The sequence below is a fragment of the Thermanaeromonas toyohensis ToBE genome (assembly GCF_900176005.1).
GTDB lineage: Bacteria > Bacillota > DSM-521 > Neomoorellales > Neomoorellaceae > Thermanaeromonas > Thermanaeromonas toyohensis.
Genome location: NZ_LT838272.1, coordinates 2,737,829 through 2,968,514 on the forward strand (window position 1 = coordinate 2,737,829; position 230,686 = coordinate 2,968,514).

The following is a 230,686-nucleotide window of genomic DNA, read 5'->3' on the forward strand; positions in this document are numbered from 1 at the left end:
CAGGCCCAGCGGGAAGGCTATCCGGAAATCGCTGAGGTCCTGGAAAAAATAGCCTGGGAAGAAGCCTGGCATGCAGCCCACTTTGCTGAATTGAACGGTAAAATTTCAGCTTCCACCAAGGAAAACCTCGAAAAAATGCTAGACGGCGAAAAGCACGCCAACAGGGGTAAAAGAGAGTCGGCAGTAAAAGCTAAAGAAAACAACATAGATCAAGCCCATGATTTCTTTGATGAATCTTCTCGAGATGAAGCCCGCCATGCTCAAGCACTAGAAGGTCTTCTCAACAGGTATTTCGGCAAGTAGAAAAAGCAGGTCAAAAGTTTAAAGGGTTAAAAGCTTAGAGGCCAGGATAAAAACCTGGCCCTCAAATTTTTTCCTGAGCCTTCAAATTTTGACTGAGCCAGGGCGCACACAAAATTTAAGGACGCAGATTTGCGTCCTTTTAACCTGGTCGGAGTGGGGAGACTCGAACTCCCGGCCTCATGGTCCCGAACCATGCGCTCTAACCAAACTGAGCTACACCCCGACATATATTAATTTTTTAAGCCGACTTGCTTCCTTGTTTTCTTGCTTTTATTATATAACCTCCCTGGAAGTGTAGTCAAGGAACTACAACGTTCTGTTTACTCTTTTGTAAGGCTAAGAATCCTAGTATGGCAGCATTAAATTCGTCCTTCTTTTCATAACAAGAGGCGTGGCCAGCCTCCGGGAGGACAATAAAAAGCGAGTTCTTTATGGCTTCATGGATCTTCTTTACTTCTTCCAAAGGAGTAACTATATCTTTGTCCGCACCTATCACCAGGGTAGGCACTTCAATTTCCCCCAACTGATCTAGTATATTATAATCTCCATGGCTGGAAGATAATCTTAAGTAAGCGTCAAACCAGTCTTTAGTCAGCAACTGGCTAAAAAACTTCTCCCTTTCTTTTAGCCAATCGTAATGGGTTTCATAGAACCTGTCCGAGTATATATAGGGCATAGCTAGCTTAAAGAATTTTTCCCCCTCGCCTGTACGAGCAGCTTCGTCCCAGGCCTGGCCAATAGCTTTTAAATAATTAGTTAATCTGGCCGTGGTATTAGCCAGAATAAGGCTCTTTAGTCTAGCCCCATATTTTAGGGCAAAGAGCAGAGCAACCTGTCCCCCGTAGGAGATGCCCATCATATGCACGCGGGCTAGTCCCAAGTGATCAAAGAGCCCTCTTATATCTTCTACATGCTGGTTAATATTATATTTCTCTAAGCACTTGTCCGATTGGCCTTGGTCCCTGAAGTCTACTCTTAGCATTCTATATCCATTTCGGGTATATACCTCAACAAAATCAGCCCAGCTGGCGGTACTCATCATTATCCCGTTGAGAAATACTATCGTTTCCTCTCCAGTACCATCGAGTTCATAGTAAATACCCACACCGTTTATCTCCAGTTTAGGCATCTTTCATTTCCTCCTTCTGTCTGTTAAATCTTGCCTTGGAGCAGGTTTGTCGCATTTTTTGTCCTACTGTTTTTGTCCCTTAATGTAGTAAAGGTTAGTAAGGTAATTTGATGGCTCGAGGTCAAACTTGGAAGCATATTCCTTTAATGCTGCTTCAAATTCATCAAATGCGCGGGCAGCTTCTCGTTGTTTGGCCCAAAAAGCATCTATCTCTGGTTGGAGTTCTTGTTCTGTTTTGCCCTGTTCTACTATTTTTTTTAGTATCTCGACCCTCATGAGTAAACCTTCATGAGTCAAATCATTTACCTTAAGAAGTTTCTCATGAATCTCCTTTAGCTGTCTTTTTTGCGGGTTCAACTCCCTGAATTTGCCCAAAAATCTTTCCGAATGCCGGGCCAAGTCATACAAAATATTTAATTCCTCCTCTCTTTTTCCTGCTATTCCTTTCTTTATAGCTTCCTCCGACATCGCTTGTAAAGAAGGTAGTTCGGCATATATTTTATTTAATTCTTTAAGGTAGATTTCTAACTCCTTGCCTCCGTCTTGCTGGTTGTAATGATGCCATCCACCAGAAGCCATTAACATTAAAAGAAGTAATATACTAAAGACCCCTGCGAGAAATGCTCTCCTCAGCAAATGTGACAACCTCCGCCGGTAAATTTTCTATCTCGAATACCTGTGTACTCATATAGCAGCTCTGAGGGTGACCCACAGACGGTAGAGCCACAACCTTTGGGCTACTAATAAAGGATGCTGTTCCCCATAAACTCTTGCTAGGTATTCAAGCCACGCCTCTTCCCCCCTTAGCATCGGCTATAGAAATTATCTGGGCACCCAGTGGTAATCGGGACATCTTTTGCCATAATATCCTTGACCATCCCAGCGTTCATGATGATGATAAATTAGACTTAGCTACCCCCTCATCTCTGCTTTGGGAGACCACCACATGGTTTGCACCACGTTGGGGATGCAGTTTTATCTGCTGCCACTCCTCGTCCGAAAGAGAACCTTTTTATGTATAATTGCTTTATCTAGAGTTATTTTCCCAATATCGTGGAGCAGTGCGGCTTTAACAATGTTTTGCCTTATATGATCGTTAACTCCGTTCAAATGGGACAGTTTTAAAGAAAAATTGGCTACTGCCACAGAGTGATTGAATAGGACCGGGCAATAGCTTCTAACATTTTGCAGGTAACTCATTACCTCAACCACCAGTATTTCTTTTCTTCTTGAGATAAGCCAGCGGGCAAGAATAGCAGTATTTTTCACTTCTTGCCCGCCGCACGATCTTTTTTTGTTAAAACATTTGAGAGGGTTACGTCCTATTCAGCAAGCTTCTGCTCGATCCATTGCTTGGCGGCCGTTACGCGAGCAATATCCAAGTGGTTGTAGTCCATCCCAGTCTTAGCCTTCAGCGGCGCCCCCCGCCTCGTCACCCCATCAGTGTACGTAGCGCTGGCTACGAAGAGCAGTCCATCACTGGGAGCCGCCTTCTCCCCTATAGGATACCAGAGCCAGTAATCCAAGGTTTGATTATAGCCATACAATACATAGAGGCTTATACCTGGGTCTAATCCTTTACTATTTAGCTTTGCTACAAAGTTGCTGGTACCCATGTTGCCATAAGGATTATTAATAGCCTGATTAATTCCCTCTGAAGTAACGTAAAGACTCTGGCCGCCATAGTAAAGCTTATACATAGTATCGTTACCGTCACCTAGTGTCCAGCTCTCAGAATTAAAGCCAACGGGGTATTCAGGATCGTCTACCCAGTTGTGCAGTAGTTGAGTTTGTCCTTCGAAATAGTTTCCGCTGTAAGTATGGGTCATATCCCATCGCGTATAATAACGGTACGCATAATAGATGTAGGCCTCCCAGAAAGCTACCGGGCAATTCAGGGTGTTGTCAATAACATTTAGATTGGCGGTATAATACCTGAACATGGTATCCAAGCCCTTGAAGGGAGCTGCTACGGCAATGTATTTCCGTACATCGCCTCGGTAATCGGTCATCCATGAAGTATCCGACCATTCATTGTTCAAAGAACTCATATAGGCAATGGCCGCCATATTCCCCTTACTGTGGGCTACCACATCAACTTTGCTCTTTCCCGTCCTTTGCTTTATCACCTCGATAGCATCGGCCAGGAGTTCGCCCTGGACGAGGTTATTTCCATGGGTGTGGGGAAAAGAAATAGCGAAGACCGCATAACCACGCTCAGCCAAGTACTGCATTAATCCGGGGTTACTGATACTGCTTGGGGTCTGTTCGTCCCAAGGATGCGCCCAGGCGCGGTTCATGTTGTCATTGGCACCATGGACTAGGAGCACCGGATAAGGCTTGGTGGCATTCTGCCAGTTGGGCCCGTACCCCAGCAAAAAGTAACGATTGCTCTTAAGATGGCCGTAGCTGCCAAAATTGTAATCGTTATAAGTAGAACTGTAACCATCGTGTATATAGATGTCCGAAGGAAACCACGATCGCACTCTGTCGTTCTTGGGTAGGCTGATCTTGATCATCTTCTCCTGCCCGTTTACCATCTGGCTGGTGGTGTCGCCCCATAACTCCACCCGCTCCCAGGGATAAGGATCGCTAATAGTGGCGATCAACTGGGGAGACGCCGCCTTGGCTTCGGGTAAGGGAAGAATAATACCCCCTACCAATTGGAGAAGCATGGCAAACGCCAGCACCAGGGCTATCCGACGCTTCTTAGGGCCTGTCATAATTGGATACCTCCCTCTTCAAATGAAATTGAGCCTGTTAGACCTCCAACCCTCAAAGCCGCCCACCTCTAGCTTTCCGGGATTCTATCACCCCTCTCTTCTACGCTTCCGCTGTGGGACTGTATTACCTGCCCGCCTCCTCTGGTGGCCCGGCATTCTTACGTTAAAGTTTTTCCTCTCACTTGATACGGACGGTATTCGTTTTCGAGTCCCAGAACAGCATAAGAGGCGTCACTCCAACCTTAGATGCTGCCACTACATAAATTCTTTCATTAGATAGCCCCAGTTGGGTAAGCAAAGCACGTGCAGCATCCAGTTCTTTTGTGTTCATCCTCAGGGCAAGAACCAGATAAGGACGCATGGCCGGAGGATAACGGGCAACTCGCTCCAATTCCTTTCGGCAATGAGGGCACCATAAGGACCAAATCAGTGCCGGTTTATTTCTTAGATCTAGTGTTACTAGTAAGCCATCCGCTGTAGACACTTTTAATTCAGTACCGGATAAGAATTCAAGTGGTATTGTTAAGTCAGAATCATATAACCGAAAGGGAGGAGCCGGGTTTAGTACCAGTAGGAAAACAGAGCCAAGGAATAGTGCTGCCATAGTACCGGGCAATAGGCGTACACGACCCCGTTTAGGAGAGACAAGCACAATTGCCAGGAAGAGGGTTGTTTCTAAGATTAAAAAAATAGCACACAAGTAACAGAGGTTCTTTGTGTAGGCCCAAAAAGATGTTAATAAGCCGCTGTGAACCAAAACCCCTCCTCCGATAATTACCAGGGTAAGCCTTCTGTGAGATTGGGCCATCCCAGTATAACAGAGGTATGCACTGAGTAAATAGTAGCTTGTTCCCCATAAGGTTAACGGTCGCGTTAAAAACTCATAGTAACCATAACATGTACCAAGTGGACAGGGGGGGTTGAAACCGATTGCCCATAAGCTAATAGAAGCTATGGCAAGGCACGTGTAAGCCAACCCAAGAAACATCAATATGTTCTCCTTTTCTAGCCGCCTCAAATGCAGGGTTTAAGTGCCGGGGCAGTGGCCCCGGCACCTCCTGCTAACAGTAACGTTCCGCAGAAGAGAAGTTACCCTTACTGATAATTGACCACAAGTTTAGGAGCATACGTGCTACTTTCGCCTCCATATATCTCGAGAACGTCCGAAACAAAGTCCGCCGGTGTCGAAGCTCGTAATCTGAACTGAGTACGCCCTGTTTTATTTATAAATTCAAGTGCATTGGCAGGAATTGCAATATCGACGTAGGCATTGTCGGCACCGGGTGGAGCAACTGTAGCCACGGCTAGAGCGCCATTCGCAGCGTTGGCGGAAACCGGAGCATTATAATCGCTCTGTTCGAGGGCACTGCTGCTGCCAAAATAACCGCGTACTATATCTACACTGATACTATTGACGGTACCACTTAGAGATTTGCGATAAATTCGTAGCTTAGCACCTGTGATCGTTACATTATCCGGCAAGCTGCTGGTATCGAACGAGAGTATCACCCGGTAGGTATCGGTGTTATACATGCCTTTATCGCCCACTTTATGAACCGAAGTGCTCATCCCATCTGCCAGCAGCGCGCCTACATATCCATCTTCAGAGGAAATTGAAGAAAACGAAGATCCACTATTGGGGTCGATAATGTAAGTCTCTGATTTTACGGCCTCCTGATTCCCAGCTGTATCCACACTGAAGAACTTCAGAGTAGTCGTATTTGAAATGGTTATGGGTCCAGTATATTTAGGCGAACTTGTAGTTGGCGTAGTACCGTCTGTTGTATAATAGGTGGTAGCTGGTTCATTAGTAGAAAGTGATACAGTTACTGGACCGACATAGGTCCCACCTGGGGGACTTGCGGTCGTTACGGGGGGAGTGGTATCGTTGCCGCTGGGCGGAGTAGAACTTCCTCCGTTTTTCGGATGGTCGCGGAAGAACTCCCACATGATTTGGCTCGCGTTTGGTCCTTTGGGGTCCGTGTAAGAGCCAGATGTACTACCACCTGACCATGCATGGCCCATGCCGTCCACCATATACTTCTCCATAATAACTGCCCCGTAGTTATCCTTGTAAACATATCTTGTATAGGAACGACCGTTAGGTACAGAACCACTAATAGTAGCGTCTGCTACATCATCGATGTTATTATTGTCAATTCCATCCGAAGCCAAGTCGTTCGTCTGGGCCCACTGAGAAAGGACCTGATGACCATTAATGGGATAGACTGTATAATCCGAGGTGCCGTGGAAGACAATGGTTGGAACTACTCGCTTATACGAACCCATCGCATTATAAGCGACGGTTCCCTGCTGGTTAGGGTCCGGTCCACCTTGGAACATAGCATTCCAGGCGTTAATCTCGCTGGTGGCTGCCTTGTACTCGAGACCCGAATGAACCCCGATTGCTGCAAAGACGTCTGGGTATGTTGCACCCATTATTACAGCCATTGCCGCTCCAGCTGATAAACCTGCGATATAAATGCGGTTATCATCTATGGTATACTCGCTTTTGACCTGATTTACTATTCCAGCGATAACGGATGGTTCGCCGCTACCGCGCGATTGGTGGAATGGATCGAACCAGTGCCAACACTTATTTGGATGGGAGGAGGAAGGTTGATCGGGGTAGACAACTATGAAGTTGTTTTGCTCCGCTATCGAGTTCATTTGCGTCCCTGCGGCGAACTGATCGGGATCTTGAGTACAACCGTGTAGCATTACAACTAATGGTACAGGGATCCCACTTTGGTATCCTGTAGGAATGTAGACTTTATATATTCTCCCATCAGTGTAAGTCTTGGTAACAAACGTACCCGCGTATGCCGGTTTTAAATTAGACGGCCCTATGACCTCTAAGCCCATGAAAGTAGTAAACACAATAAGCAACGCAACTACACAACTCAGCACCCGAGGAACCCGAGCCTTCAAACGAAACATCTCGTTTAACCTCCAATTTTCCAGATTTTCTAAGACTGGGTATTACGGGTTTTCAGACATTAATTTACTCGTCTTAACATGGTTTATTTCACTCCTTTTTAAGAAAATTATACATTCGTACAAATTCTCAACGAGCCCCAGATAATGTTTTCTTTTATTCTGCTTTTCCCCCATTACAGCTTGACATTAATTCTGTCTTGTGAAAATATTGTTAGTACCTTAGTACCATAAAAGCATATCATTTCCGTTTGACCCTTCTCCCTCATTACCTCATTTAGTCTTTATCTGCACCCCAGAAGCCGGTAGCCGCTAGTTACTTAATCACCATATTGCGTAGGTTTGATTGCCATTCGCTTCCTGCTATATACCGCTGGTTCCCTTGAGTTCCGAAAGCCTTTAGGAGGTGTATTTAGGTTTACCCTAATTTATACTTTACTCCTTTTTTCTTCTCTCTCAAGTATCTTTTGACATGAAAGGATATCTCTAGTGCATAAAAGACTGAGGATCTTAGGGTCACTTATTACTCAACCACTTCTTCACCAATCTCATCCCCTTCCGGCTGATCCAGGCGGATACGTTATAATTATTAAACCTTACTTCATAGATGTTATTTCCATAGGGAATTATCCGTTCGATCTTGCTCATATTGATTAAATACGCCCGGTGGGTGCGCAAAAAAAAGCCACATCTAGAAAGTTCTTTTTCTACTTCCTTAAGTTTTTTACGGCAAAAATACACTCCTTGAATGGTATGAAAAAGGGTATACCTGCCTTTACACGTCTCTACAAAGATAATGTCCTGTACGTTCAAAAGTCTGATATCCTTACCCTCCAGGACATACACCTGAGAAGCCTTATGTACCTCACCGGTACCAGAACGCGCCTTCACTTCCTCTAATCTTTGAGGCCAAGCAGAGCTTATGAGCCTCTGCAATAGGATGCTTACTTCTCCTAACTCTCTTAATGTCAGCCGGTATACTTTCCCACTGGGCATCTCCTGGACCACTATATCCCAAGGTTCCTCCGTATTTTTGCTGTTGGGCTTTATTTCTAGAATAAGAGAAGTTCTGAGGCGTTCTACCACTTTTTACACCGCCCAACTTATCCGCGAAGTTCTAAGGCCAGTTGGACCAGACCATCACACGTGTTGACCACTTCTTCCAAACAAGCAGCCAAGGATTCGGTACCCGCCGTCTGGTCGCCGGTGCGTTCTAGAATTTGCTTTATATCTTCCTTCAGCTTTTCCAAGGCCAAAACGATGTTGTTGTAAACCTCCGCTGCTATCTTAGCATAATCGGCCACTTGATCTGCCAGCCGGCGTACTTCCCTGGCTACTACATCAAACCCCGCGCCGCGTTGCCCTATATGAGCAGCTTCAATGGTAGCGTTGAGCCCGAGGATTTTGGTCTGATAGGCTATCTTTTCAATGAAGTTGACTACCTCGGTGGCTCGTAAAGCTTCTTTTTCTACCTGCGAAGCCAGGTGGTTGATATTGTCTATAAGTCTATTTATTTCTTCGGCTGCTGCAGCTAGCTCCTCTCCCATAGCCATGGCGTTCTGCATGGTTTCACTGAGGGCCCTAGCCACTCCAAATAGGTGGTCTTCCTTTTCCACCCCTTCCGACACACTGATACCCCCCACCACGCGGCCCTCTTCTATAATGGGTACAGCCCGGGCCACATAGGGAATCCCAAGCACCTCCGGCCCCACACGGGCAACCATACGCTTGCCTTCTGTAATGGCACGCCCAACTGCAGAGGCAGGTAAAAGGGGATCGCCCGGCTTTACATTGTGCTTTATTCTCTTCCCAGGTACATATATCAATACCTTTTCGGTATCGCAAACGGATATGGCGCAGTCCCCGGCAAACAAGCCCGGCAAATAGGGGGCGACCTCTACAAAGGCTTCCAACACCCTCATCCCTCAGACCTCACCTCCCTCTTTTGTACAACAGAGCCCCCACCATACCTGTTCTCGTGGGGGCATTCCTCCAGCTGCTTTAAGTATCAGGCATTATACGCTCAATTCCTTTTTTTCTTTTCCGCACGATACCCCAATAGTACTCTTTATTTCCGGCCTGGAAGCATTCTTTTTTCTCTCTAAAATATGGGTAAAACTCCGCGCCAGGCCACCCGGGAAGAAAAGTACTATCAGTATATAAACAATGCCAAAGAGAAGCAGCCAACGCTCGAAGATAGGATAAACCCTAGCGAGACCACTGAACCACTCGTGCACCCAATTGATCAGGGCCGAGCCCACTATAGCCCCATAAAGGGTGCCGCTGCCGCCGACAATGGTCATCAAAAGCGCATCCAAGGTTTTTTCCACGGACAGAACAGAAGCGCTCACGAAACGCATTTGCAATGCATACAAAGCCCCAGCCAGGCTGGCAGTTACACCCCCCACAGCCGTAGAAAAAAGTTTGTAGCGGAAAACATCATAACCAATAGCTTCTGCCCGTCGCTCGTTTTCGCGTATAGCCTGCAATACTTTACCGGTAGGGGAGGATACAAAGTTGCGTAGCACCCAGGTAGCCAGAATGAGGAAAACCAGGGCGACATAATAGTAAACAACTCTATCTTGGAGTATTTCAGGTACCCGGAAACTGAAACCGTCTTCTCCTCCGGTCACGCTACGCAACCGTAAGGCGGCGATGAAAAATAACTCGCCGAAGGCCAGGGTGATCATGGCAAAGTAGGTATCCCGCACCCGCAGCGAGAGAGTACCTATGAGAAGGGAAATAAGCAAGCCAAAAAGAAAAACTGCCACCAGCCCGGTTAGAAGCGCTGGGATGCTTGGACCAATATTTTTGAGCAACAACCCAATTATATAGGCGCCGCTCCCGAAAAAGAGAGCATGACCGAAGCTTATGATACCTGTGTACCCCAACAAGATATCATAACTCATGGCAAAAACAGCTATGATAAAAATTTGTGTCAGTAGATTAAGGGTAGCTCGTGACTCGGTAAGCAAGGGTACAACTGCCATAAAGCCTATTAATATAGCCACCAGAATCCATTTAAACTTCTCTTTCACTAGATCCGGCCTCCCCCAAATAATCCTCTGGGTCTAACTAGTAAGACCACTGCCATAAGGAGGACGTTGACCGTCAAGGCTGCTTCCGGGGCAAACCACGAAACCAGGGCACCCATTAGCCCCACCAGGAGAGCCCCTGCCAGCGATCCAATAAAACTTCCCAGCCCCCCGATTACTACTACAATAAAAGCCAAAAGCTGGTTGTCCATCCCCATGGTAGGACTAATGGCTCCATTCAGAGGGCCCATCATAGCCCCTCCCAAGGCAGCCAGGCCAGCACCCAGAGCAAATATAAGAGTAAAAATTTTTCGTATATCGATACCCAAAGCCTGGACCATCTCACGGTTTTCTACCCCGGCGCGAACAATGATACCCAACCGTGTCCGCTGCAGCAGAAAATACACTAGAAGGGCTATCAAAATGCCCACCGCAATGGTAAATAACCGGTATTTTACCAGTATAATCCCCCCGAAGTCCCAGCTGCCCTCCAGCCACTTGGGCCCGGGACTGGTAAGAATATTAGGCCCCCAGAGCACCCTAACGAGCTCGGTAAGAACCAGCATTAAGCCCATTGTAAGAAGCATTTGGGATACATGGCTGCCGTACACCCTGCTTATGGTCAGCCTTTCTAAAACTGTACCCAGAATCACCCCGCATAGTACCGCGCCAAGTAAAGCGAGGCCAAAGCTTTGAGTCTGGCTGAAAATCCAGGCTCCCATGTAAGCGCCCCACAGAAAGAAAGCTCCATGGGCGAAATTCAGGATATCCATCAACCCAAAGATAATAGATAGACCCACGGCGAATAAGAAAATAGCCATACCGGTAGCAATGCCGTTGGTAGTCAGATTAATAAAGGTTTCCATTTAAACCCCCCCACCAAGGTTTTGACAACGCCTTTCGCCGGTTCAACATCCTTTTCAATGTTACTTACAAGCTAATTCCCAGGTATTTCTGCTGAAGGTTCACGTTATTAACCAAGTCCTCCATCTCACCCTGGGCCACCGTCCGTCCATCATCGATGATGTAAAAGCGATCCCCTACATACTGGGCCAGGTTGAAGTTCTGCTCCACCAGAACCACAGTAGTCTGTCGCTTTATCTCTTTTATGGCTTCCGCTACTTTCTCCACCACTACCGGCGCCAGTCCCTTACTCGGTTCGTCAATTAGCAACAAGCTATTTTCGCCAACAAGAGCGCGTCCCAATGCCAGCATCTGCCTCTGCCCACCGCTCAGGCTACCCGCTTTCTTCTGCCACGCCACTTTTAAATCAGGAAAAATAGATAATACTTTATCCAGCAGTTCCCCCGAACGATTCCCTTTCATAGCTATTTTGAGGTTTTCTTCTACTGTTAAGCCGCTAAAAATGGCCTGATCCTCTGGAACATATCCTATTCCCTTTCGGGCCACCATGTGGGCGGGCAGGCCGTCAATACGCTCACCCTTGAATTCGATCCTGCCCTTTCTGGGCTTTAGTAACCCCATAATGGACCGCAAGGTAGTCGTCTTCCCCGCCCCATTCCGGCCCAGGACGACCGTGACCTTCCCTTCCGGCACTTCCAGGGATACTCCCTGGAGAATGTGGAATTCTCCTATATAGGTCTCCAAATCCTCGACCCTCAGTATCACGCCATTCCCCCTCCTAGATAGGCTTCCTGTACCCTTTCGTCCTTCACAATATCCTCAGGGCTGCCGCTGGCCAAAACGTTGCCGTTAAAAAGTACCACTATCTCATCAGACAGGGATAGTACCATGTTCATCTTGTGTTCCACCAACAGAACTGTGCGATCCCTTTTCTCCTTTATTTTCTGCAACAGATCGATCATGGCCGGGACTTCCTCCAGGGAGATCCCCGCAGTAGGTTCATCCAACAGCAATACCTCTGGCTCCATAGCAAGAACAATGGCGATCTCCAATTTACGCTTTTCTCCATGGGTTAAAGTAGCGGCAAGGGCCTCTGCTTTCCCGTCCAGGCCTACTAGGTTCAAAACCTCCATTGCCTTGTCCGTCAAGTCCCGGAACCGGGCGGCCGGAGTGAAAGGGCGGAATCCTACACGCTCTTTGGCCTGCACTGCCAGCCTCACGTTTTCCAAGACCGTAAGCCTGGGAAATACATTGGTTATCTGGAAGCACCTGCCCAGGCCCAACCGGGCCCTTTCATGGACGCTAAGACCTGTTATATCTTCTCCTTTGTAAAATATTTTACCGCGTGTGGGTTTTAGCTGACCGCTGATGAGATTAAATAGAGTAGTCTTGCCTGCCCCATTAGGACCTATAATAGAGGTAAAAGTGTAAGGTCTGATAATTATGTTTACACCGTTTACCGCAAAATGCCCTCCGAACGCCCTGGTCAAATCCTCTGTACGTAGAATACCGTCCATAGTTCCAAGTTCACCTCCTTACCATAGTTTAAGACGCTTAGCTGCATCCCGTAATTCTGCCCGGAAATCCGGGTGGGCAATATTTATAAGCTGTTTAACTCTCTCTCTAATGCTTCTTGCTTTAAGGTGAGCGACGCCGTATTCGGTTACCACATAGTCCACATCCGCCCGTAGTAGGGTCACTTTGGCACCTTCTGGCAGGCAAGGGACGATAGTAGATATAGTCCCACCCTTGGCGGTGGATCTCAAAGCTATAATAGACTTGCCGCCGGGAGACATCTGGGCTCCTATAGCGGTATCTGTCTGACCTCCTGTGCCGCTGTACTGGAAATGGCCCAAGCTCTCAGAGACCACCTGCCCTGTAAGGTCAACTTGCAGGGCCGTGTTGACGCTCACCATCTTATAATTTCTGGCGATAATACAGGGATCGTTGGTGACCCTTCCAGGCTGGAATTCTACAGCTAGGTTTTCGTTGATAAAGTCATATAACTTACGCGTGCCCAGGGCAAAATTCCCTACCATTTTGCCGGGCCAGAGGGTTTTACACCGTCCGGTGATAACACCAGCCTCGACAAGGTCTACCATGCCATCGGTAAACATCTCGGTATGAACCCCTAAATCTTTCTTGTTCATTAGGAACTTGGCGATAGCATTGGGTATGCCCCCAATGCCCAGTTGAATAGTAGACCCGTCTTCAATTAGATCCGCTATATAGCTCCCTATGGCCCGCTCTTCTTCGCTCGGTTCGATAGGCTGTATCTCCACCAGAGGGGCTTCGTATTCTACTACGTAATCCACCTGGCTGATGTGTACCTGGGTGTCGCCGTAGGTACGGGGCAGGTTGGGGTTTATCTCTAATATTACTGTTTTAGCTACAGCCATAAGGTCTTTTTCGTATCCTACTCCCAAAGACAGGGAGAAGTAGCCGTGCCGGTCCATAGGGCAGGCGGTCCCCCAGAAGAAATCCGGCGGGTCAAAACGAGCCTTACGCGGCCCCCAGTCTCGGCCGTGGGAAGGGATCAAAGAAACGGTGCCTAGCTCATGTCCTTTGCGCTCGTTAGCCCCATAAAACCAACTTTCCAGGATGAAATGTCCCTTCATGCTGGGGTCCAGGAAGAAATCAAATTCTCTGAGGAGCAAGGCACTGAAAACCCGGACGTTTTCTACTTCATCACGGCGTTTCCCCAGGGCCCCTAAAAGGCCTGGCGGAGCTGAAGCAGCCATAGCTGCGGCAATGCTGCAATTGGAAGTTACCATACCGACAGCTTCATCTATGCTTATGAGTTTGCGGCGGTATTGTTCTTTATAATTCACACCCATGGTCCCTTTCTCCTCCTCGGCACAGTTCCTTTGAGTTTTATTCCTCAGGACCCCACTTGACCACGGTAGCTGCCCAGGCGTACCCGACGCCTGCGCTCACCATGACCACTATGTCCCCATCTTTAACCAGCCCCCTTTCCAGGGCCAGTTCCAGGGATAATATTTGATCCATTTGTCCTATATGTCCATAATCTTCCAGATATATAGACTGTTCAGGTCTTAAATTTAGCTGGGAAAGTATATACTCATGTGCAGAGCGCTTCATGTGTAAAAGGCAGAGATATCCGATATCCGCTGTGCTATAACCGCTTTCCTCCAGGGCTTCCCTTATAACCCTTAAGAAATTGGGCATAGAAACTTCTTCTAAACGATTCTTCATACCTTCAGGATCGAATACATCTAGACTATAAAGCCCCTGCGCTACTGTTTCCGGTGTCAAAGGGACTTTAGTGCCTCCCGCCGTGACTCCCACGGCATCGGCCAGGGAGGGATCGGTTATAATACGGCTTCCTAGCACCGTGTTTCGCCTTAGACCTTTCTGTAGCACAACTGCAGCGCCACCCGCTCCCAGATTGTACATAAAGCGCACGCGGGGATTCTTGTAATTTATCAAATCTCCGTTGCGGTAGCCGCCGGCCAGCAATACGGTGTTTATATTCTCATTGGCCAGCATAAGGTCCTTGGCTATCTTGAGAGCCATGACCATGGTGCCACACCTGAGCTGCACATCGAATCCCCAAGCGCGCGTTGCTCCAACGCCTCCCTGGAGTTTAATGGCACCCGTCTGGAGTAAATGCTCCTTATATTCTTCGCCAATGTAGATAACCAGATCAATTTCTTCTGGCTTTATCTCCCCTTTTTCCAAGGCCAGACGAGCGGCTTTGATACCCATTTCTATGGTATGATCGTCTGGACCAGGGATAGGTTTCCGTTTAAAGCCCAGTTTTTCTTCTACTATCTCCTGGGGTATCCCGCTCTCCCTGGCTATATCGGCACTGGTCATAAAGGTGGAGGGTATATATACCCCCGTACTGCGGATGCCTACTGTCTTTTTCATTTAGCCCTACTCCCTTCACAAAAGGCAATTTTTATATTTTCCTCGTATCCAAGGGGATAACTTTGTTGTGGGCCAAGGCTTTTTCCTTTTCCACGATTTGTTGGAAAAGGGAAGGTATTTTGTCAATACCTGTTAAATGATATACGGTCCCGCTTTGCACATGATGTATAATGATCCTCCACGGTATTTGCTCGTTGCCCGCTTCATACATAATCCGGACTACAAAGGAAGCCATTACTTTTTCCTGCAACCGCTTTGCCCCTTTCCCCAAAAAGAAAACCTGCTATCCTTTGTTACCATGATAGCAGGCTCAAGTTGCTTACTAGTTACATTTAAACGGCTATAAAATTCTGGGTCAATTTTTTATACAGCTTAACTGTTTTGAGGGAGGGCGATACACCTAATTCTTTTCTTAAAACCTCCTGGCATCTTTCATACACCTTCACCACCATAGACCCATGGCCCAGTTTACTATAACAGTACATTTTAAGGCGATAGGCCTCTTCCCAGCATTTATCCTTCTCTAAAATCCTGTCAGCCCATTCAATGCACTCTTTGTATTCTCCCCTGCGCGCCAGTAACCTCGCCAAAAGCTCTGCTCCTCGTATATAAACCACTGCCAGTCGCTCCCGTTCCTCCAGGCACCACTCTTCCAGGTTTATCCCCTGTAAGTAATCACCCTGATACAGTTCTAAGGCCCGCCTCAGCAATACCTCCGCTTCTTCCGGTCGCTCCTCCGCTATCTCTTCCGCCCTAGTAACGGAAGTTTCAAATTCTTCTGCGTCAAGCCAGAAACCGGAAGCTAAGTTAAAATAATAAGCGGAACCCTGCCTCTGGATAAAAAATGACGGACTTCTGGGCTGCCTGCTGGGCTCCAGTACATTGAGCAAGCTATTAAGAGCCACTTTGAAGTCGCGGGAGGCCGCCTCCGGATCGGCATCCGGCCACAGGTAACACATAATCTCCTCTTTATGCAATAGGACACGCCTCTTGGTTAGTAGTAATTGAAAGAGTCTCCTGGCGCTTTCTCGGCGCCATTCCTGAGGGCTAATTTCTTCCGTTCCGCGCCACACGCGAAACTGCCCCAGAGTTTGGATGCGCAAGGTATAGCCTATGACCGGAAGGCTATCCCTGGCGCCCAGTTTATCCAGCTGCCAATTTACATAGGAAAGGCGTATTCCTTGCTCCTTGGCCGCACAAAGTAGCGGCACAGAAGCCCTGCCGTCTCGGGCTCCCAAAAGGCTGCCCCGGTGCAGCAAAAAATCGTATCCCCGGGTTTCGCATAACTCTAAGAGCTCGGACACATTTTCGCGAAACTCCTCTTCCCGCCCTTCCTTTAAGGCAATATAGGAGAGCCACCACGCGGAAACAGTTTTGCCAAAGCTATCCCCGCAAAGGGTAAAAAGTTTTTTGGCTGTTTTTAAGTATTCCTTGGCCTTTTTCAATTCCCCGCAGCATGCACCGGCCATACCCAGGCAATGATAGAGCATGGCGGCAAACCATCTGTCCCGCACCTGCTCTGCTACCCGTATCCCTTCCAACCCGCATCGCTGGGCTGATAACCAGTCCCCTTCCAGGCTGTAGGTAAGGCACTGGCCCATCAACACTTCTGTACGGCCACGGATAACACCAAGTTTATCGTTTAGTTCTAAAGCGCGCCTGTAAGCCTCCCAGCAACTGGCAGGGGAACGCCCTTGAACCAGAAATGCATGTCCCAATCGCACATAACCAATGGCTTCTGTGAAGGGAGAATTTAACCTCCGTCCCGCTTCTATACCTTCCTTAGCGGCAACCTCAGCCTTTTCTCCTTCCCCTATCAGGGAATAACATAAGGAAAGTACCAAAGGGGTTTCCCGGAAGGAAAAGGGGGGGTGGTACTTCCCCTTTTCTAAATGAGCATTATTTTCTAGTAATTGGATTGCCGCCTGCAATCTTCCTGTACGCAGAAGCAACCTGGCCTCAAAATTTCCTCTACTAGCCAGATGCAGCATCTCGTTAGCCAGCTTTTTATAACGGCTAGCATGGCGCGGCTTGCCCTGGTTGACCATATTCTCCGCCATAAGATTCAGAATCTCGGCCTTCTCTTCATTGTGTTCTTCACCCAACATTTTGTAGGCCCGGCGCAAATATTCTTCTGCTAGAGACGGTTGAATGGTATCAATATAGACTTCCGCCACTCCTTTCCAAGCCCTGCTCTGCCCAACCCTGTCACCTGCCGCAGAGTACTTTTCCGCCGCCCGATAGTAAAGCTCCAAAGCCGCCTGATAGTTAGAGGCCAATCTCTCAGCATCACCTAAAGCCACTAAAAAGTCCGCCCTTTCTTGGTATTCAAGAGGTAACTGTTTAATATAATGTCGCAGGTGTTTACCCCGGCCACTAAAAATTAACTCGCGGCTTAAACGAGACAATAACTCAGCGGCATCAGCCCATTGCCTGCCTGCAAACAGGTAATGAAGAGCTTCTTCATATTGTCCTTCATTAAGGTAAAAATAGCCTGCGCGGCAATGTAAAACCTCCCAATCTGGCAATCTTTTGCGAGCTTCGCGCCTTAAAAAGTCTCTAAAAAGGTTGTGATATCGGAAGTGTCCCTCGCCTAAATCGGTGAGGAATAACCCTTTTTCCAGAGCCTCATAAAGAAGCGCCGGTGTAAAATCGTCCCCCATTAAAGCCCTACAGGCCGGGATACTTAGATCGTTTAGTATGGAGGACCGGAGCAGGAACATTTCTAAAGCAGGGGACTGCTGCCTCAAGACATCAAGGGCTAGAAACTCAAATAAATCCTCCAGATTATCGTATAATATAGCTCGCCGGGCCAGGGCTTGCGGGACTTCATTCAGGATCCTGCCGATTAGTCTTACAGCCATAAACCACCCTTCGCTGTAGTCATAAATAGCCTGTACTTCTTCCCGGCTAAAACGACCACGATAAGTTCTGGCTAAATATTCACTCACCTCATTTACTTCTAAAGCCAGGTCTTTCTCTTCAATTACCAACCTCTCTCCTTTAGTTCCCAAGCGACATACCTCTGGTAGATTGACCCGTTCTCTGGAAAGCAAAGCTACCTTAAGCCAGCCGGGCTTACCGGCCAAGAAGCGGTCGAAAAACATGGCGATGTCTTTCTCTTTCCCTACTAGATGCCAGTCGTCCACGACCAGAATAGCCGGTTCCCTTTCCTGCTTATTAAGCGAAGCTAAAAAAGCCTCCAATACCCTCTCCCAGCTTATGCCGTCCAGCTTAGCAAGCTGCGTGCCAATGTTTTCTCCCGTGCCCGTCAAAAGACTATCCAGGGCCCGGGCCAGGTAACTAGCAAAAGTAAAAAGGCTAGCATCTTCCGGACCCGGGCTGTACCATGCGCAAGGCAATTGTTTTTTAGTAACAACCTGGGCCACAGCAGTCGTCTTACCGTACCCAGCACCCGCACAAACAATAGTCACCGCATAATCCATTAATTTATCGAGCTTGGCTTTTAGTGCGGGCCTGAGCCAGGTGTCTGCCTCTGGTTTGGGGAGAGCCAACTTGCTCTCTATCAAGGCCAGCGGCCTGAACAAAGTTTCGACCCCCTTGCTAGGGTCCAATACAACCCATTTTTTAAGAGGAACTTTAATTTTAATTTTAACATAAAAAAGATTGCATATCAGTTACAAAAAGAGGCCCCGCCCATTATCACAGGCCGGGGCCCAAGCTGCTCGAATTTTACCCGCAGCTTAGCGTTTGTTCATGATAGGAGGTGCAGTTTCTTCGGGTTTGATTTCCCTTATTAGTACCGGTACCGGGTAATCGAATCCTTCTTTTTTCTCAAATCTGATGTGATAGAGGGTTTGCAGGGCTTGATGGTCTTCTTTGCGGAAGGTCATGGTGCCTTTGGGTGTCTCGAAGCTCATTCCTTCCATTACTTCTATTAGCTTTTCAGCGTTAGTATCGCCACCCGTTTTTTCTAAGGCTCGTACAATGGCCACCGCAGCCGCAAAACCTCCAGGAGTAAAGAGATCTGGCGGCCTGTTATATCGCTTCTTATGTTCCTCTACTAACCAATCGTTAACAGGATTCTTGGGCAGGCCGTGATAGTATACAGAATAGCCTTCCTGTCCCACCATGCCCCACATAGCTTTCATAGCAGCAATTTCCGGGGTACCTGTAATGATTCTAATACCCTTTTCAGCAACCTTCATGTCCTGTATCTGTTTCCAGGGAGTATTGGCGCTTCCAGCCCAGATTACAAAAAGATAATCCGGTTTCGCGTTGATGATCCGCTGAATATGCGCTGTAAAATCTGTGGCATTCATAGGAGCAAATTCCTGCAATATAACCTTTAGACCCTTAGGCTCTCCAAGTTTTACGAAGGCCGCAGCTCCCTCTCGGCCAAAGGAATAATCCTGTGCCAATATGGCCACTGTAGCACCGGGTTTAGCGGAAGCTATGGCTGACGCTACAGCCAAGGCATCCTGAGAAGAATTCCTGGCCGTCCGGAAAATATATTTGTTCCACTGGGCACCGGTGATGCTATCCGCTACTGCGGGTTCTACCACCATAATGCGCTTGTACTCCTGGGCCAAGGGTAGCACAGCTAGGGCATCGGCCGAGCTACTACACCCTACCAGTATGTCCACTTTATCCTGCTCCAGGAGTTTAAGAGCTTTTTGTTTGGCCACGTCCGGCTTAGTGGTCGTATCCTCCGCTATTACTTCTATGCGTCGGCCGGCCACTTCCTTTGTGCCCTTGGTAGCATACTCCAGTCCCAGTTCAAACCCGGTAACCGTGTCCTTGCCGTAGCTTTCCAAGGCACCGCTCAGAGAGGCTAGAATGCCTATTTTGATGGGCGTTTTTTTCTCCTCGGCCCCAGTCTTACTTTTGTTATCCTTGCTGCTACAAGCAACTATAAACAAAGAGAGTAACAGACAAAGTGCTACAATAACAGCGCTTCTCCGCTTCAAATTAACCATCCCTCCTTAAGATAAACAAAAGTATTCAAAAATTATCTTGTTCTAAGTTAATTTTTTAAACCCCTTTCACCCCCTACGCGCAAGCTGTGGATACATATTGGTAGGCATTCCTCTAATAGCATTTTAAAATTTTGAAGTTGCAAAGCAGTTACCATATCGCCTTTATCCCATAGGGTGTCCTTTCAAGAAGGTAAGAACCCGGTTATTGAAGGGTGCGGCCTGCTCCATAAAAAACAAGTGCCCTCCGCCGGGAAATATTTCCAGCAAGGAGCCTTCTATCCTCTCGTGCAATAACTTTGAATTCTGAGCAGGTATTACCCGATCGTCGTCGCCAGTTAGTATGAGGGTAGGCGCCTTAATATTTCTTACTTTCTCTCCTAAATCTACTTTTAATATAGCTTCCCATTGCCTCATCCACGCGTATCGGGGTAAAGGATCCGATAATCGCTGTTCAACTAGCCTATCCAATTCTCCTGGATTCCGGGATAGGAATTCTTGGCCGAAAGCGTATCTCATAGCTTCTTTAAGCGCTTCCCTGGCTGGCAACTTCCTCTTGTTTAACATCGCTTCTACTGTTTCTTTCGGAACAGGAACCGCATGAGGGCCACCGAAGGTAGTACACACAAGAACCAGAGTGTGAACGAGTTTAGGATAGAGCAGAGCCAGAGCCTGGGCTATAATGCCTCCCATGGAAACCCCCAAGATATGAGCCTTAGTAATGCCCAGCCTGTTCAAAAGTTCACCAGCATCATAGGCCATTAGCTCAATAGTATAAGGTTCATCCGGTTTGTCGCTTTTTCCTACGCCGCGGTTGTCAAAGGCTATGACCTGAAATTCCCGAGAAAAGGCTTCAATTTGCTTTTCCCACATCCACAACGCGTATCCTAATCCTTCGATCAAAAGCAACGGTTCGCCTGCACCATACACTTCATAATATATTCTTATACCATTTACTTCCTGCCACGGCATTGTAGTATCTCCTTCCCCTTTTATATCCCTCCATACATAATTTGAAGGCCGCTACTTGACGCGAACTAGGACGTTCTAAAGGGCGTTACTCGCTCTGCCAACCTCACCACATTACGGCCTAGCTGATGGCATTCTCTAATGGCCACTTCATCTTCCTCTACACTGCGTCTCCACTGCATAGGGCCACTCCTCTCCATGGCCTGAAACAGACTGCCCATCGCTCCACCATTATATACCTGCCCTACCGGGTCCCGGCTAGAGGCGAGTATCATGCCGTGCATGGTAATAAAACGTTCTAGTATGATATGGGCCAGTTCTTGTCCGCCGTTCCGCAGCGCTGCATTAGTGACCGCGGCACCCACCTTGCCGCTCAGCATGTTCTTGGCGAGATAAAGCCATCTCGTACGGTCCATAAAAATCTTCATCAGCCCGCTGACGTTGGCGAAGTACACCGGCGATCCGAACACGATACCGTCAGCTTCCAGCAGTTTTTTACCCAGGAAGCCCATGTCGTCATCTGTTATGGAACATTGGGGCTTTTTGAGGCAACAATTACATCCTTGGCACGGTTTTATATTATAGTCTACCAGCTCTATTAGTTCAGTGCTGGCTCCCATTTCTTTCGCCCCTTCCAACACTGCCGCCAGAAGGGACCAAGTATTCTTGCCCTTGCGGTGGCTACCGTTTATAGCCAATATTTTCACCATGGTAGGTACAGCACCTCCTCAGAGAGGCCAATAATTGATAGGATGCCTCAATAAACCCTATCCAAATCCAGATCTACCTATGAATATTCATAGAACCCGCGGCCCGTCTTGCGGCCCAGATAACCAGCCCGCACCATCTTGCGCAGTAAAGGAGCTGGCCGGTACTTATCTTCGCCCAATTCCTGGTACAAGGTTTCCATAATGGCCAGGCAGACATCCAGACCGATTAAGTCTGCCAGGGCTAGGGGGCCCATGGGATGGTTGGCTCCTGCCACCATGGCCGTATCGATATTACAAGCGCTGGCCACGCCCTCTTGGAGTAAGAAAATAGCTTCATTGATCATGGGGATTAAAAGCCTATTTACCACAAATCCAGGGCTTTCTGATATTACTATGGGCTTTTTACCTAAAGCCAAAGCCAGTTGACATATGGTTTCAACCGCTACTTCGCTCGTTCTCTGGCCACGTACGACTTCCACTAACCCCATAACCGGAACCGGATTGAAGAAGTGCATTCCTATTACTAATTCAGGTCGCCTGGTCACCGCCCCCATTTCAGTGATGCTCAGGGAAGAGGTATTGGAAGCCAGAATAACTCCTGGCGGGCAAATTTCATCTAACTTACGGAAAAGCTCTTGTTTGGCTTCTATTTTTTCAAAAATAGCTTCTATTACTATTTCAGCTTCTGTAGCTAAATTGAGATCTTCCCCGCACCGGATACGGGCTAAAGCCTCTGTAGCTTCATCTTTTTTAAGTTTCCCCTTGTCTACCATTTTCTCCAGGTTATGCTTTATTGTGTTGTATCCCTTTTCGGCTAGTTCTTGACTAGTATCCAATAGGGTTACCCTAAAGCCCGATTGGGCAAGGACCTGGGCAATACCGCTGCCCATGGTCCCTGCACCCACCACAGCGACATGCCGCTTTTCCATTATCGCTGTAACCTCCCCATATTTAAATCATCAACCCACCATCTACACCCAACACTTGCCCGTTAATGTAAGAAGCCTCATCTGAAGCCAAGAAAAGATAAGCCGCAGCTACATCCTGGGGTAAGCCCAAACGGCCCAAAGGCGTCTTTTCTTTCATCATATCTAATATCTTCTGAGGTACTTTAGCCGTCATATCCGTTAGGATAAAGCCAGGGGCCACCGCATTTACCCTTATACCTTTCCTACCCAGTTCCTTGGCCCAAGATTTGGTCATGCCAATTACACCAGCTTTAGTAGCTGCATAGTTAGTCTGGCCAATATTACCGTAGACACCCACTACTGAAGAAGCGTTTAGGATGACGCCAGAACCCTGTTCCAGCATAATAGGCGCCACCGCTTGGGTGCAGTTGAAAACGCCCTTCAAGTTTACAGCTATAACTTTGTCCCATTGTTCTTCCGTCATTTTGGTGAGCAGGGCATCGGATGTTATCCCTGCATTATTGATTAATATGTCAATGCGGCCGAACTCCTTTTTGGTGGCCTCTACCATGGCTTGTACACTGGCCCGGTCAGTCACGTCGACTTTAAAGAAAAGGGCTGCTGCTCCTATAGCTTTAAGCTCCTCTAGCGTATTATGACCCGCTTCTTCGTCAAAATCACAGATAACTACTTTGGCTCCTTCACGAGCAAAGAGCAAAGCTGTCTCTTTTCCGATCCCTTTAGCTCCGCCAGTAATTATAGCTACTTTATCCTTAAGGCGCATAAGTTACCTCTCCCTTCTTAAAGAATTATCCATAAGATCGTCAATAATTATCTTCGAAAAGGAGGCTAAAACCCTGGCAGGGAATCCTTATCCTGCCCGCTCCACTATAGTGGCCACCCCCATACCCCCACCTACGCATAAAGTAGCTAAGCCGTATCGGCTATCCCTCCTTTGCATTTCATAGAGGAGGGTTACTAGAATGCGGGCACCGCTAGCGCCTATGGGATGCCCTAAAGCTATGGCTCCACCGTTCACATTAGTCTTGTTTAAATCCAATTCTAATTCTTTAGCTACGGCCAGGCATTGAGCAGCGAAGGCTTCGTTGGCCTCAATTAAATCTATGTCAGCTAAAGTCAACCCTGCCCGTTTTAAGGCTTTGCGGGTAGCTTCTACTGGACCGATGCCCATAATGCTTGGCTCTACTCCGGCTGTAGCCCAGCTGCGGAGCACAGCTAATGGCTTAAGGCCCAGGCTTTCGGCCTTCCAAGCAGAAGTTAAAACTAAAGCTGCTGCCCCGTCGTTTATCCCTGAGGCATTGCCTGCAGTGACAGTTCCATCCTTCTTGAAGGCTGGCCGAAGCTTGGCCAAAGCCTCTAGGGTGGTGCCGAAGCGGGGATGTTCATCCTGTGCAAATATAATAGGTTCTCCCTTTTTCTGGGGAACTACTACAGGCACGATCTCTTCCCGGAAACGGCCTTCTTTTATGGCCTTTTCCGCCCGTTTCTGGCTTTCCAGGGCAAAAAGATCTTGTTCTTCCCGGCTTATATTATATTTTTCGGCCAAGTTTTCGGCGGTGATCCCCATGTGGTAGTCATTAAAGACGTCCCAGAGACCATCTTTAATCATAATATCTACTACTTGGCCATCACCCATCCTCATGCCCCAGCGGGCACCCGGTAAAGCATAGGGTGCCTGAGACATACTTTCCATCCCACCGGCAACAATTATATCTGCTTCACCACTAACAATAAGGCTAGCAGCTAGGTTTACAGCCCGCAAGCCTGATCCGCAGACCATATTTATAGTCATGGCTGGGATTTCCACCGGAAGCCCGGCTTTTATGGCTGCCTGCCGGGCCGGGTTTTGTCCCTGGCCAGCCTGGAGCACATTACCCAGGATCACTTCGTCTACTTGGTCCGGTCTTATACCAGCTCGCTGTATAGCCTCCTTCACCACTACGGCCCCCAGTTCGGTTGCCGCAATATCCTTTAAAGTACCTCCAAAGCTGCCTATGGCTGTGCGAACAGCGCTGACAATAACTACTTCGGTCATAATCCCATCCTTTCTTTGCTTGTTTTGTGGTAGTGGTATCTTTCTTTTTACTCTTAAGCTAAAATAAATCTTAGAGTTACTTCCCCTCCTTTTAAAGCTTTTATTACATAAATCTAGCCTTCTGGGGTTACAGGTGGGTTACGACATCTTTACAAAGGCGGGATGATTGAAAAAAACTCAGAATAAATTAACCCTTAATACCCATAGGTTTATCTATGAAAATGCGCTCATCCATGGTTTTTAAATCCTGAGCCACCTTAGGAACAAAACCCATCTTATCAAGAATATCCTTTTCCAAATCAATCCCCGGTGCAATTTCGGTTAAACAAACCCCCTCTGGCCTTAACTCGAAAACAGCCCGCTCCGTAATATATAGGACAGCCTGGCCCTGTTCCCGCGCGTATTCCCCACTGAACGTAACTTGCTCCACCTTAGGTACTAGCTTCTGAAACTTTCCTTCGTTCCGTATATGCAGGCGGCCGTCTCCGGTACTAATTTCTAACCCTCCTGCAGTAAAAGTGCCGCAAAAGATAACTTTTTTGGCGTTTTGGCTTATATTTATAAACCCTCCTGCACCCGCAATGCGCGGACCGAATTTAGAAACGTTTACATTCCCTTCTCCATCCATCTGGGCCATACCTAGATAAGCTAAATCGAGGCCTCCGCCGTCATAGAAATCAAACTGAGAAGGCTGGTCGATAATACATTCTGGATTAACCGAAGCCCCGAAACTTAATCCCCCTGCCGGGACGCCTCCTATAGGTCCAGACTCTATGGTCAAAGTCATATAATCGCTAATTCCTTCTTCTGCTGCTACGGCAGCGATGGCCTCGGGAATACCGATGCCTAAGTTTACAATAGCACCTTGATATAGCTCGAATAAGGCCCGCCGGGCAATTATTTTACGTTCGTCCATGGGTATAGGGGGTAACTGGGTCAAGGGTATTTTAATTTCACCACTATAGGCAGGATTATAGGGTTCAGCAAAGGTCTGATGGTGATTTTCTGGCCGCGCTACCACTACTACGTCCACTAAGATGCTGGGAATCTTAACTAACTTGGGATCTAACGTGCCAGCCTGGACTATCCGCTCCACTTGTACAATAACCTTACCGCCGGAGTTCCGGGTAGCTTGGGCAATGGCCAAGGCTTCTAACCAAACAGCCTCTTTTTCCATACTGATATTGCCTTTTTCGTCAGCTGTGGTACCCCGGATAAAAGCAATATTGATAGGAAAAGCCTTGTAAAAAAGCCTTTCTCGTCCACCAATAGTGACAAGTTCTACCAAATCTTCAGATGTAATGTTATTTAATTTACCGCCTTCCAGCCGGGGATCCACGAAGGTTTTCAGACCTACATGTGTAATAACTCCTGGCCTCTTGGCCGCTATTTCCCGAAATAGCTGAGATATTACTCCCTGAGGAAAATTGTATGCTTCAATTTTGTTCTCTACTGCAAGCCGGCCAAGCTTAGGAGCTAGATTCCAGTGGCCGCCGATGACTCTTTTCAGTAATCCCTCGTGGGCTAAGTGATTCATACCCCGCTCCTGTCCATCTCCTTGCCCTGCTGCATAGACTAAGGTTAATTTTTGTGGACGACCCGTGTTCAAATATCGCTTCTCCAGGGCGGAAGTGAGCTCTTCGGGGTGCCCGTTTCCTACAAATCCATTAATAGCCAAAGTATCTCCGTCTTGTACTAACTTTACTGCTTCTTCTGCAGATAAGAACTTAGGCGCCATCTACATAAAACCTCCCTCACATAAACAGGATTCTATTCCGGGGACACCTTTCAGGTGTCCCCGAGTCTCTATGAAACAAGCTCCAGAACTTAGCCAGCTATTTCGCAGCTGTGTCCAACTTATACAAAGCCTATAACCGGGGCCAAAAGGGCTAGAAGGAACCCCGTGGCAAAGGTAATAATGGTAGCTACCATGAAAATGTCTAAATAAGAGTCCCGGTGGGTTAAACCGCAGATAGCCAGTAAAGTGATTACTGCACCATTGTGAGGTAACGTATCAAAACCGCTAGAAGCCATAGCGGCTATTCGGTGTAAAAGCTGTGGATTAAGCCCGACGTTTAAAGCCCAATCCAAATACTGCTTACCCATGGTTTCTAAAGCTATACTCATACCTCCTGAAGCTGAACCGGTTATTCCAGCCAAGACATTAACGGTTATGGCCTCTGAAACAAGGGGTAATCCTCCTACCTTAATAGACATCAGAGCGTTGGCTATGGCTTTAAAACCCATAAGAGCAGCTATGGTATTTCCATAACCTACTTCGGAGGCTGTGTTCATTATGGCCAGCAAAGATCCTAGAGTACCTTGGTTCAAACTGTTAACATATTTATCTTTCATAGTACGCCAATTTAAGGTTATAGCCGTTATAATCCCTATCACTAGGGCGGTCAGCAAGGCCCAAGTAGGGGCCACCTGAGCTATGGAGCTTGCTCCCTGGAAAGGCTTCATAATGTCAGGTTTGAGACCTGTAAAGACCTTGGTTAACACGAAGTTCAGTATTAGCACCAAAACCATAGGAAGAAGGGATGTCCACACAGGGGGGAGGTTATTGTTATCGAGTGTTTCCGGTTCATTCTTGGTGTGCTGCCCATAGCCTTCACCCGCTGCCACAGCTTTACGGCGGCGCCACTCTAGCCAAGCTACGCCAGCGGTAAAAACGATAATAGTATACAAAATACCCGTAACTGGGGCAGCATAAGCTGTCGTTCCAAAGTAACGAGTGGGTATCATGTTCTGTATCTGGGGAGTACCAGGTACGGCTACCATAGTAAAGGTAAAAGAGCCTAGAGCAATGCAACCGGGTATCAGCCGTTTAGGTATTCCTGCTTCTTTAAATAAAGCCGCAGCAAAGGGATATACAGCGAAGGCTACCACAAATAGGCTTACTCCCCCATAGGTTAAGATGGCACACGCCAATACTACAGATATGATGGCCCGTTCTTTACCCAAGGACCGTACTACCCAGTGAGCTATAGAACGTGCTGCTCCCGAATCTTCCATTACCTTGCCAAAAACAGCACCTAACATGAATATGGGGAAGAAGTTTTTGATATAAGTGACCATCTTAGGCATGAACAATTCAGTATAGGTGGGTAGTGCATGCAACCCGCTTGCTATAGCTGCTAGCAAAGCAAAAACGGGAGCCATGAGGATAACCGACCAGCCACGGTAGGCAAAAAACATTAATAGACCAAGACTTATGAGAATGAATAAAATACTAATAAATTCCACTTTTTCCTCCTCCTTTTGGGTATGCTTTTGGCTCTTTTCTTATTTCTCAGCTTCATATGACATATCTTCCAGCATAGTAATCTCCCTTCTTTCTCCACCTCCTTTGTAATCTTTTGCTCTCACTTTAGACAAAAAACTCTTCTTTGCTTTAAGGGGAACAGGAATATATCTGATGTCCGTGCTACTTTATTGTTAATGCAATTTCCGTGCCAAGCACGCCATCCTAACAAGCAAAGATATTAAGGAAGAAATTAGCAGAAAAAATCCTAACATTACTTTACTTTTTCATAAATAGTTGTCTAGAGGGATTAAAGCAGGTAAATCATAGTACAGCCAAATTTTGTATATATGATGAAGATAGTATTCCGGAATCCCGGAATAAACCTTTTACCGAATCCACCAATCTTTATCCCTCAACTATATCTGTTGATTTTCCGGAAATCTGGACTAATTTCCGTATTCCCGGAATGCACTCTCTCGCAAACCGTAGCGAGCTACTTTTTCATAAAAAGTAGATTTGCTTAATCCTAAAAGATGTGCTGCCAATAGACAGTTTCCTTTAGTGTATCTCAATGCCTCCTCCAGTAGCTCTTTTTCCACTCTAGCTAACGTTTCTTTTAAAGGGCGCAAAGGCCTTGAGTTAAAAGTTCTTGTTTCTGTAAGGTAAGGTGGCAAATGGTGGGGCAAGATCTCCGGTCCATCTACTACGTTGAGCGCTCGCTCCAATACGTTTTCTAGTTCTCTAACGTTTCCCGGCCAATTGTGCTGGAGTAAGACTTCTAAGGCTGCAGGGGTAATTTTCTTCCTTCCACAACCTAAAGTTCTTCCTAATTTATCCAAAAAATGCTCCACAAGTAAAGGAATATCTTCTTTACGCTGTCTTAAAGGAGGTATTTCGAAAGTCACTACATTCAGTCGGTAAAAAAGATCACTTCTAAACCTTCCCTCCCTTATCAAGGCTTCCAGATCTCGATTAGTGGCTGCAATAACACGAACATCGATCTTGACCGGCCGATTGCCGCCCACATGCTCTATTTCTTTTTCTTGAAGAACTCTTAGGAGTTTAGCCTGCATGTTTAAGGGCATATCCCCTATCTCATCTAAAAATATAGTACCGCCATTGGCCAGTTCGAACTTACCAGGTTTACCTCCCTTTTTAGCCCCTGTAAAAGCGCCTTCTTCGTAACCGAAAAGTTCAGATTCTAACAGGTTTTCCGGGATGGCTGCACAGTTAACCTTTATAAAAGGGCCACGATAGCGGGGCGAGGCATTATGGATAGCATGGGCAAATAACTCCTTCCCCGTACCACTTTCTCCTTTTAATAACACTGTTGAAGAAGTTGAGGCCACTTTATTTACCATCTCTTTTAACTCTCTTATTACTCGACTTTGGCCTATAATATCTTCAAGTGAATATCTAGCTTGCTGGTAATGCCGCCGGAGTTGTCCTTTATAGTATTCAAGTTCTTTCTTTAACCTCCGGACCTGTTCTGCCAGTTCATCAACTTCAGAGATATCACGGAATAATACTTTACCCACAGCGCCTATAATTTTATCCCCTTCCCATATAGGGATACGATCGCAAATCATATTATGTCCTTTGATGCGTTGTACTTGACGGAATTCCGGCTTCCCTGTCTTGATAACAATATGCATTCTAGTGTTTTCAATGACTTCTTGAACATGTTTACCGATCATCTCTTCAGGTCTAACACCTAAAAAGTCTGCATAGGCTTGGTTAAACATAGTGATATAACCGTTCTCATCAACTACCACTATCCCTTCATAGGCGGTATCTAAAATAGTATACAAAATATTCCTCCACCTTTCAGTAAGTTCAAGCTTCTTGGTCATTCTTCTTAACTCGGTTATTTCTCGTAACAATAACAAAAGTCCCTCGTTCATGCCCCCTTTCTTTAGCGTCACAGCACGACACAAAAAGTCCCGGTCACCGATACTTATCTCTCCTTCTTTTTGACCGCCTCGCTCAAGAAGGCCAACGAGTTCTACCCAGAAAGGAACTTTACCAAAAAGTTCGCTTAATGAGGAGCCAATAACTGAAGCGCCTAAAAAGTTTCTTGCAGCTGGATTGGTATTAATAACTTGCAGTGAACTATCCGTCAGTAATACGGGATCCTCCAAGGTTTCCCATAGAAGCTTGAGAAAAGATTGGGGTATAGGCATCGGTCTCTCAGCTCCTTAAAAAAGCTATATAAATACGTTTCTGTTATTAAAGTACTATTTGCTTTTTATTAACGTCAATCCTTCAAGTACTCTACAATCCTTTGTATCTTCTACATAAGACCCCAGCTTAAGTCATTGTTCGATTAACCGTTTATCCTACATAGTTACCCTAGTCAAATTTCCTCTATCGAGTAAGTCTCTTATACTTCTGTAACCCAAAGGTAACTTGTAAGGTTATATTTTTTAAATAGTTACGCTCTACCTCTGGCACGAATCTTGCTTATAGCCTGGAAATAAAAAGACCCACGCCTATCAACAAGGGGGAAATGCAACTATGGCCTACAGATTCGATGAAATCCAAATCGGTCAAAAAGCTAGCCTTAGCAAAACTATTACCGAGGCCGACATTTACGCTTTTGCTGGTATCACCGGCGATTTTAACCCCGTCCACGTTGACGCAGAATTCGCCAAAAAAACTATCTTCAAGGAGAGGATCGCCCACGGCCTTCTAACTGCTGGACTTATTTCCGCCGTGTTGGGCACCAAGCTCCCCGGCCCCAACAGTGTTTATCTTAAACAAGAGCTTGAGTTTACTGCTCCGGTGCGGATAGGTGATACTATAACGGCAGAAGTCGAAGTAATGGAAAAGAAGCCAGAGAAAAAAATTTTGCGCCTAAGAACCATAGCCTTTAACCAAAAAGGGGACACGGTTCTAAAGGGAGAAGCAGTTATTAAAAAACTAGATTCGTGAATGTGTACTCAATTACTAATCAACAGGTTAAAGAAAGGAGAAGAAAATCTCGATGGACCTGAATCTGACGAAATCCCAAAGAATGATCCGCCAAATAGTGCGGGAATTCGCTGAAAAAGAAGTTGCGCCAGGGGCCGCTGAACGGGACAACACTGGTGAATTCCCTTGGGAAATAGTGAAGAAAATGGCTCGCTATAACATGCTGGGCATCCCCTTCCCCGAAGAGTACGGCGGAGCTGGAGCCGATACTTTGAGTTACATTATCACTGTAGAAGAGCTGGCCCGGGTATGCGCAGCTACTGCGGTTATTGTCTCCGCTCATACTTCCCTTTGCGCTCACCCTATCTATCAGTTCGGTACTGAGGAGCAAAAACAGCGCTTCCTGGTGCCTTTAGCCCAGGGAGAGAAATTAGGAGCTTTCGCGCTAACCGAGCCCAACGCGGGTACGGATGCCGCCTCCCTTCGGACAACCGCTATACGCCAAGGGGACTCCTACGTTTTAAACGGGAACAAGATCTTCATTACCAACGGCGGGGTTGCCGATATTTACATTGTCCTGGCCAAGACGGATCCTTCTAAAGGTAGTCGTGGTATTACCGCTTTTATCGTAGAAAAAGGTATACCGGGCTTTTCCTTTGGTAAAAAAGAAGATAAATTAGGTATTCGCGCTTCCAGCACCACAGAACTTATCTTCCAGAACTGTCACATCCCCGCGGAAAACCGGCTGGGAGAAGAAGGGGAAGGATTTAAGATCGCCATGCAGACGCTGGATGGGGGGCGTATAGGTATCGCGGCCCAGGCCCTAGGCATAGCCCAAGCCTGCCTGGATACCTGTTTACGCTATGCCAAGGAGCGCGAACAGTTTGGCAAACCCATTGGATCTTTTCAGGCCATACAGTGGATGCTGGCCGACATGGCTACCCAGATCGAAGCAGCGCGCCTCTTAACCTACCGTGCCGCCTGGCTCAAAGATAACAAGCAACCCTTCTCTAAAGAGGCGGCCATGGCCAAGCTCTATGCTTCAGAAGTGGCCATGCAGCAAGCTGTGAAAGCCGTTCAAATCCACGGGGGCTATGGCTATATGAAGGATTATCCTGTGGAGCGTTTCTTCCGGGACGCTAAGATCACGGAAATATATGAGGGAACTTCGGAAGTGCAGCGTATGGTAATTGCTTCTCATCTCTTGCGATAGGGAGGAACGGTAAATGAGAATAATAGTTTGCATTAAACAAGTGCCAGACACCACCGAAGTGCGAATAGACCCCCGTACGGGTACTCTGATACGAACTGGGGTACCCAGTATAATTAATCCCGAAGACTGTCATGCCCTGGAAGCGGCTTTGGCCATAAAAGATCAGCACGGAGCAGAAGTAATTGTCCTTTCCATGGGCCCGCCCCAGGCAGAGGAAGCCCTTTTAAAAGCTTTAGCTATGGGAGCGGACCGGGCCATCCTGCTCACCGACCGGGCTTTTGCCGGTGCCGATACCGCAGCGACATCTTATACTCTAGCCCAAGCCATAAAGCAGTTGGGCTCCTATGACTTAGTCCTTACCGGCCGCCAGGCTATCGACGGGGATACCGCTCAGGTGGGACCTCAACTAGCCGAGCTATTAGATATCCCCCAAGTTACCTACGTACAAAAAATAGAACTTCTATCTGACGGCACCTGCCGCCTGCAACGCGCCCTTGAGCGGGGTTATGAGATCGTTGAAACGCGTCTTCCCGCCCTGTTCACAGTTATAAAAGAGTTAAATACACCGCGCTATCCTTCTATTCGGGGGATTGTCCGCGCCTGCCGTCAAGGCATCACCGTTTGGACAGCCAAAGATGTGCCGGTCGACCCGAACCTAATAGGTCTGAAGGGATCTCCTACCCAAGTAAGGCGTACCTTTGTCCCCGAGCACAAAAGAAACTGCTTAATCTTAAAAGGCTCTCTAGAAGAAATCACCGTAACCCTGATCAACCACCTTAAAGAGCGTAGACTTTTGAAAACCTCTGTTGCCTAAAAAGTACAAGGAGGCTCAGTAAGATGCGTATAAACACCGAACTATGTACAGGGTGTAAAGCTTGCCTACGTCACTGTCCCTTCGAAGCAATAGAAATCGTGGATAAAAAAGCTTATATCATGGAAAACTGTACCAACTGTGGCGCATGCATTGATTCCTGTAAATTTGGCGCCATCCAGAAAGAGGAAGATACGAACCAAACGGCCCCCGAACTCAAACCATCCTCTGAGACTTATGAGGGAATCTGGGTATTCGCCGAACAACACCGAGGCCGGCTGGCCGAGGTTGTACGGGAGCTCTTGGGAGCTGCTCAAGATCTGGCCGTCCAGCGCCAAACTTATGTAGCCGCTACCCTTTTGGGCTCCGACGTCGCCGGCCTGGTAGAAGAACTTTTTGCTTACGGAGCTGAACGTGTTTATTTGGTAGAGAACCCGGAACTAACTCTATACCGCACTGAGCCCTATACTTATGTGTTAGCCCAATTAGTCCACGAATTTAAGCCAGAAATTTTTCTCCTCGGAGCTACAACTCTAGGCCGCGACCTGGCCCCGCGCCTCGCCCGGCGCTTGGGAACTGGCCTAACGGCTGACTGCACCGCACTTGCCATCGATCCCGAAGAAAGGCTTCTTTTGCAGACACGCCCTGCTTTTGGCGGCAACTTAATGGCTACCATTGCCTGCCCTCATCACCGGCCTCAGATGGCCACAGTCCGGCCGGGAGTGATGCACAAAAAAGAGCCGGATTACACCCGCCGTGGAGAGGTGGTGAGGCGCTCCTACGAAATCCCTCAAAAATGCCTAAGGACCAAGGTTCTAGAAGTTGTAGACCAAGCCAGGACTACGGTAAACTTGGAAGAGGCCGAGATCATTATTGCCGGAGGACGCGGCCTAGGCGGTCCAGAGGGCTTTAAGATGCTAGAAGAGGTGGCTAAGCTCCTGGGGGCTACTGTAGGAGCCTCTCGTGCGGCGGTAGACGCCGGCTGGATAAGCCGCGACCACCAAGTAGGGCAAACGGGTAAAACAGTAAAGCCTAGGCTCTACATTGCTTGTGGTATCTCTGGCGCCATTCAACATCTAGCAGGTATGCAAAATTCCGAGTGTATTATAGCTATTAACACCGACCCGGAAGCCCCTATTTTTAAAGTAGCCGATTACGGAATTGTGGGTGACGTCCATCAGGTATTACCCGTCCTGCTAGAAGAACTGAAATCTTAATAATAATTGAAGCTTGGTCGTTACTAAGGCCGCCTCAGGTTTTCATCCCCTTCTCTTCCTGAGGCGGTTTTTATTATATGCTATATATAATTCTCCGTTGGGCCCATAAGCTATACCCTGAGGTGATAAGAAGTTCCCGGTGGCAACTCTAGTCCATAAACATTACTTCTGCTTCCCCTTCTAGCACCGTCTTCCCCTCTTCGTTGCGGCATTCTGTTTTGAGCTTTAATCGGCGTTTGTTCTCATCCTTAGCTACAACTTCCACACAAGCTTCTATCAAATCTCCTGGGAAAACGGGAGCCCTAAATTTGAAAGTCTGGCTTAAGTAAACTGTTCCTGGACCAGGTAATTTGTTACCGAGCAAATTAGATATTAGCCCTGCTGTAAGTAAACCATGAGCAATCGGCCGTCCAAAAATCGTTTTACGGGCATATTCTTCATCCAAATGTAGCGGGTTCTGATCGCCAATAAGCTCTGCATATTTTTTTATATCCTCAAAAGTAATCCTGCGCTGTAAACTCGCCCTGTCGCCGATTTTAATCATTGCATATTTATACATATTTATCCATACTTCCTCCCTTATCCTCGCCCCTTAATAATCTTTCACAGGTCCGGCGCTACCTGTAAGGCTTTCATTACCCTGCTCATATTTTTCACAAACTTAGTAATGTGACGTAAGCCCTCTTCATCCTTCGCGGCATCCCGAGCTCCACGGCTACCGGCAACCGCCATGGTCCAGTAGCTGGAACCGGGAACTATGATATCGTTGATGAAGAACCACAATAACAGTTGAGCAAAAGCCGTATTGTGTCCCGCCCTCCGGGCCACAGTAATGGGACCACCGACTTTGCCAGAGAACTGTTCGCCGGTCCACAGGCGTACGAAGCCAGCCCGATCTAATAGGGCCATCAGTTGGGGATGAACCGAACTAAAATAAACCGGTGTGCCAATGATTAATCCATCAGCTTCTGCCATCTTTTGATAAACAAACTCAAAGTCATCATCTTCCTGAACGCACTTCCTAGCTGTCAAACATCCGTAGCACCCCTGGCACGGTTTTATAACCAGCTCCTTCAAAGAGACCAATTCTGTCTTAAACTCGGTATCAGGAAAAAGAGAAAGGGCATAACGTACCAGATATTCTGTATTGCTGTTTTCTCTCAAGCTGCCGGAAATACCCAATACCTTTAGCAATCTTAATCACCCCTGCTGTTTAGAATCTCATGGAAGCCTTCCATTAGCCCCCGTTCCTATTCTCTTTACCCCCACCTGATCACCGTAGCGGTAAAGGCGTAACCTGTCCCGGCACCCAAGAAAACTACATGGTCGCCCGGTTTAACTTTTCCCTGCTCAAGGGCTAGCTGCAAAGAAAGGTATTGGTCGGTATGTCCTGTATGCCCGTAATCCTCCAGGTATACGGATTGTTCCGGCCTTAAACCTAGCTCTTGTAGTATCGCTTCATGGGCGCTGCGCTTAATATGAATAATAGCCAGGTAGTCAATATCCGCCCTCGTTAAGCCGCTCTTCTGCAGGGCAATATCCACCGGTTTAATAAAGGCAGGGAGAGAACGCTCGGCCAGATCTCTTTTCATTCGCTCAGGATCAGGTAGTACGAGTTTCCATCCGTATTTATCGAGATTCTCATGGGTTATAGGATATTTAGTCCCGCCCAGTAGAGGTATCACATCATCGGCAAAAATAGGTTCAGTGTGGATACCTGTACCTAAGATAAGGTTTTTTTCATATCCTCGTTTTATGATAGCTGCATGTCCGGAAGGAGCCATATCAAACATAAAAGTTTGATTCGGATCTTCATAGTTAACCAAGTAAGCATTAGTATTTCCCCCGGCAATCAACACGGTATTAATATCGTCGTTGGTTAAAATCAGATCTTTAGCGAGCTTCAAGGCCAGAGGTGTGGCTGCGCAGCGGTAAGAGATATCAAAAGCCCAACAATTATAAGCACCCAATTCCTTCTGGATTTTAATAGATCCTGTCCAGCAAATGTATTCTTTGTACTCTTCGCCCGGATAGATTATAAGATCTATTTCTTCCGGGCTGATGCCAGTTTTATCAAGTAACTTCTTGGCTGCCTTGATGGCCATAGTTACACAATGGTCATCAGGTCCTCCTACCGGCTTGCGATTCACTCCCAGTTTTTCTCGTATTACATTTTCCGGAATCCCTGTAAGCTTCGCCAGCTCACTGGCGTCCATAAAAGTGTCCGGGAGGTAAATTTCGAAGTCGACTAAACCTACAGGAATCTCTGCCTTGCACATACATATGTCACCTCAATACTTCTATAAGTTTTTATATTTCTCCCTGTTATACGTCGGACTATAACAGGGTTATTCTCACACTCAAGCTTTTTAGCATTTACGACAGTTCGAGCATCTGCGCCTCTTTCCGTAGTTCTTCACGAAAGTCAGGGTGGGCAATACTGATAAGAAGTTTGACCCGATCCCTGATACTTCTCCCCTTTAGATGAGCTATTCCATATTCTGTAACTACATAATCTACTTCCGCGCGAGTGAGGGTTACCCTAGCTCCAGCCGGTAGAGAAGGAACTATGGTAGAAATTGTACCGTTCTTTGCCGTAGAACGGAGCGCAATAATGGATTTACCACCCGGTGACTTCTGGGCGCCCATAGCCGTTTCAAATTGCCCACCTGTACCGCTATACTGGACCGGACCTATAGACTCGGAAACGACTTGGCCCGTAAGGTCTATCTGTAAAGCCGTATTTATGCTTACCATCTTATAATTCTGGGCAATCACACAAGGATCGTTCGTGATCCTGCCCCGTTGGAATTCTACCGCCAGATTTTCCCGGACAAAATCATACAGTTTCCTGGTCCCCAGGGCAAAAGCGCCCACCATTTTTCCTGGCCAGAGTGTCTTCTTACGCCCGGTAATCACTCCCGCTTCCCACAAGTCTACCATGCCGTCCGTAAACATTTCGGTATGCACGCCTAGATCTTTCTTGTTCATCAAGTTGCGAGCTATAGCATTGGGTATACCGCCTATCCCTAACTGAATAGTCGACCCGTCTTCAATCAGCTCGGCAACGTAAGCTCCAATAGCCTCATCGATTGCATCAGGTTCCGCTGGCGGTATTTCAATAAGAGGTCGTTCGTTCTCCACTATATAATCCACCTGACTTATGTGTACGTGAGTATCGCCATAGGTACGGGGTAGATTGGGATTTATCTCCAAAACTACCAGTTTTGCTGCCTCTAGCCAGTCCTTTTCATAAGAGAGGGAAAGGGAGAGAGAGAAATATCCATATCTGTCCATGGGACTTGCTGTGCCCCAAAAGATGTCCAGGGGATTGTTGGCTAAGATAAGCCCACCCCAATCCCGTCCATTAGATGGGATAAAAGATACCGTGCCCAAAGCATGCCCCTTGCGCTCATACCCACCATAAAAGAGACTTTCCAGCAAGAAGTGGCCTTTCATACTAGGATCTAAGAAGTAATCAAATCCAGCCCCCAGTGTTAATGCCGTTATAATCCTCACATTCTCAAGTTCATCTCGCCTTTTCCCTAAGGCGCTAAGGAGGCCAACAGGCGTGGAAGCAGTCATAGCTGCTCCTATCGTTTGCCCAGATTTTACCATCTTAACTGCTTCATCAATGCTAATTAACTTCCGGCGATATTCATCCTGGACGTTCATGTTTTTGTACCTCCCTTAGCCGATTTTTTATTCCATTTAGCCAGGCAGGTACAAGCCCTGCCTGGCCGTAACCTCTAGTTAGCGCTAATAAGGCTTAAACCTCAGGAGTTACAGATGATGCAGGAATATAGCCTTTCTTTTTAGGCAAGACAGCCCGTTCCTGTTGTGGCGTGGCTAAAGAAACCACTATCAAGACGGCAATGGAGACTAAGAAGGAAATAGCCCCACCTCCTATAGATTTTTTACAATTATAAATTAACCCTGGCTGGTGACAAAAAGGTTACTCCCAGGTAACAAAAAAACAAAAAAGCACCCCGCGACCTCCAGAAGGCCGGGATGCTATAATTCATAACCTTGAAGTTATAACAGATTCTAAAGGTTATATTTGACTGATGGTATCTTTAAGTAAGTTCAAAATCTCCCCGGAAGGACGGATACCAAGGTATTTTCGTACAGCTTCCTTGTACTGCTGGTAAACCTGGACAGCCCGGGTTTTCTGCCGCAGCTTCCCATAGCACTGGATCATTAGACGATAGGCGTTCTCCCAGCAGGGGTCAACTTTAAGGTTTTGCCCGCATACGTATAGGCACCGGTAATAATCTTCCTGTTCCAGGTATATTCTTGCCAATCCATCATTGGCCGATAAATATAAGTCTCGCATTCGTTCCCTTTCTAAAGCAGCCCAATCTTCATATAAAGCATCCTCCAAGTAATCTCCAGCATATAACGCTATGGCTTCTTCCAGGAACTCCTGAGCCAGAACTTTTTTCCCTTTGCTCAAATATTCCAAGCCCGTTTTCACTTTTTGGATGAAAATATCTACATCCACTTCTACATCTTCCCCAGTACGGAGGCCATAACGATTGCCTTCCCGGATTATGAAATAAGAAGTTCCCCCTGGTCGCCGGGGTTCCAAGACATTATTCAAGGCCACCAAAGTAACTTTAAAATTGCTGTCAGCTCTCTCTTCTTCTTTTTCCGGCCACAACATTTCCATTAGCTTTTCTTTAGCCAGCAAAGAACCGCGGTAAGTTACCAATATCTCTAATAGCCGTTTGGCTTTATCTCTGCGCCATTCTTTGCTGGACACCTTTTGAGGACCGCGATAGACTTGGAGTTCTCCCAACGCTTTAATACCCAATTTATAGCCAGGATGGTACCCTTGATGAGAGTGTGCTAACTGTTCCCCAAGAAAGCCTTTAACAAAACAGGAAGTAAGAAATAACTTCAGCTCTCCTATCTCCCTTGGTCTCCAAAGGCACGCGCGCTCGAGCAAAAATCTATAACCATGCTGATTGAGCTTATATTCCAATTCTTGCCCTATAAGTGAAAAGCATTCATAGGAACTAGTACGCCAATAAGTTAAAGCTTCCCATAAAAGAGCTACCACTGGCCCAAAGGTATCCCCGCAATCTGCTAGAGTTTTTCTGGTTTTAAGAAATAAATCTAAGGCTTGGTTATAAGAACCACTATTATAATAAGCTATACCCAAGGCTAGTTCAGTTAAGGCAGCAAGCCAGCGGTCATTTACTTCATGGCAAATTTGATAACCCATCTCAGCGTAATAACGCGCTCTGCTCAAATCTCCTTTAAAAGCATAAGCTAAAGTTAACCCCCACAGAGGCTCCCCCTTCCCTCGCGGCGTGCTAACCCGATCCGACAGTTCTATCGCTCTGTGATACCATTGTACCGCCTTTTCCAACTCATTCATAACATTATAAACCTGACCGATACGCGCAGCAGCCACGGATTCGGTAAAGGGGGACCCTACTCTCTGACTAGCCTCTAGCACTTCCCAGGCCAACTCTAAAGCCCGCTCTAAATTCTGACCTGTTAAACTATATAACAAAGAAAGTACCAGTTTTATTTCCCTGTGAGATTTGGGAGACAGATCGCTTTCATCCCTAGTTAATTCCTGTTCTATATAATTTATATCCTCTTCCAGCTGCCCGGTCCGTAAAAGTAGTCGGGCTTTCAAATGCTTAGAAATATTATACCCTGAAGCTACAGCACGGGCGATGTAGCTCTGGGCCTCCACCAGCTTACCTTGGTTTAAAGAATTTTCTCCCAGCAACTCTAGGATAGACCCTGTATTGGAAAAACCGGCTTGTTCACGAATCTTGTAGGCTTCATATAATAAGGGATCGGCCTTGACGGGTTGAACAGTATCGAGAAATACCAGGGCTTTTTTTTCCAGTGCTGCTGCTACACCTAGATTATCTCCTATCTTCTCCCAGAGAAATCGAGCTTTTTCATAGGACGATAGGGCCTCTTCGAAGTAACTGGTAAGCCTTTTGACATCGCCCAATAATAAGTATAAGTGAGGATGTGTGTTATATATTTCTTCTGGTATCTCTTCCAGCCATTTTATAATTTTCCTGTATTGGGCCGTCTTTATCAAAGACCCTGCTATTTCTAAAATTATAGTTATAGCACGGTCATACATCTTTGCCATGAGAAAATGATAAATTGCCTCTTCTGGCAACCCTTCCTGTAAAAAATATTCCCCTACTTGAGCATTTAATAGCTTTAAGTTCACCCCTTCTTTTTCAGCTATATGGAGCAAAAAACGCCTGAAAAGCTTATTAAACCTATAAGTACCTCGACCGTAATCATGAATAAAGAGCCCTTTATCAATTATTTGGTACAAATTCTTTATACCGTCGGAACCAAAAAGAGCCGCACAAATTCTCTCATTGAGATCACGCAATACAGCAGATTTAAGAATAAAAGTACGCAGTTCTGGCGGCTGGTTCTGTAAAACTGAAATAGCTAAGAATTGGAACAAATCCTGTATGTTTTCCTGCTCCTCTGGAATAAAAATTTCCCTCCGGCCCGCCCCCTGGCTACTTGCTAGCATGGCTACTGCTATAGGCCACCCATCGGTAAGTTCTAAAATAGCTTGAACTTCTTGTTCTGTTAATTGTTTTCCGTACTTTATTTTAAAAAGCTGTTCTATCTCCTGAGCATCAAAAGCTAAATCATTTTGCTCAATATACAAAATGCGGCCTTTCAACTTCCATTCTGGCAGGAAGGAAAAGTTAAAAGGGGTTCGGGAGGTAATAATTAGATGAAGGTTTGGGGGTGAATAACGAATTAAATGCTCTATAACTGTATTAACTTCATCCTGGTTAATTTGATGGTAATCTTCAATGATAAAATATAAATCCTTGTTTGGTATGCTTATTAACTCATTGATCCATAAGTTTAAAATATACTTCCAGGATTGTCTGAAATCTTCACTTTCCTTTAAAACCTCTATAGACCTAATTGGAGTTTCCTTGATGTTAGCACTAGCTGTCAGAAAACTTGACAGAAATACAGGTAATTCATTGTCTTCCTTGTCCAGATTTAACCAAAAACAACTATATCCCTGAAGATGAAAATAATAACTCAAAGCCGCACTCTTACCGTAACCTGGACCAGCTAAAATCAAGATTAAAGGATATTTATTTATCTCTTTTATCTTTTTGTAGAACCGTGAAGTAAGGATTATCTCTTTGCCAGTAGAAGGCATCATAAATTTAGTTATCGGAAAAGTATCTGCTTTCACCTCTCCCCCCTCCTTATATGATAGTAATTGTAAAGGTCCGGTCTCTGATATTTGAAAAGGTAATAACGAAAGAAACAATAGCCATAGTCATCCATGTTTCAAAGAATTACTCTCCAATATCCCTGCCTCTTATTCTTAAACTACATTTAACTGGGCTTGCCCGAACCATCTCCGCTTTTACTTCGCTTACTCTCCACTTTCTGAACACATGAATCATAAAGTAAAGTTTAATCTACCCATTTCAAACCGCTGTACGCCAACCCTTGATCAACGCTAAAGCTTCAGAGCGCAAGGCTTCATCATCATGGAGCACGCCCCGCACGGCGGAAGTAACTGTTAAGGATCCTGGCTTTTTTACACCCCGCATAGTCATGCACATATGCTCAGCTTCTATTACCACTATAACTCCTAGCGCCCGAACATACTGCATAATAGCATCGGCGATCTGTTTAGTAAGGCGTTCCTGGAGCTGGGGCCGCTTAGTAAAAACTTCAATTCCCCTCACCAATTTGCTTAACCCCACAACCCGACCTTTACGCGGGATATAACCCAAGTGCACCTTACCAAAAAAGGGTAAAAGATGATGCTCGCACATGGAATAAAAAGGAATATCTTTAACTATGACCAGCTCTTCATGCTCTTCGGTGTAGTGCACGGTGAAAACAGCCGCTGGATCCTGCAGTAGCCCTGCAAAAATTTCCTGATACATTTTAGCCACCCGCCGGGGGGTATCCCGGAGGCCCTCCCGGTCGGGGTTTTCCCCAATAGCCTCTAATATCATGCGGACTGCTCGCTCAATTTTATCCACCTCAAACATCAATGATTCCAACCCACCTATCTCAATTTTTTGCTTAAATCTCCCTCTATCTCTCGCTCTCTTAGATTTTCAAGTTTTTCATCCTCCATCTAAGAAACGAGAGAGAAGGGTTAAAAATTACCATGGGTATTTTTGAGTATTTTTTATCCTAAGGTTTTGGGTGGACCCTCACCTTAAAATTCGCCCCCAGGCTACCCTATCATTTCTCGCAGGGTCTTGCCCTTTCATTCCTTCGTCCTGCCTTAAGGGGGCGGGTGGGGCCTGCCTTTACTTAATTACAGGGTCTATGCCCTTATGGAGGGATTTGGCTTCCCCCACCCAAAACCTCCCTAGCTCTTTAAGCTACTTTCTTTAGTTGTTCTTCCCGGTATTTCCCTAATACTTTGCTGGCATCATATTCCTTCTTCTGGGTAATAAGGGTAAACATCACCCGCACTAGCTTTAAAGCCACAGCTACTAGAGCCTGCTTCCTCGTTAAAGGATTTTCCGGCCTCTTTAAGAAATAATGATATAGCGCTTTAAATTCTTTGTTCTTAGCCACTAGAATAAGGCTCGCCTGGTAAAGTAGATTCCTTAGCCCCGGCCGACCCCTCTTGGATATGGTGGTCTTGGCCTTCTGTTTCTTCCCCGATTTCTGGGCCGTTAGGTTATAACCAGCTAGTTTCCGTATCTGTCTCCAGTGCTGGTATTTCGCTGGGTCACCTATCTCCCCTAAAAAGCCTGCCGCTGTTACTACCCCTACCCCAGGAATGCTTAAAAGATAATTCGCTAAACCTGTCTCCTCTAGGTATCGCCCCATGGCTTCCTCTGTCTTCCTTATTTGACCTTGGTAAAACTCGATTTCTTCCAAGCAGGCTTGAAGTTTGACTTTAGCCCCTTCTAGCCCTTCTTTAACACCTATGCTCTTTTCTGCTGCTTGCCTTAGAGCAAGAGCCCTCTTTATCCCTACTCTACTGTTCGAGGCTTGTTTTAGCCCTTCTTCTAGTTCTTCTAACTTTAGGCTTAATATGTCCTTAGGAAAGGGACAGTTCCTTAAGACCCACTGGGCTGCCTTGCCTAAAAGACTCTTAAATACTTCCATTAGCTCGGGAAAATATTCATCTACTATGGCTTTAAGCTGGCAGAGGGCAGCGTTAAGTTTTTTGTGTTCCTGCTGCCGGGTAATATAAAGGGTCCTCAGTTCTGCATATATCCCTTCCGGTAAAATGCAGTGCAAGAATTTGCCCTCTTTTACCAGTTGGGCTATAAGGCCTGCATCCTTGCGGTCGTTCTTGTCTTGGCTATTGTCTTCCATCTCTTTGCTGTTTTTAACGTGATAAGGATTTACAATTACTACAGTGTAACCTGCCTCTTTTAGGAAATAGGCTAGAGGTTTCCAGTAGTGTCCTGTGGGTTCCATGCCTATAATGATACGTTCCGCCTTCTCTTTCTCCTTGGCTTCGCTTATTTTCCCTAGTAGACGGCAGAAACCTTCTCTGCTATTATGAAAGTAGAACGGTTTTACTACGTCGATACCCATGCTGTTATATATCCGGGCGTAATGGTTTTTCTTAGCTACATCCACTCCCACGATCAGCACGTTGCCATAAACTAAGGCTTTCTTTTCGGCCTTTTGCATCGCTTGCTCGCCTCCTGGTATCTGAGGTTTTGTCGTTCAATTCCTTTCTACCAGGAGGCTTTCTTATTGGCAACGGCTATCCTAAATCATTACAGGAATGCTTACATAAAAATCTTCTCTAAAATTTCAGAGGCCCGTAATATTCTACTTTAGTGGGGTGCTTAAGCTGGGCCAAGAAATCTTTAGCCGTCTTGCCAGCGTAAATCTCTTCTTCCGTCACTTCCGCCAAGGGTACCAAAACAAAGGATCTTTCAAAAGCTCGGGGGTGAGGGATTATAAGCTCAGGCAAGTTTATCCTTTCTTGCCCGTATAAAATAATATCTATATCGATGGTACGTGGCCCCCAGTGGATCTTGCGTTCCCGCTGCAGCATAACCTCTATCCGCTGGGTTTCCTGTAAGAGCTCAAGGGGGCTCAAATCTGTCTCACAAGCCACCACTGCATTAAGGAACCAATCCTGTTCTTTATAGCCCACCGGTTCAGTCAAGTAAAGGGATGAAGTCCTACGAACAGTGATACGAGGATGATTATGGAGTAGTCGCACGGCCTGGCGGATATATTCTTCTTTGGGTTCAATGTTAGACCCTAAGGCTAAAATTACCCGCGTAAGCTGGCGACGTGTTATCTCTACCTGGACGCCGGAGAGTATTCCAGGTATAGGTACCTCCGGTTTAGAAACAGTAACTGTAACTTGTTGTACAACTTTAAACTGCTCTAACACCTTACCCGCGATTCTTTCCGCCAAGGCCTCGATAAGGTTAAATTTTTCTCCTTCAACTATGTGCTTAACTAAGGAGTAAATTTTGGTATAGTCAATGCTTTCTTGGATGGAATCCTTATGCCCTGCAGGGTAAAGGTCCAGGTATAGAACCACATCCACCAAGAAACGCTGCCCTAAAGCCTTTTCTTCAGGAAGCACGCCATGATAACCGTAAAAGGACATCCCTTTTAAAGAAATCTTATCCATGGTAATAGCCCCTCACTATGGCATCAGCCATCTGTACCACCTGTCTCATCTCCCCAACATCATGTACACGCACAATATCAGCCCCTCCAGCGATACTTAAGGCTACTGTGGCCGCTGTACCTAGGAGACGCTCATGTACGGGCAAATTAAGAATCTTACCGATGAAAGATTTCCGGGAGGTTCCCACTAGGAGGGGTTGCCCTAAGGCTTTAAATTCTTTAAGAGATTGCAAAATCTTAAGATTGTGCTCCACCGTCTTCCCAAACCCGATTCCAGGATCAATAATCACTTTTTCCCTAGGTAAACCAGCCTTCACGGCCAACTCTACACCTTCACGCAGGTATTCCTTTACCTCCGCTACCACATCCTCGTAAGTGGGATTCTCCTGCATGTTCTTTGGTGTACCTTTTATATGCATAACCACTACGGGACAGCCGAAACGGGCCACCACCTCAGGCATCTGGGGATCGCCCCGCAATCCAGTGATATCATTAATTAGGGTGGCTCCCCGTTCCAAGGCCTGCCGCGCCACCTCTGCCTTGTAAGTATCTATAGAGATAGGCACTTTGAGTTCACGAGCCAGCCTTTCTACCACAGGGAGAACCCGGCGCAACTCTTCCTCTAAGGGAACAGGATCTGATCCTGGCCGTGTAGACTCTCCTCCCACATCAATGATATCCGCGCCAGCCTCCACCATTATGTGAGCCCGCTCTAAAGCCCGGCCCAGGTCAAAATACAAACCGCCGTCGGAAAAAGAGTCCGGTGTAACATTGAGTATACCCATAATGTAAGTGCGCTCACCAAAGGAAAAATTGTATCCGTTATAACTAAAACCTTGTACATTTAGCCCTTGCTCCAAATTAAGTTTCCCCCTCCCAAACCCTAAACCATTCTACTTAAAACAGCAAATTTACTATTTCGCCCAGAGCTATACCTTTGCCTTATACTTATTGCGAATTTTAATTATCCATAATCCTCTTTTCCCCAGTAATAGCTTGGAGGGGCTTTATATCCATGGTTACCTCTAAAGTACCTATGAAGTTACCCTCCTCATCCCTTACTGCAAAATACTGGATAAGCACATATTTATCACCGAATCTAATCCAGAAACTTTCCTTATCCTTCCGGCCAGAGCGAAAATCATCTATAAGCTTTTCCACTATGTGCACGCTAGCAGGGGGGTGACAATTCTCTACTCTACGGCCGATAATAGCCTTGGTACGGGCAAAAATTCGTTCCTTGGTAGCGGAAAAGAATCTGACCACGTTATCTTTATCTACAAAAGTGATATCCACAGGAAGATGGTTAAAGATGAGCTCTATCTCTTGGGGAGTTAAGAACCCCGTAGGGAACTTGATATACCTTTCATCTTCTGAGGTAACTAGTTTCTTCTCTTGAATATTCACCCGGGAGGGACGCCATTCCTGCTGGGGTTCGATAAGACAGTAACCTATGGTATCGCTTTCCTCCATAATATGGTACCATTCATCCTCCGTTAAGGTCTCTAAGGCCATAGGGAATAGGATCTTCTCTTCTTTGAATATCATATCACTAACTTTAGCCAGGGTTTCCCGTATTTTACCTAAAAGTTCCTCTTTCTGCCCTGGAACGTACTCTAAGGCTAAGGCTTTAGCTTTTTTTATAAGCCCTCTTATCTCGTCATCTACACCCCACATAACCTTAGGAGGACCGGTGATATTATATTTTTCTAGATAAGGGAAAAGTAAATTCTCCTTACGGCGATAATGTTTATCTATATCGCTTAGTAGGTTAAGCTTCTCGGCTATCTTTAAGGCCAATTCTTTCTCTTGCGTTTGGGGGGCTTTCTCCAGTTCCTCTAAGAGGGGCTTTATCTCTTCCTCCATCAACTTAGTGAGGGCCCGGTTTTCCTCCTTAAAAGTATAAACGGGGTGGCCAGGTACCATATCCGGTGTTACCGCTTTCTCCAACCCTTCCCTAAACACTGCCGCGTGGACATCACACAGCCGCTGTACCTCTTCAACCGGCAAACCTTCATTTATAAGTTCCTGCTCAATGAGGGAAACTTCTGTAGGGGCTACATTTTCCAGAAGTTCCCGAAACCTTCCTTTAACCTCTTCTACACTTTTGCCTTGATGTAAGGCAAGGATGATTTCCTTTAAAGCTTTCTTCCGGTATTCTCTACTTTCTAGAAGTTCGCTCATGGGATTCTCCTCCGTAAAAATAAGATTTAATGTCATTAAGGTTCTTTTTTAAGGAATAATATACCTCAATTTTTATGTTTCTCCTGCCTAAAGATACAAATATACTAAGATTAGTATCCCCATTTATCACGTTAAACCTGGAAACCCCATCTGCCTTAGGGCCTCATATAAAACTAGGGCAACGCTACTAGCCAAATTGAGGGAGCGTAAGCCTGGGCGCATAGGAATACGTAAGACGCGCTCTCCGGCTTGGGATAAGATATCTGGGGATAAACCCCGGGTCTCGGGCCCAAAAATAAGAAAATCTTCGTCGCTATACTTCACTTCAGTATATAACCGCCTACCTTTAGTAGAAAAGTAATAGCAGTTGGCAGCAGGATAAGCCTGGCAAAAGGCAACCCAGCTACTATGTTCCTCTATGATTACTTTATCCCAGTAATCTAACCCAGCTCGGCGCAGGTACTTTTCGCTTAAAGAAAAACCTAAAGGATGGATAAGATGGAGGATACTCCCAGTAGCAGCACAGGTTCGGGCAATATTACCTGTATTTTGGGGTATCTCGGGTTCAACTAAAACTACATGAAGGGGCATAGAATTAAACCGTCCTCCGGTTTTATTTTTACAAGACCTCAGTATGATAATCCAATACCTCCAGTTCGTCTTGCGCTTCAATAAAACGCAGGATGGCTGCTAGAATTTCATCCGCATGTTGAGTTGCATTACTAACACAGGCTATTCCTAGGGTAGCCCTGGTATGGGAATTTTGATGATCTACTTCGGCAGCCGCTACTTGATAACGCTGTCTTACCCTATCTAGCAGCCCTTTGATCACCCGGCGCTTATCCTTTAAGGTCTGTGCTTCCAAGAGACGAAGCTCTATAGTACAGACCCCTACCACCATTTATTCTCGTACCCCTTCCTGTTTTATCATAACATTAAAGACCCAATAAAATCCTTAGGCGCTCTTCTATAGCTGCCATAGTTTCAGATCTGACTTTGCCTAAACGCTGTATGAGCCTTTCCTTAGAGATGGACCTAACGTCCTCACACTTGATAAAGCTGGCTGACTTTACCCCGCCCTCAGGCGGGATCAATTTTACGTGAAACGGAATTCCCTTGTCCCTGGTAGTCAACGGAATTACTACCACTATACCCGCTGGTCCGTGGTTAAAAGGGTCAACTGAAACAATTAAAGCCGGGCGTGTGCCGGCCTGTTCGTGAGCGCGAACAGGAGTAAGCTTAACAAGCCAAACTTCCCCGCGGTAGGGCATCGGTTCTGTCCTATCTATCGAGGCCATCATTCAGCGTCACATCCCAAACTTTTCTTTCCTCCTGCTCTAGCTCCCACTCTTCGCTGTCAGCCCTCAACGCAGCAAAAGCAGCATTGGCCTGCTCCAGAAATCGCTGGCGCTTATACGCCTCAAGGGCTTTGAGCAAAATTTCCTGGCGGGATTCACCAGTAAGGCAAGCTATCTCTTTAAGCATATTTAGCGCTTCCTCAGAAATACGAGTTACGGGCATCATTGCCACCCCCAACACAATGTTATCTACAAATTAGCATACCCATCTGTATACATTTTTGTCAACATACCTATTCTCTATTTGGATAGCTAATTCCTGCTTTATCTTCCTTCTGCTCATAGGTATAATTGCAGAGGGAAAAGTAATTTTCGAAGGAGCCTCAAGGAGGAAAAAGCTCATGGGCATGAACTTAGCTGAAAAAATCATAGCCTCCCACTTGGTGGAGGGAAGGATGGTACCCGGGGAAGAGATCGGTATCCGTATAGACCAGACCCTCACCCAGGATGCCACAGGGACCATGGCCTACTTGGAGTTCGAAGCTCTAGGTATAGACCGCGTGCGTACTAAGCTCTCCGTAAGTTACGTAGACCATAATACCCTCCAGACCGGCTTCGAAAATGCTGACGACCACCGCTTCCTCCAAAGCATAGCTGCCAAGTACGGGATCATCTTCTCCCGCCCAGGAAACGGCATCTGTCACCAGGTGCACCTGGAGAGGTTTGCTGCCCCCGGTACCACTTTGCTGGGCTCCGACAGCCACACGCCTACAGCCGGAGGTATAGGCGCCCTAGCCATCGGTGCCGGAGGACTAGAAGTAGCCGTGGCCATGGCTGGCGGCCCCTTTTATTTTACCATGCCGGAAGTTATCCGCATCAACCTCCATGGCCGCCTTTCCCCTTGGGTGAGCGCCAAGGATGTTATCCTGGAAGTGCTTAGGATTCTAACTGTTAAAGGCGGGGTAGGAAAGATTATAGAATATGGCGGGGAAGGGGTAAAAACACTCTCTGTCCCGGAGAGGGCTACCATCGCCAATATGGGGGCAGAACTCGGGGCCACTACTTCTATCTTCCCCAGCGATGAGGTAACCCTAGCTTTCCTCAAAGCCCAGGGGCGGGAGAAGGACTGGGTAGAACTCCTACCCGACCCGGACGCCCGTTATAGCCGCATCATTGATATTGATCTCTCTAGCCTAGAACCCCTGGTGGCTAAGCCCCATATGCCCGACAACGTAGCTAAGGTACGGGAAGTAGGACCTATAAAGGTAGACCAGGTAGCCATAGGTAGCTGTACTAATTCTTCTTATATAGACCTCATGCGGGTGGCCGCTATTTTGAAGGGAAAACGCGTACACCCGGAAGTTAGCCTGGTCATATCCCCCGGATCCCGGCAGGTATTTTATCTTTTAGCCCAAAACGGTGCCTTAGCCGATCTTATCGCTTCTGGCGCCCGTATCTTAGAGTGCGCCTGCGGTCCTTGTATAGGCATGGGACAGGCCCCGCCTTCAGGTGGAGTCTCCTTGCGTACCTTTAACCGTAATTTCCGGGGCCGGAGCGGTACGGCCGACGCTTTAGTATATCTTGCCAGCCCAGAAACAGCGGCGGCCACAGCTTTGACCGGTGTCCTCACCGACCCGCGGGAGCTAGGCGAGCCCATTTCCATCGCTTTTCCCGAGCGCTTCCCCGTGGACGACGGCTTAATTTTATACCCGCCAGCTTCTAGTGAAGGAGTGGAAATCAAGCGGGGGCCTAATATAAAGCCTTTGCCCCAGGCCCAGCCTTTGCCCGAAGTGATCAGCGCTCCTGTACTCTTGAAAGTAGGAGATAATATAACTACAGACGACATCTCCCCCGCGGGCGCTAAATATTTACCTTTACGTTCCAATATACCAGCCCTGGCCGAGCATGCCTTTGAAGGAATAGACCCTACCTTTGCTCGCCGGGCTAAAGAAGCCGGCCAGGGAGTAATTGTAGGCGGCCAAAATTATGGCCAAGGCTCAAGCCGCGAACACGCCGCCCTCTGCCCCATGTACTTGGGTATCAAAGCAGTGATAGCTAAATCTTTCGCCCGCATCCATCGGAGCAATCTTATCAATTTCGGTATCCTACCTCTCACCTTCGTCGAAGAGAAGGATTACGATGACATCCAGCCCGGTGACCAATTAATTATTGACTTAAAGGATAGGCTTGGTGGGGAAGTCTTAACTATAAGGAACGCCACCCGTGGTACTTCCTTTAAGGTACGCCATAACCTTTCTCCTAGGCAGAAGGAAATCATCTTGGCCGGTGGCCTATTAAATTATACAAAGAAAAAACTCTAAAAAAGGCCGGGACTGTCCTCCCGGCCTTAAAAACTAATATTATTTAACCATGGATCAATACTGGCAAACAGCGAGTACATACCCATGTGCTCTGGCCACGATACCGGGTAAAAAGGAGCACCCCGTTATCTTCTCCTCTACCACACCGGAAGCAGGTTATCCCTTGACCTTGAAGTTTCTTTTCCGCTAAATTTCTTTCGGCGGCTTCCGGATCAAAAGGGGGTGCCTCCCGCTCTTCTATGGACAAAGCACCCACCGGGCAGATCGAGAGGCAGACACCGGCGCCGTCACAGAGCTCCTCGCGCAAGACCTTAGCCTTACCGTTCACTATTTCAATGGCCCCTTCCGCGCACGGTGTAACGCAAAGGCCACAGCCAGTACAAAGCTCCTCATCGATACGTACAATCTTACGCTTCATACACACCTCACCCTTTCCTTTCTAGCGGTGCTCATCAAAAAACCCTCTAATCGACTGAGAAGCACCTTTTCACTTAATCTTCCTTTGGGAAGGATCCTACACCTTTTCTCCGGTGGGGTAAGTGATCCAGATCAATTTTCTTTGTGATAATAACTACAGTAAGCCTGTACAGGGCAAACAGGGCAGTCGGGACGAAAAGAACGACAGACACGTCGGCCATGGAAAATAAAAAGATGGTGAGCCTCTCCCCTCGTTCCGGGAGGTAAAATAACCATCAATTGTTCTTCAGCCTCTTCCGGCGTCCTAGCCTGGACTAACCCCAATCTATTGGTTACCCGGAAAACGTGGGTGTCTACGGCAATAACATCTTGCCCAAAGGCTTGGCTTAAGACTACATTGGCTACCTTACGCCCTACACCAGGAAGGTGCAAAAGTTCCTCCCGGGTACGGGGAACCTCTCCTCCATACTTTTCCACCAGCTCCCGGGCAGTAAAAACTAAATGCTGACTCTTATTACGGTAAAGGCCCAAACTCCGTATAAGCTCAGCTACCTCTTCCGGTGAAGCCTTGGCCAGATCCTCCGGAGTAGGGTATTGGGCAAAGAGCCTCTCCGTTACTCTGTTAACCTGGCGGTCCGAAGTCTGGGCCGAAAGAATTGCTGCTATCAATAACTCGTAAGGGTTGCGAAAACGTAGTTGGGGTCCTGCTTGGGGATAAGCCTCGCGCAAAAGCTGCAAAATAGCCTGTACTTTGTATCCTTGCATAAAACCCCCTTCTTTTAACTAAACCTAATAAAAAACTTACATGGCCGCCTAAATTTAAAAGCGTGAAGCCTTTAAGATAAGGAGGAAAACATATGCTTTGTGCAGAGGTGAGCCTTTATCCGCAGAAGACGACCCGGGCCAGCGAGATTATTAATGAGTCTATCCAAGTGTTGAACGCTCAGAGGTTGGAATATAAAGTAGGATCTCTAAGTACTCACCTACATGGCCCGGAAGATCAGGTTTGGGCTGGATTACGGGAAATGTTTGAAAAGGCCAGCCAGTCTGGCGAAGTGAGCATGGTGGTTACCCTCTCCAATGCTGCCCATTAATCTTAAAGCCCCCTCCTTATCTTTTAGAGGGGGCTTCGAACTCCTTAGGCCGCCCTTGGTCCCACAGCAGCTAATTCCGGTGCCACACCTTTAAATTTGTTAAAGTTCTCGGTAAACAACCGGGCAAGCTTTTGGGCCATCTCGTCATACTCCTTAGGATCAGGCCATGTATTGCGCGGCTGTAAGACTTCAGCTGGAACCCCTGGGCAGGACTTGGGTACTAAGATCTGGAAGATGGGATGGGGTTCCATCTCCACTTCCTCCAGCTCTCCAGATAGGGCAGCCTGAACTACAGCCCGGGTAAGTTTAATGCTCATACGCTGACCCACCCCGTAGGGGCCACCCGACCACCCGGTGTTCACCAAGTACACGTTAACCCCATACTTATCGATCTTCTCGCCCAACATGCGAGCATAAACGGCGGGTGACAGGGGCAAAAAGGGCGCCCCAAAGCAGGTGGAAAAGGTAGCTTCGGGGGTAGTCACTCCTCTCTCTGTACCAGCCAGCTTGCTAGTATAGCCAGAAAGGAAATGGTACATGGCCTGCTCCTTAGTAAGCTTAGCGATGGGGGGTAGGACACCGAAGGCGTCGGCAGCCAGGAACAATATGGTACGCGGGTGGCCACCTACCCCAGGGACAATAGCGCCAGGGATAAATTCCACAGGATAGGCCGCCCGGGTGTTTTCAGTCAGAGCAGCAGAATCGTAATCTGTTTCTCGTGTTTCTTCATCCACCACTACATTTTCTAAAACCGCTCCGAAGCGGATGGCATTCCAGATCTGGGGTTCATTCTCGGCAGATAAAGAGATACATTTAGCATAGCATCCACCTTCAAAGTTAAAAATACCCTGGTCAGACCACCCATGTTCATCGTCGCCTATAAGCCTACGCTGGGGATCAGCTGATAACGTCGTCTTCCCCGTGCCAGAAAGGCCAAAGAAAAGGGCAGTATCCCCTTCCGGCCCCATATTAGCCGAGCAGTGCATAGGTAGCACCCCTATCTGGGGCAGCCAGTAGTTCATGACCGTAAAGATAGATTTCTTCATCTCGCCTGCGTAGCTGGTACCGCCGATAAGGATAAGTTTCTCTTCCAAGTTTAGAATTATAAAAGCTTCTGAACGAGTACCATCTATTTGAGGTTCAGCCTTAAACCCGGGAGCACATATCACTGTAAACTGAGGTTGATGGGTAGCCAGCTCCTCCCTGGTAGGGCGTATGAAAAGCTGATGTACAAAAAGATTTTGCCAGGCTAGTTCATTCACTACCCTTACTGCCAGGCGGAAACGGGGGTCAGCACCGACAAAACCGTCGAAAATGAACAATTCCCTGTTTTGAAGGTAAGCCAAAAGCCGCTGGTAAATTTGCTGAAATTTTTCCGGCTCTATCGATTGGTTAACCGGTCCCCAGTGGATCTGGTTATGGATAGAGGGCAAGTCTACTATATACTTATCGTTAGGCGAGCGGCCCGTATATTTGCCTGTTTTTACTACCAAAGCACCATTTTTAGCTAAGATCCCTTCTCCACGACTTAAGGCTATCTCAATCAATTTAGGTACAGGAAGGTTGCGGTAAATGCGGCCTGCGTTATATAAATCCATCCCCATTTCCCTTTCCTTTTTCCCTTCTCTTCAAGCAAACTCTTTACAGACCGAGTGCAATATACCATAATGGGGCAGGGGCGTCAACAGGAGGAAGAGAAGTATACTGTATCCTTAAAACAAAGCCCTATATAAGTAAATTTAACGCTTGTGTTCTAAGGGCCAGAATAAAAATACCTCCTTCAGCAGCATGCCATGGCCAAGGCCGGCCAGCCTTCAGGATCTTCTCCTCCACCTCCTTAAAATACGTTTTCACGCGTTCGCTATCACCCATAAGAGCTGCTGCCCAGGCTACCAAAGGAGTAGTAAAAGAAAGGGCAGAGACACTCCGGTGCCAATCAGGATAGTTACGTAAAAAAGCGGTATAAATTAAGCGCGCTTCCTTGTCTTTAGGTTTTAAAAGCCCACAAATAAGGGGAAAAAGCTGGGCCAGGGCATCAGGATACCACTTTTTCCAATTAGGTCTTAACCGCAGGCCAAAGCGATAAATAGCCGGACAAAAACCTTCACCCACCCACATTTTGCGTAAGATAGCTTCTTTTACTTTTCTAGCTAGCTTTTGATAAAAGTAAGCTTTATGTTTATCTCCCCACACTTCTTCCTGGAGAAAAGCATAATTTTGTAGCCCCTCGTAGACTTCACAGTTGTCCATAAGATATTTGACTTGCCAGTCCGGCCGGGCCAAAGTGAGCCCATCTTTATCGCGGGTAGCCAAGATAGCCCCCGCCACTGTTTCCAGCTCATCTTTATGTTTTTTAAGCCAGCTCGTCTCCCGGGTAGCCAGATAATAACGCCAAACAAGGGTAAGAAAAGTGGCTGCATAAGAGTCAGAAGAATCATAGCTCCCTTCCGGTATTTCCTCTCCATTAGTGGCCACAGTATAATCGTAGACCGTTCCGTAGATACCAAACCGGTCGGGTCGTTCCAAATGGGCCAGGTACCAATTAAGGTATGCCCGTACCCGGTCCTCCTGTCCCCCGGCCTCAATTACACCGTAGAGGGCTAGATGTGCAAAGTAAGGAACTATGCGCTGCCTTTCTGGATAAGAAGTAACAATGGCTCCCGAAGGAAGCTGGTGTGTCTCAATAATCCATTTCGCTTCTTCTTGGATAAGAAAGTTGTACACGCTAAAGAACCCCGCCCTATACTATGGCGGGGTCCGGGAAAATGGTACCATTGAGATAAGGCTAATGGGGGAGTAACCTTAGGGAAAAGAACAGAAGTAAAATCATAATGGCGTTCCAGGTGCTGTGGGCCACCACCGGGGCTATCAAGGAACCGCTCCGCTCGTATAAATAAGCTAACCCCCACCCCCCCACAGCCAAGGGAAGAAAGCGAAATAAATCAAAATGGAGTACGGCAAAAAGGAGGCTACTAGCCACTTGTCCCACCAGGGTTCCGTAACGCGCCTTTAATACAGGATAAAAAAAGCCGCGGAAATAGACCTCCTCTGTGATAGGGGCTAAAAAAGAGCCTAAGAATAGGGGGAGAAGAAGATCCCGGAAGCCCCGGGCCCTCCTTACCAACTCGGCGAAGGGTTGGGGAGCGGGCTCAGGCAAAAAATGCTGAAGCAATCCTCCAAGGAGGATTACTACTAAAAAAAGTATAACTCCTCCACCCAAGCCTAGCCCCAACGAGCGTCCTAAGTTCCGCCACTTTAAGCCTAATTCACCTAAGTTGCGGCCGTATTTAAACCTTACTAAATAATATACCCCGGATAATACAGCTATAGCTTGTATTCCCCCTGCTAACAAAAACTGGTAAGCCAGGGGTGGCCGCCAACCCGCCCATTTTAGAAAGAAGCTCGTACCATACCCTGAAGCGGCAAGTAAGCCTAGAACTACCAAACTATCTTTAATAGTCCAAGGAGGGGTACTCCGGGGATCCTTAACCATAAAATTTCACCTCATTGTTAATACTAGCTTGGTTTAAGGCTACGCCAACGGTCAAGATACATTTCTACGGCGGTTACAAAGGTGGCATGGGACCATGTTAAAGGAGAAACCGAAAGGGGTTCTCCCGTATAGGGGTGGAGTTGTTCCGGAAGCATACCTCCTGGTGTGGTTCTGTCGGCAGCCCATTCTAGAAGGGCCCGGGCCTCCGCTAGTTCCTCTAAATCCTTGGCCGTCTTAGCCTGCCAAGCAGCTAGCCATAAAGTACAAACCAGCCAGGGATTGCCTGGAACAGAGTATATATCTTCACTGCGCCGAAAGTAATAATCGCCCGTATATCTAGCCAGGCCCCCTACCTGGGTACGTACCCAAAGTCCTTCCCGCACAGCCCTTACAGTACGCCATACCCGTAACTCTTCTTTAGGCCAAAAATCGAGGAACCCCAGGTAAAGGAGGCTTGCATCTAAGGTATAATCGGCCTGAAAGCCACCTTCTTTCTGCAAATAAATTCCCCGGACAAAACGGCCTAACTCTGGCGAGTAAAGATATTTTACCATACTTTGCTGTATCTCTCGAGCAGCACGAAAGTATTTCTCGGCCTCGTCCTTCCGGCCAAAGGCAGTCGCCAACTTGCTGGCCATCAAAAGACCAGCTAGAACAGCTGCCGAGGTAAAGGTGAAAATCCCATGGCGCTCCTCCCAAAGATCGTAGCTGGGCAGGGGTAGACGGGTTACAGGATCTCGATAAGAGGCTAGGAACTGCGCAACTGGACGTACCAGGGAAGGGTAAAGGTCATGAAGGAGCCGCCAGTCTCGGTAACGCTGGTAAGCTAACCCTAAAGCCCAGAGGACAAGGCCTGTTTCATCTTCCTGAATAGGGAGGACAGGCCGCCCCTGCTGTAAGGGGAGTAACCAGGTAGAACCTAGGCTGGTATCTGCGTTATATTTTTGATAAAAATATCCCTGGGGAGCCACGATATGCGCGCAGTAATAATAAAAGGGAATAGAAACTTCTGGATAACCCGCTTGATCGAGGGCCAAGGCGGTAAAAGCCCCATCCCGGGGCCAGCAATACCCGTAGTGATCCCTAGCTTCATACAATATATCGCTATCCGTAGCGGCTAAGATAGCCCCTTGACTATCGCTATGGGTACGGATAACCAGGAGGCTCTGGGTATAAAGTTCCACCACTTTTTCAGGTAAATCCCCGAAATGGCGCTCGTGTCTCAATGCCCAAGAGCGCCAATAAGCTTCGTTTTCTACTAAAAGCGTGCTTACCCTTTTGGTTAAAACTAGATTATTAAGTTTCCTAACTTCCTCCCAACTTGTACCAGCCACCAGCCAATAATCTATAATGCCTTCCTCTCCGGAAGCTAGCTCAAGGCTAAAACTCACAGTACTATCTACTGAGCCGTGGTGCACGGGGTTACCCTCGAGGCGCCCGTCTTCCGCATCCCTCCACGTTCCTTCCGCCCCACGGAAGCGCTTGTTACCCACTGCATATTGATAAAAGCCCCGGTTTCCCGCGCGTCCATTAATAAGAAAGTACAACCCCCGCTTATAATGCAAAAGCACACCACTGTCAGGAAGATAAATACCAGTATCCCCTAAAGGGGATTCTTTAAGGGTAAAATCATGATAAAAAAAGACCCGGATTTCACGGGAATTAGGGGCGAGATTGCGTACATATAAGCGCTTAAGATAAACGTTTAGCTGGAAATGAACTGCGTTTTCTATTTCCAGACCGATTTGCAGATCTCTATTTATGGCCTCCACCCGGCCGTTCAGGGTCCCGGGTTTATAGCTTATATCTAGCTCCCAACCTGTTTCTTCTAGCCAGCTAAACTTATGATTCACCCAAAAACCTATCCTTCCCTTTTCTCCCCCCAAATGGGCAATATGATTAGGCCCACCTAGGTAGGGAAAATACAAATCGCGCATATTAAAACGGCCATCAAAGTTAATTAAAAGTTGACCATTGCCTAGTACAAGTTCTCGTGGCAAACTTATAGTCTCCTCCTAACTAGGCTGCCAAAAATCGCCCTCAATAAACTTTCTCCTTCTGGACATAATAAGCATGAGTTATAGCTTTCTAAAAGGATTATTCCACTTAACTCAAGAGATTATATAGCCGGTTGTGGAGGCTTAAGCGAAAGGAAAGGAGTTTTCTTATGGGATTAGTCTTGACGTTAATACTCTTAAGCATAGCAGCCGGCATTCTATACTGGTATTTTGCGCGTAAAAGGAGGCCGGCAGAAAAAAAACCTCTTCTGGCCCAGCCGGCAACTCAAGAACTGCCGGCTAGGTATGGTAAGGATCAAATCGTAGCCCTGGTTAAAGATCCTTACTGGCTGTATGTATATTGGGAGCTAACCCCTGAAAAAAAAGCAGAATTTGAAAGGCGCTATGGACCCGGATCCTGGGAGATTTCTCAGCCGGTTCTACGGGTTTATGACTTAACAGGAACCACCTTCGATTTCCTTCATGCCCCTTATTTCGAGATCGCTATTACTGATGCTGCCGATAACTGGTACATCCATGTAGGCAGGCCACGGAGCACTTTTTGCATCGACCTGGGACGGCACCACCCCCAGCACGGTTTTATCATTTTAGTCCGTTCTAATATCGTTACCACCCCGGCCGACCAACCCAGTGAAGTTATAGATCCTCTCTGGGCTCCCCTGGAAGCCTGTTGGCAAGGGGCAGGGGTGAGTAGGGGGCCAGCACCGGGTATTAGTTCTCCCGTTTTAGTGCAGCCCCGAAAATAAAGGAGGGAGCTTTATGCCCTCAGGATATGTAGCCCTGGTATTGCATGCTCACCTGCCCTATGTCCGCCACCCGGAAGAGGAATATTCCCTGGCGGAAAAATGGTATCACGAAGCCGTAACGGAAACCTATATCCCCCTCATTCAAATGGTACACCGGCTGCTGGAGGATCGGGTCCCTATCCGTTTAACGGTTTCCTTAAGCCCTCCCCTTGCTAGCATGATGGCGGATGACTTCATTCAGAAGCGTTATTTAAGGTACCTGGAACGGCTGCGGGAGCTAGCTGCCAAAGAAGTATGGCGCACCAAGGACGATCCCCGGTTTCACCTGGTGGCGCGCATGTACCAAAAGAAGTTCGAAGAGATCTATCGCCTTTACAATTACTACCGCGGAAACCTTATAAAAGCCTTTCAGGAGTTACAAGGAGAAGGAGCCCTAGAGCTTATCACCTGTGCCGCCACCCACGGGTATCTTCCCCTTATTGGCCTGCATCGGGAGGTTGTACGGGCCCAGGTAGAAGTGGCCGTCCACAACCACTTTCGCCTTTTTGGACAGCCACCAGCAGGATTATGGCTACCCGAGTGTGGATATAATCCCGGTGATGATGCTATCCTGAAAAAATATAATATCAAGTATTTCTTTTTAGACGCCCATGGTATCCTATATGCCACCCCCAGGCCGCGTTATAGCATTTTCGCCCCAGTAGTTACCCCTTCCGGTGTAGCCGCCTTCGGGCGGGACTTGGAATCCTCCGAACAAGTGTGGAGCGCCCAAGAAGGGTACCCTGGTGACTTCGATTATCGGGAATTTTATCGGGACATCGGCTATGACCTGGACTTTGAGTATATTAAACCCTATATTCATCCTTCGGGCTTAAGGGTAGACACAGGGCTAAAATATTACCGCATTACCGGGAAAACTGAGCTAAAAGAGCCCTATGTTCCAGAATGGGCCAGCGAAAAGGCTAAAATTCATGCTGGAAACTTCCTTTTTAACCGTGAGCACCAAATTAAATACTTAGCTACTTATATGGACAGACCTCCCATTATTGTGTGCCCTTACGATGCTGAGCTCTTTGGTCACTGGTGGTTTGAAGGTCCCCAGTGGCTAGAATCCCTTTTCCGGCAAGTGGCCTCCCTGGCTCACCAGCCTTTTATCTTTATTACCCCCAGCGATTATCTAGAGCGTTTCCCTATAAACCAACCGGCCATGCCCTGTATGTCTAGCTGGGGGAATAATGGGTATAACGAGGTATGGTTGGACGGGTCCAACGATTGGATCTACCGCCACTTGCACAACGCTGCCGAAGCTATGATAAATTTGGCTAACCTGTTCGTGGCTCCGCGGGATGAGCTAACCCGGCGGGCCTTAAACCAAGCAGCCCGGGAGCTTCTGCTGGCCCAAAGCAGCGACTGGGCTTTTATTATGAAAACAGGTACCATGGTAGATTATGCTATAGGACGGACTAAGAAACACCTACTTAATTTCTGGAAACTGAAGGAGAAAATAGAGCAGGAGAGTATAGATAAAGAATGGTTACAGGAGCTAGAAGAAACGGATAATATTTTCCCAGATCTGAACTACCGTGTGTTTGCCAGTGAGGGGGTATAAAGACATGGATATGGTATAATAAGGACTCAGGGGGGAAGGACGATGCGTGACGCTAGCATAAGCGAAGGCCTAGGTAGGATAGTGTGCCCTTGTGCATTAATAGGGGCTAAAAAGGGAGAAATCCATGATATTACTACGGTAGCCTGGGTAACTCAAGAATCTTCGAGCCCACCCCAGGTTACAGTAGCCCTTCACTCTAAAAGGTATGTCCTGGAGCTCCTTAGAGAAACAGGGGAGTTTGTCCTCTCCCTTTTAGCCGAAGACCAGGAAAAAATAGCTAGTTTCTGCGGTTCCCATTCCGGACGGGATACGGACAAGATAAAAGCGTTGGGGCTAGAGCTGGAACCCTCTAAAGCTATACATACCCCGCGTTTAAAGGATTGCCTGGCCAATTTAGAATGTAAAGTAACTGGAGAATATGAAAGCGGGGACCATGTCATCGTAGTAGGCCAGGTTCTAGCCGCTAATATTGACCCTTCACGCAAACCTTTACTCTATTACCAGCACCAGATAACTCGCTGGGGTTAACCAGAGAAGACCTATGGAACCCGCGGGCACTAGTCTCTGTTTCGGGTGCAGCCGCGACAACCCCGTCGGGCTGCACCTTAAGTTCTCCGTGCGGGAAGACGGGTGTGTGTACACCCGTTTTACCCCCGACCTTTTCCACCAGGGCTACAACGGTATATTACATGGGGGATTGGTCGCTACTGTCCTGGACGAGCTCATGGCTAACCATCTCATTAAGCTGGGGTATTGGGCCGTAACAGCCCGCCTGGAAGTGCGCTTTCGTAAACCTATACCTATAGGTCAAGAACTTCTCTGTGTAAGCCGGCTCCTCAAAAAAAGGCCACCCTATTTTAAGCTAGAAGCTTGGGTCGAACTACCCACTGGCGAACGAGCGGCTGAAGCCCAAGCCGAGATGATGCTACTTAAATTAAATGGGCAAACCGCGCCTGGAGGGAAAGATACTCCTTTAAAGGCTTAGGACGGTCTATCTTTTTGACTGTGAGCTTCCCCTGCTCATACTCAGCCAGGGTCCAGGCCCCGGTCTGGACGGCCAGGCGCGCAAGATGCACTGTTAAATCGCTGGGGTAACCCCAACCTGGCGGGCAGGGAGATAACACCTGTATGTAAGCAGGACCTTTAGTTTCTTTAGCCTTTTGTATTTTGCGCAAGTAATCCTGGGGGTAACCTATACTGGCTGTAGCGGCATAAGGTATGTCATGGGCAGCCACTATTCTAAGCATATCCTTCTTAGGCCGATCCTCACCCCGAAGCTTTTCCCCCACCGGGGTAGTGGTGGTATTAGCACCCAGAGGTGTAGATCCGCTACGTTGTACACCAGTGTTCATGTAAGCTTCGTTATCATAGCAGAGGAAAATAAAATTATCTCCCCGCTCGATAGCTCCGGAAAGGGCCTGCAGGCCTATATCCACCGTACCGCCATCCCCGGCGATACCCAATACTTGGATATGCTCCTTCCCCCGGCGCTTAAGCCCCGCTACCACCCCCGACACTGCCGCTGCAGTGCTAGGGAAAGTAATGTTGACACAAGGCACTTTAAAGGCTAGCTGGGGGTAAAAAGTAGTTACGCCCAAGAGACAACTAGGGGTGGTAACAATTACTGTCTCCGGTCCCAACACTTTTAAGGCCAAACGTACAGCCAGTATCCCTCCGCAGCCGGCACAGGCAAAGGAGCCCAATACCAATTCATCCTCAGGTAAATCTTGGATCTTCAAAGTATTTCTCCCCTTTCTTTTCGAGGGCCTGCCCTCCCTATTCCCTTAAAGGGCCGCTCCGGCCTCCGCTTTCTCTCCTACCAAAGAACCGACAGAGCTAAGGCAGCGCCTAAAAATACCCTCAATATCTTCCCGCCGGATATCCTGGCCCCCTAATCCGGCGATAAAGCCAACCACAGCCGGCGGCTGTTGCAAGCCGAAAAGGGCGGCCTTCACTTCCGTACACACTACCCCTTCATATCCGAAAGAGCAGTTCCGGTCCAGGACTGCTACTACTCGGGCACCCTTCAGGGCCTGCCGTAAATCCTCAACAGGGAAAGGTCTTAAGGCGCGCAGGCGTAAGACCCCAACCCTGGCCCCTTCCTGCCGTAAAAAGTCCACCACTTCCCGCGCCGTACCTGTAATGGCCCCTAAAGTCACAAGGATCACTTCTGCATCCTGGCAGCGGTAATCTTCCAACAAACCGCCATATCTACGACCGAAAAGGGCATAAAATTCCTCATCCACCCTCTTGATAGCTTCCTTAGCCCGCTCCATGGCCGCCTGCTGGGCTTCTTTAAAGGCAGGGTAGGTGTCTGGACCAGCTCCTACTCCGAAGACCACCGGGCTTTGGGTATCCACTAAAACTTGCGGCTGGTAGGGCGGTAAAAAGCAGTCCACATCTTCCTGGGAGGGTATATCCACTATTTCTTCAGTATGGGAAAGTACATATCCGTCCAGGCAAAGCATTACAGGAGTTAAAACCTGGGGATCTTCTGCTATTTTGTAAGCCTGAAGGCAGGTATCTAAGGCTTCTTGCGCTGTCTCTACATAGAGCTGAATCCACCCAGTATCCCGACAAGAGATACTATCCTGGTGGTCGGCCCAGATGGTCCAAGGCGCTGCCAGTCCCCGGTTAGCTACAGCCATCACCATAGGTGTCCGGGCCCCGCTAACATAATGGAGCATCTCGAACATATAAGCTAAGCCCTGGGAAGAGGTAGCCGTAAAGACCCGGCTTCCGCTCACCGCAGCGCCGAAACAGGCCGCTAAAGCAGCATGTTCTGATTCTACCCGTATGTATTCGGCTTCCATCTCTCCCCTGGCAATCTGGGCCGCTATTTCTTCCACTATAGTGGACTGGGGGGTAATGGGATAGGCGGCCACTACTTCCGCCCGGGCTAGGCGTACAGCTTGGGCCACTGCCTCATTACCGTTAAGATATTCCCGCAAGTCTTTCACCTTCTCCCTTGGCTAACAAAGCCTCGTCTACCATGCGTAGGGCCTGGTGCGGGCATTCCCGAACACAGATGCCGCACCCTTTACAGAAGGCGAGGTCAATACTTACGCACCCTTCTCCCCGCTGGATAGAACCTTCCGGGCAAAATAGCCAGCAAATTAGGCAGTTGTTACATTTACCCGGGTCTAATACTGGACGTTGGACACGCCAAGACCCTGTCCTAGCTATAAGATGCGGTGTGGGAATATTAGGTTGAAGGCTGTTATTGGCCATATATTGATTATACAGGGATTTAGAATTGGGTTCCCCAGGAGTTAAACATAAAGTTTTAGCCTCTCCCTTATCCTTGCCCAGGACGGAATGGGACACTTGCCGGAGGGTAAGGGCCCGGTGAAAAGTTTCTTCAGCTAAGCGCCAATTTTTCTCTACCAAATGGTGAGGCAGAAGATCTTGCATGGCCTTTTTTACTGCTTCCCAGGGTACCCAACCTGTAACAGCAGCCAAGACACCTACCATGGCGGTGTTGACAATAGGTACCCCTAAAATTTCTTGAGCTAAGGGGGTAACCTCTATTTGATAAAAAACCGTGTTCTCCGGCAACCTAGACTTTAAGCCGTCGTGGTGTCCACAAGAACCGTTTAAAATAAATATCCCACCCGGACGCAAGCCCTGAAGAACGTTTACACTTTCAAGCAATGTCTCATCTAAAACCACCACGCAATCCGGTTCATACACCTGGCTGCGGTCTCGGATGGGGTGATCGGCCAGCCGGGTAAAAGCCGTGACCGGGGCTCCCCGTCTTTCAGTCCCAAAGTAGGGAAAGGACTGGGCATACTTGCCGCCATAAATAGCTGCCGCCCGTCCGAAAATACGGGCAGCAGTTACCACCCCCTGACCTCCCCGGCCGTGCCACCGTATTTGTAACATAAAAACACCCCTCTACCTGGATTTCCCTTTTAATTATACCCCAGAAGAGAGGTTCCCAGCCAGGGGGTGGTATTGAGCACATAAAAGGCGTTATTTAAGGTCCCCGTCCTAACTGTGCTAAAACCTGACAAACAGCCTTCTGTACAATAATACTTGGATGATCTTTAAGGCTAAAAAGAAAATCCCGGAGCTCATAACCGCCAATTTCCCCTAAGGCTAAAATTATATCAGCTTGTAAGTAAGGATCCTTTTCATAATTTTGAAAAGCCTTCTCTAGGGCTGGCAAAGCACGATAAGCTTGGGGTCCTAACATTTTCAATATATTTACTACGCGGGCTACTGTCTCTTTGTCCCTGTGATTTAAAGCCCATATTAGTTTATCTAGATAATCTTCTTCTTTCCTGGCTTTAAGGTTTTGGCCACAATATTGGCATATTTCTTCCTCTCCCTTATTTAAGGCATAGCAGGCAGGACAATATTTATACACCATAGAAGCGTTCACCCCTACTTTTTTAAACTCATTTTATTAACCATTTCCAAGAAGGCTTCCTGATATCTAGGAGAAAATAACTGGATAAAGGTAGTATTATTAGACAAACCTATTTCCACAGAAAGAAATGGGATTTCCCCTATATTCATTTGGCTTAACCTTAAGCCATCCACTTTATTAAGGGGAATATATTTGCGTATAATGCCATACTTAGAGGAAGCTCCTAAGCCTGGTCTTTCTTCTAATAAAATTAACTCTTGTCTAGTAAGAAGCAGGAGATGAGAAGGGCAAATTACTTTTTTAAAAAAGTACAACCACCGGATATAAACTTCTGGTTGGTAAAAACAATAAATTACTTCCTCCTCAGGTAGCAAGGATTTCCGGCAATAATTATAAAACTTAAAGTCTTCCCGGAGAAGAAATGCATATTTCTCTTCGTCCCCGTAAGTTTTAGGCACGCTTTTATAAAATACGGGGCCTTTTAAAAAGCTCTGCCGGACTGTTTTTATAAAGGGAAGGAAAATTTCTTCTACTACTGAATTAAATTCCACAAGTAAAAAATCTTGGTTATTATTCTGGGAATAAATTAATTTTACCCAGGAATAAAGCAGGAAAGTTCCGTGTTCTAAGCAAAGTATAGAGCCGAGAGGTACCCTTTTGCTTACCAAGTGGCGACCTTTTAGCTCCAAATAGCAAACTGTATCATCTTTCGTAAGGTAGACTAGCTTGGGGTTAGTCCTTCTAAATCCCCAACTATCTTCGGGAGCTAGGATCATGTAAGGGAACTCCTTAAAACGGGAAAGGTTTTCAAGCTCTGGTGGGGCTATCTCTTTAAAAGATTGGGGTATTTCCTCATAAGAATGCACTAGTCTAGCCCAGGACTCTAAATCGCTAGGCAAGGGCAATACCCCCTTAAGTCCTAAAATAAAAACTCCTGCCCACAATTCTAGGCAGGAGTCATCAGCGCTTTTAGCGCGAAAATAATAACTTTAGGCCGACTCCATGGCCTCGGTTTTAATATATCAGCTCCCTATCCCCTTTGTCAATTACAATTCCGTTACCTCCAGTATCTCCTTTATCCGGCCCTCGAAAAAGCCAGCTAGCTCTTCCGCAGCTTCTTGGGAGAAGGCCTCACTATATATACGGTATAGCGGTTCCTCTTCATCTGGAAAAATAAGGGCCCATCCGTAGGGGTAACTTACCTGCAAGCCATCCAAGAGCTCTAATTGCCCCTCCTCTTCTCTACTTATTAAAGCGCGCATTACTCGCCCTTTATCTTCCCAAGGACAGGGAACCTCTCTCGTACTTCGGTAAACAGCTGGTAACCTAGCTACCGCTTCGTTAAGGGGGAGATCCCTTCTCACCAGCCAGTCGATGAGGTAAACTAAAGAAGCTAGAGCATCAAACTGGAGGTTAAACTGGGAGTAACGCCCCCGGTCCTCTTCCTCTAATATTGCTTTCTGGAGTACCCCAGGGTGGTTTTTTACACGCCTGACCCGTCCCCCTAGTTTTTGGGCCACCAGTTCGGCCGCCCGAGGAGCGGCCATAGGCAAGGTCAGGCTTTTCCGGTCTGTCTCTTCCAGGTATACTTGAGTTAAAAGGGCCACCCTACTGGTCTCCTCTACTACAAAGCCGTTAGCATCTAAGAGCAGCAACCTTTCACCATTTTTATCTATTACTGCACCGATATCAGCCTGGTAGCGCCGGACTTCATCAGCAAAGGAGCCTATTTGCTCCTTAATTTCGCTCCAACTTTGTCGAGGAGCAAAGTCCAAGCGTATCACCTCGCACCCCGCGCGTGCTAGCAACCTGCTGGTAAGCTCTGCACTCCCCTCTTGACATCCCAGAGCTACCCGTAAGCCTTGACGATTTATTGCCTTAGTGTCTATACTCTTTAGCAGATAATTTTCGTAGGCTTCCTCCAGTCCGGGTTGGTAGGTGCTCTCTACCACCTGCTCCTCCCGTATAGCCCTGGTTTCCTCCCGCCAGTAGATATTTTCTATCTTTCTTACCTCCCCTGGTGGCAGATCGGCACCATGACTATTCATGAAATGAAGCCAAGCCTTTTCTAAAGTCAAGGCGTCCTCCTTGATAAGGCATCCTCCTTGAAGTTGTAAAGCTCGGATACCGAAACGGAACACAGGTGTAAGCAATTTCCCCATCTCCACTACTTTTACGCCGGAACTCAAAAGACCCGCAACCATTGCTCTATAGAACATCTCTCCAGTACCTCCCCTATAGGTACTCACCCCCAGGGGAGTACCGAGCTTAAAGGTAGACCCAAAGGCTGCCCCCAGCCGGGTGGCCTGTCCTGGACTTAAATTATCCCTGAGCCTTAAGGGAGCTGCACTCCCAATAAAAAGAGGCCTACCGATACCTTGTCCCCAGATAAGGGACTCTCGCAATACGGTACCTTCTCCTACTGATTTCTGGGGCCAAACTTTGACACCTGGACGGACTTCGGCCCTGGCTTCTACACGGCTGCCATTCCCTATGACAGCACCTTCTAGGACCCGGGAGTTGCTTTCCAAAACAGCGCCATTTAAAAGGATACCACCTTCTACCCAAGCTCTAGGCCCTACCCTTACGCTATCCCACAGGACAGCCCGCTCTACCTTAGCCCCCCGGCCGATGTGACAATAGGGTCCCAAAACTGTAAAGGGTCCCACCTTAGCTCCCTCTTCGATACAGCAAAAACTACCAATAAGCACCGGTCCCAGAATCTCAGCTTCTGGGTGGATCTCCACCCTTTCACCTATTATCATTCCCCGACCCTGGTTTTCGCCCAATACCTTTAACTTGACTTTACCGGACAGGATATCATGATGGGCCTGCCAATATTGGGAAATATTTCCAATATCGCACCAATAACCTTCAAGAGTAATAGCGAACAGGGGTTTCCCTTCCCGTAAGAGTAAAGGGAATAAGTCTTTGCTAAAATCAAAGGCCCTACCCTCCGGCACCCACCTCAAAACTTCGGGTTCCAAAACATAAATACCTGTATTAACCCGATCGCTAAAAACCTCGCCCCAGCTAGGCTTTTCTAAAAAGGCCTGGATGCGGCCGGAAGAATCCGCAATAACAACACCGTACTCCAGCGGATTTTCTACCCGTGTCAGCACCAGGGTAGCCAAAGCCCCCCGCTCCCGGTGAAACTTTACTGCTTGGGATAGATCGAAATCGGTTAAAGCATCGCCGCTTACTACTATAAAGGTTTCATTTAGGAAAGAGGCTGCATTTTTCACGCTCCCTGCAGTCCCCAAGGGTGCTTCCTCTACAAAATAATGAAAGTGCACACCAAAGTCACTACCATCCCCAAAGTACTCCTGCACTAGGTCCGGAAGATACTGCAAAGTAACCCCTATATCTTTAAAGCCATGTTGGCGTAGAAGTTCCACACAATATTCCATCACTGGTCGGTTGGCTACGGGAACCAAGGGTTTAGGACGGCGACAGGTTAAAGGCCTTAGTCTAGTTCCTTCTCCTCCAGCCATGATGATCGCTTTCATACTTATACCTCCATTTACTTTATACCTAAATCAAACCTTCCCGACCGCGCTTTTGGTTGACTAGCGCTGCCCGGTGGCCTACTAAGTCATAACGACCCCCACCGAGGACCTTCTCCGGTGCCTCTCCTGGAAAACCTTCTTCCTCCCCATAACCGGCCAAGGCTAAAGCATAACGCCGGAAGCGGTCTACAATCGATGAGCGTTCCGCCCAAGGTGTGTGACGATATTCCTCATACACCCCGTGATAAAGTTCCAGAGTACGGCGGGCTATCTGCCTCCAATCATAAACTTCCTTTACCAGGCGGCTAGCGGCCTTCCTTAAAGCAGAAGCTAAAGCTTTATCCCGGAGAAGAGCAATGATGTTATCGGCTAGGGAATTAGGATTTCCTGGGGAAGCCCTTAAGCCGTTGACTTGATGGGTAACAATCTCCTTTAACCCCCCCGTCTCGCTGACCACTACCGGTACTCCAGCAGCCATGGCCTCCAAAGCTACTATCCCAAAAGGCTCGTAAAGGCTGGGAAAAACAGCTACATCGGCTACCCGGTAAAGCTGGTTGCGAGTACGGTCATCGATGTACCCGGTGAAGGCAACTTTATGGGCTATGCCTAGCTCCCAGGTCCTTCCTTTTAGTTCCCCTTCCATAGGCCCCTGCCCGGCCACCACCAACTTGGCCTCGGGGCAAGCCTCCAGGACCTTAGGCATGGCCTCCAAAAGTACCTGGACCCCTTTTTCCACTACCAGCCGTCCTACATAAAAAATGATTTTTTCCTGAGGAAGGGCATATCGCTGGCGTAAAGCTGGATCTACCTGAACACCACTAAATTTAGAGACCACCACTCCGTTCGGTATTACGGTTATTTTATCCGAGGGTACTTGGAAAAGTCCTTGTACTTCCTCCCGCATATGCTGACTACAAACTATGACCTTCCAGGCTTCATAGGTGAGCCACCATTCTACGCTATGAATATAACGTTGCAGGTCGTTATGTATCCCCCGGTTACGTCCAGCTTCGGTGGCATGGATAGTGGCCACTAGGGGTATACGATGGGCGTGCTTCAAGGCCCGGCCAGCAAAGGCTACCAACCAATCGTGAGCATGAATAAGATGAAACGGACCAGCCGTACGCCACAGCCGCATGGCTTCTTCCAAGAAGCGAATATTAAGCTGTAACACCCAGGTGAGAAAATCGGGCGTATGAATAGGATAAGCCTCTACCCTGTGGACAAAAACTCCTCCTTGCCGCTTAGAGGGAAGTTGTTCCTCGCCCGCTTGGCCTACTGTAAGGACATGTACCTCTTGGTTCTCTTGTACCAACGCTTGGGTCAAATCCTCCACATGGCGGGCGAGACCCCCTACACTGTGAGGAGGATATTCCCAGGAAAGATGGAGTAGGCGCACACTACATCACCATTTCTATAGTGTGGCCGCACTAGTCCAGGTTGATACATGCCCCATGATATATAAAATAGGTCAAGGGACATGTACCCAATCATATAATGAAAGAGGGCAAAGGCGTCCTTTAGTAGCGTACTAAGGGGCGTCTTCTTCTCTATAAACAAAAGCTAACCAATTGGGGGTAAAATTTTATGTGCGGTATTTGTGGCTGGATCGATTGGGAGGTAGATTTAACCCAGCACAAGCCTACCTTAGAGGCGATGCTAGAAACCCTCCGCTGCCGCGGGCCAGATGCCTGGGGAATGTGGCTATCACCCCGGGCAGCTTTGGGCCACCGCCGCCTAATCGTAATAGATCCTGAGGGCGGAAGCCAACCTATGGTTCGTACAAGGGGTGAAGATAAGTATATCATTACTTATAACGGTGAACTTTATAATATGCTGGAACTTCGCCGGGAACTGGAAGCCCGTGGGTATCTTTTTAAGACCCGCTCGGATACAGAAATAATACTGGTCGCATTTTTAGAATGGGGTATAGAATGTGTTAAACATTTTAACGGGATTTTTGCCTTTGCCATCTGGAGCGAAAAGGATCAAAGCCTATTCCTAGCCCGCGACCACCTGGGTGTAAAACCCCTCTTTTATGCCCACCACGGTAGCGCTTTCCTTTTCGGGTCAGAATTAAAATCTCTTCTGGCCCATCCGGCGGTTTTACCCAAGATAGATGCCGAAGGACTAGCTGAGATTTTTATGATCGGCCCGGCCCGTACACCAGGTCTGGGAGTGTTTAAAGGAATTGTTGAACTTAAACCCGGACACTGCCTTTTATATAATCCTAGAGGAATTTCTATATATCGGTACTGGAAGTTAGAAAGCCATCCCCACCTGGATGATCTAAAAACAACAGTAATGAAAGTGCGGGAACTTTTAAAGGACTCGGTCGAGCGGCAGCTCATATCCGATGTACCCCTTTGTACCTTACTGTCAGGAGGCATCGATTCTAGCGCCATTACTGCCCTCGCCAGCAAAGCATTACAGAGGATAGGTTCCCAGGAACTTAAAACTTATTCCATCGATTATGCCGGAAATGAAATCTATTTTAAACCGAACGATTTTGAACCCCATTCTGACAACATTTGGGTTAAGCGAGTCGCCTCCTTTTTAGGTACCCATCATCATACGGTGGTAGTAGATACTCCTGAGTTGGTAGAAGCTTTAACAGCGGCTGTTCGGGCACGCGATCTGCCCGGCATGGCTGATATTGATTCTTCCCTTTACCTATTCTGCCGTGAAATAAAGAAAGGAGCAAGCGTAGGGTTATCAGGCGAATGTGCGGACGAAGTTTTTGGGGGTTACCCTTGGTTTAGGCGTAAGGAGGCGCTTTCGGCTGAAACCTTCCCCTGGTCCCTCAAGCTAGAGGAAAGGATACGGCTGCTTTCACCTGAGCTAATTAAAAAAATCCGGCCCCAGGAATACGTGGCCGACAGGTATAGAGAGGCTTTAGCCGAAGTACCTAGGCTACCAGGAGAAGATCCTTTTAATGCTCGCCTACGCGAGATTTTCTACCTAACGCTTACCCGCTGGATGCCTACTTTATTAGACCGTAATGATCGTATGAGTATGGCGGTTGGCCTTGAACTACGCGTCCCCTTCTGCGACTATCGTCTGGTAGAGTATGTCTGGAATGTTCCCTGGTCTATGAAGTATATAAATGGGCAAGAAAAAGGCCTCCTGCGCCTGGCTTTAAAAGGTTTATTGCCTGAAGATGTGCTTTTAAGGCGTAAAAGCCCGTATCCTAAAACACACAATCCGGCCTTTGGAGAGGCTATACGATCCTGGGTATCCAATATCCTAAACCAACCCAACTCACCTATTCTTCCTCTAGTAAATACTGCCGCTATCCGTACCCTTATCCAATTTAAACCTGACTTCGATCTACCCTGGTTTGGCCAACTCATGCGTCTGCCGCAACTTTTAGCCTATTTAGTTCAGATAGATTTTTGGTTACGTGAATATCGAGTAACAATCTGCTAGATGGAAAAGGAGGAAATAGCCGGAATGTCGAATTCTACAAAAAACGAAAGAAGGTGGCAGACCTGAAACCCCGTATTTTAATCGTAGATGACGATGAAAAAATTACTTCCTTACTTAGGCGGATTCTCCTGTATGAAGGGTATGAAGTATTAATAGCCGGTGATGGTTATACGGCCTTGGCCCTAGCCACCAATCAACCTGATTTAATAATTTTAGACCTTATGCTACCTGATTTAGACGGGATAGAAGTATGTAAAAGAATACGACAGCAAAGCGATGTACCTATTTTAATGCTTACGGCCCGGGATGAAACAGCCGATCGCGTCTTGGGGCTCGATAGTGGAGCTGACGATTACCTGGTCAAACCTTTTGCTTTGGAAGAATTGTTGGCCCGCATCCGCGCCCTTTTACGCCGTCACCGGGCATCCGAAAAAGAAATATTAAGATATGCCGACCTTACATTAAATACAGCAACCCGGGAAGCCCAGCGGGGGAACAGGGTATTTCAGCTTACGGCTAAGGAATATGAACTCCTAGAACTCTTTCTGCGCCATCCGAGGCAGGTATTAACACGGGAAGAACTAATGACTAAAATTTGGGGTTATGATTATAGTGGAGAATCTAATGTTTTAGATGTCTATATAGGCTATCTGCGTAGCAAGCTAGAAGCAGGCGGGGAACCCCGCCTTATTCATACAGTGCGAGGAGTGGGCTATGTCCTTAAATGAAGGGGGGCAAGGCACGTGACCTTAAGATGCCGCCTTACCCTCTGGTATACTGCAGTTCTGGCTTTTACTTTACTTCTCCTTGGTGGATTAGTTTATGCTTTGCTTTCCCATTATCTAGCGAGGGAAGTAGACTATTCCCTAGCTAATAAAGCCCAAGAAGTAAAACGTTCTATTAAGGTAAGCCGTTTTTTACGCCAGCAGGGAATTATATTGCCAGATGTCAATGTCTTTTCTAGTCCTGATACCTTCTTACAAGTAGTAGACTTGGAAGGGGAAATAGTCGCCCGTTCACGCAATCTAGGAAACCAACATCTACCAGTAGATGGAGATACCTTAGCCAAAATTAGTCAGGGGATAGCTTTTTTCGAAACCAGGGAGGTAGGAAATCAAGTTCTTCGTTTATATAATTTTCCCCTCTATTTAGGCGACCAACCGGTAGGCTTGCTCCAGGTTGGGCGGCTTTTACGTCCTATTTTAAGTATTTTAAGTGGGCTAAAGCAAATTTTGTTGTTTCTTAGCCTGCTGGTATTAATTGCTGCAGCAAGCCTGGGGTATCTTCTAGCCCGAGCAGCTTTACGCCCCATCGACCGGATGACCCAGATCGCTGAGGAAATTAGTGAAGGGCGTGACCTGGCAAGGCGAGTACCTTATGAAGGGCCTATGGATGAAGTGGGAAGGCTGGCAGCAACTTTTAATGGTATGCTTTCCCGTCTTCAAAATGCTTACCTAAAGCTAGAAGAAGCTTATGCTGCTCAGCGGCGTTTTGTGGCTGATGTTTCCCACGAACTACGTACACCTTTAACTACTATACGCGGCAATATAGAACTCTTGCAACATATGGCTTCTACTGGTACTCCATTAGAGCCCGAAGCTTTGGCTGATATAGCTAGTGAAGCCGAACGTATGAGCCGTATGCTTAATAATCTTTTAACTCTAGCCCGTGCTGATGCTGGTTTTACCCTGGAGCGCCGTCCTCTAGATATAGGAAAGTTATTACAAGAAATTGCCCGCCAAGCTCCCTTCCTGGGGCGGGCTTCCTTTTCTTTTTCTGGGTTGGCCGAATTAGAGGGCAAACTGATTCTAGGAAATAAAGATTTCCTAAAGCAATTATTTTTTATCCTCCTAGATAATGCCTTCAAATATACTCCTCTAGAAGGAAAGGTTACCTTAAAAGCTGCTTTGCACGGTCAAGAAGTAGCCATCACTGTTACCGATACAGGTATGGGGATTTCGCCAGAAGATCTACCCCATATATTTGAACGTTTCTACCGGAGTGAAGCCAGTCGGCGTTATGGCGGTACTGGCTTAGGCTTGGCTATAGCCCGCTGGATCGTGGAACAGCATGAAGGAAAAATTACTGTAGAAAGTCAGCCGGGTCAGGGAAGCACCTTTACCGTTTACCTGCCTAAGCTACCTGAATAAGCTTCTCTTCAGCAAAGAGGTTTTTCTTAGCTTTTTCTTAACCTCTTTTCATGTTATTTTAACCTTCTCGCTTTATATTAAAACTAAAGATAAACTTAAGGAGGTGCTTATTCCTTGAACAAAAAGAAAATGTTCCTTTTAAGCGCCGTGTTATTATTGGTTTTGAGCCTGGTAGGAGCTAGCGTTGCCCTGGCGCAAAACAATACCCAAACGCCCCGCGCTACCCTTCACCAGCTCTTCTGGGAGAAGTTGGCCGCCAATTTAGGTATTGATGTATCTAGACTACAAGAAGCCTTTAAAGTAGCTGGTAGTCAAGCTTTAGATGAGGCTATCCAACAAGGGTTACTCCCTGCTGACAAAGCTCAGAGGCTAAAGGAAGCCATAGAGAAAGGCCAATGGGGGCCCATGGAAAAATTTATAAAATGGGGTGGTCCGCATAAATTTGGCAGGGGCTATGTTGGCGACCTGTTTAGGGATATTGCCAGTATCTTGGGGATGACCCCTCAAGAACTTAAAGAGGAACTTAAATCTGGTAAGACGCTAGAGGAAATAGCCAGTACTAAAGGCATGACTTTAGAGCAGCTTAAAGAAAAATGGCTGACTACCAAAAAGGCTGCTCTAGATAACCAGGTCAGCCAGGGTAAACTTTCTGCTGAAAAGGCCCAGCAAATCCTCTCCCGTCTAGAAAAGATAGACTTTAGCAAACTGGGACCGAGGATCAAAGGTCCCTTGACAAATTAAAGGGCTCTGCTATAATAAGCCCTAGAAAGAAGGTATATGGGCGCTGCTGCCTAAGTTAACAGCAAAGGGGCTGCTAGTACATTCCGTACTAGCAGCTTTTTTTATTTGTATATGGGCTAGCCCGGAAGGAATTTGGCTGCAGCCGCCGGCGAAGATGTCGGGTTAAGTTCAAGTTAAAAAATTACCTCAATCCAATATAGGAGGGATATCTTATGCGTTTCTTCGTCGCGGCTGTATTATGGTGGGTGTGGTGGACTAGTTTATCTGGTACGGCTTGGGCAGCGGAAACGCAAAGTATTAATGCGGGCGATACCGCCTTCCTTTTAGTTACTTCTGCCTTAGTTATGCTTATGACTCCTGGCTTGGCGCTTTTTTATGGTGGCATGGTGAGAAGAAAAAATGTTTTAAATACGATTATGCAAAGCTTTATTGTCATGGCTCTTGTGTCGGTACAGTGGATACTTATAGGTTATTCTTTGGCCTTTGGTCCGGATGTGGGTAATATTATCGGGAACCTCAGTTGGGCAGGTTTCCACCAGGTAGGGTTAACTCCTAACCCCGATTATGCACCTAGCATTCCACATCAAGTCTTCGCTGCCTTTCAGCTAATGTTTGCTATAATTACACCGGCTCTGATTTCCGGGTCTATTGCTGAAAGAATGCGGTTTCCTGCTTATTTGTTGTTCGCTTTACTTTGGGCAACTTTTGTTTACGATCCTCTAGCCCATTGGGTATGGGGTGTAAATGGGTGGTTGCGAAATCTAGGAGCCCTGGATTTTGCAGGCGGTACGGTGGTGCATATCAGCGCTGGTGTAGCCGGTTTAGTGGCTGCCCTGGTTTTAGGCCAGCGGCGAGGGTATGGCAAGTTACCCATGCCTCCGCATAATTTACCTATGACGGTTATAGGAACTGCTCTTTTATGGTTTGGATGGTTCGGGTTTAATGCGGGCAGTGCCCTGGCAGCCTCTGAGCTAGCTAGCAATGCTTTTATTACCACCAATACAGCAGCAGGAGCGGCTGTCTTAAGTTGGATGTTCACCGAGTGGATACTCCATGGAAAACCGACTGTACTGGGAGCGGCAAGTGGAGCTATTGCAGGCCTGGTAGCTATTACACCTGCTGCTGGCTATGTAACGCCCTTAGCCTCTGTAATTATCGGCGTAGTAGCTGGGATACTTTGTTGTCTTGCGGTTAGCGTTCTAAAGAAAAGGATGGGTTATGACGATGCCCTCGACGCCTTTGGTTGTCACGGTATAGGAGGTACGTGGGGATCCCTGGCTACTGGCCTATTTGCCTCGCAAGCTGTGAACCCGGCAGGCAACAATGGTTTATTTTATGGCAATCCTTCCCTATTAATGACGCAGTTTATAGCTGTTCTGGCAGCTTGGTCCTTTGTCGCTGCCACCACCTTTATAATCCTTAAAGTAGTAGGATTGCTTACACCTTTAAGGGCCAGTGCTGAAGAGGAAGAAATGGGACTAGACCTGTCCCAACATGGCGAAGATGCCTACCCAGATATGCCTGCAGCATTGTTGCAAGTTAATCATGGTAATGAAAGCCAGGTAGCACCAGAGATATTAGTGGGTAAAAGCATACCTTGAAATTAAAGATAGGAGAAGGGAAAACTTATGCGGAAGATTGAGGCTGTAATCCGCCCGGAAAAGCTGGAAAAAGTTAAAGAGGCCCTGGGAGAGTTTGGAATCCGGGGAATGACGGTAACGCATGTTACAGGTTGCGGGTTGCAGAAGGGTAAAACAGAAGTTTATCGGGGTAGTGTTTATACTATAGATCTTCTCCCTAAGGTTAAAATTGAGATCGTAGTACCGGAGGAGTATCTAGAGGAAGCCCTGAAGATTATAATAGAAAATGCTAAAACAGGGCATATAGGTGATGGAAAAATATTTATCTATCCTGTTGAGGATGCTATTCGCATCCGTACAGGGGAACGCGGAGAAGAGGCAATTTAATTTAATCCTAGTAACTTGGCCATTTAAATAATTCTATATAGGGCAAGGGAGTCCTAGAATTTTGGTGAGGCAAAGAAGCCTCAGCGACTAAAGCTTTAGGTGTCGCTGGGGCTTCTTTTCTTAAAATACCAAACACTACTTGGAGGAGGCTCTAAACTTTATGGAAAGAAAACCGAAAGAACTTTTAACTTGGGCTAAAGATACGGGGATCAAGATGGTAGACCTCAAGTTTATTGATCTGCCCGGATTATGGCAGCATTTCAGCGTACCCCTTTCAGAAGTAGATGAAAAAAGTTTAGTAGAAGGGTTTGGCTTCGACGGCTCTAGCATACGGGGGTTCAAGGAGATCCACGAGAGCGACATGCTTCTCGTACCAGACCTCGATACCGCCTTTATAGATCCCTTCTGTGACACGCCCACTTTAAGTTTTATCTGTAATGTTGTTGATCCGGTTACTAAGAAAAATTTTGAACGCGATCCCCGTTATGTAGCCCAAAAGGCCGAAGAATACCTTAAATCTACTGGAATCGCTGATACTAGCTATTGGGGACCGGAAGCTGAGTTCTTTATCTTCGATGATGTGCGTTTTGATCAGAATTACCATTATGGGTACTACTTTCTAGACTCCAAGGAAGGATTCTGGAATTCTGGAGCAGAAGAACGACCCAACCTGGGATATAAGCCTCGCTATAAAGAAGGTTATTTCCCGGTACCTCCTACAGATAGCTTACAAAATCTGCGTACAGAAATGGTTATGGTAATGGAACAGTGTGGCATCAAAGTGGAATGCCATCACCATGAAGTAGCTACTGCTGGCCAGTGCGAAATCGATATGAAATATGCAACCTTAACCAAAATGGCCGACCAGTTGCTCCTATATAAATACATTATTAAAAATGTAGCTCGAAAGCATAATAAAACTGCCACCTTTATGCCTAAGCCTATTTTCCAGGATAACGGTTCGGGCATGCATGTGCACCAGAGCCTGTGGAAAGATGGTAAACCGCTCTTTTATGATGCCAATGGCTACGCAGGTTTAAGTGAACTAGCCAGGTATTATATAGGGGGTCTTCTAAAGCATGGTCCGGCCTTGGCGGCCTTCTGCAGCCCCACAACTAATTCTTTCAAGCGGCTGGTGCCCGGGTTTGAGGCTCCTGTTTACCTAGTTTACTCCCAGAGGAACCGTAGTGCGGCTGTACGTGTTCCCATGTATTCCTCCAACCCCCAAGCTAAACGGATAGAATATCGCCCGCCAGACCCCTCTTGCAACCCTTATTTCGCTTTTGCGGCCATGCTTCTGGCAGGGCTGGATGGTATTCTAAACAAGATCGACCCGGGTGAACCGTTAGATAAGAACATCTATGAATTGACTCCTGAAGAAGTAAAGGCCATACGTTCCCTCCCTGGCTCACTGGACGAGGCTCTAAAAGCATTAGAAACAGACCATGAGTTCCTCCTCCAAGGAGGAGTATTTACCGAGGAGCTCATTGAAGCATGGATCAACTATAAGAAGAGCAAGGAAATTGATGCAGTAAGGATGAGACCCCATCCCTATGAATTTATTCTTTACTTTGATGTGTAATGCCCTTGGTATAATATCATGGGTGGGTATCCCTCCTTTCTGGATACCCACCCTTTTTATAATGTGTTTATTCTCCCACATATTAGCGTATTAATTCCAAAAAGGCTTCAATGCGGACTTTAAGCTGCTCAAGATCACTAGGAGAATAATCGGTCTCAATTTGCAGGTAAGGAACACCGTACTCTTCCTGTACCATTTTTTTAAGACTATAAGCTTCTATGTTATAGGTGTGGCAGGCCTGCCAGGTAAGATCGATAACACCGTTTATCTTATATTCCTGAATTAAACGGCTAAGTAAGGTAAACCGGCCTCGATTGGGCGTTAAACAAGGGCAAGGTACTTGCAAATATTTAGTGGCAATGGCCCACCAAGGATCACCTTCCTCTTCCACTAGGGGTTCTAGCGGCTTAATACCGCTACAAGACTCCAAACAAACTACTACTCCACCCCCGCTTTCTACCAAAGTTATTACTTTTTCTGACCCTAGACCCACCGGACATCCTGTCAAAAGTATTCGCGGTGTACCAGGAGGTACGGCATATATACCTTTCGCTATTCTTTCTTTTACCACTAAAGTGGCCCGGTGAACAGCAGTAATGTTCGTTTCTAGGTCCAAAGTAAAACCCTTAGCCCATAATACCTTCAAAACGTCCAACCCCCACAAGGGGGCCGGATCATGGCAATTTAACTGGCTAAATTCTAGTAAAGCCCTCCTTTCCTCGTTGACTAAACGGATCGCTTGTCGTAACTTATCAGAGGTTACCTTTACTCCAAATTCTCTTTCTAAGCGATCTTTAAATTTAAGTATTTCTTCGTACCAATAAGTTAAAGCGTTTTGTCCCTCTGCACTGGGGGGCAACTTTAGAATATGCAGGGGTTTATATTTGCTAAGCAATTCATACATCTTCTTTTTACCGTCACAAGTGGTTTCGGCCACTAGCAAATCAGCAAAATAAAAGTAAGGGCAAGTATCAGTGATGGCGAAACCGAAGCTCGACTTTATTAAAGGGCAAAGATTCCGGGGCAATATTCTTTCAGCAGCAGAAATGGGGTCTGGCCTGGTACCGCAGAGGGAAACCGGGATAGCTCCAGCTGCAAGAATAACTTCCTTGGGAGCAAATGCGCAGTAAGTACCCACCACCTTTTTGCCCCGTTCTTTAGCTTTCTTGATTTCCATAATATTCCTTTCCCGTAAACCCTCAAAATAAGCTAAAGGATTTGCCTCCATTTTTAATTCTCCTTAGCCCCCCTTGCCTAATTCCCCTTTTTCCTAAGTAGGCGAGCTACTTCATTTACTGCTCCCAAAGCATCAGAAGCATAAGCGTCCGCTCCAATTTTACGCGCAAATTCCTCGCTGACAGGTGCTCCTCCTACTATAATCTTGACCTTGTCTAGCTTTTCTTTTTTCAAAACTTGTACAGTCTTTTCCATAGATTTCATGGTGGTGGTAGTTAGAGCTGAAAGTCCTATTATGTCAGGTCGGTATTTTTGGGCTGCTTCTAGAAACTGGCTGGGAGACACGTCTTTACCTAGGTCAATAACTTCATAAGCATTAGCGGCCAGCATTAATCCTACTAAATTTTTACCAATATCATGCAAGTCACCCTGCACAGTTCCCAATACTATCCTGCCACGGGTAGCAGAGTTATCCTTAAGGAGGATGGGCTTTATGATTTCGAGACCGGCATACATGGCCTGGGTAATAAGTAAAAGTTCAGGAATAAATATTGCCTGTTGCTGGTAAAGTTCTCCTGCCCTATTTACTCCCGGAATCAGCGCTCCGTGAAGGATAGCCATTGCATCTAAGCCTATATTTAATCCCTGCTTTACTAGGTCAAGCACCTTTTCTTTATCGCCCTTAAGTATAACCTCCTGTAAAGAACCAAGTAATTTAGAGTGGGAGGGAGAAAGACGGGGAAAGGATTTAGCTGTGGTAACAAAAACCCGTATATTTTCTGGAGGGACATTTAAAGGCAAGGTACATCCAGTGGATAAAATAAAGTTATTAATGGATTGCATGCTTAAAAGGAGATTCTTCGTGACATTTTCAACCTGCTCCGGTGTGCCCTCTAACATAACCCCCACGGGATCTATATTGCCAATTAGCACTACATTTTCTGGTACCTCTCGGGCAATCCCAACCAAGTTAACTGCTGTATCCAAGCTTAAGCCTTGGGCCCCAGTAGCCACTAACTCTTTAATCATATAGGTGGTATCACCACAAATATGAAGTATGTTCATGGCTGGAAGGTATAAAAAAATTTCTCGTATATACTGGCCTGAAAACTGCCAAAATTGGGCAGGAGATAATAAAGAACCCAGCGGTTCAGAAATCCATAAAATATCTGCCCCAGCACCTAGCAAAGCTTCCCCATAACGCTTTAATACTTGAGTAGTAAAGGTAAGTAGGGAATGTAAAAAATAAGGATCAGTAACTGCTTTAAGGATGACATTAGTAGGACCGCTTAAAGCGCCGGCTAAAGTAAAAGGCCCCGTTAAAGAGCCTATCACCATTTTTTCTGTTTTCTTTTTTATCAGGCGTATGGCTTCAATATTGACCGGCAAACGGCCATCGCAATAAGGATCGGGTATCTTCAATTTTCCTAAGTCCGTTAGACTAGCGATAGGGTGTTCTTCTAGGATAGGGGCGCTCTCATCAGAATAACGCGTTTTTAAGCCTAGAGCCTCAGCTTCTACTACAAGATCAGTAATAGGTCGGATGAAATCAGGTTGAAATTGTTCTGCTAAGTAACAAGCTGTTTCCGCTAGGAGTAAAGGGGAAAAGTAAACCTCTTTTAAGCTTACTCCCATAAGAGCTGCTCCGGGAAAACTACCTATGTAAAATACGAGACGCCTTTCACTCTTTTCCACCAGATCGATAAGCCGCATCTTTTACCTCCCATCCCTCATTCGACCCATGAAAAACATCGGTGCTCAATTAGATGAAATATCTTATCAAAGGCCGTTCCAATAAGCCCAATAATTATAATTCCGGCTAGAGCTACATCCGTACGCAAGAGTTCATGGGCATACCAGATGAGATATCCCAACCCAGCGGTACTCCCGGGGAGCATTTCAGCTGCCACCACGCACATCCAACCTATACCTAGGCCTATACGGATACCAGTTAAAATAGAAGGAAAAGCTAAGGGTACAATTATCTTTAATAGTAAGGCTATTTCTGTGGCTCCCTCTGTTTGAGCCGCTCCTATAATTAAAGGGGAGACGCTTTGGACCCCGTGAATGGTATTTAAAAGTACAGGGAAGAAAACGCCAATTATAATAATGATTAACATAGAAAGCTGCATATTACCCCAAATCATATTCCCCGCCGGTAAACTTAAAATCTCCGCTATGCTGATAATCCCTGTCCAGGCTAAAATTAAGGGGACCCAGGCCAGCGGAGGTACTGGCCTTAATAATTCCACCAGGGGTTCTACAATGTCCTTTACCCACGAAAAGCGCCCCATAAATACCCCTAAAGGCACAGCTATAACTACGGCCAGGGTAAACCCCATCATTACCCTGGCTAGACTAACGCAAATATTATCAAAGAGGGAAGTATTGGTTAAGACTTTAGCAAAGGGATGTACTAGAATTACCAGCACTTGCCCTACTCGGGGTAAGACACTGGGCTTCTCTAGATAAATAGCTCCCATTTCCCACAACATGACTACCAAGAACGGCAATAGAAGGGAAGAAAATATTTTAGACCACCGGATCCTCATTTCAAAAATCCTTGCTGTCTTAACTTGTGAGCGGCCGCATTATATATATCTAAAGCCAGTATTTTGTGTTCTAACTGGTCAGAGGGCAAATTATGCAATTGACCCGATAATAATCCCATCTCATCCATAATTTGGGCAAAGGTGCTTACACTTTGCCGCCAATCGGGGCTGGGCTCTGTAGTAAAGTTGACAGACTGGATAGCCTCTCTTTCTACTTCTTCACTTACCCCTAACCAGTTAGCTGCTACCTTAGCTGCTCTGTCGCGATTTTGGTTAGTCTCCTGGGTTGCCAAGATCAACAGCTCTTCTAATTTTTGGACCAGATCACGGTGCTGGGCAATTATATCATCGGTGGCTTCTACAGCACAACAAGCATGATTCTTCCAGCGACCTTTTGGAGGTAAAAGTTCCAGCTTGGTAACCTTTTTTGCCACACCCTCGTGGATAGCTAAAGTGGGGAAAGGTTCCGCGCCTATGAGTCCATCAACGATATGATTGGTAATAGCAGCGGCTAGATTGCTATGCCCTTTCATGTCTATGAAAATAATATCCGCCTTACGATCCTGAACATCATCGCTAAAGGATATTCCTTCTTCTTTCAAGGCTGCCCGGAAAATAATACTAGCAATGGTCTGCGCTCCCGGATGTCCAATCTTTAACTGTTTTTTCTTCCCTTTAACTAGCTCCACAAATTCTTGCCAGTTATTGGCTGGGAGCTCCTTCTTTACTATCAGTAGGTTACCTCCTGTTTGCAAAGGAGAAATCAATTTCGCTCCCAACCCTTTATCAACGGAAAGGATCAAAGCTTGGACCCCAGTGATTCCTATGTCGACATTACCTTGGGCCATTAGGCGCTGGATATCTGGACCTTGCTTGGTTGAAATTAACTTGACCCGGGCTACCTTACGACCATCAGCATAAAAATCGTACCATTCCCTTTCTTGAACAGGTTGTAAGTAAAGGTCATATTTATCGCGAAACTTCTGCCACTCCGATAAGGCTATAAAAAGCGGGGTATGGTGATCGGACGTAATGTAGGCAAAGTTTATAGTTGGTATTTTTGAGGAGCTAGAATCCTTAACTTCTTTCTTAGAACAACTTGTACTCCATATAAGGATAGAAAGTAAAAGGGTTAGAAGGACAAAGCCTTTCTTCATAAAACCCATCTTACCTCCAATATTACCTCTATAAATTGATGGCTTAGCTTGACCAGATCTTAATTATTCGACACTAGCTTTGGCAATCCTGTTATACAATTTATAACTTGTTGTTATAGGATTTTTACAAGTGTTGGCAAATTGATGGTCTGCGGCGCCAGGCGCACAATTTTGAAGGGCCGGCGTAAATCCCGGCCCTTCAAAACTTAGTTTCTAAAGTTTTTCCACTTTAACCCTGGTATCGTAAAAAGAAGCGCTCCCTCCAATGGGATCGGTCAAGCAAGTGGTCTTCATGCGCGTATCCAGTAGCATCACCGGGTTGGGGCATAAGCCCTTACCTCGGCGCCCGTCCCCCTTGATAACTTGGCCGTCTATTACTACATCCCTCGCTCCATAGGCCCAGTGGCCATAATGCCAGGAGGCAGCAATAACGCCTGGCCTAATGCCTTCAATTAGTTTCACTTTACCCTTAATTATTTCCACACCAGCCGGGCCCAAGTCCAGCTTGCCTTCGGGGTTGGTGCGGGAGAGAAGCTTTACTTCCTCGCCATCCTTCAGGCCTAGGTGAGCACCGTCAGCCCTGTTCATAAGGATGAAGTTTTCGGGAAGTAAAGCCACCTGAGCCCAGTAGTTTCCAGCCGTGCGTGATTGGCCACCAAAAATTTCCTTAAAGGTAATCAAGTAGAAAGGATAATCCTCATCCCGGACGGGCGTACCATCACTGTTCTTTATAGGTTCTAATCTAGGCACACCAGAAAAGGGCTGGCCAGTGATGCTATCTTTCCCCAAGGCTACAGGTTCAATATATATACTTAGCAAATTGCCGAAGGGGTGTGGTACATAATTTCCTTCTTCGCCTTTAGGAGCACTTTCAAAGCGACCACCCCGGTTCAGTATATAAACAGTCCTGCGCCACCTCTCTTCCCCTACTGCGCGGCGCCACTTCTCCTCGCTATATACAGCTTCGGGAAGGTGCCGACGGGCAGCCTTGAAGATCTCTAATTCTCTGTCATCGGCTTCCGGTACTTCGTCTCCCGGCTTGTCGCCATAAGCCACATTGGCTATAGCCTTAAGGTAATAATCCTCCGGCCGACGGAAGTCCCAGCCGGGACCGAAGCCATCCTTCCCGTAGCCAGGAAGACCTAAAGCTTCCGCAATAGCCAGCATAACCGCTTCTACAGATATGGGCATCTTCTCGCCGAATACCTCCACAATTTCCGGTACCGGCGCTGCTATAGGTTGGCGTACTTTGGTGGTCTTAGTAGTGATAGAAGGGGGAGAGCCTAAGAAAGCCCAGCGCTCCATATAAGAAATATCGGGAAAGATATAGTCGGCGTACATGGAGGTTTCCCCGATGACGATATCATTGGCGATGAAGAGAGGGATGCGGTCTACATCAGTTAAAATCTTAATCTGCTCGCTCCCGGCAGGTGAAGCCAGGACAGGGGTCCCTTTATGCAGCCAAAGGATCTTTATGGGATAGGGGTAACCCGCTCCGGCCGCCGGTATGATCTCATGGTATACGTCAGAAGTAAAGGGAAACCATGGCCGTTCAGCCGGGAAACCTTTAAAGAGGGTGCTCTTATCATAATGGGCCCCTTCCCGGGTAAGCTTTATACCCCACGGATTCACTTTCCCCTTATGCATCTTAGCCAAATCAAAGGGCTGCCCAGGTTTACCACCCAAAGCCGCCCAGCTACCCCCGCCGGCCGTCAACCCTCCACGCCAGTCCATATTGCCAACCAAAAGGTTAAGGATGATGATGGCTTGAGCCGTATAATACCCGTTGGTATGCTGGACGGCTCCCCGGTAAAAATCGATGGCCGCCTGCTTGCCATAACTGGTAAATTCACGGGCCAGGGCAATTATAGTTTCCGCCGGAATCCCTGCCTCCTTAGCTAGTTCACCTAGATCTTGAGCCTTAGCCGCCTCCTTAAGCAAGGTAAAAGCTGATTTTACCTTTAGACCGTTGATCTCGGCTTCCACGAAAAGATCTCCTTCTACAGGGTTATGGGCATCATAAGGATCTACAGCATAAAGCTTGCCGTTACGGAATACTACAAAGAGGTCCTTACCTTTCTCTGGATCAGCCAGGCCGGCTTCACTAGCACGTAAGAAACTCCCAGGTTGCCCATCGGGCCCTATTTTTACCAACCAGGAAGCGTTGGTCCAGGATTTTTCCCCGTCCTGGAGAGCGGCTGCCTTGTTAGCATTCTCCAAGAACTTCTTATCATAGCGTTCATTATCCAATATCCACTGGATCATACCTAAGGCCAAGGCCAGATCGCCGCCAGGTTTAACCGGGATCCACCAGTTAGCTTTGGCTGCTGTCTTGGAAAACCTAGGATCGATGACCGCTATTTTAAGCCCCTTTTCGGCTAAAGCGCGGGTGATCTGTTCGGCCATAGGGGTGGGGCCGAAATTGGCTTCGAAAGCGCCAGTCCCCCAGAAAATCACAAAACGCGACCAACGGAAATCTGGCTTCATATGGGTCGGGCCCGGATTCCATTTACCCTGGCTGTACTGAGCTGAAGCCCACTTGTAAGCTATATGATGGCTTTGCTCGCAGATAGTAGTGTGCTCATACCAATTGATGGAGCCAAAGCTGTTTAAGACAAAACGTTTGGTCCAATCGCTGCGGCCAGGCTCGATGCGACCAGCCATAAAAACGAATTGGTTATTCTTGGGCCCCAGATCAGGATGGTTAGGATCGATTAAAACATCTAGGTGGGCGGCATACTTGGCTTTAAAATCCTCCAAACTCATCTCCTTTTTAGCCACTTTGGCCGCATCCTCGGCTAGGGATTTAAAAAGGGCGGGATCCTTTAAAGCAAATACATCCTTAAAGCCAGGTACCATCCGGTCTTCCCCGATCTCAGCAAAGAGTTTCCCGCCATTTACAATTTCCTTTATAGCCTGCTCGAAGGGAATTATCTTCCATTTGTTGGATCCACGGGGGCCATTGCGCTTTAGAACCTTTACAAGGCGATAAGGATCATAAAGGGTTTGCACTCCCGCCTGGCCCTTAGGACAAAGTTTACCATCTACCAGCGCCGCCTCCTCTGGCGAAGTATTATAGGGTAACTGGGGATAAAGATTTTGGGGACTATAGGGATTACCGTCCAGTTTTACGAGAACCCCGTTAGAAATCTTACCTTTTATGTTGCACTGGGTATTACATTGCAAGCATACTCCGTAAATAATATTTTCTGGCTTATCTAGTTGATACTCCCCTTTTGTATCTTGCGAAGCCTCTGCACGTCCTCCTAATTGCCCAGTAAGGGAGGAAGCTTCAGCCGCGAGCAAAGCCGCCCCTCCTAATAAAGCCGAAGTCTTTAAAAAATCACGGCGCTTTATTTTAAAGCTCATTTCTTACCCCCCTTTTATGAGGAAAATGAACCCGGAGTAGATTCCTTGCGGCTAGAAATTAAGGGCCTAGTTATTGGTAAATACTGCTGACCAAGGAGTAAAATAGCTGAGGCTAAGGCCAAAGTGAACAAGGTCACCAACCATTCGTTTAAAGTAGGGGTATAAGAGTATTGAAGTCTAGCTTCCATATAAGCCGAAGGCAATCCTGGTAAAGGTGGGACTATTAATCCTGGTATAACTATGTTGTAACGCACAGCTAGGAAACCCAAAGATATCAAAAAGGTGGCCCAGGTTATAGAGTTAACTGAGGCTTTGGGTAAAGTAAGCAACACTATAGGAATAAGGGCCCCAAATAAAAGGTGTACTACCCAGAATATCCACCAGTTCTGCCCTGCTAAAATAAACTTATAAGGAAGAAAATGCTCTGGACTAGTAGAATAGGTACCTACCATAACTTCGGCTAGTTCAAAGAGAAGATCTAACGCCAGAAGCCCTACCACCGCCTTGGACAGAAACTTAATGGCTGCCTTAAACTCCTCTGAGGATTTATCGGGCCAAAGAAGACAAGTCACCAGGGTTAAGAAAGCTGATCCTGAAGACAAGGCCGAGACCAAAAAGAGAAGAGGGAATAGAGGGGTATTCCAGTAGGGCTTAGCTTCTACTACTGCAAAGAGGGTCCCCACTCCACCATGAAAAGCTATAGCCAATGGGATACCTATAACACCTAAAATTTTAAGCATGAGGGTGTTCCCCACTCCATCTGTCCGTAAAGCCCCCCAAAGCTCGAGCAAAAGAAGCAAAAAATAGGCTGTATAAAGCCACACCATCCAGGCCATGGCGGAGCGGAAATTGGGGCTTACAAACACCCGCCAGAACCTCTCCATGTGCCCCAAGTCTAACCAAATAGTAATTAGCGCTGCAATGAGAGTAGCCAGGGCGGTAAGCAAAGAGAGGCGCCCCAAGGGTTCAATTTCTTTTATCTGGAACACATATACTAAAGTAGAAAACAAAAAAGCTCCTGCCGAAAGACCGATAAAGAAAATATAAACCGAAACCCAAAGACCCCAAGGGATGGAGCTAGAATAGGCCGCTACTCCGTGGCCTAGACTTAAGCGTTGATAAACCCCTATACCTCCCAATATTAGAGCAACTATAAGGGTAACCCAGGTAACCTTTTTCATAAACTTCCCCCTCACCTCAAGTAATAAACTTGCGGCCCTGTCCCGAGCTCATCTTTCAAACGCCAAAGGTTCCCGCGGGACATAACTTCTACCACCATACTTTCTTTATCATCCAGATCGCCAAAAAAAGTGGCACCACCAAGGCAAGTAGTGACACAGGTGGGTAACATCCCCTTATTTAAACGGTGAAGGCAGAAGGTACACTTACGGGCATTCCCTATAGGTGAACGATGACCTTTCCTTACCCATTGCTTGCCATATTCTGGTGAAGGTTCTAATTCATAAGGCTCAAGCCGGGGAGTATCCTTAGTGTAAAAGAAACCGAAGTCAAAGGTGCGGGCCCCATAAGGGCAGGCTGTAAGGCAATACCGGCAACCTATGCATTTTTCATAATCTATCACTACAATACCATCTGGCCTCTTATAGGTAGCTCCTACCGGACACACTTTAACACAAGGTGGCTTCTCACATTGCATACACGGGCGGGGTAAGAACTTTCGCTCTACATTAGGATAACTACCCATTTCTTCTTCCAGGACTGGACGGTAGACTACCCCTGGGGGTAAGTGATTCTCTGCCTTACAAGCCACCGTGCAAGCACTACATCCTACACACCGGCCAAGATCAATTACCATACCCCATCTACGCTGTTCCAAGGGCTTTTTTAAAGCTCTCCTAAGTTCCTCTTGCATACGCAAGATACTATTTCCCCACTCGCTTTTTAATGGCCATTTCTTAACAAGGGTTCCTGCCTCTGCCGGACGTAGAGAATGCTGGATAACCCCCAGCGACATGGCTCCCACGGCTAGGCCTATACTCGCCTGGCGCATGAACTCCCGCCGGTCCACCGTTCTTATTCCCCCTTTCTCATAAAAATTTCATCTCTGTGTAAAGCGCACTATCTAGCACAAGTATCTAATAGGGAAAAGGTGCAGCCAATCAGGATTCTCCCTTAAAATTAAAAGCGCCTTAAGGGGTTCCCCTTAGGCGCCTCACTAGAATAAATAACATTATAATTGCTAGAACTATATTTCTAGATTATTCCCCGGCTTAAGGCATAGCGCACTAGTTCCGCCCGGGTGTTTAAATTCAATTTCTTAGCAATATTGGCCTTATGGGTCTCCACAGTCTTTACACTTAAAGCAAGGCTTTCCGCGATCTCTTGGTTGGTGTGCCCTAAGGCTACCAACCTCAATACCTCTAACTCTCGGGGAGTTAAGTTACTATCCCCAGTAGTCCCTTTTAGTTTATTCCCTTCTTTTAAAGCCTGGACTAAGACCCCAGCTACTGCCGGGTGGATAAATACCCCTCCTTCTTTTACCGCCCTTAAGGCATGGATAAGATCGTTATCCGCTGCCCTCTTGACCACATATCCCGCAGCACCTGCTGCTAAAGCCTTCTCTAGATACTCCTGTTCCTCATGCATGGTCAAAACTAAAACTTTTACTGAAGGGATCTCAGCGGTTACCCGCTGTATCACTGTAAATCCATTGCAATAAGGCATGCTTATGTCCAAAAGAAGTATATCGGGCTTCAAATCCCGGGCTAGCTTAAGGGCTTGATCCCCGTCCGCAGCCTCTCCAACCACTACCATATCCGGCTCGGCGTTAATCAAGTGTTTAAGGCCAGCTCGCACTACGCCATGATCTTCAGCCACTACTATCCTTATTTTCCGGGAACAGTTCATAATTTCCCTCCTGCTATGCTATACCTTTTTAAGAAGCTAAAGGTATATCAGCATAAATGGTAGTCCCCTGACCCACTTGGGATTCAATAACTAACTTGCCACCTAAGAGGTGAACTCTCTCGCGCATGCTGAAAAGACCTAGTCCCCTTTTGCTCTCTGGCGAATCTTGATCAAACCCCCTACCATTATCTTCCACAATCAGGCGTAAAATATCTCCCCGGGGTTCGAGTATTATGCTTACTCTAGAGGCCCCAGCATGTTTAATTATATTATTTAAGGCCTCCTGGACTATACGGTAAATGGCCAGTTTAGCTTTGCTTGATAAGCTTTCCTCAGGAAGGCCCGTGGTTTCCAAGTAAATTTCTAGATTAAACTTAACGCTATAATCCTGCGCTAATTTCTTTAATACCCCAGCTAAACCCAATTCTTCAAAGGCCACAGGCCTTAGTTCCAGAGCTATTCTTCTAACGCCATTTAAAGCCTCGGCCACCATCTCCCGGAGCTCGCGCAAAGAAAAGGCTGCTTTCCCTTCACCGATCTCCTTCTCTAAAGCCTTAAGACGCAGTAAAATAGCCGTAAGTGCCCCTCCGGTCTCGTCGTGCAGCTCACGGGCAATGCGCTGGCGCTCAGCTTCCTGGGTAGTAACTACCCGGTCGAGCAGTTCGGCACGCAAGTTACTTAGCTCTTCGATCTCTGCTCGCGAACGTTTAAGATTATTTACCATCTGGTTAAAAGAAGAGGCCAAATAGCCAAATTCGTCGCGGCTTGTAATATTTACTCTGGCTTTTAAATCGCCTTTCCCAATGGCCTTGGTAGCATTCACTAGCTCCCTGACAGGACGAGCCAAGATTTCTGTTAATATAAAGCCTGCTATTATAAAAAATACGGAAAATATAGTAACCGTTATAAGGAAGCGCACTGTAGCTGCTATTATAGCCTGCTTTAGCCTAACCTCAGAAAGTCCCACGCGCACAAAACCCAATTGTCCTCCCAAAATAGGGACAATAGCTTCATGGATCAACCCCTCATTAGTTCTCAATGCCCTTAAATCCTCTCCCCTTCCCTGGAGTAAAGGGCTATACTTTAATAGTTCTATGGGGAACCCTGGACCAAAAGTATGGGAAAGGACACGGCCTTTTAAATCCTGGATAAAGATGTATCTTATATCCTCGCTACTCTTTAGCATATCTAAAAGCATCTGATGCAGGCTGTATAAATTTCCCGTCAAAATAAGCTCGCTGCTCTGAGCCGCTACTGCCTTGGCCGTAGCCAAAGCCCTTTGATCAAGCTGCTGCCTCAATGAAATTTCCAAAGTAACCTTAGTCTGCCAGGTAATAGCCATCCCCAATAGTAGGGTGATTCCTAGAACCAACCCCATAATCTTATAGCGAAAACTCAAGGTATCGTTAAGGATTAAAAGCTTACGCCAGAGCGCTCTCACCCAGTTCACAGGTAACCCACCCTTCGCGCTATCTCCCGTACTGAATTATAAGCCTCATCTCCAATATTAATAAAGCGATCCACACCTAGCCGGGATACTATCTGGGCTCCCGCAGGGGTTTTATGCAAGGAAAGAAAGGCAGATCTTATTTCCTTTTTAAGGGAAGGATCTAAAGTAGGGCGCATAACTACTGGCGGAGAGGCGAAGGGCCTTGATTTTTGAATAACTTTAATTTTGTTAGTAATATCTGGATGTTCTCGGGCGAAAGCCTCATAGACCAGGCTATCCACAGCTGCTCCATCTACTATCCCATCCGCCACTGCCCGTATAGACTTATCATGGCTGTAAGTAAAGATATAACTACTAAAAAAACTCTCTGGTATTTCTCCCAGCTCTTGGACTAAATAAAGGGGTACCAGGCGACCGCTTAAGGACATGGGATCCGTAAAGGCAAACCGCTTACCCTTAAGCCCTGCGAAATTGTTAACTGGGCTTGTTCGAGAAACTATTATATAAGAAGCATATTCGGCACGGCCATTAACCTCCGGCGCGGCTACCAATTCCATGCCAAAATCGCGCTGCCCTCTAACATAAGCATAGGTACATACGAAGGCTACATCTATATCGCCAGAATTCATTAGTAAATTTACCTCGGCATAAGTTTGTCGGGTTATAAATTCCACTGGGTGCTGGAGGTAGCTGGACAAGTACTGGACTAGATCAGTATAAGCTTTATAACCTTCTTGGGGGGAAATAACGGGTGCCGCAGCTACGCGCAGAGGCCGGGCCAAGCTGCTTTTAGAATCTATCCCCGTATAAACTGCTCGGGGATAGTCGTTAGAAAGATTATTAAGGTTAATAACAATATCTCGCTGGCCTGAGAAACAGCCTGTCAAGCCTATACCCCCGGCCAGGATAACCGCCGCTGCCATAGCCCATAATCCTCGCCGTATTCTCACTCCTAAGCCCCCCGAAGGTAAAATTTTAAATTCCAACAAAAATTATATCACAATCTTTATTTCTCGGTTCTTGTTGTCAAGCTTCGGTATTGACGTAACGGTTGTTACATGCTATTCTTTATGTAACAACTGTCACACAAAGGTGAGTAGCGTGGCTGAAGGCCAAAATTGGCTTGTCCTGGTTTACAAGATTCCTCCCGAGCCTTCTCGCTACCGGGTAGCTGTTTGGCGTCGCTTAAAAGGGGCGGGGGCTATTTACCTACAGAACTCAGTCTGCATCCTACCTGATGGTCCAGAGAGCCGCAGCCTCTTTTTAGCCCTCTCCCAGGAGATTAGTGAGTCCGGTGGAGAAAGCCTTATCTTTGAAGCCCGGGTTTTAAGCCCCGGGGAACAGGACAAAATAATTGAGAAGTTTAATAGCGAGCGAGACGAAGAATACAGCGAATTTCTAGAACAATGCGCGGCCTTTCTAGAGGAAATAAAGAAGGAAACCGAACGGGAAAATTTCACCTTCGGCGAACTAGAAGAAAATGAGGAAGGCTTAGGGAGGCTTATAGTTTGGCTGTCCAAAATTAGGGAACGCGATTTTTTTAAGGCGCCTAAAGGTTACGAGGCTGAAGCTCGCCTGGAGGAATGCAGGAAAGCTTTAGAAAGTTTCGCTTTACGCGTATATACGGCTAGCGAGACCATCTAGGTAAAGTACCACACCTTTTAAAAAGAAGGGAAGGTAAAACATTATGAGCTTAGCTAGTATTCAAAAGAAAAACGCCCTGCGCTTTATATTTCTTTTGGGTATAGTAAGCTTGTTTGCCGATATGACTTATGAAGGAGGCCGCAGCATCACCGGTCCCTATTTATCCCTATTAGGGGCCGGAGCAGCTACCGTGGGGTTTGTCGGCGGAGCAGGGGAACTGGCAGGCTATGCCCTCCGGTTAGTTTCCGGCTATATTGCCGACCGTACCCGTAAGTACTGGCTTATAACCATCCTGGGTTACGCTATAAACCTCCTAGCAGTACCCCTGCTGGCCCTGGCTGGCCGCTGGGAGGTAGCCGCTATCCTGATCGTGGCTGAGCGTTTCGGCAAGGCCTTGCGTACCCCCTCCCGGGATGCCATGCTATCCTATGCCACCCGCCAGGTAGGCACTGGCTTTGGCTTCGGTTTGCACGAGCTCATGGATCAGATAGGCGCAGTAACCGGGCCCTTAATAGCAGCTTCTGCCCTCTATTTTAAGGGCAACCACTACCAGCTAGCCTTTGCTTTTCTTTTCCTTCCAGCCTCTTTGGGGCTTCTAATGCTATTTTTTGCCCGGCTTCTCTTCCCTAACCCAGAAGAGCTAGAAGAGGAAACCGCGAAACTTTTACCTTCCGCTAGCAAAAAACTACCCCCGGTTTTCTGGCTATACATATCCTTTACTGCTTTAAGTGTAGCTGGCTACGCCCATTTCCAGCTTATCTCTTATCATTTCAAAGCCCAAAATGTCATACCCGATGCCCAAATACCCCTTCTTTTCGCCCTGGCCATGGGGGTTGACGCCCTGGTGGCCTTGCCTATAGGCAAGCTATTTGACCAAAAGGGCCTTCCATCTTTAGTGGTGCTCCCCCTTTTTACTCTGCCCGTGCCTTTCTTGGTTTTCTCCTTCAACTATTGGTTAGCCGCCTTAGGCGTCCTCCTCTGGGGAGCAGCCATGGGAGTGCAGGAGACTATCATGCGAGCAGCCATAGCGGAAATTATACCCCGGGAAAAAAGGGGCTTGGCTTACGGGATATTTAATACCGCTTATGGAGTAGCATGGTTTTTAGGGAGCGTTCTTTTAGGCAGCCTTTACGCCATAAATATATTCTATCCTATCCTCGTGGCCGCCATTCTTGAAGCCCTTTCCTTACCCTTGCTGTTTAAGATATTCAAAACTTAAGTTACATTTAATTCCCCCCTCTCCGGACCATCTCCACATCATCTCCGCTTCTACTCCGCTCTTCAAGTCAACCCTCGGGCAACCCTAAAGCACAAGGTCCGGTGACGCATTTCCCACACACATCACACAGGCCCAAATCAGAGTAAGCTTCTGCTACTTTAAGCAGCCACTGATAGCAGCGCTCCTTATCCAGCCCCTGGCTGTTTAAAGCCTGGATGGGACAACTAGCAAAGCAAACTCTACACCCCCTTTCCTTAAACCACAAACAATACTCTTCAACTGGCCTGGGCGTAGGCGATATAAAAGCATCTATTACCAGGCTTCCTATCCGCCCAGCACACCCCTTAGGGGTTATTAACATGTGATGGGCACCAAACCGCCCTAGACCAGCTATATAAGCTACATGTTTATGGGACCAGCCCGAAGACAAGGTGACCGGATCGAAATTATGGGTGGGAGGCGCAAAAGCAGATCGAATCCCTAAAACCCTAAGCTCTGTTTTTAGCCTTTCGCAAATGCGTTTTATAAGTTGGTTGGTCTCTACATAGGCCAAGGCCCACTCCTTTGCTGGCCATTCTCCCTTTCGGTTTTTGATAACTATTTCTTCCGCAAAAGGCAAGAAAAAAGCTACTACAGACTGGGCTCCAGGCAAAATATCCGATGGTAAAAGATGCTCCCTCGTTGCTATTTCTTTTAACTTGGGAAATAGGGGATCATGGGCAGCAGCAAACCCTATAACTGGTTCTCGATAAGAAGTGACTCCCTGGGCAGAAGAGACCTCTTCTATTATCCACCGGGTTATAAGCTGGGAAAGCATATTTAAATCCCCTTTTAGCCTAAATTTTCTGCTCACCATTTCGTTCGCTAGCAGCACTGTAGCGCTTCCTTCTAGTACATCTACCAGTAGAAGACGCGGGAGGTTTTAATTAGCACCCTCCCGCCCCTCTCTTTTTACGCCTATCCTAATCTTCCTTCCCGGTAGGCCTTAAGATATTCACCACAATACTCATCTCTTCCTAGCAAAACTTTGGCGGCATATAGCAACCCCATAAGCTGCCTGTCTAGGGGATCTAATATTACAGCATCTAGCCCGGCCGTCATGGTACTCACCAGAAAGGCCTGGTTTAAAAGTTTCCGCTGGGGCAAACCATAGGAGACATTGCTTAGCCCACATATAACATGAACACTGGGAAAACGGGACTTTATCCCGTGAATTGTTTCTAAAACCCGGAGGCCAGCTTTATTGTCCGTGCTGACAGGCCTAACCAAAGGATCTACATATATATCATCCTGCTCAATGCCTTCCTTGAGCAGTTCCTCTATTAATCTACTTCCCACCTCGATAGCTTGTTCAGCTGTCTCCGGCATCCCCTTATCATCCATACATAAAGCTACCACTGACGCCCCAAATTCTTTAATAACGGACACCATCTCTTTGAACCTGGCCTTCTCACCAGTAATAGAGTTGACCATGGCTTTACCGCGGTGGTGCTTAAGGGCAGCCTGGAGAGCGACTGGATTAGGGGTATCTATACATAGGGGAACGTCCACTGCCTCCTGTACCACCTTCACCAGCCAGCTCAAGACCTCCGGTTCCTCTTTAAGAAATGTACCCGCATTTACATCCACCATAGCTGCCCCAGCTTCCACTTGTTTTTTAGCTTCCCCTCGAATAAAGGCGACATCCCTAGCTGCCACCGCTGGAGCAATATCTTTCCGGCTAGTGTTAATCCGCTCACCAATAACAAGCAATTTTGATCCCCCCGCTTTAAAAACTTTTAAACACCTAACCTCCTTTCTGCTTTGTTTACTACTTCTTTAACGCGAGCTTCCACATCCGGTGGCAGGGGTTCAGGCTTAAACTCTTCCAGGATCTGTTTTACTTTACGGTTTGCCTTCTCGCCTAGGCTTAAGCCCCCACTATTTTTCCATTCGTCCCAGCGCTGGCGATTTATTAATTTGGGGAACCACGTCTCATTTTTAAAATGCTTTAATGTATGCTCTTCTCCTAAGAAATGGCCACCAGGCCCAACCCGGTCTATAACTTCTACAGCAAGAGTCTCCTCATTTACCTCTATACCTCTTATGATACGCTTGACCATACCTATAATTTCATCACACATCACAATCATCTCATAGGAACCTGTGAGCCCGTATTCCAGGTATCCCACATCGTGGATTAGGTTAGCCCCGCTCTGGGCAGCCATCAGGATGGAAATAGCTGCCTCGGCTGCTGCCTGCTGGTCGAGTATCTTAGAATCGGAACATCCTGCGGTGCTAAACATAGGCAATCTATAATAGTGGGCCAGGTCAGCCAAGGCGCTGTGGAGGAGATGAAATTCTGGAGCGCCGTAAGAATAGATAGTAGTATTCATATCCATTATGGTGTACACTCCGCCAGTGATGAAGGGAGAGCCTTCGCGCTTAAGCTGGTGCATTACTAGCCCGCTTAAGCTTTCGGCTGTACCGGTAACCAGGCCACCAGCCAAAGTAGCAGGAACAGTAGCGCCGCACATGATACAAGGCGTATAAATCACAGGAATCCGGTGCTCGGCTGCATATAACAATTTCTGAACCGCTTCTTTGCTATGCTTAAGCGGTGAAGAAGGTTCGGCATAAAGTATTATAAATGGGTTCTTCTGTAGTTCTTCTTCTCCTCCAGCCACTATAGAAGCCATTTCCACAATATCCGCCATACCTTCCACATCATGGGCTGTAAATACTATAGGTTTTGTAGTATTAAGGAGCATGGCTTCGAATTGATGCCGGTCAGAGACAGGGGTAGGCTTATCTTGCACTAAAACTAAAGACATAACAAAATCTATGTTAGGAAGGGCCTCGCAGATTTTGGCCGCATTAGCCACATCCTGCTTGGTGCACCGGCGACGTTCACCTGTATAAGGGTCTAATATGTTAGGACAGTCTGAACCAGTGCCGAAGTAAATATTGTATCCCTCTAGTATCATAGTCCGTTTCCCGTGACGGTTGGCTACAGCGACCCGCCGCGGGGCAGTACGCAAAGCCCATTCTACCAGGTGGCTGGGTACACGCACCCGGTTGCCATCCACATATGCTCCTGCTTTTTTGAAAAGTTCAAGGGCTTCCGCTTCATAAACTGCTACTCCTGTACGTTCCAATACTTCAAGGGCTGCAGCATGTATCTCTTCTAGCTGGTCTTCCGATAAAACCCTAAATTGGACGCTAGCCTGGACCGTATAATTGCTCCTCATTTTTCCCTTCCCCCTTTCACGCTACACAACTACCGGTAAGTTGAGCTACTAATCGCTTAGCCAAATCTGTAGCCGAGGCAGCATCAGGAGCATATCCATCGGCCCCGATTTCATCGGCGAAATCTTGAGTTACCGGTGCTCCTCCCACCATAACCTTAAATTTTTCGCGCACCCCTTCTCGCTTAAGAAGCTCTATAACATCCTTCATCACCAGCATGGTGGTAGTAAGCAGGGCAGACATCCCGATGATATCAGCTTTATTTTCTAAAGCTGTGGTAACAAACTTACTGGGCTCCACGTCTATACCCAAATCTATCACTTTAAAACCTGCACCTTCTAACATCATGCCTACCAGATTTTTCCCTATATCATGGAGGTCTCCTTTTACTGTTCCTAGAACTACAGTACCAGCAGGTTTAAGTTCGCCCTCTACTATCAATGGCTTTACTAAGCTTAGGCCGGTGTTCATGGCGCGGGCTGACATTAGTACTTCCGGTACAAACATCTCGCCTGCTTTAAATTTGGCCCCTACCTCGCTCATGCCCGCAATCAGCCCTTGATTTATCACTTCTAAGGGTGGGATACCTTCATCCAAGGCTTTGCGTGTAAGCTCTTCTACTTTCTGGATGTTACCAGAAATAACGCATTGAGCTAGCTCTTTGATTACTGTCATTTTCAATACCCCCTGTGTAACAATTTTTGTATTTGATTAAGACTTAATTAACACTTAGCTATTATTTAATTATTTCCCTTTTACTTAACTCTTCTCCTTAAATTTACCACCTCCTTATCCCACCTCTTGTTCAGCCCTTTCTACAATTTCTGCCAACCTTCTCTTTGTAGTTTCCTCCAAGGGTTCTGGCTTGTGCCCTTCTACAATGGCTTTAATTTTATCCCTAACTCGCTGGCCCAGATCTTTTTTCCCAGAAGCTACCCAGGCATCATATCTCTGGCGGTCTATAATTTCACTAGGTATAAAGCTTTCACGCTTAAAATACTTAAAGGTATGCTCTTCCATTAAGAAATGGCCACCGGGTCCTACGGCCTTTATTACATCTAAGGCTAGGGTTTCCGGGTTAACATCTATGCCCTCGATAATGCGGCGCACTAGGCCAATAATCTCATTAACCATTACTACCATCTCTAAAGAACCAGTAGAGCCGTATTCTGTATAACCTACATCATGGACTAAATTAGCCCCGCTTAAGGCGGCCATTAAACAACTGATGGCCGCCTCCAACGCCGCCTGTTGGTCTACCAGTTTAGAATCAGTACACCCTGCTGTACTGAATACAGGAATCTTGTAATAATGGGCTATTTCCGTAAAGGCAGCCTGGGCCAGGCTCAGCTCGGGTGCGCCATAACTTAAAATGGTACTCTTCATATCCATAATAGATACCACGCCGCCCATGATGAAAGGCGCACCCTCACGGACTAGCTGAGCTAACACCAAGCCAGCCAAGCATTCAGCATTGGATAAGGCGAGCATCCCCGCCAGGGTAGCAGGTCCAGTAGCACCCGCAGTAGTACACGGCGTATACACCTGGGGTATAAGATGGCGAGCACAAAAGATGTTCTTTTTTAAGGCATCCTCACTGTGCTTTAATGGCGGGCTAGGTTCACCATATAGGGCTAAGAAGGGATATTTTTGAAATTCCTCTAAGCTCCCCGCAATAGCTATACACATATCTAACATGTACTTGTAATTTACATCGGTATACCCCCAGTGAACTATGGGTTTAGTGGAGTTATTGAACATTGCCTCTAGTATATGGATATCAGCAATTTTAGGATTGACATCTCTGGGGGTACCTAGATCTTCTAAAAAATCGATATTATCCAAGGCATCACAGACCAGGGCTACACGGGCAGAATCGCTCTTTCGGGGATACCTTCTTTCACCCGTAAAAGGATCGCGGTGATAAGTATTGGTCGGCCCAGGACCAAAATAAGTCTTATGCCCTTCTAAGAAGAGCTTCCTGTTGCCGTTCCGATCACAAAGGACAATCCTGGAAGGGGCTGTCCTTATAGCCCACTCTACTAGACTCGGTGGAAACTTAACATTAATCCCGTCTACATAGCATCCTCCCTTTTTTAAAATCTGCCTTGCCTCTTCGTCGTAAATATTTACCCCCACACTAGACAAAATCTCCAGAGTAGCATAATGTATTTCTTCTATTTGGGCATCAGATAAAAGTCTAAATTGAACACTATCATTTACTACATAGTTACTTCTATTCTTCACAGGTCGACCTCCTCTCTAAAATCTATAAGCAAAGCTCGCCCACTTTCACCTTGGTTCCTGCTCAACAAAAGACCTGGAAAGCACCCTCGTTCCTGTCTTTCAGTTGTTTTTACCCAATCAATATATGCAAAAAACGTGCCATTCTTATCAAAATTTGCTTTTGGGCTAGGTTGAATAGTTTATGTTTTAACCCTGCCAAATTGTTTGCATGCAAAAAATTAGGCAGGGTGCAAATAATCATTATCTACTTTTATCTACTTTTTAAGGCAGCCCCAGGCGCTCCAAAGTAGAAGCAAAGGGCCTCCCCCTTGCATCCCATCCCCGGAGCTGATAATATTCGTCTAGCATCTTGTCACAATCCTCCGGAGGCAAAAAATGTCCTGCTGCCGGCCCGTCCGGTAAAGGCTCTTCTTGAAAACGAGCTGGTAAAGAATCCTGCTCCCGCTCAATACCTTCCCTACAATTGAAGAGACGGGTTAAATTCCAGATTCTTTCACCGATAAGCTCTAAGTCAGCAGCGGTTATATCCTTGCCTGTAGCCGCCCGCACCAAGCTCGCATAAGTATCAGCCGTAATGCCATAGGCGGCAAAATCGCATTTTACCAGAGTATCAAGACCAGCTAGATAGTTTTGGAGGTAAACCACCAGCTCTGCTTTTCCCTCTATTTCCAGACGAGAAAATTTACGCCCCCGCCATCTCTCACCGCCAACTTCATACAATATAGGAAAAGCCCGCTGGTGGCAACCGCCTCTATCTCCTGTCATGTAAGCCAAACCCATACCAGGCGCGCCCCGGGGTCCCCAGGCAGGAGTCTCCAATCCTTTTACATGGACAGCCCATTTTCCGGAACCCTGGCCAATAGCTTCTGCAGCACGCTTAACGCCTTCAGCCAGAATATCACCTATTTCACTGGACCTATAAGCTATCTGTTTAATTAGTTCTTCGATCCCTTCCGGCTTACCAAAGCCCCATTGGTTAGAACCAGCCGGCCCTAGCCCCCGCTCTACTGTCTCCAAGAAGTAACCTAAAACACCCCCTGTGGACATAGAATCTAGCCCCAAGGCATCGCACAAGTATACAAGATAGGCGACTTCTTCTAAATTGTCCAAGCCCAGGTTGGCCCCCATCATAGCAGCGCTCTCATATTCTACTACATCTACAATAGTTCCTCTATGCTTCCCTCGCCGGATAACTCCCACCTTGCTACAAGCCACAGGGCAGGAAAAGCAGGCTGTATCCTTTAGCCAAAGCCGTTCCCTTTGGGCTTCGTTGTCTATTTTGCGTGAGCCGGAAAAGGTCCCCTGCCGGTAGTTAAAAACTGGTAGAAGACCTTCAGCATCTGCAAAAGGTATGGAGCCCGGGGTGCCGTCTATCTGGAAGGCCTCAATGTAAGGGCTTGCCCTTAGCTCGTGACGGGCACGGTTGACCGCTTCTATAAAAGCAGCTTTATCCTTTACCTGTATCCCACGCTCCCCTATCACTGCTATAGCCTTTAGGTTTTTGGAACCCATTACGGCCCCGCAACCACACCGCCCCGCATGGCGGTTATATTCGCAGCTAATAAGGGCAAAGCGTACCAGATTCTCGCCGGCCGGACCAATACAGGCAATTTTGGGATCTTTTTCCTCCCCTATCTCTTGTTTTAAAGTCCACGAAGTCTTAAAGGTATCCAGTCCCCATAAATGCTTGGCAGGACGAAGCTCTACACGTTCTCCTTCGACTAATAAGTAAACAGGCTCTGGAGCTTTCCCTTTTATCACAATACCATCGTAGCCTGCGTACTTTATTTCCGGAGCCAGGGATCCCCCGAAATAGGAATCGGCAAAGATGCCGGTCAGGGGAGATTTAGTAACTACACAGCCACGCATGGAGGGGGCTAGAGTACCAGTCAGAGGCCCAGATAAAAACATGAGCAAATTGTTTTCGTCAAAGGGATCGGTACCTGGGGGTAACCGATCCCACAATAGCTTGGCTCCCCAACCTTTGCCTCCCAAAAACTTATCAGTAAGGGTTTCTTTTAGCTCCTCTTTTTCTACAGTTCCGCTGCTTAAATCTACCCATAACAACTGGCCCATATAACCGTAACCCACTTTACCCACCTCTTACTTTATACCGCTTCTAATTCCAGGGCACCCGTAGGGCATACCTTAACGCATTCCGGTTGGCCCTGGCATAACTCACATTTATAAGCCGTTCCCTCTCGTAAAACAATCACTTTCCAGGGACAATACTCCGCGCATAACCCGCACCCAGTACAATTATTAGTATCAATTTTAACTATCTCTTCCCGATTAACAGCCTTGCTAGGGCACACCCTTAAGCAGAAAGCGTTCTCGCACTGTCCACAGGTTACCGGCTGGAAAAAAAGCCCGTCCCGCCTCCTTTCCACCCTCATCAAGGCCAAGTGCGGAGTAAACTCACCGGTGAAGTTAAAGGAACAGGCGAGCAGGCAAAGGTTGCAACCGGTACACTTATCAGGCTTAGCCCTAAGTCTTCCCATAATTTCCAGCTCCCGTATCTTTAACTCCTAATACCTCTATACAGCCAGCAATTTTTCGTACATCATGACATAGCTCTCATAGGTGAGATCACGCGGATTACCAATGGTTTGGGGATCCTCAAAGGCAAGCCTAGCCAGGAATGGAATATCCTCCCGGGTAACACCCGTACTGCTTAAGGGCGGGATCTCCAAATCAGCCACAAGCTCTTTTACCGCTTTTATAGCCAGCTTTGCCGCCTCTTCTACTTTAAGACCCCGTATATCTTCACCCATGGCTAAAGCGATCCTGGCGTATTTCTCGGGGCAGCCCATCCAGTTATATTCCATCACCACAGGCATCATGACAGCAGTTAAGTACCCATGATGTACATCGATGTATCCTCCAAAGGTCTGGGCCATGGCATGGATAGCCCCAGCGCTCTCTGTGCCATAGCTCATCCCGGCTAGGCAGGCAGCCATGGCCATATTATACCGCGCCTCTAGATCATGACCATAAGCTACTGCTTTACGCAAGTTTTGGGCAATAAGTTCTATAGCCATAAGGGCCACCGCATCGGTAATAGGTTGGGCATAGGCACAAGTATAGCATTCTATGGCATGGGAAAGGGCATCCATCCCTGTCCAGGCCGTCAGGTTAGCTGGGAGATCGAGCATTAATTCTGGATCTATCAAGGCTACTGCCGGTGCGATAAGGGGGGTACCACCCACGTTAAACTTTATTTTTCTAGCCGGGTCAGTAATAACGGCCCAGAGGGTTACTTCGCTGCCCGTACCTGCAGTAGTGGGAATGGCAATTAATGGAGGTATCTTGTTGGTAATCTCCTGCTTCCCGTATTCATAATTTAGGATACTATCCCCATGAACAACTTCGACACCTATAGCCTTAGCTGTATCTATAGAGCTCCCGCCACCCAGAGCAATAAGGATATCGGCCTCGCTCTCCTTGTAGGCAGCCGTGCCCCGGCCCACCAGCTCCACCGGCGGGTTGCCCACCACCTCACTAAAAACCCTATATGGTATCTTCTCTTCCTCTAGCACAGCTGTAAGGCGCTGGAGCAAACCCGCTTTAACTACACCTGCATCTGTAACAATTAACGCCTTGCGGCCACCTAAACGTTTTATCTCCTCACCTATAGTCTTAAGGCTACCTGGTCCGTGCTTGATAAGGGTGGGGGTGATCCAGCTCTGTACTTTCATAATCTTTTCCTCCCCTATTCAAAAGAATTATCCAGAAGTGAGAAGATACTTTTTAATGCCTGTATCATCTAGATCTATAAGGCACCCCAGCAAAATCCCCTGCTCATAAGAACTCCCAGGGTTAATGCAAAGGGTTTTACCCAGTCTCTTTATCCCCTTCCCTTCGTGGATATGCCCGAATAAACCTAACGGGGGCTGGTATTTTTCCACAATAACCCTCACTGCTTTACTACCTACTGGTACTAAAGACCTCCCAGCATATTTGGGTCTTAGCATAGCATCTAGCTCGGGTGCCTCATCTAAACCTGACTGGTACGGAGGAGCATGGAAATTAAAGATAGCGTATTCGAGAGAGGTATCAAGTTGCTGCACTATATTTTCTAGCCTAACGTGCAGTTCTTCCTCTGAGCATTCCCTATATGTCTGCCAAGGTGTGGGATTGGTCCAACCTGTGCTCACCATGAGCCACCGGCGGTTTATTTCCACTACTTTGCCTTCCGCCACTTTCACCCTTTTACCTTTTTTAAAAACCTCATCAACTTCAAACATATCGTCGTTACCGGGACAGATGTAACAATCTATTCCCCACTCTTTAAGCCTCGCTTCGGCATATTCCAGCCATCTCTCTGCCGTCTGTAAAACTAGTCCCTCAAATCGTTTTTTCACCAGGGCTGGATCACGGCATAGTTCTTGGTATTCTTCCTCGCTGACCACTAGAGGATAATATCCTCGATTCCTAATCAAGCTCTCCATCTCTTCTAACTGGCCCTCTTTAATAGTCATTTGCTGTTCTAAAAAGGATACCTTATATTTTTTACCTGGAATTGAAACTATAGGAACTAAAGCTTTACCTGTAATATCCCCCCCTAAGATCAGAACCTCGGCCTGATAAAACTTACCGGCATTGATAAATTTCTTCCAGCAGACTTCCGAACCATGAACATCGGTAGCGAAAAATATCCTAGTCATTCTTAAGGACCACCCGCTCCGTGTTATTCTACCGGGATATTACGATATACCATCTCTAAATCTATACCCTGTTTACGCCTCAACCACTTGGAAACGACATAGATAGTTATAGCTATAAGGTAAAGGATTAACATATATATAGCCGATACCGGGTTATTAACCCCATAGGTGCTATCTGTAGCCCACTTATAAATGTTCCAAGCTAAGAAAGCAGCAAAAATAACCCCAGCTATAGATATAACCGGTACTGTACCCACCTTGTAACGTGAAACAGGTGAGGAAGCAAATAGGGCTTTATCCTTGTAAGGTAGAAGAATTCCTGCAATGGTTGTGCCCAAGTAAGTAATAGCTATAACTACTGTGGTATCTAGTGTATAAGTAGAGAAGCCTGGTAAGTATGAATATAAAATGCTGATAATAGTAGCAGGAATGGCCATAAGCAACAGTGCGTTAAAGGGCACCCTCGTACGTGGGGATACATGGGCCACCCATTCTGGTAATACCCTATCGAAGGCAGCCGCAAAGATTACCCGGGTAGAAGATAAGAATACGGTACCGCACCAACCGAAGAACCACATGCTAAGGCTTAAGAGAATTATTAGCTGCCATAAAGGATTACTGCTCAAAAGAGCTATGAAAAGGCCTGGATAAGGGAAAATGGGTAGGAGTGACTCTCCGCCAAAAAATACATTATTGACAGCGAGATAGAATTCCCATCCAAAGGTTTTAGCAAAAAGTACAAGCAACAGGAGGGCCAGTATTACAGCAACCAGTAAGCCTCCCATCATACTCCAAAAATTACGCTTAAATTCAGTCGCTCCCTGTACTTCACCATATAGGGTAGCTCCCCAGTTAGGCCATAGGTTCCAGAACAGGACCAGGGGAATAAGCGGCAAGCTGGCTACCAAGGACATCTGATTCCAAGCTACTGGAGTATACCCTGCGCTTTTAGCCTGTTCTAAAATCTTTTGATATAGGTTAGCGTCCGCCTGAAACATAGATGCGGCAAAGGAGTTAAAATTGTTAATAAAAGCAGCCTTATCCGCACTTAATAACATGATAATAGAAATCAACAAGCCACCCATACCTACATAAAAACAGAATTTCTGGATGCGGGCATAGGTCTTCATGCCTAGACCTACGAACACAAAAGCTAGAACTATAACAATAAGCGAGGAAAAAAACAAACCATTTTTGTCAATAAACCATAAAGCGAGGTCAATAAAAGCCTTATTTTGAGTCCAGCTAGCTAACCATAAAGAAAGGGGTGAAAGTACTTCATAGCTTAAGATATTCCCATAAACAGGTACCCAATGCCATAGTATAAACACCCAACCCGTCATAGAAAGTACGAACCCCAAGCCGCCTCCTAAAACCCGGCTCTGCCACACATAGTCTCCGCCTGCCCGCGGCATTACGGAAATTAACATAGAATAAACTACAATTTCGGCTATTATAAATAGGCTGCTTATAATAATAGCTGGTATTAGGTGGGCTTCAGGGAAAAAAGGGGCAAAAGCAAAAATATATAATCCTAAAGTAATGAGATTAACGGAAAAGAAAGCATAAATAAAGCCATCAAAAAGGGACCAAGCCCTTACTAACCCGCTAGCTTTTCTTACAAATACTGTCGTCTCGGCCATTTCTCCCACCTCCAAGTATTTTTAGGCCTGAGGTAATTCGTCTACTTCCTTATACCACTTAACCCTTTCTCCTATTTTGCTCCTCATTTTCCAGGCTAAAGATTTGGGCTCCTTTTCAATATACCTCCTAATTGCAGCAATCTTTTGTGTTACGTCTTCATAATCTTCTTCCCTAAGCTGAGCCCGATATTGTTCCAATTTTTGACTAACTTTATCTAAATTCATCGTAATAGTCTTCCATAAACCCCAGTCTTGAGCACAGCGCCTGGCAATCAATTTCGCATTAATTATTTCTGTATCCTCTTCTCCAATTCCGTGTTCTCGGATAATCATTATTGTATCTATGATGTCCTTCTCATTGAGCTTCACAATCTGCATCTTCTCCATAAAAAGCTCAGCTAAAGGTATAGTAGGAAAGTCTACATCAAGCCTATCCCGTAATGGAATTACATGACAGAAATCTAAACAATCTAGGAATACATCACAATGAAGGCCATTGGGATGATTAAATACCAGCCTCCCCGTCCCATATAAAACTCTAACCTCCATATCCTCTTGATAGCCTAATGCTTTAAAAACCTCTCTAATCCTTTCCCCTTCTTCAGAACGGGCTGCCAGATCGATATCTGTAAACACTCGCTTCAAAGTATCTTGTAAATAGTTGTACCGTGGACAATGATGATAAAAAGCTAAGGCCCCTAATAAACGTACTGTCACCTTCCTTTCTTGGCAAAAATCAATTATCCGCTTGGCTTCAGTTAGAAAATGTTCCCTTGAAAACGACAGAAAGACCCCCCCTGCTCTAACATATTTTTAAATCTTACCTATTACCTTTTGCCCTGTTTTTCTCCTTGCATTTCGATTCCTCAACTCTTCCTTAAAATGTGATATATGCAAAAGACGTGCCATCCCTAAGAGAATGCCTAAAAATAAAACCACTCGCTATGCTGCCAAATTATTTAGCAGCCAAAAATTGGGCAGGTGCAAAATCATTTGGCAACCCCACATCCGTCTACCTGAACTCTATCCCTTCTCCACCTTCTCTATGAAGGCATTTAAGTCGCGTTCCAGATCTTTACCCAACCCCGGGGGCTCAAAACAGGCGAGGATCTCTTGCCAGCGAGAAAAGGCAATAGCCGCCAAGTCTTTACCTTCTTCGGCCCAGTGGCTGTAATTTTCCCGGTTGAGCAACCTGGGTTCCCAGTTCTCCTGACGGAAATTGTGCAAAGTATGCATTTTATCCAGATAAAAACCCTGTGGTCCAGCTTCTGCAATGGCCTGCAGGGCCAGCCCATTCTCATCTACGGCAAAACCCCGCCGTAAGCGGCGGACCATACCGCAAAGCTCATCATCGATAACTAATTTTTCATAGGACATAGTTAAATAAGTTTCTAGGATACCAGCGGCATGGAGTACAAAATTAACCCCGCTTAAGGCAGTAGCCATAAGGGTATGCATGCTTTCCGCCGCTGCCTGAGCATCTACTATTTTGCTATCTGTTAAAGCCCCGCCACTCCGACATGGTAGGCCATAATACTTCGCCATCTGAGCACCGCTGATAGTTATTAGAGCCGTCTCTGGTGCGCCGATAGCCATGGCTCCATTGCGCATATCTACCGGGTGAGAAGCACACCCATAAATTACCGGCGCCCCCTCTTTTACCAGCTGGGCTAGTGTTATACCAGTTAGAATCTCAGCATTAATTTGGGCCAAGGTACCGCTTATAGTTACAGGAGAGGTAGAACCAGCCTGGGCCATGGAAGCTATTATCACAGCCTGTCCGTGGCGTGCATGTTCTATTAAGGCTTCAGCCATACGTCCATCTAAACTTAAAGGCGGAAGGGTGTTAATAAGGGTTATTAATACAGTATGAGATTCTAAAAATTCGCGACCGAAGACCACTTCCGCCATATGAATGGTGTCCAGCGCCTTTTTCTTACCATAAGGGCTACCCATGAGGCACTTATCTGAGTACTTAAGGGAAGCTTCTAGCATTTTAACATGCCTTATCTCTTCAGGGACATCATTAGGCTCAGTAAGGATCCCGCTAGCTAGATCAAGGTTAGAGCAAGCCTGGGCAATCTTTACTAAGTTTATAAAATCTTCTATAGTACCTTCCCGGCGTCCTCGAGAGAGATCAGAGACAAAAGGCGCGCCATACCCAGGAGCCAGCACAAAATTATCCCCGCCAATACGCACACTCCTTGCAGGATTGCGCGCATGTAGGGTAAACTCCGCGGGCGCCTTTTTTATCTGGGTTTCTACTAATTTAGGAGGTAGGTAAACAGTTTCTCCCTCTACTTTGGCACCTGCTTTGGAGAGAATATCCCTGGCTTCGGTAGAAAAGATGCGGATCCCTACACGTTCTAAAATCCAAAGGGAGGCGGCATGAATGTTCTCTATCTCGTCTGGAGTTAGACAGGTAACTCGAGGACAAGCCATTTTTATTTACCTCCATTTTTATTTATCTCTTTCAACACATATACGCAAAAATGATGCCATTCCATTTGGGGTTTAAAAACGGAGAACGCAATTTTTTAGGCATGCAAAAAAATAGACATGGTGCTAAAAATTTGTCAGCTATATTCTGCTTTTCCGTGATATCACCCTTTTGATATAATTAGTTTCAGGGAGAAATAACCAAAAGCAGGGGGCGGTACAATGCTTTCTCAAGTACTGCCGACGATCCTTGATAGTATTCAGGAGGGTATTATAATTGTCAATAAATCTCACGAAATTATCGCTTTTAATAGATCTGCCACCGAAATTTTGAACATTTCTAACCTTAAAGGAGCAAAATTGTCAGAATTATTTCCTGAACTTGTAGATTTATCCAGGAAAGAAGCTGAAGGAGAATTCTGTCTAAAAGCGAGCCAAGACAGTCCTCCCCGTTGGGTTAAGGTAACTAAAAAATCCCTTACTGAGGTAGGAGAAGAAATAACTCTTTTCATATTCCAAGATATAACTAAATTGTCACGCTTGCGCCAATGCAAACGAGAACTCCTACGTATAAAGAAGCATTATGAATATATTCTAGACTCCCTGGAAGAAGGGGTTATAGTTACCGACCGAGAAGGTTATATTATTTACATTAATGCGGCCCAAGAGAAGCTAGATCGCGTGCATCGGAAGGATTTCCTGGGACGGCACATAACCCAAGCATATAACCTAAACGAAGAAGGTAGTCTTATCATGCAAGCTTTAAAAACCAAAAAGCCTGTACCAGAACAACAGCAATTTTATATAACTATGCTAGGCCAAGCCGTAAATATCGTGGCCAATGCTTTCCCCCTAATGGATGAACATAACGAAATTATTGGAGCTGTATGTATCTGCAGGGAAACTACCAAGGCTAGAGAACTAGCAGAGAAGATATTGCATCTTTTTGATAGCAATCCAATTAACTCTAAAAATATAATAGGGATGTCGCAGTACAATGTTTCCCATACCATGTCTACACGCAAGCCTTCTAATATCCGTTATCAATTCAAAGATATTATTGGAACCAGCCGCAAACTCCAAACAGCCCTTCATTGGGCTAAGATGGCAGCAGGTACAGATTCTAGTGTCTTAATCTATGGGCCCACAGGTACGGGAAAGGAGCTCTTCGCCCAGAGTATCCACAGTGCAAGCAGTCGCCACGAAGGGCCCTTTATCGGGGTGAACTGCGCAGCCCTTCCAGAGACATTATTAGAAAGCATTTTGTTTGGAACCGTAAAAGGGGCTTTCACTGGAGCAGTAGACCGTCCTGGTCTCTTTGAGCAGGCCCATGGAGGAACCCTTTTCCTGGACGAACTTAACTCTATGCCTCTGGGACTTCAGGCCAAACTACTGCGCGTGTTACAAGACGGGCGGATACGCCGGGTCGGAGGAACCCAAGAAATACCTGTATCCGTACGGATTATCAGCAGCTTAAACAGGGATCCTTTCTCTGCAGTCCAAGAAGGCCTTTTACGTGCAGACCTGTTTTACCGCTTGGGAGTAATCTTAATAGAAATACCTCCCCTTTGTGAGCGGAAAGAAGATATACCACAGCTGGTCTCTTATTTTATCAACAAATTTAATACCCTTTTGGGCCGGAAGGTCCAAGGGGTTACTTCAGAAGTCATGGATCTGTTTTTAAGTTATGACTGGCCAGGAAATGTAAGGGAGTTAGAACATGTAATCGAGTGCTCTATGAATGTTATTGGGGATCAAACATATATAATGCTGGAACATCTACCACCACACCTTAAGCTTAAGCTCCCGCAGGGCCGTCCTGGATCTCAATTATCGTGGAATAACTTAGAAACACGTATCCAGCTCGGCCGGGGGTCCTTGAAAAAAGAGCTTGCCCTGGCGGAGAAGGACCTAATAATGCAAATACTTAATCAAACCTCAGGAAACATATCCCAAGCTGCCCGTATCTTAGGTATTAGCCGACAAAGCCTGCAGTATCGATTAAAAAAGTTTGCTTGTCAATCTAAAAACTCAAACTAATATTCTCCTATTACCTCAATAATATGTTTTGCCTCGACCTTAAGGCCTGCTTTCCTTAAAGCATAGGAGATTTGCATAAGGCAGGCTGGACAACTAGTAACTACTACTTCTGCTCCACTAGCTTGAATAGCTTGGACCTTTGATGTTGCCAGTTGTTGCGCGATATCAGGGTGGGTAAGCCAATAGGAACCCGCTGCTCCACAACACCGGTCAGCTCCTGGCATTTCTCTAAACTCTAATTGAGATACGACCTGTAAAAGCAGCCTCGGTTCTTTACTTACTCCCAGGGCCTTCTTAAGGTGACACGGATCGTGGTAAGTTACAATTCTCTTAGTTTGGCCAACTCCGTGGCTAGATAATTTGCTCTTTAATTCTTCCACCAGCTCTGCCTTGGTTACAATAAACTGGGAAATATCCTGTACGCGACTAGCTAGCTCTTTAGCCTCTTTTATCCTTATCCAGCGGGCATACTCTTTCCAAACCGCCCCACAGGAGGCGCAATCAACTATAATGGCTTCATAATTGCCCTGCTTAAAGGAGAAAATGTTCTGGGTAGCTAGCCTGTGAAAAAGATCTAAATATCCATAGGCCAGGGCTGGAGCACCACAACAGACCTGCTCTGGAAGATGAACTTCGTAGCCTAAAGAAGTAAGTAAGTTAATAACCCTTTGCCCCAGGCTAGGGAAAATAAAACCGCTCATACATCCGGTAAAATAAGCCACCACACCCCGGGGCCGGGAGGTCGGAAAAGGTGGGATTATTTGCGAAGGGTAAGAAGTCCTTAAGGGCCTTCCGGGAGGGGTAGATAATAACTGGGTAAAACGATCCAGGGAATCTACAAAGGAGAAAGGAGCAGGCAGAAGGGATCCTATCCGCATAAAACCTAAGAACCTAGAAACCCTAGCCAGGTTAGCTAAATACCCCAGCCTCTTAGGGTAAGGCAAGAGGTTTTTTAAGACTATGGCTGTTATATCTGGCGCCTTTTCCGCAGCTATTTTATTCCTTACTACGCTCACAATAGTCGAAGTATCTACGCCGTTTGGGCAGCGGGCAGTACAGGTCTTACAAAGAAGACAATGGGAAAAAAGTTCCGTGAGCCTCCTTGAAGCTTTCAACTCCCCGGCTAGGTAGGAACGGGCGAGCCTTATAAGTCCGCGCGCTACAAAAGGCTCGTGGTGTTTAACCTCAAAAACAGGACAATGGGCCCGGCAGGTACCACATTTGGAACAACGCTCGATCTCCTCCTTTACTTGCTCCAACATATCTGCCATGTCTGGTACGTTTGCCATCTCTCTAGCGTTCAGCACCGTTCTTCTGCTCCCACTTCTTTATGTTTTTACAAGCTCCTGGCTTCGTTCAATGAAAATCTTCCCTGGATTTAGAATACCTTTAGGATCTAGGCTCTGTTTTATCTTTTTCATGGCTATCCATCCTCCCGAGCCCAGATCAGATAACAAAAAGGGAGCCTTAAGCACTCCGATACCATGTTCCCCAGAAAGGGTTCCTCCCAGCTCTAGGGCCGCGTTCAGAATCTCGGCTATGGCCTGCTCCACCCTCCGCATTTCCCCCTGATCCCGGCGGTCACAGGCGATGTTAGGATGTAGGTTACCGTCACCAGCGTGACCGAAAATCACCAGATCAATATTGTATTTCTGCCGGATCTCCCCTAGCCTCCGAATCATGGTTGGGATTTGGCTGCGCGGTACAGTTACGTCCTCAGAAATTTTGGTAGGCTTTATTTTGGCTATGGCTGGGGATACAGCACGCCGGGCCTTCCATAATTTATCAGCTTCCTCGGGATTTTTAGCTAAAGTTACCTCTGCTCCCTGGCGTGTTAAAAGGGTATGGATCTCCTCTGCTTCCCGTTCGGCCTGCTCCTTTTGACCATCGGTCTCTATAAGTAGCACAGCAGCAGCGTCCAAGGGCAAACCACAAGGGCTAAACTTTTCTACTAAAGCTATCGAGATCTGATCCATGATTTCTAAAGTTCGAGGCACTATCCCAGAAGTTAAAATAGCGGTCACAGCCTCGCCAGCCTGGGCCAGATCTTTAAAAACGGCCAGAAGGGTTCTTACAGTAGATGGTAAAGGTAAAAGACGTACAATAATTTCGGTAATAACCCCTAGGGTCCCTTCCGAACCTGTGAATAAGCGGGTTAAATCATACCCTGTAGCGTTTTTTATAGTACGACCTCCTGTACGGATCACACTTCCATCAGCCAGGACTACTTCCAGCCCTAGGACGTAATCCCGGGTAACACCATATTTCAGGCCCCGAGGCCCGCCAGCGCCTGTAGCCACGTTACCCCCTATAGTGCAAAACTCGGAGCTACTCGGATCTGGGGGATAAAAAAGACCACACGCCTCTGCTGCCCGGTGAAGGTGGGCGGTAACTACTCCAGGAGCAACCACGGCCAGCATATCCTCACGGTGGATTTTGCGGATCTCCCTCATTTCCGTCATTACCAATGCTATACCACCTCCTAATGGGACCGAGCCGCCGCTTAGCCCCGTCCCGGCCCCACGGGGGTGGATGGGGATTCCTTCCCGGTGGGCTAACTCTAAAATACGGGCCACCTCTTCTGTAGAAGCTGGTTTCACCACTACATCCGGCAAGTGCTCTACAAAGGTAGCATCATAGGCATAACATAGACGATCTTCCAGGTTCGTGAATACACGATCCCGGCCTACTATTTTAGCTAGTTCTTTGGCTATTTTAGGTACTTGTGTCATCATCGACCCCCGCAAATTTACTTTATCGAACAAAATACAAATTCTCGAAGGAAGGAGAGTTTCCTACCGCCTAGCAGGCAGGGATTCGCCTTCGTAAGCAGAAATTTTATATATTATGAAGAAGGAACAGCTAGAAGATTTAATGCGCCGCTTTGGTGACAAAGTCCTACACCTGGCCTATTCTTACTTGGGCGACCGGTATCTGGCGGAAGACGTGGCCCAGGAGGTTTTTGTCCGTGTTTTCTTAAGCCTGGATCAATTCCAGGGCAGGAGCTCCCTATTTACTTGGATTTATCAAATAACCGTGAATTTATGCCGTGACTATCTGCGCTCCCAGAAACGTTGCCGCTTGCAACCCTCCTTTGAGATGCCTCGTTTTGCCGTAAACGTGGAGGATGCAGTTTTAGCCGAGATAGAATACCAAGAGCTTTGGCAGGCTATTTTTAATCTACCTGTAGCCTACCGGGAAGTGATCTGGCTCCACTACTATGACCAGCTGGAGCTCAAAGAAATCGCTCATATCCTGGGTATATCCCTGTCAGCAGTAAAAATACGGTTGTACCGTGCACGCCAGCACCTCTACAAAGTTTTACAAGAAGGTGAAAACTGTAATGAAGTCTCGCGGGCGGCTGGACAAATTGCTAGCCAACCTGCCCGCTAACCTGCCACCCCAACTGATGGGCTTAAGATTTTCTCCCGCCTTGCGGGAACGGGTTCAAAAGCGGGTAGCCCAATTGATGGATGACCAGGCCGTAAAAGTAACCTTCCCTCTTAAGAAAGATAGGCGAGGGGTACTGATAGCGGTAGCCATGGCTGTTTTTTTCTTCGCAATACTGAGCTCGCGTTGGATCCTATTTTCAAGAGGTCCCACCCTGGTAGCTGAACCAATAAGCTCCAACCTAAAAGTGGAAGAAGCAGCTTGGCTTAAGGAACCCTTAAGACGGACGAGACTTCCAACCCCAGCATCCCATGTTCCCATAGTTACCGGCGAAGATACCGTCATCATCCCCTTGGAAGTCCTACCCCTACCCCATGGTCAAGGAGCTATAATTTGGATAGTATACCAGCAAGGAACTGAGCAGCATTACTATTATTTACTGCTCCATTTTGAGGAAGGAAAAGCCCAGCCGATAAGTTTTGAGCGAGGTGTAACCTCTAAGGGGGTTAGTACGTCTAATTAAATGGGATATCTTAAAGATAGAAATGTTAAATTAAAGTTAGTTAAGAACGATAAGAACGAGGTGAAAAGGAATGAGTAAAATGCCAATTCGGTCGATAAGCCGTATAACTGTTTTTTTCTATGTATTATCCTTACTCACCTTTATCCTAGTACTACCGGCAGCCGAAGCTGGCGGCCTCCTCCTTTCTACTGCCTTCCCAGGGATCGAGGTGCGGCCAGGGGAAACGGTAACCTTTCCCCTAGAAATACGCAATTATGGGGAACCGCAAAAGGTGGACCTGCAAGTGGTCTCGGGACCCAAAGGATGGTCCACCAGTTTTAAGGGCGGTGGAATGATTGTTAACCAAGTCTTTGCTACTGATAAGGAACCCGCTAAAGTGGACTTCCAGGTGGAGGTGCCACAAGAGGCTAAGCCCGGCAATTATAGCTTCGTTATTCAGGCTAGCGGCCCGGGAGGTAGTTCTTCCTTGTCCCTAAAGCTTTTGATTAAGGAAACTCCCAGCGGTAACGATAAGATGACTACCCAGTATCCGGTGTTGAGCGGCACCAGCACCACCACCTTCCAGTTCCGCGTAGACCTTACCAACAACGGTGCCCAGGAGAAATCCTATAGTTTAAATGCCCAGGCTCCTCCCGGCTGGCAAGTTACCTTCAGCCCTGCCTATGAAAGCAAACAGATTGCAAGCTTAAGCTTAAAGCCCGGGCAAAGCCAAGGCCTGGACGTAACTGTAAAACCTCCGCAAGGTGTCAAAGCCGGCACTTATAACATTCCTATTGAGGCAGTATCCGGTAATAGCAAGGCTGGGGTAGTACTCAAGGTGGTTATTACCGGCACGTACAGCTTGGAAATAACTACTCCTACTGAACGTTTCAATGCTGAGGCCACAGCTGGTGTAGAAAGCCCGGTAACCTTAATAATTAAAAACACTGGTAGCTCCGATATACAAAACGTTACCTTTTCCGCTACTCCTCCTACCAACTGGGCAGTAACCTTTAAGCCGGATACCATTGACGTGCTCCCGGCGGGAGAAAGCCGTCAGGTTACTGCTTTCATTAAGCCTTCCAAGGAAGCTATAGCCGGAGATTACGTAGTTAATATTACGGCCAACTCTCCAGCGGCCAGTACTACAGCTACCTTTAGAATTAGCGTAAAAACTTCCACCCTCTGGGGAGTAGTAGGGGTGCTCCTAGTTTTAGGCGTTATAGGTGGCGTGGCCTGGACTTTCCACAAATATGGGCGGAGGTAAACTATGGGTACCCGTTCGCCTATTATAATTACAGAAAATCTAACTAAACACTATGGCTCAGTGGTAGCCGTTCAGGATCTTAACCTGAAGATTTACGAAGGTGAGATCTTCGGTCTTTTGGGCCCTAATGGTGCAGGAAAGACCACCACTATCTTGATGCTTCTTGGTCTTACTGAACCTACCGCCGGCCGGGCCCTCGTGGCCGGCTTAGACCCTACTCGCAACGCCTTAGCGGTCAAGCGCCTGGTAGGTTATTTGCCTGACAATGTGGGTTTTTACGATGATTTAACGGCCAAAGAAAACCTACTGTATACCGGGCGCTTAAACCAGATCCCTGAAACTGAATTAGAACATCGCGTAAAAGCCGCACTAGAGCAGGTAGGGCTAGCGGACCATGGTGACCGCAAGGTGAGGGAATTCTCTCGAGGAATGCGCCAACGGTTAGGAATCGCCGACTTGATAGTTAAAGATCCTCGCATATTTATCCTGGACGAACCGACCCTGGGGATAGATCCCGAGGGCGTACGCGAGCTTCTAGCCTTAATTGTCCGCTTATCCCGAGAAAAGGGGAAGACCATCCTTATATCCTCCCATCTCTTGCACCAGATCCAGCAGATCTGCGACCGGGTAGGTATCTTTGTGGCGGGCAGGCTCCTGGCAGTAGGCCCCCTGGAAAGCCTGGGCCGGCAAGTCATGGCTGGGAAACCCCTGGAGATCGAACTCCAGGTGGAACCCTTTAACCACGGACTTCTGGAAGTTTTCCGGTCCTTAGAAGGTGTAGAGCAAGTAGAAACCCAGGGACCATATATACGCTTGCGCTGCGTTAAAGGCCAAGACGTACGGCCCCAGTTAACCTGGCTCCTGGCGGAAAGAAAGGTTTCTATCCTCCACTTGCGGGCACGGGGTCATGACCTGGATGACATTTACTTAGAATACTTTCAGGGCGAGGGAAGGGTATGAAGGATTGGCAGGTCAAACTCAAGGAATTTATCAATTGGTGGCGTGAAGCTTTCCGTAGCAGTGGCGGCTTAAAGGTAATATTCTTCAAAGAACTGGCCGATAACTTAAGCAGCACCCGCATGGGCATCCTCTTCTCCCTGGTAGCGGTAGCTTGCCTCTCCGCTCTGTATGTGGCTGCCCAAAGCATCCGCCAGTCGGTAGGCCAGGAAGGCTCCGCTTTTGTTTTCCTACGCCTTTTTACCACCAGCGGAGGATCCTTGCCCCCCTTTATCTCCTTTCTTTCCTTTTTAGGGCCCCTGCTGGGTCTAGCATTGGGGTTCGATGCTATAAACGGAGAATACAATAAGCGCACTTTAAGCAGGCTTTTGGCCCAGCCCATCTACCGGGATGATGTGATAAACGGTAAGTTTCTGGCGGGTATAGCCGTATTGGCTATTATGATCGCTGCCTTGGGGCTGCTAGTAGCCGGGCTGGGTTTGGTATTTATCGGTGTCCCCCCCAGGGGTGAAGAGATAGGACGTATTTTGGCTTACCTCATGGTGAGCATAATTTATGTGGCCTTTTGGTTAAGTATATCCCTGCTCTTTTCTTTGCTTTTCCGCCAGGCGGCTACCTCGGCACTGGCAGGGATAGCTGTGTGGCTGTTCTGTGCTATATTTGCTCCCATGCTAGCCGGTATTATCGCCGATGGCCTTTTCCCTGCAGGTGAGAACGCCCCAGCGGAGCTTATCTTACGTAACGCTGTCTGGAAGCAAAATCTTAGCCGTCTTTCGCCTACCACCCTCTATGATGAAGCCACCTTATATCTGCTTAATCCCGGTGTACGCACCTTGGGACCGGTGCTTATTCAACAGGTGATCGGCGCCATCCCCGGGTTCCTTCCTTTAAGTCAAAGTTTGCTCCTTATATGGCCCCACCTGGTAGGGCTTATAGCAGGAACCCTCATCATTTTCGCCCTTGCTTATTATTACTTCATGCGGCAGGAAATACGGACCAGTTAAGCTTAAGAAAGGCCCGGCCTTCCTGAAAAGGGGTTAGAAACCGTAGCAAGCCTCCGACTCATGAGTTTATTTTACCCAGCCCTTCTCCACCACCAGACTTAACAATGATCCCGCCAGGAAGGCAACCCCCATGTTCCAGGTGGCAAAAGCCGCGGTAACCAAGGTAACGAAAAATTCCTCCCGGCTGGCGGCCCCCGGTTTTGCCGTTACAGCCAGCTCCGCTCCAGCAAAAAACAAAATCACGCCCAAAACGGCTGGGGGAAAAAGCTGAAAAATGAGATGGACTCCCTGGGCCAGGAAGAGAGCCACGACCAGAACCAGGAATCCTAAAATTACCAGGGCACCACCGGTCCGAGCCCCGAAACGCACGTGACCGGCCATTCCCCCGGCACCATGACACATGGGTACCCCGCCAAACAGAGGAGCCCACAGGTTCAATAAACCGGTAGAAAGGGCAATCCGGCGTGCGGAAAGGGGGCGGTGAGGAAAAAGTTCGTTATTTTCGGCCACCACAGCAATAACCGCATTGCCCAAAGTCAAGGGAACCTGGGGCAAAGCCAGAAGCAGTGAACCCTTGACCAGTTCCGGCCAGGTTAGCTTATTCAAGGTAAAGGAGGGCAAAGAGAAACCTATGTTCTTCTTTACTTCCACCAATAGGGCCGGATTACCAGCAAGGCTGGCTGCCATTCCTAAGGCCAACAACAAGAACATTGCCGGAAATTTTCGGTTATCCAGCAAAGCGAACGTCAAAATAAAAGCTACAGCGGCAAGGAAGTAATTGGTGGCCATGGAGCGCAGGCCTTCCAGCATGAAGGTTAAGCCTAAGCCCAAGACAATACCCTGGACAACTGGCCTTTTAGCCAGGGCCGTCACCCGGTCTATGAGGCCAGTAAGGCCCAACAGCAACCATACTAATCCGGTAGTTAGACCGGCTCCCCAAACAGTCGCCGGAGTGAACCCCCCTACTCCCGTCACCGCGCTGATCCCGATGGCCTTCATGGGTTGAACCGGTATAGGGGTTTTATAGAAAAGACCGGTAACGATCTTGGCTACTCCAAAGGCAAAAAGGAGCCCACCGGGGTCCATCTTTAGTATCGTAATATAAGCCAGCACAAAAGGGACGAGGGTCCCCAGGTCGCCAAAGGCACCGGCCCATTCCCTTAAATCATACCGATTACCACCCAAGCTCTCCCCCAGTCTTGAAACCCACCTTAACACTCTATTTGCGACCTCCCCCAGAGTGGATACCTGTAGCGCTATGTTTTAACCAACATAACGATCTAAAATTAAATTCGATCACCAGTAACGAATATCCTGCAAATCCATATCCCTGTCCTATTTACTCTATTCCACTCGTTGGTATTCCTTAAGGGAACACTATCATCCTATATATTGTTGCGCTAACCACAGGTTAACAAATTAAGAATAACTAGGAATAAGAATAGAAAAACCACCTTAGCTTCAAGGTGGTTGAGCCCTAGGCTCTATTGACATACTCCCTCAAGATTGTTAATGTAAAAGTTGGCATTATAAGCCGGCGGTCGCAGCCACCCGCCTTAAAAAAACAAGGAGTGAATTTCTTGCGCTACAAACTTTTTCCCTTCGTAATGGTAGCCTTCGTAGTGGTATTGCTCCTCTCTAATACCGTAGCCGTCAAAGTAGCAAAATTTGGCCCCTTCTATTTTGACGGTGCAGTAGTCTTATTCCCCCTTTCGTATATCTTCGGCGATATTTTAACGGAGGTTTATGGTTACAAGCGCAGCCGGGTTGTCGTGTGGACAGGATTTATAGCCTGCTTGTTTATGTCCTTTGTTTACTGGCTGGTAGGGATACTGCCTGCAGCGCCCCACTGGTCGGGTCAGGAAGCTTACCAGCGCATACTGGGACAAACGCCACGGATAGTGGTCGCTAGCCTCTTAGCCTTTTTCTGCGGCGAATTCACTAATTCCTATATCCTGGCCAAACTAAAAATCTTAACTAGAGGCCGGTGGCTATGGACCCGTACTATCGGTTCTACGGTGGTTGGTCAGCTAGTAGACACATCTTTATTTATCACTATTGCCTTTATGGGTATTTTGCCAGGAGCCGTATTAATACGCATGATAATGAACAACTATATATTTAAGACCACCTACGAAGCCCTGGCCACTCCGTTGACCTATGCTATTACCGCCTGGCTTAAAAAGGTGGAAGAAGAGGATTACTACGACTATGACACCAACTTCAATCCCTTTGTGGTAAGCAGGGAGGATCTGGTATGATGGAGTTCGAAGCCTTAGGGAAACCCGTACGTGAACCCCGTAAAAAATTAGAAGTTTTCCCCAAGCCGCCCCACGTGGAAATTGTTACTCTAGAAACTGACGAGGTAACAAGCCTCTGCCCAGTAACTGGACAACCGGACTTTGAAACAGTAATAGTAGAATATGCCCCCGATAAGTACTGCATTGAATCTAAAAGCTTCAAGCTTTACTTATGGAGCTTCCGGGAGGAAGGCATCTTTTGCGAGTCTCTGGCCGATACCATAGCTAAGGACATCTATGAGGCCTGCCAACCCCACTGGTGCAAGGTAACTGTGATTCAAAAACCCCGGGGCGGGATAAAAATAACTGCTTCTGCCCTGTATGGTGAACGTAAGTAGTAGATGGTAGTACGCGTGGGGCTTTCAGGGCAGAAGCAGCAAAGCTTACACGCTGTTTGAGGAGAACCTACAACTCATGGCCGACCCGCATGGCTTCAAATACAGCCTGGGTTATCCTCCTGGGACTTACAGCATCGCCAATAACATAGTAGTCTATGCCGGAACCTTCCATCTCATGGGCCAGAGTATCGTTAGCCCGGGATCCAACGGCCAGCACCACTGTATCAAACCCGGTTAAGCTTTCTTCCTGGCCGTTACGCTTATAGGTCACCCGGTCACCGTGAATAGCTGTAAGTTCGGCCTCAGTAATTATTTGTACCTCTTGTTTCTCAAGGCGCTTAAGGAGCAGCGGCGCCACCAGAGGGCCGCTGTCGCCAGCCACTTTAGGCAACATTTCCAAGATAGTCACTTTATGCCCCTTCTCGGCCAGATACTCAGCCGTCTCACAACCTACCAGCCCGCCGCCTATCACCACTACCTTTTTCCCTACCTGTGCTTTTCCCCGCAGTACATCCCAGGAGGTTACTACCTTCTCACCTTCACCGCCAGGGATGTCCGGGATAGCCGGCCGGGCACCGGTAGCCAGTACCACTACATCGGGCTTCTCCTGGCGTATGGCTTCCAGGGTAGCCTCTTTATTAAGCTGCACATTGATTTTAAGCCTCTCCATCTGCCCCACTAAATAATCTCTGAAAGTAGCAATTTCGCCTTTCTGGGGTGGGGCATAAGCCAGGGGTAATTGACCCCCTAGCTCACTCTCTTTCTCCCAGAGGGTTACCTGGTGCCCCCGCAGGGCCGCTACCCGAGCTACTTCCATACCAGCCGGCCCGCCACCCACGACCAACACCTTCCGGGAGCGCTTTACCTTATCCAAAGGAAATTCTCGCTCGAAACCTGTGCGTGCGTTTACTGTACAGCCGATGGCGTGGTCCAGGAAAAGCTCGTCGATACACGCTTGGCAACAGGCGATGCAGTGGCGGATCTCATCCAACCTTCCTTCCATTATCTTTTTGGGAGTTTCGGGGTCGGCCAGCAGCTGCCGACCGAAGGAGATTAAATCCGCTTTCCCTGCGGCCAGTATACTTTCCGCCACTTCGGGATCGTTGATTCGCCCCACGGCAATAACCGGAATGCTCACCGCCGACTTGATACCCTGGGCCAGATCTACAAGGCACCCCCGCGGGAAGTACATAGGTTGAATAATCCACGCTGCCGTTTCATATATGCCTGCGGAAACATGAAGAGCATTGACCCCTTCCTGCTCTAACTTTTTAGCAAAGGTCCGAGTTTCCTCCAGGGTAAGGCCCCCCGGAACCTTTTCGTCGGCGCTCAGACGATAGATAATGGGGTACTCCGGCCCCACTGCCTGGCGCACGGCCCGCACCACTTCCAGGGGAAAGCGCATCCTGTTTTCTAGGGGACCGCCGTACTCGTCCGTCCGTTTATTAGCATAAGGAGAGAGAAATTCATTGATCAGGTAGCCGTGGGCGCCGTGGATCTCAACGGCATCAAAGCCCGCTGCTTTGGCTCTTCTTGCGGCCTGGGCAAAGGCCTGAATAAGAGACGCGATTTCTTCTCTGGTCAATTCTTTAGGTATCTCCCCGATGGTGGCGCAAGGAATAGGGGAGGGAGCTAGCAGGGGCTGTCCCGTAACTTTAGACTTGCTCTGGCGACCTCCATGGTAGAGCTGAATGGCGATCTTTGCTCCGTAGGCGTGTACAGCCTCAACCAACCGGCGCAAGCCCGGGATGAGGCGATCGGAGTAAATGCCCACCTGGTTCTTAAATCCCTTGCCTGAAGGGTGGACATAGGAAGCTTCAACAATGATCAGCCCCACCCCGCCCTTGGCCCGTTCCACGTGGTAGGCCACCAGCCGGTCGGTCACTGAGCCGTCGCTGTAGGCATAATTGGTTACCATGGGGGGCATGACCATTCTGTTCTTAAGCTCTAAATTACCTATGTTAATAGGGCTCGTCAATGCGGTTAATTGTCTCATGGGTATCTCCCCTTCTGTAGTATATACTCAATCCTTACACCCTTTCGCAATTCAAACCATAGCTACAATCCGGGTTAGCTTCTTTTAGTATTTGCACCCGGCCACCAGGAGTATGACAATGCAGTTTCGGATAACCAAGTTCCCTATTCAACGTTCAGAAAAAGTTGTGAAGTGCGTCATGTTATCCCCCTTTCTTATTTGTGCTTGTTGCCACAATCTCTAACAACTATATTCGCCATTGCCCTTAATTTTCCTCCTGGCCTACCCGCGGCTGGAGCCGGTCATAAACCTCGTTTTTCCGGGAAACGCTACGTTGATATAAAGGGGTGGGCCAGCCTTGCCTTTTAAGTGTGGCTTTTTAGCCTGTCTTGGACAGAGGGGAAAAGATGAAGATCAGTATGGGGGAAAAACAAGCCTGCGGTAAAATGGGACATAAATCGCGGGCTGTTATTCATCTCTACATAAGTAACGCGTCGAGCTATTTCTTCTACTTCCTGGCCTTTTCTAAGATCAGTAAGGATTAAACTAGCACCCATCAAAGAGCTGTTGCCTAATGATATAATGTTCTCTCGCGGGAGATCAGGATATAAGCCTACGACGACCGCTGATTCAACATCTAGATGTTCACCAAAGGCTCCGGCAGCATAAAAGTATTTTACATCCTTTAAAGTACATCCCACGCTCTCTAACAAGGTAAACATAATGGCGTTAGCGGCTGCTTTGGTACGTAAAAAGCGTTGAATGTCTGTTGTAGTTAGCTCGATGGGCTTCCCTGTGGCGCTTTCCTCAGCCGGTACAACCACTAAAGAAGCAAGAGGGGCACGTAATTCGCCTCGCTGGGTAATAATCCCGGCCAATAATCCTTGAGCAATAGCATCCACAACACCTGAACCACAAATACCACGTGCCGGCTCGTTTTCAATAGTCTGGTAGGTTATCTTCCCGGTCTGGCTATCTATATACACCTTGTATACGGCACCAGGTTCAGCCCGCATACCACAACTTATAACTCCACCTTCCAGGGCCGGCCCAGCTGCTCCAGCTGCAGCCACTAACCATTCTCGATTACCTAGTACCATTTCTCCGTTAGTCCCAATATCCGCTAAAAGACCAATATCTTCTTGCCGATGCATTCCACTGGCTAAAATACCTGCTAGGATGTCTCCACCCACATAACTACCTACACCAGGTAAAAAGTATACCAGCGCCTGGGGATGTATATAGAGACCTATCTGTTCCGCTGGTATGAAACCCGGAGCATTGACCACAGGAACGTAAGGACTCCGGCAAATATTTGTGGGAGGTAGGCCGAGTAATAAATGGACCATGGTAGTATTACCGCTGATTACCCCAGCAGTAATAGCATGGGGCCTTATATTAGCCCGCCTGGCCAGAAGAGCAATTACCCTATTTATACTAGCCACTGCGTCCTCTTGCAATTCTCTTAATCCTTGGGAGGTGGCTGCATGATGAATTCTGGTAAGAATATCTTCTCCTACTTTGACCTGAGCGTTAAAGGTACTATAAGCAGCGACGAGTCTCCCCACGCCAAGATCCCACAAATACCCTGCTACTGTGGTACTACCCAGGTCCACTGCCACCCCAAAAGGGCCGGAGTAATCAAAACCGGGTTCCACTTCCACCAAGCGGGCGGTAAGTCCTTTCAGTCCCCATCCTGGTGGCCAATAATATCCTACAGTGACTGTTACTTTCCACTCCTGCTGCCGTAATCTGGTAGGAATCTCTTTAAGTAAATCTAGTGGAATCCCTACTGGACAACTGCTCCGTCTTTCCAGCGCCTGGCGTAAACGGTCTGTATCCGCTATATTATCTCCACTACCGGGCGGCCTAAGTTCTAACTGAAATTTCTCTGTTAAAGCCCTCCCCTTAAATTCATATCTTTCTACCATAACAGGGCACCCAGCATTAAGGCTTGATGTAGGCGTAACCCTCAACTTGTTTTCTCGCGATCTCAGTAATTCCGGCTGGAACAACTTTAATGAAAGAAGGAAGGTTCCCTTCATCGATTGCTTGACTCCGCAAAGCATTGCGACAAACCATAAACTCTACTCCCCTCTTTGCTAGTTTCTGCATCTCTTCTAGGAGCAAACCATGGTCAGAGTTGTCAGCAAAAATTGTAACTGCTTCTCCGTTGGCAACTACTTCGATGGCGGCATTCCCTGGCCCAACGTCATTAATAAAATTAGTGATGTTAGTGAAGACCATCTGCCACCGCCTAGCTTCGTTTATATGGAATAAAACCTTAAGGTTCATTCCTCCTCACCTCCCTTAAGGCCTAAGACAGGCCAAAGAGCTCCTCGGCGTTATACCTGGCAATACGCTCTACTATTTCGTGGGGGGCACCTTTGTTCTCTAAATACCGCACAGCCCGGGGAACGCTTAAAGGATCGCAAGCTTTTAAATTGCTATAATCGCTATTCAGCATCCCCCGCCAGAAGTGTTCCAAGTGCTCCAGCAGGATTGGGGGTGTAAGCCCGTCCTGGCGTATAGTTAGGCCGGGAATGGCTCCAAACTCCTCAATCAGGTTAATAATATCCAGATTAGCATGATCAATAACCACCTTATGCGGTGGTATCCCGATAGCAGCCGCAATTTCCAAAGCTTTACCTGTGATTAGTTCCCTCTGCCGGGGAGGAGTATGGATAATCACTGGCACCCCATATTCTTTGGCTATTTTCAGTTGCTCCCGCAAAACCTCTTGTTCACGCTTGTCTCCTTCATGCAAGCCGATCTCGCCTAAACCAATAACACCCGCCCTTTTAAGATAAGTAGGAAGGGCTTCCACTACCCGTGGCCAATCTTCCGGTGTGCCCAGGGGGTGAAGACCAACGGCTACGAAAAGCTTAAGTCCGTTTTGGATAGCGCTCTGCTGGCAGAGGGTAAGCATCTGCTCAAAATGGTCGAAGAGCGTCTCAGCATGTCTAGCTCCGAAAAATATAGAGCATCCGATAATTTTCCTTACTCCTGCTAGAGCCATGTTTTCCAAAGCATCAAAGGGCAACACCGAAACATGGGTATGGGAATCCACCAGGCCCTCCATATTGGTGTCCTCCTTTGCCTTACTCCCGGTCCCTTCTCTTGCTGTAATATATAGTAACAAAAAGCCTTACCCGCGTCTAATCAGTTTAATTTATCTATGATATAAGGGCATCAAGTGCCTGGCCAAAGGTATAACAAAGCCGGGACCTTTTCTTAGGCCTAAGTAGCTATTTATTAGCCCAGTAGCCATCCGGAAAGCATCTTCAGGCTTCTTATCCAGGAATCTTTTTCCCCTCCCCAAGGTTCTCCGAGATAGCGATAGTCGTGCTTCCTTATAAATTCTTTAAGTTCTGATTGCAAGGCTGCCATTTTTTCCAGTTGTACCTGGGCTAAAAGGCGAATACCAGCAGGATCCTCGGCTAAAGATAAGGCCCGGCGAAAATGGGGCCAACATAGACCGGAAGATTTAGAATATAAAGCCGTGATCTGGGGATCCCGCTGAGCCAACTGGAAGTTTAATTCATGCAAAACATTCCCTGTGGTTTCGGCTTCTATCCTGCAAGCCGGGCAAGGTTGGGTACTTTCTAAAACAGCGGCCATTCTAGTTCCGGCTGAAGCTGGGTTACGTTTTCTTAGAAGGAAGTTGTGTATCAAGGGAGAACAGGATTCCAAACCTATATTGAGCGTTTGCCTAACTAACTTAATAGCTTTATCCAGCAATGCTTCATTCAAAATGGCAATACCTAGGCTATATTGGGTAAAATTGGCAAGTTCCCGAGCATGGGCTTGACAAACTCCCCAGGAGGCTTCCAACATTTCCCGTGTTCCTGGATCATTAACCATTTCATATAGAAGCCCTTCTAAATAACGTATCCCTGCTTCCCTTGTGATACGGCAGACGGGGCATCCTGGTTTTACTAAGGCCTCTTTCAATTTAATATACAGAGCAGGAAGGGACATAAAGGCCAGCTCCTCCCCTTAATGCAAGCTTCCGTGTTCCGGAGTCCTTGACATTTAAAAATACTGTTGTTAAATTGTAATTGCGGTGATGGAGTCCACCGATAAAATACCCGTCAAGGGTTGATGACTCCTACCCGAAAGAGGAGGTAGGAGTCTTTTTATTTGGGTTTGGAGGTTTTCCCAATGGAAAACGTGCAAGATCTGTTACCCCTTTTGGAACAAAGTTTAATTTATCTATTGGAACTTGGGCCTGAATACGCCCCTAGATACAAGAATATAGGTGCCTTAAAAGAAAGACTTTTACAAGAGCGGTTCCATTTAGCCATCCTGGGACAATTCAAGCGGGGTAAGAGTACTTTCCTAAACGCTCTCCTCGGAGCCGAACTGCTACCTACCGCTGTTGTCCCTCTAACAGCTATTCCCACTTTTTTACTGTGGGGGCCTGAACCACGTGTCTCTGTATTGTATGAAAAGGGCTCCAAAGAAGAAGCGTCTTTCTTACACGTAGAAGACCTAACTTCTTACCTTGTCCAATTTGTTACTGAGGCAGGCAATCCTCATAATCAAAAAGGAGTGTCTGCTGTAGAGGTATACTATCCTTCTCCCCTCCTTAAGCAGGGGGTGGTGTTAATAGATACGCCCGGTATTGGTTCTACTTTCCAGCATAACACGGAAACCACCCTTAAATTTTTACCCCAGTGTGATGCTGCTGTATTCCTCCTTTCTGCCGACCCACCCCTAACCCAGGCAGAGCTTGAATTTCTGCAGGCAGTACGGTCCCAAATTGCCCACCTCTTCTTCATACTTAACAAGGTAGATTATCTGGATACTCAAGAAATGTCTTCCCTCCTACATTTCGTTAAGAAGGTTTTACAAGAACATGCTGGAATAGAAAAACCTCTTATTTTCTGCGCCTCAGCACGCCAGGGATTAGAAGCTAGAAAATCAAACAATGCTTCCCTCTGGAGCCTAAGCGGTATGGAAGAAATCTCTAGGTATCTCCTGGACTTCCTGGCCCGGGATAAGAAAAAAATCCTGCAAGAAGCCTTAGCCAAAAAAGCCTCGGATATACTGGCAGATACATTGATGCAATTAAATATTACTCTTAAGTCCCTTAAGCTTCCCCTTAGCGAGCTGGACGAGCGCCTGAAACTGTTTGAGCAAAAGCTAAAAGAAGCCGAACAGCAGAAAATCTTAGTAGGAGACCTCTTGGCAGGGGACAGGAGACGGCTTATAGCATTTTTGGAAGAACAAGCTGAGAACTTGCGCCAGAAGGCCCGTGTTCACTTGGAGGGAATCCTCCAAAGCTGTATAGCTCAAACTGGTGATGAGCTTGAGGAAGATAAGATCCGCGAAACTTTAGCCGAGGCCATTCCCCGGTTCTTTGACCATGAGCTAAAAGAAATATCCCGCTCTATGGAAGCACGTATCACCGAGGTGCTACGGCCTTATGAACAGCGTGCTGATGAACTGGTGGAGGCGATCCGCAAAGCGGCTGCCGAGCTTTTTAACCTTCCTTATTATCCTCCCCTTACTTCTGATGCCTTTGAGAAGAAAAACCAACCTTATTGGGTAACTCATAAGTGGGATTCCAGCCTTAGCGGGTTATCGGAAGGTTTAGTTTTCAGGTTATTACCACCTAGAATGCGCCGCGCCAAGCTCACTAAGCGTTTAATGGAGCAAATCGAATCCTTAGTCCTGCACAATGTAGAAAACTTACGTTGGGCTACGCTGCAAAATCTGGAGCATTCCTTCCGTCTTTTTGAAGCTAGATTGAACGAGCGTCTCCAAAGTACCATTTCGGCAACTCACGGAGCAATTCAATCAGCTCGGGCCAAGCGGCAGGAACAAGCAGAGAATTTAGCCCAGGAGATGGCTACCCTCCAATCCAGCATCAAAAAACTCCAGGAAATAAGGACTCAATTGCTGGACGCCTTCATAGGTCAATATGAGCAAATAGGCTAGAGGAGGCTCTTCTGCACTTTTATAAGAGAGCCTCCCCGCCGGGTCTAACTTTTACCTTTAACTATCAAAACAGGGCATTTAGCCAGCCTAACTACAGCTTCGGAAACACTACCTAGAAGAAAACGCTTAATGCCGCTTAAACCCCGGGCCCCCAGGATAATCAAATCATAGCCTTCCTCTTCGGCCAGACGAGCTAGCGTATCAGCCGGGTGGCCAGGTACCACTCTGGTAGTCATGGCGATTCCTTCCTGAGTAGCTAGCGTTTTAGCCTCTTCTAAAGCTTTCTCAAAGAATCTGCGGGCATCTTCCAAGACTCCGTTTACTTCATCCCGGCTATCTGCAAAGTCGGGTATATGGGCAATGGACACAGCCGTAACCTCTGCCCCATACTTCTTGGCTAGATCTAAGGCTATCATTAAAGCTTTCCTAGCGTAGGGGGAGCCGTCATAACCTAGAAGTATCTTGTTAAACACCCTCTATCCCTTCCTTTCCTGGGGTATCATGGCTAAGGATTGCTTTTTGCTTACGGCCGCCTGTACTAGCTCAGGCCGGAAAAAGGTTTGGGCAATTAATGTAGGTACTACAGCGCTAAGAATTACCGTGGTAACTAAAATCGTATATTGTTCCTGATTAATAAACCCGTGAGTCAGGCCAAAGAGGGAAGAAATAGTACCAAAGGTAAGCCCTGTAGACATAAGCAAGGTAGTATACATCCCCTCCCGGGAAGAAAACCGGAAAAGGCGCGTTACAGGCCAGACACCAATAAATTTGCTCACCATTTTTACTACCAGAGCTACCATAATAATGCCAGCACTAGCCCATACGGCCGGGAGAGAAACATAAAGCCCGGCTTTCAAGAAGTAAAAAGGGGTCAAAAAGGAAAAGGCAATAGTTCGCATCCGCAAGGTTAAATTCTTTTCCTCCAAGAAAAAGCCGGCCATGGCTAGCCCCAAGAGATAAGCAGGTAAGACTGCTTCGCTCCCGGCCAAGGAAGCCAGCCCTCCTAAAAGAAATAGCAGGAAGAACAAGTATTTTACCTCTAGCTGGCTTACCCGGTTACCATAACGTTGAACAAACCAGGGGGTAAAACGCGGTGTAATAGATAAAACTGCCGCCGTTACCGCCAGGAACAGCAACATCCAGGCATTGAAGTTGGCAAACAAGATGCCGAGGGCTACCACAGTTCCTAAATCGGTTATAAAGCAAGCCGCCAGGATAATCCGGCCTAGCTCACTCTCATTTAAGCCGGTTTCCACCATAACAGCGTATACTACAGCTACAGAGGTGGTAGAGAGGGCAATACCGGCAATCTGCGCTGCCCGGAGATCCCAACCAAGACTATAATAGGCATAGAGAAAGGCACCTATAAAGGGTAATAGAAAAGATAACAAACCTATGGATAGGCTTTCCTTAAACTTGGTTTTTAAAACTACCGGATCTACTTCCGCTCCGGCCAGAAAAGTGAGCAAAATACTCCCTGCTCCTGCTAAATAATTTACCCAAGTCTCAGTGTGCAGGCCTAAAAAGTTTCCCGCTAACACACCTACTATAATCTCTACCAGAGAAATAGAAATCCCCGTCCAACCTGCCAGCAGCGCACCGGCTAAACTTAAGGCCACCCAGATAGAGGCTGTCAACCACAAGTTTTCCATAAAGTTTTACCTCCCTCCTTTGCAATATAAAAAATAGAAGGCTCCTACCGTATCTTTGACTTATGATTACGGTAGGAGCCATTAGCTCAAACCTGAGCATTAGGCGAGCTCCATCGCCACTTTTATATTCTGAGGTTATTCCATAAGAAAATCAAGGCCGATTTTGCTGCAAAATCTTGTTTGAGGGGTTATGATATGAGGTTTTCAGCCATTAACATATGCATATACGCGCTCCAAAATTTCTTCCAGGGTTACCACAATCAACACGTTTCCGGCACGAAGCAGGATTTCGGCTGCTTGACCGGCCCACCATCCGACGGTTATACTGAAGGTAAATGAAAGGGAGTGGCACCTATGACTGAAGAAGCAAAAAAAGAAGAATTTCATAGGGTTAGCCCTTGGGATGTGCTGATCTGGAAGCTAGATTCCTTAGAAAAATATGTCCAACGTGAAATCAGCGACCTGCGCCGGGAAATGGGGGATCTGCGCCGGGAAATGGGGGATCTGCGCCAAGAAATTGTCGAACTCCGGCGCGAAGTACGCGAAGAGATGAAAGGGACGCGTCAGAGCTATGCTGTACTAGAATGGACGGCAATATTGGGTTTTGTGGCCATTATCGTGACTATTTTTGCTACCAAGTTCCTGTAAGTATCCCTGTTTTTACTGGCTTACTGGGACGGGATTTGCGGCTGGGTAAAGGACGGAGGTTGCGGGTTATGCAGGGAGGAACCTACATAGTTGCCGGGGGTGGAGAGGTTAAAAAAGAGCCGGGCGTCCTTGTCCACACCCCAATTTTGGGTGGAGCCAGTGCCTTGGATCTTCTGGAAGCATTCCCTGAACATGGTGTTGTGCGCTTCTTCCCTGTTCAGGAGGAAATCGATCATCTGTCGCACATATCGATCTGCAATTTGCCGGTACAGATATTCATAAACAACCTTGGCACGTTGTTCAGCAGCGATATTGGAAAGCAGGTCTGCAGGCAGGTCACCGGTGGCTTCAATGTAAGACGCAGTCCACACCTGGCCTGAAGCGTTACTGTAAAAGGGATTAAGTCCAGTTGTCACATGAGCCTGAACATTGCCGACGGTGGCGTTCATGGCCTGAGGTTCATGGCCATTCAAAAGGTTGACTGCCGTACATACCATTTCCAGGTGACTGAGCTCCTCTGCAGCGATATCAAGGAAAATATCCTTGATAGCCGGGTCTTGAATGCGAAAACTTTGGGCCAGGTATTGTAACCCAGCTTTCAGCTCCCCGTGAGGGCCTCCAATCTGCTCCTGCAATAGCACCGCGTAGTTTGGGTTCGGCCGTTCCACACGCACCATTTGTAGCAGGTTCTTATCGTGCTTAAACATGCTATTCCTCCTTTATCTATAGCCTATTATTCCATGTTGAGCTTCATGATATGTATCTAGTTGAGCGGTAATAGATAAAATGCTTGTCTAGGTCTTAAGCAGTTGAGCAGGGAGGGCTTTATATCAATTTTATTTTAAAGCCCTGGTAGCATTGAAAATAGCTACCAGCGTTATACCTACGTCGGCAAAAACCGCCTCCCAGATGGTGGCTACGCCCAAGGTGCCTAAAACGAAGAAAAGGGCTTTGACGCCTAGAGCGAGGATTATATTCTGCCTTACTATACGAATTGTCCAGCGGGCAATGGTAATGGCAGTGACTAGTTTGGAGGGAGCATCCTCCATCAATACTACGTCCGCGGCCTGGAGGGTAGCGTCACTCCCTAATCCTCCCATAGCTACTCCTACATCCGCCCTCATTATAACAGGAGCGTCGTTAAGTCCATCGCCCACAAAGGCTATCTTTTGTTTATCTGGGTTAAGTAGGGCAGCCTGGAGCTCTTCCACCTTCTTCACTTTGCCTTCTGGAAGAAGTTCAGCAAAGTAGGCATCCAAACCCAGCTTTTGGGCTACCAGCCGGGCCACGCGCTCCTGGTCACCAGTCAAGAGGATTATTCTTTGTACCCCCAGTTCCTTAAGCTTAAATATAGCCTCCTTAGCATCAGGCCTTATCTCGTCAGAGATGATTATATAACCAGCATAGACCCCATCCAGGACTACATGGATACCGGTCCCCTCTTCTATATTACATATTTCATGGGGTATACCCTCCCGGTGCAGCAGGCGATCGTTTCCAGCCAGGACCCTCCTGCCTTCTACCACAGCGCTGATACCATGGCCAGGGATTTCCTGAAAGTCTTTAACCTCTTCCAGAGGGATTTCTTTTCCGTAAGCCTCACGGATGGATTGTGCAATGGGGTGGGTAGAATAAACTTCTGCCGAAGCTGCGGCCGCCAGAACTTCTTCCTCCCTAAAACCATTGTATGGTACCACCTTTGTTACCCGGAAAACTCCCCGCGTCAGAGTTCCAGTTTTATCAAAAACTACTGTATGCAGGCGAGCTAAGGCCTCTAGAAAGCTTGCCCCCTTCACCAAGATACCCCGGCGAGAGGCTCCGCCTAGGCCACCGAAGTAACTCAAAGGGACGGAGACCACCAAGGCGCAGGGGCAGGAGATTACCAGTAGCACTAGGGCCCGGTAAACCCACTCTTTTAGGCTAGCTTCGGGAAAGATAAGAGGAGGTAAGAAAGCCACTACTAAGGCCCCCAAAACCACCGCTGGGGTATAATAACGGGAGAAGGTGGTGATAAGTTGCTCGGTAGGCGCTTTGCGTTCTGCGGCGTTTTGCACCAGCTCTAGAATGCGCGCTACAGAGGATTGTTCAAAGGGCTTGGTCACTTTTATTATGAGCAGCCCTTGGCCGTTGATCATCCCGGCCAAAATCTGGTCTCCCTTTTCTACCTTACGGGGCACAGATTCTCCAGTTAAGGCTGAAGTATCCACGAAAGAAATCCCTTCCACAACCTCACCGTCCAGGGGTACTTTTTCACCTGGCTTTACTACAATAAGTTGGCCCACTTCTACTTCCTCCGGCCGTACCTTCTTTATTTCCCCATCTAACTTCAGGTTGGCATAATCTGGCCGGAGATCCAAAAGGGCGGCGATGGAGCGGCGTGAACGATTAACGGCCCGCTCCTGGAAATACTCACCCACGGCGTAGAAAGTCATAACCGCCGCTGCTTCAGGTAACTGATGAATGGCGAGAGCCCCCAAGGTAGCAATGGTCATCAGGAAATTTTCATCAAAGATCCGACCACGGAAAAGATTCTTAAACGCGCTCTTTAGTACCTTCCAACCGGAGAGAAAATAAGCGGACAGCAAAACCAGATACTCGACCACGGCATGGGAGGTACGGTGCAAGGGTTCATTAAAGATAACACCTATAGCCAACAGTACTCCAGAAGCTACAATGAAGGGGTTCCTAAATTCCTTCTTATTAACACATGTACGACAATCCAAGCACTAAACCTCCTTAAAACCTACTACTTCCCTTCTTCCTAACAAGAACTTATTCTCCTTTTAGCTTATCTCCCTTCCGCGAAGTGCGCCTGCGCCTCACGAATCAAGTTTAGGATGTGTTCATCATCTAAGGAATAATACACCATTTTACCTTCCCGGCGATACTTCACCAGCCTTAAGGCTTTCATAAGCCTCAAGTGATGGGAAATGGCAGGCAAGCTCAACTCTAAAATGGAGGCTAGATCGCAAACACATAATTCCTGATGAGCTAAGAGATATAAGATTTTAGTCCGGGTTTCATCCCCCAGGACCTTGAATATCTCTGATAAACCAACTACTTCCAGCAACTTCTTTTTTAGCTCTTCAGTTTCACCCGAGGGACAGAAACTATCGCATAAATCACGGTTAGGTTCCACAAGGGTATACCTCCCAATGTTATAAACATTAAGCAATTGTTTAATCAAATTATATACAAATACCCTTTCCTTAGTCAATAAAACTAAAAGGCTAGTGTAAAAAGAAAAAGCAGGCTAAAAAGAAGTTAACCGCCTGCTACAGAGGTTAAAAGGGCCCCAATTTTTAAGCCTTAAGGAAAATCTCTCTATCTTTCCCTGCCAGGCTAACTTCCACTTCCTGCCCGTTAACCCACACTTTCTCGCTACCCTGCCCCCCTTTGAATACCAGTTTAAACACCTTTTGCCCTCCGGCAAAACCCTTGTAAATCGGCGCCCACGTAAATTTAATCATGGCACCGGAGCGCTCATAGGTTAACCGGTACAAGTTATAAATGCCCTTTTGATAATCAAGGGATGCCCCGTCGTCCTCATAGTACACATACTCTCCTCTTACGCCGCCGGGGAACAGTAAAAATTTTACCTCCCAGGGTTTTTCTCCTACATAGTTCTGGGGCTCCGTTAGAGGAAGGATAGCTCCCGCCTTTACATAAAGGGGAATCCTCTCTAAAGGAGCATCAGCTACATAATATTTTCCTCCTTTAAAAAGCTCTCCCGACCACCAATCAATCCATTCACCTACTGGCAGATAGACCATCCGCTTCGCCTGGCCTGGCTCGCAAACAGGTGCTACCAAGAGGCTATCCCCCAGCAGGAATTCATCCGAGATGTTATGGCAGTTCTCGTCCTTCTCGTACTCGAAAACCAGCGGCCTAAAAACAGGAGTTCCCTTTTGCCAAGCGCGGTAGAATAGGTTGTAAATGTAGGGCAGTAAAGTATATCTTAACTTTATAAACTCCCGGCATATATCCTCGGCTTTCTTACCAAAAGCCCAGGGCTCTTGATCAATGGTGTCCAGATTGGTATGGTTGCGGCAAAAAGGATAAAATACCCCTACTTGGGTCCAGCGGATGAGCAACTCTTCTGTGGTATCCTCGGCAAATCCCCCTATATCCGCACCGCAAAAGGGCTCCCCAGAAAGGCCTATATTACACAACATGGGAATAGACATTTTTAAATGCTCCCAGTAGCTCCGGTTATCCCCGGTCCAAATGGCCGCATACCGCTGGATGCCGGAAAAGCCTGAGCGCGTGAGGATAAAGGGTCTCTCCTGGGGTTTAAACTTTAGCAAGGCTTTACGGGTGGCCAGGGCCATATTCAGGGCATAAAGGTTATGGAATTCCTCATGCCTCATAGGCCGGCTATCACCTTTATGGACCAGATTAGGAGGCAGGGTGGAAATAGGAGGCTCAGGTAAGGAAGTATCTACCAGGGTGGGCTCATTCATATCGTTCCAGATACCGGCTATACCTATCTCTAAAAATTCCCGGTGTAACTCCGCCCACCAGGCCCTTACCTCCTCCCGGGAAAAGTCAGGAAAAGCGGTCCGGCCCGGCCACACCTTGCCGGTAAACACCAGACCGTCTTCATCAGTCACAAAATAGTTTTTAGCCAGCCCCTCTTTAAAAACCCAGTAGTCTCCTTCCACCTTTACCCCCGGGTCTACAATGGTGACCACTTTAAATCCCATCTCTTTAAGCTCTTTAATCATTCCCTTGGGATCAGGAAACCTCTCTTGATCAAAAGTAAATACTTTAAAGCTATCCATATAGTGGATGTCAAGGTATATCACATCGCACGGGATGTCTCGCTTTCTAAATTCTCGGGCTACCTCTAAAACTCTTTCTTGGGGATAGTAGCTGTACCGGCTCTGCTGATAGCCTAAAGCCCATAAAGGCGGAAGCTCCATTCTCCCCGTTATTTCAGTGTAGCCTTCCACTACTTCTTTTATGGTGGGACCATAGATCAAAAAGAAGTTTAAAGGCCCTTTTTCCGCCCCGAAAGTCACCATGTCGGGATGGGTCTTGCCCAGGTCAAAAAAGCTCTTAAAAGTATTATCAAAATAGAGGCCATAACTTCCCGTTGGGCTTACTCCTATATAAAAGGGGTAGCTTTGGTACATGAGATCTGCGCCCTCTACATAACTGCGGTAGCAGTCGGCATTCCACATGGTGTATCTTTTACCCCGCTTATCTAGGAACCCAGTTCTCTCGCCTAACCCGTAGAAATGTTCATCCTCTCGTATACGTAAAGAACAGGACTTTATATTCTCCTCTACCACTAGCTCCTTACCTTCGAGCAGAAAGGGTTCTGCGCTTAAAGTAAAAGAAAAGTTTTCTTTATTTACCTTAAGCTTTACCGTACCAGTAGTTACAGAAAGGCATTCCTCGCCTTCCTTAACTTTTAGAGATACGGGCTTAGGCTTTATCACCACCGCCTGACTAAAGGATTTTTCCTCGCCCCGGGAAGCATAAATATTGATTATCTTGTCGCTAAAAGCCTCGATCTCTACGTTAAAATTCTCGCCAGCTAAAATTACTCGGCTACCATCTTTTTCCCAGGAATTAACCCCAGTCGCTGTCATAAGCTGGTCTCCCCCTATCCCTTAATGGCTCCTGCGGTAAGCCCAGAGATAATCCTTTGTTGGAAAACCAATACCATTATAATCAATGGGACAGTGACTATGACGGAAGCCGCCGCCATATCCCCCCAAGGGAGATCAAACTGGCCCGGGAACATGGCGATGGCTACGGTGACAGTGCGCATGCTCACTTTGCTGTTAAAGACTAAAGCAAATAGAAATTCATTCCAGGCTGCGATAAAGGTGAGGATGGCAGTAGTAAATACACCTGGGGCGGCCAAGGGGAAAATGATCCGGGCTAGCGTCACTAAAGGTGTAGCTCCATCTACCCTGGCCGACTCTTCTAGTTCTAAGGGTATGCTCTTAAAGAAGGTGGTCAAGTTCCACAGGGCCAAGGGCAAATTAAAGGCTGTATAGGGGATTATAAGGGCCCAGTAAGTGTTAAGGAGATGCATCTTCATCATAAAGAGGTAGAGAGGCCCTATCACTGCTATACCAGGGAACATAGAGACGGCCAAAAACAGGGAAAGGATGAGTTTTTTCCCCTTCATCTTTAGCCTACTTAAGGCATAAGCCGCAAAGGAAGAAAGTAGGATACATAATATGGTAGCACTTCCAGCCACAATAAAGCTATTCTTTACAGGAACTAAAAAAGAGCGCTTGACCAGTACGGAATAATAGTACTCCATATATAGGTGGCTGGGAATCCACTTAGGCGGTATGCTCCATAATTCAGCTGGCGACTTAAAAGAGGTCAATACCTGCCATATGAAGGGGAACAAGATGACTGTGACTGCTGCTATCACTCCTAAATAAAACAGGCCGTTATATACTCTCTTCTTAAACCCCAATTTGCCTTCCTCTCTCCCTACTTTTCATCGGTACTTAAGAGCCGGATATAAATAAGGCTTATCCCGAATACCATAAAGAAGATCACTACCGAAAGGGCAGAGCCCAGGCCGAAATCCAGATTTCTAAACAAAGTCTTGTAAGCATAGATGGTCAAGGTCTCCGTCGAATTGCCGGGCCCTCCCCCAGTTAGAACATAGATAAGATCAAATACCCGGAAGGCGTCCAAGGTCCGGAAGATCAGGGCCACCAGGATAGCAGGCTTGAGCAAGGGTAAGGTGATGCGGGTAAACTGCTTAAGCCGCGAAGCTCCATCTACCGTAGCCGCTTCATACAGCTCCTCCGGAATAACCTGCAAGCCCGCCAGCAGCAGCAAGGCCATGAAGGGGGTAGTCTTCCACACATCAGCTATTATGGCTGCTGCCAGGGCCGTCTTTTCGCTGCCTAGCCAGGCCTGGTAAGCAGGAATTATTTTTAGCCTCAATAGAATATCGTTTATAGCCCCTAACTGATCGTTGTAGAGGAACTTCCACATCATGGCCGAAATGACAGTGGGTATAGCCCAGGGCACCAGGGCAGCAGCCCTCACTAGCCCCCTTCCCCGGTAACTCTTGTGCATAAGCAAAGCCAAACTTAAGCCCAAAATAAGTTCCAGGGCCACAGAAACCAAGGTAAAGGTAAAAGTATTTGTAGTGGCACTTAAAAAGCGGCTATCCCTTAGCAAGCTCAAGTAATTTTCTAATCCTACCCACTTACTCAGGTGAGGAAATTGGAGTTGAAGCCTGAAAAAACTCATCCAGAGTGTTTGAAGTACAGGGTATAAGGCTATAAGAACTATACAGGTTAGCGCAGGTAAAACTAGGAAAAAGCCTAAGCGCGTTTCACTTCTCATGCAGAGCCTACCTCTTTAAGATGCCTTATTTTTAGAGGGCAAGGCACAACTTGGCGCCTTGCCCTTTACTTAAGCTTTAAGCTATTTTTTCTTCATTATCTCCGTGATAGCTTTCTCCACATTCTTTACAGCTTCTTCGGCCGAGATTTGACCAGTCAGCGCCTTGTGGAAGTTAATCTGCATGGCATCAGAAATTTGTGGGTAGTAGGGCGATACCGGCCGCGGCTTGGCAGTTAAGAAAGCTTCTAGCAAGGTTTTAAAGTGGGGATTTTTGCTTAGCACTTCCGTGTCGCTGTAAACTGCTTTTCTGGTAGGAAGCCATCCAGCCATCAAGGCGCTGGTCTTTTGCGCTTCATCGCTAGTCATAAATTCTATAAATTTCCAGGCCTCATCCGGATGTTGGGAAAATTTGCTTATAGCCAGGTTCCAACCGCCTAACGTAGGGGCGCCCGCCTTACCTTGAGGACCATGGGGCAGGGGCGCTATCCCTACTTTACCCTTAACCGGGGAACCATCCTCGTTTACCTTTCCCCAGGCATAAGGCCAGTTGCGCATGAAGAGGGCCTCTCCTTGCTGGAATACGTTCCTGGCATCCTCTTCCATGTAGGTGGTCACGCCCTCAGGGGCTATTTTTTCTTTTACCATGCTGACCATTTCCTTAAGCCCCTCAATAGCTTGGGGCGAGTTTATAACCACCTTATCTCCTTCTAATACTTCCCCACCATTGCCGTGAATAAACTCTAGGGCGTCGCAAACTAAACCTTCATACTGGTTACCTCGAAAAACAAAGCCATATTTTATACCATTCTTACCCATTTGTTCTTTGGCAATCTTCTTAAGCTCTTCCCACGTCTTAGGAGGCTCCTTCACCAGATCCTTACGGTAGTAAAGCAATCCAGCATCCGTATACCACGGAACAGCATAAATCTCGCCCTTATAAGTTACAGCTTGCATAGGGCCTTCCAAGAATTTGGCCCGCTCGCTTTCCGGTAAATATTTAGATAAGGGCAATACCCATCCCGCGCTAGCAAACTCTGCTGGCCAGATCACATCTAAAGAAAGCACATCTATGCTAGAATCCTGAGCAGAAAGGGCAGTCACATAAGCATTGTGTTGATCATCGGTTGACCAGGGCATTTCCTGAAAATTAACTTTAATGTTGGGGTACTTCTCTTCAAACTTTTTAATCAAGGCCTTGATCTGCCCTGAAGTATCTTTGCCTGTCCGGAAATTGAGGGTGACTACTTTATTTTCTGAGCTCTCTTTCGCGCTCTCCTGGGTTTTCCCCTTACCGCCGCACCCTCCCAAAAAGGCTAAAGCCAGGATAACGGCCGCAAGAACCGCCAGAGCTTTAAAACCTTTCACAATGCTCCTCCTTCCTAAGAGATTCCCTCTCCCCAAGGAAAATCAAGAAAAATATCGATAATTGTCGGATGCGTCCTCGCTCTCCAACCTCCCCTATCTTAAATTTCTTGCTTTCTAATTTAGAGGGTAGCGAAAGGAGGGTTCCTTGAAAATGGGACATATCTACGAAAAGGTGTAATATTTTAAGGCTTTTTTAAGGGTTTTTTAAGGGTTTTTTAAGCTATGTCCCGGTACTCAGCGGGGGTCAAGCCGGTAACCTTTTTAAATATCTTGCTAAAATATTTGGCATCCGTATATCCCACTTTGGAAGCTACATCGTATATTTTAAGCCGTGGGTCTTTAAGCAGTAACTTAGCCTTCTCTATACGGAAGCGAGTAAGATAATCGGTGAAATTTTCGCCCGTAAGGTGTTTAAAAAGAAAGCTTAAATAATTAGGAGTAAAATATAATTCCCGGGCTAAGCTTTGCAGGTTAAAATCCGCCTCACCATATCTCTTTTCTACCGCCTCGTAAATTTTCCCCAGAATCCATTTGTTTTTGTTTCCCTTCTTCCACTCCAGGTAATCTAAGAACAGGCTTAAAAGCTCTTTTACCCATTCTTCCACCTCTTCTAAGGCGCGCTTGCTCTCCAGCTCCTGCCATATATCCCTTTGCCCCCAAAGCGTATCCGGTGGCTCGCCCAGTTCATAGAGGGCCCGGGCCAACAGGGAAATTATGTGAAACACCCACCACTTAACAGCCGGTATAGCAACTTTCGCTCTTTTAATCTCAGCAAATATCTCTTGCAAAAGCTTTAAGGCCCTCTCCCTTTCCCCCCGCTTTATCAAGGGCAAAAGCTCCTCTTCCCGCTCGTAGACATCCGGGTAAAAGTCTTCCTGAGGAGGCTCTACGTCTTTAATAAATATGATAGAATTCCTCCCTAAATAAAAGCGGTAGCCCAGGGCTTCCTCAGCCTGCTTTCTCGAGCGGTAAAGCTTGTTTAACCGTACCAGGCTCCCCACCCCGGCGCTCACCTCATGGCCAGCGGATAAAAGAAATTCATGTAAGTTAAAAGCCACCTCTTCCCACTCTCTTTCCTCGCCTTCCGCCACCTTCACCAGGACCGCTGCGCGGTAATTAGGCTGAGTTAAAATATATGCCCTGATACCCCTAGCCTTAAAAAATTCCCCCAGGGCCTGCGTAAGTTTTAAAAGGGACAGCTGCTTTTCTTCTTCCCCGGCTTCTGGCCTTAAATTTTCGAGCTCCACTAGGAGGCATCCCCAGTACCCTGTGGACGTATCCAGTTCCAAGCCTAAAAAGACCGCCTTCTCCTTAATAGCCTCCTCGCTCAAGCTATTCTCCCTTAGAAGCTCTTCCCAAAACTTTTCCCTCAAAACAGGAAGGGATTGGCTAAGGAGGGCCTTAAGCCTTTCCTCTTCTTTTAATTTTTCCCTTTCCTCTCGGCGCACACCTTTGGCCTTTAAGACCGCTTCTATAAGCTCTTCCCTTTCCACCGGCTTTAAAAGATAATCAAAAGCCCCTAGCTTTACTGCCGCTTGAGCATAAGTAAAATCGTCATAGGCCGAGAGGATGAGGACTTTGATACCCGAATCTAACTCCTTAATTCTTTTAAGCAGCTCAAGCCCGTCCATCCCTGGCATCCTGATATCTACCAGAGCTATATCGGGCTTCTCTTGTCTAATAATTTCCAGGGCCTCCAAGCCATCGGCTGCTGGCCCTACCACCTTAAGCCCGTACTCCGGCCAGTTAATGCCCTGGCAGATGCCCTGGCGCACCAGGGCCTCATCGTCCACCACCAGCAATTTCATGAACTCCATCTTCCTCCGCCTCCCTCCGGGGAAGTCTTAGGCTAACCAGGGTGCCTTGTCCAGGCTGGCTGTGAAAGGATAACCCATAGGAGGGGCCAAACTTTATCTTTATCCTTTCCTCTACCAGCTTTAATCCCAGGTGACCGCCTGTTTTGCCTGCCAGCATCTCTTGGATAATGCCTTCTTCACAACCTACCCCGTTATCCTCTACCATAAGGAAAATATCCTCCCCTTTAAGATACCCCGATATTTTAATTTCTCCTTTGCCCGTCTTGGGCTCCAAGCCATGGACCAGAGCATTTTCTACCAAAGGCTGTAGAGTAAATTTGGGGATAAGGATATTCTCAATCCCCGGCGCTATATCTAGCACATAATCTATTTTCTCGCCATATCGCATCTTCTGGATGGCCAGGTATCGCTTTATATTCTCTATCTCCTCCTTAAGGGTCACCTCTTCCCGGGGGCTCAAAGAGTACCGCATAATGCCGGCCAGGGAAGTAACCATCTTGCTAATATCCATAGCCCCGCGGCTTATAGCCATCCAATTTATGGATTCTAAGACGTTATACAAGAAATGGGGGTTGACCTGGGCTTGCAGGGTTTTAAGCTCAGCCTCCTTCTGCTTGGCTGTAGCCTCTACCACTTGCCCTATCAAGCCTTCGATTCGATGAAGCATCCGGTTAAAGCCGGAAGCTAGTACACTTATCTCATCAGAAGTGGCCGCTTCAGCCCTGACGCTAAGATCCCCCTTTTCCACTTCTCGCATTACCTGTAAGAGCTTACCTAAGGGCTGGGTTATACCAGAGGCTATCCGGTAAGCCCACAGCGCTGCCGCCAGGGCGCTTAAGATTATGGCCAGTAAGGTATAATTTTGGATAACCCTGGCCGTACCACCCGCTTCTTTATAGGGCACCACTCCCACTAGTTTCCATCCTGTAGCTTCTACCGTGGTATAGAAAATCAAAGTCTTTCGATCCCCCAGCGTGGTTAAAAAGTTTCCCGCACCAGCAGAACCTAATACCCGGCTTATATAATCTTCCTGGATAACAGTTCCCAGTTTTTGGGGGTCCCGGTGGTATAATACCCGTCCTTCTTTATCCACTAAAAGGACATAGCCTGTCCGGCCTAAAGTTATACCGCCCAGTATATCGGCCAGGGTAGAAATATTCACCTCCACCGAAGCCACGGCTAAGGTTACCTGGTAGTTTTTTACCGATTTAATAGCCCTCAAGCCGGATATAAAGGTGCCAGCTTTAAAAAGTTCTGCGTGAGGGCCCCGCCAGAAAGTCTTGCCCTGAAGTTCCAATGTCTTCTTAAACCACTCCTCCTCTTTTACCATGCTATCATTAAAGACGTAGCCCCCAGCCCACAAAGGAGGGTAAAGGGGGCGCGAAAGGGCATATACCTTGAAACTTTCATACCGCCGATTTAACCCCCCCGGGAAGGTAAGGGATCTGTTTATCCTGGATACTTCCTGGGAGGCGCTAAACTCGTCCTGAGGTGCGGGAGAGTTTAAAGTTTCTTGCAATTCCCTGTCCATAGAGATGATAAATAAAGTGTTGTTGACTTCGTCGACTACAGAAACCAAATTTTTCTTGGCCTGCTCCAGGGTCTGGGAGATGGTATTAAGGGCTTGCTCATTGATAGCCCTGGCGGCCAAAAAACTGGATATGAACCCCACAGCGCTTAGCCAGGGGACCAAAAGAAGCATAAAAGCCACAAAAATTTTGCTACTCAAATTCATTTTCCTAAAAAACCTTAACTTACCAGAAGATTGCACTACTTAAAACCTCGCTTGCTCTAAAGCCCTAAAGTTAAACAATAGGCATCCAAGCAATATTATATCTCATGTCGCCCCGCCGGGCACTTAAAGCATGCTGAAGGCCTCAAAATAGAAAAAGCCTTGCCCCTAAATTTATAAGGGGCAGGGCCAACACGAATTCATGGGATGGAACCTCAGACCTTAAAAAAATAACTCTAGGATAGGGGTTATAAAGGTTAGATCCTTTACAACAAGGTCAGCATCTTTTAGCGCCTCTTTATCGCCAATGCCAACGGCCAACATACCCGCCCTCTTTAAGGCTTCAATGCCTGCCGCTGAATCTTCAAAGCCTACACACTCCCAAGGCTTAACGCCAATATTCTGGGCCGCCACCAAGAATATCTCAGGGTCAGGTTTTCCCTTCTTAATCCGCCCGGCGTCCACTACATGATCGAACCACTCTATTATCCTCAAGTTTTTTAAAACGGTGGGAGCATTTTTGCTGGCCGAGGCCACCGCCAGCTTAACACCCCAGGCTTTGAGGGTCGCTATCAAATTAGTTACGCCGGGCAATATATCTTTAGGAGTTATATTCTTTATCATCTCCACGTAATACTGATTCTTTCTGTTGGCGTAATATTCCTTTTCCTGGTGGCTAAAATTTTGGCCATTCTCTTCCAAAATAATCTCTAAGGATTCTAGCCTTCCGATCCCCTTTAACCTTTCATTTATTTTTTCGTCAAAATAAAGCCCTAACTCACTGGCTAGCCTTTTCCAGGCCAGGTAATGATATTTAGCTGTATCAGTTATAACCCCATCCAGATCAAATATGGCCCCTTTGCGACGTAGCATACTACACCTTTCCTTAAGCTCCTTTGCTTAAGAGGTTAAATTTAGCCCCGCGCCTGGGAGGTACTTTTTTAGATATGGTAGTTCCTGGCTTAAGTAAGACTTCTTCACCAAAGTGGTGTATCTTTAAAGCTTCGCCTTCCACTAAGGTGTAATGGGCCACCTTCCTTTCTATTGTTACCTTTACTTTCCTACCATGATATTTTATGGCAAAAGCCAGTCTTTTCCATCGATTTGGTATAATAGGAGAAAAATGTAAACCGTTGGAATAAAGCCTCATCCCGCCAAAACCGTAGACAGCCGCGCTCCAGGCCCCTCCCATGCTAGCCGCATGGATGCCGTCCTTGGTGTTGCCGTGGTAATCATCCAAATCCATCCGGGCAGCGTGCAAAAAGTAATTATAAGCCTTTTCTTCGTATCCTATCTCCCAAGCTAGGATGCTAAATATGGGCGGGGAAAGGGACGAATCGTGGGTGGTTATAGGCTCATAGTAATCATAATTTCGCTTTACATCTTCCAGGGTAAATTTCTCCCGGAGCAAAAACAAGAGTAATAGGACATCGGGCTGCTTGCAGATCTGGTAGCGATAAATATTAAGATAGTGCCAGTGAAGTAAAAGGGGAAACTGTTCGCGCGGTATTTGGTCCGCCGGTATCCTCTTTTTGTAAAGAAAGCTATCATCCTGTGGTATTATTTTCATCTTCCGCGAGTAAGGTAAATATACGTGGGCCGCAGCCCGGCGCCATTCCTCAATTTCCCCTTCCTTTAAATTTATCTTTCCTGCTACCCTGGCATAATCCGCCGGCCGCTCCCTCTTCATTTTCTCAGCTACTACTACAGCGTATTCCAAGTTCATTTTGGCCATATAGTTGGTATAGGCGTTGTTATCCACTAAAGCTTTATATTCATCGGGACCGGTTACGCAATTGAAGCAGAATTTATTGCCCTTGCTGGGAATGTAGGACCCGAGGTCCACCCAGAATCTGGCCGTCTCAAAAACCATCTCAGCCCCGTAACTCCACAGGAAATCCACGTCCCCCGTCACTTCCACATAGCGCTTTAAGGCGTAGATGATGTCTGCGTTTATATGGTATTGAGCGGTGCCAGCTGGGAAATAAGCTGAGCATTCAGGGCCGTCGATGGTCCTCCAGGGATAAAGCGCTCCTTTATGCCCTAGCTCCTTAGCCCTGCTTCTAGCAGCATCAAGCAAACTATAGCGGTGTAGCAGTAACGCTTTGGCTATCTCCGGCCTGGTGAAGAGGAAAAAGGGTAAGATGTATATATCGGAATCCCAGAAGTAGTGGCCTCCATACCCTTCTCCTGTCAAACCTTTGGCAGCTATATTGGTCTTGCCGTCCCTGCCAGTAGACTGCAAAAGGGAAAAAAGGCAAAACCTTATACCTTGTTGGGCCGCCGGGTCCCCCTCGATCTTTATATCGGCATCTTCCCAGAAACTAGCGAGAAACTTTTCTTGTTCTTTTTCCAATACCTGAAAACTATCTTCCTTGGCTTTTTCCACCTCCCTTAAGGCCAAGTTTACCAAATCCTTTTCCTCATAATCCCTAGAAGTAAAGTAGGAAATATATTTAAAGAGGGTATAGGGAACTCCCTTAGAAGCTTTAAGTTTGAACTTTATCACAACTGCGTCCTCATCTAAGCAGCCTGAAACTTTAACCCCGCTAGCTGGCGTTAGAGAGTGTTCCAGGGCACACACCAGGGAAAAGCCGCTTCTTAAGGTTTTCTGCTTAATCCAGGCCGCCGTCCCTTCTATTTCTTTATCTACAGTAATCAAGCCGCGGCCCTTAAGGCCAGCCCCCACCCTCATATCTTTGCTTTCTGTTAGATTGGAAACCTGGCCATCAATACGAGAGGTAAAGTTAAGCTCTCCTTCAAAATTCAGCGGCTTTATAGTAACCGCTAGTGCCGCTACATGAGGCCTGGGGAAGGAAACTATCCTTTTAATTTCAGCCTCAACCTTCTTCCCCGCTGGTGACTCCCAAACTATCTTACGCTGAAGTATACCCTTCTTTAGGTCCAGGATGCGCTCGTAGAAATGTACCTTCCCTTTTAGGAGGTCAAATTCTTCCCCGTCGATGGTAAGTTTTATGGTTTTGGCATCGGCCACATTTAACATGGCCTGTCCTTTGCGGGCGAACCCATACCCGTCTTCCGGATACTCAATGTCGTACTCCTCATAAAAGCCATTGAGATAAGTAGCGTTAAAGGTAGTCTCTGGGGGACCGCTATATCCTTCTTCTAAGGTGCCCCTCATACCTATATATCCATTTCCCGTAGCAAAAATAGTCTCGTCCCTGTAGTTGGTTTCCACATCAAATTCTGTCTCTCGAATCTGCCACTCCTCTATAGGATAAATTTTCATCCTTCCCCCTCCGGTTTCTTGTCGTTTTAGAGCAAGGCTTGAGCAAAACTAGTGCCATCAAGGTGGTAAGGTACGTGTAGTAATTCGGCTACGGTAGCTGCCAAATCGGCCATGGTGGGTCGAACCCCGATATCGCCCGGCCGTATAGGTTGGCCATAGGCCAGGATAGGTACATACTCCCGGGAATGATCGGTGCTGGGGGTGGTGGGGTCACAACCATGATCCGCGGTAATAAATAGAACATCTCGGGGACCTAAATTCTCTAGTAGCTCCGGTACCCGTTTGTCAAAGGCTTCTAAGGCTAAAGCATACCCCTTTACATCGTTACGGTGTCCATAAAGCATATCAAAGTCCACCAAATTAGTAAATATTAAGCCGCGCTCGCTTTCCCTTAAATATTTACAAGTTTTGTCTACACCATCCATATTGTCATGGGTATGGATCCACCGGGATATCCCCCGCCCCGCAAAGATATCTTTGATTTTGCCTACAGCCAGGACTTGTAATCCCGCCTGGCTTAAAATATCCAGCAAAGTGGGCCGAGGGGGTTCCAGAGAGAAATCCTGGCGCCGGTCTGTGCGGATGAAATGCCCCGGCTCTCCCACGAAGGGCCGGGCGATAACCCTCCCTACAGCGTGCTCCCCTTGGAGAAGCCGCCGGGCTATCCGGCAGTAACGGTAAAGTTCTTCTACCGGGATAATTTCTTCATGGGCAGCAATTTGAAATACGCTATCGGCTGAAGTATAGACGATAGGGTACCCGGTGCGCATATGTTCCTCGCCCAGTTCATGGATAATTTCTGTACCGGAAGCCGGCTTGTTACCCAATACTTTACGCCCTATAGCTTTCTCAAAGGGTTCGATGATCTCCGGTGGAAAGCCATTAGGATATAAAGGAAAAGGCTTTTCCAAAATGAGTCCGGCCAGCTCCCAGTGCCCAGTAGTGGTATCTTTACCCGGGGCCTGAGATCCCATCTTCCCATAAGCAGCAGTGGGTTCAAAAGCTGGAGGGATACCCCGTAAAGGTATAATATTCCCCAAGCCCATCTGGGCTAGATTGGGTAGCTGCAAATCCACCTCTTCCGCTATATTCCCTAGGGTGTTGCTACCCTCATCACCATATTGAGCTGCATCAGGTAGCTCGCCCACTCCTACACTATCTAAAACTAATACCACTACACGGTCTACCACCATAACCTTTATCCCCCATTCCCTAGCCAATAAAGAACAAGATTAATCATGACGCCAGCTAGAAAGATAATTCTTTTGTTCAGGAGTGAGGGTATCGATCTCTACTCCCACAGATTTAAGCCACAGGGAGGCTACTTGGTTATCGATCTCTAAGGGTACAGGTAAAACTTTAGGAGGTAGGTTTCTCGCTTCCTTAACTAGGTACTCCATACACAGGGCTTGAAGGCCAAAGGAAAGATCCATAATCTCTACCGGATGACCATCAGCCGCAGCGATGTTCACCAGCCGACCTTCGGCTAAAAGGTATAGCCTCCGACCGTCCTTAAGTTCAAATTCCTCTATATTTCGACGTACCACCCTGCGGCTGCGGGAGATAGCTTCTAGATCCTTCTTGTTTATTTCCACGTCGAAGTGACCGGCGTTGGCCAGGAGCGCCCCATCCTTCATCAGTGCATAATGTTCCCCACGGATAACACTAATACACCCGGTGGTAGTCACAAAGATATCGCCCATCTTGGCTGCCTCGGCCATGGGTAGAACCTCAAAGCCGTCCATAAGGGCCTCCATAGCCCGGATGGGATCTACTTCTACTACGATAACCCTAGCTCCCAACCCCCTCCCCCGTAGGGCCACCCCCCGCCCGCACCAACCATAACCTGCCACCACCACTGTTTTCCCGCAGATAGCCAGATTAGTGGTACGCATAATACCGTCCCAGGTCGACTGGCCCGTACCATAACGATTATCAAAGAGGTGTTTAGATCGGGCATTGTTAACCGCCAGCATAGGAAAGGCCAAAACCCCATCCCTCTCCATAGCTTTAAGCCGAAGGATACCTGTAGTAGTTTCCTCCGCACCACCTAAGACGCCCGCTAAAACATCCCGCCGTTCGGTATGCAATAGATGAACCAGGTCACCTCCATCATCTATGATGAGCTGGGGTTTAGTATCGAGAACTTTATGTAAGAAAGAGTTATACTCTTCAAGGGTACACCCATGCCAAGCGAATACGCTGATCCCTAGGCTAGCCAAAGCAGCACAAATGTCATCCTGGGTGGAGAGGGGATTAGAACCGCACAGGGCTATCTCTGCTCCCCCAAATTTTAACACTTCAGCCAAGTAAGCGGTTTTGGCCTCGACATGGAGACACATACCTATCCTGAGGCCCTGAAAAGGCCGGTGCTGCTCAAAATCTTGGCGGATATGAGTTAACACTGGCATGTGGCGGCGAACCCACTCTAATTTCTGCTTCCCCTCATTAGCTAAATTGGGGTTACGAATTAAAGAATTAGCCATACCAATATCCCTTCCTTATGGTTATGTGTGCTATATGTCTTTTATATAAACTTACTAAATGTGCTTTCCTTTTTGGATTTTAAGCATCTTTTTTCTCCCTAACTACTGTATCTAACTTTCCCGGAGTATAAGAGCACCGGCACCCTCGCTCTAAAGGGATGCGTGGGATAGCCTGGAATATAAGATTCCTTAGATTCCTGCTGTTTTGGGCCATAACCTCTAAGACTTCATCATGAGTTAAGGGAGTAGCCGAGATACCAGCTGCCATATTAGTAACCATGGCGATGGTACTATAGCAAAGCCCGGCTTCGTGGGCTAGAATAACCTCGGGAACAGCGGTCATGCCCACTACATCCCCTCCTAACTGCCTTATCATCCGGATCTCAGCCGGGGTCTCAAAGCGAGGGCCCTCGGTACAAGCATAGATACCCCCATCGTGGGCTTTAATCCCCAGTTCCCTCGCGGTCTCTAACAGTATCCTCCGTAGCTCAGGACAATAAGGCTGGGTAAAATCCGTATGTACAACCCCCATTTCGCCGCCTTCAAAAAAGGTATAGAGCCGGGTTTTAGTAAAATCTAGGAAATCGTGGACTATAACAAATTCCCCTGGTTGGAAGTCAGGATTAGTGGAGCCTACTGCCGCCGTAGCTATAACCCGTTCTATCCCTAACACTTTTAAGGCCCAGATATTAGCCCGGTAGTTCACCTTATGGGGTGGCAGGGAATGCTTTTCCCCATGGCGGTTCAAAAACACTATCTCTTCAGCTTGATAAAGCCCGATCTTTAGCTTCACCTCTCCGTAAGGCGTCTCTACCCTTTGTTCCCGCATCTCTAGCATTCCCGGATCATAAACGCCGGAGCCACCAATGATAGCGATGCGCAATTCCTCCTTCTCCTTTCTCTAAGAATCTTTTCGTCACCCAAGATATTAACCTTCTAAACTTAAGTAGTAAAGGGGTTCGCGCATAAACTGATACTTTAAGACGAAACCTAGAAAAAGACTTTATTCTTAAAGCGGAGGTCCTACTCCTTTATGCCCGAGTTCCGTCAAGACCCGATCACGCAAAATTGGGTGATCATCTCTACCGAAAGAGCTAAGCGGCCTTCAGACTTTGTTTCTTCTAAGGATAGAGAACAAAAAGAAAAAGCGACCATAAAGGATACTTGCCCTTTTTGTCCAGGTAATGAAGAGCAAACACCGCCCGAAGTTTTTGCCCTCCGCTCCCCCAACACAAGAGCAGACACCCCCGGTTGGCAAGTCCGGGTGGTACCTAATAAGTTTGCCGCCCTCTTGCCTAAAGAAAAAGGAAGGGAGCAAAAGGTGGGGTTATACCGGAGTTTACCTGGAAAGGGCGTACATGAAGTTATAATCGAAATACCTGAGCACGAAGCAAGCTTCCCTAACTATCCTCCTCGGCAAGCCGTGAGGGTATTGCAAGCCTGGCGACAGCGCTATCTACAACATTCCCAACAGGGAGATCTAAAATACATCCAGATTTTCAAAAACCAAGGCCAAATAGCTGGAGCTTCCCTGGAACACCCCCATAGCCAGCTCCTCGCCACTCCCTTGGTACCCCCAACTGTAGCTCAAGAAATAAGGCGGGCACAAGAATACCTAAAGGAGAAAGAAAGCTGCCTCTTCTGTGATCTTCTGGAAAGGGAGATGCAAAAGGGAGTCCGGGTGGTAGCTTTCAACAAGAAGTTTTTAGCCTTCTGTCCCTATGCTTCCCGCTTTCCCTTTGAAACCTGGATTTTCCCCTGGCAGCACCAATCTCATTTTGGAGAAATAGAAGATGAACAGTTAGAAGACCTAGCCGCTATCATACAAGATGTTCTGGGGCGGCTCCAAATGGCCCTACAAGATCCCCCTTTTAACTTAGTTTTGCGTAGCGCTCCTGTAAATGAGGAAACTGAGGAAACAAGGGGGTATCATTGGCACTTTGAACTCCTTCCTCGCTTGACCACAGTGGCTGGGTTTGAATACGGAACCGGCATTTACATTAACCCCACCCCTCCGGAACTGGCTGCCCAATTTTTGACTCAGGCTAATAAGGAGGACGAAAATGACGGAGAGACTTAAAATACTATTCGTATCTTCTGAGGTGGCACCCTTAGCTAAAACCGGTGGCCTGGCCGACGTAGCTGGTAGCTTGCCTAAAGCCCTGGCTAGGCGGGGGATGGATGTACGCGTGGCCCTCCCTCGTTATCGCCATATTACCAACGTCGATTATTTAACCGATCTGCCCGTAGAAATGGACGGAAGTTTAGAAACAGCTATCATCCGCTATACAACCCTTCCTGGCGAACCACCTGTACCGGTGTATCTTGTAGACAATTACAAGTATTTCTATCGAGAAGGGATGTACGGCTACGCGGACGACGATGCCCGCTTTAATTTCTTCTGTAAGGCCATCCTTGCCCTTTTACCCTGGGTAGATTTTAAGCCCGATATTATCCATTGTAATGACTGGCAGACAGCCCCCATCCCTCTTTTCCTAAAAGTAAAGCACGAGAATAACCCTTTCTACCGTGATACGGCTACCATCTTTACCATCCATAATCTGCAATATCAGGGTCATTTTCCTAAAGAGACGTTGAAGCTTTTGACCTTGGGAGATGGGTTTTTTACTCCTGAGCTTCTGGAGTTTTATGGAAAAGTAAACTTTATGAAAGCCGGCCTTCTCTATGCTGATCTCCTTAATACAGTGAGTCCCAAGTATGCCCTAGAGATCCAGACACCTGAACTGGGTGAAGGACTGGACGGTGTGCTACGTAAAAGGGCAGCGGACTTACGCGGGATACTGAACGGTATCGATTACGAGGAATTCAACCCAGCCACGGATCCTCGCCTGGCCGTAAATTACGATGTCCACAGCCTGGAGGGTAAAAAAGAAAATAAAAAAGCCCTCCAACGGGAATTACAACTTCCCGTGCAGGAGGTACCTGTACTGGCCGTAATCTCTAGGCTGGTAAGCCAAAAAGGGTTGGACCTTCTTAGCGCCATCCTCGATATACTTCTGCAACAAGATGTACAGCTAGTCCTTTTAGGAAAAGGCGACGATTATTTCCAACAGCTTTTCTCCCAATATAAGGTAAAATACCGCCATAAGATGGCCGTCAAAATAGGGTTTGATCCGGAACTGGCCCAGCGCATCTACGCTGGAGCCGATATTTTCCTTATGCCCTCACGCTTTGAACCCTGTGGCCTAGCGCAGATGATAAGCCTGCGTTACGGGACCGTACCGGTAGTGCGGGCCACCGGGGGTCTAGAGGATACCATACTGGATTTCCACCAGTACCCCGAGAAGGCTAACGGTTTCACCTTCCACGAATACTCCCCCCAGGCCTTCCTCCAGGCCATAAACCGGGCCTTGAAGGTTTATTATACCCAACCCCATGAGTGGCGAAAAATTATGGAGCGGGGTATGCAGGCTGATTTCTCTTGGGGTGCCTCGGCCGCCCACTATGAGGAAATGTACCGAGAAGCCCTCCTTAAGCGCAGGAGCAGTAGATAACCCAAAAATATCAAAAGGGATAGGCCAACCTATCCCTTTGCTTGTTTTAAGGCTTTATACTTTTTAAGCCCTTATACTTTCCAGTCCCCTTTATGGATTATAAAGCTCCAGTTAAGGCCGTTATTGTTATCCCAGTTGTTGGCGCTATCCTTAAAGCAGAAGTTCAAGCGGTCATAATCCTCGGAAACCCGGATATTCTTTACCCACCCGTAGCCGGTACGCTCCATACGGTGGTCATAAATCTCTTGCCAGTTATTGGGATCACCATAGCCTGTACGCATCCAAATCTGGTCGGCCCCGCATTGGGCCAATAGCCCGTAATACATTATGGTAACTTCACTTCCCGCAGTAACAGGCATGGGATCCACCACTACACCGCCAGGATATTCTGCAGCTCGCATCTGTTCCAGCCTGGTACGGTCTTCATCCACAAAACGGCTTCGGCTTCTGTCACCCATCTTTAATTAAAGACACCTCCCTAGGGATAATCAAGCACACTTAAGAATAGCCATGAGAGATCAGCTTCCAAAGAATAGATTTCCCCAGGGAGGATGTAACTATGCCTATGAGGAGCTATCTTTCAAGATATAGCACTTTTAGGATACAGCCTTGCGCTTCTGTTCCTCTAGATATTCATCATAAAGGTGTACAAGCTCCTTATCGAAGAGAGGTCTCTTAAGTTCTACAGCTAGGGCCCTCACCCGCTCAAGAAGGGCTACCGCATCCTTATCCTCTAGGTGCACTCCGTACTCAGCGAACTTGGCTTTAAGGGCTGCTGTACCGGAGTGCTTGCCGATAACAATCTGGCGTTGGAGGCCAACCTCTTCCGGTGCAATTACTTCATAAGTTCTAGGATCCTTTAAAGCACCGTCAGCATGAATCCCGGATTCGTGGGCAAACATGTTACTACCCACAATAGCCTTCCAGGCTGGTAGCTCCCTCCTTGCAGCCATGGAAACGTATTCGGCGAGTTCCCGGAACATTTCTGTGCGGAAGTTAAGGTCAATGTTCCAGAGATACTTTAGGGCCATAACCACTTCCTCAAGGGCTGCATTACCTGCTCGTTCACCCAAACCGATCACTGTGACCCCAGCATAGGTAGCGCCAGCCTTAAGACCAGCCAGGGTATTGGCTGTCGCCATACCAAAGTCATTATGCATGTGCATCTCCACATCTATTTTTACTTCCTCGATCAGCCATTTTATCCGCTCGTAGGTGCTGAAGGGATCCATAATGCCTACCGTGTCACAGAAACGCAAGCGGTCAGCCCCTGCTTCCTTGGCTGCCCGGGCAAAGCGGAGGAGAAATTCCGGATCGGTACGGCTGGCATCCTCAGCATTTACGGATACATATAGATTATGTTTCTTGGCAAACTCGCAGGCCTGGCACATGGCCTCTATGACTTTCTCCCGCGTGCTCCGCAATTTGTGCTGGATATGGATATCCGAGGTGGAAATGGAAATGGCTACGGCATCTACACCGCAATCCAGGGAATGTTTGATATCATCGATTACCGCCCGGTTCCAGCCCATAATGCTAGCCCGAAGGCCGGCATCTACAATGTCTTTAATGGCCTTTTTCTCGTCACCGCCCATAACAGGAATACCGGCCTCGATCTGATCTACTCCTATAGCATCTAACATCTTGGCTATACGCAACTTCTCCGAATTAGCAAAGACTACACCGGCCGTCTGCTCGCCGTCGCGTAAGGTAGTGTCAACGATCTTGATTTTCCGCGTCACGTTTTCACCCCTTTGCTTCTTGGTGTAAACTCCAAAATATGTTATATATTCGCCATCTAAGTGGGAAGATCCTCTTTCACCAATAAAAAATTTTTGCTCCTTTTTACCTTCTGGCGTTCCAACTGGCACTGGAGTACTTTCCCCGGAGCTCCTCCACTCGTTCTTCTTCCTCTGGAGTTAATTTTCCAAGGAAGAACCGCAAACCGTAAAGCTCTTCAAAGCTATGGACAATAGCTTCCTTAACCTCTTCTCTTGAGACGGGTCGGCCTAAAACTTCTTCCAGACCGCAGGCCCGGCGGGCAAACTTTTCTTGTAGTTCCTGGCGGTTTTCAGGAACAGGAAATTTCAGCACCGCAAACAAGTCTTCTACATTTTGCCTTAAGACAAGGGAACCATGCTGGAGCACTACTCCTCCCTTCCTGGTCTGGGCGCTACCAATTAGCTTCCTACCCCCAGCTGTAATTTCATACCAGGAAGGAGCATCAAAACATGCTGCTGAAGTATGCTGGCTTAAAACCTTTTCCCGGCCGGAGGCGATCTCCACTCTAACCCCCAACAGTTCTAAACCTTTGGCCAAGGCCCGGGCCACCCTTAAGTAAGAAGGCAAAACACCCCCAGTCATCAGGGGGTGGTCTTCCCTGACTACTATACTATACGTAATCTCCTTATCATGGAGCACTGCGCGGCCACCAGTTAGGCGCCGAACCAGGCCAAAGCCCTTCGCCTTTAGGGCCGCAAGGTCTACCTCTTTTTCCAGGGATTGGGCATAACCTAAGGAAAGGGCCGGAGGGTCCCACGCATAGAAACGTAAGGTAGGAGGGACCCGGCCGGCCCGGTGCTCCCAAAGGATAGCTTCGTCTACAGCCATATTGGTGGCCGCATCTAAAGCCCCAGTATCCAGGAGGCGCCAGATCTCCGCCATAATTTACACCTCTAATAGCTATCTGGAACGTTCTTCTATCCTTTTTTCTCTTTTCCCTTCTCCTTTTCCTTCTTCCACGTGAGTATAGGGTTACGTGCTGCCCCTACTTCATCTAGCCTGCCCACCGGAGTATTATGGGGGGCACTATGGAGCAGCTCTGGCCTGGATACCGCTTCTTCAGCAATAGTTATTAAGGCTTTAGCAAAGGCATCTAACGTTTCTTTGGTTTCCGTCTCTGTAGGTTCGATCATCATAGCTTCCGGTACTATAAGGGGAAAATAAATCGTAGGAGCGTGGAATCCATAGTCTAAGAGCCGTTTGGCTATATCTAAGGTGCGTACCCCTGCCTCTTTTATACGAGGCCCAGGGGCAATTACAAATTCGTGCTTACATATACCATCATAGGGTACGTGATAATAAGGTCGTAAGAGGCTTAAGAGATAGTTAGCATTTAACACCGCCTGTTGGCTTACCTCTTTTAAGCCTTGGGGCCCTAAGGTGCGGATATACGTATAGGCTTTTACCAGAACAGCAAAATTACCGTAGAAGGATTTTATCTGGCCGATACTCTGGGGTCGATCATAATCCAGGTAATACCCGCCCTGGTCAGCATCAAAAGCAACCACTGGAACCGGTAAGAAGGGGGCTAGATGCTCTTTCACCCCTACCGGCCCGCTGCCCGGCCCTCCGCCACCGTGGGGGGTGGAAAAAGTCTTATGCAGGTTTACATGTACTACATCAAAGCCCATATCTCCGGGACGGGCGATACCCATGATAGCGTTTAGATTGGCCCCGTCATAGTAAAGCAAGCCTCCAGCTTCATGTACCAGACGGGCCATGGTAAGAATATCCCTTTCAAAAAGGCCCAAAGTGTTGGGGTTAGTAAGCATCAGGGCGGCTGTATCCGGGCCGAGGGCAGCTTCTAAAGCCTTAAGATCCACCAAGCCTTGCTCATTAGAAGGTATCTGGATTACCTCTAACCCAGCCATGGCCGCACTGGCCGGGTTAGTCCCATGGGCAGAATCGGGAACCAGGACCTTTTTACGGTGGGTTTCACCCCGGCTACGGTGGTAAGCAGCAATAATGAGGAGGCCGGTCAGTTCTCCATGGGCCCCCGCTGCGGGCTGCAAAGTTACTGCATCCATACCCGTAATCTCTGCCAGGTATTGCTGTAACTGGTACATGAGCTCCAGAGCCCCTTGGGCAAATTCCTCAGGTATACAAGGATGCAAGCCAATAAAACCTGGTAGGCTGGCCGTAACTTCGTTAACCTTGGGATTATATTTCATGGTGCAGGAGCCTAAAGGGTAAAAGCCTGTGTCTACGCCATAATTTAAGCTGGAAAGATGAGTAAAATGCCTGACCACCTCTATTTCGCTCAACTCCGGCAAATCAGCATCCTTAGAACGTCTCCATTTTTCAGGGAGATATTCCTCTACCCGCCCCGGTACGTCACAAGCAGGTAGAGCATAGCCTTGCCGGCCAGGGGCCCCTAGCTCACATAAAAGAGGTTCCAGGGGCATTCTATCTACCTCCTTTATCTTTCTATAGTTCCTTTAAGGCTTCTACTAAACCATCTATCTCGGCCTTAGTCCTTACTTCCGTAACGCAGAAAAGCATAGCCCCTTCTAGTTCTTTATAAAAGCGACCTAGATCGAACCCGCCAGCTATACCCCGCTTGGCCAAATGGTTAGACACCTCCCGGGGAGGCCGGGCAGCGCGCAAAGCAAACTCATGGAAGAAGGGTCCGCTAAAGACGGGTTTTATCCCTTTAACTTGTAAAAGCTGTTCATAAGCGTAGTGAGCCTTAAGCAGGCACTGTTTAGCCACTTCTTTTAAGCCTTCCTTGCCCAAGCAGGCCAAGTATATGGTAGCAGCCAGGGCGCAAAGGGCTTCGTTGGAGCAGATATTGGAAGTAGCCTTTTCCCGCCGGATGTGCTGTTCCCGGGCCTGAAGGGTGAGGACAAAGCCCCGATTGCCTCTATTGTCTACAGTTTGGCCAGCAATCCTACCCGGAAGCCTCCTCACTAAGCTTTCCTTGGCGGCCAAGAAACCCAGATAAGGACCGCCAAAATTCAAGGGGTTCCCCAGGCTCTGGCCCTCGCCTACAGCTAAATCCGCCCCGTATTCCCCAGGCGGGGTTAAAAGACCTAAGGATATAGGGTTCACCACAGCTATGAAGAGAGCCCCTACCTTATGGGCTAGCTCACTAGCTTCTGTCATAGACTCTAGCTGGCCTACAAAATTGGGCTGCTGGAGGATAACCCCGGCCACATCTTGGCTTACCAGATGAGATAAGGCTTCTAAAGAAGTCCGCCCATCCTCCCAGGGTATTTCTACGAGTTCAATACCCTGGCCCCAGGTATAAGTCTTAAGTACTGCCCGGTACTGGGGATTAACCGCCCGGGAGACCAAGAGCTTCTGGCGACGGGTGGCAGCACAAGCCACCAAAGCAGCCTCCGCCATAGCTGTAGCTCCATCATAATGGGAAGCTGTAGCCACCTCTAAACCAGTAAGTTCACATATAAGGGACTGAAATTCAAAGATAGCCTGCAAAGTGCCTTGGCTTACTTCAGGCTGGTAAGGAGTATAAGCTGTATAAAATTCTGAGCGGGATACTAGGGCAGTTACGACACTAGGTATATAATGCTCATAAGCTCCGGCACCCAGAAAAGATATCATATCAACCCTATTTTTCCCGGCTAGTTCTTGTAAATGGCGCAGGACTTCAGCTTCAGCTAGGGGCGCGGGCAAGTCCAGCTCCCGTTTTAACTTAACTTCCTCCGGAATATCCGCAAAAAGTTCCTCTAAACTGGACATCCCGCAGCTCCGTAACATCTCCTCTTTTTCAGCTGGGGTAGTAGGAATGTAGGGCATAAGGGTTTATCCCTCCTCCACAAGCTTCTTATACCCTGAAGCATCCAGCAATTCCTTTATTTCCTCTGGATTAGAGGGTTCGATCTCGATCATCCAACCCTGCCCGTAAGGATCCTGGTTTATTATCTGGGGAGAGTTTACCACTTCCTCGTTTACAGCTACCACTTTACCTGAGATAGGCATATAAATATCGGAGGCTGACTTAACGGATTCTACTACACCGAAGGCTTCTCCCGCTTTGAATTCTTTACCTATAGGTGGGAGCTCCACAAAAACGATATCCCCTAAAGAATGTTGGGCGTAATCAGTGATCCCCACCCGGCCACGGTTCCCTTCCATCCGCAGCCACTCATGCTCCTTGGTATAAAAAAGATCCTCAGGAATATGCATAAGAAAATCCCTCCTGTAAATAAGATTTTGTTTTTAAACTTTAAGGTTAAGCCAAGTCAGGTATAGGTCTCGGTTAAACTCTCTACCGGGGTCGCCGATAGAAGGGTAGGGGCACGACCCGCGCCCTATACTTGTGCCCCCTAATGAGGACTTCTACCTCTTCTCCCACCTGACCATAGGGCGTATCTACTAGACCTAAGGCGATGGTACAATTAAGAGAGGGAGCAAAGGAACCGGAAGTGATAAACCCTACTTCCCGACCCTGTTGGAATATGGGAAATCCTTGACGAGGAATAGCCTTATCCATCATCTGTAGGCCAACGAGGCGACGTTTAGGACCAACCTCCCTTTGCTCTTTTAAAACCTCTCTACCATTAAAATCCCCCTTTTCCACACGCACAAAACGGTCTAATCCAGCTTCTATAGGAGTGATTTCTGGAGTCAACTCATGCCCATATAGGGGAAGAGCTGCCTCCAGGCGTAGGGTATCCCGTGCGCCTAACCCGCAAGGTCTAAGGCCTTCATTTTTCCCCCTGGTAAGAAGCTCGCGCCATATTTTTTTACCGTCAGAAGGATCAAGATACAATTCAAAACCGTCCTCGCCGGTATAGCCGGTACGGGAAATAAGGCAAGGTGTACCCAGTACCCGGCCTTGCGCCCAACGATAAAACCCTAGTTCTTGGAGGTTAAAGTCTGTTAAAGGTTGTAAAATAGCTTCCGCTTTAGGCCCCTGCAAGGCCAACTGCAAAGTCAAAGCGGAGACATCCCGTACCTCTACTTCGTAGGCCCTTTCCTGTACATTCCTTTGGATCCACTCTAAATCTTTAGCGGTGTTAGCGGCATTCACCACCAGGAGGAACTTATCCTCCTTCAACCGGTAGACGAGGATATCATCTACTGTACCGCCATTTGGGTAGCACATGGGACTGTATATAACCTTATTTCCTGTAGCCAGGGAAGCATCATGGGTAATAAGCTGCTGAACTAGATGGAAAGCATCCGGGCCCTCCACTTCTATTTCTCCCATATGGGAAACATCAAAAAGACCTGCCTTTTGTCGTACACTAAGATGTTCCTCTACAATGCTAGTGTACTGCACCGGGAGGAGCCAGCCAGCAAAATCTACTATACGCCCACCAGCAGAAATATGTTCCTCATAGAGGGGGGTCTTTTTCCCGGCCTCTGCGCCATTTAGGGCTTCCACAGTTGTCACCCCACAAGAAATAATTATGACCAGAAAATATAAAAGGCCCATACCGCATCCTTGCGGTGTGAGCCTCTGTCCCCTTACCTGAGAGATTAGGCCGCATGGCCTTACCCCTTTGGTGTCCCCCTGCTATTGTCAAGGAGAACTCTCCAGAGTGGCGTCCGGGAGTAGTACTTTTGCCTGAGAGTTTCCCCCGGCTGCCACCACCAGCCGGGCTTGCTCCTTCGGCGCCCCCTTTTACCGGGAGTCTCTTCTACTCCTTTCCTCCGCCTTCGTTATTAAGTTGTTTATAATTATTATATTCGGCAACTCAATTATTTTTCCTTCTCGGGTTATATCTTTTAGTATAAAATTTTAGCCTAACACTTGCTATGATTTTACCCTGGAGGCCCCAGCCTTTAAGCCTCTTAAGCAGCTACAATGGCCGTACCGGATGTCCCTGCTATGGCCTCAGCCGCCCGAGCCAAGGAGCCTATAATGGCTCTTTCTCCGCCCCCTTCAACAAAACTTATAGCTGCCTCTATCTTAGGCCCCATGCTTCCTGGGGGGAATTGGCCTTCCTGTAAATATTTTTTGGCTTCCGCCACAGTAAGTCTACGTACCGGCCTTTGAGTGGGACGCCCATAATCTAAGTAGACTTGGTCCACTTCTGTAAGCAGGAACAATATTTCTGCTCCCACTTCGTTAGCTAATAAGCGAGCAGCCCTATCCTTATCGATTACGGCCTCTACCCCTTCTAAGCTTCCATCAGGTCGAAGGGCAACCGGTATCCCCCCGCCCCCAGCAGCTATTACAATTACGCCCGCCTCCACTAGCGCTTTAATAGCTTCTTTTTCTACTATCTCTAATGGCTGGGGAGAAGGTACTACCCTTCGCCACCCGCGGTTGCTATCTTCGACTACTTTATAACCCTTCTCTTTAGCCAGTCTTTTAGCTTCTTCCTCGCTATAAAAAGGACCTATAGGCTTAGTAGGGTTGTAAAAAGCAGGGTCCCCAGGATCTACCACTACTTGGGTAACTAGGGATACCACCGGAACTTTTAGGCCTTGACGCGCTAGTTCAAAGCTTAAACATTGTTGAATAATATACCCTATAGAAGCCTGGGTATTAGCTACCAACACGTCCAGGGGCATAGCCGGTACTACATCCCGCGCTAGCTCATTTTTAATAAGGAGGTTACCCACCTGGGGGCCATTACCATGGGTAAGTATCAATCGATATCCCTGGCGGACCAGCTCTACCAATTGCCGGCAGGTTTCTTGCACATTAGTCTTTTGCTCTTCGAAGGTGCCCTTCTGGCCAGGACGGGTTATGGCGTTACCACCGAAGGCCACTACTACCGTCTGGGGCATCAGATTCCCTCCCGTTAAGCTAACCTTTGTTTTTAACCTAATATATTCAATGTGACTTACATAAAATCCTGCTTCATTTCTACATATATTTTTAAAGAAAAATAAAAGGCGGGCCTTCCCACCCGCCATTTTCTCTTAAAACTTAAGCCCCCGGTTACTCCGGAAGCCGACTTTTAGCTAGAAGTCTTGCCACTTCTTCCCGGCTGAAACGGTAGGTCCGGTTACAAAAAGCACACTTGGCTTCTACTACACCTTTTTCTTCCAGGAGTTTCTCCAGTTCCTTTTCCCCCAAGGCCATTAAAATCTCCTCTAATTTCTCACGAGAACAGTCACAGGCAAAACGTAAAGGTAAACGCTCGTGAATTTTAAAGGAAAATCCCTTTAGAAGGAGAGCCAGAATTTCCTCTGGTCTGTCTCCTTTGGCCACAAGTTGGCTAACAGGCCCAGCATTTTTAATATTGCCTTCTAATATTTCCACTACTTCTTCCCGGGCATCAGGTAAAAGTTGGAGCAAATACCCCCCCGCAGCCCGCACTCTGCCGTCAGGTTCCACTAAAACTCCTAGCCCTACGGCCGAAGGTTTTTGCTCAGAAACTGTAAAATAATAAGCCAGATCCTCGGCGATCTCCCCCGAAATAAGGGGAACACTTCCGTTATAAGGTTCCTTCAACCCCAGATCCTTAGTTACATATAAGGTTCCCCGGCCTACAGCCTGACCCACGTCCAATTTACCTTCTGGTTTAAGGGGGACCTCCGCTTGGGGTTCAGCCACATAGCCCTTCACCACTCCCGGCCGGGCTAAAGCTATAATACTCCCCAGAGGGCCATCTCCTAAAACCCTTACAGTCAGGCTCTGCCCCTCCTTTAGAGTGGCGGCCATGAGAGCCGCGCCAGTTAAAACCCGTCCCAAAGCCGCCGTGGCCGTGGGTGAGGTTTGGTGCAAATTCCTGGCCTCTTCCACCAAACCCGTACTTCGTGCCACTAAGGCTAGGATCTGGCCTTCCGCAGCTGTAGCGCGTATCAGGTAATCTTCCATAAATTAAACTCCTTATTATATAAAAAATATATCTACCCAAGGCTTAAAGCCCAATCTAAGAAAAATTTTAAACCCCAGAATACCCCCAAATCAATCCTACGGGGGACCATCTCCGCTTTCACTCCGCTTTCTCTCCCTATTCCAACCCTGCTCGCCGCTTTACACGGCGCAGAGCCTGGTTACATTTCTGACGTAGTTCCTCGGTATCTATAGTAAGAAGCTGCCTGTTGGCTACTACCACCTGGCCATCCACTATAGTCCAGGTAACATCGCTCCCCCGGGTTGCGTATACCAGTTTACCATAAATATCTACATTGTCTTCTGGCAATTGATGGAATTCGCGGAGATCTACTACAATTACATCCGCTTTTTTGCCTACTTCCAGGCTACCGATCTCTTGCTCTAAACCTAAAGCCCGGGCCCCTCCTAAAGTAGCCATCTCTACCACTTTTTGGGCGGGGATAGACGTAGGACCATGCAAGGGTTTCTGGATGAGAGCTGCCAAATGCATCTCTTTAAACATATCCAAATTGTTATTACAAGGGGCTCCATCTGCCCCTAAAGTCACATTTACACCCTGCTCTAGGAGTTCAGGAATAGGAGCAATACCTGAGCCAAGCTTTAAATTGCAGGAGGGACAATGGGCTACCTGGGTTCCTGTCTGCGCAAGGACCCTTTTTTCCTCTTCATCTAGCCAAATACAATGGGCGAGCACCACATAGGGCCCAGTAAGGCCCAGCTCATGTAAATAGATCACGTTACGCCGGCCTGTAAGTTCTTCTACCAGACGTACTTCATCCCTATTTTCGGAAGCATGGGTGTGTATAAGTACCCCATACTTCCTGGCCACCTCGCCCACCTCCTGCAATAGCCTAGGGCTACAGGAAAGAACAAAACGCGGAGCAAAGGCATAGCGGATCCGCCCTCCTGCTGCCCCATGCCACTTACCATATAGCTCTAAGCTTTCCGCCAGGGAAGTATCCGTATCCTCCTGTAAAGAACTAGGCACCCCCTCTCCAGCGTCCATCATAGCTTTGCCACTAGTAGCTCGTATACCGATCTTTTCTATGGCTTTAAAAGCCGCCTCTGTATAATGTACAGTTTCCATATCCAAAATGGTGGTAGTACCGCTAAGGAGCATTTCAGCACAACCTAAAAGAGCAGAAGTATAGAGGGACTCCTCATCATGGGCTCCTTCCAGGGGCCAAATACGTTTTTTAAGCCAATCCAAAAGAGCTAAATCATCGGCCTGCCCCCGGAAAAGGGTTTGGCAGAGATGGACATGGGTTTGTACTAGACCAGGAAGAACAGCTTGCCCCGAAGCATCGATCACCAGATCTGCCTCTTGTGGCGTCTGACCAATGGCAGCGATACGGTCTTCAGCAATATATAAATCTCCCGTAAATACCCGGCGTTCCCGATCCAAGGTGACCAGAATACCGTTTTTGATTAAGATCTTCATTATTATCATTGTCCTCCTTAGGTGTTGGAGTAGCCTAACCGTTTGGGAAAACTTAAAAGACTCTTCTTCTGGCCCTAAATTGCTCTAAACTCCTGCTATGCTCTAAGGCTTAAAGCCTACTGGCTTCCACCTTTCTCTTTAGCCTTAAGTGCCCTAAGTACCCGTTCTGGCGTAGCAGGAAATTCTGTCAGGCGTACTCCTATGGCGTTGTATATAGCGTTCAAAATGGCTGGGGCAGTGGGAAGAGTAGCCGGTTCACCTACTCCTTTGGCTCCATAGGGTCCGGTGGGTTCGGGATCTTCTATAATGATCGGTTCTATTTCCGGTATATCCAGGCTGGTAGGAATTAAATACGTACTAAAGGAGGGATTAAGGATATTGCCCTGTTGTAAAATTACCTCCTCCATCAAGGCTAAACCTACCCCCATGGCCACACCTCCACATATCTGCCCTATAACCCCAGCCTTATTTATAGCTCGCCCCACATCATGGGCTGCGATAACCTTTAAAACCTTCACTTCCCCGGTTTCCGTATCCACTTCTACTTCTGCAATCTGGACTCCAAAGGCATAGGGCCAATAAGGTGCTCCTTGCCCGTTTTCATCTAGCTTAGTGGTATGGGCTATAAAGGTACCTTCCCCTACAAGGCGCACACCTTGTAGCCTAGCCCGGGTGGCAGCTTCAGCAATGGACATCCGTTTTTGAGGGTACCCCAGAACAGTAATATACCCATCGCTTGCTTTAAGGCCCATGATGGTGTTTACTCCCAGCTCCCGGGCTACAAACTCCAAGAGCTTATCCGCCGCCTTACGGCTAGCCAGTTTCACCGCGTTGCCAGATACATAGGTTTGCCTAGTAGCGGCTGTCGTCCCCGCATCGGGCGTAGCATCTGTGTCCGCGGAGACTACCGTTACTTTTTCCACCGGAACCCCTATCTCTTGGGCCGCGATCTGGGCCAGTATAGTGTTAGAGCCCTGGCCACAATCAGCAGCCCCGGTACGTACTGTAACTGAACCATCATCATGGATCTCTACTAAAGCCGTAGATACGTCTGGAAACCCGTTACCGTAGCCTATACCATAGAAGGTGCAAGCTATACCTATGCCTCTCTTTTTGGCCATGTTCCCTCCCCCCTTTCATTTCAATCTTTCTACTTCCCAACCGGCAGCACGGGCAGCAGCTAAAAGGCAAGCTTCCAGCCCCACACTGCTCTCCAGCACTTGGCCAGTAGCCGTCACACTCCCCTGGCGTAAAATGTTACGCCAACGGATGGTAAAAGGATGAAGCCCCAGTTCAGCAGCCAATAGATCCATCTGGCCCTCATAAGCTAGAGGAGGCTGGGTAGCTCCAAAACCCCGCATAGCACCGGTAAAGGGATTATTGGTATATACTGCATAGGCATCAATTTTGACATGGGGAACATAATAAGGCCCAGTAGCATGCACAGCCGCCTTGCGCAATACATTAGGTGACCAGGAAGCATAAGCCCCGCTATCTCCGATGATCTCTGCTTCCACGAAGGTCAAACGTCCGTCCCGGTCCGCGCCCGTGGTATATCTCATTATCATAGGATGACGTTTGCTATGGGAGTAGAAGGATTCTTCGCGGGTATTGACCATCTTAACCGGGCGACCGGTATGCAAAGCTAACAAGGCAGCCAATATCTGCAAGGTCATATCCTCCCGAGCACCAAAAGCGCCGCCTACCGCCGTAGTAATCACCCGCACACGCGTCTCAGCTACTCCTAGCGCACGAGCTACTTCCACTCGGTCCCAATGGGGATACTGGGTAGCCACATGGATTTCAATATGCCCTCTCTCATCTACCCTGGCCACTACCGCCTCAGGTTGTAAAAAAGCATGCTCCATCATAGCCGTGCGGTAGGTTCTGGTAACTATTGCGGCCGCCGCTTTCCGGCCTATCTCTATACTTCCGCGCCTTATCTTGATATGATAAAGGATATTCCCGTCTTCATGTACCAGAGGGGCCCCCGGCTTCATGGCCTCCAAAGGATCGAAAACAGCTGGTAAGGGTTCATATTCGATGTCAATGGCTTCTGCCGCCTCTTCTGCTGCCTCCTCGCTTTCAGCTGCTACTACGGCCACTACATCGTTAACCGAGCGGACGCGGTCAGCTACCAGTACAGGCATATGGGGTATAAGGACGCCGTGCCCATTATGCCCTGGGACATCCTCCGCCGTTAAAACAGCCACCACCCCTGGAATTTTGCGGGCTCTCTCCACTTCCACCTTCTTTAACCGTGCGGAAGCTATCGGTATACGGCGGGCTTTCCCGTATAACATCCCAGGGAATGTAATATCGGCAGGATACATAGCGCGTCCCGTAACCTTAGCTGGTCCCTCGATGCGGCCCACAGGTTGCCCGATTAAGCTTTCCAACCGAGCTCACCTCCATAAAAATAGGTGACCGGAACCTTAGGGAAAAGGATTTTCCCCTTCGTAGTCAGGTGATTCCGGTCACCTGGTAGAGACCCCCAGCCCTATTGCTGGGGTTATACGAAGGTTAAGCTATAAATTAAGATTCGCCCTTTAGGCTTTAAATCCTGCTAAGTAACTTATGCACAATTGTCCAAGCGGGTTCTCAAGATAGCTGGAAACAGAGCATAAAACTCCGTAGCTTTTACTACATCATCTAAAGGTACTTGATCTTTAACCGTATGGGCATATATTTCATTTCCAGGTCCAAAGCCGATGGCCGGTATATTAGCCTTGCCCATCCAGTAAATACCATTTGTAGAAAATACCCACTTGCCTATCTCAGGTTTATACCCATACAGTTTTTCGCAGGTTTCCACTCCGGCCTGTACGAGGAAATGTTCCTCCGGTAGAGCCCAGGCTGGGAAGTATTTATCCACTTTAAACACAAATCCATTGTAGCTCGGTTCATCATAAATTAATACTTCCACTTCGCCCCCGTAGGGCTCCGCTACTTTACGTACCTGCTCCACAGCCATTTCCCAGGTTTCACCGAAGGTGAGCCGCCGGTCAATAAAGATAGTGCATTCATCCGGTAGCGCATTTATAGAAGGAGTTTTACAATGGATATCGGTTACAGCTATGCTCCCCTTCCCTAAAAAGGGGTCCTCCAGGAACTCAGCACCCATTTGACTTATGGCTTCAATAATAGGAGCCATTTTATATACCGCATTTTCCCCTCGTTCAGGGGCGCTGGCATGGCAAGTACGGCCTTTAGTCACTACTTTCATTTCAATACGACCCCGATGACCCCGGTAGATGCGCATATTGGTAGGCTCACCGATAACAACAAAATCTGGGCGTATTTTGTCCGTCTCCACTAAAGAGTGGGGTGCTATGCCGTCGCACACTTCCTCCAAGTTTCCAAAATAATACGCAGTATAACCTTCCAAGAGGCCCAGATCACGCGCTATTTTAAGCCCATACACCATCCCTGGAGTAGAACCCTTCTCGTCACAGGCTCCTAGCCCGTAGAAAATGCCATTTTCTATCTTACCTTGGTAGGGGTCCCATTCCCACTGGCTGGGGTCAGCCACATCCACAGTATCTACGTGGGAATCATAAAGGAGAACTTTTTCCCCTCGTCCTATTCTCCCTACTACATTACCCATATGGTCGAAAAATACATCATCGTACCCTAGCTTCTTCATTTCTTCAGCGATGCGCTGCACTACTTGGCCTATTGAGCCATTAGGAGAAGGTATAGCCACAATATCCCTTAAAAACTGAATTATGTCCTCCCGGTAGTTTTTCACCTGTTTCTTTACTTCTGCAATTACTGGATCCATGTCAGCTTTCCCCAGGCTTGAGGCTTTCTAACCTTATCATAAGGTCCTAGACCAGCATGGGGGTAAACAGCATTAAACAGCCTCAAACCGGGGATTCCGCCTCCTTTCCTTTTTATAAACAGTGACTATATTATTCGTCATAACCGGGAGGTTTTCCTCCTAGTTTTATTATATATACTTCATTTTTTTGTTGGGGCTTTAGCTACATTAAATCAAACATCCCCTACCTTGGCCCAACTCCCGAAAGAGGGGTAAAGCCACTTCCGCCATCGCCTGGTAACCCCTCCGATTAGGATGGGCGCCATCGATAAAATACTCCATCTTCCCCCATCCTGTCCTAGGCTCTAGCAGCGCAGTATAAAAGTCCAACAATGGCAAATGATATAAGTGAGCCAATTCCTGGTAAGCCTGGCGGTAAGCTGCTAGCAGTTCCTCCATTTCTTTTAGAAATAATAGGGGAATATCCGTTTCTTTCGGGCATAAGGGTGGAGGAAGGGCAATTACTGGTAATATACCGGCCCTGCTAGCCTGTTCCACCATTTCCCTTACCTGGCCTTCCACTTTAGCTACATCGACCTTCGCCCAGGCGTCGTTGGTACCTCCTAGTATGATAACTGCACGGGGTTTTAGCTCTAGGACATCCTCGGTAAAGCGCTCTAACATCTCTTTTGTGGTTTCCCCATTAACACCTCTGTTAACTACAACCGTTCCCGTAGCATTAGCTGCCAAAGCCAGCCAGGAAGCTTCCGGTCCGTAGGGATACCCATAGGTAAGGCTGTCGCCCAAGCCCACTATATCGATGGTAGGCATAGGAACCCCTCCCCATACTTCTTAACCTCTTTACATGGCTTTTGCTATAAATTCTTGACTAGCCGGATTCGGCTACCGCTACCATCCGGTCCAGGAGGGATCACTTCTAAATAAACGGGTATGCGTTCCTTCAGTTCACGCACATGGGATATTACACCTACCAAACATTGCCCAAGGCGGAGTCTTTCTAAAGCTTGGAGCACTACTTCCAGTTTTTCGCCATCCAGGGTTCCGAAACCTTCATCCAAGAAGAAAAACCCTAAAGGATAACGGCCTTTAAGCTGAAGCTGGGAAGAAAGGGCCAAGGCCAGGGAAAGGGAGGTAAGAAAAGTCTCCCCGCCGGAAAGACTAGAAACAGGTCGTCGTTGTCCACCATGAAAATCATCACGTAAAACAAACTCACATCTTTCATCCAGCTCTAAGGCATAGCGCTGCCCAGTTAAAGCGCCTAAGCGTCGAGAGGCTTCTAATGTCATATCCCTTAACTGTTCTTCAGCAAGGAATTCTACAAACTTACGACCGCTTAAGATACGGCGTAAAGTATCCGCTAGATCCCGGCGCCTGGCTATTCTCTCCTCTTCTTCTTTAAGTTTAAGCCAGCGCTGGTGGTTTTGTTCAATGCGTTCTAGCTCCTTCTGGTACACAGCCAGTTGTTTATTGGCTTCCAAGAGTTCTCCTTCGCCTTTTTCTAGTTGCGCTTTAAGGTCCTGCCACGCTTCAATTTTAAACTCCCGGCCAGCTAAGGTCTCTTCCAATCCCTTAATCTCTTCCTGTGAGGCAAAAAGCCGGCGCTCAAAATCTTCCAGGTCACGGGCCAGGGCCTGCCGGTGTCCTTCCTCTAAAAGGGCTGCCCGCGCCTCTCCCCTGGTAGCGAACCCCGCCATCGCAAGATGTTTTTCTAAGCGCTCTTTTAAATTTTGTTCTTCCTCCTTTAACCCTTCTAACTTACTCTCTAAGGCAGCTAATTCTTTTTGAACCTCATTAAGTTCTCTTAAGGCAGTATCCCTTCGTTCGCGGCACATATTTACCTTTTCTTCTAGTTCCTGGATGCTCCTTTCCACCACCGCCAGCAAATAATGAGGATCTTGTTCCCCAGCTACCTGGCGGATCTCTTCCTTAAGCTTGTACTGGCGAGCCTCATAGCTGGCCAGTTCCCCCTTTAGGGAACCTTCGGCAATTTTAAGGTTCTGGATCTCATCTTTAAGTTCCCTAACCCGAACATCTGCCTTATGTACCTCTTCCTCCAGCTTCTCCCTCTGGCGAGCAAGCTCATTTAATCTTTTTTCCTTTCCTTTTATCTCTTCCCACCGTTTACGTACACTTTCCCGTTCCTTACCTGAAGCAATTTGACTAAACCTCCCAGCCAGTTCTTCCACTTCTATTTCTAACCGTTTAAGCTCTGGTTGGATGTTTTCATAAAGGGTTTGATAGAGGGCATCTAGTTGGGCCACACCTTTAAAAATGAGATCTCGCCAAGCTCTGACAACCTGTAATTCTTGTTCTGCTATTTCCCTCTCCTTTTCCAGTCCCTTAAGCTTATTTTTAACCTCCTCTGTTGAAGCTGGCCGTGGATGCTCCCGGGAACCACACACTGGGCAAGGATCCCCTGGCCGTAAGCTTGAAGCCAAGATAGCCGCCTGTTCCTCCGCCAGTATCCTCTCCTTAGAAAGCTGGAGGGACTCTACTTTGCTCTGTATTTCCTTTAGTTTAGCTTCAACCAAAGGAGCAAAGTCAGCGGCTTTTTCTACCCGGGCTTCGGGTAGTCGCTCCTCTACTAGCTCTTTTAACTTCTTAAACTCCCTTTCCACCCGTGCTTTTTCTTCTTCATATTTCTTCCGCCAGGTGGAAAGTTCGCGTTCGCGATCTTCTAGCTGGATTAGAAGTTGGACAGCCCTTTCTACATCTTCTTTTTCCTTAACATCTACCTCTATAGAACGCATTTCAGTAAGTATATTTTTTTGCTGTTCTGAAAGAATTTCTAAAGCCCTGGCACTTCCTTCCAGCTCAACTGACAACTCCTCCATCTTCTGGCGTAAACTGTTTAGCTCCCTTACTTGTTTTTCCATAACACAGCTCAAGGCATCCCTTTCTTTTGCCTTCTCCACAGCAGCTTTTAAGGCGGCTAGCCTTTCCTGCCACTCAGGCAACTCCTGTTTTCGCCTTTTTTCTGCTTCTTCTAGTTCTACCTTGGCCTGGTGCCAAGCTCTTTCCGCCTGGTTCTCCTTAGCTTGGGCTTGAAGCCTAATTCTTTCTAATTCTTGGATCTCGCAAGTTATCTCCTCTTCCCTTATCAGATCCTGGCGCAAGGGTTCAGCTTTAGCTGCCAGCTCTAAAACCTTCCGCTGTTCTTCCCAAAAGGCACGCTCCTTTTGCAAAGTTTCATATTTCACCTTGGCCTGCTCCAGCCTTTCATGTAGCCTCCTGAGTTCTTCCATCTCTTCCCATTGTTTCCGACAAGCCTGAACCGCTCCCTCCAATTCCTGTACCTTGCGTAACTGTTCAGAAACGGCCTGCCTCGCTTTAATAAGAGCTTCTTCGGAAGCATCCCCCATACCGGCTTCTTCAGCAGCTATATTGCTTAGCCGCTGTTCACAATCTAAAAGCACCTTCTTAGCCTTTTCGGCCAATTCGTCCCCGTAACGTTCAAGATTAAATATATACTCTAGCATTTTAGCCCTTTCGCCGCCGGTTAGTTTTAAAAACTCGTCGAATTTCCCCTGGGGAAGCACTACCGCCCGGGTGAAATCTTCCTTCCTTAAACCCAAAATCTTTACAACCTGAAGGTCCACTTCATTAGGGGTAGAAGCTAAAACTTCTAGCCCGTCTCTCCAGCTCGTCCCACGTATAAGACGGGCGTTACGGGCCCGGACAGAAAAGGGATCCGACTTGTCACGCGTGTATAGCCGTTCTACCCGAAAAACTTGTCCTCCCAGCTCAAAGCTAAAGGAAACCCAAAGTTCATGCTCCTCTTGGTTTAAAATTCCACGTCTCCCCCTTTCGGCCCGGTCTACACTTCCAAAAAGGGCCAAAGTAATGGCATCGAGTATAGTAGATTTACCTGCTCCGGTAGGGCCAAAAATACCGAAAAGGCCATAACGGGAAAGTTCAGTGAAATCGATGTGTTGTTCTTCGCGGTAACTGTGTAGACCAGAAAATACCAACTCTAAAGGTCTCATCTTCTCTCCCCTTTTTGAAGATCCTCGTTAAAAACTTCCTCGCTAACTTCCTCGGTATTTACTAATTCTAAAAAAAGATCTACCAGTTCCTGAGGAGGCTCGCTACCTAACTCACGGACAGCAAAAAGGCGAAATTGCTCCTTCAACGGCAAAAAGGCCCGGTAAGCCTCTCGAAAGGAAACCAGGGTTTCTGGTAAACGTACCCGTATATTAACTACCCCGGGGTGCCGACGCCGGATTTCGGCTATATCCCTCGGAGATAAAGGTTCCGAAGCTTCAATTTCTAAGTCTACCCAACAGTGGAGGTTCCTTTCTTCCTGGCACCAATTGAAAAATTCTTCTAAGCTAGAGGCCTGCCAAATTTTTAAAGGACGACCACAGGTTATGGGGAGCCGTTTAAGGATTGCAGGAGCTCCAGGTTGGGCCTCAATAAGCACCACTTCCTTTTGGTGATCCGCTTCCGAAAAACTGTAAGCTAAAGGAGACCCGGCATAACGGCAAGGCGCCGGCGCACCTTCTATGGCTTGAGGACGGTGCAGGTGACCAAGAGCGATATAGTGGGCTGTTTCGGGCAAAGCAGCTGGAGCTACAGCCAGTGCTCCACCCAGCTGTATAGGGCGTTCGGAATCCGATTCCTTGCCCCCGGCTATATAAAGGTGGCTCATAAGTAGGTTGATAGTATCCCTCCGGAAGTGGCGACTTAAATCTCTAAGTAAAGCCTTAACCCGCTCAGAATAAGCTTGCTGCATTATTTCTTCCTCTAATGTATCAGTTAATAGTTCATTGAGCCGGGCCTCAGAGGGATAAGCCAAGGTCCCTACCACAGCATGTTCCTCGCACCCAGGGATTTTGAGTTCTAACCATCCCGGACCCGAAGCCACTCGCTCCACTCCACCTTTGCCCTTACCCAGCGGTAATTCTTCCAGAGGGTAGCCTACCAGGCAAATACCGTGATCCAGGGCTAAGGGACTTGCCGCCCGTATACGCTCAGGACTATCATGATTGCCAGCTATGACTACTACACCTCGGCGCCCCCCCCGGCAAAGTCTTTCCAAGGCCGAAAAAAACAGATTCTCTGCTTCGGCAGGGGGATTGAAGGTATCGAATACGTCACCGGTTACCAAAATAAGGTGAACGTCCTCAGCCTCAGCTAGGTCACAAAGGGTGTTTATAAACTCCCTCTGTTCGGCCAGGCGCGAACTCCCTTCTAGCGTCCTACCTAGATGCCAGTCTGAAGTATGTAAAATCCGCAAAGCTAAAACACTCCCTGTATATATCCTTATAAACGTATAGAGACCCCTTCAATACTTTTTTATCTTAAATCTCCGGAATCCTCCTAACTAAAACCCAAAAACCACTACCTGTACAAAACAAAAAACCCGGACCCCAGGGCCACGATCCAAGTGTACTTCCTACTACCTTGAGGTCCGGATTCCGAAGACTTTCTTGCAGCAGACCTGCGCGTTTGCCAAAGCCAGCCGCGCATGTTGCAGTTTTCCCTTCTTAATTAAACTCTAAATGCAGCTACCTTCCCTTGAAGACCAGTTGCCAGATGGTCGAGATTCCCAGCTATCACACTTAGTTCTTCCAGGGCAGCCGTCTGCTCTTCTACGCTGGCAGAAATTCCTTCTAAGGCTTTAGCATTCCTGACGGTAATATCCGAAATAGCCCGCATGGCGCTAGCAATCTCCCCAGCTCTATGGCTGGTCTCCTCTACAGATAAGGATATATCTTTAATATGCATGGCCATTTTCTCTATAGCCTCGGAAATGGAACGAAAGGCTCTAGTAGTACGGTCGCTAGCAGCCTTTTGGGCCAATACTACTTCCTTTACTTTGCCCATTCCCTCTACTGCACTTATAGCCCGGGCTTGTATTTCCTCCACAAGGCTAGCGATTTCTTCTGTAGCTTTAGCTGAGCCATCAGCCAGTCGCCTTACTTCACCAGCCACCACTGAAAACCCGCGACCGTGTTCACCGGCCCGCGCCGCCTCAATGGCCGCATTAAGGGCTAAGAGATTGGTCTGTTCGGCTATTTGGGAAATAGTGGCCAGGATCTGCTCTATCTCTTTTATTCTTTGGGTTAATATTTCTACAGCCTGGGACGCTTGTTCTGCCACCAGGAGATTTTCCTCCATCCACCGGTTCTGTTCTTCCACTGCTATAACCCCGGTGTCTGTTAGCCCGCAGGTATTCTGGGCTATCTCAACAATCTCTTTGACTTGCAAGCTGCTCTTTCTCATAGAATCTAGGATTTGCTCCACAAGGTTAACCCCTCTTTGAGCGCTAGCCGCCTGTTCTTGAGCCCCGCTGGCTATTTCCTGAACAGCTGCTGTAATCTCCTCAGCGACCCTTTTATTTTGTTCACTAGCTTTAGCTATCTCTCCTGCTGCTCCAGCTACGACTCGTGAAGCTTCTATCACCTCTTTTAAAGCCCCCCGCAGGCTGCGTCCAGCGGTATTTAAAGACTGGGCTAGTATTCCTACTTCGTCCCTGGTAACAACCGGAATCTCCTGGGTAAGATCACCCTGGGCTATAGCCTGAGCTAAGGTAACGCCGGCCTTTAAAACCGAAATAATATGCCGGGCGAGGAGAAGGGAAAAAATAAGGCCAAAAAGGGTGCCTACTAGGATAAAGAAAAGATAACTACGACGAGCCCGGTAGTAATCATCTTCTCCTCGTTGATAGGTTTCCTGGGCCTTTTCTAAGGCTAGCTCTACAAGGTTCCGTATCCGTTCTTCAATGACCTTAGCTTGCGATTCTCCGGCCCCGTTAGCAATAACTAGAGCGCCGGATATATCTCCCTTTTCAGCCCTGTTTAATACCTGCTCGAGGGTTGCCTCCCAAGTCTTAACAACTGTAAGGAGCCATTCAAACTCACTAAGCTCCTGCTCACTACGAAAAGCGTTTCGATAATTTTCTAATTCTACCTTTAGCCTAGCTATGTCTTGGCGCAGGGAATTTCTAAGATTACTCGCCCTCCGCGGGTCAGGTTCCAGTAACAGATCCCGTACTTTAACCCGCGCCTCCAGAAACCGCGCCTGGGCGGCGGTTATCACTGCCAGGGGTTCCACGGCCCCACTATAGACAATATAAAGACCACGATTAAGGCTAGCCAAGGTCCAAGCCCCTACCGCTCCGGAAACCATCAAAAAGAGAGCTAGTATAGCCATCCCCGCTAGCAGCTTAAACCGCACGCCCACCCTCCAGCGCAGTTTCATAACCCCCAACCTCTTTTCCCGATTGAGCTTACCGAGTTCTTTTCTTAGTGGCTATATCTACCCATACCGCCAGGACCAGGACTAAGCCCTTAACAATCACTAAAATAGAGTAGTCAATGTTTAAAAGGCTCATACCATTATCAATGCTGGCCATAACTAAAGCTCCTATTACCGCGCCAGGAATAGTCCCTTCTCCTCCCAAAGTACTGGTCCCCCCGATAATGGCCGAGGCAATGGCATCTAACTCAAATAAATTCCCAGCGCTGGTGGTAGCTGCATCTAGCCTGGAAGTCAAAACTATACCAGCCAGAGCTGAAAGTAAGCCCATTATAAGGAAGATGCTCATGTTGGTCCGCTTAATATTTATACCCGAAAGGGCTGCGGCTTCCCGGTTTCCGCCGATGGCGTATACATAGCGGCCGAAGGTAGTATTGTTGGCTACAAAAGTAAAAAGGATTACCAAAAAGAGGACGATCAGGACCGGGATGGGAATACCCTCATAAGCGATCATCACGGCTATAAAAGTGGCGATAAAAGCCAGCACAGCTAAAATCTTAAGGATCTCCACTGTCCAGGGTGATACCGGTAGCTCATATTTTAACCGCGACCGCCGGTTGTTCAAAGTCATATAGATAAAGACTAAAGCTGCAACTATACCGAGGGCGATACTCCAGGCTGCAGGAATATATCCCTGACCTATCACCTTGAAATCCGGCCTTAAAGGTGAGATGGTAATGCCCTTAGTGATAAGAAGGATGCCCCCGCGGAACACGAGCATAGAACTTAAGGTTACAATAAAGGCCGGTACTCCCCGATAAGCTATCCAAAAACCCTGCCAGCAGCCTATCAGGAGGCCTACTAATATCCCGGCTAGTATAGAGGGCACGGTTTCCCAGTGATGCCATAGCTGAAGTATAGCCACTACCGCCCCCACGAAACCGGCCACCGAACCTACCGAAAGGTCTATATGACCGGCCACGATCACTAGAACCATACCTACAGCTAGGATGGCAGTAATGGAAACCTGTCTCGTAAGCATGGACAGGTTCCGCGGGGTAAGAAATCTTCCTTCGGTGAGGATAACAAATATGAGCCATATGGCTAGCAGGGCAATGATCATGGTATAAGCCCGTATATCCCATTTAAACCCGGACCATAGGGCTTGCCCGTTCTTCTCTTTAACCCCATTCAGGGCTAAACCCCGCCATAAAGCCTTACCGCTTTTTTGTTCCACGTTCATGCTGCTCTACCTCCGGTAGCGCAATGCATTATCTTTTCCTGGTCGGCTTCCCTTTGGTTGAACTCGCCGGTTATCCTTCCTTCATGAAGTACCAGGATCCTATCGCTCATACCCAGGATCTCTGGTAGTTCGGAAGAAATCATGATCACACATACACCCTTTTCGATAAGCTCATTCATAAGGGTATAGATTTCAAATTTGGCTCCTACATCGATACCCCGGGTAGGCTCATCTAGGATTAAAACCTGGGGCTGGGCGGTTAGCCATTTAGCCAGGACCACCTTCTGCTGGTTGCCCCCGCTTAAGTTCATCACCTTCTGCATCAGGCTAGGAGTTTTTATCCTCAGATCATTTACCAAATCTTGGGCGATCTTTATCTTTTGATTAGTATTTATAACTCCCCAGCGCGACATTTTGTGGAGGCTGGGTAAAGTTATATTCTCCTGCACATCCATTAAAGGAATAAGGCCATACCTCTTGCGATCTTCTGAAAGATAGGCGATACCACTACGGATAGCTTCTTCAGGGTTGCGTATAGTTAGCTTACGTCCATTTAGATAAATTTCTCCTGTAACCTTACCCGGGTAAGCACCGAAGATAGCCAGAGCCATTTCAGTCCTACCAGCTCCCATCAATCCAGCTATGCCCAGGATCTCTCCTTTTTTGACTGCAAAACTTACGTTGTCCACGACCTTCTTGGTGGGTATCTCGGGGTCATACACCGTGAGATTCTTTACTTCCATTACCACCTCACCAGGAATGTGCTTTACGCGAGGGAATCTCTGGGTCAATTCTCTACCCACCATGAAGGAGATAATTCTATCCTCCGTCAGATTTTCAGTCTTGTCAGTATGGACAGTCTTTCCATCCCGCAAGATGGTAATAGTGTCAGCTATCTTAAGCACTTCCTGGAGCTTGTGGGAGATGTAGATACAAGTAACGCCTCTGTTTTTAAGATCCCGCAAGATATTCAGCAGATGTTCCACCTCAGCCTCGGTAAGGGCCGAGGTTGGTTCATCTAAGATAAGTATTTTAGCCCTTTTGGAGATAGCCTTGGCTATTTCCACCATCTGTTGGTGACCTATACCTAGGTTCATAACTTTGGTGTAAGGGTTTATATCCATGTTCAGCTCCCGGAGAATGGCCCTGGTATCGGCGTAGACTTTAGTCCAGTTTATAATACCGGCCCGAGCAGGCTCCTCCCCGAGGAAAATGTTCTCCCCTACTGTCATATATTTGACTAAAGCCAATTCCTGGTATATTATGGCGATACCTGCCCTCTCGCTATCCTTTATATTCCGGAAACGCTTTACTTCCCCTTCGATGACTATATCTCCCTCATAGGTACCGTAGGGGTACACCCCGCTTAAAATTTTCATCAGAGTAGATTTACCCGCGCCGTTCTCTCCGCAAAGGCCATGGATTTCTCCTTTCCTTACCCGGAAAGTTACATTATCCAGGGCTTTAACACCGGGGAAGACTTTAGTGATGTTCCTCATCTCTAGGATGTACTCGCTCATATCCGTCCCCGCCTTATTGGTAAAGAAAGATTCAAGGGGGTAGGCTTTTTGGGCCTACTCCCTTGAATTTCCTACCGCTTTATTAAATGAGGTTAGCTACCATATACATCAGACTTCTTAAACCAACCGCTCTCGATAAGAACCTTGTCCAGGTTTTCCTTGGTTACTATTTCCGGCGTTAACAACACAGAGGGTACATCGATTTTGCCATTATTAACTGTCTGGTTAGCCTCCGGCAAGTCCTTGACAGCCTTACCCTTAGCAAGCTCCACAGCTACCTCAGCCGCCTTTTCAGCTAATTTCCTTACGTCCTTAAATACCGTCATGGACTGGGTACCTGCTAAAATCCTCTTGGCTGCAGCTAGTTCAGCATCTTGTCCCGTAATAACCACTTTACCCGCTAATTTTTGGGCCTCTAAGGCCTGGATTATACCACCTGCTGTACCATCGTTGGGGGCTAGTATAGCATCCACTTTGTTGTTATTAGCGGTAAGGGCATTTTCAGCTAGTTTCAAAGCTTCTTCCGGTTGCCAATCTTTAATCCATTGGTCGAAGGCGATCTTTATGTCGCCCTTATCAGCCAAAGGCTTAATATACTTCATAGCCCCTTCCCGGAAGAGTCTTGCATTATTATCTGTAGGAGCTCCTGCAAATACAAAGTAGATGCCCTTAGGAACCTTTTCCGTCAAGAACTTACCCTGAAGTTCCCCTACTTTAATGTTATCAAAGGAAATATAGAGGTCTACATCCGCATTCCTAATAAGCCGATCATAAGAGATAACTTTAATACCAGCCTTGTGCGCCGCTGCAACTAGCGCAGCTGCCGAATCTGCGTTCTGGGGATCCAAAACTAAAACATCGATACCCTGAGTAATGAGGTTTTCTACTTGGTTGTTCTGCAAGTTTTCATCGTTATTAGCCGCTTGTACCAATACTTCAGCTCCTAGCTCTTGGGCTTTCTTGACAAAGTAGTCCCTGTCCTTGGTGTACCTCTCCTCCCTTAACGTGGGCAAGGAAAAACCTATCTTTATCTTTTTGCCCGTGCTTTGAGACTGGGACTGGCCGGCAGCACCCGGCTCCTGTTGCTTGGTGGCCTTGGAGGAGCTGCATCCAGCTACCACCAGCAAGGCCAGAACAGCCACTGCCATCAAAGCCACCAATTTCTTAAAAGACATAGCACCTTACCTCCTTTTTGTTAAGGTTTTATTGGGTTTAGGTTATAGTGTTGTTAAGAAAATACCATAAAAAGCGTTTCTACCCTCTATACCTTTTTGGGATAGTTCTGCATTTTATAGGGGAATTATGTTACACGCTCCTTCTAAACGGGTATTATTTTGGCATAAAAAAAACAGGTCTTGCGACCTTATGGAGTAGTACCTTGGGATAACTTCTTTGGTCTATATCTATACACATCCTGGGAAGAGTGAAACCCATCTTTTATCACTGTTTCATCAATATTGTTTTTATCTACGCTTATGGGTTCTATAACATAAGAAGGAACGAAATACTTTCCATCATAAATAGTATCCTTTGTGTCCAGGGTTTCTCCTCTAGCGAGCTTCAAGGCCATCCCCGCTGTCTTTTCCGCTAGCTTAGCTATAGGTTTATATACTGTCATAGCCTGGGTTCCTTCTACGATCCTTTGGCAAGCAGCAAGATCCGCGTCCTGCCCAGTTACTAGAGTGCTCCCTGCCATCCTACGTTCCGCTAAGGCTTTTATAACACCACCGGCCAGGCTATCATTCCCGGCAATTACCGCATCAATCCTTTTGCCGCTTTGAAGTATATCATCTGTAACCTTGAAAGCATATTCCACCATCCAGTTAGGTGCCCATTCCTCGGCGAGGATTTTTATGTTTCCGCTAGCCACCCGATCCTTTAAAATGCTATCATATCCCTCTTTTATCATCTTAGTGTTATGATCCGTAGTGGCACCATTTACTATTAAGTAATTACCCCTGGGTACCCTGTTTACCAGGTATTGGGCCATAAAGCGGCCCACTTTGATGTTATCGAAGGATATATATAGGTCTACGTTAGATTCCGTAACCAGCCGGTCATAGGATATTACTTTCACACCCTGTCGTTTAGCCATCTGGACGGCAGTCGCCGCCTTTTTAAGATCATTGGGTACTAGAATGAGTACCTGGATCTGCTGATCAAGGAGGTACTTTACCTGTTTTAATTGATCTTCATCATCGTTATTAGCATTCTGCACAAACACTTCCGCCCCTAACTCCTTAAGCTTAGCCATTAAAATATCCCTATCCCTAAGCCACCTTTCCTCTTTTAAGGTACCTAAAGAAATACCTATCCTAATTTTAGCTTTTTCTTCCAGGGGAGCAGGTGAACCCTGCTGGGTACAGCTTGCAAGAAGGGTTATAAACAAAAGGATCAAAAAAAGAAAGAAGAAATCTTGGTACAATCTCCCAGATATAAAGTTTAACTTCCTGTACATAAATCTTTCCCTCCCTTCCGTTAACTAAGAAGAGAAGTCTATGGGAGGCCAAATTTAGTACGGTACTCGCTAGGCGTTAGGCCAAAAACTTTCTTAAATATCTTGGTAAAATAATTAGGATCCTGGTATCCAACCTGATAGGCTACGTCTTTAATACTTAAAGTAGCGTTTTTCAAAAGCTCCTTGGCGTGGCGCATCCTCACCTCCGTGAGATAATCGGAAAAGTTCTGTTGGGTTTCTTCTTTAAATAGCTTGCTGAAATAGTGATAACTTATATTTACGGCCCGGGCTACCTCATCCAGGGTGAGTTCCCTGGAGTAGTTCTCGTTTATAAACTGCAAAGCCTTCTCTATGACTTCACTTATCTCCTGGGATTTATAAAGCCTTATATCTCTAATAATAGCCTCCAGATTCTGGATGAAACGGAGCTTCAAATCCGTAATCTCGGTTAAGTTTAAAAGCTCAAGAAGCCTTTGTTCCTCCAATACTTTGTCGGGATGGGAGTAAGAGGCCATCCTCATCAAAACTATCGATAGCTCCAGGAGCCGCATCTTTATCTTGGCTTTATCGTTAACATAGTTAAGCGTCAACCAGGTGAAGATTTCCTCAAAAATGGCCTGGGCTCCAGCTACATCTCCCATTAACACTTTATCTATAAGCCTTTTTTCTTTATGCAGGGGGTAAAAATCCGGTGGAGCCTCAGGGAGGCTTAAATCCCTGTAGCGGATAATCTTTTCCCCACTGGATAACTTGACCGCCCGGTCGGCTTCTTCATATGACTTCCAAAAGTTTTCCAAAACGTAAGGGCTTCCTATTCCTATACAATAAGGAAGCTCCACACCTGCCTTGAGCTTAATTGTTATTTCCTGGGCTATCTCTATGGATTGGTTGCGTAAAGTATACTGGTCAACGTCTTGGGGAACCGGTACATATACCAGAACCCGATTAAGCATAAGGGGGCCCACAAGGCACTTGACAGTCTCCTTGGCCGCCTCCCTAAAAAGAAGGCTTAAGTTATACTTATCCAGGCTAGATTTCAGGTCCTCCCGGTCTTTATCTTCGATATGGAACAGCATCACATATCCAAAGGCAAGGGGCATCTCAAAAATTTCCTCATAAAAGGGGAGGTTACGCAAGCATTGGTTATCAAACAACAGGGAGTAGACGAATTCTCCTTCCAGGTGAGGGACTATTTTTACAATCTTTTCTTTAAGCTCTAGTTCCTGCAGGAACGCTCGACGGTTCTGTTCTATGATCTCCCGGGCCTTATTTATAATTTCTATAACTTTATTCTTGTTTATGGGCTTTAAGAGATAATCTAGCACCCCCAAATTTATAGCTTCCTTAGCGTAATTAAAGTTTTCATAGGCAGTAATAATAGCAAACAAAATATTAGGATGTCGTTTCTTTATCTGCCTTATAGCTTCCAGCCCGTCTATTCCCGGCATCCGTATATCTATTAAAATAACGTCGGGTTTTAGTACTTCTGCTTTTTCTACCGCCTCCCGGCCCGACTTGGCAAAGCCTACCACTGTAGCTTCTTCCGTGTATTTGTCTATTATAAATTTTAAAGAATCCAGCACGATCTGCTCGTCATCAGCTATCAACACTTTTAACATAAGATCCGTCCCACCTTTTTCAAGGGATTAACTTTGTACAATTCGCCTATCTTCTTTCAAAGGAATTTTTAAGATTACCTTAGTACCTGCACCTTTCTGGCTGTAGATCTCTATGATATCCTGGGCTTCTTCTACATTGTAAAATAGCATCAGCCGGTTTATAACGTTGTGCATACCTATACCGCTTACATGTCCTTCCCGACCGCCATCCGCTAGTTCCACCTTAAGGATAGACCGTATCACATGATCTTCCATACCTACGCCGTTATCCTCTACCTCTATGGCCACATATCCATCCTGCTTTTTTACCTTTAAGGCAATTTTCCCGGGACCCTCCATCTTTTCTATGCCGTGGAGAAAGGCGTTTTCCACCACCGGCTGTATTACTGTGCAGGGGATCTCCAAATCTAAGACGCTATCTTCGATATCTAAATAAAAATCTATTTTATCTCCGAACCTAGTTTTAAGGATATACATATAGTTTTCTACATGCCTAATCTCATCCCTTAAGGTTACCGGTTTATCTAGGCGTTTAAGGTTATATCTGAAGAGATCCGCCACCTTCTCAATAAACAAAGCTGATTTTTCTGCCCCTTCCATCATAGCTAGCTGGGAGGCAGCGTTCAAAGTGTTAAATAGAAAGTGGGGATTAATCTGGGACTGGAGAGATTTAAGCCTAGCATCCTTCAAAAGATTTTTCATCATAAGGTTTTGCATTTCCTGTTCTTTAAGCCTTTTCTCCATCTCTGCCTGGTACTTGATTTTATCAATATAATTCTTTATACTTACCGCCATCCTGTTGAAAGCTTCAGCTAAGATTCGAACTTCATCTTCCGTCTCCCCTTGGATGTTCACCGGTTCCACACCAAAGTCCCCCCGGGAAATCCTCTCTGCCGAACGGGAAAGCTCAATAATGGGTCGCGTAATTTTGTAGGTAAAATATATAGCTAAAAGGATACTAGATAGGAGCAACCCTATAATTAAGAAAAAGTTAAGGTAGCTTAGGAGTACCATGTGACCCTTGATACTTTCGTATTTTTGGGAACCCTCCTGGAGTTTATTATAAAGAAGCTCGTTTATATACGTTTTTATATAACCGGCAATCTTATGGGATTCTGTGAAATGAACCAGGTATACCCCGCCCATACGTCCCCTCTTGGCATTAACTGCAGCGTCTGCTTCCTGGAGCAAATTATCCATCATATTCCCGATGTCTTTAAGCATCAAGGTGTTCTTGTCATAACCTTTTAGTTGGGAAAGTTGGCTAGCTTGTTCTTGTAATTTATTGTTTAAGTTATAGTATTCTAACAGGGCCTCCGAAGATTTACTTCCCAGATATCTTTCTACAGTGCTCTCCAAGGCGGTAATCTCTGTGTATAAATTGTTTAGATATACGTAATCAATAAAAATATTGGTAAGGCGGGATATAAGGGTCTGGGCGCTGTAATAAGAAGCCAAACTGGTAAGCCCCAAAAGTAAAGTAATTACCAGATAATACAATAACATCTTTTTGCGCAAGCCAGTAAATTGCCAGAAATTCCAGCCCATGTTCTCACCTGTTCTAACTACCTTTTTGTTCTTCCCGGTAGCGGTTCACATTCTCCTTAGTGATAATTTTCACCCCTGTATCAATAAAGGTAGAGGTATTATCCTTTTCCTTGATCTCTAGAAGAGCCTTGATGCTTTCGTACCCCATTTTATAGGGGTCGTTCATAACCGTACCGTAAATTATGCCTCTCTCTATATAGCGCAGGATTTCCGGTGTATCTCCATATCCCACGATTTTTATATCCCCCACCCGGTTAAAATCCACTATAGCCTGGGCTACCCCTAAAGTATCCACAGAATCCATGCAGTATATGGCATCGATGGGAGGATGATGGTTAAGGATAGATTGAGTTATCTCTTCAGCACTCAAAATGCCCAATTTAGAGGTATAGATATCTACAATTTTCATATCCGGGTGTTCGCGTAGAGCGTTTAAGAAGCCATTCAATTTTAAATTCTGGTAGATTACGTCCTTTTGGCCGTCATTGCTCACAATTATAGCTATATTAGCTTTGCCAGCTGTAGCTTGTACCATTAACCTCCCGGCCTGTTCCCCCAGTACAAAGCTGTTGGCCCCCACAAAAGCCTTCCTTTTGCTTTCTTTGGCGTCATTATCAATAGTTATTACTGGGATGCCCCGGGAGTAAGCTTTATCAATCAGGCGGGTGAAATCAGTAGCATAAGAGACGTGGGTTATTATACCATCAACCCGGGCGGTAATAGCCATATCCAGGTATTTTATTTCTTCCTCACTATTATTAAACCGGGGAGCACTAAACTCCAGGGCTAGATTATATAGGCTTGCTGCTTCAGAGGCCCCTCTATATACCTCCCGCCAAAAGGGATCCACTGAATTAGGGGCTACCAAGTAAAAATGATACTTGGGGATAGAATTGTTAAAAAGGGGCTGAGTAACCGAGGAAAAAGTCCGGGGCCCGATTACATAGATCTTAAGTATTAAAACCAGCGTAAGTAAAACACCCAGAATTATTAGAGATCCTCTCGTTGTGCGCATCTTCTTCTTCCTTAAAAGGATTTTTCTTTTGTCCATATGTACATTCGACATGGGTTGTCTTTGTCCTGCAAGCTAGAAACAACCCCCCAACCCTAAAAAATTTAAAACCCCACCCCTAATATAAAGGGTGGGGATCTAAAATTAAATTTTTACCTTTCTTCGCGGTCATATGGAATAGCTAAAGCTCCCGGAGCTCCCACGTGTTTTACTATGGTCTGACGGGTGGCCACGATTAGGACCAGCACAGTAAGGATATACGGCAGCATCTTTAAGAAGAAAGAAGGAATAGAAATTTTGGTAGCCGCTTGCAAAGTATAAACTAAGGAATCTACTCCTCCGAAGAGATAAGAGCCCAGCAAAGCTCTTACCGGATCCCATACAGCAAAGATAACCAAGGCTACGGCGATCCATCCACGACCGGCAGTCATGTTTTCCAACCAAGTAGGGGCATAAGCCAGGGAAAGGAAAGCTCCACCGGCCCCAGCCAGCATCCCGCCAAGCACAACATAAATATACCGGAGGGCAAACACATTTACTCCTAAAGCGTCGGCTGCCGCCGGGTTTTCTCCCACTGCCCGTAAATTAAGTCCCGGCCGGGTGTGATAAAGGTAATACCAAAGAAGGGGAACAAGAAAATAAGTTAGGTAAACGAGGGGATTGTGTTGAAAGAAAACCGGACCGATAACAGGTACCTGGGATAAGCCCGGAACAGCCACAGCTTTGAAAGTGGTGGGCAAGGGTTGCCCGATATAGGGCTTACCCAAAAAGCCGCTCAACCCTGTACCGAAGAGGGTTAGAGCCAAACCGGTTACCACCTGATTGGCCCGCAGAGTTATGGTTAAGAAAGCAAAGATCGAGGCTAAAGCGCCAGCAGCCACCATGGCTGCTAGAAACCCTAACCACGGGTTGGCGGTCCTAGCCGTAACTATGAACCCCGTGACCGCCCCCACCAGCATCATTCCTTCTACCCCTAAGTTTAACACCCCGGCCCGCTCAGCCAGTATCTCCCCTAAGGCGGCGTAAAGGATAGGGGTACCGGCAGTAATGGCCGCGGCCAGGGCAGCTATCCAGACGGAAACCTCCATGGTTTATGGGGTAACCTCCTTCCTTTTCCACCGTAAGCGGTAGCGGGTTAATATCTCCCCTCCCAAGACAAAGAAGAGTATAGCACCCTGCAGCATGGATACTGTAGCCGCAGGTACCCCCATCTTTTGAACACTATAACCTCCTACAATTAGGCCTCCAAAAAGGAAGGAGACCAAAATAATAGTAACGGGATGAAGCTTGGCTAGCCAGGCGATAATAATAGCGGTATAGCCATATCCAGGGGAAATACCATGCTGGAGACGATGGGTTATCCCGGCTACCTCGCTCATACCAGCTAGTCCTGCCAGGGCCCCACTTAAAAACATGACCAGTAAAATATTGCGTTCGATTTTGATACCGGCATATCTAGCCGCCCGGGGGCTTTCCCCAGTAATCCTTATCTCATAGCCCCACCGGGTCCGCCACAGAATAATGGTCAAGATAATGGCAGCTATGAGGGCAAAAACTAATCCCAAATGTACCCGTGTTCCCACTAAAGTAGGGAGGGTAGCCGATTTGCTAAAAGGTGCTGTAAGGGGAAAGTTAAAGCCTTGGGGATCTTTCCAGGGACCGTAAACTAAGTAGTCCACCCAAAGGATGGCTACATAATTGAGCATTAAGGTGGTTATGACTTCGTTCACACCCCATTTGGCCCTAGGTATAGCAGGAAGCAAGGCCCATAACCCGCCCAGGAGACAGCCCATCACAAACATAGCTGGTAGCATAATATAGGGGGGCAGATAAGGAAAGCTCAAAGCTATCCAACTTGCGCCCAAGGCTCCCATATAAAACTGGCCTTCAGCTCCGATGTTCCAGAGGAGCATGCGGAAGGCCACCGAGACTCCTAAACTCGTTAACATAAGGGGGATAGCTTTGACGACGGTTTCCGAAACCCCGTACTTAGAACCTATTACTCCTTTTAACATCTCCCCGTAAACCTTTAGGGGGTCAAAACCCGTCATAAAGAGGAAGAAAGCTCCCAGGACCAAGGCTAAAATTATAGAAGATACAGGTATTAGGACTGTCATCCAGGGTGAAGGGGAAAGCCTCTTTTCCCACACGATCCTGGTCATGCGCTGACCTCCATTCTTTTAGCTCCTGCCATCATTAGTCCTAGCTCTTCTACATCCGCCTGGTCAGTAGGAACTATACCCATGATCTCTCCTTCATAAAGGACAGCTATACGATCGGCTAGGCGGAAGAGTTCTTCCAAATCTTCCGAAATAAGGAGAATAGCTGTCCCCGCCGCCTTTTGTTCTAAAAGGAGCCGGTGTACTGTCTCCGTGGCTCCTACATCTAATCCTCGCGCCGGGTATACAGCTACCAGTACACGGGGGCGGCTAGATATCTCCCTAGCCAAAAGTAAGCGCTGAAGGTTGCCACCCGACATCATTTTCACTGGAGCTTCTAAGCTAGCTAGCTTAACTTGGAAGCGTTCTATCAGTTCTTGAGCCCACTGCCGGGCTGCCCGCCGGTTAAGGAGGACTTTTCCCCACCGGGGATGGCGGTACTCCTTTAAAAGCAGGTTATCTACGGCCCCCAAGTTAGGTACTAAACCCATACCCAAGCGGTCTTCAGGGATGAAGCTCACTCCCGCAGCGATAACCCGGCAAGGGTCGCAGTGTATAATCTCCTTCCCCTCTACAAGAATAGATCCCTTTAAGGCCGGTCTTAAACCTGCGATAACCTCGGCCAGCTCCCGCTGTCCGTTTCCGGCTACCCCGGCAATACCTAATATCTCGCCAGCGGCCACCGAAAGGTTTATACCCTTAAGGGCCAGCAACCCCTTATCATTCAGGGCTTGAAGGTTCCTTATCTCTAGCATAACCCGGCCTTGGGGAGGCCTTTTTTTATCCCCTGTCCAAAAGATCTCCCGCCCCACCATAAGCCGGGCTAGCTCTCTCTCGTTGGTCTCCTCTTTTTTGACCGTAGCTACTCTCCTACCATGGCGTAAAATAGTAATGGTATCGGCTGCCTCCATAACCTCCTGTAGCTTGTGGGTGATAAAAATAACGGCACAGCCCTCAGAGGCCATTTTCCGTAAAGTCCGATAAAGCTCTCGGGCTTCTTGCGGAGTTAAAACAGCCGTAGGCTCATCCAGAATAAGCACCCGGGCGCGCCGGTAAAGGAGCTTTACTATTTCCACGCGCTGTTGTTCACCTACGGATAGCTGCCAGATGCGGGCGAAGGGATCTACCTTCAGCCCATACTTTTCGGAAAGCTCGGCTATTTCTTGCGCCAGTTGGTTGAGATTAAGTTTGATACCACCTTTTAACCCTAAGGCCACATTTTCCGTTACTGTAAAGGGTGCCACCAAGCGAAAGTGTTGGTGGACCATACCTATGCCCGCCGCTATAGCATCCCGCGGTGAACGAAAATAGACCCTTTTCCCTTGAACATAAATTTCCCCGCTATCAGGGCGGTATAGGCCGGTGAGGATGCTCATCAGGGTGCTCTTCCCTGCCCCGTTTTCCCCTAAAAGGGCATGGACCTCCCCAGCCCGAACGGCTAAATCTACCCTATCATTGGCCACTACCCCAGGAAAAACCTTGGTGATATTACGCATTTCAACCAAAGGCGTCACTAGCTTTCGCCTCCCAGCCGTAAGCCTAGGTAAACCTTTTCGCTAATTTAAGGGTAAATTCCTTCCGGAGGGATAAATTAATTTATAGCTAAATCTACTAAATAAGACTTAACATTGAGCAAATATTTTCCACATAATTAAATTAGAGGGCTATTTTTAAGGGCCGCAAGGTCCATTCCCGCGGCCCTTAAAAATCCTACACAGCTTAAGTTTAACGCGGGATTTCTCCTTCTACTCCTTCTACAAACCAATTTACCCCTAGAACTTCTTCATGGCTCATCCTCTGGCCCTCAGGCACCCTGACCTTGCCACTTTGATCTTTAATAGGACCCTGGAAGACGTAGAACTGCCCATTTATGATCTCTTGCTTTTTCTTCGCTACCAGATCCCGCACCTCTTGCGGAACTATTTCATTAATGGGAGCAAGATCCACAATACCATCTTTCATGGTACCATAATATTGCTCAGACTTCCAGGTACCATTCTTGACAGCCTCTACCGTCTTAACATAGAAGGGTCCCCAGTTCCATACAGGAGAAGTCAAGTTAGCTTTGGGAGCAAACTGGCGCATGTCAGAATTGTACCCGATACCATAGGCACCCCTTTCCTGAGCTGCTTGCTGGGGCCCTGGAGTATCCTGGTGTTGGGCAATAACGTCAGCGCCGGCATCTAAGAGGCTTAAGGCAGCCTGCTTTTCCGCTGCCGGGTCGTACCAGGTATTTGTCCATACCACCTTTACCTTAACTTTAGGATTTACTGAACGGGCTCCTAAAGTAAAGGCATTGATCCCGCGGATAACCTCTGGGATGGGATGGGCTGCCACATACCCTAGGATATTGGACTTGGTCATCTTACCTGCCACTATACCTGAAAGGTACCGTGGCTCTTCCATGGCACCAAAATAGGTACCTACATTGGGCGCCGTCTTGTAACCAGAGCAGTGCTCAAAGACAACCTGGGGATATTTTTCCGCTACCTTAATGACATAATCCATGTAGCCGAAACTTGTGGCAAAGATAACTTTATTTCCCTGTTCAGCTAGCTCGGTCAGGACCCGCTCTACATCCGCTCCCTCAGGGACGCTCTCCAGGTAAGAAGTGGTTACCCAAGGTAATTTTTGTTCTAAATATTTTCTTCCCTGATCGTGGGCCCAGGTCCATCCGGCATCACCTACAGGTCCCACATAGATAAAGGCTACTTTCATTTTCTCTTCCTTAGCCTGACCACCTTGTGGGCTTCCTCCCTGAGGGGCAGACTGTTTCCCCCCACATCCTGCTAATAATAAAACTGTAAGGAGCAAAGCAAAACCCACTAACCCTAGCCGCTTGATCTTTACCATTTTAACCTCCACCTACTTTCCTTCGAGGTTTTAAGTTTTAAATTTTAAAGTAATCTTTTGAGGGGTTTATCTTTGAGCTCTAAAGCTCTTCTTCTTTACCTTTCCCCTCACCCCCTTTTTAACCCATTAAAAAACCAGGTCAACCGCTTCAACCCCACGAAGAACCAAGCTTCGTAGTCAGGTGATTTGCGGTCACCTGGTAGAGACCCCCGGACCGATTACCGGGGTTATACGAAGCTCTTATAAAACTCTTAATAAATATAGGTTTTACTACTATGCAAATACGTAAAGGCCACTTTGATTATTCATATAGGGTTCCTACTATAAAATATAATTCGCCAGCAATGCCTAAAATCCTGCTCCCCGTCCGAAAAAATTATTTATACTGTATTCTTGTAGCTTAAATTAAAGGATATCACAAGGGCATGTCGAATATATAAAACGTCATTGAAAACTGGTAAGGAGGGTAAACCATGACTAAATGGAAAGTATATGTTACTCGACCTGTCCCCCAGCCAGCTATAGATATGCTGGCCGAGCACTGTGAAGTGGAGGTTAATCCTGAAGACCGTGTCTTAAGCCATGAGGAGTTGATAGAAAAGGTCAAAGGCCGGGACGGAATCTTTTGTCTTCTAACGGATATCATCGACGCGGAAGTATTGGATGCGGCTAAAGGAGCCAAAGTTTTTGCTAATATGGCCGTAGGTTTTAACAACATCGATGTCCAGGCGGCCACAGAAAGAGGTATTCTTATCACCAATACCCCTGGTGTACTTACCGAAGCTACGGCCGACATGGCTTGGGCTTTGCTTTTTGCCGTGGCCAGGCGTATAGTGGAGGCTGACAAGTACATGCGCGCCGGGAAATATAAGGCCTGGGGTCCCTTACTCTTCTTAGGCCAAGAAATAACAGGTAAGACTTTAGGTGTGATAGGTGCCGGCCGGATTGGCACCGCCTTTGCCCGTAAGGCCAAAGGTTTTAACATGCGGGTTCTATATAATGATGTAGAGCCCAATCCCCAGTTTGAGGCCGAAACTGGCGGGGTGTTCGTAGATAAAGATACCCTTTTACGCGAAGCTGACTTCGTCTCCCTCCATGTCCCTTTGCTACCCTCCACTTACCATCTTATCGGTGAACGGGAGCTTAAACTTATGAAGAAGACGGCCATCCTTATAAACACTTCCCGTGGCCCGGTGGTGGATGAAAAGGCCCTGGTGCAGGCCCTAAAGGAAGGGGAGATTTGGGGAGCTGGCTTAGACGTCTTTGAAAATGAACCTGAGATGGCTCCAGGCTTAGCGGAATTGGATAATGTAGTAGTATGCCCTCACATAGCCAGCGCTACTTGGGATACTCGCATTGCCATGGCCACCATGGCTGCAAGGAACCTTCTAGCCGCCCTGCGGGGAGAACTACCACCCCAATGTGTAAATCCCGAGGCCTATTATAAACGACAAGAAGCAAAGTAGAGAAGGAAAAATTAGACCTTAAGCAAGGTTTACTTAAGGACAGGGTTGCTTCAAGATAAAAGGTTATTTGGGAAGAAGAGTAAAAGGAGTGAAAGATTCATGTTTGAAAATCTCTTGGCTCGTAGAATGTATGACCTAGGGACTGAGACGGCCTTTGAAGTTTTGGCTAAAGCTAAAGCTTTAGAGGCCCAAGGAAAAGATATCATCCACCTGGAAATAGGGGAACCAGATTTCGATACCCCCCGCAACATTATCGACGCAGCCATTAAAGCCCTAAACAGCGGATATACCCACTATACCCCGGCTCCCGGATTGATGGAGGTACGCCAGGCCATAGCTGAGTATGCTACCAGACAGAAGGGAGTCCCTTACACTGCTGAAGAGGTAGTGGTAACTCCTGGTGGTAAACCCATCATGTTCTTTAGTATCCTGGCCCTGGTAGATCCTGGCGACGAAGTAATTTATCCTAACCCCGGCTTCCCCATTTATGAATCTGTTATTAAATTTGTAGGCGGTAAACCGGTACCCATCCCCATTCGGGAAGAAAACGACTTCCGCCTGGATGTAGAGGAACTGGCTCGTTTAATTACCCCCCGTACTAAGATGATAATTATTAATTCCCCGGCTAATCCTACTGGCGGTGTACTAACCCGAGAAGATGTAGAACATATCGCCGACCTGGTCCGGGGAAAGAACATCATAGTCCTCTCGGACGAAATCTACGATCGCATCGTTTATGATGGTGCCCAGCCGGTATCTATAGCCTCTCTCCCTGGTATGAAGGACTGGACTATAATCTTAGACGGATTCTCTAAGACCTATGCCATGACCGGGTGGCGCTTAGGGTACGGCCTCATGCACAAGGAACTGGCCGCCCGCATCGCCCAGCTCATGGTGAACTCCAATTCCTGTACCGCCGCCTTTGTCCAAATAGCTGGAATCGAGGCCCTAACCGGTCCCCAGGATGCGGCTTGCGCTATGGTGGCTGAATTCAAACGACGGCGGGATATCATTGTAGAAGGATTGAACTCTATCCCTGGTATAACCTGTAAAAAGCCGGTGGGCTCCTTTTACGTTTTCCCCAATGTAAAATCCTTTGGCCGGCCCAGCAAAGAGATCGCTGATTTCCTTCTCGAGGAAGCGGGTGTAGCCGTCCTAGGAGGAACAGCTTTCGGTGAATATGGGGAAGGATACTTACGTTTGTCCTATGCTAACTCAGTGGAAAATATCCAAAAAGCTTTAAACCGCATGGAAGACGCTTTAAGGAAATTACGTCGATAAAGTCAGACCTTGCTTTAGTCCTAGCTTGCAAAATTACTTAAAAAGGCCCTTCTCCTTTAAACTAAGGAAAGGGGCCTTTTTTAATTTAAGGGGGCTTTCTTAAAATTTAAAGAAAGGGCTATAAAGCTTGGATTGCGGTCTCCAGGGCCCGCCGGACCAACACCCTTACCATTTCTTTCCTATACGCCCGCGAACCACGAAGTAAGCTGTCCCGGGGCTGGGCAAGTTCGGCCGCTATCTTGGCCGCCTCTTGTATTTTTTCCTGGCTAACCTTGGCTCCTATCAGAGCTTCTGCTGCCTCCTGGCAAAGGAAGGGCTGTGGAGCTACCGGCGCTACACAGATACGCGCCCTTTCCCAGCGGCCATCTTTAATTTGGACCCGCACAGCAACATTAAGAATGGGTAAGGATAAAGCCCGGCGAGGTGAAAGTCGGACAAAGGCCGAAGCTTCTCCTTCTCCCCATTTGGGTACTAAAAATCTCCCCAGGAGTTCCCGAGTACTGTCCACTTTAGAGCGCCCTACTCCTTCATATAAATCTTCTACGGCTACCCTCCTCTTCCCCTGCGATCCCCATATTTCCGCTTCCGCTCCCAAGGCTACCAAGGCCACTGCCGTATCGGCCGCCGGCTGCGCATTAACTACATTCCCAGCCAGGGTACCTACATTACGGATCTGGGGCGAGCCTACAGAAGAAGCCGCCTGGGCTAAAGCAGGAAGCTTTTCCCTGATAAGCGGAGATGTAGCAGCCTCTCTATGGGTTACCCCGGCACCTAGACTTATAGTATCCTCTTTCTCCTGGATGAGGTTTAACTCCGGGATGCGGGTTATGTCCACGAGTACCCGGGGTTGCAAGCGCTTCTTCTTTATATCTATGATCAGATCCGTACCGCCCGCTATGATTCTGGCCCCTTCATAGGTGTTGAGCATCTCCAGGCATTCGGATACAGAATGGGGAAAAAGGTAAGCAGAAACCATACTAAATAAAATCCTCCTCCCGACCTAGCTTAAATAGAAAACATGCTTATTTTTACTTAAAGGTCAGGGCGGTAGCTGAAAGCTCTAAAACCTTTCCCAGACTTTTTGGGCTAGCTTACGGGCCCGGGCTGCAATGGCAGCTTCATCTAAATGGAGAAGCTCTCTGTTGTGCATAAGGATCTTCCCACCAATGATGGTGGTATTCACTCGACCTCCATGAAAGCCGAAAAGTAAGTGGCCGTACCAGTTTTCACCTGTAAAGGGCGTGGGAGGTTCGTAATCCACTAAAATTATATCTGCATATGCGCCGGGAATTAGGCGCCCTAATGGACGAGGGTAGAAGGCTTGCAGGATACGGGTATTATTGGTGAAGGCCATAGTAGGAATCTCCTGCCATCCAGCGCTGGGATCACCGCTTACAAATTTACGCAGGACATTAGCTACTTTCAAGGATTCAAACATATCGCATGTATACCCGTCAGTACCCAAACCTACTATCACACCGGCAGCTAACATCTCTCCTACGGGAGCGCATCCCACAGCGTTACCCATATTAGATTCCGGATTATGCACCACCATGGTTCCCGTATCTCGCAGGATACCTATTTCCCTTTCGGTAACGTGGACGCAATGGGCGGCGATGGTACGAGGTCCCAAAATCCCTTTATCAGCTAGCCTTTCCACCACCCGCTTACCAGAACGTTCCAGAGCATCCTCTACGTCCTGGATGCCTTCCGCCACGTGAATATGGAAACCACAGCCCAGCTCCTCTGCCGCCTCCCGGCAAAGAGCCAATGTCTCATCGGACAAGGTAAAAGAAGCATGTAGACCAAAGGTAGCGGAAAGCAAGCCCTCCCGGTTGCGATACTTCTTAATGGCTTCCACGTTTTCTTCTATGCCTTTCCGCGCTATCTCCGGGCCATCCCGGTCGGAGACTTCATAAGCCAGGCAAGTACGTACCCCGACCTCCTCTACTGCCCTAGCTATAGCCTCCAGACTCCCTCGTACAGCCCGGGGGCTCGCATGGTGATCCAGTATGGTAGTGGTACCGCATTTAATGCACTCTATAAGGGGTAAGAGGGCGCTATAATAAACATCTTCCAAGGTCAGAGCTTTATCCAGCCGCCACCACAGCCGCTCCAGTATCTCCAAAAAATTGGTGGGAGGCGGATCTTTCAAGGCCATCCCCCGGGCAAAGGTGCTATAAAGGTGCATATGGGTGTTGGTCATACCCGGCATTATGATTCTGCCACCGGCATCTAGGAATTCTGCCTCTGGATAAGTTTCCTGTAGCTTGCGGGTAGGACCAATAGCTACGATTTGGTCCCCTTCTATAACTACGCCCCCTTCCTCTTGATAGGGAGCCTCCGGATCCAAAGTCAAAAGGCGACCATTGCCTATGATAAGCATGTTTACTCTCCCCTCGCTATAACTTCCGCCGCTTTCTGTACAGCGCGCACTATTTGGCTATAGCCGGTACAGCGGCAGAGGTTGCCGGAAATAGCTTCTTTAATTTCTTCTTTAGTGGGACAGGGGTTGCTATCCAAGAGGGACTTGGCGCTCAAAATCATCCCCGGTGTACAGAAACCACACTGCACAGCACCTTCAGAAATAAAGGCCTCTTGCAAGGGATGTAGCTTTTGGCCTTGGGCCAGGCCTTCAATGGTAGTAACCTCCCGGCCTTCAGCTTTAGCTGCTGGAAGGAGGCAAGAAACCACCGCCACTCCGTCTAAAAGCACAGTACAAGCTCCACATTCCCCTTCCCCACACCCCTCCTTGGTACCTGTTAATCCTAAATAATCCCGCAGAAGCCGGAGCAGGGTAATTCCAGCCGGTGCCTCTACTTGGACTTCCTTTCCATTCACTTTAAGCCTAAACTGCCGCACGAGCCCTTCCCTCCTTTCTTCCCGAAAACCAACTCTAAAACAACTTGAACTCACCTTAATTTCCTAAAGTATAGCCAGTTTCAGTCCCAAGACTGCTCGTGGCTTTAGCTTGCCCTCAAAATTTAATTCTTTTTAAGTCCGGGCCTTTCCTTTCAAGCCTAACTAGCCTTTCGGCAGCTTAGCAGTAACTTAAGACTTAGTCAGCCAGCGCTTTTTCTACAGCTTTAATAATGTTCTGGTAACCTGTACAGCGGCAAAGATGGCCAGATAACTCCCTTTTAATTTCTTCCCTTGTATACTTCTTACCGCTTTCTACCAGGGCCGTAGCTGTAAGTATATAACCGGGTGTACAAAAACCACACTGGATGGCTCCCTCTTCTATAAAGGCTTTTTGTACCTTGGAAAGCTCACCATTCTTAGCTATACCTTCTATGGTTACTATATTTTTACCTTGAGCCCAGACAGCCAAGTAAATACAAGAGTCAATGGGGATGCCATCGATGAGAACGGTACAAGCCCCGCATTCTCCCACTCCACACCCTTTTTTAACGCCTGTATATCCCAAACGGTTTCGCAAAACTTCAAGGAGCGATTCGCGAACGTCAACTTCTAAGGTTTCCTGTTTTCCGTTTACTACAAAGGAAATTTTTTTAAGCAATCTCCTCGCCCCCTGCCTTTATAATGGCCACTTTTAAGGCCCTCTGGGTAAGCTCCTCCACCAAGTGCTCCCTGTATTCTTTGGAAGCCCTCCAGGAAGTTCTTGCTTTCGTCGATTTAACTGCTAGTTTTCCAATTTCTGCTATGGTCTGGGCGGAAATGCTCTTGCCTTTGGCATAGGCTTCTGCTTCCAGACATCTCAAAGGAGTTGGACCCGCCACTCCCAGCCCGATCCTGACATCTTCAAAAATACGACCTTCCTTTATTTTGCAAAGCACAGCCACGCCCAAAATAGCTATATCCATGGCTTTACGGGCAGAGAATTTAATATAGTGCCCCCCATAGCCCATATAATCCTCTGGGGAAATGATAATCTCAGTAAGGAGTTCCCCTGGTCTTAAATCAACTTTTCCGGGGCCCAGGTAAAACTCTTGAATGGGAATGATCCTCTCCCCTTGCTCGCTCTTTAATCTTAATTTAGCGTTTAGGGCGAATAAGGAAGAAGCGCTGTCTGCCGAAGTGGCGCCGTTACAAATGTTGCCACCTATGGTAGCCACATTACGGATCTGCGGTCCACCCATAGATAAAGCGGCTTCCGTTAAGATAGGGATATTTTCTTTAATAACAGGATTATTGATAATCTGGGTGAAAGTGGTCAGTGGCCCGATGATAATTCTTCCGTCCTTAAGTTTCCGAATACCTTCCAAGGATTTTATTTTGCGGATGCTGAGTAACTCTGCTTTTTGTACCTCGCCATGATGTATTTTAATTAAAACATCGGTGCCGCCCGCAATGACGATTAAATTAGGATTGGCCGCCAAGAGTTTTGTAGCCTCATCTATCGTTTCCGCCTCAAAATAAGCTTTTATATCATACATAAAGCCCCTCCTCACCACCTTCTTATATTAACCCGGCTTCTTTAAACTTCTCAAAGACCCGCTGGGGGTAAAGGGGTAACCGGTTAAAGGCTACACCTGTGGCATCTAGAACGGCATTCCGGATGGCAGGAGCTACAGGCAGGACAGGTGGCTCCCCTAATGACTTATTTCCAAAGGGACCCGTGGGCTCAAAGGTTTCCACAAAGGCTACCCCGATTTCTGGGATATCCATTATAGAGGGGAGTTTATAATCTAGTAGGTTGTTGTTAAGGGGCTTCCCGGTCTTTTCATCAAACAACATCTGCTCTAAAAGGGCATAGCCTATCCCCATGCTCACGCCGCCGTGAACTTGTCCTTCGGCCAATTGGGGGTTGATAATTTTACCAGAATCGTGCACGTTATATATCTCCAGGATCTCGATCTTCCCCGTCCTGATATCTACTTCTACCTCCACAAAGGTTGCACCAAAGGTATAAGCGTTCACCCTAGCATTATTGGAAACATCGCTGGTTATGGGTTGGGCAGAAACAAGATCATAGTAACTCCTTAAAGCTACTTCGGAGAGGGGCATAACCACATTTCCTGTATCTTTATAAACGATATTCTGGTCCTTAATATCCAAAGCATGGGCAGGTATACCGGTCATAGAACATGCAAAGTCAAGGATCTTTTCCTTAACTTCTAAAGCTGCTTTCCTTACTGCCATACCTGTAATATAAGTTTGCCTAGAGGCATAAGCACCGGTATCAAAGGGTGTGATATCTGTATCCTGGGTAGAAATTACATGCACCATATCCACCGGGATACCTAATATCTCTGCGGCCATCTGAGCAAAGACAGTATCGCTCCCTTGGCCTATTTCGGCAGCACCGATCTGCAATTGGATGGAACCATCCTGGTTAAGGACGATTCTGGCTCCTGCTATTTCCTGGCCCGCCGGGTAGGTCCCGGAAGCGTAACTGAAACAGGCCATCCCTAACCCCCTGCGTCTATAACCTGTCTGATTTTTATACCGCTCTTTTTTCTCCTCCCACTTAATTAATTCCTTGCCTTTTTCAATGCACTCCCTTATCCCGCAACTCCTTACCACATTTCCATTTAAGGGATCTACATAGCCCACCTGGACCAAGTTTTTCTTACGGAATTCAATGGGATCCATATTTAGTTTTCTAGCAATATCTTCTAGATGGCATTCCACAGCAAAGGTTATCTGGGGAGAACCATAACCGCGCATGGCCCCGGCCACGGGCAGGTTAGTATACACAGTGTACGGCTCATATTTTAAGGCTTTCATGGGGTATAAGACCCTAAATTTAGAACCCCCGGCCATAAGAATAGAATGGCCATGGGAGGCATAGGCACCGGTGTTGGAGATGGCGATTATATGCATTCCAATCAATTTTCCGTCTTTGGAAACACCGGTTTTAATTTTATATCTGATAGCATGCCGGGTCCGGGTATCGATCATACATTCTTCCCTGGATAGCTCAAGTTTTACCGGCCTTCCACCCACAGCCAAAGTCATAGCGGCAACTAAAGGCTCCAGGCAAACATCTTGTTTGCTCCCAAATCCGCCGCCCACATAAGGCTTAATTACCCGCACCCTTCCCCAGGGAATACCTAAAGCTTGGGCGACAATTCTCCTTACAATATGGGGGATCTGGGTGGAGGTTATAATTACAATACGGCCATCGCTATCTACATAAGCACAGGCTACATGGTTTTCTAACTGGCAGTGCTGTACAATGCTTGTTTCATATTGGCCCTCAAAAATATAATCAGCTTCTTTAAAAGCTTCCTCAATATCCCCAATCTCATACCCCGTAGAGCTTACAATATTTCTTTCACAGTCTTCATGGATTTTAGGTGCGCCTTCCCTCATGGCCTCTTCAGGATCAAACACCGGTTCCAATACTTCATACTCTACCTCAATCAATTTCAGGGCTTCCTCTGCTATTAATTCGTCAGTTGCCACTACTGCTGCAATAGCATCCCCCACAAAGCGTGCTTTGTTGGTTAAAATAGTCCGGTCTTCTTTATCCCTGTGCTTGGGGTCTAAGGCATAGGGATGGCCTGCAGTAGCAAATTTGTTCTGCGGGACATCTTTATAAGTTAAAACTGCTTCTACGCCGGGTAAGGCTTTGGCTTTGCTGACCTCGATGTTTTTAACAAGGGCATGGGCATAAGGGCTTCGTAGTATTTTCCCTACGAGCATATTTCTTTCTAAAAAGTCACTGGCATATTTCGCTTGACCGGTAACTTTGGCAATAGCATCCACCCTGGCAACGCTTTTCCCCACCACTGTAAAAGCCATCTTAATTCTCTCCCTTTCCCATTTTGCCCGCGATACTATGCATGAGGTCTCCCATGTATTTGGTAACGCCCCTATGTTTATAATTCGCTATATCTTCCTTAAATCCTGCTAATAACTTTAAATATCACTTAATTTTCCTTTCCGTTGGCGAGGTCTAGAAAACGGCCTAGAAAATATTCTACTTGTAAAAAGGAAAAAATTTAGCTTAAGGTATAAAAGGGAAGAAGATACCATGTCCTGGTTTATTTTTATAGCAGCCACTTTATTAGTCCTTGCTTCAGCCTTCTTAATAAATAAGCCCTGGTCCTTACCCACAGGAGAAGGGTTACTAAGCCTTTTTGTCCTTATGACAGCCCAAATTATATTTTCTCTCCTCCTGGCAGGGGCAGTATTACAAAGGCTTACCATACCAGTTGTACTTCTGATTAATGCTCTTTTCTTTTTTATAGTTCTATTGGTTCGCTTACGCCAGGGTCATATAAGGCGAGCTTCTCCCTGCTGCTCCATTAAAGTTAAAGAAAAAATAAAAGAAATTAGAGGCAACTTTTGGGCTCTAGCTCTTCTATTTCTGGTAACAGGAGAAACAGGCTGGCTTACTTTCCTTGGTTACCTTTTCCCCCCTTATGATTGGGATGGGTTAGCCTACCACTTGACCGCGGTAGCCGCCTGGATAGAAGCCGCCAAAATTACCCTTACCCCTCACTCTTTATGGGCTAACGTTTATCCTCTAAATACTGAGCTTATTTTTACGTGGAATATGCTCTTTTTAGGCAGCGATATTATTGTAGACCTGACACAATTAGGTTTTGCCTTGGCGGGAGCTGGAGCCGTTGCTGCTCTAGGGAACCTGGCCAGCCTTAAAACCCCTGGCAAGGTAGTAGCCGGAAGCCTTTTCTTCCTTACCCCCATCATTTTAATTCAATCTAAAACAGCTTATGTGGACGTAGCTTTAGCCTCTATGTTCCTTATCTCTTTTTATTTTTCTTACCGCTATGCCCAGGATCCTAGAAACGTTTACCTTTGGCTGGCAGGTCTTGGTTCAGGTATTACTTTAGGTATGAAATCTTCGGCAGCCCTATACGTAACTGTTAACACCCTTTTCATTCTAAGAGGGCTAGGTAAGTGTTACCGGCAAAGGGCGGGGAAGGAGTCCCTTTTTTATCTTAAAAGGCTAGGGCTTTTCCTTTTCCTCGTTTCTTTAGGGGGTAGCTTCTGGTATCTCCGTACCTGGTATTATTATGGCAATCCCTTTTACCCTTTTACAGTGGAGATCTTCGGTTATACCCTTTTCCCCGGTAGCGGGCAGGTGGAAAGCCTAATTATGCAACCTAATACTCCACGGGAATTACGGAATTTACCCTGGTACCAGCAGGTATGGATCTCCTGGCAGGAAACGAATGCCCCTTACGTATATGATCAGCTCCTAGGCGGTTTCGGTCCCCAGTGGCTATACCTAGAATTTCCTTCCTTGGTCATAATAACGTTAAAAGCCTTGTTTCAACGTTCCTGGCGGCTCCTTAGCCTTTTTATCCCCTTCTGGGTTCTCTTTGTTCTGCACCCCGCCAACTGGTGGTCGCGGTATACCATCTTCTTTGTAGCCGCCGGCGCCCTGGCCCTGCCCTTGCTAGAACAGGAGCTCCCCTCCTGGCTAGCTCAGCCTTTGAGGGTAGCCACTTTAAGCTTAGTTCTAGTTTCTCTGGCTGGAAGCTTTACCCATACCTACTTCTCTCCCCAGGTAGTGAGCCGTTTCTTAGCCCTCCCGCCAGAAAAACGCACCTTCGCCGAGCTTAGACCCTGGGGAGATGAACTAGCCTGGGTAGACGAAGTACCCCCCGGTTCGCGTATAGGATATACTAAAACTTCTTTCCCCTACCTGCTCTACGGTCACCACCTGCGTAACCGGGTATTCCGTATAACACCTTCCAGCCGGAAAACTTTCTATCAGGAAATATTAAACCTTGACCTCCAGTACATCTTTACCACCAAGGATAGCCCGGCTGCCCATTGGCTTAAACAGGGCTCTCTGGGCTTCCACCCTTATTTCCGTTATGGTGATTATATAGTGTTTCGGCGCATGAACTGGGAAGGAAAGGGAAAGCCTTAAAGGTAAGAAACCGAGAAACCTGGATCCTATCAACAGAGATCCCGCTTGAAAGATAACAGAGATCCCGCTTGAAAGATAACTAATGTCAAATTTAAAGCAATTGGAGAAACAAGAAGTGTCCTAAACTTAAGGAGGAGGAAAAGGTGGGCTTAGTTCAAACAAACAATTTAGTTAAAGCATCTACCTATAAGGTTTGTTATTACCTCTTCTTAAGTTTACGCCCCAAGCAGTGGATAAAAAATACTTTTATCTTCGCACCCCTTATCTTTTCCCGGCACCTGCTAGAGGCCTCCCTTGCTTTAAGAACCCTCCAGACCTTCGTCCTTTTCTGCCTGGTTTCTGGGGCCATATATCTGCTAAATGATATAGCCGACCGAGAAAGGGACCGGCTGCACCCTCGCAAGCGGTTACGCCCGGTGGCCGCAGGACTGGTTTCGCCCTGGCAGGCAGGAGTATTCGCCCTTTTGCTTCTTATATTAGGACTAATATGGGCCTTCAGGCTAGGCTGGCAAGTGGGAAGCTATACCTTAGCTTACGCCGGCCAGGCTATGCTTTACTCCTTGTATCTTAAGCACCTGGTCATCATTGACGTTTTCCTGGTAGCTTTGGGCTTTGTGCTGCGGGTGCTGACCGGGGCCAGCGCCATACAAGTCAATGTATCGGCTTGGCTGCTAGCCTCGGTTACCCTCCTAGCTTTATTCCTGGCCCTCTGTAAAAGGCGCCAGGAACTGGGTTGTTTGGAACAAGCGGTTAAGCACCGAGCGAGCCTGGCCGAATATTCCTTACCCCTGCTGGACCAGCTCATAACCATAGTAACTTCTTCCACAGTAGTTATTTATGCCCTATATACCTCCCTGGGATCCGAAAACCAATACCTTATGCTCACTATCCCCTTGGTACTTTTCGGCCTCTGCCGGTATCTTTATCTTTTACACCATCACCAGGGAGGTGGCGAACCCGAAACCCTTATCTTTCAGGATAAACCCTTGGGGGCTACCATAGTACTCTGGGTAGTGGCCTGTCTGTTCATACTCTATTATGGCGCTACGTAAAATCTCTACGTCCTGAAAGAGGGAACCTCTCATCTCTCCAGGGCGAAACACCTCCGTTATGGTCCAACCTCAACAATAAACCCCGGTAGCTGGGATGGCGGAGATGGCCCTCCGGCGTTTCCTCCAAGTATTCCACCTCGCATACCAGACGCGGTTCTACCCATCGGGGCCGGGTCAAGCCAGGTACCGGCTCTGCAAAGGGTGGGGAAATAGAAGGTAGCTTTTCCAGCTCCATCAATAACCTCTGTTCTTCCTCCTGGTCAAAACCTGTACCCACCTTTCCCCTGTACACCAGCCGGCCATCCTGGTATTCACCCAAAAGGAGGGCACCTAAGCTACGGCGACCGGTCCCAGGCTGATATCCTAAAATAAGAAATTGACCCTGCTGGGTACGCCTAAACTTGCGCCAATAAGAGGAGCGGCGGCCCGGAAGGTAAGGGCTCCTTCTCTCCTTGGCCATGACCCCTTCCAGACCCTGTTTCAGGCAGGACTCGAAAAACCTGGTACCATAGGTATCGATAAAGGTAGATACTACCAGGTTATCTAGGTGAGGGAGAGCTTCCTGAAGCCAACCTCTGCGTACCTCTAAAGGCTTAAGCATAATGTTTTCACCCTGGTAATACAGGAGATCGAAGGCCACAAAAAGGGCGGGGTTGCGGCCAGCTGCCTGGCGTACCTTCCACTCATCGGTCAAATTTCCCCGCGCCTTAAGGAGGTTGAAGGAGGGACGGCCCTTATCGTCTAATACAATTATTTCTCCGTCCAGTACTACCGGCTGTCCCTTAACTGCATAGTGCAGGTTAGATAATTCTGGGAAGGAAGGGGTGAGGTCACGTAGATTGCGGGATTGAAGGATAGTTTTCCCATCAATATAGGCTAAACAACGGTAACCGTCCCACTTTACTTCATAAAGGAAGTTAGGAGAATCAAAAGGAGGGCTAGATACAGCCAACATAGGCCGCAGCCTAAATATAGGCAACCGGGTATCCCCTCCCGTCATGAGGTCTTCCGCCGGCGTCGAGATCCAGCTTTTTCCTCTTTTTTAACCAATTCAATACTGGCTTTGAGGGCCTCCATAAGGTCTACAACTTTCTGGGCTTCAGGTCGGACCGGAACCGCTACTTCTTTGCCTGCTATCTTGGCCTCAATAATCTCCCGAAGGGCTTTGTGGTACTCGTCTGTATACTTTTCTGGTTCAAACTTAGCCGCCAAGGTATTAATAAGGGTAACCGCCATTTCCACCTCTTTAGGGTGAAGGCGTACCTCGAAATTAAGCTCAGTAAGTTCCTGTACTGGGCGTAATTCCTCGGGATAGATCATAGTATTAAGCATCAGACTTTTATGGTACACCCTTACCGCGGCCAGAGAAGTTCTGGTCCTTAAAGCCATCTTGGCAATGCCTATTCTGTTGGTAGCTCTCAAGGCTTCCCGTAGCAAAGCATAAGGCTTCTCTCCTCCATCATCAGGAGCCAAGTAATAAGAACGGTCAAAGTAGACGGGATCTATCTCCCGAAGGTCCACAAAATCGAGGAGGTTAATGGTTCTGGTTGTTTCCTGGGGAAGGCCTTCCAGGTCTTCTTCTCGCAAGATAACGTATTTACCCTTTTCGTATTCATACCCCCGGACGATCTCCTCAGGGGGAACCTCCACCTGGCAATAAGGGCAATACTTCCGGTACTGGATAGGTGTCTTACATTTGGCGTGCAGATAATGGAATCTAACATCATTGCTTTCGGTGGCCTTGTACAACTTTACCGGTACATAGACCAAACCGAAGCTGATGGCCCCTTTCCAAAGGGGGCGCACGGCCCTCACCTCAATCTATATCTCTCGCTACCCTAGCGTAATATTTTAAGTGTAGTATATCTCCGGAGACCCCCAGCCATACCGCCAAAGTGACCTAACAAGAAAGTCAACCTTCTTCGGGCCAAACACAAACCCCAGATCTCAGCGATCACGAAAATCTTACTGGTTAGATGCAGGATTAGATCCCAGCCCGGAAAATTTTTCGAGATGCCGGATTATCCTTCCTGAAACTTAACCTGAGCTAGCTTAAGAAGCGGCTTCAGGTCCTGCCGGTGCTTGAGTATATCCTGGTAAAGGTCCCCTCGCTTCTGTAACCGACTACGGATGGTATGGATGTTAAAATCTTTCGGACGTATCTTCCCTTCTTCCACTTCCTCCCAAGTTAGAGGAGCAGACACCGGAGCCCCAGGCAAAGGCCGTAGGCTGTAAGGAAAGGCCATGGAGCGGCCCCGGACGTTTTGCAAGTAATCCAGGTATACTTTACCCTGGCGCCTAGGAATTGGGTGGGCAGTAGTCACTTTTTCTGGATAGAGGCTAGCCAACATATCAGCCAGGGCACCTATAGCAGCCGTCACCTCGGAAAAGGTCCAGCGGGGTAGCAAAGGAATAAAAATATGGAGGCCTCTGGCTCCCGAGGTCTTGGGATAACCGGTAAGCCCAAATTCTTCTAAGGCCCGGCGTAAAAAAAGGGCTACTTCTAAAACGTCCTGGAAAGTAGCGCCTTCTGCAGGATCCAGGTCTATAACTGCTATATCGGGATATCCCAGGTGGTCTGCCCGGGAAAGCCAAGCATGAAGCTCAATACACCCTAAGTTAGCCAGCCAAGCCAGGGTTTCCGGGTTATTGCACAGGATGTAGTTTATGGTCTTAGCGCTATCAGGGTGGTACACAGGTAGGGTGTCTACCCAAGGCGGGGCGTAAGCTGGGCATTCTTTTTGGTAGAAAGCTTGCCCCGTTATCCCATCCGGGTAGCGCTTCATTACTATGGGTCGACCCTTAAGGTAAGGCAGCACCACCGGTGCTATATCAACGTAATACTTGATGAGAGCGAATTTGGTCAATCCTTCTTCCGGCCAGAAGACCTTGTCCAAATTGGTTAACTCTACCTCGTACATTCCGCCCCTTTATTTTCCCTACCTAGGCTTACCTCTTTTAATTTGCTCATTCTTAGTAGGCCAGGGTTTTTCACGGTTTTTCTCCAGTTTAGTATTCCTTCATCGGCTATATCCATATTCAGGCCCACATTCAGCTCATCCTGGGAAATAAACTGAGCTGTTCCCAGCCTTCCTCCCTGGCCTCCTTTTTCCTGCGCTCATCCTTCCATATTTTCTTCTTGAGGCAGTCGGGGGGTATATCCTGGAGGAAGCGGGAGGGCTGAAAAAGAATTTTCCGACCGTATAGGGTTCTCGCCCGTGCAGAAAGAAGGATAAGAACTTCCTTAGCCCGGGTAATCCCTACATAAAAGAGACGCCTTTCTTCCTCAAGCTTCTCCAGGAACTCGTCCCCTTCCCGAAGAAGATCTTTTCCCATCGGCATCTCCTCTTCCCCATCCTGTCCAGCAAAGGGAATTATCCCTTCGTCTACACCTGTAATAAAGACCACCGGGAATTCCAAGCCTTTGGCAGCATGAAGGGTCATAAGACTTACAAATTCAGAAGTCAAGGCTTGGCCCCCTAGGCGTTCATGGTCAGCCTCCTGGGCCAAGGTGATTCCTCGCAAAAAAGAGGGTAGGTTGTTAAAACGGGCAGCCACCCTAAGCAACCTTTCCAAGCTCTCTGAACGGTGTGGCCCGCGTTCTTCTTCCCAACGGGCCAAAAGTTCCGCGGCTGGCTGGGTATCAGCTAGGGCCCGATAAATCAAAAGGGTTTCCCGGAAATGCCGCAGCCTGGGTAGGGTTTCCGGAGGAAGCGTTAAAGCCTCTCTGCTTACGCTGCCCAAATAATGGCCCTTCCCCTCCACCAGCTCACCTATAAACTCCCAGAGGGAAGACCCCGTGCGCTGGGCCATCTCCAACAAGCACGCCAAGTATTCTCCCTTCACCCCCATCCGCCTTAAGCTACGGTAAAGGTGAAAATCATCTTCCGGGGAGTTTACACAGCGGAAAAAGTCTATAGCCTCCCGCACCTGGGGGTCTTCTAAGAAACTTTCCCGCCCTATTACCCGGTACGGTATACCTTCTTTAAGAAAGCATTCCTCTAGCGCCTTGAGCTCGCGGCTACTCCGGAACAGGACCGCTATATCCGAGAAACTGTAGCTTTTGTCTCCAATTTCTACTCCGTCCTGGCCAACTGCGGCGCACTGCCCGTGGGCCTGAAGCATAGTAGCCCCGCCTACTAGACGCTCTATTTCCCGTACCACAGCGATGCCTTCAGCTATCTCACTAGGTACTTCCAGATGCAGGATCCGGGGACCGTCTCCCCGGGTAGCCACCAGTTGAGGATTTTTTTGCTTAAGGAGACCACAAGCTGCCTTAAGGACAGTAGGAGTCGAACGGTAATTAAGCACCAGCCGGATAACCTTAGCCTGGGGAAACTCCTCCTGTAATTTAAAGAAAAACCGGTGGTCAGCCCCCCGGAAGCCATAGATGGCCTGGTCCGGGTCTCCTATTACAAATAAGTTTTTCCCATCCCCAGCCCAAACCCGTACCAATTGGTACTGCACTGGATTTACGTCCTGGAATTCATCCACCAAAAGGTAGGCAAAGCGGCTGGGTTGTCCCTGGCCTGCACGGGCCTCCTCCCGCCGTAAGGTCTCTAGAAGTAGATCATCATAATCCAGGGCCCGGTAGTAAACAAGCCTCTCCTGATAAGCTTCGTAAAAAGGTTTAAGCTCCGGTGGGACACCGGGGGAAGAAGGTTCCATACCCCGGCTTTTAAGAAGGGAGATCTCTTCCTTAAGGCGCTTAGCCTTTTGCCTGCCCGCCGGGGCTTTTTCCCGTAACACTTCCTGCCAGATCTCCTGGACATCCACTTCATCTAGCAGGGTGAATTCCAAGCCGTAGACCTGACGGAGGAGGTCCAGGCAGATACTGTGAAAAGTCCCTACGGTAAAAGCTTTTTCGCCTATTATCCCTTTAAGGAGCTCATCTATCCGTTCCTTTATCTCCTCTGCCGCCTTATTAGTGAAGGTTACCGCGGCGATATCACCCGGCGGCACCTTCTTTTCTCCTAAAAGGTAAGCCAGGCGGTAAACTAAAGTCCGCGTTTTCCCTGTACCCGGTCCGGCGATGACCACCACCGGGCCTTCCTCTGCCGTTACTGCCTCCACCTGTTGGGGGTTAAGACCGCTAAGGAGGGGCGAAGGCGAGAAAGTTACCCCGTTTTCCCCCTTAAGGCCCTCTACCGGGGCTTTCCCCTGGAGGCTTTCGAGCTTAATTTCCTGCCCAAACTTCCTGGAAGCCCCGGATACTTTTTCCTCCCCCACCTCCTCCGTCACCGCTTTAACGCCGAACAGTGTGGCCTGGCCACTAAACCCCACCCTTTCCTCGGGTTTAAGCAGTATTATTTTCCCGTACTCACCGTCGAAACCCGGTTGGACTTCGATCTCGCCCTCCCGCATCCGACGTACCGCCTCGGCTACCAGAGGGCCGGCCACGCGGGCGATCTCCTCCAAGGGGGCTTCCCGCAAGATAAGCAGCTCCGGGCCCAGATGGCGGAGGAGGGAAAAATAGCGTTGGATTACCTGTTTGGAAGAGACCCCTACACCCAGGGCCGAAGCAATAACCTCAGGAAGGGGGACCAGGCTTTGATAAGGTCTGGCGTCCGGGGGCCTTACCCCCTCTTCCCGGTCCGCTAGCTCTTCCACCCGGTGAAGAACACCCACCGTTAACCGGCGGCCGCACACCGGGCAGATACCTCCCGCTGTCCTTGTTTCGGCAGGTTTAAAGCGTACCCGGCAGGCCCGGTGCCCGTCGTAGTGGTACTTACCTTCTTCCGGGAAGAATTCTATGGTTCCCAGGAACGCTTCCGGGTCCCGCTCCTTCAGGGCCCGGTAAATGGCCGGGTAGGAGAGGTCGGTCTGGAAAAGGTTGGCTTCCCGGGCCAGGTTACGGGGAGAATGGGCATCGGAATTGGAAACCAGGAGAAAGGAATCTAACCCCGACAGCCGCCAGTTCATGGGCGGGTCCGAAGAAAGGCCGGTTTCCAGGGCATATATGTATTCCGTCAAGTCCTCAAAACATTCTTCTGGGCTGTCAAAACCGGAATTGGCTCCTAAAAGGGAGAAATGGGGAGTCCAGATATGGGCCGGGATGAAGAGGGCTTCCCGGCACACCTCCAGGACCAATTCAAGGAGGTGGCGGCTGTCCAGGCCTAGGATAGGCCGACCATCGGATTCTAGATTCCCCAACTGTTCCAGGCGGCGGCTAAGTTCCTCCGCCGCTTCCAGGCTGGGTAAAAGAATAAGGTGGTGAATCTTGCGTACGCGGCCAGCCTTTTTGTAAATAGTGCTTATTTCACCTGAAATTATAAAGCGGACAAGAAAACTTTGCCACTCAGGGGCATACGTGGGCTCACCTATTACCTCTAAAGAAGGGCAGAATTCTTTTTTTAGCTGGTACAGTCCTTCTTCCGCCGGTTCCAGCTTCTCCTTCAATTCCTTCCGCCAGGCCGGGTGGGTAAAATCCCCAGTCCCCACCAGGGTTACCCCCTTATAAACCGCCCAGCGGTAAAGTTCCTCGGGTACTGCCTCCTGGCTGGTGGCCCGGGAGTAATAAGAATGGATATGGAAATCAGCCACAAACTTCATTTTGGGCTTCCTCCTTGGCTAAAAAAGCCAGGCAAAGACCGAAGCAGCCCGCCAACATCATGTTGCCGTAAGGTACAGCTTCGTAGTAGCCTAGCCCCCGGGCCCTCTCCCGCTGGGGGCCGATGACGGCTACCCTTAGGTATGGTTCTCGAGGCTGGAAATGAGGATCAATAAAGCACCCGTGACCCCCATCAGCAAATACCTCTTCATGGGTAAGCTGGCCCTCTTGTAATCCTTTGACGAGTCTAGCCAGCTTATCTTTATCCACCAGGGCCGTATGATGCTCAAACAAGCCCCACACCCTTTGACCCTTAAGCAGGACACCTACGGTATGCTGGTTGCCCATGTTTAAAACCGTAACACCTTCTTTAGCCCACTCCTTTACCTGGGGATCGGCTAGGGCTCCCCAGATGGCCGCTGCACAGGTATCCATCACTAGCACTTCATACCCGGCTGGAGCGGAATCCCGGATGGCTACTAGGCGGGTGAAATAGGAAGGCGGCTCCCGGTACAAAAGTTCCTGGATATGGCCTCCTGCCTCCACAAAGTCCCTCCAGTATTGAAACCGGAAGGCACGATTGCTTACCCCTGGGGGTGCTTCACCATGGTCCTGGGCAGCTACCAGTACTAAAGGGGGGAGTTCCACTTTATAAGCCTTAAGGAGGGTATTAAGGCGCATAATGTCCAGGTCCCGGGTTTCTACCACATCCGCTTCCCCCGGCGGCTTTTCTCCCACCCGAATGCCTAAGCTTAGAACCACTTCTAAATTATTATGCACGGTCTTAGCGGCCTGGGGTTCGGCGTACACGGGCAAACCTTGCTCAAGGTGGCTCCGCAAAGCTTCTACAACCGCACCGCCGCCCATAATACTACCTCTAAGCCATAAAGGCTTTCTTCTAGCAGTAGCCTCCTTGACCTGCCGGGCGGCTATCACTGTAGGGGAAGGGAGCACCAGTTGCACACATCCTTCCACAGGGAGCCCAGGAGTGTACAAGAAAATATCCTGGGTACCACCACCTATATCTATAGCCAGCACTGGGCGTGACATAAGCACTTCGCTCCTTATTTCGCGATACACTTTAAGAGCGTCCCCCTTCTTGCGTGTGACAATAGGCTTTATTCCCCAAGTTTCTTACCGATCTTCGCAATAAGTGTAGGATAACCTCTTTCGAAGCTGCGTCCCAGAACAGAATAACATATTATGTAATATACGACGAGGAGGTGTTTTCCAAGCATGGCCTTGCAGGAACGGCAACTAGAAAACAATTGGTATTATGTTCCCGACCCCCCAGGGCTAGCTTCTTTACGCAGCCACGGACGCAAGTTAAAATATATCCTACCCTTCTGGTTTGGCGTAACCGAAAGCGGAACCCTGGTGGATCAAGCCGATGCTGAAGGTCTAGCGATCATACGCCAATACAATCTCCCGGTGCTGGCCATAGTCCACAACTACTCTAGTCCCCAGTACGGCCCCCTGATTCACCGCTTGCTTACTACGCCTAACTTGCGCCGGACCTTGGTAAACAATATCTTAACCCTCATGTACCGCTGGGGTTTTGCCGGTGTCAATATCGATTTTGAATTTGTGCCTCCGGAGGATCGTCCATTCTTAACCGGCTTTATGCGTGAGCTTTTCCAAGCCCTCCGCCTGGCAGGCTTCTTAACTACCATTTCCGTACCAGCAGAACTGGAAGATAACCCCCGCCACCCCTTCTCCGGTGCTTTTAGTTACCCGGAACTAGGAGCCCTTAGTGACCAGGTCTATATTCTGGCTTACGACGAACATTTCAGTACACCCGGTCCTATCGCTTCCGTGGGTTTTGTCCGCCGGGTGCTGGACTATGCTGTAACCGTTATCCCCCGGGAAAAAATCCGCCTCGGTATGGCTGTTTATGGTTACGACTGGGCTGAAGGAGCGCGTACCCCCAGAACCCTCTCCCATAGCCAAGCCATAGAGCTTGCCCGACGCCTGGGTGTTAACATCTATTATGACGAGGCCGCCCAAGAATCCACCTTTAGCTATGTCGAAGACAACATCCCCCATGTAGTATGGTTTGAGGATGTGCGGAGCTTTAGTAAAAAGCTTGAGCTGGTGCGGGAGTACAACCTTCCTGGTATCGGAGTCTGGCGCCTAGGCCTGGAAGACCCGCGCATCTGGGAACTGCGAGCTTCTCCTTAATCCCGGGGCCAGACGGCCCGGAACTGATACGGCTCTTTTTTTAGCCCTTCGGCAAAGGCTGTAAAGCTTGCCGGCGAAGAATCCAGGTTATAGAGCCACTTACCGTCTATCTGGTTAAACCAGACGGCGATCTTAATGTTGGGGTAGTTGGTAGCCAGGCTCTCCATGGCCCGCCTTATCCAATTAGCTTTATCTCCTCCTACTTCGTTACTGGCGAACTCTGTAATAATAAAGGGCTTGTCTTTAAAATAATACATGTATTCCTTATAGAGGGGGCCGTAAATAGCATCGAATTCCCGCCAAAGGTCAGCCGGGTAGCTAGTACCATTGTTATATCCGGTGAGTCCTATCCAGTCCACAGTCTGGTCTCCAGGATAGTAAAGAAGGTAGTGGTTCCACTTGAAGTTAGGAAATGAGCGATCATGGGGATTGAACACAAAGATAACATTCGTAGCTCCCTCTTCTTTAAAGATCCTGTACACATAATCCCAGGCCATCTTGAAAATATCGGTATCTTTCCCATAAAACCAAGCGCTCCACGTGGACCAGTCGCCGTTCATTTCATTCCCAAAACGTACAAACACAGGATCCCCGATTGTCTTAAACTGGCGGGCCCACTCTCGGAGAATATCATCATACTTACCCTTTAAAAGCTCAATTAGCGAGGTATCGTTTTTCTTGCCGTACCACCAAGGCTGCAGGGCCACCATTAAAATGCGCCCATCATCATATAACCTTCGTAACTCTCCCCAATCGAAGCGGGTATCAAAGGCCGCATAGGTTATAAGGAACTCAAATTTATGACCCAGCTTCTTTTCCAAGGGGATAAGCTGCCGGAAATACTCCAGTTTTCCTAGCTTATGGGGATTTAGGATCCCCCATAATGTCTTATCCTTGGGGATAATTAGACGGTGATGAAGGCCTTCGATGCGTACCTCGCGCTCTACCCGTTGCGGTTCAGGGAAAGTAGGGTTATCGGTTGGAGGTAAAGGGCGCCAGCTCTGCAGAATATAGGTTAAGTATCGAACGGCCTCCCGGAAGTGTTCAGCATCGGTTTTAAGCAGGAAAGTATAGACTGTACGAGAAACTAACAAATGATATTCCCGGTAGTAATTGAGATCACCAGGAGCCACCTTATCCCGCGTCCACTCCCATATCCAGGCAGGGTAACCCTTGATGTTGAGCTTTTTAAATTCCCGTACCTTTATCGTGGCCCAACCTTCCTGCAAGCTCCGGTTACTGTATAGAATATATTCTTCAGCCGTGATTTTCTCTAAGGGCTGTACAAAAATGGAAAGTTTGGCTAAGCTGGGCCGGGTTAAGATAGTAGCCACCCCTGGAAGGATCTCAGCCTCCCATCCCTCAGGGATACCTATCTTAAATCCATCATAGGTGTTGATAAGTTCCCGAGAGGGTCTTTCCCACTCAAGGGTATCCCTTTTAGGAGAGCCCTTGCCTACCCCTTCCTCTGCTACCTGGGAAGCATATCCTACCTTAAAGCTTGGTCTCCAAGTTTCCTCCCCGACCCGGTTCCCGGAGCAAATCCTCACAAAGAACAAGCTAAAAATAAGCAGCAATATGAAGATTAGCCCTTTCTGCCTGCCCAACTGCTTAGTTCCCTCCACCTCTACATTACTACTAAAGCTTTTAGTCTCCGAAGCTTATACCTATGGCCCTGGCTGTACGAATTAAAGGATGATCTATTGGTACAGTGCGAGGTTGAGCGGCCACTTCTTCCAGGGGTACGTAAGAAATATCGTTCCCCCGCAGGCACACCATAACTCCGTGGATACCTCTTATGGCCAGCTCTGCGGCTGCCACCCCGAAGCGCGTAGCCAGAACCCGGTCATAAGAAGACGGCGATCCCCCACGCTGGATATGACCCAGTACAGTAACCCGGGTCTCAATCCCTGTCTTCTCTTCAATCATCTGAGCCACCAGCTGCCCGATGCCACCCAGCCTTAACCGCTCCACGCTACCTTCAACCCGGCGCTGGACCACCAGCTCACCTGTAGGAGTCCTTGCTCCTTCGGCAACCACCACAATGCTAAATGGTTTGCCCTCCGCCCTGCGGGCCTCGATCTTCCTAATAACTCCCTCCACCGTCCAGGGTATCTCCGGTATAAGTATTACATCGGCCCCTCCAGCCAAACCGCTATACAAGGCTATCCAGCCAGCATAGCGGCCCATAAGCTCCAACACCATTACCCGGTGATGGGATTCCGCGGTAGTATGTAATTTGTCCAGGGCATCGGTGGCCGTGCGTACGGCTGTATCGAAACCGAAGGTCTGGTCAGTAGCCGCGAGATCATTGTCAATGGTCTTGGGTATCCCAATAATCCGGGCCCCTTTAGCCTTTAAATCTCGGGCACCAGCTAAGGTTCCGTCGCCACCGATTACCAAAAGAACTTCGATCCCTAGCTTCTCCAAAAGCTCCACCGCTCTTCCCGACATGTCGCGGTAGACTATTTTGTCCCCTTCCTGTACAGGAAAATGGAAGGGATCGCTGCGGTTATTAGTTCCCAAGATGGTCCCGCCCCGGTGAAGCAAGCCTGATATGGCCGGCGGGTCCAGTTTAATATACCGGCCTTCTACCACCCCGGTGTACCCATCCAGGAAGCCATAAAGCTCGTACCCGTAAGCGTAAGCTGTCTTAGCCGCTGCCCGTATAACTGCGTTTAACCCCGGGCAATCCCCGCCTCCTGTCAAGATACCTAATCTTTTACTCAAGGTAAAAATACCTCCCACCAGAAAAGTTAAATAGTCTCCCTGATCGTAAATCCTTTCTCTCCTTGAGGTTCCTCATACCTAACCTCCATCCCTTCCACCTGGGCCCAACGCGGCCCTTGCCGGCATAAAGATAAAAACTTCTCTACCTTTTCCCGCGGGCCTTCCGCCACGCCTTCTACTGTACCATCGTAGCAATTACGGATCCATCCATTTATACCTAAGGCTACCGCGTGCTCTCGGGCGAAATAACGGAAGCCTACCCCCTGTACGCGGCCGCGTATATTAAAATAGGCACGAACCATGGCCATGAAACCCCTAGTTACCTCCCTTTGCTACCTTATCTTTTTCACCTAAAAATTATAGCCCTCTTGTTCTCCATTGTGCCATAATAAATATGAGTTTGCCTAGTGTAGAAGTATAAGGTAAAAACGGTGAGTACTATGCTAAAGACATCTTTACCTTTCCTGCTTACTGAAGTTAAAGCCCCGCCTGACCCGGCGGCCCTATATATAAATTTAACCGGCGGGCGTCCCGGGAGCTTTCTTCTGGAAAGCGCCTTACAACACCCACGTCTGGGACGTTATTCCTTTCTAGGCTGGGACCCCTTTCTAGTGCTTAAAACCAAAGGCTTCCAAGCTACTATAGAAGAAGCCGGTAAAGGGAAAATAACCGTCCTAGATAACCCTTGGAACGTAATCCGTCAGCTCCTCATAAGATACCAGCAACCCTTCACCCAACCCCACCCCCTGCCCTTTATTGGGGGAATAGTGGGCTACCTGGCCTACGATCTAGGCCGCTACATTGAACGCTTGCCCCAGTGGGCCAGGGATGATTTGCCCTTCCCCGAAGGCTACCTGGCCTTTTATGCTACAGTAGTGGGAATCGATCACCAGGAAGAAAGGGTGTATGTAGCAGCCCACGGCTTCCCAGCCTCCGGTACTGCGGCCTACAAACTAGCCCTTGCCCGTATTAAAGAAGTAGAGGAGCGACTGCTGAAGGTCCGGCCTCTGCCAGCCCTGGATACAAGAAAAAATGATAAAGCAGAAGGCATCTCCTCCCTCTTCACCCGGGACACATATTGCCGAGCTGTAGAACGCGCTAAAAACTACATAGCCGCCGGGGATATCTTCGAGGTAAACTTATCCCAGCGATTTGAGACCAGGCTCCCTTTCCACCCTTTAGAGTTATATCTCCGTCTCCGAAAGTTTAACCCCGCGCCCTTCGCTGCTTATTTGCCCTTGGAGGAGGGGGTTATTGTAAGCGCTTCTCCGGAAAGATTCTTGCGCGTAAGTAAGGGCCAGGTAGAGACCAGACCTATTAAAGGTACCAGGCCCCGGGGCCGGACACCAGCCGAAGACCAGGCCTTACGTAAGGAGCTATGGGAGAGCGAGAAAGATCGTGCCGAGCTGGTTATGATTATCGATTTGGAGCGTAACGACCTGGGACGGGTATGCGAAGTAGGCTCGGTAAAGGTACCTGAACTTTTTGTGTTGGAAGAATACGCTACCGTCTTTCACCTGGTAAGCACCATAACCGGCGCCTTACGGAAAGATAAAGATATGGTAGACTTATGGCGGGCTACTTTCCCTGGTGGCTCTATAACCGGGGCCCCTAAAATTCGAGCCATGGAGATTATAGAGGAGTTAGAGCCGGTACGCCGGAGCGTATACACAGGATCCCTTGGGTATCTAGGATTCAATGGAGAAGCGGACTGGAACATAGCCATACGCACTTTCCTTATAGTAGGAAACAGGGCCTACTTTCAAACCGGAGGGGCGGTAACGGCTGATTCTGATCCGGGAAGCGAATATCAAGAAACCTTGGATAAAGCCTGCGGTCTCCTTAAGGCATTAGGGTTATAAGTCCCAACTTGCCGGCCCTTAAGGAACTAGGCTTTGAGGAGGAGTTTTATGTCCAGCATCCTTTACTTTAACGGTTTTCTTAAATCCTTAAAAGAAATTGACATAAACCCTGCCGAGCCAGGCTTCCTTTATGGAGCAGGCCTTTTTGAAACTATCCGGGTAGAAGAAGGAATACCCCTCTTCCTTGAAGAGCACCTTAAGCGTTTAACCGCTGGTGCCCAATACCTGGGCTGGCAAGTCCCTGACTTAAGCACCTTAGGCCAGGCGATTAAGACCACTATTTCCGCCAACAAGGTTATCCTGGGCCGGGCCCGCCTTAACCTGCTCCTAGGTAGTAGCGGTTACCACCTGTTAGTTACAGCCCAGGCTAGCCTGCCGTATACTCCAGAAGATTACGCCCGGGGTTATACTGCCTGTATTTCCAAAATTAGAAAAAATCACCGTTCCCCCCTCTCCGCCTTTAAGACTATGAATTACCTAGAATATCTCTTAGCTTGGAACGAAGCCCGTAGCCGGGGTGCCCAAGAAGCTATTTTACTTAATCTTGACGGTTTCCTAGCTGAAGGTAGCCGTAGCAACCTTTTTGTAGTCAGGAAAGGTACACTTTTTACTCCTAACCTGGAAAGTGGACCCTTGCCAGGGCTCGTCCGCAGCCGGGTTTTGAAGCTCGCCGCCCGCCTGGGACTTAAAGTAAAAGAAAAACCCCTTTCCCCCACCGATCTTCTGGCGGGCGAAGAGGCCTTCCTAACTAACAGCCTTATGGAGATCATGCCCTTAACCTATGTAGACGGCCAACCTATAGGAAAAGCTAAGCCAGGACCCCTTACGACCCGGCTCCGCCTCGAGTACCAGGCAGAAAAAGCTGCTACCCTTCGCAGCAACTCCGTTTAGGACAGGGATGTCGCCGACTAGAACGCTTAGCTTGGTATTTCTCATCCTGGGTTAGATCAGCCCATAAGGAAAGGGTCACTCCAGTTAATACTAAGAAAATACCCACCACGTGATAAGGGAATAAAGGCTCTTTAAGTAGTAGCGCGGCCAGGATGATGGCGAAGATAGGATTTAGATTATTAAATATAGCTACTGGCCCGCTCCCAATCCGATGTACCGCTTCGAAATTAAGAAGCACACCGCACCCGGAAATAATAAGGCCCATATAAAGGACAAGCAGCCACCCAGTAAAAGACAAGTGCCAGCCGTAGCTAACCATTTCCCAAAGACCCCATGGTAAAAGCCCGAGGGTCCCAAAGAGAAGGCTATACCCCGCCACTATTAAGGGTGGATAGCGGCGCATCAAGCTCTGTCCCCAGATGTTATTTAAGGCTACCGCCAGCACGTTAAGTAACAGAAGGCCATCCGCTGGATGAAAGGAAAGGGTTAAAAGCCGGGTAAGGGAACCTTTAAGAATAACTAAGAGGAGCCCAACAAAGGCTATAACCACTCCACCCATCTGGGAGGCTTTAGGCCGTACCCGCCAAAATAAGGCTAGCAAGGCTAGGGTAACGGCCGGGAAGGTAGCGAAAATAATGGCTGCATTAACGGCAGTGGTATTCTTTAAGGCCCAGGCGAAAGTAATATAGGCACAGCTAATACCCATTAGACCCAAAAGGCCTAGCCGCCATATATCCCCCTTCTCAAGTCTAACAATCTTTCGCTTCTGCCAGAGGAAAGGGGCTAGCACCAGTAAGCCCAACATCCCCCGGATCATAGATAGGGCCGCAGGTGGTACCTGGGGAGCCACCAGGCGCCCGGCTATGGTATTGCCACCGTAAAGTAGGCAGGCCAAAATAGCTTCCATATAACCTACACGGGAGGATGACCGTTTTTCTTCTAGGCTACACTCCTGCTCTTCTGACCCACGCTCAAGCATTTTTTTACCTTCTCTCCAAGGGGAACTAGGGATAATTTTATCCCTTCTTACCCCTTAAAGCAACCCAAAAAGAAGCCCGTTAGTGCCGCTTACCAGGAATAAACTGGCCCTGGCCCGGGCGGCCTAAGAATCTCCCTTGGTAATAGATAAGTTCCCCGCGCAAAAAAGTAGCTTCTGGATATCCCTTTAAAGTATGGCCAGCAAAGGGTGTATATCCTGCCGCGGAATGGAGCACCTTAGCATTGAGTTGCAGTTCCCTCCGGGGATCAAAAATTACGATATCAGCATCGCTTCCGGGATTGAGATCCCCCTTTCGTGGGTACAATCCAAAAAGCCTGGCCGGGTTAGTGGAAAGAACCTGCACAAGCTGCGGTAAACTTAGCCAGCCTTCCCGGACGCCATAGGAATAAAGAAGGGGGAGAAGGGTTTCCGTGCCTGGGACTCCAGCGGGGGTGTCCCAAAAGCTTGTACCGGCCGCTTTCTGCTCCGGAGTATAACTACAATGATCAGTGGCTACTACCTGGAGATGACCCTCCGCTAGGGCCTGCCAGAGCTTACGATTGTCTTGTTCCTTCCGTAAGGGAGGGCACATGAGGTAGAGAGGGGCATCCTTTGTAGCATAAACTTCCTCTGTAAGGAGCAGGTAATGAGGGCAGGTCTCTCCAAAAACCTTCAAGCCTTCCTTCCGAACACCAGCGATAAGTTCGGCCGCTCCCCCGGTAGAGACATGGACGAAGTAAAGGGGAGCTTGGCACTCCTTAGCTATATGGAGCAGACGTCGCACAGCCTCTATCTCTGCCTCTGGAGGCCGGCTCAAGGCGTGGTAATGGGCTGAAGTACGCTTCTCTGCCTCAAGCTTTTTCCGAGCGGACATAACTAGGTCATGGTCTTCAGCATGCACAGTTACCAAAGCACCAAGTTTTTTAGCGTTTTGTATACACTTTCCGATAGCCTCATAGCTTAAGCGCTGGTTGTAGGTAGTAAAAACTTTAAAGCTAACTAGACCCCGGTCGACTGCTGCCTGTAAAGCTTTTTTATCGTCTTCATGTCCTGGAAGAAGTACCAGGTGAAGACTAAAATCCACCGCCACTTTATCCTTAGCTTCTCTAAGGCGGTGTTCAATTACTTCTTCTAACCTATCTTCAGACCGGGTGGGTTCCGCATAATCAATAACTGTAGTAACCCCACCGCACGCGGCTACCACTGTACCGGTGTAAAAATCATCTGCCGTCCACAAGTTTCCTATGGGCATCTGGTAATGGACATGGGCATCAATAATCCCGGGCAGAATATATTTCCCCCGTGCATCCAGGACTTCCGCAGAAGCGGCAGTTAAGCCCGGCCCCCGGGCCACAATTTTATCTCCCTCTATCAATAGGTCAGCCTGCTCTACTTTTTCCGCCGTAACTACCCAACCGCCTTTAATCAGCCAGGCCAAAGGGTCCCCCTCCCTTTATCTTTTATCTTTATAGTAGAGGTTTTAGGGCTAAAGCCAGTTTTTCCATATCCGGGGGCAAACTCAAAGGTGCTGATGTAGCCTTAATGGCATTAGCTACATCCTTTAGACCGTTCCCTGTTACTAGGCACACCACTTTCTCTTGGGGCTTTACTACCCCTTCCTTTACAGCCCGGATAAGGCCAGCTAACCCTGCTACCCCGGCAGGTTCCCCAAATACGCCCGTAGTCCTACCGAGCAAGCGCATAGCATTAAGTATTTCTTCATCGCTAACATTGATCATAGTACCTCCTGAATGGCGCACAGCCCGCAGGGCTTTTTCCGGGTTGCGGGGCACCCCTACCGCTATACTATCGGCCAGGGTATTTTCCTCCATGGGACGGACCTTACCGCCTTCTCTAAAGGCCCGGGTAATAGGGCAGCAACCCTCAGCCTGGACTCCTAGCATACGGGGGAACCTATCGATCCACCCGGCACGGTACAGGTCTACCCAAGCTTTCCAGGCCCCCGCGATGGTGCAACCATCTCCTACAGAAACTACTACCCAGTCGGGGACCTCCCAGTTCAGCTGCTCAGCCACCTCCAGGCAAACCGTCTTCTTTCCTTCCACCAGGTAGGGATTGATGGCTGCATTACGGTTGTACCATCCCCAACGTTTTATAGCTTGAGCTGAAAGCCGGAAAGCATCCTCATAGGAACCCTGCACGCTCACCACAGTAGCTCCGAAAACAAGGAGCTGGGCTATCTTGCCCTGGGGTGCCCTGGCTGGAACAAAGATAAAGGCCCTTAACCCCACAGCAGCAGCAGCCCCGGCTAAAGAAGAAGCTGCATTCCCGGTAGAGGCGCAAGCTACAGCTTTAGCCCCTTCGGCCAATGCCCTGGCCACAGCTATGGCCGAAGCCCGATCCTTAAGGGAAGCCGTGGGATTCACCCCGTCATCCTTAATGTAAAGGTACTTTAGGCCTAGTTCCTGGGCTAAACGCTTAGCCTCATATAAGGGGCTCCATCCCACGCGTAAAGGAGGAAGTTCCCCTTCTTGATTTACAGGGAGGAAAGGACGATAACGCCACATAGAAGTCTCGCAATTTTTCCGCAAGCTTTCCCGGGAGATAGCCCTATTAATGTAATCGTAATCGTAATCTACATCTAGAATACCTTCCTTTTCCCCGCAATGGGGACAGGTGTATAGGCCCACTTCCGGCTGGTATGTTCTACCACAGTTTATACAATGGAGCCCTAGCACGTTGAACATATCAGACATAATTGTAGTTCATCCTCTCCCCTTATAACCCTAATAATAACTTTCCAACAACTTCCCACTTAAAATCACTTTTACTCCTCTTCCTTTTTCCTTCTCCTATAGGGAGTGCCCTCTAGCGGTAAAGAGGTTCTAAAGATTCCGTCCCGGCGGAAGTAGGCTCCCGCTACAGCGGCAGCAGTAGGTATACTGGCTATCTCGCCCAACCCTTTGGCTCCAAAGGCGTACTGGGTGCCTCCCTTTTCCACCAGAATGGTCTCTATACGGGGTACCTGGGTAAACCGGAAAAGACCCAAACGGCCCATTTGCTGGTACTGGGGGATACCTTCCTTTACAGGAAAATCTTCGGTCAAAGCAAAACCTAGCCCCATGACCACGCCGCCTTCGATCTGGCCCTCTATATTTAAAGGATTAATAGCCCGGCCCACATCATGGGCCGCTACCACTTTGCTTACCCGGCCTTCCTCATCCAGTATGACCACGTGCGTAGCGTAACCGTAAGCCACATGGGTAACCGGATGCTCTTTCCCAGAGTTGATAGGATCGGTAACCCCGTAAAATTCACCAGCGAAGGTACGGCCTTCTAGCTCTTCAAGGGCATATTCCTTTAATTCTCGAGCGAGCTCGCTAGCGGCTCGCCGGACAGCTTCCCCAGTAAAAAGGCTCTGGCGGGAAGCCGTAGTGATTCCAGCGTCAGGAGTGAGGGCAGTATCGGCCAGGACTACTTCTATTTTTTCTGCCGGCAAGCCTGTAGCTTCGGCTACTATTTGGATGAGTACAGATTCTAGCCCTTGACCTAAGCAGGCTGCACCAGAATAGATTAAAACTTTACCTTCCCTTATTACCAGATTAGCCCTCCCGATATCCCTCGTGCCCACTCCTAACCCTACGTTTTTAAAGGCACAAGCGATACCGGCATAAGGGCTGCTCTCAAAAACCTCTTTTACAGCCAAAAGCGTCTCTTTAATCCCTACATCTTCCGTTACCACCTGACCAGTAGCTATGGTATCCCCTGGCTCTAGGGCATTTATCCAGCGTATCTCCCAGGGCGACTTACCGATCTTCTGGGCCAGGAGGTTCAGTTGGCTTTCACAAGCGAAGGTCACCTGGGGTACACCGAACCCCCGGAAAGCCCCCGCTGGTGGATTATTGGTGTATACTGCCCGCCCGTAAATCTTAACATGGGGAATCCGGTAAGGGCCAGTAACATGGGTACAAGCTCGCTCTAAAACTTGGGCACCCAAGGAAGCATAAGCACCTGTATCAGAGGTAATTTCAGCCACCAGGGCTACCAGGCGACCTTCCTCATCGCAGCCTGTAGTAAGCTTGATCTCCATGGCATGCCGCTTGGGGTGCACAAGGATGCTTTCGCGACGGCTTAAAGTTATCTTTACTGGCCGCCTGCTAGCCCAGGCCAAGAGGGCCGCATGGTGTTGGACGCTCAAATCCTCTTTGCCTCCGAAAGCTCCACCCACGTATTGATTTATCACCCGGATCTTTTCCGGGGGGAGCCCTAAAAGGGAGGCAATTTGTTCCTGGACCTCATATACTCCCTGGGTGCTGGTATATATGGTCAGGCCTTCCCCTTCCGGAACAGCTATAGCGCTTTCCGGCTCTAAAAAGGCGTGCTCTGTAAAGGGAGTACGATAAGTATTGGTCACTACATAAGCGCAAGATTTTAAAGCTTCCTCTGCATTACCCTTAAGTATTCTAGTCTCGCTTAAAACGTTCCCCTTAGGATGTAAAGAGGGTGCTCCTGGGGCCAAAGCCTCAGCAGGGCTGGTTACAGGAGGTAGGGGTTCATACTCTACCTTTATGCTCTCTAAAGCCTTTCGTGCTATATACGGGCTTTCGGCAGCCACCAAGGCTATGGCATCACCTACATAGCGTACCTCTTCACCTACAGCTACCAAAGCAGGCCAATCCTTAAAGATAAGCCCCTGATACCGCTCCCCAGGTATATCCTTAGCCGTAAGAACAGTTACCACCCCAGGGATCTGTAAAGCCGGGCTTACATCCAGGGACACAAGGCGAGCCCGGGCATAAGGGGGACGAAGGACGGCGCCATAAAGCATGCCGGGAAATACCAGATCATCCACATAGATAGCCTGGCCCAGTACTTTAGCCGGAGCCTCGGGCCGGAAGAAACGCCTGCCCATACCTGCTTCTTCTCCCTGGTCGGGCTTGATCTCTCCTCGTAAGGCCCGCGCAGCAGCTTGAACGGCCGTGATAATTTTTTGGTAACCCGTACAACGGCAGAGATGCCCCTTAAAGGCTTGCCGTATCTCTTCCTCGGAAGGATCAGGATTGCGGTCCAAGAGGGCCTTAGCTTCCATCACCATACCCGGCGTGCAGAAGCCACACTGAACTGCTCCAGCGGAGGTAAAGGCCCACGCATAAATTTCCTTCTCCCGTAATGATAAGCCCTCCACGGTTAATACTTCCTGGCCTATAGCTTTATAGGCAGGCAAGCGGCAAGCCCGCACCGGCCGCCCGTTTAGCAAAACAGTACAGGCTCCGCAGACCCCTTCTCCACACCCGTTTTTGGCCCCTGTAAGCCGCAAATGATCCCGTAAAACTTCCAATAACGTAGCCTCCGGCTGTACTTCCAGGGTCCTGGACTGCCCATTCACTATTAAACTTAAGCGCATCCTTGCCCCCTCCTTCTTGTTCTGTCAGCTTAATTGCTAGGGCTGAAGCAACATCCCTGCTTATACCCCGCAAGACCTGTTTTTGCCCGCCCTTAATCTACCTTAAAGCCCGGATTTTTTCATCATACTCTTTTATCTTGGCGTACTCATCCTCCCAGAAACTGGGGCTCCGCATGGCATCTAGATATTCCTTGGTATACCCGAAGGGAAGCCAATCTTGCTCTTTTTGAGCAAAAAGCCGTTCCTTAGCTTCTGGCTTGCGGAAATCGTATATATATTCCTCATTAGCCCGCAGGAAAATATCCCGGTACCAGCGTTCCAGAACAAAATCCGTAATCTCTAAGGTCCGCCGCTCCAGGTCATCCAGAACCGAACGATAGCGGTCAAAACCATCGGTAGCGATGGTCACTACGTTGTCACCAGGGCCTAGCCGCAAAAATTTAGCCATTTTAATGGCCCCCAGGATGTTGCATATACCAGAGATACCGAAGTTATCCTTTAACTCTAAGGCTTTTTCTTCCTTAACCCCCATTTTTATCAGGACCTCGGTACCGTCTTGGATAAGCTTAAGCCCTTTCACACAATCATCGTCGTGGATCAACACCACAAAATCGGTATTGAGCACGTTATGGATTAATGTGCACATTTTGTCCCCGATGCCCTCAATCCGGTGCTGCCCACGTCCCCCAGTAGCCAGGGTGGAACACTCGTACGGCTCCAGAGCTGCCACTTTACACTCTGGAAAAACCTTCTTAATCTCATCTCCTGCGCCGATGGTACCGGCTGAACCTGGTGCGGAGACAAAGCAAGCTATGCGGCCATTGCCTACATCCCGGACCGCCTCAATGGCCGAATTGCCGGTAACATACCGATGGAACCGGTAGTTGGGTAAAAGCTCGAATTGAGCCAGGGCAAAGTTTTTAGGATCCTTTTTCAGTTCATAAGTACGCTTCAAGGTAAGGATCACATCAGATTCCGTTCCAGGAGTTAAGTCCAGTTCCCCGCCATATTTACGAATGCGCTCGTATCTTTCATCACTCATACTATCTGGCATAATAACAATAGCCCTATACCCCATAAGCCGGCAAATGTAAGCTACGCCAATACCGAAATTGCCCGTAGAAGGGCCTAAAATAGTATGTTCACCTGGCCGTATAACCCCGTCTACACATCCCTCAATCAGCGTAGCATAAGCTGGTCCCACTTTGTGGGATCCTGAAGGGAAATACCGTCCCAAGAGTACCACTATATTGGCGTCTACTCCTGTAAGTTCCGGGGGTAATACCAGCTTCCGCACCTGATTATTTTCATCTTTCCAGGTGATGTTAAAAAGGTTTATGGGATCCAGCTCATCCTCCTTAAGGGCCTTTAGCGCCCTCTGCCGTATCTCAGGGTCGATCTTCTCCGGATAAAGCATCTCTTCATAAGTAGGTCCAAAGGGTATTTTGCCTTCCATGGGAATCCCTCCGCTTTAGCTTCGTTAAGTATAATATCACATAGAGACAAAAACTTCACTATTACTTACGTAGTATTCGACGAAGAACAGCCGATCCCTCTTTTTTCTATAAAAAAATTAAAGGGCGAAAATGTTTTCGCCCGGAAGCCGTCTGTAATTTAGCAGTTACCTATAGAACTTTGGAGCTCATTCCTTATCCCGTTCCCTGTGGGCTAAACGAGCTGCAGCCGCTGCTACAATAGCAGCTACTAGATCATCTAAAAAGGTGTTCACCTGCTGGCCTTTTTTCTCGTTGATTTTACCAATAACACCAGGCTTTATTTTATCTAAATACCCGAAATTGGTGAGACCGATGGAACCATAAATATTAACTATACTTAAAGCCAATACCTCATCTATCCCGTATAGGCTATCGTCGCTGCGCAACATGGTGGATAACGGCTCGGCGAACATCCCCTTCTCAGCCATTTCATCCAAGGAAAGCCCAGTAAAAACAGCATTCTGTACTTCCCGTTTCTCCAACACCCTTTCTACACTCTCCAGACACTCTTTAAGGGTTAAAGTAGGAATATATTTTTTCTGAATAGAATAAACCAGGGAAGCCATATCCTCCAAGGTTACCCCTCGCCGTTCCAACCACTCGACGGTTAAATATTTTAATTTTAGTTTTAGGCTCCCCGGTGTAGCTTCCTCCCTAGCCACATTAATCATACCCATTTTCTCCGGCCCCCTCTCTTAAATCAATAACATTATAGCATAATAGAAGGCCCCCTCAAGGTACTTACTGGAGCTTTGGAAAAATACTATGGGGGTAGAAAAGGCGGCTTTCCTACCCCTTTAATAGTCTTTTCAGCACCTTACCCGTCGGGCTTTTGGGTAATTCTGCTACAAATTCAAATATCCTAGGGATCTTATAAGGGGCTAGGCGCTCTTTCAAAAACTCTTGCCGCCTGTCGACAGAGGCTCCTTCTTTCAAAACAATATAAGCTTTTACCGTTTCCCCCTTGAGGGAGTCACCGACGCCTACTACCGCTGTTTCCAAAACGGCTGGGTGGGTTAGGAGACATTCCTCTACTTCACGGGGGTGAACCTCCACCTGGACGAGCCCGGCGGCTTCCTGGGGAAGCCGGGGATAGCCCCGACGGCCCTCAGCACCTCACCGGGAGACGCCTGCCTGAAGGCAGGTCTTACTCCCCCTCAGTGCGCTACATCCTGGCACCCAGGTTAGCCCCAGATGCCGGATGGCCCGGTCCATGGGCATCTACTACTCAGCGTAGATACGTCTCCGCCTTCATCAGGCTGCTGCGGCCTTCCTGCACTTTTTAGCCACCGGGGCCAGCACAGACGGCCGCAAGTATACCACCTTCCGGGGCAGGTCTCGGCCTTCAGTAAAGCGGCCGTTCACCGCCAAGTCCAGTATGCCCGAAGCACCTACTACGTCCCGGTGAACCCCGCTGAAGCCGCAGTTCCCGCACCGGAACACCCGGCCGCTCTGCTTCGTATAGTGGCCGCAAACAGGGCATGTGCCGGAAGTACTGCCTTCTTTGATTTGTTCCAGGGCAATGCCATGCCGATTCAGCTTGTACCCGAGAAAGTCGCGCAGCCGTCCAAAGTCCCACTGGTGCATCCGCTGGTTGTGGTAGCGGCCACAGTCCTGCTTCCTTACACCTTGAGGGTCGCCAATGTAGACCTTCTTCATCCCGCGCTCCACGCACCAGTCGACCGCCATTTTCGTGATGGCGTGCTCCACGTGGGATATCTGGGCCTCTACCCAGTTCAAGAACCTGTACTTCGCCTCAAGGAGCTTCCTCCAGCGGTTGGAGCCCTTCTTGCAGCGGGAAAGGGCCTTCTGAAATTTCCTCAAAGTCTTGTTGCGCAGGCGGTGCAGCGACCGCAGGTGCCCCCCGCTGATGACCAGGGCTTCCTTACCGTCAGTCAAGGTTAGGGCGTGGACTTCACCGGGGTCGGCTGCCGCCACGATGTCCCCCTGTACTTTCTCCAGGGCGGGCTTCACCACCGCTATGTGCAGCCAGTACCCGTTGCGGCGCCACACTAGCTGGACCTGCTTTATCTTCAGCCCCTTCAGCCTTTCGGGTAGCTTTACTTTAAGCGGGGGCTTCTTCCAGCCGTTGGACAGCCTGAGATAGCCATCTTCTGCGGTAATACCAGTGACCTTCCAGGTGGGAGTAAAATACCGCTTCAGCCGCCAGGGGTAGCGCCATTCCGTATGGCCTTCTTTATGCAGCTTCTTCGTCCTCTCCCAGCATTCGTAGTAGGTCTCAACGATGGCCTGTACGTCTTGGGAGTGAACTTCGAATCTTCCCTTCAGGAACTCCTTCATCATGGCTTCGTCTATCCAGATGCCGTACCTTAGCCAGAAGAGGCGGTGGATGGTCATCACGGTATTCCATACCCTGGCGGATTCTCTCTGGATTTCCCTGGCTAGTACCTCTTCCTCAGGCTTTAACCGGAGGGGTATTTTTTCTACCAATACATCACCTTCTGGCTTGGTTATACCTTTTTTAGCTAAGGTGCTGTTCTTTAACCAGCTCATCTTCTTTTTACCTCCTTCCGGGGAGACTTCTGTTTCTCAATGTACCTGCAGATGGTTTCGGCGGTGACATTACCAGCAGTGCCGATATAATAGCCCCTGCTCCAGAAGCCGCTGCCCCAGAAGTACTTCTTTTTTAGACCTGGGAACGTGGCAAATACCCTATTAGCGGTGATACTTTTGAGCTGCTTGACGATCTCTGTTGGAGCCACGGTTGGGGGAGCAGAGAGGAAAATATGCAGGTGGTCAGGCATGGTTTCCATCTGGATCAGGTCATAACCGTAAGCGTCGCATATCTCCTGTACCGCTCTTGTGATCGTTTCAGCAATACTCCCTGTAATTACGCCCCCTTCATCCTACCCCACAAGGGGGTAGGTTTTCGGGGACCGGTTTCTATAAACTGGCATAAGCGTCGATCCATTTAACCAGCTCACCATAGGTAACTTGCTGTCCGTAATAGGATAAAGCCGGGTGATTGGTTAGATTTTGATGCCGTTGCGGCAATTGCTAGAGCAGCATAATTTTCTATTTCCTCCATATATTTGTCTGGTATTTTATGGATACCATATTTTCAAATCAGGCCTATAAAAACTTCACCGTAAATCCGGTTTCTCCTGCCCACGGGGAAAATATTTACCAAGGCTCCTAGTGATGGATTTGAGCTACCAGAGGGAGGTCAAGCCCGTTTTGTTAATAAGACAATACACTGAGGAATTCAAAGAGCAAATTTCGGTACCGAGGTAGGCGTTCTACGATGAATTTCAGCGAAATAATGCGAGCCGTGGCGTGTTGGTCGTTTAAGTCCAAATTATTGGGGGACAGTACAACATCACCCCTTGTACTAAAACACAGATTAATACCCAGCCTGCGCCTCTTACTGAACTCAATGAAAAAGCGGGTACTACTTCAATTCGTAGGCCCGCTCAAGACCATCCATGGCGTAAGCCATGGAAACCCCGCACACCTTATTAGAGCCACTTCTACTCTGACAGAATCACAAACGAACAGAATTACTAGTATATCAATGTCAACTGCCGCTGTCAGTTTAAGCCCGATGTCCCCCTGCTCAAGCAGGAAGAACCTTCTCCCCATTGCCCCTAATCCGGCCGCGCTATCGAGCTCTATGAGAGCTTGTCACTCTACTTTAGGGAGTTCTAAAGAACCCTTTCCCACTCGTCGCTGTTTTCTCTTGTTCTCTACCACTCCCCACGCTACAACCATTATGCCCGCGAGAACTGGAATAACCCCGACCAGCATAACTCCTATGTGCTCTGCCAGTGCTAGCCCCCCATCATGAAAAATCATCTTAAATGCCGTATGTGCCAGTACACCAGCACCAACGTAAATTATAAGCGGATATTTGTTCATCAAACTTGCCAACCAGTTGCTTCCCGCAACTAATATAGGTATACTCAACGCTAGCCCAAATATAACCAACCAGACATTGCCATGAGCCGCCCCTGCTACTCCCATAACGTTATCAAAAGCCATAGAAAGGTCAGCCACAATTATGGTAACTACCGCACTCCAGAAACGCGTGCTCGAAGCCACTTTTTCTTCCTCTTCTTCCTGCTTCACTAACTTCCATGTGATAAAAAGTAGGATAGCTCCACCGATGGCGCTGAGGTAAGGTATCTTTAAAAGTAGAGTGGCTATAGCTGTGAGTATCACTCGCAATAAAATAGCCCCACCCGCCCCTATAATTGCTGCGGTCTTCCTTTGTTCCACTGGAAGGTCCTTTATGGCCAGGCCAATCACAGCAGCATTATCGCCAGATAAAGCTAAATCTATTATCACTATGGCCAGTACAGCATAAAGGAAGGATCCTACGTTTGTTAATGCATACCCCATTGAAGCTTGTCCACCTCCGCTTTGTGCTTGGCGCTGCGCCTCCCCTTACGGGGAATGGATACCTTCTTGACACCCAGCCACTCTATACCTCCAATTGGATATCCATCTTATACCGATACATGTAAATTGACCGCTCCCTTTATACGTTAAATTGGACCCTAATCTTATAGGTCATTGTCCCGATTCTAGAAATTACACCTACCCTGGCCCTTAGTACAGATATCTCGAGGCATAACTCCAATTTCAGTTTTGTTTGGGTTTTGCCGGAAATGACTTATGCCATGGCGAAGAAATCAAGGCAGGGACAATAAATACCTGTTTAGGTCTAAATAATTTGCTTCACCTTTTATATTCTAGATCAATATCTTAGCCCGCTACTTTACTCGCTACCTAAGTTTGTCAATAGTAATAATTCCGACTCTCCCCTGTTTTACAGTGAAAAATGCGCCCGTGGGCCCTTCACCGCCTATCTTAACTTGGGACACACCAACACCTTTCCGCTCATCAGCCCATGGATCAATTTCATAAGTTCGTCGCCCTAAATCCTCTAATCTACCCGGCACCATGACGAAAGCGAGCAATACCAACGACAAATGTAAATGCGGCCTGCCGGTACGCCGCTCAGAGTGGGTACCGGAACGTAGTGGACCCGCGGCGGTAGCTACTAATACCAATAGTCCTTTTCCAGCATTACAACTTCAGGCACAAGCATGCCCTCCTATGTCGGCTTTTAACTAACTTTTGACCAATAATTTCGTAGTTTTCAGCTGTGACTTTGAGCAATGTCCACGATATGACTCCTTCCCGTGCCAAGAGCATCGATGCCCTCGGATAAAAAGAAGACACGCCTCACATAAACAGCATTGACTAGTCGGTGTCATACCTTCGATACGTTTTATATTGTAAGGAGAGGTTCCAGCCCTTCATACTCTCCTAGGTTGGCCAATTCCCTTATAACTTCCTCAGGAACTGGAATACCCGTCCGCAATCTTTCCTGCTCTATATTGAACTCTATCTCACCAGGTAAATATATCCTCTCGCATCCTTCAGCTAAATCAGAACTTTTTACTTGAGCTATCAATTGGGCAAGTCGGTGCTTAAACTCGTTTAAAGGCATAATACCTTCAATATTAATGCACCCTACAAAGTGCCCCACACCTTGTGGTCCTGTGAAATCATATATCTGCCGTACATCTCGCCCGAACAGCGAACCAGATAAAACCCCAGACAACACCTCAACCATAAAAGCCAAGCAATATCCTTTGTGGCTTCCAACGGGCAATAAGATTCCGTCCAGCGCCTCCAGTGGATCTTCTGTCGGCCGACCTAACTTGTCTAAAGCCCAGCCCGGAGGTATCTTCTTGCCCTGTTTCGCCATCGCCCTTATTTTATCTCTGGCTACCACAGTAGTGGACATATCCATGACAATGGGAAAGCCTAAGTCCGACGGTACAGCACAAGCAATGGGATTTGTACCTAGGGTCAAGGTTGTACCGCCCCATGGAGGCATGGCTGGCGCTGTATTTGTAAAGACAAACCCTATCATCCCTTTTTCCGAAGCTTGCATCGCTAACAGACTAGCCGCTCCAAAATTGTTACTGTTTCTTATAGCTGCTGCAGCAATACCTGTCTCTTTTGCTCGCTTGATGCACCAATCCATGGCTTCCTTACCAACTACCTGGCCGAAGCCATTGTCACCATCTACCAAAGCCAGAGAGCCGACCTCCGACACCACTCTAATTCTAGCATGGGTATTAATAAGCCCTTGTTTCGCTCGCTTCACATAAGTCGGTAGCCTCATAATACCATGGGAGTCAATTCCCCGCAGGCTAGCACGTACCAGGAACGTCGCTACGGTTTTTGCATCGCTTTCCGTCGCACCAACTCTAATTAATGCTTCAACAGCAAACTTTTCTAAACGGGATGCTTCTACAGATTTCACAATTGCGTTCCTCCCACTCTAGCATTAGGTTTCGACCCAGTTGACAGGATTAAGTGGAACTTGACCATTCAGAACTCTGACCACATCATCGCAAACAGTCTTTACAATCTTTTCTTGAACTTCTCTGGTCATCGCTGCAATGTGCGGTGTTCCAATAACGTTTGGCAACTTTAACAGCGGATCGTCAGGTGAGGGCGGCTCATTATCAAATACATCTATCGCAGCACCAGCTAGTCTTTTTTCCTTTAGAGCTGACAATAAAGCATATTTTTCCACAATCTCGCTTCTCGCAGCATTGATAAGAAACGCTGAAGATTTGACTATTCTCAGTTCCTTTTCACCGATTAGGCCTCTCGTTTCCCTGTTTAGAGGCAGGTGAAGAGTTATAATATCAGCCTCTTTCAAAAGGGTATTAAGGTCAACTAATTCCACGCCATATTGTAGGAACTTTTCTTCTGAGACATAGGGATCATAGGCAATCACTCTCATCTCAAACCCGCTTATTTTCCGTGCAACCCTCTGGCCTATATTTCCAAATCCCACTATTCCTAAGCACTTTCCTTTAAGTTCCATCCCCAACAAGCTCTCTCTCCTCCACTCACCAGCCTTAATTTGTTCTACACCTTCGGGTATTTTTCGCGCCACAGCCAAAATAAGGCCAACTGTAAACTCCGCTACCGAATCTGCGTTAACACTCGGTACGTTAGTAACCCAAATCCCCCGTTGCGTTGCCGTTTCGACATCAATGTTATCAACTCCTACACCGTGTTTAGCTATTATCTTCAAACGCTTGGAAGCCTCTATACACTCTCGGGTTACTTTGGCAAATTTGACTACTATCGCATCGGCATCCACAATTTCCTTCACTAAAACTTCCTGGCTAGGATGTTCTAGGACTTTGACCTCTCCCACGGTCTGCAAAATTCTGAGACCCTCTTCCAGCAACGGCTCCGTAATTATGTGCATGCGGGTTCCATCTCTCTTTCTTGTTTAACTTTCCTCGCCGATACGCATAACGGCTGTTGGAAGAGGGGCTTCTCTCGATCAGAAAAGCCCCTCTTCCCTAAGGTCGTTGACAGAGCTTGAAATAACTAGAGGTTTAGCTGGCTACTTCTTCTGTTGCTTTAAGCTGAACTTATTTGCTAATTCCGTATACGTGTCCTGCTCCTCCTTAAGAAATTTAGCGTATTCGCTCCCGCTCAAGTCGAACTGCTCCAGAAGCTGAGCTTTGAGAAACTCCCGGTATTCAGGGCTATCTAGTGCCTTCTTAAAGATTTCCCTTATCTTATCAAGTACATCTTGAGGAGTTCCCTTAGGAGCAATTATGCCCCTAGGACCATATTGGGTTACATCGTATCCAGCCTCTTTTAGAGTAGGAACTTCCGGGAAGTGCGGACTTCTCTTTTCGCCCAGTACTGCTAATGGCCTAAAATCACCAGACTTTAACAGACCTGCAAAATCGCTAGGTGCATGGCATGCAGCATCAATATGCCCACCCAACAGCTGGCTAGCTACCTCAGCACCACCGGTGCTAGCCGTAACAATATCAAACTTGATGTTTGTCTTGTCCTTCAACTTGTACAAGCCCATTAACCAAGGACTACCGGCAGCCCCAACTCCGATTTTTAGCTTGCCCGGGTTGGCTTTGGCGTCGTTAATTAAGTCTTGGATTGTCTTATACTTACTGTCTTTGCGGACACTAATGAAACCACTTTCTGTGTTAACACCGATAACCGCCTCAAAGTCCTTATAACTTAGTTCTGAAAGTCCCATGGCATTGTTTATCGCCAGGTTCGCTGTAGCAAAGCCTATGGTATAACCATCGGGTTTAGCTTTAGCAACTTCAGTGAACCCTATATTTCCTCCTCCGCCCGGCTTGTTAACAACGGCAACGGTTACTCCGTCCCGCTGTATTAACTCCGCGAGCTTTCTCGCCGTCTGGTCAGTTCCTCCGCCCGCAGCAAAAGGTACTATTAGGTTGATAGGTTGCTTAGGAAACTTTTCCTTGCTCACCTTCGTTTCTGACGTAGTCGAGGAGCTGGTATTGGTTTGACCTTTACCACAGCCACCAACGAGGGCCAGTACAAGCATAGTAGCTACAAGGATAGCAATATACCGCGCCTTTTCGTAAAGTTTCATAATTGTTCCTCCCCTCCCAACCTCAAATTTTTCTTTTTTGTGGGGTCCCGGTTACTCACAGAACTCAGATTATATTCGCCTACCGACTAGACCTCTACTTCATTTCATGTATCCCTCCTTCCATCCTACAGCAGCTCCCCTTTCTAAATGGATAATATTAGACAATTCTCCTTATCCTCTACTAACGCGCTTCGCTACTACGTAAATACACCGTTGTAATGTACTTGAACCCTCTATACAGTAAAATGGCAGTTGCTATTCCTAACATTATCCCAGATATTGGTCTTTCGAAAAACTGCACTATGCTACCGTTTGTTAATACTAACCCAGCCCTGAGTCCCGTTTCCAGCGTCCTTCCAAGAACAAGGCCTACAATAAGAGGGGCACCATCAAACCCCGCCTTCTCGGCAAAATACCCAACAATTGCAAACACCATTACTAGCCAAAGGTCAAAGATGTTGTTATCAATACTGTAGGCACCAGTAAGAGTAATTAGCAGTATTAGAGGCATAAGAATCTTCGCTGGCACCCTCATTATGGAGGCAAATACTCCTACTAGTGGCAAATTAAAAATCA

Annotated in this window: 192 protein-coding genes, 1 tRNA gene, 1 pseudogene and 6 riboswitches (2 of these 200 cut by a window edge); of the genes and pseudogenes, 39 read left to right on the forward strand and 155 right to left on the reverse strand. The window is 47.7% G+C overall.

Going from position 1 to position 230,686, the window contains the following annotated elements; genetic code table 11:
• Window positions 1–303: the 3' portion of a ferritin-like domain-containing protein gene (locus B9A14_RS14010; protein WP_084666473.1), read on the forward strand. 123 nt of this gene lie to the left of the window's left edge; the window shows 303 of its 426 coding nt (coding positions 124–426); its start codon lies beyond the left edge, outside the window; the stop codon is at window positions 301–303.
• Between the two features lie 145 nt (window positions 304–448).
• On the opposite strand, the gene B9A14_RS14015 is transcribed toward B9A14_RS14010, so the two are convergent.
• From B9A14_RS14015 to B9A14_RS18055, 25 genes are all read right to left on the reverse strand, one after another.
• Window positions 449–526: transfer RNA gene (locus B9A14_RS14015), tRNA-Pro, on the reverse strand.
• A gap of 75 nt (window positions 527–601) precedes the next feature.
• Entirely contained in the window at window positions 602–1,432 is an 831-nt protein-coding gene (locus B9A14_RS14020) for an alpha/beta fold hydrolase (protein ID WP_084666474.1), read from the reverse strand.
• Between the two features lie 63 nt (window positions 1,433–1,495).
• On the reverse strand, window positions 1,496–2,068 hold the full coding sequence (locus B9A14_RS14025; RefSeq protein WP_084666475.1) for a hypothetical protein: 573 nt from the start codon (window positions 2,066–2,068) through the stop codon (window positions 1,496–1,498).
• 339 nt (window positions 2,069–2,407) lie between these two features.
• Entirely contained in the window at window positions 2,408–2,701 is a 294-nt protein-coding gene (locus B9A14_RS14035; RefSeq protein WP_157109972.1) for an HD domain-containing protein, read from the reverse strand.
• Between the two features lie 53 nt (window positions 2,702–2,754).
• The gene (locus B9A14_RS14040) at window positions 2,755–4,155 is read right to left on the reverse strand and encodes an esterase/lipase family protein (RefSeq protein WP_084666477.1); all 1,401 of its coding nucleotides are present in this window, start codon (window positions 4,153–4,155) and stop codon (window positions 2,755–2,757) included.
• Window positions 4,156–5,250: 1,095 nt separating this feature from the next.
• Window positions 5,251–7,095: an extracellular catalytic domain type 1 short-chain-length polyhydroxyalkanoate depolymerase gene (locus B9A14_RS14050; RefSeq protein WP_084666479.1), complete on the reverse strand. Its 1,845-nt coding sequence runs from the start codon at window positions 7,093–7,095 to the stop codon at window positions 5,251–5,253.
• 513 nt (window positions 7,096–7,608) lie between these two features.
• Window positions 7,609–8,178, reverse strand: coding sequence for a LytTR family DNA-binding domain-containing protein (locus tag B9A14_RS14055; RefSeq protein ID WP_084666480.1), 570 nt, complete (start codon window positions 8,176–8,178; stop codon window positions 7,609–7,611).
• Window positions 8,179–8,195: 17 nt separating this feature from the next.
• A complete protein-coding gene (locus B9A14_RS14060) occupies window positions 8,196–9,014 on the reverse strand; it encodes a methyl-accepting chemotaxis protein (protein WP_084666481.1) in 819 nt (272 codons plus the stop codon).
• 93 nt (window positions 9,015–9,107) lie between these two features.
• A complete protein-coding gene (locus B9A14_RS14065) occupies window positions 9,108–10,130 on the reverse strand; it encodes a branched-chain amino acid ABC transporter permease (protein ID WP_197686522.1) in 1,023 nt (340 codons plus the stop codon).
• Complete coding sequence (locus tag B9A14_RS14070) at window positions 10,130–10,993, reverse strand: branched-chain amino acid ABC transporter permease (RefSeq protein ID WP_084666482.1); 864 nt, start codon at window positions 10,991–10,993, stop codon at window positions 10,130–10,132. Before B9A14_RS14070 ends, B9A14_RS14065 begins: the two co-directional genes overlap by 1 nt.
• A gap of 64 nt (window positions 10,994–11,057) precedes the next feature.
• Entirely contained in the window at window positions 11,058–11,756 is a 699-nt protein-coding gene (locus tag B9A14_RS14075) for an ABC transporter ATP-binding protein (protein WP_084666483.1), read from the reverse strand.
• Window positions 11,753–12,508: an ABC transporter ATP-binding protein gene (locus B9A14_RS14080; protein WP_084666484.1), complete on the reverse strand. Its 756-nt coding sequence runs from the start codon at window positions 12,506–12,508 to the stop codon at window positions 11,753–11,755. Before B9A14_RS14080 ends, B9A14_RS14075 begins: the two co-directional genes overlap by 4 nt.
• Window positions 12,509–12,526: 18 nt before the next feature.
• A complete protein-coding gene (locus tag B9A14_RS14085) occupies window positions 12,527–13,822 on the reverse strand; it encodes an acetyl-CoA hydrolase/transferase family protein (protein WP_084667168.1) in 1,296 nt (431 codons plus the stop codon).
• Window positions 13,823–13,865: 43 nt separating this feature from the next.
• Window positions 13,866–14,885, reverse strand: coding sequence for a 3-oxoacyl-ACP synthase (locus tag B9A14_RS14090; protein ID WP_084666485.1), 1,020 nt, complete (start codon window positions 14,883–14,885; stop codon window positions 13,866–13,868).
• A gap of 31 nt (window positions 14,886–14,916) precedes the next feature.
• A complete protein-coding gene (locus tag B9A14_RS14095) occupies window positions 14,917–15,135 on the reverse strand; it encodes a hypothetical protein (RefSeq protein ID WP_157109973.1) in 219 nt (72 codons plus the stop codon).
• Between the two features lie 82 nt (window positions 15,136–15,217).
• The gene (locus B9A14_RS14100; protein WP_084666487.1) at window positions 15,218–18,433 is read right to left on the reverse strand and encodes an AfsR/SARP family transcriptional regulator; all 3,216 of its coding nucleotides are present in this window, start codon (window positions 18,431–18,433) and stop codon (window positions 15,218–15,220) included.
• Between the two features lie 156 nt (window positions 18,434–18,589).
• Entirely contained in the window at window positions 18,590–19,816 is a 1,227-nt protein-coding gene (locus B9A14_RS14105; RefSeq protein ID WP_084666488.1) for a substrate-binding domain-containing protein, read from the reverse strand.
• A gap of 171 nt (window positions 19,817–19,987) precedes the next feature.
• The gene (locus B9A14_RS14110) at window positions 19,988–20,794 is read right to left on the reverse strand and encodes an alpha/beta fold hydrolase (RefSeq protein WP_084666489.1); all 807 of its coding nucleotides are present in this window, start codon (window positions 20,792–20,794) and stop codon (window positions 19,988–19,990) included.
• A 65-nt stretch (window positions 20,795–20,859) separates the two neighbouring features.
• On the reverse strand, window positions 20,860–21,501 hold the full coding sequence (locus tag B9A14_RS14115) for a flavodoxin family protein (RefSeq protein ID WP_197686523.1): 642 nt from the start codon (window positions 21,499–21,501) through the stop codon (window positions 20,860–20,862).
• Window positions 21,502–21,578: 77 nt separating this feature from the next.
• A complete protein-coding gene (locus B9A14_RS14120) occupies window positions 21,579–22,430 on the reverse strand; it encodes a 3-hydroxyacyl-CoA dehydrogenase family protein (protein ID WP_084666490.1) in 852 nt (283 codons plus the stop codon).
• Window positions 22,431–22,452: 22 nt separating this feature from the next.
• Window positions 22,453–23,193, reverse strand: coding sequence for a 3-oxoacyl-ACP reductase FabG (fabG, locus tag B9A14_RS14125; RefSeq protein WP_084666491.1), 741 nt, complete (start codon window positions 23,191–23,193; stop codon window positions 22,453–22,455).
• 87 nt (window positions 23,194–23,280) lie between these two features.
• Window positions 23,281–24,465 carry an acetyl-CoA C-acetyltransferase gene (locus B9A14_RS14130; RefSeq protein WP_084666492.1) on the reverse strand — a complete coding sequence of 395 codons (1,185 nt, stop codon included), beginning with the start codon at window positions 24,463–24,465 and terminating at the stop codon, window positions 23,281–23,283.
• A 187-nt stretch (window positions 24,466–24,652) separates the two neighbouring features.
• Window positions 24,653–26,203 carry an acyl CoA:acetate/3-ketoacid CoA transferase gene (locus B9A14_RS14135; RefSeq protein ID WP_084666493.1) on the reverse strand — a complete coding sequence of 517 codons (1,551 nt, stop codon included), beginning with the start codon at window positions 26,201–26,203 and terminating at the stop codon, window positions 24,653–24,655.
• A gap of 119 nt (window positions 26,204–26,322) precedes the next feature.
• Window positions 26,323–27,705: a GntP family permease gene (locus B9A14_RS14140; RefSeq protein ID WP_084667170.1), complete on the reverse strand. Its 1,383-nt coding sequence runs from the start codon at window positions 27,703–27,705 to the stop codon at window positions 26,323–26,325.
• 456 nt (window positions 27,706–28,161) lie between these two features.
• Window positions 28,162–29,898: a sigma 54-interacting transcriptional regulator gene (locus B9A14_RS18055; RefSeq protein WP_084666494.1), complete on the reverse strand. Its 1,737-nt coding sequence runs from the start codon at window positions 29,896–29,898 to the stop codon at window positions 28,162–28,164.
• A 334-nt stretch (window positions 29,899–30,232) separates the two neighbouring features.
• Here B9A14_RS18055 and B9A14_RS14150 point away from each other — a divergent pair, with 334 nt between their 5' ends.
• Genes B9A14_RS14150 through B9A14_RS14165 form a run of 4 tightly spaced genes read left to right on the forward strand, consistent with a single transcriptional unit; the run spans window position 30,233 to window position 33,869 of the window.
• Window positions 30,233–30,649 carry a MaoC family dehydratase gene (locus B9A14_RS14150; RefSeq protein ID WP_084666495.1) on the forward strand — a complete coding sequence of 139 codons (417 nt, stop codon included), beginning with the start codon at window positions 30,233–30,235 and terminating at the stop codon, window positions 30,647–30,649.
• A gap of 52 nt (window positions 30,650–30,701) precedes the next feature.
• A complete protein-coding gene (locus B9A14_RS14155) occupies window positions 30,702–31,841 on the forward strand; it encodes an acyl-CoA dehydrogenase (protein ID WP_084666496.1) in 1,140 nt (379 codons plus the stop codon).
• A 13-nt stretch (window positions 31,842–31,854) separates the two neighbouring features.
• Window positions 31,855–32,655, forward strand: coding sequence for an electron transfer flavoprotein subunit beta/FixA family protein (locus tag B9A14_RS14160; RefSeq protein ID WP_084666497.1), 801 nt, complete (start codon window positions 31,855–31,857; stop codon window positions 32,653–32,655).
• 23 nt (window positions 32,656–32,678) lie between these two features.
• Window positions 32,679–33,869: an electron transfer flavoprotein subunit alpha gene (locus B9A14_RS14165; protein ID WP_084666498.1), complete on the forward strand. Its 1,191-nt coding sequence runs from the start codon at window positions 32,679–32,681 to the stop codon at window positions 33,867–33,869.
• A 148-nt stretch (window positions 33,870–34,017) separates the two neighbouring features.
• On the opposite strand, the gene B9A14_RS14170 is transcribed toward B9A14_RS14165, so the two are convergent.
• The 14 genes from B9A14_RS14170 to B9A14_RS14235 form a co-directional block, all read right to left on the reverse strand.
• On the reverse strand, window positions 34,018–34,428 hold the full coding sequence (locus B9A14_RS14170) for a MaoC family dehydratase (RefSeq protein ID WP_084666499.1): 411 nt from the start codon (window positions 34,426–34,428) through the stop codon (window positions 34,018–34,020).
• A 44-nt stretch (window positions 34,429–34,472) separates the two neighbouring features.
• Complete coding sequence (locus B9A14_RS14175; protein ID WP_084666500.1) at window positions 34,473–35,063, reverse strand: flavodoxin family protein; 591 nt, start codon at window positions 35,061–35,063, stop codon at window positions 34,473–34,475.
• A 65-nt stretch (window positions 35,064–35,128) separates the two neighbouring features.
• Window positions 35,129–36,148: a 3-oxoacyl-ACP synthase gene (locus tag B9A14_RS14180; protein WP_084666501.1), complete on the reverse strand. Its 1,020-nt coding sequence runs from the start codon at window positions 36,146–36,148 to the stop codon at window positions 35,129–35,131.
• Between the two features lie 97 nt (window positions 36,149–36,245).
• On the reverse strand, window positions 36,246–37,544 hold the full coding sequence (locus tag B9A14_RS14185; protein WP_084666502.1) for an acetyl-CoA hydrolase/transferase family protein: 1,299 nt from the start codon (window positions 37,542–37,544) through the stop codon (window positions 36,246–36,248).
• Between the two features lie 379 nt (window positions 37,545–37,923).
• On the reverse strand, window positions 37,924–41,097 hold the full coding sequence (locus tag B9A14_RS14190) for a BTAD domain-containing putative transcriptional regulator (RefSeq protein WP_084666503.1): 3,174 nt from the start codon (window positions 41,095–41,097) through the stop codon (window positions 37,924–37,926).
• A gap of 241 nt (window positions 41,098–41,338) precedes the next feature.
• Window positions 41,339–41,914 (reverse strand): GTP cyclohydrolase I FolE, encoded by a 576-nt coding sequence (folE, locus tag B9A14_RS14195; protein WP_172839174.1) that lies wholly within the window; start codon window positions 41,912–41,914, stop codon window positions 41,339–41,341.
• A gap of 337 nt (window positions 41,915–42,251) precedes the next feature.
• Window positions 42,252–43,532, reverse strand: a complete 1,281-nt coding sequence (locus tag B9A14_RS14200) for an IS110 family RNA-guided transposase (protein ID WP_084664592.1) — start codon at window positions 43,530–43,532, stop codon at window positions 42,252–42,254.
• A gap of 118 nt (window positions 43,533–43,650) precedes the next feature.
• Window positions 43,651–44,499, reverse strand: coding sequence for a 2-amino-4-hydroxy-6-hydroxymethyldihydropteridine diphosphokinase (gene folK, locus B9A14_RS17835; protein ID WP_084666505.1), 849 nt, complete (start codon window positions 44,497–44,499; stop codon window positions 43,651–43,653).
• The gene (gene folP / locus B9A14_RS14210; protein ID WP_231967791.1) at window positions 44,492–45,358 is read right to left on the reverse strand and encodes a dihydropteroate synthase; all 867 of its coding nucleotides are present in this window, start codon (window positions 45,356–45,358) and stop codon (window positions 44,492–44,494) included. The genes folK and folP overlap by 8 nt, the downstream gene beginning before the upstream one ends.
• Window positions 45,359–45,458: 100 nt before the next feature.
• A complete protein-coding gene (locus B9A14_RS14215; protein ID WP_084666506.1) occupies window positions 45,459–46,682 on the reverse strand; it encodes a DUF438 domain-containing protein in 1,224 nt (407 codons plus the stop codon).
• 126 nt (window positions 46,683–46,808) lie between these two features.
• Window positions 46,809–47,273, reverse strand: a complete 465-nt coding sequence (locus tag B9A14_RS14220) for a tRNA (cytidine(34)-2'-O)-methyltransferase (RefSeq protein WP_084666507.1) — start codon at window positions 47,271–47,273, stop codon at window positions 46,809–46,811.
• A gap of 28 nt (window positions 47,274–47,301) precedes the next feature.
• Entirely contained in the window at window positions 47,302–47,583 is a 282-nt protein-coding gene (locus B9A14_RS14225) for a DUF503 domain-containing protein (RefSeq protein WP_084666508.1), read from the reverse strand.
• Between the two features lie 34 nt (window positions 47,584–47,617).
• Window positions 47,618–47,983 carry a type II toxin-antitoxin system PemK/MazF family toxin gene (locus tag B9A14_RS14230; RefSeq protein ID WP_231967793.1) on the reverse strand — a complete coding sequence of 122 codons (366 nt, stop codon included), beginning with the start codon at window positions 47,981–47,983 and terminating at the stop codon, window positions 47,618–47,620.
• Window positions 47,964–48,203, reverse strand: a complete 240-nt coding sequence (locus B9A14_RS14235; protein ID WP_084666509.1) for a hypothetical protein — start codon at window positions 48,201–48,203, stop codon at window positions 47,964–47,966. Before B9A14_RS14235 ends, B9A14_RS14230 begins: the two co-directional genes overlap by 20 nt.
• Before the next feature lie 178 nt (window positions 48,204–48,381).
• Between B9A14_RS14235 and B9A14_RS14240 the strand changes: the two genes are divergently transcribed.
• Entirely contained in the window at window positions 48,382–50,301 is a 1,920-nt protein-coding gene (locus B9A14_RS14240; protein ID WP_084666510.1) for an aconitate hydratase, read from the forward strand.
• A gap of 43 nt (window positions 50,302–50,344) precedes the next feature.
• Here B9A14_RS14240 and B9A14_RS14245 read toward each other — a convergent pair whose 3' ends face one another.
• Entirely contained in the window at window positions 50,345–50,719 is a 375-nt protein-coding gene (locus B9A14_RS14245; protein WP_084666511.1) for an ATP-binding protein, read from the reverse strand.
• A gap of 131 nt (window positions 50,720–50,850) precedes the next feature.
• The gene (gene nth / locus B9A14_RS14250; RefSeq protein ID WP_084666512.1) at window positions 50,851–51,483 is read right to left on the reverse strand and encodes an endonuclease III; all 633 of its coding nucleotides are present in this window, start codon (window positions 51,481–51,483) and stop codon (window positions 50,851–50,853) included.
• Between the two features lie 92 nt (window positions 51,484–51,575).
• On the opposite strand from nth, the gene B9A14_RS14255 reads away from it, so the two are divergent.
• Entirely contained in the window at window positions 51,576–51,812 is a 237-nt protein-coding gene (locus B9A14_RS14255; protein WP_084666513.1) for a YkoF family thiamine/hydroxymethylpyrimidine-binding protein, read from the forward strand.
• A 44-nt stretch (window positions 51,813–51,856) separates the two neighbouring features.
• On the opposite strand, the gene pckA is transcribed toward B9A14_RS14255, so the two are convergent.
• The 4 genes from pckA to B9A14_RS14275 all read right to left on the reverse strand — a co-directional run bounded on the left by pckA (window position 51,857) and on the right by B9A14_RS14275 (window position 57,305).
• The gene (pckA, locus tag B9A14_RS14260; RefSeq protein WP_084667173.1) at window positions 51,857–53,410 is read right to left on the reverse strand and encodes a phosphoenolpyruvate carboxykinase (ATP); all 1,554 of its coding nucleotides are present in this window, start codon (window positions 53,408–53,410) and stop codon (window positions 51,857–51,859) included.
• A 127-nt stretch (window positions 53,411–53,537) separates the two neighbouring features.
• Window positions 53,538–54,536 (reverse strand): glucosidase family protein, encoded by a 999-nt coding sequence (locus B9A14_RS14265; protein ID WP_084666514.1) that lies wholly within the window; start codon window positions 54,534–54,536, stop codon window positions 53,538–53,540.
• Between the two features lie 61 nt (window positions 54,537–54,597).
• A complete protein-coding gene (locus B9A14_RS14270; protein ID WP_084666515.1) occupies window positions 54,598–55,305 on the reverse strand; it encodes a CPBP family intramembrane glutamic endopeptidase in 708 nt (235 codons plus the stop codon).
• Between the two features lie 23 nt (window positions 55,306–55,328).
• Window positions 55,329–57,305: a glycoside hydrolase family 15 protein gene (locus tag B9A14_RS14275; RefSeq protein ID WP_084666516.1), complete on the reverse strand. Its 1,977-nt coding sequence runs from the start codon at window positions 57,303–57,305 to the stop codon at window positions 55,329–55,331.
• 167 nt (window positions 57,306–57,472) lie between these two features.
• Between B9A14_RS14275 and B9A14_RS14280 the strand changes: the two genes are divergently transcribed.
• The 4 genes from B9A14_RS14280 to B9A14_RS14295 are packed head-to-tail and all read left to right on the forward strand — an operon-like array spanning window position 57,473 to window position 60,663.
• Entirely contained in the window at window positions 57,473–58,069 is a 597-nt protein-coding gene (locus B9A14_RS14280) for a DUF4912 domain-containing protein (protein ID WP_084666517.1), read from the forward strand.
• 13 nt (window positions 58,070–58,082) lie between these two features.
• The gene (locus tag B9A14_RS14285; RefSeq protein ID WP_084666518.1) at window positions 58,083–59,678 is read left to right on the forward strand and encodes a glycoside hydrolase family 57 protein; all 1,596 of its coding nucleotides are present in this window, start codon (window positions 58,083–58,085) and stop codon (window positions 59,676–59,678) included.
• 42 nt (window positions 59,679–59,720) lie between these two features.
• Window positions 59,721–60,206: a flavin reductase family protein gene (locus B9A14_RS14290; RefSeq protein ID WP_084666519.1), complete on the forward strand. Its 486-nt coding sequence runs from the start codon at window positions 59,721–59,723 to the stop codon at window positions 60,204–60,206.
• A 13-nt stretch (window positions 60,207–60,219) separates the two neighbouring features.
• Window positions 60,220–60,663, forward strand: coding sequence for a PaaI family thioesterase (locus B9A14_RS14295; protein ID WP_084666520.1), 444 nt, complete (start codon window positions 60,220–60,222; stop codon window positions 60,661–60,663).
• On the opposite strand, the gene B9A14_RS14300 is transcribed toward B9A14_RS14295, so the two are convergent.
• From B9A14_RS14300 to B9A14_RS14330, 7 genes are all read right to left on the reverse strand, one after another.
• Window positions 60,608–61,417, reverse strand: a complete 810-nt coding sequence (locus B9A14_RS14300; RefSeq protein WP_084666521.1) for a thiamine pyrophosphate-dependent enzyme — start codon at window positions 61,415–61,417, stop codon at window positions 60,608–60,610. The two genes, B9A14_RS14295 and B9A14_RS14300, sit on opposite strands and share 56 nt — an antisense overlap.
• A 45-nt stretch (window positions 61,418–61,462) precedes the next feature.
• Complete coding sequence (locus B9A14_RS14305) at window positions 61,463–62,629, reverse strand: transketolase C-terminal domain-containing protein (protein WP_084666522.1); 1,167 nt, start codon at window positions 62,627–62,629, stop codon at window positions 61,463–61,465.
• On the reverse strand, window positions 62,613–63,563 hold the full coding sequence (locus B9A14_RS14310; RefSeq protein WP_084666523.1) for a 2-oxoacid:acceptor oxidoreductase family protein: 951 nt from the start codon (window positions 63,561–63,563) through the stop codon (window positions 62,613–62,615). Before B9A14_RS14310 ends, B9A14_RS14305 begins: the two co-directional genes overlap by 17 nt.
• A 94-nt stretch (window positions 63,564–63,657) precedes the next feature.
• Entirely contained in the window at window positions 63,658–64,053 is a 396-nt protein-coding gene (locus tag B9A14_RS14315) for a HEAT repeat domain-containing protein (protein WP_084666524.1), read from the reverse strand.
• Window positions 64,054–64,067: 14 nt separating this feature from the next.
• A complete protein-coding gene (locus tag B9A14_RS14320) occupies window positions 64,068–64,952 on the reverse strand; it encodes a hypothetical protein (protein ID WP_084666525.1) in 885 nt (294 codons plus the stop codon).
• Window positions 64,953–65,099: 147 nt separating this feature from the next.
• On the reverse strand, window positions 65,100–67,562 hold the full coding sequence (locus tag B9A14_RS14325; protein WP_084666526.1) for a sugar phosphate nucleotidyltransferase: 2,463 nt from the start codon (window positions 67,560–67,562) through the stop codon (window positions 65,100–65,102).
• A gap of 25 nt (window positions 67,563–67,587) precedes the next feature.
• Window positions 67,588–68,961 carry a glycosyltransferase family 4 protein gene (locus B9A14_RS14330; protein ID WP_084666527.1) on the reverse strand — a complete coding sequence of 458 codons (1,374 nt, stop codon included), beginning with the start codon at window positions 68,959–68,961 and terminating at the stop codon, window positions 67,588–67,590.
• A gap of 188 nt (window positions 68,962–69,149) precedes the next feature.
• Between B9A14_RS14330 and asnB the strand changes: the two genes are divergently transcribed.
• The 7 genes from asnB (at window position 69,150) to glnA (ending at window position 77,431) form a co-directional block, all read left to right on the forward strand.
• Entirely contained in the window at window positions 69,150–70,991 is a 1,842-nt protein-coding gene (asnB, locus tag B9A14_RS14335; protein WP_084666528.1) for an asparagine synthase (glutamine-hydrolyzing), read from the forward strand.
• A 62-nt stretch (window positions 70,992–71,053) separates the two neighbouring features.
• Entirely contained in the window at window positions 71,054–71,719 is a 666-nt protein-coding gene (locus B9A14_RS14340; protein WP_084667174.1) for a response regulator, read from the forward strand.
• A 15-nt stretch (window positions 71,720–71,734) separates the two neighbouring features.
• Window positions 71,735–73,141, forward strand: a complete 1,407-nt coding sequence (locus B9A14_RS14345; RefSeq protein ID WP_084666529.1) for a sensor histidine kinase — start codon at window positions 71,735–71,737, stop codon at window positions 73,139–73,141.
• Between the two features lie 114 nt (window positions 73,142–73,255).
• The gene (locus B9A14_RS14350) at window positions 73,256–73,882 is read left to right on the forward strand and encodes a hypothetical protein (RefSeq protein WP_231967796.1); all 627 of its coding nucleotides are present in this window, start codon (window positions 73,256–73,258) and stop codon (window positions 73,880–73,882) included.
• A gap of 212 nt (window positions 73,883–74,094) precedes the next feature.
• A complete protein-coding gene (locus B9A14_RS14355) occupies window positions 74,095–75,483 on the forward strand; it encodes an ammonium transporter (protein WP_084666530.1) in 1,389 nt (462 codons plus the stop codon).
• A 27-nt stretch (window positions 75,484–75,510) separates the two neighbouring features.
• A complete protein-coding gene (locus B9A14_RS14360; protein ID WP_084666531.1) occupies window positions 75,511–75,849 on the forward strand; it encodes a P-II family nitrogen regulator in 339 nt (112 codons plus the stop codon).
• A gap of 160 nt (window positions 75,850–76,009) precedes the next feature.
• Window positions 76,010–77,431: a type I glutamate--ammonia ligase gene (gene glnA, locus B9A14_RS14365; protein ID WP_084666532.1), complete on the forward strand. Its 1,422-nt coding sequence runs from the start codon at window positions 76,010–76,012 to the stop codon at window positions 77,429–77,431.
• 82 nt (window positions 77,432–77,513) lie between these two features.
• Here glnA and B9A14_RS14370 read toward each other — a convergent pair whose 3' ends face one another.
• The 10 genes from B9A14_RS14370 to B9A14_RS14415 form a co-directional block, all read right to left on the reverse strand.
• Complete coding sequence (locus tag B9A14_RS14370) at window positions 77,514–78,659, reverse strand: double-cubane-cluster-containing anaerobic reductase (protein ID WP_084666533.1); 1,146 nt, start codon at window positions 78,657–78,659, stop codon at window positions 77,514–77,516.
• A gap of 26 nt (window positions 78,660–78,685) precedes the next feature.
• Window positions 78,686–80,320, reverse strand: a complete 1,635-nt coding sequence (locus B9A14_RS17620) for a uroporphyrinogen decarboxylase family protein (protein ID WP_157109975.1) — start codon at window positions 80,318–80,320, stop codon at window positions 78,686–78,688.
• Window positions 80,321–80,337: 17 nt separating this feature from the next.
• Entirely contained in the window at window positions 80,338–81,159 is an 822-nt protein-coding gene (locus tag B9A14_RS14380; protein ID WP_084666534.1) for an ABC transporter permease, read from the reverse strand.
• Window positions 81,156–82,316: an ABC transporter substrate-binding protein gene (locus B9A14_RS14385; RefSeq protein ID WP_172839175.1), complete on the reverse strand. Its 1,161-nt coding sequence runs from the start codon at window positions 82,314–82,316 to the stop codon at window positions 81,156–81,158. The genes B9A14_RS14380 and B9A14_RS14385 overlap by 4 nt, the downstream gene beginning before the upstream one ends.
• Before the next feature lie 213 nt (window positions 82,317–82,529).
• Complete coding sequence (locus B9A14_RS14390) at window positions 82,530–85,685, reverse strand: molybdopterin-dependent oxidoreductase (RefSeq protein ID WP_084666536.1); 3,156 nt, start codon at window positions 85,683–85,685, stop codon at window positions 82,530–82,532.
• A 14-nt stretch (window positions 85,686–85,699) separates the two neighbouring features.
• Window positions 85,700–86,866: an NrfD/PsrC family molybdoenzyme membrane anchor subunit gene (gene nrfD / locus B9A14_RS14395; RefSeq protein WP_084666537.1), complete on the reverse strand. Its 1,167-nt coding sequence runs from the start codon at window positions 86,864–86,866 to the stop codon at window positions 85,700–85,702.
• 11 nt (window positions 86,867–86,877) lie between these two features.
• Complete coding sequence (locus B9A14_RS14400; RefSeq protein WP_231967803.1) at window positions 86,878–87,714, reverse strand: 4Fe-4S dicluster domain-containing protein; 837 nt, start codon at window positions 87,712–87,714, stop codon at window positions 86,878–86,880.
• Between the two features lie 185 nt (window positions 87,715–87,899).
• A complete protein-coding gene (locus B9A14_RS14405; RefSeq protein WP_084666538.1) occupies window positions 87,900–88,553 on the reverse strand; it encodes a response regulator in 654 nt (217 codons plus the stop codon).
• A gap of 28 nt (window positions 88,554–88,581) precedes the next feature.
• Window positions 88,582–90,003, reverse strand: a complete 1,422-nt coding sequence (locus B9A14_RS14410) for a HAMP domain-containing sensor histidine kinase (RefSeq protein ID WP_084666539.1) — start codon at window positions 90,001–90,003, stop codon at window positions 88,582–88,584.
• Window positions 90,000–90,953 (reverse strand): substrate-binding domain-containing protein, encoded by a 954-nt coding sequence (locus tag B9A14_RS14415; RefSeq protein ID WP_084666540.1) that lies wholly within the window; start codon window positions 90,951–90,953, stop codon window positions 90,000–90,002. Before B9A14_RS14415 ends, B9A14_RS14410 begins: the two co-directional genes overlap by 4 nt.
• A gap of 151 nt (window positions 90,954–91,104) precedes the next feature.
• On the opposite strand from B9A14_RS14415, the gene B9A14_RS14420 reads away from it, so the two are divergent.
• Window positions 91,105–91,647 carry a Chromate resistance protein ChrB gene (locus tag B9A14_RS14420; RefSeq protein WP_084666541.1) on the forward strand — a complete coding sequence of 181 codons (543 nt, stop codon included), beginning with the start codon at window positions 91,105–91,107 and terminating at the stop codon, window positions 91,645–91,647.
• Between the two features lie 43 nt (window positions 91,648–91,690).
• A complete protein-coding gene (locus B9A14_RS14425; protein WP_084666542.1) occupies window positions 91,691–92,866 on the forward strand; it encodes an MFS transporter in 1,176 nt (391 codons plus the stop codon).
• A 67-nt stretch (window positions 92,867–92,933) separates the two neighbouring features.
• Here the strand turns inward: B9A14_RS14425 and B9A14_RS14430 are convergent, their stop codons facing one another.
• The 12 genes from B9A14_RS14430 to B9A14_RS14485 form a co-directional block, all read right to left on the reverse strand.
• Window positions 92,934–93,740: an epoxyqueuosine reductase gene (locus B9A14_RS14430; protein WP_231967805.1), complete on the reverse strand. Its 807-nt coding sequence runs from the start codon at window positions 93,738–93,740 to the stop codon at window positions 92,934–92,936.
• 83 nt (window positions 93,741–93,823) lie between these two features.
• On the reverse strand, window positions 93,824–94,618 hold the full coding sequence (locus tag B9A14_RS14435; protein WP_084666543.1) for a methyltetrahydrofolate cobalamin methyltransferase: 795 nt from the start codon (window positions 94,616–94,618) through the stop codon (window positions 93,824–93,826).
• Between the two features lie 26 nt (window positions 94,619–94,644).
• Window positions 94,645–96,096, reverse strand: coding sequence for a trimethylamine methyltransferase family protein (locus B9A14_RS14440; protein WP_084666544.1), 1,452 nt, complete (start codon window positions 96,094–96,096; stop codon window positions 94,645–94,647).
• A 16-nt stretch (window positions 96,097–96,112) separates the two neighbouring features.
• Window positions 96,113–96,769, reverse strand: coding sequence for a corrinoid protein (locus B9A14_RS14445; protein ID WP_084666545.1), 657 nt, complete (start codon window positions 96,767–96,769; stop codon window positions 96,113–96,115).
• A gap of 114 nt (window positions 96,770–96,883) precedes the next feature.
• Window positions 96,884–98,341, reverse strand: coding sequence for a trimethylamine methyltransferase family protein (locus B9A14_RS14450; RefSeq protein ID WP_084666546.1), 1,458 nt, complete (start codon window positions 98,339–98,341; stop codon window positions 96,884–96,886).
• Window positions 98,342–98,602: 261 nt separating this feature from the next.
• Window positions 98,603–100,432, reverse strand: a complete 1,830-nt coding sequence (locus tag B9A14_RS14455) for an aldehyde ferredoxin oxidoreductase family protein (RefSeq protein WP_157109976.1) — start codon at window positions 100,430–100,432, stop codon at window positions 98,603–98,605.
• A 17-nt stretch (window positions 100,433–100,449) separates the two neighbouring features.
• The gene (locus B9A14_RS14460) at window positions 100,450–100,842 is read right to left on the reverse strand and encodes a 4Fe-4S dicluster domain-containing protein (protein ID WP_084666547.1); all 393 of its coding nucleotides are present in this window, start codon (window positions 100,840–100,842) and stop codon (window positions 100,450–100,452) included.
• A 36-nt stretch (window positions 100,843–100,878) separates the two neighbouring features.
• Window positions 100,879–102,039, reverse strand: coding sequence for a choline dehydrogenase (gbsB, locus tag B9A14_RS14465; protein WP_084666548.1), 1,161 nt, complete (start codon window positions 102,037–102,039; stop codon window positions 100,879–100,881).
• Between the two features lie 27 nt (window positions 102,040–102,066).
• Window positions 102,067–103,008, reverse strand: a complete 942-nt coding sequence (locus tag B9A14_RS14470; protein ID WP_084666549.1) for a metallophosphoesterase family protein — start codon at window positions 103,006–103,008, stop codon at window positions 102,067–102,069.
• A gap of 23 nt (window positions 103,009–103,031) precedes the next feature.
• Window positions 103,032–104,651, reverse strand: a complete 1,620-nt coding sequence (locus B9A14_RS14475) for an amino acid permease (protein ID WP_084666550.1) — start codon at window positions 104,649–104,651, stop codon at window positions 103,032–103,034.
• Between the two features lie 21 nt (window positions 104,652–104,672).
• Window positions 104,673–105,368, reverse strand: coding sequence for a hypothetical protein (locus B9A14_RS14480; RefSeq protein ID WP_084666551.1), 696 nt, complete (start codon window positions 105,366–105,368; stop codon window positions 104,673–104,675).
• A gap of 306 nt (window positions 105,369–105,674) precedes the next feature.
• The gene (locus B9A14_RS14485; RefSeq protein ID WP_084666552.1) at window positions 105,675–107,093 is read right to left on the reverse strand and encodes a trimethylamine methyltransferase family protein; all 1,419 of its coding nucleotides are present in this window, start codon (window positions 107,091–107,093) and stop codon (window positions 105,675–105,677) included.
• A gap of 219 nt (window positions 107,094–107,312) precedes the next feature.
• On the opposite strand from B9A14_RS14485, the gene B9A14_RS14490 reads away from it, so the two are divergent.
• The gene (locus tag B9A14_RS14490; RefSeq protein ID WP_084666553.1) at window positions 107,313–109,130 is read left to right on the forward strand and encodes a sigma 54-interacting transcriptional regulator; all 1,818 of its coding nucleotides are present in this window, start codon (window positions 107,313–107,315) and stop codon (window positions 109,128–109,130) included.
• Here the strand turns inward: B9A14_RS14490 and B9A14_RS14495 are convergent.
• Together B9A14_RS14495 and B9A14_RS14500 are read right to left on the reverse strand one after the other, a co-directional pair.
• The gene (locus B9A14_RS14495; protein ID WP_084666554.1) at window positions 109,127–110,437 is read right to left on the reverse strand and encodes a (Fe-S)-binding protein; all 1,311 of its coding nucleotides are present in this window, start codon (window positions 110,435–110,437) and stop codon (window positions 109,127–109,129) included. The genes B9A14_RS14490 and B9A14_RS14495 overlap by 4 nt on opposite strands.
• Before the next feature lie 21 nt (window positions 110,438–110,458).
• Window positions 110,459–111,895, reverse strand: a complete 1,437-nt coding sequence (locus tag B9A14_RS14500) for an FAD-binding oxidoreductase (protein ID WP_231967806.1) — start codon at window positions 111,893–111,895, stop codon at window positions 110,459–110,461.
• An 82-nt stretch (window positions 111,896–111,977) separates the two neighbouring features.
• On the opposite strand from B9A14_RS14500, the gene B9A14_RS14505 reads away from it, so the two are divergent.
• From B9A14_RS14505 to B9A14_RS14525, 5 genes are all read left to right on the forward strand, one after another.
• Window positions 111,978–112,523: a sigma-70 family RNA polymerase sigma factor gene (locus B9A14_RS14505; RefSeq protein ID WP_084666556.1), complete on the forward strand. Its 546-nt coding sequence runs from the start codon at window positions 111,978–111,980 to the stop codon at window positions 112,521–112,523.
• On the forward strand, window positions 112,474–113,043 hold the full coding sequence (locus B9A14_RS14510; protein WP_157109977.1) for a hypothetical protein: 570 nt from the start codon (window positions 112,474–112,476) through the stop codon (window positions 113,041–113,043). The genes B9A14_RS14505 and B9A14_RS14510 overlap by 50 nt, the downstream gene beginning before the upstream one ends.
• Before the next feature lie 70 nt (window positions 113,044–113,113).
• Window positions 113,114–114,289: a COG1470 family protein gene (locus tag B9A14_RS14515; RefSeq protein WP_084666558.1), complete on the forward strand. Its 1,176-nt coding sequence runs from the start codon at window positions 113,114–113,116 to the stop codon at window positions 114,287–114,289.
• Between the two features lie 3 nt (window positions 114,290–114,292).
• Window positions 114,293–115,249 carry an ABC transporter ATP-binding protein gene (locus tag B9A14_RS14520; protein WP_084666559.1) on the forward strand — a complete coding sequence of 319 codons (957 nt, stop codon included), beginning with the start codon at window positions 114,293–114,295 and terminating at the stop codon, window positions 115,247–115,249.
• Window positions 115,246–116,250 carry an ABC transporter permease gene (locus tag B9A14_RS14525; RefSeq protein ID WP_084666560.1) on the forward strand — a complete coding sequence of 335 codons (1,005 nt, stop codon included), beginning with the start codon at window positions 115,246–115,248 and terminating at the stop codon, window positions 116,248–116,250. Before B9A14_RS14520 ends, B9A14_RS14525 begins: the two co-directional genes overlap by 4 nt.
• A 66-nt stretch (window positions 116,251–116,316) precedes the next feature.
• Here the strand turns inward: B9A14_RS14525 and B9A14_RS14530 are convergent, their stop codons facing one another.
• Window positions 116,317–117,435 (reverse strand): putative sulfate/molybdate transporter, encoded by a 1,119-nt coding sequence (locus tag B9A14_RS14530; RefSeq protein ID WP_197686525.1) that lies wholly within the window; start codon window positions 117,433–117,435, stop codon window positions 116,317–116,319.
• Window positions 117,436–117,821: 386 nt separating this feature from the next.
• On the opposite strand from B9A14_RS14530, the gene B9A14_RS14535 reads away from it, so the two are divergent.
• Window positions 117,822–118,511 carry a queuosine precursor transporter gene (locus tag B9A14_RS14535; protein WP_422938460.1) on the forward strand — a complete coding sequence of 230 codons (690 nt, stop codon included), beginning with the start codon at window positions 117,822–117,824 and terminating at the stop codon, window positions 118,509–118,511.
• Window positions 118,508–118,888 carry a preQ(1) synthase gene (queF, locus tag B9A14_RS14540; protein WP_084666562.1) on the forward strand — a complete coding sequence of 127 codons (381 nt, stop codon included), beginning with the start codon at window positions 118,508–118,510 and terminating at the stop codon, window positions 118,886–118,888. The genes B9A14_RS14535 and queF overlap by 4 nt, the downstream gene beginning before the upstream one ends.
• A 67-nt stretch (window positions 118,889–118,955) precedes the next feature.
• Here the strand turns inward: queF and B9A14_RS14545 are convergent, their stop codons facing one another.
• The 5 genes from B9A14_RS14545 to B9A14_RS14565 form a co-directional block, all read right to left on the reverse strand.
• Window positions 118,956–120,884 (reverse strand): FAD-dependent oxidoreductase, encoded by a 1,929-nt coding sequence (locus B9A14_RS14545; RefSeq protein ID WP_084666563.1) that lies wholly within the window; start codon window positions 120,882–120,884, stop codon window positions 118,956–118,958.
• A 344-nt stretch (window positions 120,885–121,228) separates the two neighbouring features.
• Window positions 121,229–122,794 carry an ASKHA domain-containing protein gene (locus B9A14_RS14550; protein WP_084666564.1) on the reverse strand — a complete coding sequence of 522 codons (1,566 nt, stop codon included), beginning with the start codon at window positions 122,792–122,794 and terminating at the stop codon, window positions 121,229–121,231.
• Window positions 122,795–122,810: 16 nt separating this feature from the next.
• A complete protein-coding gene (locus B9A14_RS14555) occupies window positions 122,811–123,158 on the reverse strand; it encodes a DsrE family protein (RefSeq protein ID WP_084666565.1) in 348 nt (115 codons plus the stop codon).
• Window positions 123,159–123,180: 22 nt separating this feature from the next.
• On the reverse strand, window positions 123,181–123,945 hold the full coding sequence (locus B9A14_RS14560) for a TatD family hydrolase (RefSeq protein ID WP_084666566.1): 765 nt from the start codon (window positions 123,943–123,945) through the stop codon (window positions 123,181–123,183).
• 173 nt (window positions 123,946–124,118) lie between these two features.
• The gene (locus tag B9A14_RS14565; protein ID WP_084666567.1) at window positions 124,119–124,844 is read right to left on the reverse strand and encodes a DUF6062 family protein; all 726 of its coding nucleotides are present in this window, start codon (window positions 124,842–124,844) and stop codon (window positions 124,119–124,121) included.
• Window positions 124,845–124,919: 75 nt separating this feature from the next.
• Window positions 124,920–124,984, forward strand: a riboswitch (Fluoride riboswitch).
• Between the two features lie 43 nt (window positions 124,985–125,027).
• Here B9A14_RS14565 and B9A14_RS14570 point away from each other — a divergent pair.
• Window positions 125,028–126,809 (forward strand): dynamin family protein, encoded by a 1,782-nt coding sequence (locus B9A14_RS14570; RefSeq protein ID WP_084667181.1) that lies wholly within the window; start codon window positions 125,028–125,030, stop codon window positions 126,807–126,809.
• A 44-nt stretch (window positions 126,810–126,853) separates the two neighbouring features.
• On the opposite strand, the gene B9A14_RS14575 is transcribed toward B9A14_RS14570, so the two are convergent.
• Both B9A14_RS14575 and B9A14_RS14580 read right to left on the reverse strand, forming a co-directional pair.
• Entirely contained in the window at window positions 126,854–127,282 is a 429-nt protein-coding gene (locus B9A14_RS14575; RefSeq protein WP_084666568.1) for a universal stress protein, read from the reverse strand.
• A 3-nt stretch (window positions 127,283–127,285) separates the two neighbouring features.
• On the reverse strand, window positions 127,286–128,461 hold the full coding sequence (locus tag B9A14_RS14580) for a cation:proton antiporter (RefSeq protein WP_172839176.1): 1,176 nt from the start codon (window positions 128,459–128,461) through the stop codon (window positions 127,286–127,288).
• Window positions 128,462–128,526: 65 nt separating this feature from the next.
• Window positions 128,527–128,588, reverse strand: a riboswitch (Fluoride riboswitch).
• A gap of 227 nt (window positions 128,589–128,815) precedes the next feature.
• Here B9A14_RS14580 and B9A14_RS14585 point away from each other — a divergent pair.
• Window positions 128,816–129,109, forward strand: a complete 294-nt coding sequence (locus B9A14_RS14585) for a hypothetical protein (RefSeq protein ID WP_084666569.1) — start codon at window positions 128,816–128,818, stop codon at window positions 129,107–129,109.
• 20 nt (window positions 129,110–129,129) lie between these two features.
• Here B9A14_RS14585 and B9A14_RS14590 read toward each other — a convergent pair whose 3' ends face one another.
• From B9A14_RS14590 to mtnP, 14 genes are all read right to left on the reverse strand, one after another.
• A complete protein-coding gene (locus B9A14_RS14590; RefSeq protein WP_084666570.1) occupies window positions 129,130–129,816 on the reverse strand; it encodes a manganese catalase family protein in 687 nt (228 codons plus the stop codon).
• Between the two features lie 129 nt (window positions 129,817–129,945).
• On the reverse strand, window positions 129,946–131,832 hold the full coding sequence (locus B9A14_RS14595) for a heavy metal translocating P-type ATPase (RefSeq protein ID WP_084666571.1): 1,887 nt from the start codon (window positions 131,830–131,832) through the stop codon (window positions 129,946–129,948).
• Between the two features lie 65 nt (window positions 131,833–131,897).
• On the reverse strand, window positions 131,898–132,248 hold the full coding sequence (locus B9A14_RS14600; protein ID WP_084666572.1) for an ArsR/SmtB family transcription factor: 351 nt from the start codon (window positions 132,246–132,248) through the stop codon (window positions 131,898–131,900).
• Window positions 132,249–132,411: 163 nt separating this feature from the next.
• Window positions 132,412–134,709 (reverse strand): glycoside hydrolase family 31 protein, encoded by a 2,298-nt coding sequence (locus B9A14_RS14605; RefSeq protein WP_084666573.1) that lies wholly within the window; start codon window positions 134,707–134,709, stop codon window positions 132,412–132,414.
• Window positions 134,710–134,723: 14 nt separating this feature from the next.
• Window positions 134,724–135,557 (reverse strand): carbohydrate ABC transporter permease, encoded by an 834-nt coding sequence (locus B9A14_RS14610; RefSeq protein ID WP_084666574.1) that lies wholly within the window; start codon window positions 135,555–135,557, stop codon window positions 134,724–134,726.
• Window positions 135,558–135,574: 17 nt separating this feature from the next.
• Window positions 135,575–136,447, reverse strand: coding sequence for a carbohydrate ABC transporter permease (locus B9A14_RS14615; RefSeq protein ID WP_084666575.1), 873 nt, complete (start codon window positions 136,445–136,447; stop codon window positions 135,575–135,577).
• Window positions 136,448–136,528: 81 nt separating this feature from the next.
• Entirely contained in the window at window positions 136,529–137,812 is a 1,284-nt protein-coding gene (locus tag B9A14_RS14620; protein WP_157109979.1) for an ABC transporter substrate-binding protein, read from the reverse strand.
• A 215-nt stretch (window positions 137,813–138,027) separates the two neighbouring features.
• On the reverse strand, window positions 138,028–139,629 hold the full coding sequence (locus B9A14_RS14625) for a response regulator transcription factor (protein ID WP_084666576.1): 1,602 nt from the start codon (window positions 139,627–139,629) through the stop codon (window positions 138,028–138,030).
• Window positions 139,595–141,331, reverse strand: coding sequence for a cache domain-containing sensor histidine kinase (locus tag B9A14_RS14630; protein ID WP_231967810.1), 1,737 nt, complete (start codon window positions 141,329–141,331; stop codon window positions 139,595–139,597). Before B9A14_RS14630 ends, B9A14_RS14625 begins: the two co-directional genes overlap by 35 nt.
• Window positions 141,332–141,583: 252 nt before the next feature.
• Window positions 141,584–142,234, reverse strand: coding sequence for a beta-phosphoglucomutase (pgmB, locus tag B9A14_RS14635; RefSeq protein ID WP_084666578.1), 651 nt, complete (start codon window positions 142,232–142,234; stop codon window positions 141,584–141,586).
• Between the two features lie 13 nt (window positions 142,235–142,247).
• A complete protein-coding gene (locus tag B9A14_RS14640) occupies window positions 142,248–144,611 on the reverse strand; it encodes a glycoside hydrolase family 65 protein (protein ID WP_084666579.1) in 2,364 nt (787 codons plus the stop codon).
• Window positions 144,612–144,637: 26 nt separating this feature from the next.
• Entirely contained in the window at window positions 144,638–145,801 is a 1,164-nt protein-coding gene (locus B9A14_RS14645) for a phosphopentomutase (RefSeq protein WP_172839222.1), read from the reverse strand.
• Between the two features lie 42 nt (window positions 145,802–145,843).
• Window positions 145,844–147,097, reverse strand: coding sequence for an adenosylhomocysteinase (locus B9A14_RS14650; protein ID WP_084666581.1), 1,254 nt, complete (start codon window positions 147,095–147,097; stop codon window positions 145,844–145,846).
• A 79-nt stretch (window positions 147,098–147,176) separates the two neighbouring features.
• The gene (gene mtnP / locus B9A14_RS14655; RefSeq protein WP_084666582.1) at window positions 147,177–147,980 is read right to left on the reverse strand and encodes an S-methyl-5'-thioadenosine phosphorylase; all 804 of its coding nucleotides are present in this window, start codon (window positions 147,978–147,980) and stop codon (window positions 147,177–147,179) included.
• Window positions 147,981–148,130: 150 nt separating this feature from the next.
• On the opposite strand from mtnP, the gene galT reads away from it, so the two are divergent.
• Window positions 148,131–149,177, forward strand: coding sequence for a galactose-1-phosphate uridylyltransferase (galT, locus tag B9A14_RS14660; RefSeq protein WP_084666583.1), 1,047 nt, complete (start codon window positions 148,131–148,133; stop codon window positions 149,175–149,177).
• Window positions 149,161–150,612: a glycogen synthase GlgA gene (gene glgA / locus B9A14_RS14665; protein WP_084666584.1), complete on the forward strand. Its 1,452-nt coding sequence runs from the start codon at window positions 149,161–149,163 to the stop codon at window positions 150,610–150,612. Before galT ends, glgA begins: the two co-directional genes overlap by 17 nt.
• Before the next feature lie 71 nt (window positions 150,613–150,683).
• Here the strand turns inward: glgA and B9A14_RS14670 are convergent, their stop codons facing one another.
• The 28 genes from B9A14_RS14670 to B9A14_RS14805 all read right to left on the reverse strand — a co-directional run bounded on the left by B9A14_RS14670 (window position 150,684) and on the right by B9A14_RS14805 (window position 186,999).
• Entirely contained in the window at window positions 150,684–151,070 is a 387-nt protein-coding gene (locus B9A14_RS14670) for a carbohydrate-binding protein (protein ID WP_084666585.1), read from the reverse strand.
• A 138-nt stretch (window positions 151,071–151,208) separates the two neighbouring features.
• Window positions 151,209–152,354: a homocitrate synthase gene (gene nifV / locus B9A14_RS14675; RefSeq protein ID WP_084667184.1), complete on the reverse strand. Its 1,146-nt coding sequence runs from the start codon at window positions 152,352–152,354 to the stop codon at window positions 151,209–151,211.
• Between the two features lie 103 nt (window positions 152,355–152,457).
• Window positions 152,458–153,276 carry a lipoate--protein ligase family protein gene (locus tag B9A14_RS14680; RefSeq protein ID WP_084666586.1) on the reverse strand — a complete coding sequence of 273 codons (819 nt, stop codon included), beginning with the start codon at window positions 153,274–153,276 and terminating at the stop codon, window positions 152,458–152,460.
• A gap of 35 nt (window positions 153,277–153,311) precedes the next feature.
• The gene (gene gcvPB / locus B9A14_RS14685; protein WP_084666587.1) at window positions 153,312–154,799 is read right to left on the reverse strand and encodes an aminomethyl-transferring glycine dehydrogenase subunit GcvPB; all 1,488 of its coding nucleotides are present in this window, start codon (window positions 154,797–154,799) and stop codon (window positions 153,312–153,314) included.
• A 22-nt stretch (window positions 154,800–154,821) separates the two neighbouring features.
• Window positions 154,822–156,153 (reverse strand): aminomethyl-transferring glycine dehydrogenase subunit GcvPA, encoded by a 1,332-nt coding sequence (gene gcvPA / locus B9A14_RS14690; RefSeq protein ID WP_084666588.1) that lies wholly within the window; start codon window positions 156,151–156,153, stop codon window positions 154,822–154,824.
• A 6-nt stretch (window positions 156,154–156,159) separates the two neighbouring features.
• A complete protein-coding gene (gene gcvH, locus B9A14_RS14695; RefSeq protein WP_084666589.1) occupies window positions 156,160–156,543 on the reverse strand; it encodes a glycine cleavage system protein GcvH in 384 nt (127 codons plus the stop codon).
• A gap of 82 nt (window positions 156,544–156,625) precedes the next feature.
• On the reverse strand, window positions 156,626–157,798 hold the full coding sequence (gene gcvT, locus B9A14_RS14700; protein ID WP_084666590.1) for a glycine cleavage system aminomethyltransferase GcvT: 1,173 nt from the start codon (window positions 157,796–157,798) through the stop codon (window positions 156,626–156,628).
• Between the two features lie 22 nt (window positions 157,799–157,820).
• A riboswitch (glycine riboswitch) is annotated at window positions 157,821–157,905 on the reverse strand.
• Window positions 157,906–157,908: 3 nt separating this feature from the next.
• A riboswitch (glycine riboswitch) is annotated at window positions 157,909–158,016 on the reverse strand.
• Window positions 158,017–158,157: 141 nt separating this feature from the next.
• The gene (gene arcC / locus B9A14_RS14705) at window positions 158,158–159,102 is read right to left on the reverse strand and encodes a carbamate kinase (protein WP_084667185.1); all 945 of its coding nucleotides are present in this window, start codon (window positions 159,100–159,102) and stop codon (window positions 158,158–158,160) included.
• 154 nt (window positions 159,103–159,256) lie between these two features.
• A complete protein-coding gene (gene hslO / locus B9A14_RS14710) occupies window positions 159,257–160,138 on the reverse strand; it encodes an Hsp33 family molecular chaperone HslO (protein ID WP_084666591.1) in 882 nt (293 codons plus the stop codon).
• Between the two features lie 136 nt (window positions 160,139–160,274).
• Window positions 160,275–161,600: a 5'-deoxyadenosine deaminase gene (locus B9A14_RS14715; RefSeq protein WP_084666592.1), complete on the reverse strand. Its 1,326-nt coding sequence runs from the start codon at window positions 161,598–161,600 to the stop codon at window positions 160,275–160,277.
• Window positions 161,601–161,716: 116 nt separating this feature from the next.
• The gene (locus B9A14_RS18155) at window positions 161,717–162,721 is read right to left on the reverse strand and encodes a xanthine dehydrogenase family protein molybdopterin-binding subunit (protein WP_084666593.1); all 1,005 of its coding nucleotides are present in this window, start codon (window positions 162,719–162,721) and stop codon (window positions 161,717–161,719) included.
• Window positions 162,722–162,736: 15 nt separating this feature from the next.
• Window positions 162,737–163,999, reverse strand: coding sequence for a xanthine dehydrogenase family protein molybdopterin-binding subunit (locus tag B9A14_RS18160; RefSeq protein ID WP_340631037.1), 1,263 nt, complete (start codon window positions 163,997–163,999; stop codon window positions 162,737–162,739).
• A 41-nt stretch (window positions 164,000–164,040) separates the two neighbouring features.
• A riboswitch (purine riboswitch) is annotated at window positions 164,041–164,140 on the reverse strand.
• Between the two features lie 35 nt (window positions 164,141–164,175).
• Complete coding sequence (locus B9A14_RS14730; protein ID WP_084666594.1) at window positions 164,176–165,384, reverse strand: YgeY family selenium metabolism-linked hydrolase; 1,209 nt, start codon at window positions 165,382–165,384, stop codon at window positions 164,176–164,178.
• A 207-nt stretch (window positions 165,385–165,591) separates the two neighbouring features.
• Entirely contained in the window at window positions 165,592–166,194 is a 603-nt protein-coding gene (locus tag B9A14_RS14735) for an SGNH/GDSL hydrolase family protein (protein ID WP_084666595.1), read from the reverse strand.
• A gap of 44 nt (window positions 166,195–166,238) precedes the next feature.
• Window positions 166,239–169,370 carry an SbcC/MukB-like Walker B domain-containing protein gene (locus B9A14_RS14740; protein ID WP_084666596.1) on the reverse strand — a complete coding sequence of 1,044 codons (3,132 nt, stop codon included), beginning with the start codon at window positions 169,368–169,370 and terminating at the stop codon, window positions 166,239–166,241.
• Window positions 169,367–170,623, reverse strand: coding sequence for a metallophosphoesterase family protein (locus B9A14_RS14745; RefSeq protein ID WP_084666597.1), 1,257 nt, complete (start codon window positions 170,621–170,623; stop codon window positions 169,367–169,369). Before B9A14_RS14745 ends, B9A14_RS14740 begins: the two co-directional genes overlap by 4 nt.
• A 254-nt stretch (window positions 170,624–170,877) precedes the next feature.
• Complete coding sequence (locus B9A14_RS14750; protein WP_084666598.1) at window positions 170,878–172,590, reverse strand: methyl-accepting chemotaxis protein; 1,713 nt, start codon at window positions 172,588–172,590, stop codon at window positions 170,878–170,880.
• A gap of 28 nt (window positions 172,591–172,618) precedes the next feature.
• Window positions 172,619–173,710: a sugar ABC transporter permease gene (locus tag B9A14_RS14755; protein ID WP_231968026.1), complete on the reverse strand. Its 1,092-nt coding sequence runs from the start codon at window positions 173,708–173,710 to the stop codon at window positions 172,619–172,621.
• A 116-nt stretch (window positions 173,711–173,826) separates the two neighbouring features.
• On the reverse strand, window positions 173,827–175,350 hold the full coding sequence (locus B9A14_RS14760) for a xylose ABC transporter ATP-binding protein (RefSeq protein ID WP_084666600.1): 1,524 nt from the start codon (window positions 175,348–175,350) through the stop codon (window positions 173,827–173,829).
• Between the two features lie 92 nt (window positions 175,351–175,442).
• On the reverse strand, window positions 175,443–176,525 hold the full coding sequence (xylF, locus tag B9A14_RS14765) for a D-xylose ABC transporter substrate-binding protein (RefSeq protein ID WP_084666601.1): 1,083 nt from the start codon (window positions 176,523–176,525) through the stop codon (window positions 175,443–175,445).
• A 188-nt stretch (window positions 176,526–176,713) separates the two neighbouring features.
• Window positions 176,714–177,808, reverse strand: coding sequence for a sugar ABC transporter substrate-binding protein (locus tag B9A14_RS14770; protein ID WP_084666602.1), 1,095 nt, complete (start codon window positions 177,806–177,808; stop codon window positions 176,714–176,716).
• A 38-nt stretch (window positions 177,809–177,846) separates the two neighbouring features.
• On the reverse strand, window positions 177,847–179,427 hold the full coding sequence (locus B9A14_RS14775) for a response regulator (RefSeq protein ID WP_084666603.1): 1,581 nt from the start codon (window positions 179,425–179,427) through the stop codon (window positions 177,847–177,849).
• Window positions 179,428–179,454: 27 nt separating this feature from the next.
• Complete coding sequence (locus B9A14_RS14780) at window positions 179,455–180,975, reverse strand: sensor histidine kinase (protein ID WP_084666604.1); 1,521 nt, start codon at window positions 180,973–180,975, stop codon at window positions 179,455–179,457.
• A gap of 13 nt (window positions 180,976–180,988) precedes the next feature.
• The gene (locus B9A14_RS14785; protein WP_084667187.1) at window positions 180,989–181,990 is read right to left on the reverse strand and encodes a sugar-binding protein; all 1,002 of its coding nucleotides are present in this window, start codon (window positions 181,988–181,990) and stop codon (window positions 180,989–180,991) included.
• Window positions 181,991–182,139: 149 nt separating this feature from the next.
• A complete protein-coding gene (locus B9A14_RS14790) occupies window positions 182,140–183,075 on the reverse strand; it encodes an ABC transporter permease (protein ID WP_084666605.1) in 936 nt (311 codons plus the stop codon).
• 3 nt (window positions 183,076–183,078) lie between these two features.
• Window positions 183,079–184,149: an ABC transporter permease gene (locus B9A14_RS14795; RefSeq protein WP_084666606.1), complete on the reverse strand. Its 1,071-nt coding sequence runs from the start codon at window positions 184,147–184,149 to the stop codon at window positions 183,079–183,081.
• Window positions 184,146–185,642 (reverse strand): ABC transporter ATP-binding protein, encoded by a 1,497-nt coding sequence (locus tag B9A14_RS14800; RefSeq protein WP_084667188.1) that lies wholly within the window; start codon window positions 185,640–185,642, stop codon window positions 184,146–184,148. The genes B9A14_RS14795 and B9A14_RS14800 overlap by 4 nt, the downstream gene beginning before the upstream one ends.
• Window positions 185,643–185,871: 229 nt before the next feature.
• On the reverse strand, window positions 185,872–186,999 hold the full coding sequence (locus B9A14_RS14805) for a BMP family ABC transporter substrate-binding protein (RefSeq protein WP_084666607.1): 1,128 nt from the start codon (window positions 186,997–186,999) through the stop codon (window positions 185,872–185,874).
• Between the two features lie 154 nt (window positions 187,000–187,153).
• Window positions 187,154–187,254: riboswitch (purine riboswitch) on the reverse strand.
• Between the two features lie 218 nt (window positions 187,255–187,472).
• On the opposite strand from B9A14_RS14805, the gene B9A14_RS14810 reads away from it, so the two are divergent.
• Both B9A14_RS14810 and B9A14_RS14815 read left to right on the forward strand, forming a co-directional pair.
• Window positions 187,473–188,465 (forward strand): 2-hydroxyacid dehydrogenase, encoded by a 993-nt coding sequence (locus tag B9A14_RS14810; RefSeq protein WP_084666608.1) that lies wholly within the window; start codon window positions 187,473–187,475, stop codon window positions 188,463–188,465.
• Between the two features lie 99 nt (window positions 188,466–188,564).
• Window positions 188,565–189,746: a pyridoxal phosphate-dependent aminotransferase gene (locus tag B9A14_RS14815; protein WP_084666609.1), complete on the forward strand. Its 1,182-nt coding sequence runs from the start codon at window positions 188,565–188,567 to the stop codon at window positions 189,744–189,746.
• A gap of 118 nt (window positions 189,747–189,864) precedes the next feature.
• Here B9A14_RS14815 and B9A14_RS14820 read toward each other — a convergent pair whose 3' ends face one another.
• From B9A14_RS14820 to xdhA, 6 genes are all read right to left on the reverse strand, one after another.
• Window positions 189,865–190,722, reverse strand: coding sequence for an FAD binding domain-containing protein (locus B9A14_RS14820; protein ID WP_084666610.1), 858 nt, complete (start codon window positions 190,720–190,722; stop codon window positions 189,865–189,867).
• An 84-nt stretch (window positions 190,723–190,806) separates the two neighbouring features.
• Window positions 190,807–192,132, reverse strand: coding sequence for a putative aminohydrolase SsnA (gene ssnA / locus B9A14_RS14825; protein WP_084666611.1), 1,326 nt, complete (start codon window positions 192,130–192,132; stop codon window positions 190,807–190,809).
• A 2-nt stretch (window positions 192,133–192,134) separates the two neighbouring features.
• The gene (locus B9A14_RS14830; RefSeq protein WP_084666612.1) at window positions 192,135–192,608 is read right to left on the reverse strand and encodes a (2Fe-2S)-binding protein; all 474 of its coding nucleotides are present in this window, start codon (window positions 192,606–192,608) and stop codon (window positions 192,135–192,137) included.
• Between the two features lie 196 nt (window positions 192,609–192,804).
• Window positions 192,805–193,266 carry a xanthine dehydrogenase subunit XdhC gene (xdhC, locus tag B9A14_RS14835; protein WP_084666613.1) on the reverse strand — a complete coding sequence of 154 codons (462 nt, stop codon included), beginning with the start codon at window positions 193,264–193,266 and terminating at the stop codon, window positions 192,805–192,807.
• Window positions 193,259–194,143, reverse strand: coding sequence for a xanthine dehydrogenase FAD-binding subunit XdhB (xdhB, locus tag B9A14_RS14840; protein ID WP_084666614.1), 885 nt, complete (start codon window positions 194,141–194,143; stop codon window positions 193,259–193,261). The genes xdhC and xdhB overlap by 8 nt, the downstream gene beginning before the upstream one ends.
• 22 nt (window positions 194,144–194,165) lie before the next feature.
• Complete coding sequence (xdhA, locus tag B9A14_RS14845; RefSeq protein ID WP_084666615.1) at window positions 194,166–196,457, reverse strand: xanthine dehydrogenase molybdenum-binding subunit XdhA; 2,292 nt, start codon at window positions 196,455–196,457, stop codon at window positions 194,166–194,168.
• A 232-nt stretch (window positions 196,458–196,689) separates the two neighbouring features.
• Between xdhA and B9A14_RS14850 the strand changes: the two genes are divergently transcribed.
• Window positions 196,690–198,561: a hypothetical protein gene (locus tag B9A14_RS14850; RefSeq protein WP_084666616.1), complete on the forward strand. Its 1,872-nt coding sequence runs from the start codon at window positions 196,690–196,692 to the stop codon at window positions 198,559–198,561.
• Window positions 198,562–198,704: 143 nt separating this feature from the next.
• Window positions 198,705–199,613 carry a decaprenyl-phosphate phosphoribosyltransferase gene (locus B9A14_RS14855; RefSeq protein WP_084666617.1) on the forward strand — a complete coding sequence of 303 codons (909 nt, stop codon included), beginning with the start codon at window positions 198,705–198,707 and terminating at the stop codon, window positions 199,611–199,613.
• Here the strand turns inward: B9A14_RS14855 and ligD (B9A14_RS14860) are convergent.
• The 6 genes from ligD (B9A14_RS14860) to B9A14_RS14880 form a co-directional block, all read right to left on the reverse strand.
• Entirely contained in the window at window positions 199,606–200,592 is a 987-nt protein-coding gene (gene ligD / locus B9A14_RS14860) for a non-homologous end-joining DNA ligase (protein ID WP_231967814.1), read from the reverse strand. The two genes, B9A14_RS14855 and ligD (B9A14_RS14860), sit on opposite strands and share 8 nt — an antisense overlap.
• Window positions 200,593–200,609: 17 nt before the next feature.
• On the reverse strand, window positions 200,610–201,419 hold the full coding sequence (gene ku / locus B9A14_RS14865; RefSeq protein WP_084666619.1) for a non-homologous end joining protein Ku: 810 nt from the start codon (window positions 201,417–201,419) through the stop codon (window positions 200,610–200,612).
• Window positions 201,420–201,634: 215 nt separating this feature from the next.
• Window positions 201,635–202,534 (reverse strand): non-homologous end-joining DNA ligase, encoded by a 900-nt coding sequence (ligD, locus tag B9A14_RS14870; RefSeq protein WP_084666620.1) that lies wholly within the window; start codon window positions 202,532–202,534, stop codon window positions 201,635–201,637.
• A complete protein-coding gene (locus B9A14_RS18060) occupies window positions 202,522–202,650 on the reverse strand; it encodes a hypothetical protein (protein ID WP_269456745.1) in 129 nt (42 codons plus the stop codon). Before B9A14_RS18060 ends, ligD (B9A14_RS14870) begins: the two co-directional genes overlap by 13 nt.
• Before the next feature lie 14 nt (window positions 202,651–202,664).
• Window positions 202,665–206,165: a UvrD-helicase domain-containing protein gene (locus B9A14_RS14875; RefSeq protein WP_084666621.1), complete on the reverse strand. Its 3,501-nt coding sequence runs from the start codon at window positions 206,163–206,165 to the stop codon at window positions 202,665–202,667.
• Window positions 206,149–207,243 (reverse strand): DUF1786 domain-containing protein, encoded by a 1,095-nt coding sequence (locus B9A14_RS14880; protein WP_231967815.1) that lies wholly within the window; start codon window positions 207,241–207,243, stop codon window positions 206,149–206,151. The genes B9A14_RS14875 and B9A14_RS14880 overlap by 17 nt, the downstream gene beginning before the upstream one ends.
• Before the next feature lie 156 nt (window positions 207,244–207,399).
• Here B9A14_RS14880 and B9A14_RS14885 point away from each other — a divergent pair, with 156 nt between their 5' ends.
• Complete coding sequence (locus B9A14_RS14885) at window positions 207,400–208,344, forward strand: glycosyl hydrolase family 18 protein (protein ID WP_084666622.1); 945 nt, start codon at window positions 207,400–207,402, stop codon at window positions 208,342–208,344.
• Here the strand turns inward: B9A14_RS14885 and B9A14_RS14890 are convergent.
• Genes B9A14_RS14890 through B9A14_RS14900 form a run of 3 tightly spaced genes read right to left on the reverse strand, consistent with a single transcriptional unit; the run spans window position 208,341 to window position 211,382 of the window.
• Complete coding sequence (locus tag B9A14_RS14890; protein WP_084666623.1) at window positions 208,341–209,951, reverse strand: glycoside hydrolase family 26 protein; 1,611 nt, start codon at window positions 209,949–209,951, stop codon at window positions 208,341–208,343. The two genes, B9A14_RS14885 and B9A14_RS14890, sit on opposite strands and share 4 nt — an antisense overlap.
• Before the next feature lie 40 nt (window positions 209,952–209,991).
• Entirely contained in the window at window positions 209,992–211,074 is a 1,083-nt protein-coding gene (locus B9A14_RS14895) for a 6-phosphofructokinase (protein WP_084666624.1), read from the reverse strand.
• A gap of 26 nt (window positions 211,075–211,100) precedes the next feature.
• A complete protein-coding gene (locus tag B9A14_RS14900) occupies window positions 211,101–211,382 on the reverse strand; it encodes an acylphosphatase (RefSeq protein WP_084666625.1) in 282 nt (93 codons plus the stop codon).
• Window positions 211,383–211,514: 132 nt separating this feature from the next.
• Between B9A14_RS14900 and pabB the strand changes: the two genes are divergently transcribed.
• Window positions 211,515–212,936, forward strand: coding sequence for an aminodeoxychorismate synthase component I (gene pabB, locus B9A14_RS14905; protein ID WP_084666626.1), 1,422 nt, complete (start codon window positions 211,515–211,517; stop codon window positions 212,934–212,936).
• A 48-nt stretch (window positions 212,937–212,984) separates the two neighbouring features.
• The gene (locus B9A14_RS14910; protein WP_084666627.1) at window positions 212,985–213,827 is read left to right on the forward strand and encodes an aminotransferase class IV; all 843 of its coding nucleotides are present in this window, start codon (window positions 212,985–212,987) and stop codon (window positions 213,825–213,827) included.
• On the opposite strand, the gene B9A14_RS14915 is transcribed toward B9A14_RS14910, so the two are convergent.
• From B9A14_RS14915 to B9A14_RS14985, 14 genes and pseudogenes are all read right to left on the reverse strand, one after another.
• The gene (locus B9A14_RS14915; RefSeq protein WP_084666628.1) at window positions 213,802–214,806 is read right to left on the reverse strand and encodes a DMT family transporter; all 1,005 of its coding nucleotides are present in this window, start codon (window positions 214,804–214,806) and stop codon (window positions 213,802–213,804) included. The two genes, B9A14_RS14910 and B9A14_RS14915, sit on opposite strands and share 26 nt — an antisense overlap.
• Before the next feature lie 79 nt (window positions 214,807–214,885).
• Window positions 214,886–216,244 carry a dihydropyrimidinase gene (gene hydA, locus B9A14_RS14920; RefSeq protein WP_084666629.1) on the reverse strand — a complete coding sequence of 453 codons (1,359 nt, stop codon included), beginning with the start codon at window positions 216,242–216,244 and terminating at the stop codon, window positions 214,886–214,888.
• A gap of 28 nt (window positions 216,245–216,272) precedes the next feature.
• Window positions 216,273–217,514 carry a threonine synthase gene (locus B9A14_RS14925; protein ID WP_084667190.1) on the reverse strand — a complete coding sequence of 414 codons (1,242 nt, stop codon included), beginning with the start codon at window positions 217,512–217,514 and terminating at the stop codon, window positions 216,273–216,275.
• Window positions 217,515–217,594: 80 nt separating this feature from the next.
• Window positions 217,595–220,171: a selenium-dependent xanthine dehydrogenase gene (gene xdh / locus B9A14_RS14930; RefSeq protein ID WP_084666630.1), complete on the reverse strand. Its 2,577-nt coding sequence runs from the start codon at window positions 220,169–220,171 to the stop codon at window positions 217,595–217,597.
• Window positions 220,172–220,268: 97 nt separating this feature from the next.
• Window positions 220,269–221,627, reverse strand: a complete 1,359-nt coding sequence (locus tag B9A14_RS14935) for a PLP-dependent cysteine synthase family protein (RefSeq protein ID WP_084666631.1) — start codon at window positions 221,625–221,627, stop codon at window positions 220,269–220,271.
• Window positions 221,628–221,813: 186 nt separating this feature from the next.
• Window positions 221,814–222,344, reverse strand: a complete 531-nt coding sequence (locus tag B9A14_RS14940; protein WP_231967817.1) for a phosphatidylglycerophosphatase A family protein — start codon at window positions 222,342–222,344, stop codon at window positions 221,814–221,816.
• Between the two features lie 112 nt (window positions 222,345–222,456).
• A pseudogene (locus B9A14_RS14945) lies at window positions 222,457–222,717 on the reverse strand (AMP-binding enzyme); the annotation flags it as partial.
• A gap of 204 nt (window positions 222,718–222,921) precedes the next feature.
• A complete protein-coding gene (locus tag B9A14_RS14950; protein WP_084666632.1) occupies window positions 222,922–224,181 on the reverse strand; it encodes an RNA-guided endonuclease InsQ/TnpB family protein in 1,260 nt (419 codons plus the stop codon).
• The gene (gene tnpA, locus B9A14_RS14955) at window positions 224,178–224,519 is read right to left on the reverse strand and encodes an IS200/IS605 family transposase (protein WP_197686639.1); all 342 of its coding nucleotides are present in this window, start codon (window positions 224,517–224,519) and stop codon (window positions 224,178–224,180) included. Before tnpA ends, B9A14_RS14950 begins: the two co-directional genes overlap by 4 nt.
• Window positions 224,520–225,312: 793 nt before the next feature.
• Window positions 225,313–226,029, reverse strand: coding sequence for a TerC family protein (locus tag B9A14_RS14960; RefSeq protein ID WP_084666633.1), 717 nt, complete (start codon window positions 226,027–226,029; stop codon window positions 225,313–225,315).
• A gap of 895 nt (window positions 226,030–226,924) precedes the next feature.
• Window positions 226,925–227,971: an Ldh family oxidoreductase gene (locus B9A14_RS14970; protein ID WP_172839178.1), complete on the reverse strand. Its 1,047-nt coding sequence runs from the start codon at window positions 227,969–227,971 to the stop codon at window positions 226,925–226,927.
• Window positions 227,972–227,995: 24 nt separating this feature from the next.
• Window positions 227,996–228,937, reverse strand: coding sequence for a hydroxyacid dehydrogenase (locus B9A14_RS14975; RefSeq protein ID WP_084666636.1), 942 nt, complete (start codon window positions 228,935–228,937; stop codon window positions 227,996–227,998).
• Between the two features lie 141 nt (window positions 228,938–229,078).
• Entirely contained in the window at window positions 229,079–230,110 is a 1,032-nt protein-coding gene (locus B9A14_RS14980) for a tripartite tricarboxylate transporter substrate binding protein (protein WP_084666637.1), read from the reverse strand.
• 181 nt (window positions 230,111–230,291) lie between these two features.
• Window positions 230,292–230,686, reverse strand: partial view of a tripartite tricarboxylate transporter permease gene (locus B9A14_RS14985; protein ID WP_197686527.1) — the 3' end only. It continues 1,111 nt past the right edge of the window; 395 of the gene's 1,506 nt are visible here — the last part of the coding sequence; its start codon lies off the right edge, out of view — the gene reads right to left on this strand; it ends in the stop codon at window positions 230,292–230,294.

Excerpts from the sequence above, each read along its gene's own strand:
- B9A14_RS14235 (WP_084666509.1), bottom strand. The coding sequence starts at position 48,203 with ATGCCCGTAACTCGTATTTCTGAGGAAGCGCTAAATATGCTTAAAGAG.
- B9A14_RS18155 (WP_084666593.1), bottom strand. The coding sequence starts at position 162,721 with ATGGCCAAAAAGAGAGGCATAGGTATAGCTTGCACCTTCTATGGTATA.
- B9A14_RS14225 (WP_084666508.1), bottom strand. The coding sequence starts at position 47,583 with ATGGTGGTAGGGGTCTGTACTATAGAGCTTCGTCTCTTGGAAGCACAG.
- B9A14_RS14810 (WP_084666608.1), top strand. The coding sequence starts at position 187,473 with ATGACTAAATGGAAAGTATATGTTACTCGACCTGTCCCCCAGCCAGCT.
- B9A14_RS14160 (WP_084666497.1), top strand. The coding sequence starts at position 31,855 with ATGAGAATAATAGTTTGCATTAAACAAGTGCCAGACACCACCGAAGTG.
- B9A14_RS14150 (WP_084666495.1), top strand. The coding sequence starts at position 30,233 with ATGGCCTACAGATTCGATGAAATCCAAATCGGTCAAAAAGCTAGCCTT.
- B9A14_RS14475 (WP_084666550.1), bottom strand. The coding sequence starts at position 104,651 with ATGGCCGAGACGACAGTATTTGTAAGAAAAGCTAGCGGGTTAGTAAGG.
- B9A14_RS14120 (WP_084666490.1), bottom strand. The coding sequence starts at position 22,430 with ATGGAAAAGCGGCATGTCGCTGTGGTGGGTGCAGGGACCATGGGCAGC.
- gcvPB (WP_084666587.1), bottom strand. The coding sequence starts at position 154,799 with ATGCCCCTGGAACCTCTTTTATGTGAGCTAGGGGCCCCTGGCCGGCAA.
- B9A14_RS14640 (WP_084666579.1), bottom strand. The coding sequence starts at position 144,611 with ATGAAAATTTATCCTATAGAGGAGTGGCAGATTCGAGAGACAGAATTT.
- B9A14_RS14390 (WP_084666536.1), bottom strand. The coding sequence starts at position 85,685 with ATGAGCTTTAAAATAAAGCGCCGTGATTTTTTAAAGACTTCGGCTTTA.
- B9A14_RS14560 (WP_084666566.1), bottom strand. The coding sequence starts at position 123,945 with ATGGAGGGCCTGGTGGATTCCCATACCCATGTTTCGGTGTTGCCCTTT.
- folK (WP_084666505.1), bottom strand. The coding sequence starts at position 44,499 with ATGGATAAGATTTCTTTAAAAGGGATGTCCTTTTACGGTTATCATGGC.
- B9A14_RS14380 (WP_084666534.1), bottom strand. The coding sequence starts at position 81,159 with ATGAGGATCCGGTGGTCTAAAATATTTTCTTCCCTTCTATTGCCGTTC.
- B9A14_RS14385 (WP_172839175.1), bottom strand. The coding sequence starts at position 82,316 with ATGAAGAAAGGCTTTGTCCTTCTAACCCTTTTACTTTCTATCCTTATA.
- B9A14_RS14505 (WP_084666556.1), top strand. The coding sequence starts at position 111,978 with ATGAAGAAGGAACAGCTAGAAGATTTAATGCGCCGCTTTGGTGACAAA.
- B9A14_RS14170 (WP_084666499.1), bottom strand. The coding sequence starts at position 34,428 with ATGTATAAATATGCAATGATTAAAATCGGCGACAGGGCGAGTTTACAG.
- B9A14_RS14950 (WP_084666632.1), bottom strand. The coding sequence starts at position 224,181 with ATGAGCTGGTTAAAGAACAGCACCTTAGCTAAAAAAGGTATAACCAAG.
- pckA (WP_084667173.1), bottom strand. The coding sequence starts at position 53,410 with ATGGATTTATATAACGCAGGCCGCATTTACCGCAACCTTCCTGTACCT.
- ligD (WP_084666620.1), bottom strand. The coding sequence starts at position 202,534 with ATGTACGAGGTAGAGTTAACCAATTTGGACAAGGTCTTCTGGCCGGAA.
- B9A14_RS14460 (WP_084666547.1), bottom strand. The coding sequence starts at position 100,842 with ATGGGAAGACTTAGGGCTAAGCCTGATAAGTGTACCGGTTGCAACCTT.
- fabG (WP_084666491.1), bottom strand. The coding sequence starts at position 23,193 with ATGCGCCTTAAGGATAAAGTAGCTATAATTACTGGCGGAGCTAAAGGG.
- B9A14_RS14270 (WP_084666515.1), bottom strand. The coding sequence starts at position 55,305 with ATGGTTAAGGATCCCCGGAGTACCCCTCCTTGGACTATTAAAGATAGT.
- B9A14_RS14240 (WP_084666510.1), top strand. The coding sequence starts at position 48,382 with ATGGGCATGAACTTAGCTGAAAAAATCATAGCCTCCCACTTGGTGGAG.
- B9A14_RS14875 (WP_084666621.1), bottom strand. The coding sequence starts at position 206,165 with ATGAAGTTTGTGGCTGATTTCCATATCCATTCTTATTACTCCCGGGCC.
- B9A14_RS14545 (WP_084666563.1), bottom strand. The coding sequence starts at position 120,884 with ATGAGACAATTAACCGCATTGACGAGCCCTATTAACATAGGTAATTTA.
- B9A14_RS14515 (WP_084666558.1), top strand. The coding sequence starts at position 113,114 with ATGAGTAAAATGCCAATTCGGTCGATAAGCCGTATAACTGTTTTTTTC.
- B9A14_RS14630 (WP_231967810.1), bottom strand. The coding sequence starts at position 141,331 with ATGCTTCTTTTGGTCCCCTGGCTAAGCGCTGTGGGGTTCATATCCAGT.
- B9A14_RS14775 (WP_084666603.1), bottom strand. The coding sequence starts at position 179,427 with ATGTTAAAAGTGTTGATAGCTGATGACGAGCAGATCGTGCTGGATTCT.
- B9A14_RS14750 (WP_084666598.1), bottom strand. The coding sequence starts at position 172,590 with ATGAAACTGCGCTGGAGGGTGGGCGTGCGGTTTAAGCTGCTAGCGGGG.
- B9A14_RS14740 (WP_084666596.1), bottom strand. The coding sequence starts at position 169,370 with ATGAGACCTTTAGAGTTGGTATTTTCTGGTCTACACAGTTACCGCGAA.
- B9A14_RS14580 (WP_172839176.1), bottom strand. The coding sequence starts at position 128,461 with ATGGAAAACTTGTGGTTGACAGCCTCTATCTGGGTGGCCTTAAGTTTA.
- B9A14_RS14470 (WP_084666549.1), bottom strand. The coding sequence starts at position 103,008 with ATGACTAGGATATTTTTCGCTACCGATGTTCATGGTTCGGAAGTCTGC.
- B9A14_RS14040 (WP_084666477.1), bottom strand. The coding sequence starts at position 4,155 with ATGACAGGCCCTAAGAAGCGTCGGATAGCCCTGGTGCTGGCGTTTGCC.
- B9A14_RS14285 (WP_084666518.1), top strand. The coding sequence starts at position 58,083 with ATGCCCTCAGGATATGTAGCCCTGGTATTGCATGCTCACCTGCCCTAT.
- B9A14_RS14115 (WP_197686523.1), bottom strand. The coding sequence starts at position 21,501 with ATGGTGAAAATATTGGCTATAAACGGTAGCCACCGCAAGGGCAAGAAT.
- glnA (WP_084666532.1), top strand. The coding sequence starts at position 76,010 with ATGGAAAGAAAACCGAAAGAACTTTTAACTTGGGCTAAAGATACGGGG.
- B9A14_RS14715 (WP_084666592.1), bottom strand. The coding sequence starts at position 161,600 with ATGAAGATCTTAATCAAAAACGGTATTCTGGTCACCTTGGATCGGGAA.
- B9A14_RS14935 (WP_084666631.1), bottom strand. The coding sequence starts at position 221,627 with ATGGAAGGCAAAATACCCTTTGGACCTACTTATGAAGAGATGCTTTAT.
- B9A14_RS14110 (WP_084666489.1), bottom strand. The coding sequence starts at position 20,794 with ATGCCGTGGCAGGAAGTAAATGGTATAAGAATATATTATGAAGTGTAT.
- B9A14_RS14280 (WP_084666517.1), top strand. The coding sequence starts at position 57,473 with ATGGGATTAGTCTTGACGTTAATACTCTTAAGCATAGCAGCCGGCATT.
- xdhA (WP_084666615.1), bottom strand. The coding sequence starts at position 196,457 with ATGGCTTTTACAGTGGTGGGGAAAAGCGTTGCCAGGGTGGATGCTATT.
- B9A14_RS14730 (WP_084666594.1), bottom strand. The coding sequence starts at position 165,384 with ATGGATCCAGTAATTGCAGAAGTAAAGAAACAGGTGAAAAACTACCGG.
- B9A14_RS14020 (WP_084666474.1), bottom strand. The coding sequence starts at position 1,432 with ATGCCTAAACTGGAGATAAACGGTGTGGGTATTTACTATGAACTCGAT.
- queF (WP_084666562.1), top strand. The coding sequence starts at position 118,508 with ATGATGGAGTTCGAAGCCTTAGGGAAACCCGTACGTGAACCCCGTAAA.
- B9A14_RS14290 (WP_084666519.1), top strand. The coding sequence starts at position 59,721 with ATGCGTGACGCTAGCATAAGCGAAGGCCTAGGTAGGATAGTGTGCCCT.
- B9A14_RS14805 (WP_084666607.1), bottom strand. The coding sequence starts at position 186,999 with ATGGTAAAGATCAAGCGGCTAGGGTTAGTGGGTTTTGCTTTGCTCCTT.
- B9A14_RS14310 (WP_084666523.1), bottom strand. The coding sequence starts at position 63,563 with ATGTTACAAATACGGTGGCACGGCCGGGGAGGTCAGGGGGTGGTAACT.
- glgA (WP_084666584.1), top strand. The coding sequence starts at position 149,161 with ATGACGGAGAGACTTAAAATACTATTCGTATCTTCTGAGGTGGCACCC.
- B9A14_RS14885 (WP_084666622.1), top strand. The coding sequence starts at position 207,400 with ATGGCCTTGCAGGAACGGCAACTAGAAAACAATTGGTATTATGTTCCC.
- B9A14_RS14755 (WP_231968026.1), bottom strand. The coding sequence starts at position 173,710 with ATGATCATTGCCCTGCTAGCCATATGGCTCATATTTGTTATCCTCACC.
- asnB (WP_084666528.1), top strand. The coding sequence starts at position 69,150 with ATGTGCGGTATTTGTGGCTGGATCGATTGGGAGGTAGATTTAACCCAG.
- B9A14_RS14405 (WP_084666538.1), bottom strand. The coding sequence starts at position 88,553 with ATGAACTGTTCCCGGAAAATAAGGATAGTAGTGGCTGAAGATCATGGC.
- B9A14_RS14915 (WP_084666628.1), bottom strand. The coding sequence starts at position 214,806 with ATGCTTGAGCGTGGGTCAGAAGAGCAGGAGTGTAGCCTAGAAGAAAAA.
- ssnA (WP_084666611.1), bottom strand. The coding sequence starts at position 192,132 with ATGCTTATCATAGGCAATGGTCGCCTTTTGACTTTGGATCCGGAGGCT.
- B9A14_RS14780 (WP_084666604.1), bottom strand. The coding sequence starts at position 180,975 with ATGGGCTGGAATTTCTGGCAATTTACTGGCTTGCGCAAAAAGATGTTA.
- B9A14_RS14180 (WP_084666501.1), bottom strand. The coding sequence starts at position 36,148 with ATGTGCAAGGCAGAGATTCCTGTAGGTTTAGTCGACTTCGAAATTTAC.
- B9A14_RS14650 (WP_084666581.1), bottom strand. The coding sequence starts at position 147,097 with ATGGCTAATTCTTTAATTCGTAACCCCAATTTAGCTAATGAGGGGAAG.
- nth (WP_084666512.1), bottom strand. The coding sequence starts at position 51,483 with ATGCAAGGATACAAAGTACAGGCTATTTTGCAGCTTTTGCGCGAGGCT.
- gbsB (WP_084666548.1), bottom strand. The coding sequence starts at position 102,039 with ATGAAAGTACAGAGCTGGATCACCCCCACCCTTATCAAGCACGGACCA.
- B9A14_RS18055 (WP_084666494.1), bottom strand. The coding sequence starts at position 29,898 with ATGCCTATACCCCAATCTTTTCTCAAGCTTCTATGGGAAACCTTGGAG.
- B9A14_RS14670 (WP_084666585.1), bottom strand. The coding sequence starts at position 151,070 with ATGGGTGACAGAAGCCGAAGCCGTTTTGTGGATGAAGACCGTACCAGG.
- B9A14_RS14165 (WP_084666498.1), top strand. The coding sequence starts at position 32,679 with ATGCGTATAAACACCGAACTATGTACAGGGTGTAAAGCTTGCCTACGT.
- B9A14_RS14155 (WP_084666496.1), top strand. The coding sequence starts at position 30,702 with ATGGACCTGAATCTGACGAAATCCCAAAGAATGATCCGCCAAATAGTG.
- B9A14_RS14080 (WP_084666484.1), bottom strand. The coding sequence starts at position 12,508 with ATGGACGGTATTCTACGTACAGAGGATTTGACCAGGGCGTTCGGAGGG.
- B9A14_RS14525 (WP_084666560.1), top strand. The coding sequence starts at position 115,246 with ATGAAGGATTGGCAGGTCAAACTCAAGGAATTTATCAATTGGTGGCGT.
- B9A14_RS14360 (WP_084666531.1), top strand. The coding sequence starts at position 75,511 with ATGCGGAAGATTGAGGCTGTAATCCGCCCGGAAAAGCTGGAAAAAGTT.
- B9A14_RS14615 (WP_084666575.1), bottom strand. The coding sequence starts at position 136,447 with ATGAGAAGTGAAACGCGCTTAGGCTTTTTCCTAGTTTTACCTGCGCTA.
- arcC (WP_084667185.1), bottom strand. The coding sequence starts at position 159,102 with ATGCCCCAGACGGTAGTAGTGGCCTTCGGTGGTAACGCCATAACCCGT.
- B9A14_RS14550 (WP_084666564.1), bottom strand. The coding sequence starts at position 122,794 with ATGGTAGAAAGATATGAATTTAAGGGGAGGGCTTTAACAGAGAAATTT.
- B9A14_RS14245 (WP_084666511.1), bottom strand. The coding sequence starts at position 50,719 with ATGAAGCGTAAGATTGTACGTATCGATGAGGAGCTTTGTACTGGCTGT.
- galT (WP_084666583.1), top strand. The coding sequence starts at position 148,131 with ATGCCCGAGTTCCGTCAAGACCCGATCACGCAAAATTGGGTGATCATC.
- B9A14_RS14800 (WP_084667188.1), bottom strand. The coding sequence starts at position 185,642 with ATGCGTAATATCACCAAGGTTTTTCCTGGGGTAGTGGCCAATGATAGG.
- xdh (WP_084666630.1), bottom strand. The coding sequence starts at position 220,171 with ATGCGCTTAAGTTTAATAGTGAATGGGCAGTCCAGGACCCTGGAAGTA.
- B9A14_RS14060 (WP_084666481.1), bottom strand. The coding sequence starts at position 9,014 with ATGAGGGTGTTGGAAGCCTTTGTAGAGGTCGCCCCCTATTTGCCGGGC.
- B9A14_RS14325 (WP_084666526.1), bottom strand. The coding sequence starts at position 67,562 with ATGAAAGCGATCATCATGGCTGGAGGAGAAGGAACTAGACTAAGGCCT.
- nrfD (WP_084666537.1), bottom strand. The coding sequence starts at position 86,866 with ATGAAAAAGGTTACCTGGGTTACCCTTATAGTTGCTCTAATATTGGGA.
- B9A14_RS14570 (WP_084667181.1), top strand. The coding sequence starts at position 125,028 with ATGGAAAACGTGCAAGATCTGTTACCCCTTTTGGAACAAAGTTTAATT.
- B9A14_RS14295 (WP_084666520.1), top strand. The coding sequence starts at position 60,220 with ATGGAACCCGCGGGCACTAGTCTCTGTTTCGGGTGCAGCCGCGACAAC.
- B9A14_RS14815 (WP_084666609.1), top strand. The coding sequence starts at position 188,565 with ATGTTTGAAAATCTCTTGGCTCGTAGAATGTATGACCTAGGGACTGAG.
- B9A14_RS14850 (WP_084666616.1), top strand. The coding sequence starts at position 196,690 with ATGTCCTGGTTTATTTTTATAGCAGCCACTTTATTAGTCCTTGCTTCA.
- B9A14_RS14680 (WP_084666586.1), bottom strand. The coding sequence starts at position 153,276 with ATGGCGGAGATCTGGCGCCTCCTGGATACTGGGGCTTTAGATGCGGCC.
- B9A14_RS14975 (WP_084666636.1), bottom strand. The coding sequence starts at position 228,937 with ATGCACATAATTACGGAGCCGTTGCTGGAAGAGGGTCTCAGAATTTTG.
- hslO (WP_084666591.1), bottom strand. The coding sequence starts at position 160,138 with ATGGAAGATTACCTGATACGCGCTACAGCTGCGGAAGGCCAGATCCTA.
- pgmB (WP_084666578.1), bottom strand. The coding sequence starts at position 142,234 with ATGCTACGTCGCAAAGGGGCCATATTTGATCTGGATGGGGTTATAACT.
- B9A14_RS14785 (WP_084667187.1), bottom strand. The coding sequence starts at position 181,990 with ATGCGCACAACGAGAGGATCTCTAATAATTCTGGGTGTTTTACTTACG.
- B9A14_RS14735 (WP_084666595.1), bottom strand. The coding sequence starts at position 166,194 with ATGCCTACCATCGATATAGTGGGCTTGGGCGACAGCCTTACCTATGGG.
- B9A14_RS14220 (WP_084666507.1), bottom strand. The coding sequence starts at position 47,273 with ATGCCCCTTCATGTAGTTTTAGTTGAACCCGAGATACCCCAAAATACA.
- pabB (WP_084666626.1), top strand. The coding sequence starts at position 211,515 with ATGCTAAAGACATCTTTACCTTTCCTGCTTACTGAAGTTAAAGCCCCG.
- xdhB (WP_084666614.1), bottom strand. The coding sequence starts at position 194,143 with ATGTATGATATAAAAGCTTATTTTGAGGCGGAAACGATAGATGAGGCT.
- B9A14_RS14605 (WP_084666573.1), bottom strand. The coding sequence starts at position 134,709 with ATGACAGCGACTGGGGTTAATTCCTGGGAAAAAGATGGTAGCCGAGTA.
- B9A14_RS14370 (WP_084666533.1), bottom strand. The coding sequence starts at position 78,659 with ATGGAGGCAAATCCTTTAGCTTATTTTGAGGGTTTACGGGAAAGGAAT.
- B9A14_RS14565 (WP_084666567.1), bottom strand. The coding sequence starts at position 124,844 with ATGTCCCTTCCTGCTCTGTATATTAAATTGAAAGAGGCCTTAGTAAAA.
- B9A14_RS14960 (WP_084666633.1), bottom strand. The coding sequence starts at position 226,029 with ATGGGGTATGCATTAACAAACGTAGGATCCTTCCTTTATGCTGTACTG.
- B9A14_RS14510 (WP_157109977.1), top strand. The coding sequence starts at position 112,474 with ATGAAGTCTCGCGGGCGGCTGGACAAATTGCTAGCCAACCTGCCCGCT.
- folE (WP_172839174.1), bottom strand. The coding sequence starts at position 41,914 with ATGTTTGAGGTGGATAAAATTGAGCGAGCAGTCCGCATGATATTAGAG.
- B9A14_RS14820 (WP_084666610.1), bottom strand. The coding sequence starts at position 190,722 with ATGGTTTCTGCTTACCTTTTTCCCCATTCTGTATCCGAATGCCTGGAG.
- B9A14_RS14770 (WP_084666602.1), bottom strand. The coding sequence starts at position 177,808 with ATGTACAGGAAGTTAAACTTTATATCTGGGAGATTGTACCAAGATTTC.
- B9A14_RS14585 (WP_084666569.1), top strand. The coding sequence starts at position 128,816 with ATGACTGAAGAAGCAAAAAAAGAAGAATTTCATAGGGTTAGCCCTTGG.
- B9A14_RS14185 (WP_084666502.1), bottom strand. The coding sequence starts at position 37,544 with ATGAACGTCCAGGATGAATATCGCCGGAAGTTAATTAGCATTGATGAA.
- B9A14_RS14255 (WP_084666513.1), top strand. The coding sequence starts at position 51,576 with ATGCTTTGTGCAGAGGTGAGCCTTTATCCGCAGAAGACGACCCGGGCC.
- gcvPA (WP_084666588.1), bottom strand. The coding sequence starts at position 156,153 with ATGCCCTACATTCCTACTACCCCAGCTGAAAAAGAGGAGATGTTACGG.
- B9A14_RS14590 (WP_084666570.1), bottom strand. The coding sequence starts at position 129,816 with ATGTTTAAGCACGATAAGAACCTGCTACAAATGGTGCGTGTGGAACGG.
- B9A14_RS14130 (WP_084666492.1), bottom strand. The coding sequence starts at position 24,465 with ATGACCGAAGTAGTTATTGTCAGCGCTGTTCGCACAGCCATAGGCAGC.
- B9A14_RS14440 (WP_084666544.1), bottom strand. The coding sequence starts at position 96,096 with ATGAGGAGCAATTATACGGTCCAGGCTAGCGTCCAATTTAGGGTTTTA.
- gcvH (WP_084666589.1), bottom strand. The coding sequence starts at position 156,543 with ATGCATATTCCTGAGGATCTTTTTTATACCAAGGAGCATGAGTGGCTG.
- B9A14_RS14355 (WP_084666530.1), top strand. The coding sequence starts at position 74,095 with ATGCGTTTCTTCGTCGCGGCTGTATTATGGTGGGTGTGGTGGACTAGT.
- B9A14_RS14940 (WP_231967817.1), bottom strand. The coding sequence starts at position 222,344 with ATGGGTATGATTAATGTGGCTAGGGAGGAAGCTACACCGGGGAGCCTA.
- B9A14_RS14900 (WP_084666625.1), bottom strand. The coding sequence starts at position 211,382 with ATGGCCATGGTTCGTGCCTATTTTAATATACGCGGCCGCGTACAGGGG.
- B9A14_RS14070 (WP_084666482.1), bottom strand. The coding sequence starts at position 10,993 with ATGGAAACCTTTATTAATCTGACTACCAACGGCATTGCTACCGGTATG.
- B9A14_RS14795 (WP_084666606.1), bottom strand. The coding sequence starts at position 184,149 with ATGACCAGGATCGTGTGGGAAAAGAGGCTTTCCCCTTCACCCTGGATG.
- B9A14_RS14215 (WP_084666506.1), bottom strand. The coding sequence starts at position 46,682 with ATGAGCGAACTTCTAGAAAGTAGAGAATACCGGAAGAAAGCTTTAAAG.
- B9A14_RS14200 (WP_084664592.1), bottom strand. The coding sequence starts at position 43,532 with ATGCAAAAGGCCGAAAAGAAAGCCTTAGTTTATGGCAACGTGCTGATC.
- B9A14_RS14425 (WP_084666542.1), top strand. The coding sequence starts at position 91,691 with ATGAGCTTAGCTAGTATTCAAAAGAAAAACGCCCTGCGCTTTATATTT.
- xylF (WP_084666601.1), bottom strand. The coding sequence starts at position 176,525 with ATGTCTTTTAAGAAATTGGTGGCTTTGATGGCAGTGGCTGTTCTGGCC.
- B9A14_RS14230 (WP_231967793.1), bottom strand. The coding sequence starts at position 47,983 with ATGATGGCCTCGATAGATAGGACAGAACCGATGCCCTACCGCGGGGAA.
- B9A14_RS14050 (WP_084666479.1), bottom strand. The coding sequence starts at position 7,095 with ATGTTTCGTTTGAAGGCTCGGGTTCCTCGGGTGCTGAGTTGTGTAGTT.
- B9A14_RS14315 (WP_084666524.1), bottom strand. The coding sequence starts at position 64,053 with ATGGTGTATAAATATTGTCCTGCCTGCTATGCCTTAAATAAGGGAGAG.
- B9A14_RS14760 (WP_084666600.1), bottom strand. The coding sequence starts at position 175,350 with ATGAGCGAGTACATCCTAGAGATGAGGAACATCACTAAAGTCTTCCCC.
- B9A14_RS14790 (WP_084666605.1), bottom strand. The coding sequence starts at position 183,075 with ATGGAGGTTTCCGTCTGGATAGCTGCCCTGGCCGCGGCCATTACTGCC.
- gcvT (WP_084666590.1), bottom strand. The coding sequence starts at position 157,798 with ATGGGCCTTTTATATTTTCTGGTCATAATTATTTCTTGTGGGGTGACA.
- B9A14_RS14490 (WP_084666553.1), top strand. The coding sequence starts at position 107,313 with ATGCTTTCTCAAGTACTGCCGACGATCCTTGATAGTATTCAGGAGGGT.
- B9A14_RS14910 (WP_084666627.1), top strand. The coding sequence starts at position 212,985 with ATGTCCAGCATCCTTTACTTTAACGGTTTTCTTAAATCCTTAAAAGAA.
- B9A14_RS14520 (WP_084666559.1), top strand. The coding sequence starts at position 114,293 with ATGGGTACCCGTTCGCCTATTATAATTACAGAAAATCTAACTAAACAC.
- B9A14_RS14485 (WP_084666552.1), bottom strand. The coding sequence starts at position 107,093 with ATGGCTTGTCCTCGAGTTACCTGTCTAACTCCAGACGAGATAGAGAAC.
- B9A14_RS14135 (WP_084666493.1), bottom strand. The coding sequence starts at position 26,203 with ATGGCGCCTAAGTTCTTATCTGCAGAAGAAGCAGTAAAGTTAGTACAA.
- B9A14_RS17620 (WP_157109975.1), bottom strand. The coding sequence starts at position 80,320 with ATGCGGCTTATCGATCTGGTGGAAAAGAGTGAAAGGCGTCTCGTATTT.
- B9A14_RS18060 (WP_269456745.1), bottom strand. The coding sequence starts at position 202,650 with ATGGATATAGCCGATGAAGGAATACTAAACTGGAGAAAAACCGTGAAA.
- B9A14_RS14090 (WP_084666485.1), bottom strand. The coding sequence starts at position 14,885 with ATGAAAAAGACAGTAGGCATCCGCAGTACGGGGGTATATATACCCTCC.
- B9A14_RS14625 (WP_084666576.1), bottom strand. The coding sequence starts at position 139,629 with ATGGAGTTCATGAAATTGCTGGTGGTGGACGATGAGGCCCTGGTGCGC.
- B9A14_RS14980 (WP_084666637.1), bottom strand. The coding sequence starts at position 230,110 with ATGAAACTTTACGAAAAGGCGCGGTATATTGCTATCCTTGTAGCTACT.
- B9A14_RS14925 (WP_084667190.1), bottom strand. The coding sequence starts at position 217,514 with ATGTTCAACGTGCTAGGGCTCCATTGTATAAACTGTGGTAGAACATAC.
- B9A14_RS14445 (WP_084666545.1), bottom strand. The coding sequence starts at position 96,769 with ATGACAGTAATCAAAGAGCTAGCTCAATGCGTTATTTCTGGTAACATC.
- B9A14_RS14555 (WP_084666565.1), bottom strand. The coding sequence starts at position 123,158 with ATGAACCTTAAGGTTTTATTCCATATAAACGAAGCTAGGCGGTGGCAG.